This window comes from Segatella copri, from assembly GCF_026015465.1.
GTDB lineage: Bacteria > Bacteroidota > Bacteroidia > Bacteroidales > Bacteroidaceae > Prevotella > Prevotella copri_E.
Genome location: NZ_JAPDUQ010000002.1, coordinates 382672 through 613357, shown reverse-complemented (window position 1 = coordinate 613357; position 230686 = coordinate 382672). Strand labels below are relative to the sequence as shown.

Genomic DNA, 230686 nt, shown 5'->3' with positions numbered 1-230686 from the left:
GATTCCGAAATTTTCCAACGCCTTGCGTGGCAGTCGTGAACTGGCAATATTCCTGGAATTCTGCCGGGTCAAGGTCATTCGCATCATCAGCATCCACGACCGGATTGACTCCAGCAACATCCTGTTTCCGGAAACCAAGCCATCTGACGTATTGGTAATGATGGGTTCCCTGCCCGACGAAGTCCTTGCTCTCAGGAAATCTGCAGAGCATGTAATCAAGCTGCAGGAGAAGATGATCGTGTCCCTCCCTCCTGTTTCTGCCAGCAAGATGCAGAAGCTCGACAGAGAGAAGACTGTAGTGAACCTCTATGTGGCTGGACATCCGATAGATGAAATCTGGAGAGCCAGCGGATTCAGAAGCAGAAGTTCCGTATTCCGCATTCTCAACAAGAACGGAATCAAGCTGAATAGAGGCAACCACTCCGGACCAATCAAGAAAAGAGACACAAAGTAAACGAGACATTGAAGATTGAAGATTAGAGCATGAAGAAGATATTATTCCTACACGGATTCTTCGCCACGGGCAGTTGTCCGATGGCGAGAGCCTTGAAAGAGGCGTTTGAGGGGACGGCGGTGGTGCTGACTCCCGACCTCCCTTTGTACCCCAAGGAGGCACTGAAGGAGATTCGCTCCATCATCGACCGGGAACAGCCCGACTTGCTTCTGGGCAACAGCTGTGGCTCTTTCCTCGCCCAGATGCTGGCTCCGGTGGTGGGCATTCCCGCCCTGCTCGGCAATCCGTATTTCATGATGACGGAGTTTCTGAAGGAGCGAATCGGCGAGCATGAATACAAGGCGCCGAGAAGGGACGGCAATCAGCGGCTGGTGATTGACGAGGCGCTGATTGAGGAGTTTGCGGAGTTGGAAGCCGTGCAGTTTGACCATTGCAACCCCTATTATAAGAATCGTGTGTGGGGACTTTTTGGTGAGCAGGACACCCTGGCTCACTTCTCCCCTCTCTTCCTGGAGCACTACAATCAAGCCTTCCATTTCCCAGGCGGTCATACGCCTACTGAGCAGCAGGTGAAGACCTGGTACGCTCCCCTCGCCCAGAAAATGCTGATGGAGTTTTCAGCAAAGGAAGAAAGATATTTCCAGCACTTTAAGGGCGGCAAATACAAATTCATCCATTCTGCCTTCGACTCCGAGACTCAGGAGCGCATGGTGGTTTATCAGGCTCTCTATGGAGACCAAGCCTATTGGGTAAGACCGGAAAAGATGTTCTTCGGGAAAGTTACGAGGGACGGCAGAACTTTTAATCGTTTCACGGAAATAGACATAAAATAAATGATAAAGATACGTTGCGTAGTAGAACACATTACCTACCAAAATCAGGAGAATGGATATTCCGTGATGAGGGTTAAAGTCAAGGATTATTCAGACCTTGTTACCTTGGTGGGCAACCTGCTGGATGTACCAGTGGGCGCTGTACTATTGTGTAATGGTGACTGGAAAGTCGATAAGCGATACGGACGTCAATTCGTATGCGAAACGTGGGAAGAAGTGATGCCTGCAACTGTATATGGTATAGAGAAATATTTGGGAAGCGGACTGGTGAAAGGCATTGGTCCGAAGTATGCTCATCTGATAGTTGAGAGGTTCGGTACTGATACCATCGAGGTAATTGAAGATGACATCGAACGACTATATGAAGTGGCTGGCATCGGTAAGAAGCGTGTAGAGAAAATCCGAGACAGTTGGGAGAAACAGAAGGACATCAAGAATGTAATGATTTTCCTGCAACAATACGGAGTAAGTACTGCTTATGCCGCCAAAATATATCGCCAGTACGGCAAGGAAAGCATCGACAACGTGAAAGAGAATCCTTATCGCCTTGCAGATGATATTTGGGGCATCGGATTCAAAACTGCTGATGGTATTGCCTCTAATATGGGCTACGAGAAAAACGATTTGAGACGTTGCAAAAGTGGTATAGGTTATACATTGAATGAACTTTCCAACGAAGGACATGTATATGCTATAGAAGAGCAGCTTATAGAAGCAGCCAAGAAACTGCTTGAAGCAGACGAAGAACCCATCAGACAAGCCATTTCAGAGATGATTGCTTCGGAAGATCTCATCCGTGAGAATGAAGCTATATATCTGCCTCCATTCTATCATTCAGAACGTGGAACGGCAAAGAAACTCTTGACCTTAATAAAAAGCCAAGAAGCAAATAACCTCGGATTAAAGGCTGATATTAAAGCCATTGAAAAGGTCTCTGGTATAGAATATGACGAGGTTCAGATTGCTGCCATCCAACAAGCGGTTCGCTCGAAAGTGATGGTACTGACTGGCGGTCCTGGTACAGGTAAGACCACAACTACGCAAGGTATTATTGCTGCGTATAAAACGGCAGGAATGAGGATTTTGCTTGCAGCACCTACTGGCCGTGCGTCCAAGCGAATGAGCGAAGCTACCAATATGGAAGCCAAGACCATTCATAGACTATTGGAGTTTAATCCACAAGATGGTTACAAACGAAATGAGGAGAACCCTCTGGAAGGTGATGCGCTGATTGTGGATGAGTGTTCCATGATTGACATCATATTGATGTATAATCTAATGAAGGCTATTCCCGAACACATGCGCTTAGTGCTTGTGGGTGATATTGACCAGTTGCCAAGTGTTGGAGCTGGCAATGTCTTGCGTGATATTATTGACTCCGAGAAGATTCCCGTAGTTCGACTAACCCGCATCTTCCGACAAGCTCAATCCAGTAGAATCGTCATGAGTGCCCATGCCATCAACCAAGGGCATTATCCCGATACGAGCAACGGCAAGCAGACCGACTTCTTCTTTATCAAAAATGAAGACCCGGAACAAGTGGCTGAAGAAATAGTAAAACTTGTGAAGTATCGCTTGCCAAAGGCTTACAATCAGCCTTTAAGCAACATCCAGGTACTTACGCCGATGCAAAGAAGTGTGGTAGGTGCAGCCAACCTGAACATGATGCTACAGCAAGCACTCAATACAACAACATTGGGCATAAGCCGTGGTGGTACAACCTATAAGATGGGCGACCGTGTGATGCAAATACGTAATAATTACGACAAGAATGTGTACAATGGTGACATCGGAACTGTAGAAAAAGTCAACATAGAAGACCGCACACTATGTGTCAACTTTGACAACAATCTGGTGGAATATGAAGCAACGGAGCTTGATGAGCTAACATTGGCCTATGCTTCTACCATTCATAAATCGCAAGGTTCGGAATATCCGATCGTGGTAATCCCAGTTTTGATGGCTCATTTTGTGATGCTTCAGCGCAACCTCATCTATACAGGCATTACGAGAGCTAAAAAAATCTGTGTGCTTATCGGGCAGCCCAAAGCGCTCGCTTATGCAATACGTAATCTGACGGTAATCAACAGAAACACCAAATTGAAAGAACGACTGCGTGGAGAGATAGAAGCGAACAATGATTCTGGTCTCCACATCAGCAGTAGATACATACTTCCTGAGGAACAGCCAATGATGGCTGCGGAACCAGAGCCAAATCAAGACATTAGAAGCAATATCAAATGATCATATATATAGCAAGAAAAATGTATTTTTTTCTGATATGGTAAAGGTGTTTAGTATAACAGATATAAAATAATAGGATAAAAATGAGAAAAGAATCAAGAGCAATGGATAGTCGGTGGGCATTGGAAGTAATGCACAAGGCTCCGTATATAACTGTCAGTTTTATTGACGAAGAAGGCAAGCCTTATGGTTTACCCCTGTCACTCGCATCAGATGATGATGTGAATTGGTATTTTCATGGTGCCTTGGAAGGCAAGAAGTTGGAGGCAATCAAGGTTCATCCCGAGGTTTGCCTTTCAGCCGTAACCCGTTGTGCGCCTACGGTTGGTCCGAAGGACGGCAGTTTCACCCTGCAGTTCAAATCAGCCATTGCATTCGGCAAGGCAGAAATCGTGACCGAGGATGCAGAGAAGATTCATGGTCTCCGATTGATCTGTGAGCGTTTCCTTCCTCAACACATGGATGCTTTCGACCAGAGCATCGCCCGTTCCCTATCACGCACGGCTGTAGTTCGCATCACGCTTACTGAGCCACCAACCGGCAAACGCAAGCAGTATGATAAGGAAGGCGTGGAAATGAAATATGGCAGAATGGAATAAACGAACATAAACATATTGATTATGAAGAAGATAAAGTTAAGCAATGGCGTGGAAATGCCACAACTGGGATATGGTGTTTATCAGGTGGAACCTGATGAGTGTGAGCGTTGTGTGCTGGATGCTCTCAGCGTGGGCTATCGGATGATAGATACTGCGCAGGCTTATCTCAACGAGGAAGCGGTGGGCAATGCATGGAAGAAGAGCGGCGTGAACCGTGATGAGATTTTCATCGTTTCCAAGGTCTGGCATTCCAACTATGGCGATGGACAGACCATGAAAAGCATCGACGAGAGTCTGCGCAAACTGCAGACCGACTACATCGACCTGATGCTCCTCCACCAGCCTTACTGCGACCGCTACGGTGCTTATCGCGATTTGGAAAAGGCTTACAAGGCAGGAAAGGTTCGTGCCATCGGAGTGAGCAACTTCTTCCCTGATCATCTCATAGACCTGGCTTCCAACATGGAGATTGCACCAATGGTGAACCAGATGGAGACGCATGTGTTCAACCAGCAGCACGAGACCCGCAGATTCATGGATGAGTTTGGCATCCGTCTCATGGCGTGGGCTCCGTTGGCAGAAGGTCAGAACGGACTGTTCACCAACCCTACCCTCACCCAGATTGGCGAGAAATACGGCAAGACTGCTGCACAAGTAGCCTTGCGCTGGCTGTTGCAGAGCGATGTAATCATCATCCCGAAGACCGTTCACAAGGAACGAATGCAGGAGAATCTGAACCTCTTCGATTTCGAACTCGATGCTGAGGACATGCAGAAGATTGCTGCGCTTGACACCGCCAACAGCCTCTTCCTCGACCATCATAGCGGAGAAACAACCAAGCAGTTTATGGAGTGGAGAGCTGTGGTGAAACCTACAGAATAAGTAACTATCGCTCAAACTATGGCTCAATGTAAAACAAAGAATTTATGACTTCACTTCAAGAAAGGCTGTTCGCCATGCAGGATAAGCAGTATGCTGCTTTCCAAGCCAAACTGACACCGGGAGTGCCTGTGGAGAGTTTCATAGGCATTCGTGTGCCTGTGCTCCGCAAGTTCGCAAAAGAATTTGCAAAGGAGGCAGAATGTGAGGATTTCCTTCATCAGCTGCCTCACGTATACTACGATGAGAACATGCTTCACGGTCTCCTCATTTCCGAGGTAAAGGACTACGAGGAATGTATTCGTCTGACAGACACCTTCCTGCCTTTCGTGGACAACTGGGCAGTTTGCGACATCATGTCTCCGAAGGTGTTTGCCAAACATAAGGAGGAGTTATTGGCGAAAATCAAGACTTGGAGTAAATCGTCACATGTTTATACTTGTCGCTTTGGAATAGAGACACTTATGTCTCATTACCTGGACAAAGACTTCAAGGCAGAGTATTTTGAAATTCCTGCATCAGTAAGGAGCGAAGAGTATTACGTAAAAATGATGATAGCCTGGTTCTTCTCCACGGCTCTTGCCAAGCAATGGGACGCAACGATTCCCTACATCGAGCAAAACCGCCTTGCTCCCTGGACGCACAACAAGACCATCCAGAAGGCCATCGAGAGCTACAGAATCACACCCGAGCAGAAGGAATATCTGCGGACATTGAAGATAAAATAAAAGGAAAAATTAGGAATAGGCAAATAACCATGCATTGTCCATTCTATTACCCCGTACAAAAGTACCACACTTAGCAATATTTGTGGTACTTTTGTACTAAAATAGCTATAAAACTGTTGAAATGTATTAAAAAAGAGAGGATATTAAAAGTTTTCCGTACAAAAGTACCACAATTAAAAATATTTGTGGTACTTTTGTACCAAAATTAGGAGAACAATTATGGAAACAAAGAATTCATTCATATCATCTGCAAGCGTCAAAGTACAAGGACGAACAGCTTACTACAAGATGCTGGAAGCCGCTCGCCAAGGTGAACTGATTCAGGTTTGCCGTGGCGTATATGCTAACATAGACCAATTGTCAGCATGTATGGTTGATATTGAGTCTATTGTCCCAAATGGTATTCTCTGCCTTTGGTCTGCCTGGAATATCCATCAACTTACGACATCCATGCCGCAGGCTTATCATGTCGCTATCAAAAGGGATAGAAAGGTCAAGATACCTTCATTCCCAAAGATAGAGCTCCATCACTATACTTCCAATATTCTTGAAATCGGCGTAATGGAGAAAGTCATAGATGGATTTAAGGTAAAGGTATATGATGTAGAACGATGCGTATGCGATGCAGTAAAGTTCCGCAACAAGGTGGGCATTGATGTCTGTTCTGAAATCATCGATAACTATCTTTCCAGACCAGAAAGAAATATCAGTAAACTAATGGATTATGCCAGGCAATTGCGTGTTGGCAATATCTTGGAAAATTATCTACAAGTGAAGCTATGAGTAAAGAACAAAATAAAAACTACGGGAAGTCAATACGTACAAAATTGCTGAACGTTGCAAGAAAGGAAAACGTCTTTAATCAGACTATCCTAACTCGGTATTTTCAAGAGAGGCTTCTCTACAGAATATCGCAGACTCATTATAGAGGAAACTTTTATCTAAAGGGAGGTGCACTCATGTATGCTTACGAAAAATTTGCGGCTCGTCCTACATTGGATATAGATTTCCTTGGCAATAATATCAGCAACGAAGGCTCTTCTATAATTGCAGCGTTCAGAGAAATTTGTTCTGTGCCATACGAGGAAGATGGCGTAATATTTGACACGGAGCACATTACAGCACAAAATATAACAGAGTTCAAAGACTATCATGGGATTAGGCTCAGCATTCCAGTCAAGATGGACACCATTGCCCAGGTTTTAACAATGGATATTGGTTTTGGTGATGTGGTAACACCTTCCCCAATAGATCTTGATTATCCTGTATTGCTTGAACATCTGCCGAGTGCCAATATTCTGGCCTACTCGCTTGAAACGGTCATTGCCGAAAAGATGCACGCAATTGTGGATCTTGCAGACCAAAGTAGTCGAATGAAGGATTATTATGATCTCTACAAAATCTTGCAGAATGAAAAGTATAATCCTATAATATTACAGGAAGCTATCAAACATACATTTGAAAATCGCCACACACCTTATAATGAGAACACGATGTTTTTCAGAAAAGAGTTTGGCAGCAATCAGCAAATGCAGGTCAGATGGACTGCTTTCATACGTAAAATAACGTCCACTGACATCTTGCCTTTTACTGAAGTGATAGCGTTTTTACAGCAAAGACTTCTTCCGTTTTGGGAGAACATGAAAGATGAATAGCAGAAAATACGATATATATCAGTTTCCAGAATGCAATAACGTAGTAGTTTCTGGAGATATTCACGGCGACTTTAATCTCCTCGTGAACAAAATTTGTGTGCAATATCAAATGCAAAACACGTTAGTTATTGTAGCAGGTGATTGTGGATTTGGTTTTGACAAGAGAGGCTACTATGATAATATGGTGAAAAGAAACGCCAAACGTATGAATGATGCCAATAATTGGATTGTATTCATTAGAGGCAATCATGACAACCCGGCGTATTTTGATGGGAAAAGCTTTAAGCACAAACGTTTCATTGCCATTCCAGACTATTCTGTAATCAACGCTTGCAACCATTCGATTCTCTGTGTAGGAGGAGCCATATCGATTGATCGTACGTATAGGCTTGAAGCATGGAGTAAGGAGCAACAAAAGCGGCTACGTTTTGGTAACACGGAAGTCGTTGACGATTTTTCTCCATCATACTATTGGCAGAGCGAATCGCCGACTTATAATAAAGAAGCACTAATGTCGATTTTGTCTGAGCAGAAAGTTGACATTGTAATAACACATACGTCTCCATCCTTCTGCGAATTATTAAGCAAGGAAGGGATAAGCAAATGGACTTGCAACGACAAAACTCTGATATCAGACATACAGCAGGAACGTGAAGTTATGAATAGTCTGTATGAAACTCTGAAAGAACATCAGCAGCATGTCACTCATTGGTGTTACGGACATTTTCATCAAAGCTGGCATTCTTCTATTGATGGTACATTGTTCAAGATGCTGGATATTATGGAGTTTTATGAGTTGAAATAATTATGACACAAGATACATCTATATATTACGTTTAGATAGGTGGTTCATGCGATTATGGCCATAAAGAGCGAGCTGGTGGTGCTGCCGTTGTGATTGAGCATAACGGCAACATCATCAGTCGTGATGTAATCAGCGACTTGCACACCACGGAGTTCCGCATGATGCTAACCCTCATGGTGAAAGTAATGCAGAAAATACCGGAAGGTTCCGACATTCTCTTTCTGACCAATGCCGCCTATATTCAGAACTTTGACAAGACTCCAACGGCTAAATCAGCCAATCCAGACTTGATCATTCAATGCATCGAGGAAAAGAAAAGGCACAACTCAGTCGGGGTCAAGATTGTGCAATATCACAAGAGTCCACTGCTGATAGAAACCCACGATAGGGCTACGGAAGCAATGGCCAAGACAAGGAAGGTGTTTCACCAGAAAAATAAATAAATGTTTAGGGGCTTTTTCCGGTCATTAAGGTCATTAAGGTCATTAAGGATTTCGGGTTATTCAAGATGTCTGACCCCAAATATGGTTAATGTAAAAAGTTACGGAGAATATGAATTATTTCCGTTACTTTTTACATTTTCATCTTATATGTTTTGAGAGCATTTCACTCCAAACCATACCGTATTAGAAGTCACATGTATCTGGGTCTGCACCTATTCTGTCTGCCTTCAGCGATGCTATTTCAAACATTTCCTGCTGAGAGAGTTCAAAGTCGAATACATCGATGTTTTCCTTGATTCGGCTTGGAGTAACCGACTTTGCCAGTGGCAGCACGCCTGTCTGCATCACCCAACGGATAACTACCTGAGCTACACTTTTGCCATGGCTGGCAGCAATCGACTTCAAGAGAGGATTATCCAAGACTTTACCTCTTCCCAATGGGCTCCATGCTTCCACGAGAATGTTGTTCTTCTGGCAGAACTCAACACATTCCTTCTGGGTGAATCCAGGATGATACTCTATCTGGTCAACCATTGGACAGATGTTTGCCTTCGCCATTACTGGCTCTGCATGATGCTGCATGAAGTTAGAAAGACCGATGCTGCGAATCAAGCCCTCTTCATGCAGACGCTCCATCGCTTTCCAAGTATCTACATTCTGATGATTTGCATCCTTGCCAAACTGCAACTCGTTGGCTGGCCAATGGATGAGGTAGAGGTCGAGATAATCGAGACCTAAATCGCTCAAAGTCTTGTCAAAAGCCTTCAAGGTCTTGTCGTAGCCACGCTCTGTGTTCCAAACCTTGCTGGTAACAAAGAGATTCTCACGCTTGATTCCACTTTCCTTGATTCCCTCGCCCACGCTCTTCTCATTTTTATAGATAGCAGCGGTGTCGATGTGGGTGTAGCCTGCAGCGATGGCAGCTTTCACAGCTTCAACGCAGGTTGCTCCATCAGGAGTAAGAAACGTTCCGAAACCCGGTGTAGGAATCTTCACTCCATTATTCAATAATATTTCCTTTTCCATAATTAAACTAATTTTTTAAATTTCAACTATTTTTTTTGACGGTGCAAAGTTACAGCTTTTTTCGCATAGCAGAGTTCTGTATATTTGCATTATCATAGAGTACCTTTTCAATTTTAGCCATCGCTTTGCAGTCCCGTAAATTTCCCTGCGATATTCTGCAGGAGTAAGATGGATGGTGCGCAACCATTCAAAGTAGTACCATTCAGTAAAACCCTCACAATAGATTTTGACGGTATATTCAAGCGGTCTCTGTTCCATGTTAACCTCCTTTCTTATTCGTCAATAAATATACTGCCCAACTGAGGCTTCGCTCCCAACTTTCCAGCTCTGTAAGCATTGAGGATGGACACTTCCTTATGGAGACCGAAATCCTTGACACGATAAATCTCTGTCGCTCCCGATTCGTTTTTGCTGGCAAAATACACCATATCCCTGCGGATAAAATCCTCGTCAAGAAGCATAAGACTATGAGTAGAGAATATCAATTGTGCCCGGTCTGAATTTACAAGGAATGTCTTGATAATATGGGTGAACAGGTCGTAATGCAGCGAGTTCTCCAACTCATCACACAGCAATGTCTGATTGTTTTTGATAAGTGTAAATAACAATGCCGACAAACCGTACATACGGTTGGTACCTTCCGATTCCACCATGTTAGAAAGACTTCCCGTATAGAAAGGAGTCTTGTGGGTGAAGAACAATTCTTCTGTAGATATGCTCTTGTCCTGAGGTTCCGAGATATGTAAGATTTTTGCTATCTTTCTGAACTTCTCCATTGCTTCCTCAGAAACCTCACCTTTTTCTTCCTTGATGTATATGTCGGAAATGTTGAAATCAGCCTTTTCAAGCATCTCGCAGATAAACTTCTTGCTGTCAGCATCCAATCTTACCACATCGTTAGCTAACTGTCCAAGATTATCATTCTTGCTGAGCAAAGGCATGAACTCGCTTTCAAAATAATTGAAGACTTTGTCAAGTTCAACATTCTTTTCAACGTTTGCATTCTTATAGGTCGTGAGTACCATAGCATTGGAAATACAATTTGACTCTATGAACAGTTTCTGTGTTGCAGACAACTTCAGCAATGGTCCGAAAGAAATCGAAGAATTGCTCTTGTCCTCATTCCAAGTACGCTCATAAAAGAGCGCACGGCGGTTATTGGGATAGAAGTACAGTTCTTCCTTATAAATCTTTTGGTTGTTCAAGACAACGGAATATTCATATCTGACATCACCAATATAGAAAATCAATTCAAATGATGAGTTTTGGTTTCGGCTATCCTCATCCATCATGAATGGTGTCAGTCCTGTGCCTGTACCAGGTTTCTTGGAACGACTTGCAACCAAATAAAAAATGAACCAAGCCAAAGCTTTGAGGATGTTGCTCTTGCCAGATGCGTTTGGTCCGTAAACAACACCCAATTTGGAAATGCGAACACCTTTTATTTTAACAACAGCGTAGTCTTCATACGTTTTGTCAGCAGAAGCCGTAAAATCCAGCGTCTGCTCTTCTCTTATAGAAAGGAAATTCTTTACTTTAAATTGTAATATCATATCTTTCGTGCTAAAATTCGTAATTCTTTTGCAAAAATACAAAGAAAAGATGAAATATACAGTTTTTCAGTATCAAATTTAAGAATATTTTTCAGAAAAGCCAATGTAACGTAGAAATGAATCTTTCAAGGCATCGCAGATAAGGGAAACTGATGGATGCATAAATGGTGGTATTCTACACTCTTCGGTCTGCCAGGCGGTTTCACCACGATGATTGGCAATACTATCGAGACCAATCCCTTTATCGGTCTCGTCTGAAATCGTTGCGTCCGTCACCATGCCACCATGCGCCCAGGAAGGCGAGGATGGCACGGAAAACGATGTAGATAACGATGATGTCAACAAATTCATTCATAAGCTTGATATTTTACGAGTTATTCAATATATATTCACCACGGGAATGCCCAAACTATTGGCTTTCTTGAAAGTGTAGTAGGTTCCACCCTTCTCTCTCCCATCATAGAAGGCAATGAGAAGGGACGCATTCTCAACCATGAACTCGTCTCTATCAAGAAAACATCGGGTGTAATAGTATTCAGAAAGGACGATCACCTCATCTGCTGAAGCCATCAATCCATCATAAACCACCCTATCGCTGGGCTTGAACCTGTCTGCCTGACCTCTGAAAGGAATGGCTGCGGTAAGCGTCATTCCTGGGCAGGAAGGTTTCAGCGACTGCACTATCTGGGCTGCCATCAAGTCAATACCGATGGCGAATCCCGAAATAAAATTACTGATGCCATGCTCGTAAGCTTCGAGGATGGCTTTGGTCAATCGCTCTCTTATGACCTCCTGCTGAGAGAAGTTGTAAAAGCGATGGCCTGTAAAGGCTGCCGAAACAGCCTTGTCAAACTTTGTCATATTCTTTCTTTTCATTGCTGTACATATTTATATGATGTCTTGCCGAGGAAAATGCCGTTTGTTACGTGCGCCCCTACTTGTTCTAATTGTGCGGTGTAGGCACTGAATGAAGTGCCGGTAGTGACCACATCGTCCCAAATGCAGACTATCTTGTTCTTGAAGAAGTTCGCATCCACCTCAATATTATTCTTTTCCTTCAAACGCTTTTCTCGCTCATCCTTCTTGACCTTAGTGCCATGAACTGCGGTACGTTCGCCAACAACCTTGACATAGGAAAAGCCGTTGATTGCTCCGGAAAACTTGCAGACAAGTTCAGAGAAGTTCTTGTTGCGTGCCTCGTTACGCTCCTGACTGCTTGCAGGAACGCAAGAGAAGACAACGCTGCGAACCTTACGACCAAACTTCTTGACAAGCATCTTTGCCACGCACTTCGCCACATCAGCATGGTTTCGACCATCCTTGAAATCATAGATAACCTGGCGGTCGAAGAAAGCATCCATACCGATATTCTTGATACGTACCGGATAATAGCGCAAAAAGCTGCTCAACTCCTTATCCTCCTGTCCCTTGAGGTAAACCTGTACCATGTTCATAGCTTTAATTGTTGTTACTTGGCAGGTAGTAGCCATCAGCCACTACCCACCGAGAAAATGTTTTCAATCGTAAAGTCTGTTGAGGAAAGACTGCAACTCTCTGTCGATGATTTCAGAAAGCTGACATGGTTGGAATGGCTTTCTCTGCTCCACTCTGACCTTGCCGAGTCCGAACTTGGTTGCGTCCAACTCCACACTTGCCATTTCATTGGCAGAAATGTAGCTGTACTCAGTCTCAGCCAGACCTACAACGATGCCAAAGAGCACAAAATCATCATTCTCTCGCTGTCCTTCAAGAATGTACCAGCGAGCGTTGCCGATGATAAACACTGCGATGCAAACTGCATCCTTCTTCTTGCTATCCTGGGAATAGAGCGGATAGTCCTGCATTGCCTTCTCCAATTCTGGAGTAATCAGGCGGTTGTTGAAATCTTTTGCCATAGTCTCTATTTTTTTCTCCCTTTCGTTAAGTCCTTTCGGACTTGGGATCGGGAAGCTTTTTCTGCTTTTCAAAGTGCGTACAAGGCAATAAGGCAAGTCTGATGGGAAGAATACTCTTTTGCATGTTACATGGAAAAGGAAGATTGTTACCGAATCACGACTTGCTATTTGCCAGATACGCGATAACTTTGCAGAAAAAGAATCCCGAAATCCCAAAGACGATACGGAATCAAAACCTTCTGGTTTCAGTAAGAAGAAAAAGTATAACAGGGAATGACTGCAGGGATAGAAAAGCCGGGTGGGAATAGTCCAAGCAAGTATCAACAGTTTTAAAAGCCAGCGTGTTGTTCCTTCGTAAGTCGATAAAATCGGCCTGCGAAAGAACAACACCCTGGCTAACTGTTCATGCTTACTGGACTATGGCGTGGGCGAAGATTATAAAGAAGGAAAGCCGAAAGATTTATAAGGAAAGACAGAATGCTTATAAAGAGGAAGACCAGTATATTATAAAAGGTGGAAGGGAGGGAAAATGAAGGTGGATGCTGTGAGCCAGTGCCCTTCTCGACGAATGGACATGCAGTAGTGGCAAACTGAATAAGTGGGAATCGTTTGCGTCCCACCTACTCAGTTTGTAAGCTACCGGATGTCGTTTCGTGGGCACCTTCCGACTGAGGGGCTTTGCACTTACGTCATGCTCTGCTGACATAAATGCAAGGTCTATCAGGTGGAACTCCAGTAGCATCCTTCATGGTGTGGGGCGAAGCATTATCATCTTGTTTATAAAAATGCAAATCTATAAAGGCCTGCTACTCATCATGGTATGAGGATTTAAGGTGTACTCATGTGTACACGTACACACCTATCCATGTATATATGTATTCACGTCCACATGAATACATTTTATAAGAGGAAGACAGAATGCTTATAAAGATGAAGACCAGGATAGTATAATAGGTGTAAGGGAGGGAAAATGAAGGAGGATGCTGTGAGCCAGTGCCCTTCTCGACGAATGGATATGCAGTAGCTTACAAACTGATTAAGTGGGAATCGCTTGCGTCCCACCTACTCAGTTTGTAAGCTACCGGATGTTGTTTCGTGGGCACCTTCCGACTGAGGAGCTTTGCACTTACGTCATGCTCTGCTGACATAAATGCAAAGTCTATTAGGTGGAACTCCAGTAGCATCCTTCATGGCGTGGGGCGAAGCATTATCAGGGAAAATCAGCCAATTATCACTATAAGAACAGCTCATTTTGGTTAAAATACGCATGTTTATACCATTTTTTTGCTGCTACGCAAAAAGATTTCGCACTATTTTTGTATCTTTGCACCCGAATTAGACAAATAAAAAGTAAAAATATATAAATCCTATACGGAAATGAATTTAAATATGCACATAACATCACAATCATTCGTTCAGAGCTATCGACGCTTTGAGCGGAATAGTTATGTACATACATCAAGTACATCAGATACAGCCGGTATAGGATTCCCACATCATTATTCGCATAGTTATTTCTATCGGGCATCGTAGCAGCGTGCCCCACAGAGAACAAAGATAATACGAAAGAGTTGGAGTTTCCTTGCCGGGAGAATCCAACTTTTTCTTTTTAGCCAAATGCTTGGCTTCAGCTCTGACATGGCGAGAAAAAGCTGGATGAAATCCAACCATTTTTTTACGCTTAAAATGAAAGAACTATGCCAGCAAATAAGAATGCCTTAATAAGGTACAAAACTATAGACAACTGTTTAAGAAACAGATACAGAAGATGGACTCTCGATGATCTCGTGGAGGCATGTAGCGACGCTCTCTACGACATGGAGGGAATCACCAAAGGAGTATGCGCCAGAACTGTTCAGATGGATATACAGATTATGAGATCTGACAAACTGGGCTACAATGCTCCCATCGAGGTTTATGATAGAATATACTACAGATACGCTGACCCTAACTATTCTATCACTGAAATGCCTTTATCCATAGAGGACTGCAAGCTGATAAAGAAGGCTATCATTCTTCTTGAAAACAAGAAGGATAAGAATAACGAAGACACCATCCAGGTGCTCAACAAGGTACAGGACAGACTCAAATCTATTCTGAACTTTGTGTAAGGATAAAGGAGGAGAAAATATGAGTGGACATCAACGAGACTTCGTCTTACAAGAAAGCTAAAAGGCTTCTTTTCAAGCAAAACTGCCTGAAGAGAAGCCTTTCTTATATAGAGCTTCAAGTAGGATTCGGACCTACGACCTGCTCATTACAAGGGAGCTGCACTACCACTGTGCTATTGAAGCATTTGGGAGTTTGATGGGGATCGAACCCATGACCACCAGAGCCACAACCTGGCACTCTACCAACTGAGCTACAAACTCCATATAAACTCCAGATGGATTCGAACCACCACCTCCAGAACCGAAATCTGGCATGCTACCAATTACACCATGGAGTTGTTTGTTAACTTGTCGCCCCGAAGGAATCGAACCTTCGCTAACAGGACCAAAACCCGTTGTGCTACCATTATACCATAGGGCAAGTTGAGTTCGGGAGGTAGGACTCGAACCTACGAAGTCATCAGACAGCGGATTTACAGTCCACCCTCGTTGCCACTGGAGCACTCCCGAATTTTTAAGTGGAGCCTCGTGGAGTCGAACCACGTTCTCGGGATTTTCAGTCCCGCGCATACACCAAGTCTGCCAAAGTTCCTTACTGATGTTGCCCCAGATGGAATCGAACCACCTCTTGCAGATCCAGAATCTGCTGCACTACCGTTATGCGATAGGGCAAGTTTGCGGAGGCTAAAGGATTCGAACCTTTGAGACGTTGCCGCCTGCCGGTTTTCAAGACCGGTGCAATAGACCAACTCTGCCAAACCTCCAATGTTGTGACTCGTGAGAGACTCGAACTCCCGACACCGACGTTCGTAGCGTCGTGCTCTGATCCAACTGAGCTAACGAGCCAATGTGCGGAAGCAGAAGGATTCGAACCTTCGGAACCTTTCGGTTCGGCACGTTAGCAGTGTGCTGGTTTAAGCCGCTCACCCATACTTCCTTGTTTTGACGATGCAAAGGTAGAAAGGGAGAGTGAAGTCTTTTTTCGTAGCAAGAAAAAAGTTTCAAAAAAGTTGTTTTTTGAATGATTTTTCCTAAAAAAGGCTTTAAAGAGTCTCTTTTTCGGCATTTTACGGCTTTTGAATGTGTATTCATGTACACACCTATACATATATACATGTATTCACGTCCACATGAATACAATGAAATAATATATGGAATGGGGGAAATCCATAACTAATTCCAATTGCGAATACACTGTGTGTGGAATGTGCGGAAGAAAAATAGACGAATATCTAAATAGATTAAAGTCGGTTTTATATATAAACAAAGCCGACTCTAACCTTTAATTTTTACCCTTCAACTTATCAAGTTCTTCTATCAACTCATAAATTGTAGTTGAAGGATCTTATATGGGGACAATCTTTTTGCCCTTTTACTGGCAATCGTAACATTGTCCATCAAACTTAATTTATCCTCAATGGATAACTTGCCTTTCTTGTATTGCTTAATATATCCAGACAACTTAGATACGCAATCGGCACTTCCGATTTCAGCACGTTGGTCTGTATAATGTAACAACAACCATAATTCAACACAAGGATTGGAGCAAAGCAGTATAGCCCCAGGTATCTTCTGTAATCTGCTAAGAGCAGAAGGCACATCCAAATCATACATCAAGAATGTCATATCATGCTTTGTCTCCACATAATTAGCCTTGCACCTACTTATCAGAGCAGGTGTAACATTAAGCAATGTACGCTTAGGTATGATATGAATAGGAAGACGATAATGCGCTCTCAGCATTTCAACATAAGCGACCTCTGTTTCACCCTCGCAAAAGACGAAATAGTTGGGCTTCATCGTCTTCCCTTTAGAAGTTCTTTGTACTCTTTCCATATTCCTAAAGTGTTAGAGTCGAAATATAAGGAATAGCATCAAAACGTCCCTGCAGATAAGCCTTCTCCATATCCAGCGTGTCCCGGAAATCCTTGAAATCAAACAGAGAATATAGATCACTGCTTCCATCCTCTCGCTTGTTCACGAAATACACCTGATCCCTTCGCTGGAAATCGGTGTTCAGCAAATGGGTGTTATGAGTGGTATAGATGAGCTGAGCATGGTCGCTATGATTGAACATACCTATCACAAATTCCACAAGCTGGGTATGGAGACTGTTATCTATCTCATCGACAAGGAGCATCTTTCCTTCATGGATAATACCAATCATCCTCACCATCATCCGGAACAAAGTCTTGGTTCCCTCCGACTCTTCCGTCTCGAAATCAAACGCAACGGAAGGGTTGGTACGATGAAACGTCGTGATGGCATTGTTCTGAATCTTAAAGTCAATGATGTCGCTATCTGCCGTTCTCAACACCTCCAGCATCTGCTCCTTTCGTTCCTTGAACAAATTATCCAGAGAATCAATGTTAGCCACCTGATAATCAAGCACAATGTCATTACAGAAGAACAGGAAAATCTTTTGGGCTATTTCCCTATCCATCTGGCTAGCACGAGAAATATAGAGTGTCTTCTTCGATGTATTGTCAGCTACATCGAAAGGACGCTTGATGACTGTTTTAAACTCATAGATGTCCTTTTTCTCAGTTCCTCTATTTTCATCACGGCTAAATACCAGCGACTTACGACCATTCGGATAATAGAACAAAGTCTCGGTGATGATTTCATCATGCATAAAGGAGAAGGAATACTCATACTCTACTCCATTCAGCAGGAAACGGATGTAGAAAGAGCTTGGCTTGTTGGCATAATCCTCAAACTTGAAAGGTGAGATGGCAAACCTGGTGTCAACATTATAATTATGTGATGAACGAACCATGTTCACACAAGCTCTGATGGCTTTAATCACATTGCTTTTACCCGAAGCGTTGGCTCCAAATAAGGCAACGCTCTTCAACATCTGTTCTCCATCCACGGAAAACAGATTACCTTCAAGCTCCCTTGCCTTCTTTGTCTGAATCTTGGCAGCCTGCAAGTCCAAAGTCACCTCGTCTCGAAACGAGAACATATTGCTTAAACGTATCTCTAAAACCATTTTAACCTCGATATTTGTAATTTGATTGCAAATATAAGAAATAAAACTTGTTTTTATATTCATCAGACGTTATTTTTATTATTATTTAGCACAACAAAGAGCAGGATGCTCCTTCAAGCACGCACAGACATCTAAAACTACCACCACCAAAGCACGAAGTTCTGATGGTGGAAATCTTATTTTTCTCAATCAATAAACCAATGAATAGTTCACATTGAAATAGGTGTCTGAAACCTTCATGGTTGTAATCACCACGGATTTGTCCTGGTTGGTGAAGCAGTACTGCAGGCTGGCTTCATCGGCTGAAACAAGCGTGTAGTGCTTCTTCAGATAGTCAATGACAAGCCCACGGTTCACACTTTGCTCCGTATCAATGACAGAATAGAGCGAACCGTCAAGACGGGAGAAGCTGTAAAGAACGCCTTCACTACCCTGCCCAGTCATAAAGGTCAACTGGATGTTGTCGCCGGAAGTCTCAGCCACCTGGCGGTAACGCTTCATGGATTGAGCCATATAGCTCTTGACCTCATCCACATTCGCACCCATGATGTGGAATGGCTCTGTCCAAACGTCCAGTTTTGTTTCCGGATTTCCGATGTCCTCCGTCGGGTCATCATTGCCGCAAGAGGTGAATACTACTGGTGAAGCCATCATCATCAGAAGGATGGCGATTGAAAGATACTTTTTCATTTTCATGACTTTTCGTTTTTGATGTTATTTAATTTCATTGTATTCATATCCACATGTGGACATGTATCAACGTCTATATGTATATATGTATCAACGTACATGTGTATCAATGTATTCATGTGTACATGGCTACACATCCACATTTTCTACATGACTTCCCGGATGGTTTTAGTCCTGATTTTCTTGACCTTACCATATTTCGACTCATAAGCTTCAACGCCTTGTTTCATGACGTATTCCATGAAGGAGCGGATGGTGAAGCCTTCCTTTCGGGCGATGCTCTGAACCTTGTCAACGAGTTCCTTTGAGCAGATAAAGGAGAAATGTCGCCAGGGGTCTTCAGTAGGCGAATCGCTCTCTGTCTGAGGGTTGGGAGATAGGGGCTGTTGCTCCTGAAGATTCCCAGGAGACCTGTCAAATCTGTCCTGCGGATGAATGGCAGCCTTTCCGAGAATGTTGCCAAGCAGGATGTCCATATTCTTCTTTGCCATAGTCTTTACTGATTACGTGAAATAATTTCTTCTGTCAATGCCTGATAGTCCTTCGCACCGTTCGACTGAGGGTCGTATTCAAAGATGCTCTGACCGCTGCCTGCCGATTCTGCCAGGGCGATGTTTTCACGGATGCGAGTCTTCATGGTGATAGTCTCATAACGGGACTTCACGGCTTGCTCAACCACCTTGTTCAACTTGCGATGGTTGAATCTGGCGATAAAGACTCCTCCCAGTCTGAGGTTCGGCTTCACTCGCTGCAATGTAGAGACAAAGGGATCGAGCATTCTCATACCTTTCAGAGGAAGAAGCTCTGGAGTCATCGGAACGATGATTTCATCAGCTGCAAGGAAAGCGTTTGTGGTAACGATTCCCAAAGATGGAGGACAGTCTATGAGAATGTAGTCATAGTTCTGCTTCACGGGTTCGAGCAGTCGGCTCAGCAGCTGTTCTCTTGCCAGGAGATTGGTCAAGGCAATCTCTGCGCTTGCCATTTCGAGGGAGGAAGGAACGAGGTCGAGGTTCTCCCTGACGTGCTTCACTGGCAGGGGTGCGCCATCAACCAGAGAGTCAAAGATACTTGCCTGCACCTCATCTTCATTTGGGATGAAATACAGGGTAAGATTTGCCTGACCGTCAAGGTCTATGAGCAGGACTTTCTTGCCCATACGTGCCATACAAGCCCCGATGGAGGCTGTAGAGGTGGTCTTCGAAACGCCACCTTTATGATTGGCGAATGTAATGATTTTCAATGACATAATATAAAATCTTTTGTATATATGTATTAACGTATTCATGTGTACATGGCTCCACGTGTACGTGGCTACATGTATTAACGTGTACAAAGGTACGGGTATCTGGCGAAAGTTCCTTCACGCTTCCCCTAACAACCCAAAGTGTCAGGGGAAACGTCAGGATTTGAGGTATCATTTATTCAAAAGTGAAGGTGCGGATGTAGAAATAGGTGTCATCGTCCTCATACTCATATTCATTGATGAAGTCCATCATCTGCTCATCGGTTCGCTCTCCCTGCTCAATGCCGGTCTTGGAAGTCCATTCCATGATGGCTTCTCCGATAGTGCCGTAAACATCATCACAACAATCCTCGAATGGTTCGCCGGATGCGCTGACACAACATTCTTCGGGAAAATAATCGCCTTCATCGTGGGTGTAATAGACCTCACATCCACACTCGCAGCATCTGTAGGAAATGCTCAGTTCATCATCCAGGAGTCGGTTTATCTCAAAGAAGAGGTCATTGCAAGCATCCCAGGCAGTTTCGGTCTCGAAGGAAAGCAGACTGGTGTCTTCATCCTCCTCATACTCTGCCCAGTAGATGTGACCACGCACACAGATGTGCTTCTTCTGATAGTCGATTCCATAGTGCTTTGCAAGGTCATCCAGCCAGATGTTCCTGCTGTTCACCTCCATGCGCTGAAGGGTGTTCCAAAGGTTGCTTACTGCCTTTTGGGTTCCTGTAACCTTATAGGTTGTTGTTGCCTGATTAGCCATTGTCTTGTATATTTATTTGATTACCATTCTGTATAATAACTCTGGTCGTTGGATTCACATTCCTCTGCCCATTCCTCATCCGTGAAGTCGCTATGCAGACAGTCCTTGCTGCAATAGTAGGCTACTCCCATGTCAGCGCAATAACCCTCACGCATCAGCTTGCCACATTCCGAGCATCGTCTGCAAGCCCTGTCGGTGTTCCACCAATAGTCCACGAAAGACTCTGCCACCACGTCCTCGCTTGTGTTTTCATCCCACTTATCAAGATAGAATGAAGCAAACTGGTTCAACTCCTTTTCATTGAAGAACTCCTTGTCTGTGCCGCTCACTGCCTGGGTAAGTCGGCTGAGAATTGATTTCATTGTTGTCATAATGCCATCTGATTTTATCTCCCTTTCGTAGATCAACTACTTCGGGGATGGTTAAAAATTATGTTGCATTCAGAAGGTGTTATGGCTATCCATACAAGATTTTGTCTGCAAAATACTACCCGAATGGTGTGGAGATTTTTCAGCAAAGCAGCGCCCTGACCTTGTAAAGATAAGACAGAACCATTACCTTCGCAACAGAATTCTTACCTATTCCCAGAAGTCGATGAATGAAATCCTCCTATAACTGGCTATCCTTTCAGCAAGGAAAAGTATAAGCATAAAATAGAAAAACCTGTTGTATATCTGTTGGTTATTGACGGTTTTGCATCGTTTTAATAGGGTATTAAAATGAAGCAGAATGATTAAAATGACAAGAAGTATAAGCACAAAAAAAGCGACCCGAAGGCCGCTCTTTTATCTGGAGAGAAGGATTTACTTATCCTTCTGGGGCTTGCCCTGCTGAGAATCAGGAGCATTCTCCTTCTCGACAGCTTCGTAGAACTTGGTGGCTACGAGAATCACTCGGTTGTGCTTGACTCCCTCGGCATCCTGCCATTCCTCTGGCTTGAAGTAGCCCTCTACAGTGAGGAGTGCTCCCTTGACCAGGCGGTCGAATGAAGAGGTATTCTCGTTCTTGCGCCAAGCCTCTACATTCATGAAGGCAGAAGTGCGAGAGTTTTCATCGCCATTCTTCTCATTGCGGCTGATGGCCAGTGAGAAGCGAGCTACGCTTGCTGTTGTAAACTGATGGATGCTTGCATCCTTACCTACGAAACCAGTTACTGCGAAAGAATTTTCCATCTTTTTCATAATTCAATATTTTTAGAAGTGAAACATTTATTTTTTACGATGCTATCAGAGTTGGCAAGGAAAACATAGGAAGCAAGGAATTATCGAATTATTTCACCCTTGGGCAGGAAAAGTTTTTTGGATGAGCAGCAGACGGAAAAGTTTTTGAAAAAATTCTGAGAATAAGGCACCTGGTACTTGCAGAAATGTGGCTTGCACTAACTTTGCAGCGGAAAAAGTAAGTGTGGATGCTTCGTCCAAAAATATGAATGAAAAGGATAAGTAGAAAATATCTGCAGTTGGTTGGGTAAAAGAAAGCTGCATCCTCCTCGATGTTGTTCAATCAAACTGGTTGCGCAATACGGCTTATAAGTTTCAAGAGACTAGCAGGAAAACTCAAACTTCATCATGAATATGGCTAAGCAAAGGAAAGAACGATCAGACCTCTGACTGCCAAGGGTAAGCATCTGCATGTAGAGGGAAGCTGAGCAGAGAAGCATGATGCCTGAGGCAAGCGGCAAACTAATGATTTTGTCACAAAAACGCCATTCTTTTGTGACATGAAGCTATTGTAAAACTAAAAGGGAAACGGAATTTCAGTAAGGAGAAGAAGGCAAAGCCCTGAACCAGCTAAAGAGCAGCTGCCAAGGCAAAGCTTACGGCGCATACAGCATACAAGTTTAAGGTTTAAGTTTACCCATGTATATATACATGTTCTTTCAAACTCAAATAGTAAACCTCTACCCTCTTACAACCACTCAAACCAGGAAGTTTACAAGTTTAAGAAAACCATATATGTATATATGCCGAAATAAACTTGTTTATAACATATAGTCAAGGATTTTGGGAGAATCTATTTTTCCTTGCTGAAATGCAAGAATTGTTATTCGAAATGGAGAGGAAAACTCATCCATATTAGGATAAAAATCGCAAAAACATGCCGATAAGTCGTGGAAATCTATCGTTTTTCAATAGATTTCCACGTCTTATCGATACATTTTGGAGGTTTTTGCAGGATAAATGTATTTTTATACAACCAGTAACTTCCATAAATAGTGACAGCTTTTGACAAACAAAAGGTCTTAAATCAGCTAATTTGTGTTAATTATACGGTGTTTTTGCAAGTATTCGACATTAAACTATACATTTTTCGAAGAAAAAGCTTATCTTTGCATCAGTATTAATAAGAAAATGACATTGTTATGATACTTAGAGCTACATTTGAAAATATATATTCCATCAAGGATGAGACTCAAATCAGCTTTGTGGCAGGTAAGAGTAACGCACATCCGTCTCATGTTTCCCGTGCAGAGAAGCGTGATGATATTTCTGTGCTGAAGGCTGGTATCGTGTATGGTGCTAATGCTTCAGGAAAGAGCAACGTCATCAAGGCCATTGCCCTGCTCCAGCAGATAGCCAATGGAAGCTTTCCGCAAAGCAAGGTTGAACCTTTCAAGCTTGCTGATACCGAAGAGAAAAACTCCAAGGTAGAAATCGAGTTCAAGACCAAGGGTAAGTGCTTTGCCTATGGCATGGAGTTCACCATCGGAGGCATCAAGGAGGAATGGCTGTTTGAAATCAACAGCCGTACCGACAAGGAAGTTTTCACCAGAAAGATTACAGCTGCCGGCAACGAGTTCACGTTTGGCAAGGTGGATGGAAACGAAGAAACATTCATGCTCCTGAAGTTCATCGCCCACAGTACTCCTTCTGATTCCAGCTTCCTGTCAGAGTATGTGCGCAGAAACGGCAAGGGACTTGAAACCATACGCATGGCCAAGAACTGGTTTGCTGACGGCTTGAAGATCATCTTCCCAAGCACACGACTTCAGGGAATTTCTTTCCTTACTGAAAACAATGAAGAACTGCAGGAAACGACACGCTCACTTCTTGCCTATTTCAACACGGGCATTTCAGACGTGCGCCTGTATAAAATCAAGAAGGAAGATGTGAACTTGTCTTCCGATTTGCTTGACAACATACTCAGTAAGGCCAAGAACGGCAAGGCGTACAGCATGGCTGCCACAGTTGGAGGCGAAATGCTTCTATTCGAGGTAAATGCCAACGGAGGATATGAGATTTACAAGCAGAAGGCTGTCCACCGGAATCTTACTTCCGGCACAGAGGTTGTATTTGATCTGAGCGAAGAATCTGATGGCAGCATCCGGTTGCTTGACTTCATCCCAATGCTCATCGATTTGAAGCAAAATGAAGTTGATTATCTCATCGACGAGATTGACCGCAGTATGCACCCGATGCTCTCGCAGAAAATTTTAGAGTGCTATTTTTCAGGACTGGAGTCTGGAAGAGACACTCAGCTCATCTTCTCCACTCATGAATGCAACCTGCTCAACCTCGACCTTATCAGAGCTGACGAAGTATGGTTTGTCGAGAAGGGAAAGGATGGAGCATCACATCTTACATCCTTGGCTGAATTCAAACCTCGTGAAGATGTTCGCAAGGGTTATCTATTAGGACGCTATGGAGCCATTCCGTTCTTTGCGCCTATAAGTCAATTAAAATGGTAACAGCTATGAGACAAAGAAAAGACTTTCAACGAATAGAAGGAGTTAAATCTTCTCGACTCATCGTCATAGCTGCCGAAGGAAGAGCAACCGAAAACATTTACTTCGAGGCTATGCGCCAGGAACTATGTGCAACTAATGTACAGCTGGTTGTTCTAAACCGAGAAGATGACAATTCTAATCCTGCCAATGTCCATCGCCAGATTAAGGATTTCATGGATGAATACAACATTTTGGACGATGACCAACTGTGGATTGTTATCGATCGTGACGACTGGAAGGAAAAGATGCTTGCCGACATTGCACAGCTATGTCAGCAAAACAGCAATCTCAGATTCTGCATGAGCAATCCATGTTTCGAACTTTGGCTGATATTGCACCTTGAAGACATCGAAGATTATTCGGAAGAGGATAAGAAGAACCTCTTTGAAAATCCTCGCTTGTCAACTCATGGTACATGGACGAAATATCATCTTCGCAAACTGATGGGACATTATCAGGAATCAGACTATGATCCATCCACCTTGCTTCCACATGTCGAAGAGGCTATATGTAGAGCTGAAAAGCTGGATATAAACCCAAAAGACAGATGGCCGCAGACTACTGGAACCAGAGTTTATTTACTTGCAAAAAGCATCATGGACAGATAATGACCGTACAGATAAGTCGTGAGATACATTCCAAGACGATGCAATAATCCAGCGTCCCTTACGTTATTACAGAAGAAGAGGACTACCGCATCCGCAACCGAAGGGAGACCTTCATCAGGGAAACAGGCACCGAGAAAACGGTACTCATCACGATGATCACCTCCTTTGGACTTGCGCCGGGCGGCTATTCTGATGACATCCAATGCCAGCTGACGATGGCAGATTTATTCAGATAAAAGCCGACCTCTCAAAAATGATAAAAAAACACGTTTTAGCACGAAAATGCAGATTTTGAGTGTTTACAAAGGTTAAATATGTTAAATCTTCAACCCCTAAAAATGGGGGTTTGTAAAGATAAGTGACATACAAAATGAATGAAATCAAGTGAAACCAAGTGAAAATACGAAAATCGTAAGTAGCTGATAATCAACATTCTTTTCATTCAGAAGGAAAGCGGCTCACAAATAGCGCGTTAACTTTTAACCGACTGAGAATCAATGACATTCATTATTTGCGTGGGAAAGTGAAAGGCGTAGAAAAGGGCTCAAAAAGATACTTGAAAAAAGTAGGAATGTAGGACTAAAAAGTACTGAATATCAGATAATTAAGTAGATAAAAATCCTTACATTTTAGCCCGGCTTTCATATGGCTCAAACCTATGTTAAATAACTGACATTCAGTTGGTTACGTTTGGTGCATCGGGAAATAAGTATAAATAGGGAACGCAGTGCGTTCCCTATCTGTTAGCCCCACTCCTTCTTCACATTAAAGCAGGGGCAGGCTTTGTTGGCAAATTCATTATGACCATGAATCGTGGCTAATGGATATTCCTCCTTCAGCTGCTCAATGAGGGCATGAATTAAAGTGCAAAATCGGCTATTCATGGGCTAAAAAACGGGTTTATGTAATCAGAAAATTCTAATTTTTCCGTTTTTCATCGCTGAAAACAGGTATTGGAAGAATGCATAAAAAGCGAATGCTATGATTTAAAAAGTAAATATATATTCCATTCATAACCAAACATACAGACTTCACTTCACACACGAAATATACATACTAAATAACTATATAACAATAGGTTATCTCTTTTCATCTTAGTATTGTTATTATGCAGTTTCTAGCTTTCCGGACTATTGCTACGTCAATATTTTGTTAATTGCTAGCAAAGATAATAAAAAGTTGGCAAACCAAAGAATTTTATCACGTTATTTAACGGAAAAATACAAAATATGGGGGTTAGGAAGATGTTTTACCCCTCTCCTAAGGGTAAAAAATGCCCCTCCTCGGACTCTAAATCATGCTCTAAAGGTAGGTAATTTTGACAAAAATAGAAGAAATGACAGGTAGAAAACAGGCAAAAGAAGAACAATAAGGCACGAATATGAACCTGATGAATGTAGATTATTTTATACGTACACAATTATAGCAAGACTACATACAAATCATATATAATATTAATAACCAACACTTTAGCGCATCTAACAATTCATTATCTCCCATCACTATGAGGATTATATTCCGGTCATTTTCGGTCATGGTCATTTCCGGTCATTTTCGTTTCGGGGGAGAAAAGGTCATCTATAGTATAATATAAATATATATTTATATTTACTATAGCTCAAAATGACCCAACTCATTTTGAAAATGACCGAAAATGACCATGACCGGAAATGACCGCTTTTCCCATTCTTAGTTCTCCATTGTACGTTTTTCTGCGTGTTTTCTGTTATTTGCAATAAAGTTCAGACAGAAAATCAATAGAACTTATTGTATTACAGCTACTTACAGCATTTCTTGCATAAAAAGTCAGGGTGAAAGCTTGCATTCTGCCCAAAAATGTTGTATCTTTGCACCGGCAATCGAAAGAACAGCCTTTTGTGCCTTGCTCGGGTCTTCTCTTAAGACCTACACGGGTTATAAAAGATGGCAGGCGCCGGTCATCAATGAAGACCCCGAAAACGGCAGGAACGGGGCGTTCTGGGGAGTTGCAAAACAAAGGACTCTAAACATACTACAAACGACTATGATTAATTACAGCATCGTAATGCGTAGCGTGAACGCAAATCTTCTGGAAATCAACCAGGCGAAGTCACGCATCAACCAGGCAAAGAAGGAGGGTAAGACCCCTGACCCAAAGGACCTGGAACTCGTGAAGACCGAGAAGCAGAATGCTTTCGCCATCTCACAGTACACCGACATCATGACCATCGAGAAGTTTGCCAAGCACATCACCTCTCATGGTAGTGTTTATTCGAGAGCCGACATCAGCGCCATCCTCTACATCGCCGTAGACTGCATGCGTGAGATGTTGCTCGAGGGCAAGAAAATCCGTCTGGGCGACCTCGGTGATTTCTCTCTCCTTCTCACCTCAAAGGGTGCCGAGGATGCTGACAAGTTCACCTCGCAGAACATCACCGGTGTGAAGGTTCAGTGGGAGCCTGGTCAGGAGTTCAAGAACCTTCGCGATGACGCCGAGTTCAACCTCGTAGCCAGCCGCAGCGCTCAGGCAGCCGTTATCAAGGCGATTAAGGAGGGTAAGACCAACGTTGACCTCAACGCCCCAACCACTCCGGATAATACGCCAGGCGGTTCTACCCCAGGTGGTTCAAACACCGGTCAGACCGGCAGCGATGGCCAAGGCTCTGAATCAGGCGGCGGTACTACCGGCAAGGACGATACTGGCGACGGCCTCGAATAGCCCAAGGATAGACTGGCTAGGGTGCTAGCCCCTAGCCCAACCTATCCGCCCCCCAAAAAAGTAAACATAAAACACTAAACATTAAACACTAAGAAAGATGAAAGCGAACACTTGGAAAACAATTCTTCAGATAGCCATCAGCATACTGACCGCTATCGCTACTACGCTCGGAGTAACGAGCTGCATGGGATAAAAACCAAAACGACCGCTCACCTCAATATGAGGAGAGTGGTCATTTTCGTTCTACCGAGAATTCCGGTCATGAAGGGTCAAAGTCATTAAGGGTCATTATCATTTTCAATCCCCCCAAAAGGGTCCGGTCATTAAGGTCACGGTCATTAAGGTCATTAAGGATTTCGGTTTTTCAAAAATCCCTCAATATCCCTCTATCTTATAAAATAAGGTTAAATCAAGTTCGCCCTGCCAACAAAATCCATCCATAAAATCACTTTTCTGAATATTTTTTGTATTTTTGCAGATATATTGCCTAATAAGGGAGTTGAACATAGCTTATCCTCCTAGATTACAGGCGCATAATGAATAATCAAAAATTAAGTAAATATGGACATGGCAAAATATATAGGTGAGACTACTGAATACGATAAGAAGCAGGAAGTGGAACGCCGTAAAGTGAAAAGTTGGCTGAAGAGCGTCAGCGCCTTTGCCAATGGCAGTGGCGGTTGCCTATTGTTTGGTATTGCCGATGACGATACTATCATAGGGTTGACCGATGCCAAGACTGATGCCGAATTTATCAGCCAGAAAATTAAGGAGCGCATTGATCCTATGCCGCAAATCGACTTGAAGATAGAGCGTGTAGAAGACAAGGAATTGCTCATTCTTCATGTGCATGGAGGCGAAGATACACCTTATTATTATATAGGCGACAGCGTTCTTGAAACCTTTGTGCGCATTGGCAACGAATCGGTTGTGGCTGATAGTACCGAACATAAGCGTCTAGTATTAAGAGGTCGCAACTCTTCATTCGATGCACGCCCAAGCGATGAAATGTTTGAAGATTATGCATTTTCAAAGCTTCGCAGCCGCTACTATGCCTGGAATGGTCTGAGCTTCGACAATAAGCTCTACCGCTCGTTTGGCCTGGTTGACAACAAGGGAATACTTACCTATGCCGGTCTGTTGATGGCAGACGAATGTCCATTGCGCCAAAGCCGTGTGTTCTGCACAAGATGGAACGGCAAGACAAAAGCAGGAGGAAGCATCGATGCTCTCGACAGCGCAGAGATTACAGGCGGACTTGTAACTCTTCTTGAAGACACCATGTCCTTCATCCGTCGCAACAATCGTACCCTTTGGTATAAAGAACCGATGCAGCGCATCGAGATCCCTCAATATATGGAACGTTGTGTGATGGAAGTTGTAGTGAATGCATTGGCTCATCGCGACTATCTTATCCAGGGTAGCGAGGTTCATGTAGATATGTACGATGACCGTATGGTGATATATTCTCCAGGTTCCATGCCAGAAGGAAGACTTATTCAAACAATGAACTTAGAAGACATTCCTTCTGTCAGACGCAATCCAGTTATCGCAGATATCTTTGCTCAGTTGGGTTATATGGAGCGTAAAGGTTCGGGCATGGGCAAAATCATCAAACCGATTAAGGCTCTTCCTTACTTTGAAGAAAAGATGCTCCCAACCTTCTTCTCCGACCGTGCTCAGTTTACTGTCACATTCCCGAATATGATCTTAGCCTGGCAGGAATCTCATCCTGATATTGAGGTAAACTTTGTGGAAAATGAAGGTGATACTCAAGATGTCCCTCAAGATGTCCCTCAAGATGTCCCTCAAGATGTCCCTCAAGATGTCCCTCAAGATGTCCCTCAAGATGTCCCTCAAGATGTCCCTCAAGATGTCCCTCAAGGTGATGATATAGATAAATGGATCGAGTATCAAGTAGCTGTTTATCCTAAAATAACAACAGAAGAATTGGCTTTACAAATAGGCGTAACATCTAAAACTATTAAGCGTCGTATCGCAAAAATGCCTCATATTGTATATGTAGGTAGCGGCTATAGCGGTCATTGGGAAGTAAGGAAAAAGGAATGAAACAAAAACTAATCCTGCATCCATCCAATTTGCTACATAAAGATACAGACAATAATTTATAAGAATGAAGAAAATACTTTTCCTACACGGATTCTTCGCCACGGGCAGCTGTCCGATGGCGAGGGCCTTGAAAGAGGCGTTTGAGGGGATGGCGGTGGTGCTGACTCCCGACCTGCCATTGCACCCCAAGGAGGCACTGAAGGAGATTCGCTCCATCATCGACCGGGAGCAGCCCGACTTGCTTCTGGGCAACAGCTGCGGCTCTTTCCTCGCCCAGATGCTGGCTCCAGTGGTGGGCATTCCTGCCCTGCTCGGCAATCCGTATTTCATGATGACGGAGTTTCTGAAGGAGCGAATCGGCGAGCATGAATACAAAGCACCGAGAAGGGACGGCAATCAGCGGCTGGTGATTGACGAGGCGCTGATTGAGGAGTTTGCAGAGCTGGAAGCCGTGCAGTTTGACCATTGCAACCCCTATTATAAGGATCGTGTGTGGGGACTTTTTGGTGAGCAGGACACCCTGGCTCACTTCTCCCCTCTCTTCCTGAAGCACTACAACCAAGCCTTCCATTTCCCAGGCGGTCATACGCCTACAGAGCAGGAGGTGAAGACCTGGTACGCTCCCCTTGCCCAGAAAATGCTGATGGAGTTTTCTGCAAAGGAAGAAAGATATTTCCAGCACTTTAAGGGTGGCAAATACAAATTCATCCATTCTGCCTTCGACTCCGAGACTCAGGAGCGCATGGTGGTTTATCAGGCCCTCTATGGAGACCAAGCCTATTGGGTAAGACCGGAAGATATGTTCTTCGGGAAAGTAACAAGGGACGGCAGAACTTTCAATCGTTTCACAGAGATAGACAAATAATTATGGAGACATTCAATAATGTAATAAACAGTGGCCAGCTTGTTCTGGTCGATTTCTTTGCTACCTGGTGCCAACCTTGCAAGGCGATGCACCCCATTCTGGAGCAGGTGAAGAGTGTATTGGGCGACCGCATCCGAATCATCAAGGTGGATGTGGACAAGTACGGCGTAACAGCAAGCCAATACCGCATCCAATCCGTGCCTACGCTGATGCTCTTCCGAAACGGAGAAGTATTGTGGCGCACAAGCGGTGTGGTAGATAAAGCCGAACTGCTGGCTACGCTTGATCCTTTCTTGACATAAAAGATAAAAAGAATAATCTTATGCGCATAATAGGAAACTTATAATAACAATATAAAGTACGAAGCATATGAAAAGTTTTGCACCAAAGCCGTGGTTTGCACCACAGCCTGTGCTGATTATCGGCACGTATAATAAGGAAGGAGTTGCCAACGCAATGAACGCTGCCTGGGCTGGACAGTGGGACATGAAGGAGATTATGATCTCGATGGGAAATCACGTCACCAAAAACAACCTGAAGCTTGGCGGCGAGTTTACCGTTGCCTTCGCTACCAAGAAAACCATGGTGGCTTCTGATTTCGTGGGCATTGTTTCTGCCAAGAACGACCCGAAGAAGATGGAGAAGACGGGATGGAACATCGAGAAGGCGACTATGGTCAACGCTCCTGTGTTCACCGATTTCCCAATGACCCTGGAGTGCCGCATCAAGGAGAAGTATGACGAAAGCGAAACCGGCTATTATCTCGTTGCCGAAATCGTCAATATTCTTGTAGATGAGAAGTATCTGGCAGAAGACGGAAATCCAGACATGGAAAAGATGGAGCTGATTGTCTTCGACCCTATTCATCACGGCTATATCCAACTGGGCGAGAAAGTCGGAAACGCTTTCTCCGACGGCAAGGCTTTGAAATAATTGAACATGAATTTTCCAGAAATATATTCAGCAACAGGCATATAAACGGTATGTAAAAATACTGCTATTCTGATGTGGGCAATGAGAATGCTATGGAATAGGAGCACTATTCAGACTCGGAGTATGTAGCCTAATTTCTGCATCAATATTTAGCGGTCTAACTAAGCAACTTGTTAAAATAGCCAAAAATAGAACAGAAAAGCAAGCAAAAGTTCGTTTTCTATTCCAGATTTTACTATTTTTGCACCATGATAATGGATTTAGAACATATAGGTAACATACCAGTCAGTACTTCAGCTATAGCTTCATTGTTTACTAACATTGAAGCAGGGAATCAGAAAGTACGCAGTCTTGAGGCGGCTCATAAAATTATCCGACTCAAGAAGGGGCTTTATGTGGTAGCCCCAAATGTGTCTCGTGTTGCTCTATCCACAGAACTGATAGCCAATCATCTTTATGCTCCTTCGTATGTGTCTATGCAGACAGCCTTACGTTATTATGGATTAATACCAGAAGCTGTTTATACTACTCAGTCTATGACACTAAAGCACTCACGTAGTTTTGATACTCCTGTCGGGCGTTTTGAGTATAAGAACATGTCAAGAGAAGCCTTTTCAATAGGGATTACAAGCATCAATATGCAGAGTTACGCCTTTCTGATGGCAACACCAGAAAAAGCTCTCTGTGACTTAATCGCAAATTCTCCGAAGGTTAATTTACGTTACCTGAAGGATGTAGAGAACTATTTGGAGGAGGACATCCGAATGGAAACAGATGATTTCAGGAATATGGACATAAGTATATTTGAGCGATATGCTCAGGTTGGGAAAAAGTCTAAATCCATAGAAACTCTAATTAAATATTTAAGGAAATGAATACAAACGAGATATTCAATCAAATGCTTTCGAGCTATGACATAACGACCGAACTGCAAAAGCGCAATGCTATCTTTGAGGTCAACCAGCAGATTATTCTTTCTGGTCTTTACAATGGTGGCTTTTTCAACGAGGCAGCTTTCTATGGTGGAACATGTCTGCGTATATTCCATGGATTGCAACGTTTCTCTGAGGATATGGATTTTTCCCTGCTTGCTCCGAATGAAAACTTTGATTTTACATATTATTTTCAGCCCATCATTGACCAATTCGCTATGGTGGGTAGAGAGGTTGAGATCAGAAAGAAGGACAAAAAGAACTTTGGCAAAGTAGAGTCTGCCTTTCTGAAAGACAACACAGATGTATATGATATTACATTCCAAACTGAGAAATCTGTTAAGATCAAGATTGAAGTTGATACTCAACCTCCTTTGAAATTCCAAACAGAACAGAAGTTGCTTCTGCTCCCCCAATCTTTCATGACACGATGTTTCACTTTGCCAGCCCTCTTTGCAGGAAAGATGCATGCACTGGTGTATCGTGCCTGGAAGAACAGAGTCAAGGGACGTGATTGGTATGACTTCGAATGGTATGTTCGCCACAATGTTCCTCTTGACTTTACTCACTTGTGCGAAAGAGCCTTACAGTTCAATCACGAAGAGCTTGACAAGGAGACGTTCCTTCAAAAACTGAATGAAAGACTTGCCACGGCAGACATGAATCAAATAAAGGCAGACGTGTTGCCTTTTGTCAGGAATCCCAAAGAGTTGGATATTTGGTCGAATGACTATTTTATGGAACTTGCAAAAATGATCAGATTTGAATGAAAGAAACATTTAGAAAACATCTGGACAGATCATTTCACCGGAAATTCAGCATCAGGAAAGGTCATGGTGAAATGCGGTTTCTCTGACACCGAAATGCTGAACAGATGCAGCCAGCTTGTGGGTGGCAACAAGAATATGGTTAAAGTGTTTAAGTACAAAGAATAAAAATAAATGAACATGAATTTTCCAGAAATATATTCAGCAACAGGCATGATGGAGCTGATTCAGGAGATCGGCTTCCTCCCCCTCCTCGATAGCGGCATTGAAGGATTCTCTGCCGAAGACATCGTGGCAGAAGACTGCGGTTACGTAAGACTTCCTGAAGACGGTTGGGACTGGCCGCTATGGAAATGGAAGGGCGAGATTGTGCAGGAAATGCCGTGTATGTACGGAAAGTTCTTTAACAAGAAAGCGGGATTCATCAGCCAGGAATGGTGGTCGGACTTCTGCAACTACAGAAGAAGCAAATACCCCCGTCCGGATGAAGAATCGATAGAAGGAGCCATTCTCAGTACACTTCAAACTACCGGCAGTCTCATCACGAGAGAGCTTCGGGCTGCCTGCGGTTTTACTGGAAAGGGAATGAGAAGCAAGTTTGACGGTTATCTCACCCGACTGGAAATGGCGACTTACATCGTGACCGAGGATTTCATCTACCCTCGTGACAAGCATAACCATGAATATGGCTGGGGATGGTCGCTGCTCAATACTCCCGAAGATCTCTATGGCAAAGAGGCTTGCCAATGCAACCGAACTCCCGAAGAGTCTTATCAGAGGATTTTCGAGCATCTGAAAGAAAATCTGCCTGATGCTTCGGATAAACAGATTATTAAATTAATTGGATAAAAATGAGAAAAGAATCAAGAGCAATGGATAGTGAGTGGGCATTGGAAGTAATGCACAAGGCTCCGTATATAACTGTCAGTTTTATTGACGAAGAAGGCAAGCCTTATGGTTTACCCCTGTCACTCGCATCAGATGATGATGTGAATTGGTATTTTCATGGTGCCTTGGAAGGCAAAAAACTGGAGGTAATCAAGACTCATCCCGAGGTTTGCCTTTCAGCCGTAACCCGTTGTGCGCCTACGGTTGGTCCGAAAGACGGCAGTTTCACCCTGCAATTCAAATCAGCCATTGCATTCGGTAAGGCAGAAATCGTGACCGAGGATGCAGAGAAGATTCATGGTCTCCGACTAATCAGTGAACGTTTCCTTCCTCAACACATGGATGCTTTCGACCAGAGCATCGCCCGTTCCCTATCACGCACGGCTGTTGTTCGCATCACGCTTACTGAGCCTCCAACCGGAAAGCGCAAGCAGTATGATAAGGAGGGTGTGGAAATGAAATATGGAAGAATGGAATAAATCTCCGATAATGGTAAAATCTTCCGGAAACCAGGTATAAGCTCTTTTGGAGAATGTGCGTATCTTTGCATAAGATAAACTGCACTCGGCAATTTGAAAGCAAGCTTTCATTGCGCTCATTTGCATTATCTTTGCACCCAAGAAATTTAGAAATTTAAAAGCATAGGATTATGAAGGAATTATTCTTTAATACAATACAGGAGTTCAATGACTTCATAGGGGTGAAAACACTTCATCCTCTGGTGAGCATTGCGCGTGTAGAGAACACCTCTCCTATTCAAGAGGCTGTGCATCACTACGGACTTTATGCCCTCTTTCTGAAGGAAAACAAGGGATGTAAATTGTCATACGGCAGAACAGAATATGACTTTGACGAAATGACCGTAACCTCGTTTGCTCCGGGACAATCAATAAAAGTAGAACCCATTCCAGGAGTTCCGATTGCCAAATATACGGTATTGATTTTCCATCCCGAGCTACTCAACCGCACCCAGCTTGGCAAGAACATCTCCCGATACGAGTTCTTCGACTATACAAGCAACGAAGCTCTACATCTATCCGCTGCCGAGGTAAACATCTTTCGTGATGTACTCTCAATGATTAAGCAGGAACTTCAGCATCCTATAGATAGACATTCGCGTGAACTCATCGTTTCAAACATCGAGTTGCTGCTGAACTACTGCCTGCGCTTCTACGACCGACAGTTTATCACACGCGAGGAGATAAATCATTCGGTGGTAAAAAAGTTCATCTCTCTGCTCGATGAATACATTGCCCGGAAAGCGGAGCATGAAGGGTTGCCTACCGTAGCCTACTTTGCCGACAAATGCTGCTATTCGCCTAAATATTTCGGCGAATTAGTCAAGACAGAGACTGGCAGAACCGCAAAGAGTCTGATCAACGACCGACTACTTTCAGCAGCCCGCCAACTACTTGTAGATGAAACCTTAACCATTACGCAAGTCAGCCAGCGCCTCGGCTTTGAATATTCTCAGCACTTCGTCCGCTTTTTCAAGGCACAGACGGGAAAGACTCCAAGCGAGTACCGCAAGACTGCTTAAATATAATGAAGCATATATAGAATAACTGTTATTTTTTACATCGAAGATGTTTTCTGGAGAAGAATTTGAAAATATGGAGAAGAATTTTAAAAAAAATGATACAATGAAGAAAATAGTACAGAAAGCAGGGCGCACCCAACTGGGTGAGTTTGCCCCGGAGTTCGCCCACCTCAACGACGACATCCTTTTCGGAGAAGTATGGAGCCGCAATGACCTGCTTTCATTGCGCGACCGCAGTTTGGTAACAATCACTTCGCTCATCAGCCAAGGAATCACCGACAACTCACTGAAATATCACTTGCAGTCGGCAAAAAATAACGGAATTACCCGCACGGAAGCGGCAGAGATTATTACTCACATCGCCTTCTACGCCGGCTGGCCAAAGGCCTGGGCTGCCTTCAATCTGGCAAAGGAGGTATGGGACGAAGATGTGAAAGGAGAAGACGCCAAGGCTGCTTTCCAGCGCGAGATGATATTCCCTGTTGGCGAACCCAACACAGCTTATGCCAAATACTTCAAAGGCAACAGTTATCTGGCACAAATATCTGATAGTCAGATACCTTTCTTCAACGTTACCTTTGAGCCTGGCTGCCGTAACAACTGGCACATGCACCACGCTACAAAGGGTGGCGGGCAAATGCTGGTAGGCGTAGCCGGACGTGGCTGGTATCAGGAGGAAGGAAAGCCTGCGCAGGAAATCCTCCCCGGCACAGTCATCCACATTCCTGCCAACGTGAAGCATTGGCACGGTGCAGCAAAAGACAGCTGGTTTGCCCACCTCGCCTTTGAAATACCTGGCGAGAACACATCCAACGAGTGGCAGGAGGCTGTGAGCGATGAGGAATATAACAAGATAAAATAACAATAAGATTTATGACTTCACTTCAAGAAAGACTGTTCGCCATGCAGGATAAGCAGTATGCTGCTTTCCAGACCAAACTGACACCGGGAGTGCCTGTGGAAAGTTTCATAGGCATACGTGTGCCTGTGCTTCGCAAGTTCGCTAAAGAATTTACAAAGGAGTCAGAATGCAAGGAATTTCTTCATCAGCTTCCTCACGAATACTACGATGAGAACATGCTTCACGGTCTCCTCATTTCAGAGGTGAAGGACTACGAGGAATGCATTCGTCTTACAGACAGTTTCCTGCCTTTCGTGGACAACTGGGCAGTGTGCGACATCATGTCTCCGAAGGTGTTTGCCAAACACAAGAAGGAACTGTTGGCGAAGATTACGGCTTGGAGTAAATCATCACACGTTTATACCTGTCGCTTTGGAATAGAGACACTTATGTCTCATTACCTGGATAAAGACTTCAAGGCAGAATATCTTGAAATTCCTGCATCAGTAAGGAGCGAAGAGTATTACGTAAAGATGATGGTAGCCTGGTTCTTCGCTACCGCCCTTGCCAAGCAATGGGACCAGGCGATTCCCTACATCGAGCAAAATCGCCTTGCTCCCTGGACGCACAACAAGACCATCCAGAAGGCCATCGAGAGCTACAGAATCACGCCCGAGCAGAAGAAATATCTACGGACATTGAAGATAAAATAATTATGACACAAAATACATCTACATATTACGTTTGGATAGGTGGCTCATGTGATTATGGCCATAAAGAGCGAGCTGGTGGTGCTGCCGTAGTAATTGAGCATAACAGCAACATCATCAGCCGTGATGTAATCAGCGACCTACACACCACTGAGTTCCGCATGATGCTTACCCTCATGGTGAAGGTAATGCAGGAAATACCGGAAGGTTCCGACATTCTCTTCCTGACCAATGCCGCCTATATTCAGAACTTTGACAAGACTCCAACGGCTAAATCAGCCAATCCAGACTTGATCATTCAATGCATCGAGGAAAAGAAAAGACACAACTCAGTAGGAGTCAAGATTGTGCAATATCACAAAAGCCCATTGCTGATAGAAACCCATGACATGGCTACGGCAGCAATGGCTAAGACAAGAAAAGAGTTTCATCAGAAAAACAAATAAATGTTTAGGGGCGTTTTCCGGTCATTAAGGTCACGGTCATTAAGGTCATTAAGGATTTTAACTTCTCTATTCTGATAACACATTAGCGCTTTTTGATAACACATTTGTAATACACATGGATGATTTCTCAATACGTCAAATTCATAACATATTGATTAACAGCTATTTACAAAAAGAGTACATAAAAGAGGAATAAGTGATAAAATATATTTAAAAACAAAAAGAACAACAGAGATAAGTACCTATGAATAAGCAACTTACTACTATTGTTCTCTCACGCTATTTTGTACAAATAAGTTTCATTTTGCTTATTATAGTGATTCCGTTGGGATTCGAACCCAAGACCCACAGCTTAGAAGGCTGTTGCTCTAATCCAACTGAGCTACGGAACCAACACTTTTCAAAACGCAAACCAGCTAACCAATAACACAATCAGCCACTTTTCTTATTTGCGGCTGCAAAGGTACATATATTTTTTGAATACACCAAACTTTTTCTCACTTTTTTCTTTTTTTATGCTTAAATATCGCAAAAAATAACTACCTTTGCATCCGTTAGGAGCAAGAAACAGCATTCTGCCCCCGAAAGAGAAGAGATTTTTATAACGCATATTCAAACATAAAACATACGCAAATGAAAAAGTTAATCTTTTCAGTAGCCCTGCTCTCAGCAGCACTCTCTGCCAGCGCAGAAGAACATCCGCTCTGGATGCGCTACCCAGCCATCTCGCCCGATGGCACTACCATCGCCTTCGCTTATAAAGGCGACCTCTACAGTGTTTCTGTCAACGGCGGTGAAGCACGACAGCTCACAACCCATGCAGCCTTCGATTCGCATCCTGTATGGAGCCCTGACAGCAAGAAAATTGCCTTCCAGTCTAACCGCGAAGGAAGTCTCGACATCTTTGTAATCGATGCAAAAGGCGGTGCTCCTACCCGACTCACCACCAACAGCGGCAACGAAACACCTATCGCCTTTGCAGACAACGACCATGTGCTCTACTCTGCCAGTCTGCAGCCTACAGCCCAGAGCATCATCTTCGGCGACAACACATTCCCACAAGTATATAAGGTAAGCACCAAGGGCGGAAGACCGGAACTCTTCTCTACCCTCACCATGGAGGATATCAGCATCGCCAAGAACGGCGACATTCTCTACCACGACAAAAAGGGATACGAAGACCCATGGCGCAAACATCAGAAATCACCTATCGCTCGCGACATCTGGCTGAAAAGTAACGGAAAGTTTGCCAAGCAGACTACCTTTGCCGGCGAAGACCGCTCGCCAGTATGGACATCAGACGAGAAATCATTCTTCTATCTGAGCGAGCAGGACGGCACATTCAATATCTACCGCCGCAGCCTCAACAGTTCAAGCGACAAGCAGATTACCCACCACAAAGGCAATCCGGTAAGATTCCTCACTGCATCCAGCGCCGACCTGCTCTGCTACGGATATGATGGCGAAATCTACACCGTGAAAGAAGGTGGAGAGCCTCAGAAGGTGAACATCTCCATTACAACAGATAATGACGCTCCAAGCCTCGTACGTCAGATTAAAAGCTGGGGAGCTACAGAGATTTCCGTTTCGCCAGACGCCAAGGAAGTGGCTTTCGTGATGCATGGCGACGTATACGTAACTTCTGTAGAATACACCACTACCAAGCGCATTACCGACACACCGCAGCAGGAGCGCAACCTGAGTTTCTCGCCAGACGGCAGAGCACTGGTCTATGCAGCCGAGCGCAATGGCGTATGGCAGATTTACCAGTCTAAGATCAAGAACGAGAAAGAGAAGAACTTCACCTACGCTACCGACATCGAGGAAGAGCAGCTGGTGAAAACAGGCATTACATCGCAGTATCCTCAATACTCTCCTGACGGCAAGGAAGTGGCTTTCTTCGAAGACCGCGCTGCACTCCGCATCGTCAATCTGAAATCGAAGGAAATCCGTACCGTGCTCGATGGCAAATACGTCTACTCTTACAGCGATGGAGACATCGATTTCGAATGGTCACCAGACAGCAAATGGCTCCTTTCAACCTATATCGGCAACGGCGGCTGGAACAACCAGGATATTGCGCTGGTAAAGGCTGACGGCAAGGAGGTTCACAACCTGACCAATTCCGGTTACAGCGACAGCAACGGCAAATGGGTGCTCGACGGCAAGGCAATGCTCTTCCAGAGCGACAGAGCCGGCTACCGCAGTCATGGAAGCTGGGGAGCTGAAGACGATGCCTACATCATGTTCTTCGACCTGGACGCCTACAACCGCTTCAACATGAGCAAGGAAGAAATAGAACTGGCTGACGCCAACAAGGACGAAAAGGAGAAGAAGGAAGACGAGAAGAAGGAAGAGGCTAAAAAGAAGGCTGACGAAAAGCAGAAGAAGACCGGAAAGATAGAGGTGGAAAAAGTGAAGCCACTGGAGCTGGACATCGAAAACTGCCGCGACAGAATCGTACGCCTCACTGCAAACTCTTCGCACATGGGCGATGCTGTTCTCTCTAAAGACGGCGACAAGCTCTACTACCAGGCAGCCTTCGAGGATGATTACGACCTCTGGCAGCACGACCTGAAGGACGGCTCTACCAAGCTCGTGATGAAGGGCGTAGGCCAGGGCAACCTACAGACCGACAAGGATGTGAAGAACCTCTTCATCTGCAACGGAAGCAGCATCAAGAAGGTGGATCTGAGCGGATTCAGCACCAAGAACATCAGCTTTGAGGCTAACTTCAACTATAAGCCAGCCGAGGAGCGCCAGTATCTCTTCGACCACGTATGGCGACAGGTGAAAGACAAGTTCTACGACCCTAAGATTCATGGTGTTGACTGGGAAGGTTACCGCAAGACCTATGAGAAGTTCCTGCCTTACATCAACAACAATTTCGACTTCCAGGAGATGTTGAGCGAAATGCTTGGCGAGCTGAACGCTTCGCATACAGGAGCCCGCTACTACGCTTCGAACAGCGCGCTTACCACCGCCAATCTGGGTGTCTTCTTCGACCCTCAGTATCAGGGCGACGGCCTGAAGATTCAGGAGATTATCAAGCGTGGTCCTTTCGATGTGAAGAATACGGGCGTTACAGCCGGCAGCATCATCGAGAGCATCGACGGCGAGGAGATTAAAGCCGGAATGGACTACTTCCCATTGCTCGACGGAAAGGTTGGCAAGAATGTACGCCTCGGCATCAGAAACGCCAAGGGCAAGAAGAAGGAGGTTACGGTGAAGGCTATCTCTCAGGGCAAACTCAACAACCTGCTCTACAAGCGATGGGTAGACCGCAACCGCGCTTTCGTTGACAGCATTTCGGGCGGACGCATCGCTTATGTTCACGTTAAGGCGATGGATTCGGAGAGTTTCCGCACCGTTTACAGCGAACTGCTGAGCGACAAGAACCGAAACAGAGACGCTGTAATCGTAGACGAGCGCCATAATGGTGGCGGCTGGTTGCACGATGATCTCTGCACCCTGCTCAACGGCAAGCAGTATCAGGAGTTTGTGCCTCACGGTAAGGTAGTTGGCCGCGATCCGTTCAACAAATGGGTGAAGCCATCTTGCGTCATGATCTGCGAGAACGATTACAGCAACGGTCATGGTTTCCCATGGGTTTACAAGGAACTCGGAATCGGCAAGCTGATCGGTGCTCCTGTAGCAGGAACCATGACAGCCGTATGGTGGGAAACGCTGATGGACAACACGCTGGTATTCGGTATTCCTCAGGTAGGCTGCCGCGACATGCGTGGCGTGTTCGGCGAGAACACCCAGCTGAACCCAGACATCGAGGTTTACAACAGTCCGGAAGATTTCATCAATGGCCATGATACCCAGCTCGAAAGAGCCGTAAAGGAAATGATGAAGAAATAAACAGAACGCCCTGCAAGGGTCCAGAAGCCAAACCACTTCTGTCCCTTTGCAGGGCGAATTGTTTTTGTATCTGACAACATTATTTATTAAACCTTATTAACCCACATTATCAGTAAAAAACCTTCTGTCATGACATAAAACCCTCTAAATCTTTACTTTTTTTCTTGAAAAGGGCGAAAAAGCAAGTGAAAAAGCCATAAAATAAAAAAAAATGAGTATCTTTGCAGAAGATAAGCTGCACTCGGCAATTTGAAAGCAAGCTTTCATTGCGCTCGTTTGCATTATCTTTGCAGAAAATAAAAACAAGATTATGGGATTATTCGGATTATTCAGCAACAAAAAGAAAGAAACTCTCGATAAGGGACTTGAAAAAACCAAGGAGAGTGTGTTTGGCAAACTGGCGCGCGCCGTTGCCGGAAAGTCTACCGTCGATGATGATGTGCTCGACGATCTCGAAGAGGTACTCATCACTTCAGACGTAGGTGTAGAAACCACGGTCAAGATTATCCGCCGCATCGAAGAACGTGTGGCCCGCGATAAATATGTTTCAACCAGCGAGCTCAACCGCATTCTGCGCGAGGAAATCGCCATTCTCCTCTCCGAGAATCACAGCGATGACCTGGCAGACTGGGATCTCCCTGCCGACCATAAGCCTTACGTAATCCTCGTAGTAGGCGTAAACGGCGTGGGCAAGACAACCACCATCGGCAAGCTGGCTTACCAGTTTAAGAAGGCTGGCAAGAAGGTTGTTCTGGGAGCTGCCGACACCTTCCGTGCCGCTGCCGTAGAGCAGATTTGCATCTGGGGCGAGCGCGTGGGTGTGCCTGTAGTGAAACAGCAGATGGGAAGCGACCCGGCAAGCGTGGCGTTCGACACCCTGCAGAGCGCCAAGGCAAACGGCGCCGACGTGGTGCTCATCGATACGGCAGGCCGACTGCACAACAAGGTGAACCTGATGAATGAGCTCAAGAAAATAAAGGAAGTGATGAAGAAGGTAATGCCTGAAGCACCAGACGAGGTAATGCTCGTGCTCGACGGAAGTACCGGACAGAATGCATTCGAGCAGGCTAAGCAGTTCTCTGCCGTTACCAACATCTCCTCGCTCGCCATCACCAAGCTCGACGGAACCGCTAAGGGCGGCGTTGTAATCGGCATCAGCGACCAGCTCAAGGTGCCTGTAAAATACATCGGACTGGGCGAAGGTATGGAAGATCTGCAGCTCTTCAACAAGACAGAATTCGTAGACTCGCTCTTTAAAAATTAGAAAATGAAGAAAAATCAGATAGATATTATTACCCTGGGCTGCTCGAAGAATCTCGTAGACAGCGAGTTGCTGATGAAGCAGTTTGAGGCAAACGGCTACCATTGCGTTCACGATTCAAAGCGCCCTCAGGGCGAGATAGCCGTCATCAATACGTGCGGATTCATCGAGGATGCAAAGCAGGAAAGCATCGACACCATCCTGGAGTTTATCCAGGCTAAGGAAGAAGGCCGACTCAGAAAGCTCTACGTAATGGGCTGCCTCTCGCAGCGCTACCAGAAGGAACTGGAAGAAGAAATGCCTGAAGTGGATAAATTCTACGGCAAATTCAACTACAAGCAGCTTCTGCAGGAACTCGGCAAGGCGGAAGTTTCATCCTGCAACGGCCAGCGCCATCTCACTACTCCGCGCCATTATGCCTACATCAAGATAGCCGAGGGCTGCAACCGCCACTGTGCCTACTGCGCCATTCCTATCATCACCGGCAAGCACGTTTCCCGTCCGAAGGAAGAGATTCTGCAGGAGGTGCGCGAACTGATAGCTGAAGGCGTAAAGGAGTTTCAGATTATCGCTCAGGAACTCACCTACTATGGCGTAGATATTGACGGCAAGCATCATATTACCGAACTCATCAGCGAGATGGCTGATATTCCGGGCGTGAAATGGATTCGCCTGCATTACGCTTATCCAAACCAGTTCCCTATGGATCTTCTGGACGTGATGCGCGAGAAGCCAAACGTATGCAAATATCTCGACATTGCCCTCCAGCACATCAGCGACCACATGCTCACCAGCATGCATCGCCACGTAACGAAGCAGGAAACCATCAATCTGCTGAAGGCCATCCGCGAACGCGTGCCAGGCATTCACATCCGCACTACGCTGATGGTTGGTTTCCCAGGCGAGACAGATGAGGATTTCCACGAGCTCCTCGACTTCGTACGCGAACAGAGATTTGAGCGCATGGGCGCCTTTGCCTACTCTGAGGAAGAAGGAACCTACAGCGCCACCCACTACGAAGACAATGTGCCTGCCGAAGTAAAACAGCGCCGACTGGACGAACTGATGATTCTGCAGCAAGACATCAGCTCTGAGGTTGAGGCTGATAAAGTGGGCAAAACCATGACCGTTATCATCGACCGCAAGGAAGGCGATTACTACATCGGACGAACAGAGTTCTGCTCTCCGGAAGTAGACCCTGAGGTTCTGATCCGTGCCGATGAGAAGCGTCTGCGCGTGGGTTGTTTCTATCAGGTAGAAATTACTGCAAGCGAGGAATTTGACCTCTATGGCAAGGTGGTGAAATAATCATTCTCTCCCCCATAGCCTGGAGTTTAAGAAAATTTGACTACATATTAAATAAATATGAACAATAAGGAATACATCGCTGAACTGGCTCAGCAAACCGGCTATTCGCAGGAAGACACCCAGAAGTTGGTGCGCAAGGCGATAGACGCTATGATTGCCGAGTTTGAGGATGGAGAAGCTGTCTCTATCCCCAATTTTGGCACCTTCGAAGTGAAGAAGCGCATGGAGCGAGTGGTGGTTAATCCTACTACCAAAAAGCGCCAGCTGGTGCCGCCTAAGTTGGTGTTGGGTTTCCGACCGGTTGCTTCGGTCAAGGAAAAACTAAAGAATGGAGGGGATGAGCAATGAGCAAATTCAGTTTAAATACACTCGGAAAACTACTTGCTGACAAAAGCGGGCTGAGCCAGGTGGAAGCAGAACTATTCATCCGGAAGATGTTTGATGTGTGCAACCAGGGACTCGATGCCGACAAGCAGGTGAAGATAAAATGGCTGGGCACTTTTAAGGTACAGGCCACGAAAGACCGTGAAAGCATCAATGTGAACACGGGCGAGCGCTTCACCATTGAAGGCAGAGACAAACTCACCTTCACGCCTGACAACATCCTGAAAGAAATCGTAAACAAGCCATTCGCCCAATTTGAAACGGTGGTGGTAAATGACGGCGTAGATTTCGATGAAATAGATGAGAAGTTTGGAGAAGAACAGACAGAAGATGCTCCTGCACAAGTAATCGATTTTCTGGACGAAGAAAAAACTGCAACTCCAAATCCGGAGGTTGTCGTAATCGAATCAGAAAAGGAAAAGGAAAAAGAAGCCGAAGACGAACTGGCAAAGCAAATTGCTATTGAACAAGCTAAACTGGAAAAATTAAAACAAGCCCAACTGGAGCAGGAAAGAATACAGAAAGAAAAGCTTGAAAAAGAAAAGCAAGAGCAGGAAAGACTGGAACAGGAAAGACTGGAGCAGGAAAGACTTGAGCAGGAAAGGCTGGAGCAGGAAAGACTGGAGCAAGAAAGGCTGGAACAGGAAAGGCTGGAGCAGGAAAGGCTGGAGCAGGAAAGACTGGAGCAGGAAAGACTGGAGCAAGAGAAGCTTGAATTAGCCCAGCAACAGCAAGCCCTGAAAGCAGTTGTTGAACCTGCAGTACCTGCATCAGATGAATCTGAAGAAGAAGAGGAGGAAGAAGAATCTTCCAATTCTCATCATATTGTTATTCCTCGCTATCTGGTCGTTGCAGTCTGTCTCATCGTAGTAGCTTTGATTGGCGGAATGGGATGGTTTGCCTTCAACTATGGTCAGATGACTGCCCAGCGCGATCATCTAGCCATGCAGCTAAACCAGTATCACCAGGCTCCAGCCAAGAAAGTCCCAGCCAAACCAGCTGCCGCCCCACTCTCTCAGGAACAGAAACTCCGCCAGAAAGCGATGGAAGACAGCATCCGTATGGCAAAAACTGCAGAAGCAGTAAAACTGGCTGAAAATTCGGATGAGGAAAGTGCTAGCGCTGAAAAAGCCAAGCAGACTGAAGCAAAAGCTAAGGCTGAAGCGAAAGAAAAGGCTAAAGATAAAGCCGAAGAAAAGGCTACTTCGAAAATAGCATCATCCCAGTATGATAAGGATGCTCGCGTACGCACGGGAGCTTACCGAATCGTAGGAGTTGCCCAAACCGTTACGGTTGGCGCCGGTCAGACCCTCGAACAGATCAGCACCCGCCATTTAGGTTCGGGTATGGAATGCTACGTAGAAGCCCTGAATGGTACAAGCACCGTAAAAGCCGGACAGAAAATCAAGATTCCGAAACTGGAATTGAAAAAGAAAAAGAAATAAAATACTGAACAAACAAAAAATCGCCCTGTTTTACTCTAATTGAGCAAGCTTTGAGCGTATTTTTTAACGTTAATTATATTTAACGACCCTTGGGTCTTGCCTGATGAAGTTTGCGTCATAGTATTCACCTTTTTCCACGAGGGTGAATATGATCCTTAGCAACTTGTTTGCTATGGCATTTAGCACATAATGACGCGGCTTTTTATCTATTAAAGTACGCCTCTCGTAATACAGTTTAATCTCCTTGTTGTGCAATCTGGCGCTTTCTGCGCAGATGTACAACAAGGTCTTTGACCGTCTATTACCAATCTTGGATATATGTGCTCCCTTGTCCATTTTCCCCGATGATTTTTCGTATGGCGCAGTTCCTGCATAAGCAGCATATTGGCGCGCTGTAGTTATTTTTGTGAAATTCTCTGTTTTTACCAATAGTTCTACTGCGGTAATCAGCCCAACTCCATCGACACTTTTAACAAGCTCATAGTTGTGGCGAATGCTCTCATGTCCATTTATGACTTTCAACATTTCTTTTTCCGTCTCTGCAATTTCCGTGTCCAACATCTCTTTGATGCGGTCCATGCTTCGCTTGACGGCAAGACTTCTGATAGGACGACAATCCTCGCTCTTGTCGGCTGTTATTAGCTGCTTACGCTGTTCTACGAGCATTTCTCGGTGGCGTGCCAATTGACGAAGCTCATATAGAGCCTCTTCTGGAAACGTCTTGTATTTCAGCTTATCAGGATATCTCTCTCCAAAATCTCTGAGCAGTGCACAATCCAGGACATCCGTCTTGGCACGGTCAGGTGTAGCTCTGTATCTATGGATGACATATCCACCCACAAAGGCAATCTTCACATTGCTATCCATGCAGCACTTCAAGAGAGTATCACCATAAACTCCGGTATGCTCAGCAACCAATACAGCATCGCTTGGAAGGGTTTCTAAAAACCTTCCGATACTCTTAAAATTGTTCTTTACAACCTTATGTGAAGGTTGGTTTGATACTTTTTTTGATGTCAAGTCGAAAAAACTTACGTCAAATTTCTCTTTTGCCAAATCTATTCCGTATATTTGCATTTTGAATGAAGTTTTTAATAAGAAGGGTGCTCCGTTCTGAGCGGCTACAACTATACTACGAGTCCTGTCTTGTTCTACACAAGCAGGCTAATTTACTCTCAAGCTTCTGCTCAGAAAATATCCAGTTCCCCAAACAGGGCTAAGCCTTTACTATGCTAGAAAGGGCACAGGGTTAACGCTGGATATGGAGTATTCTTCTTTTTTTATTGTACTTATCTAATTTTCTGCAAAGTTAACAAAAGTTTGCAGATATAAAGATTTTCACCTCTTTATTTTTCCAAGTGCAAATATAATAGTAAGAGCAAATGTAATTTTGCACTTACAGGGCGACATTGTTTTATGTAACATTACTTGCCCAACACTTCATCAAGCAAAGTGTAGAAAGCAGGATCCTCGCCAACAATAGTCTTGATAATCTTACCGTTAGCATCAATCACAATCTTTGTAGGGAAACCCTGAACAGCGTAATCGCTGAGAACCTTGCTGTCCTTAGAATTGTAAACATGAATCCATGGCAGCTGGTGCTTCTCAACAGCAGCCTTCCACTTAGCCTCTGTATCATTACAATCTACACCAAGAATTTCAAACTTACCCTTGTACTTTTCGTAATACTCCTTCATCTTAGGCATTCCCTTGATGCACCATCCGCACCATGAACCCCAGAAGTCAAGAACTACAATCTTACCGCGAAGGCTGGAAAGCTTGAAATCATTTCCCTTAATATCCTTCAGCGTGAAGTCAGGAGCCTCAACACCGGCAGCCTGCACCTTCTTAGCCTTCTCTTCAGCCTCAGCACGCTTCTTAGCCATATCAATCATTGGCTGGTAGAAAGCCTTCATTCTGCCGTTCTTCACATTCTCAGAGAGCAAGCCCAGCAGTTTCTCCATCTTGCTGACATCATCAAACTGCTCTATAATAGTAGCACAAGCCTCATAATCAGGATGCTGTTTTACGAAATCGAAAATCTTATCGTCCTTTGCCTTTTGCAGGGCAGGAGCCTTCTGCTCATACTCTGCCATGATGGTCTGCTGGGTCTCACCATTCTTGATTCTCTGGTTCAGGGAAGCTTCGTAATCTCTCAACTCCTTATTAGCATTCTCCAGCAGAACATCTACTTCATGATACTGCTGATAGAACTTAGAACCCGAAATATCGAAGCGGGTCTTTGCATCACCCTTAACTTCAGCCTTCTCGCCAGGAACACAAGGCAGGTTGAACATAAACTGACCTGCACCACGATAAGCTTCAGGTGAGAGGAAAACGTATCCGGCTGCCTTATCAAGGTTTGCAGAATAGGTAAACTTGCCATTCTTCACCAAAACCGTATCCATCTTAACATTTCTGCCCTTGTAAACAAGTACAGAATCGGAATTGAAATTCTTCAAATCCACATTCAACTGGAAGTTGCTCTTCTGAGCCATTGCAACGGTTGATGCAAGCATCAGAGCCGCAGATAAAATCGCTGTTTTCATTTTTCTTTTATTATATTTATTCTGATTACACCTTATTATATATAGGGAACGAAGAACGCCTGGTTCGTCGTCATCCTTATTTTTCATACTCGGTAGTATCCTCAATACCCGCCTCGGCCAAAGCTTCCTTGCGCTCAACGCAGGTTCCGCATTTGCCACAATGCTTCTCACCGCCCTTATAGCAGCTCCAGGTTTCAGCATAGTCAATGCCCAACTTCTTACCTATCTCAGCAATCTGCCCTTTGGTAATATTCGTATAAGGAGCCACCACGCGCACATCAACGAACGTTCCAGCTTCAGCAGCCTCATCTATCGCCTTGATAAACTCCGGACGGCAGTCTGGGTAAATCGTATGATCGCCACCATGGTTAGCGATGAAAACTTTCTTCAGATTATTACTCTCAGCAATGCCGATGGCAATGCTCAGCATGATTCCATTACGGAAAGGAACCACCGTACTCTTCATATTATCATCAGCATAATGACCCTCAGGAATTGCATCGGCACCTTCAAGAAGAGAACTCTTGAAATACTGATGCATGAAACCCAAATCTATCGTAATATGCTTGATTCCCAAACGCTCACAATGCATCTTGGCGAAAGGAATTTCACGCTCGTTATGATTACTTCCATAGTTAAAACTAATGCCGAGTGCAATCTCGTCTTTCTTATCGTAGAGCAGCGTGATGCTATCCATGCCGCCGCTCACAATGATTACTGAATCCTTCATTTTACTTTGAATTTTGAACTTTGAACTGTATGATTACTTTTTACTTCACCCAAACAGGCAGCGGAATGCTTCTTCCACCTTCCTTACGGGATGAATTTCTATCTTATATTTCTTATGGTCGAAACCATGATTGTTGTATTTCGGGATGATAATGTGCTGGAATCCCAATTTTTCAGCCTCAGCAATACGCTGCTCGATGCGGCTCACCGGACGGACTTCACCGCTCAGACCTACCTCGCCTGCCATACACCAACCTTGCTCTATAGGCGCGTCAACATTACTGCTCAATACGGCTGCCAACACACTCAAGTCCATGGCAGGATCGGTGACTCTCAATCCACCGGCAATATTCAGGAACACATCCTTCTGCATCAGTTTGAACCCCACACGTTTCTCCAGAACCGCCAGGAGCATGTTCAAACGGCGCTGGTCAAAACCCGTTGCCGAACGTTGCGGAGTTCCATAGGCAGCTGTTGAAACCAAAGCCTGCGTCTCTACCAGGAACGGGCGGACACCCTCGATGGCTGCGCTGATGGCAACACCCGAAAGCCCGTCATGATCTTCAGTAAGCAGCAACTCTGAAGGATTGCTCACCTGTCGGAGTCCGCCTTGCATCATCTCGTAGATTCCCAACTCAGAAGTACTTCCGAATCGGTTTTTGATGCTTCTCAAGATGCGGTACATGTAATGCTGGTCGCCCTCAAACTGAATTACCGTATCTACGATGTGCTCCAAAATCTTTGGTCCGGCAAGCGTTCCCTCCTTATTAATATGACCTATCAGAATGACCGGAATGCCACTCGTCTTGGCAAAACGGAGCAGGGAGGCTGCACACTCGCGAACTTGGGAAACAGAACCTGGCGAACTGTCTACTTCTTCCGTAGCAATTGTTTGGATAGAATCTATAACTATCAGCTGAGGAGCGACTTTCTGAATATGGCTAAAGATTTTCTCCAATTGTGTTTCGCAGAAAACCGTAATATGATCAAAAGCTCCTTCTGGTGAAAGAGAAGCCGTTTTCAGTGTGTCAGCAGAAGAGCCATCTCTGAGCATTGCCTGTCCTTTAGCCAACCGGTCGGCACGGAGCTTGATCTGATGGGCACTCTCCTCTCCGCTCACATACAGGATGCGGCGGTCAGTCATGTTCAGAATAGTCTGCAAGGTGAGCGTACTCTTACCGATTCCCGGTTCACCGCCCAGGAGCGTGATGCTGCCGGGAACCATTCCGCCACCCAGCACACGATTCAGTTCCTCGTCCCTCATATCGATGCGCGGTTCATCAATCGCAGAAATATCGCGAAGCTTCATCGGCGCAGCATCATGCTCGCCGTGCTGCCCGCCAAACATCGTGGCAGCCCCACCATGACGCATGGTCATTCCGGCATTCTTCGCAGCCTGCGATCCGGAATCGGCAGCAATGCGAATCTCCTTAAATGTATTCCATTGTCCGCAGCTAGGACATTTGCCCATCCATTTGGCACTTTCCTGTCCGCAATTGCTGCACACAAAAGCAATCTTATCTTTCGCCATTTTATCTCATTTATATGTAATAACGTTTAAAACTGCGCACAAAGGTACTATTTATTATCGAAAAATCCAAAAAAAAAGTAATTTGTTAAGAATATATTTCATTTCTCTCCATTTTGTTTAACAAATCTAGCAAAAGAAAGTACAAAACATGAATTTTGCAAACCCGATATAGCAAACAGACGATTTCATCTACTAAAAATCATAAAAACCGCTACTATATTTTGCTGATTCAAATATAATTTGTATCTTTGCCTTCGGTTTTTGAAACCAGCAGAAAGGTTTAGAACAATAAATTAGTACATAAACTAAATAAAATTTAGGTAAAATGAAAATTGAAGATTTTAACTTTGCCGGTCACAAGGCAATCGTGCGCGTTGACTTCAACGTGCCATTGGATGAAAATGGTAATGTAACAGACGACACTCGTATCCGCGGTGCCCTTCCTACATTGAAGAAGGTACTTGCAGACGGCGGTGCGCTCATCATGATGAGCCACATGGGTAAGCCAAAGGGCAAGGTTAAACCAGAGCTTTCTCTCTCTCAGATTGTTAAGAACGTATCAGACGCTCTCGGTGTAGACGTTAAGTTCGCTAAGGACTGCGGTAACGCAGATGCTGAGGCTGCTGCCTTGAAGCCAGGTGAGGCTCTCTTGCTCGAGAACCTCCGCTTCTACCCAGAAGAGGAAGGCAAGCCAGTTGGCGTTGAGAAGGGTACTCCAGAATTCGATGCTGCTAAGGCTGAGATGAAGGAGCGTCAGAAGAAGTTCGCTGCCAAGTTGGCTTCTTACGCTGATGTATATGTAATGGACGCATTCGGTACAGCTCATCGCAAGCACGCTTCTACAGCTGTCATCGCTGATTCTTTCGACAAAGATCACAAGATGCTCGGCTTCCTGATGGAGAAAGAGGTAAAGGCTGTTGACGCAGTTCTCGGCAACATCAAGCGCCCATTCACAGCTATCATGGGTGGTTCTAAGGTTTCTACTAAGATCGGTATCATCGAGAACCTGTTGACTAAGGTTGACAACCTGATTCTCTGCGGTGGTATGACTTATACATTCTCTAAGGCTCTCGGTGGAAAGATCGGTATGTCTATCTGCGAGGATGACAAGCTCGACGTTGCTCTCGACGTAATCAAGAAGGCTAAGGAGAACGGTGTAAACCTCGTACTCGGCACAGACTCTATCTGCGGTGATGACTTCAAGAACGATTGCAATACTCAGGTTTGCCCATCTAACGACATCCCTGACGGATGGGAGGGTATGGACGCAGGTCCTGAGACTCGCAAGGCTTTCGCAGCTGCCATCAAGGGTGCTAAGACTATCCTCTGGAATGGTCCTGCAGGTGTATTCGAGTTCGACAACTTCGCTGGTGGTTCTAAGGCTATTGCTGACGCAATCGCTGAGGCTACTAAGGAAGGTGCATTCTCACTCATCGGTGGTGGTGACTCTGTAGCTTGTATCAACAAGTTCGGTTTGGCTGATCAGGTATCTTACATCTCTACAGGTGGTGGTGCTCTCCTCGAGGCTATCGAGGGTAAGGTATTGCCAGGTGTAGCAGCTATCGAGAAGTAATCTTATGTTTAAAAGAAAGCCATTTGAAAAAAGGGCTTGATTTTTTACAAGAAAAAATAGGTTGGAGGGCTTCCTATGTGATGTCCTCCAATTTTCAGTTTTAATTGAATCCCTAATAATCTACAGATTCTCTCTATAAACAGAACTGTATCTTTCATTTTAAACAAGCAACAGGAAACATAAATTCTAAAATAATTTGGTAAACTACAGGAATATAATTTCCTGATTTTAAAACGAATACATGGATTGGATTGTTAATCTCTTTACCAATACCGAGTCGGTGGCTCACATCGCCCTACTCTACGCTATCGTGATAGCTATTGGTGTTTACCTCGGAAAGATAAAGATTGGCGGCATTTCGTTAGGCGTCACCTTCGTACTCTTCGCAGGTATTTTGGCTGGCCACGTTGGCTTCACCGGTCCAAAGGAAATTCTCACATTCGTGCAAGACTTCGGATTGATCCTCTTCGTCTTCATGATTGGTCTCCAGGTAGGACCTGGCTTCTTCGAGAGTTTCAAGAAAGGTGGTGTTACGCTCAATATGCTTTCAGCTAGCGCTATTCTGCTCAACATCCTCGTGATGTTTGGTTGCTATTATCTCTTCTTTGACACGAGCAACCCTAACAACCTGCCTATGATGATAGGTACACTCTATGGTGCGGTTACCAATACTCCGGGTCTTGGTGCTGCCAACGAGGCTTTGCTCAGCGTCTTCCCTAATGGTGCTCCAAGTATTGCCAACGGTTATGCTTGTGCTTATCCTCTTGGTGTAGTGGGCATTATTGGTGCTACTATCCTTATCAAGTACATCTGTAAGATTAATACTGCTGATGAGGAAGAACAGCTTAACGAAGAAGATGCTGCCAACCCACACGCTAAGGCCCATAACATGCACTTGCGCGTGGAAAATGCTTATATTACAGGTAGAACGCTGAGAGAAGTATCTGAGTTCTTGAACCGTGACATTGTATGTTCACGACTGCTCCACAATGGCGAGGTGAGCATTCCTAACAGCAAGACTAAGTTTGAGGTTGGAGACGAATTGCTCGTTGTATGTGCAGAGGCTGATGCTGAAGCCATCAAGGCTTTTATCGGACCAGAGATTGAAGCAGAATGGGACCGCGAGAAGGATGAAGTACAGCACTTTGTTTCTCGCCGTATCATTGTTACCCGTCCGGAAATGAATGGTAAGACCTTGGGTAAGATGCACTTCTCCAGCGTATACGGCGTTAACGTAACCCGTATTTCCCGTCAGGGAATGGACATCTTTGCAGGCAGAAACCACCACTTCCACGTAGGTGATAAGATTCTGGTTGTAGGTCCTGAAGAGAATGTGAACCGTGTGGCTGAAATCATGGGTAACTCTGTAAAGCGCCTCGATGCACCTAACATTGCTACTATCTTCGTAGGCATTATGGTAGGTATTATCTTCGGTTCTCTCCCATTTGCCATTCCAGGAATGCCGGTGCCTTTGAAGTTGGGTATTGCCGGAGGTCCGCTTATCATCGCCATCCTCATCGGCCGTTTCGGCTATCGCATGAAGCTGGTAACTTATACGACGACTTCGGCTAATATGATGCTGCGAGAAATAGGACTTGTACTCTTCCTGGCGAGTGTGGGAATCAAGGCTGGTGCCGGATTCTGGGACACAGTAGTACAGGGTGACGGTTTGAAATATGTAGGATGTGGTTTCCTCATCACCGTTATTCCTATCCTCATCATCGGTACAATTGCCCGCCTGAAGTTTAAATTCAACTACTTCACCATCATGGGTATGCTCGCCGGTACTTACACAGACCCTCCTGCATTGGCTTATGCAAATGCTTCTTGCTCTAAAGAGGCTCCAGCTGTAGGATACTCTACGGTTTATCCATTAAGCATGTTCCTCCGTATCTTTACAGCCCAGATAGTGGTGCTGTTCTTCTGCGGAGCGTAAGACTTACAAAAGTTAAGAAAACAACTGAAAATAGTTATAAATTATAAAAAAGGTGCACAAAGACAAAAATTTGTGCACCTTTTTTGTTGTCTTTTCAGAAATTCTTCGTACCTTTGAGCACAAGAAACAAACCTAATGAATCTTCTAGGAACAGCTATCGTTCCTATATGATGCAGATTTTTTCGAAATATGAAACAATAACCCTATAAACGTTAGTAAGCGTATGAAGAAATTGGGATTTCTGATAACCATGCTAGTCATCACGTCCTTGCCCGCTTGGAGTCAAGGTGCCAAAAGTATCCGTATTACGGAGGTGATGACCGACAACCGTACCAATCTTGTAGATGAGTACGGGCAGCACAAACCATGGGTGGAATTGAGCAATTCCTCCTTTACCACGTATAATGTACGCGGTATGTTCCTAACCACCGACCGAAGGGTTCTCGACAAGAAAATGTCGCCTGAAGCTCGCCGACAGCTGATGTGTCCATTGCCTAACAATGAACCACGAACCACACTGGGAGGCAAGAAGAGCATCGTTATCTTCGACAGCAGTTCCTGGTACCAGGATGGCAGGAACGGACAACATTGGAAGGCAAAGAATTCTTCCAACTCGGGACCTTTTCATCTCAATCTTATTCTACAGGAAAAGATGCCCAACTGGATAGCACTCTATGACGGAAATGCCGTTGACCTGATAGACTCCGTAAGCGTGCCAGTGTTGGCTGCTGATGAGAGTTTTGAACTGAGTAAGGACTTCAAGACATGGGAGAAAGCCATTGCCGGATCAGTAACTCCAGGCTATCTGCCTCAAAACACAGGTTTGAGTAAAGCCCAGCAATTGAAGAAAAGCGACCCATACGGAATAGGAATCGCCGTACTTTCAATGGGAATCGTATTTGCCTGCCTTGCTCTCCTCTTCATCGTGTTCTGGGTTTTCGGAGCCTACATGAAACATAAACAGCGCATCGCCCGTGCTACTGAGAAGCACGCCACCTTATTATATAAGACAGGAAAGAAGACCATCAAGGTTACTCAAGACCTCAGTCATAAGACCAACGTGATTCTGAAAGATGGTTTAGAAACCAAGGGTATTGATAAGGAGATTTACATAGCAGTCATCTCCCTTGCACTACAGGAATATCTGGAAGATGTTCATGATGTAGAATCCGGCATTATCACCATCAAGCCAAAACAGACCAGGTGGAATGCTCCGAAATTCAACAACAACAATAACAACGTTAAAATATAGGAACTATGGCAAAGTACGAATATAAGGTTAAAGGCGTAGATTACGTCGTTGAAATACAGGATATTGAAGGCAATATCGCCAATGTAACCGTGAATGGAATTCCATTCGAAGTGGAAATGAAACAGCCGGTTAAGAGCAGTAAGCAGAAAGTGAAGTTAACTGATGGACAAAACAACATTTCTGCCAGCTCAGTTGCAAGCGCAGGTTCTGCTGCAGGTTCAAGTTCTGCAGCAAGTTCTGATTCTGCTTCATCAAGCAAACAGGCAACTCCTGCTGCAGGCAAACCAGTTGTTGCCCCTCTGCCTGGTACTATCAACGAAATCAAGGTGAAAGTCGGTGACAAGGTGAACACAGGCGATACTGTTGTCGTTCTCGAAGCCATGAAGATGCAGAACAACATCGATGCAGAAACTTCAGGAACCATTACCAGCATCAACGTGAACAAGGGAGACGCAGTAATGGAAGGAGACACGCTTGTTACAATCGCGTAATAAGCTGTTTAGACAAAAGCTAATGATTACTCTTCCAATCAAAAGACTAATCATAAAGTTCAATGTTCAACTTTCAAAGTTCAAAGTAAATTATGGATTTCATCATACAAAACTTCAATGAGTTTCTTACCTTTACAGGATTTGCCAACGCCTCGGCAGGAAACCTCATCATGATTCTGGTGGGAGCACTCTTTATCTGGCTCGCCATCAAGAAAGATTTTGAGCCGCTGCTCCTGGTTCCTATCGGATTGGGAATCATTCTTGGCAACATTCCATTCCGTGCCGATGCAGGACTCGAAATAGGTTTATACGAAGACAACTCCGTTCTGAACATCTTCTACCAGGGAGTGAAACAGGGTTGGTACCCGCCACTCGTATTCCTGGGCATTGGAGCCATGACCGACTTCTCTGCGCTCATTTCCAATCCGAAACTCATCCTGATTGGAGCCGCTGCCCAATTTGGAATCTTCGGCGCCTACATGATTGCCTTGGCTCTTGGGTTTGAACCTAACCAGGCAGCAGGCATTGCCATTATCGGAGGTGCAGACGGACCAACCGCCATCTTCCTGAGCAGCAAACTGAGTCCGAACCTCATGGGAGCCATTGCGGTTTGTGCCTACTCTTACATGGCACTGGTGCCTGTAATCCAGCCACCTTTGATGCGACTGCTTACAACCAAGAAAGAGCGCGTCATCAAGATGAAACCGGCACGTCAGGTTTCACAGACCGAAAAGATTCTCTTCCCTATCATCGGTCTGCTTCTCACCACCTTCATCGTTCCATCTGGTTTGCCATTATTAGGAATGCTGTTCTTCGGAAATCTTCTGAAAGAGAGTGGAAAGACAACCCGACTCGCCAAGACAGCAAGCAGCAGCTTGAATGATATTGTCGTTATCCTCCTCGGCCTGACCGTAGGCTGTTCTACCCAGGCTTCAGAGTTTCTGACATTAAATACCATCAAAATCTTTGCTCTCGGTGCTCTTGCTTTCATCATCGCATCGGCAAGCGGAATCTTATTCGTCAAGCTGATGAATCTCTTCTTGCCAAAAGGCAAGAAACTGAACCCACTTATCGGAAACGCCGGAGTGAGTGCCGTACCAATGAGTGCACGCATCTCAAACAACCTAGGTCTGGAATACGACCGCCACAACTTCCTTCTCATGCACGCCATGGGACCAAACGTTGCGGGAGTCATCGGTTCTGCCGTTGCAGCCGGAGCTTTGCTGGGATTCTTCAATTAAAAGTTGAGCCACCAAGCTATCCCTCCAGGATAAGCACATAAAAAATAGAATCGCCCTGAAAGGACAAAAGCATCTTACATCCAATGCTTTCCCTTTCTATTATATTTGCACTTGGAAAAATAAAGAGGTAAAAATCTTTATATCTGCAAACTTTTGTTAACTTTGCAGAAAATTAGATAAGTACAATAAAAAAAGAAGAATACTCCATATCCAGCGTTAACCCTGTGCCCTTTCTAGCATAGTAAAGGCTTAGCCCTGTTTGGGGAACTGGATATTTTCTGAACAGAAGCTTGAGAGTAAATTAGCCTGCTTGTGTAGAACAAGACAGGACTCGTAGTATAGTTGTAGCCGCTCAGAACGGAGCACCCTTCTTATTAAAAACTTTATTCAATATGCAAATATACGGAATAGATTTGGCAAAAGAGAAATTTGACGTAAGTTTTTTCGACTTGACATCAAAAAAAGTATCAAACCAACCTTCACATAAGGTTGTAAAGAACAATTTTAAGAGTATCGGAAGGTTTTTAGAAACCCTTCCAAGCGATGCTGTATTGGTTGCTGAGCATACCGGAGTTTATGGTGATACTCTCTTGAAGTGCTGCATGGATAGCAATGTGAAGATTGCCTTTGTGGGTGGATATGTCATCCATAGATACAGAGCTACACCTGACCGTGCCAAGACGGATGTCCTGGATTGTGCACTGCTCAGAGATTTTGGAGAGAGATATCCTGATAAGCTGAAATACAAGACGTTTCCAGAAGAGGCTCTATATGAGCTTCGTCAATTGGCACGCCACCGAGAAATGCTCGTAGAACAGCGTAAGCAGCTAATAACAGCCGACAAGAGCGAGGATTGTCGTCCTATCAGAAGTCTTGCCGTCAAGCGAAGCATGGACCGCATCAAAGAGATGTTGGACACGGAAATTGCAGAGACGGAAAAAGAAATGTTGAAAGTCATAAATGGACATGAGAGCATTCGCCACAACTATGAGCTTGTTAAAAGTGTCGATGGAGTTGGGCTGATTACCGCAGTAGAACTATTGGTAAAAACAGAGAATTTCACAAAAATAACTACAGCGCGCCAATATGCTGCTTATGCAGGAACTGCGCCATACGAAAAATCATCGGGGAAAATGGACAAGGGAGCACATATATCCAAGATTGGTAATAGACGGTCAAAGACCTTGTTGTACATCTGCGCAGAAAGCGCCAGATTGCACAACAAGGAGATTAAACTGTACTACGAGAGACGTACTTTAATAGATAAAAAGCCGCGTCATTATGTGCTAAATGCCATAGCAAACAAGTTGCTAAGGATCATATTCACCCTCGTGGAAAAAGGTGAATACTATGACGCAAACTTCATTAGGCAAGACCCAAGGGTCGTTAAATATAATTAACGTTAAAAAATACGCTCAAAGCTTGCTCAATTAGAGTAAAACAGGGCGACTTTTTTATTTCTTTTTTAGCTCTTAACCCGCATTCTCATTTTTCCTTCAAAGGAAATGATAACCTCAACCTGATAACTCAAACTGCTGTCAGGCATTGCCAGAACAGCAAGATAATGAATGCCAGATTTATCTATCTTATTGAATACGATGTCGCTCAATATAGACAGGTCCAAGAAAGAAGCAGGAACCTGCTTATCGAAATCCTTCTTATGAAAATCACGAGAGAACAGACAGTTGGCACCATGATAAACATGCAAGTTCACAATATTATCATAATAAACATTGTCTACCTCAACACCATCATCATTATAAGAACTCTTGTAGACCTTATAACTTGTTGGGTTAACCTGTACGTAGAGATGATATTTCTCATCGCCCCTTACAACCACCGTATCACGTTTAATCAGCGTATTCTGATTCAGCGCCACGGAAGCATGGTTGTGGATGAACTGCTGCAAATAAGACTTATCTTCCGTCTTCACCAGCTTAACCACATCCCCATTCTGCACTTTAAACTGGAAAATATGCTCAGCCTGTTTTACAATCGGATATTTTGCAATATTAGCACCCTTCATTACAAGCGTATCACCAGCAATGTAGAAGTAGACAGGCTGACTGGTTGAATCAGGATAATAAATCGTATCGCCTTTTGCACGGAACGCCACATCATCCTCATCGTCATCATTCAACCAAATGCCTTGCAACATCTTCTTAGCCGCAGTATCTTCCTTCACTTCCTGTTGCTTTTCGGCCTTCTGCCCACAAGCAACAAGAGTCAAGATACAACTGAGCAGCCATAAATTAACTATCTTTTTCATGATGAGTTCTTTAAATAAATTAATCGGTAAAAGCTGATGCCAATTCTACTCGAAATAATCAGCCTCTTCGAAAGACTTTGCCTTGGTTCTGTCTTTTTCTGACGTAAGCACCTCAACTCCTTCAATAGGCCATTTTATTCCGATAGTAGGATCATCCCAATGAATACTGGCTTCGTAATCAGGAGCATAAACATTATCTACTTTATAAGTAAAGATGGCTTCGTCACTCAGTACCAGGAAACCATGGGCAAAACCGCGAGGAATGAAAAACTGACGTTTGTTCTCTCCACTCAGTTCAACCATTACATATTTACCGAAAGTCTTACTGCCCTTTCTCAAGTCAACAGCTACATCCAGCACGTGGCCTTTGATGACACGCACCAACTTAGCCTGCGAGAATTCACCTTTCTGATAATGCAAACCTCTGAGCACACCACGAGCCGACATCGATTCATTGTCTTGCACAAACTCCACATGCCCTCCAACGTGAGCATCAAAGTCAGCCTGCTTCCATGCTTCAAAGAAATAGCCGCGAGCATCTTCAAATACCCGAGGTTCTATCAGCCAGACTCCTTCAATTTCTGTCTCTGTATATTTCATTGATTTATACCTTATTTATTTTAGGCACAAAGGTAATACTTTTTCCCGAAACGACAAAACAAATTAGACTTTTTATGATTTCATCGAAAAATTTCTCTATTTTCTGTTGGTCATTTCCGAAAAAATCACTACCTTTGCAAACGTGAATAGACTAGAAAGACATATAGAGATCCTACTTTTGAGCAACGATTGCGTGATTGTCCCAGGATTTGGTGGCTTCATGGCTCATCATGTAGATGCGCGTTACGATGGCAGAGACAGCATGTTTTTGCCACCGCTGAGAACTATTGGCTTTAACCCACAGCTCCAGATGAACGATTCTCTCCTTGCACTTTCGTATGTTGAAGCATACGACATCAGCTATCCGGAAGCTTTGAACCGCATTGCTGATGAGGTGACAGAGATGCGTCAGACTCTGGAGAATTCAGGAAAATTTGAACTGAATGATATTGGCACCATCATATTGAACGAAGACGGAAATTATAGCTTCGAACCATGCGAGGCGGGCATTCTTACCCCTGAGTTGTACGGTTTGGGCGGCTTAAACATGCTCCCACTCGCACAGATTTCTGCAGAAGAGGTTCAGAATACTGAAGATTCTGCTGCTTCAATCATTGAAATGCCAGCAAAGACAGTAGAAAACAATCGTACAGAAAGCGAAGTCAAGAATCAGGATAGTAACCAGAAGATGGAGAGCGGACTCTCTGTCAACAATTCTGTGTTCGTTAACGAAGAAGAAGAATCAAATGCCGAATTCATCAGCATCAAGAAGAGCTGGTTGCGCAATATTGCAGCAGCCTGCATCGCTCTCATTGCATTCTTCACCTACTCTTCTCCATTGGGAACACCAACCGTTCAGAAGAGCCAAATCGACACAGGTATGTTGAACCGCATCATGCCGAAGGAGATTAATAAGGTTGCGCAACCTCAAGAACTGGTTCTTAGTACAGAATCGCAGGCAGAAGAGAGCATTCCTGCCAAGTCTGTCAACATGGCTCAGGACAACGAATTGCAAACAGCTTCTTCTTACTACAGCATCGTTTTGGCAAGTCGTGTTACCAAGCGCAATGCTGCCTGCTATGCTGAGCTCCTCCAGAACAAAGGATTCAAGGAAGCTAGGGTGTTGATTACGGATAATAATGTGAAAGTTATATACGGAACATACTCAACCGAGGGCGAAGCTTATACTGCTCTCAACCGTTTACACAACTATGATGCTTTTACTGACGGCTGGATTACGAAAGTGAAAGAATAGTTGATAGTTAAGAGTTTATTGTTTATAGCTAGAACAAAGAGCAAGGAGTATCGGAAACTTCTACAACACATTATTATAATAAAGATAGAAAAGTAAGAAAAAGAATATGAAAAGAGTACGTTGTCCTAAATGCGATAATTTTATCACCTTCGATGAGACCAAGTATCAGGCAGGTCAGAGTCTCGTTTTCGTTTGTCCTAATTGCAATAAGCAGTTTGGCATCCGAATGGGAGTTTCCAAGCTCCGCGAAACTCGCAAGGAGGAAAAACTTGACGAGAATGCCAACGAGAAGGGATACGGCTCTATCGTTGTCATAGAGAACGTATTCGCTTACAAACAGGTCATCCCGCTGCAGTTAGGCGACAACATCATCGGCCGCTACATGAAGAACAGCGGAATCAACTGCCCTATCGAAACCGTAGACCCAAGCGTTGACATGAACCATTGCGTAATCAACGTTAGCCGCGACAAGAAAGGCAAATTGAAATACGTACTCCGTGATGGACCAAGTTATACTGGAACTTTCGTTGACAATGAGATTCTGGGCGACAGAGAACGCCGCGTTATCGAAGACGGAACCCTGTTCACCATTGGAGCAACTTCTATCATTCTCCGCACAGCAGACAGTGAAGAAGAAAACTAAGAAGTTTCGATTATCAAAATAAACACTTCAAAAGGAGCAATTGGATGTTGGTTTACATCCAATTACTCCTTTTTCACTTAACGAAAACGTAAAATCCCGCCATATTTCTAACTTTCTGAAAGAAATCTACTATATTTCGTAATCTTTTTGCTTTTATTTTCTTTAAATTAAAAGAAAATGTGTACCTTTGCATCGAAAAATAAGAAATAGAAATGAATTACGTTAGGTTATGGATGTAGCAATCGTAAAATATAATGCCGGAAATATCTATTCCGTAGTCAACGCCATGAAGCGTTTAGGCATCGAACCTGTACTTACAGATGATGCAGAAATGCTCCAGAAGGCTGACCGCGTTCTCTTCCCAGGACAAGGCCAGGCAAGAGAAGCAATGGAATATCTGAAGGCTCATCAGCTTGATCAAGTAATCAAGAACTTGAAGCAACCCGTCCTGGGCATTTGCGTAGGACAGCAACTCTTGTGCCGCCATTCGGAAGAAGGTGACGTAGATTGCATCGGAATCTTTGATGTAGATGTAAAGCGATTCCAGCCTCAGAAACACGAAGACAAGGTGCCTGCTATGGGCTGGAATGAAATCTATGATTTGAAGACTGACCTTTATAAGGGGTTCGGAAACAGAATAGATTCTGACTCAGACAAGTCTACCGCTGAAACGCTGCTTCATCCCTACTCCTATTTCGTACATAGTTATTATGTGCCACTCTGCGAGGAGACCATTGCCAAGGCAGAATACATTCTTCCTTATAGTGCATCGCTCCACAAAGATAATTTCTATACCTGCCAGTTCCATCCGGAAAAGAGCGGAAAAGTGGGAGAACAGATTTTAAAGAACTTTTTAGAGATAAAATAAAAGAGGAAATACTAATATGATAGAATTAATTCCAGCTATCGACTTGATAAATGGCCAATGTGTTCGTCTTACAAAAGGCGATTACGACCAGAAGAAGGTTTACAATGACAATCCTGCCGATGTTGCAAAACAGTTTGAGCAGATGGGCTTCAAGCGCCTTCATGTAGTAGACCTCGATGGAGCCAAGTCAAAGCACATCGTAAATGATGCGGTGTTGAAGGCCATTACCACAGAAACCTCTCTCGTGGTTGATTTCGGTGGCGGAATCAAGACCGAAGAAGATATTGAGAAAGCTTTTGCTGCGGGAGCAAGCATGGTTACAGTGGGCAGCATTGCCGTCACCAATCCTGAACTCTTCATGCAATGGCTGGACAAGTATGGAGCCGACCGCCTGATTCTGGGAGCCGACGTAAGAAACGGTAAGATTTCTATCAACGGATGGAAAGAAGATTCTTCTGAAGATCTCCTTCCTTTCCTGAAAAAGTACATCGATAAAGGAGTACGCTATGTTCTCTGCACAGAAATCAGCAAAGACGGAACGCTGCAGGGACCTGCCATAGAACTCTACAAAGAAGTAATGGCTGCCTATCCTCAACTGCATCTTATCGCCTCAGGCGGAGTAAGTTGCAACGAAGACATCGAAGCATTGGAAACTGCAGGAATTCCTGCCGTAGTATTTGGAAAAGCTTTCTACGAAGGGAAAATCGATGTTAAGAAACTAGTTAATAGTTAAATAGTTGACAGTCAAAAAGTTTATAGTTAGGAGTTAAGTAATCATAAAGTTCAAAGTTCAATGGTCAAAGTTCAAAGTAACAAAGGATTAGCTAAACGAATCGTTCCTTGTCTTGATGTAAAGAACGGCGAGACGGTAAAGGGAACCAATTTCGTAAACCTTCGCAGCGCTGGTGACCCGGTAGAACTGGGAAAAGCTTATAGCGATGCTGGAGCCGATGAGCTCGTATTCCTCGATATTACAGCGAGTTTCGAAGAGCGCAAAACCTTTACGGATATGGTAACCCGTGTGGCTGCCGAAATCAATATCCCATTTACTGTGGGAGGTGGAATCAATGAACTTAAAGATGTTGACCGCCTGCTCAACGCAGGAGCTGACAAGGTTAGCATCAACAGTGCTGCCATCCGACATCCGGAGCTCATCGATGAAATTGCCAACCATTATGGCTCACAGGTTTGCGTATGCGCCATTGATGCACGTCTCGATTCTGACGGCTGGCACTGTTATGTAAAAGGCGGAAGAGAACGGGTGGAACTAGGACTGTTTGACTGGGCTAAGGAAGTAGCCGACCGGGGTGCCGGTGAAATTCTCTTTACCAGTATGGATCATGACGGTGTAAAACAGGGATTCGCAAACGAGGCCCTCGCCCGTCTTGCCGAAGAAGTAAGCATTCCTATCATTGCCTCAGGTGGTGCCGGAAAAATGGAGCATTTCCGCGATGCTTTCACCCAAGGCAAGGCAGATGCTGCCCTGGCAGCCAGCGTGTTCCACTTTGGCGAGATTGCCATTCCTGACCTCAAGAAATACCTGAGAGAAGAAGGAATCAACGTGAGAATATAGAACACGTAAGGATACTGAGACACGTGAATATAATAATGTAAGAAAATAAAAATAAGATAAAATGGAAATAGATTTCGAAAAATTAGGCGGACTGGTTCCTGCCATCATCCAAGACGCAGTTACAAAGAATGTCTTGATGCTTGGATTCATGAATCAGGAAGCATACGATAAGACAATAGCAACCAAAAAGGTAACATTCTGGAGCCGTTCACGCAACTGCCTCTGGACAAAAGGTGAAACATCAGGCAACTTCCTGAATCTCGTTAGCATTCAGAACGACTGCGATAACGACACCTTGCTGGTTAAGGTTCACCCAGACGGTCCAACCTGCCACAAAGGTACAGACACCTGCTGGGCAGAAGAGAATACACTCAACCCAATCCTCTTCCTCTCAGAGCTTCAGAACTTCATCAACAAGCGCCACGAAGAAATGCCAGAGGGAAGTTACACTACCAGCCTCTTCAAGAAAGGCGTTAATAAAATGGCACAAAAGGTTGGAGAAGAAGCTGTTGAAACCATTATCGAAGCCACAAACGGCAACAACGAGAAACTCATTTACGAGAGTTCAGACCTTCTCTATCACCTCATCGTTCTGCTCACAAGCAAGGGCTTGAGAATAGAAGATGTTGTGAAAGAACTTCAGATGCGTCACGATCCGGAATGGGATAAGAAACGCCGCGTTGCCAAGAGCAAGGGCGAAATGAAATAACAAACCAACATTAAGGAGAAAAAATAGAAGATGTTAATAGATTATCAGAACGTCAGCATATATCAGGCCGACAAGTGCGTGCTCCAAAACATCAATTTTCATATTGACGAAGGAGAATTCGCCTACCTTATTGGAAAAGTCGGCTCTGGTAAAAGTTCGCTATTAAAGACACTTTATTGCGAACTAGACCTTGTAGAAGGCGAAACCGAGAAGGCTGAAATTCTCGGCAGAGACCTCAAAACTATCAGGCGAAAGGAGATTCCGGCTCTGCGTAAGGAATTGGGAATCATCTTTCAGGATTTCCAGCTGCTACACGACCGCACCGTTCGCAAGAACTTTGAATTCGTACTCAAGGCAACAGGCTGGAAAAACAAAAAAGACAGAGAAAAGCGTATCGAAGAGGTGCTCAACGAAGTAGGCATGATTGATAAAATCGACAAAATGCCTCATGAGCTCTCAGGTGGTGAGCAGCAGCGTGTAGCCATCGCCCGCGCCATTCTCAATAATCCAAAAATCATCATCGCCGATGAGCCTACAGGCAATCTCGACCCAGAGACAGCCAGCAACATCGTGAGTCTGCTGAAAGACATCACCAAACAAGGCACAGCTGTTGTGATGACAACCCATAACATCCCGATGCTCGACAAATTCCCAGGCATCGTTTACCGCTGTAAGGAAGGTGTGCTCTACGACGTAACCAACGAGTACAACCACATTGACCTCACAGAAGATGGAGAAGATAATTAAGTGAAATAATTAAATAAAATTACGACTATGAAGGTAATGAAATTCGGAGGTACTTCTGTAGGCTCACCAGAGCGCATGAAGGGAGTAGCCTCTTTGGTTACAGAATCAGGTGAACCAACTTTCATCGTATTGTCTGCGATGAGCGGTACAACAAACTCTCTCGTTGAGATCTCTGACTATCTTTACAAGAAGAATCCAGAGGGCGCCAACGAGGTAATCAACAACTTGGAGAAAAAATACATGCAGCATGTAGAAGAACTCTACTCTACCAAGGAAATGAAAAATACGACTCGTGAGTTCTTGCAGGGCGAATTCAACTATCTCCGCTCATTCACCAAAGACCTCTTCACTTCTTTCGAGGAGAAGAGCATCGTGGCTCAGGGCGAGATGATGAGCACCAACATGGTTGTTAACTACTTGAAGGAACAGGGTGTAAAGGCAGTATTGCTCAGCGCATTAGACTTTATGCGCACTGACAAGAACGCAGAACCAGATCCTCAGTACATCAAGGAGAAGTTGGCTGCTATCATGGAGCAGAACCAGGGCTATCAGATTTACATCACTCAGGGATTCATCTGCCGCAACGCATACGGCGAGGTTGACAATCTGCAGCGTGGCGGTAGCGACTACACCGCATCTCTTATAGGTGCAGCTCTCCCAGCTGAAGAAATTCAGATCTGGACCGATATCGACGGAATGCACAACAACGACCCTCGTGTCGTAGAGCACACTGAAGCTGTCCGCCAGTTGAACTTCGAGGAGGCTGCTGAGTTGGCTTACTTCGGTGCCAAGATCCTCCACCCTACCTGTGTCCAGCCAGCTAAGTATGCAGGCATCCCTGTACGCTTGAAGAACACCATGGATCCTAAGGCCGACGGTACAATCATCGACAATGTCATCGTACGCGGCAAGATCAAGGCTGTTGCTGCCAAGGACAACATCACAGCCATCAAGATCAAGAGTAGCCGCATGTTGCTCGCTACAGGTTTCCTACGCAAGGTATTCGAAATCTTCGAGAGCTATCAGACTCCAATTGATATGATTGCCACTTCTGAGGTGGGTGTCAGCATGAGTATTGATAATGATTCTCATCTTAACGACATCGTAAACGAACTGAAGAAATATGGTACAGTAACTGTTGATTCTGATATGTGCATCATCTGCGTTGTAGGTGATTTGGACTGGAGCAACGTTGGCTTCGAGACCATCGCTACCGATGCGATGAAGAACATTCCTGTACGCATGATTTCTTATGGTGGTTCTAACTACAACATCTCATTCCTCATCAGAGAGAAAGATAAGAAGCAGGCATTACAGAACTTGAGCAACGTATTATTCGAGAAGAAGTAATGCAAATGAAAACGAAGAGTGAAAAGTGAAGAATTCGTATGTAATGCTTCCTATCCACTCTTCGTTGGATATTCTGATTTACTATAAATTGGATATTCTGATTTAACTATAATAAGGTATTAATTTAAGATTAAGTGAAATGAAAGGTACATTTCCGATAGATAAGTTTCAGGAGATACAGACTCCGTTCTACTATTACGACACCAATGTGTTGCGCCAGACATTGAAAACCATCAATGAAGAGGCTGGCAAGCACGAGGGATTTGAAGTGCACTATGCCGTAAAGGCAAATGCCAACCCTAAGGTGCTCAATATCATCTGTCAGGCTGGTTTAGGAGCCGACTGTGTGAGCGGAGGAGAAATTCAGGCAGCCATCAAAGCCGGTTTCCCTGCCAGCAAGATTGTTTACGCTGGTGTAGGTAAAAGCGATTGGGAAATCAACCTCGGATTGGAGAAAGGCATCTTCTGCTTCAATGTAGAAAGCATTCCGGAGTTGGAAATCATCAACGAGCTGGCTGAAAAACAGAATAAGATTGCGCAGGTTTGTTTCCGCATCAATCCGGATGTCGGTGCCCATACGCACGCTAACATCACAACAGGTCTGGCAGAAAACAAGTTCGGAATTGCCATGCGCGACATGGAAGCCGTAATCGAAGAGGCTGCCAAGATGAAGAACATCCAGTTCCTCGGACTGCACTTCCACATCGGAAGCCAGATTCTCGATATGGGTGATTTCGAGGCACTCTGCAACCGTATCAACGAACTTCAGAACCAGCTCGAAGCTCATCACATCGTTGTGAAGAACATCAATGTGGGCGGCGGATTGGGCATTGACTATAATCATCCAAACCGACAGCCAATCCCTAATTTCAAGGATTATTTCGATACATACGCAAAGAAACTGAAGTTGCGCAATGGTCAGAAGCTTCACTTCGAGTTGGGCCGCGCTGTAGTGGGTCAGATGGGTTCTCTCATCACCAAGACACTCTACATCAAGCAGGGCACAGCCAAGCAGTTTGCCATTGTGGATGCAGGAATGACCGACCTTATCCGTCCAGCTCTCTATCAGGCTTACCATAAGATTGAGAACATCTCAAGCGATGAACCTGTAGAAACTTACGACGTAGTAGGTCCTATCTGCGAATCAAGCGATGTCTTCGGCAAGGCTGTCGACATCAACAAAGCCCATCGCGGCGACCTCATCGCCCTCCGCTCAGCCGGAGCCTATGGTGAGATTATGGCGAGCCAGTACAACTGTCGCCAGTTGCCAAAGGGGTATATTACAGAAGACTTTTAATATAGTTGAAAGTTAAAAGTTAAGAGTTTATAGGATTCTCCTTTCTCTAGCTTTCTATATTACGAGAAAAAGAATATGATGATCATTAGTACAACTACTATAATAGCAGGCGCAGTGGTGGTTTTATTGGCGGTTCTCGGATCGCTGATAAATCCATTTCTGCGCTCGTTGCGCTTTCAAAAAACAGAAACGGCAGAGAATCAACCTCCTGTCAGTATACTCATTACCGCACACGATAATCTTGCTGAATTGGAGAGGAATCTCCCTATGTTCCTGAGTCAGCAGTACACTGCTGACTATCAGGTAATCGTAGTCTGCCAGAGTACAGATGGCGAGACACAGGATTTTCTGAAGCGAACAGCAGCCGAGAACCCTCATCTGTATTATACTTACATTCCTGAGAGTTCACGCTACATGAGCCGCAAGAAATTGCAGATTACACTGGGTGTGAAGGCAGCCAAACATGAATGGATTATTTTGACAGAACCTAATTGCCGCCCAAGCAACGACAAGTGGCTGCAAACCATGGTCCGTCAATGTCAGGACCCAAACCATCTGGTATTGGGATATGTAGCCCTTGATGAGGAAACCAAGAGCGTTCGCCGTTTCGACAGCATCCGCAAGGCTTACTATGTTTTGCGCCGTGCCCAGCAGACCTATGGTTATCGCAGCCACATGCCAAACGTAGCGTTCCGCAAGAGCGACTTCATGAAGGAACAGGGCTATCAGGGCAACCTGGAATATGTTCGCGGCGAATACGATTTTCTCGTCAACAAGTATGCCCATTGTGGCGAAACTGCTACAGAATTGGATTGCGATGCATGGCTCATCCGCGAAGCACCATCGAACAAGAGCTGGTACAATGCCCACCTCTATCTGCAGGCTTCACGCAAGAGTTTGGAAAGAGCCGCTTCCATGCGTACCCTCATGTTCTTTGACCATCTCATGCCACATCTCAGCCTGATAGCAACGCTGGCCGTAGCAGCCTACTCTATCCTCATGAAGAATTGGATTCTTACAGGATGCGCAGGTTTCAGTTTCCTCCTGCTGTTCATCGTGAGAATGCTGATAGCCAACAAGGCCATCAAACACTTTGATGACGGAATAGCGATGTTCAAACTGCCATTCTTCGAATATGGAATTATCTGGAGAAATCTGGCTACCAAATTGCGCTATTGGCGGGCTGACAAAAACGATTTCACTTCTCATAAACTCTAAACAGGGTAAAAAGGAAGTAACAGTCTATCAAATAATAACAGTTAAAAATAACCGACAGAACGATGAAAGTATATTTGTTCATTTCCAACCATAAGAAGTTGCTGAAGATGTATCTTCCATACATCGAAGCCTTGAATAAGCAGCTCGACATCACCAACAGTCTGGTTGATGCCGACATTGTGTTGATTATAGGAGCATGGACATGGCAGGGAGCCCAGATAGCCAAGAAAGCAAAGCAGATGGACATTCCCTACATCGTTTGTCCACTAGGTGATATTTCTGAGAGAAATTGCAAGAACCCTTACTTGAAGCGTTCACTGCAACAGTCTATGTATCAGAAAGCCATGTACGCCAAAGCCAACCTCATAGTAGCTACTACCCCTATGGAGAAAAACTATCTGGAAAAGAAAGGTTGGAACAAGCGCATCGCCCTGATTCGCTATTCAGGCTACAGTCATCTTACCAACACTGAAGCCATGATGCAAAACTGGCAGGAGACGGATGAGGAGACGCTGGCAGTCTTCGAGCAGCAAAAGGCAGAAGCCATCGCTGCCCAGACCAAGCAGGCTATCATCGCACAGATTATGCAGATAAAAAGCCGCATGCCGCATCAGAATATTCCGCAAAAATATCTTGACGATTTACACACTCTGCTCTATGCTGATGATTATGATGAGGATGCTATCAAGCAAGAACTGGCAGAGAAGAAACTCTCTTCCTATGCCGCCTCCGTTTTCCAGACCATGACAGATAAAACAGGACTCACAGAAGGCTTCATGCCGATTCCTGCCAAAAAGGGCAGAAAGAGTAAAGAGATTCTGAAATTTGTAAAATAAAAGAAATCTGAAGTTTGTGAAATAAGAAGAAATGAACTTAGATAGAATAGAACAGCAGGCTGGTCATCTGCCAGCTTACCAGATAGCCGACTCTGTCAATGAAGCATTGATGGAGTCGGCTAACCTTGTTATTACAGCTCCTCCTGGAGCCGGTAAATCTACCCTTCTCCCGCTCACCATTCTGCGGGGCATGAGTGATCAGGCATTGGAAGGCTTCATCCATGATCATCTTAAAAGTCAGGGTAAGATTCTGATGCTCGAACCGCGCCGCCTGGCTGCTCGCCAGATTGCCGAACGGATGGCACAGATTCTGGGAGAACCCGTGGGCAAAACCATCGGCTATCGGGTAAGATTCGAAAGCAAGGTTTCGGATGATACACGCATCGAAGTCCTTACCGAGGGCATTCTCACCCGAAGGCTGGTCAATGATGCTACACTCGAAGGCGTTTCGTGCCTCATCTTTGATGAGTTTCATGAGCGCAGCATCAATTCCGATCTGGCGTTAGCGCTGGCCCGGCAAACACAGGAAATCATCCGCCCTGACCTGAAGCTCATTATCATGTCAGCAACAATCGATGCTTCTATCATCTGTCAGGCACTTCAGGCTCCGCTTATCGAGAGTAAAGGCAGAATGTTTCCGATAGAAACCATTTATGCAGACCACGACATCGACAGATATCAGGTAGCGCAGGAAATGGCAGCCACTATCTGTCAGGCTTTCAGAAACCAGGAAGGCGACATTCTTGCCTTTCTGCCGGGACAGGGAGAAATCATGAAATGCGAAGAACTGCTTCGCTCTGCCTTATCTTCAACGGAAATCTATCCACTCTACGGCAACCTTTCGCCTGAAAAGCAGCGACTCGCAATCGCTCCTTCCAAACCGGGTGAACGGAAAATCGTACTGGCCACTCCTATCGCCGAAACTTCTCTCACCATCGAAGGAGTAAGAATCGTTGTGGATTCCGGACTCTGCCGAAAACTGGTTTATGATGCCCGTACAGGCTTGAGCCATCTCGAAACCGTTCGTATCAGTCAGGACATGGCTACGCAACGAAGGGGGCGTGCGGGCAGAATCACATCAGGCGTATGTTACCGGCTTTGGACACAGACCTCGGAACATCTGATGCCAGAACAACGGCTGCCCGAAATACTGGATGCAGATCTCTCTTCGCTGGTTCTCGACATTGCAGCTTTCGGCGAAAACAAACCGGAACTGCTGCCTTGGCTCACCCTTCCTCCCAAGGGCAACCTCGTATTGGCGCAGCAACTTCTCAAGTCGCTCAGCGCCCTCACTCCTGATCATGATGCTCACGCTCTCAGTGGCAGCATCACCGCAGAAGGCAGCAGAATGGCACAACTTCCTTGTCATCCGCGCATTGCCAAGATGATGATCAGCAGCGGTTCTCCTTCAATCCAAGCCCTTGCCTGCGACATTGCTGCTCTGCTGGAAGAGAAAGACCCGATGGGCGAAAATGAAGATTCAGACATGACGCTCCGCCTTTCTATCCTACGTTCCGCACGCTGCAAGAAGAATCTGGGACGTTGGAACCGTATCGCTCAGATTGCCCAGGAATACAGGAAGATGCTGCGTATCAGGGAAGACAACGAGCCAATTGATGCTGAGGAAGTGGGCCATCTCATCGCCCTAGCCTATCCTGAGCGCATCGCCCATGCCACCGACCATGCGGGCAACTTCAAGATGTCGAATGGCAACACGATTTTCATCGACCCGTGCGACAGCATGGCAGCAAACGAATGGCTTGCCATCGCATCACTCAACCTCGCTTCAACCTCATCATCCAATTCTGGGCAGGGACGGAAAGGAAGGGTATTTCTCTCAGCCCCCGTCAACTGGAAGAACTTGCCGGCACAAACCTGTGAAAATATTTCCTGGAACAGTAAAACGCTGGAGGTAAAGATGCAGCAGGAAACACGGATAGGAACGCTCGTCATAGACAGCAAGCCGATACAGAATGCCAACCGAGAGACTGTTTCTAATATTATCTGCGAAGCTGCCAGAAAAGACGGACTCAGCATGTTCGATTGGAACGAATCGGTTCATCGTCTGCAACAGCGCGTGGCGCAAGTAGCTGAGTGGCATCCGGAACTGGAGATTCCCGACCTGTCAACAGAGCATCTCCTGACAACAGCCAAAGCGTGGCTCCCTTTCTATCTCGAAGAAGGTGGTAAGATGAAGACTTCTGTTACTGAGCTGAAGAAACTCAACCTGTGCGAAATCCTTTGGAACATCCTTCCTTATGAGCTTCAGCAGGAGATAGACCGCCTTGCTCCCACTCACATCCGTGTGCCATCGGGCAGCAATATCCGCATCGATTACCGCCAGGGAACCGAAGCTCCGGTTCTGAGTGTGCGGCTTCAGGAGTGTTTCGGAATGACATCAACTCCCACTGTCGATGCTGGCAAACAGCCTCTTCTGCTTGAGTTGTTATCTCCCGGCTTCAAGCCCGTCCAGCTTACTCAGGATCTCGCAAGTTTTTGGCAAGGCACTTATTTCGAAGTCCGCAAAGAACTGAAGCGCCGTTACCCTAAGCATTTCTGGCCGGAGAATCCGTTAGAGAGCCAGGCCGTGAGAGGTGTCAAACGATGGTGATCCAGATGCTCTCGCCTCGGTCTCTCGCCGCCGTGATGGCATTGACGAGGCGATGCAGCCAGATGCGGGAGTTTACCACCATGCCTCGGAGTTTGTTTTCGCCCGGCAGGATGCAGCCCTGCGTATCATCGGGGTAGTTGCCGGCATGGATGCGGATGCCCTCAAAGCCAGGAACGCCCTGCAGCAGGGGCAGCCACTGCTTGAATCTCGGCGACTTGGTGATGAGCACGGGATAAGTGCCCTCAGGTATGGCAGTCTTGCCCTTCATCTTCTGCGCCTTCTTCTCCGACACTCGCCCCAGACGCACATTCTCCTCTTGGGGCAACAGGGTGATGCCCAGCAGGTTGCGCCACGTTGGCTCCAGGGTATCGCAGAAGTAGTGCTCCCCGTCCAGTTTGCCCACATCTACCACATGGCAGAAGCTGCGCTTCTGGTCCTTATTGAGCGTATAGTTCACCTTGCGCTCCACCTCCTCGTCCTTCAGGATATACATACGCCCTATGGTGTAAGTATTCTGCTTAGCTATTCTTTTGAGTACGATTTCCATAATTGTTTCTATTTAGATTCTTTTTTGAGAAAACATAGCTTGCGATAAAAACTGTAATTACCGTAATTGTAATTGCAATGGCTGTTATCAGCTTTGTCATTACCAGCATTAACGCCTTGTTCGCCTGCCTCCACTTTCACGATATACTTTCTGAACACCCAGGTGGCTATCATCCGTCGGGTGCCCTTGGTATCCAGCCCCAAGTCGCTTCTCAACTGCTCAGCCTGCTGATAAGAGAACTCATTTGGCAGAAGTTGCAGCATATTGGAAGGCCCTCTTTTGCTCGACTTCACTCCCTCCTGCTCCGCCTTCACGATAGCATCTCGGAAGAATCTCATCTTGCAGTACAGGTCATACTGCTCGCTCCAGCGCACAAACTCCTCTATCTCGGATTCCCATTGGCAACCATTCGCCACATAGAGCACGCAAGCCTTCAGATAGGCAATGACATTGGCTCTGAACGAGAGGTTCTCGTAAACCCTGTCTTGGCTCATACGGGCAAAGTCGGCATTCTCCTCTTTCAGCTTCTGTGCCAAGGCGAAAGCCTCAGGGCAATTGATAGTACCAGAAGCCATGTTAAGATGCTCGATATAGGGTTTTAAGTTCTCTCTGAATGTGTCATCGTATGTGCCATAGACAGGCATCTCGGCTCCTATCTCACGCTCTGGGATAGTACAGAAGTTGATTCTAGAGATAGGACCATCGGTCAATACCTTGGAGAAATATCGGATACCCTTGTTGATGGTGGTCGAGGCATTCCAGTTAAATCGGATGGTTACTCGCTCCGTAACACTCTGCGTGCCCACTCGGGTTTGTCCATATTGATTACCAGGGTCGAAGGCGAGGCACATGATACGAAACTGCTGGTTGCCAATGCCCCTTAGGTTATCAAACTGGTCTATCTCGTTGAGAGCAGTATAGAGGAAATGCTCCTGCGCCTCGGCGGTACGCATCACGAAGGCAGGGTTGGTCATGTCGGCGTCTATCTCCTGGATCACGAGGTTTTCAGGTCGCTTACGCTTATCCTTGTTAGCACCTTTTCTTGTCACCTCATCCTTCCACTCCTTCTCTCGTTTCAGGTTATCTTTGTCTCGTTTTCTGATGTCTTCCATAATCAGGTTGATAGGCATCTGCACGCAGTTCTTTCCTGCGCCCGTACCAGCTAAGAGACAACACATTAGCGTAGCCTCATGCTCCACATTGTCGATGTAATTAAAATAGGTGCGGCAGAGGTGGGTGGCTAGCGGAGGAAAGATGGCATGGGCTACGGCAGGCTTATAGACATCCGGTGTCTGAGACACGAGGAGCTCCACGAGCTTAGGCAGCTTCTTCGGCATCTCGGGCGGAGCGGGGTAATCATCTTCACAGTTAGGAGTTTGGAGTGAGGAATTAGGAGTTAAGAGAGTCGCTTGCTTCTCTGCTTGCGCATTGATGCGGATCACATCTCTAGAGAATGGCTTCGAACTGTCTCCATATTTCTCATAGAAGTCATGGATCAGCTGCTGGCAGTCACGCTCTTGGGCGAAGCTAGGCATCTTCACTGCCACCACTCTTCTCAGTTCTTCCTCACTCATCACCCTGCTCGCTCCTGCGCTCATGATGGCAAGAAGTGAGGAGTGGCGAGAGCCCTCGGTATCGATATTCACATTCTTCAGTCCTGCCGACTCCGTGAAGAGGTCAAAAGCGATTAAGCTCTTCTCGCTGGCGGTACCAGAGGTTGGTAATCCGTCAGGAATCTGATAGCTTCCAGCAGAGCCGAGATTACCAGCATCAGCACCATGGCTATTACCAGGTTGGGCAGGCTGAATAGCAGAGCCATGAGAAACAGCAGGATTGCCGTTAGAGCCCGAAAGTCTATTATTTTGAACATTGTCATTACTATTGCTATTAACTGTAAACTGTAAACTATTAACTTTTGCATCTCCTCTTCCGTCAATGGTGAGACCACGCTTCAGATAAGCCTCTCTGCGAGCCTTCAGCTCATCGGCAGGAAGCACGGCATACCAGTCCTTGGAGCGATAGATCTCCGAGTTCTGATCCGTGATAAAGAGGATTCTCTCTGGGGTGAAGCAACTCTCATCGCAGGGCACGCCAAGTGCCTTACAATACGCTCTCTGCGTCTCCTCGATAGTCATACCTATCGGCATTCGGATGTCGATGTGGAGCTTCTTACGAGCCGAGTATTCCAGATGCAGTAGCATTCCCTTCCAGATGGAGTCGCTGCAATTCAGCTGCCTTGCCATTTCGATGGCGATACCCACCAGCTCCTTATCGTCGATGTCGATGGTGGTCTGGAAGAGGAAACTCGTAGGGTCAGCATCCTTCTGCGAGCGATGATTCTTGAGGAATCGGCTGTAGTGGCCGCAGCGGAAGGGCATCAGCCCCTTCAGCTTATCATTACCCCCACGTATCTGCTCCACCATATCGTGGAGCCAAGGCTGAGCTATCAGCTTGTCATATTCAGCCAGGGGCAGGCAGCTGGCGCTGCCCTTATTGCCCCCACGCTGAGGATTCATTGCTATAAAGTGGTTCATGCTTAATTATACATTATTAATTATACATTATCTATTACTCCTTATAGTCCTCCCACTCCACATTTTCCTTGAAGGGCTTGATAGCCTTCACCATCTCCTGGTGCTCACCCTTGAGGCAGCGCAGAATCTCCGCCTTGCTCATGTCCTTGGAGAAGGCATAGTTCACCTGCACGGTTCGCTTGCTAGTGCGCACCACCCCGTGCTTGGTCTTGAGAATCTCCGTGAAGGGCTTCTCTCGCTTGCCCTGCACATAAGGCTTGAAGTCCACCCAGTCGCCTCGCCCATTCTCGCCACCCGAGAATATCATCCTGCCCCTGATCACCTGCGGCTTGTCACTGATTACCTCCGTCTCGTTCCATGGCGCCTTGCGCACTGATACGTTACCATTCTCCTCGGTGATCACAGCACCGTCTACCTTTACTGCATTGAGCAGCTTTTTGCTAGTTGCTTTCTTCATAACTTTGTAAAAATAATAATAAGTTATTAATGTCTCTTTAACTTAAAATAAAAATCGGGAACACCTGATGGTTCACCATCATCACGTCGTCATAGAAGTGGAGGTCAAACTTCTTGTCCGTTCTCTCCATGACGGGCGGCACATCCAGCTCATACTTCTTGCGCTTCACCTCGTCCTGGAAGTCAGCCACCAGCTTCTTCCCTACCCACTCCATGGCTTTCTTGCCCTTCCTGCCCACGTCGCAAGTCAAGTCCAGAAACATTCTCACGTCGCACATCGGAGCCGACACCATGCCGCCCTCCTGTAGCTTCAGGTCAAACCAGTGGAGCGTGCCCTGGGATGCCATCACTCTCGCCACCACTCGTTCGGGCTTCAGCCCAAACATGTCCACCACGTCGTTCACCAGGAAGAGCACCACTCCCTTCTCATTCACTGCGCCTCTCATATCCCCGAATATCGGGTGCTGCGCCATCAGTCTTGTAAACATATTATATGTATTAAAAGATTGAGAACCCGCAATACGCAAAGTCCCCGCAACCAGACGCACTGTGCATCTGATTACGGGGGCAAAGGTACTAAGAAGTAAAATGTTATCTTTATAACAGTTATATAATATTATACGATTATATCAGCTATAAGTATCTGAACATCAAGAGATATATTCCAATAAAATTCTTCGAATATTTTTTGCCTCATTACACCAGGCATTATAATTACTAAACTGTGATATGTTATTGCTCACCGATGCTTTAGCCACACCTTCGATATGCGAAGCATTCAAGAATAGGGCATGAAAAGGTTTCCACATGATAGTATTGTTAGCAGGGTGCTTCACTCCCAGAATATCGGATACGATATACACCATATATCCATACTCAGCCTGCGTACGATCCCATACATACCAAGAGCCCTCAGTATGAATATACTTATGTTCTGTCAGTGTTTTCCATATCAGGGCAGCCTTCTCAGTCTTGAGTCTGGGGTCCACCTTGATTTCCTGGTCTACTTTAAGATTTTGGTTACTAGCAGCTGTATTCTGCAAAAAATCACTCACCTGCGCATTGCTACCAATGACAACAGAGCAATTCAGTATGGTTACTCCACCAGTCAGAATTGCCTGGGCAAAAATTTCTTCTAACGACATTTTCCTTTTCTTGTTAGAATGTTAATGATAAGAACAAGTCACGTTTTACCTATCGTTGGGGAAAGGACTTCTAGCAAACGGTGTCCGCACACAACCTTGTTGCATACGGTAGTCTTTAAGGCAAATGATCTTCGCCCAATCGGAGTTGAACTTTCATTTTTACGAGATAATTTATTAATTAATAGCATATTAGGTTGCGCTACCCTGGCAAACTCTCATTCTTCACCACTTGGCGCAAGTCTTTTTTCTTATATAAATCCTCCACGAAGCTAGCCATCATGCCATATATCTTCTCATAACGCTCTTTCAGTTTGTTGATTTCATTCATCTCATCCTTCTTTTTTTGCTCCTTGTCTCTTCCCCATCTTATCTTGCGTTCTCTGGCAGCCTCTTCTTTCATCAGGTAATAGCCTATGACATAACAAAACTTTCGGATGCTCTCAAAGGTAATAGATGTCTTCTTCTTTCTCAGCGCAGCGATAGTTTTAGGGTCTACACCAAACTCCATATGAATCTCCTTGGGGGTCATCATATCCTCATTCATCATCAGATCGAGCAGTGTTCCCACCTCCTCAATCATATTTTCTCTCATGATTCTATCAGCATAAGAGTTGATGTAACTTCTACCTTTAGTCATTGCTTATTCCAATTTTTGCCTCAAAATTAGCTTCCTTATTTGGAATAAACAAGTGATATAGGATTCCTTAAATCCCAAAAAGAGTGCTATTTTTTTACTATCTCACAGAAAATTAAGCAAAAGACTTAATAAAGTGTGCATTCATAGTAAAAGGAACTGGCAGCCCGGAAGCTACCAGTTCCTTCTACTTTTTGGAAAATTTACGGTAGATGTGCTCAGCACATTGTCGTTAAAAGTCTATACCACATTCTGCTTGAAGAGAAGGTGAATCACCTCTCTCTTCTGCCTTAAGCACGAATGGTTCCTTATTCTTGCTAACCCATATTCTTACATAGCTATCACTTCTGCTACTAAAGGAAAGGTTGCAATTTATTTTAAGATACAGTCTACTATTCTTTTTGATAGGACCATAAGTTGCCTCCCACTTAGTATCCTTTGTCTTTAAAGTAACTGGACCTTTATCACCTTGGCAGGAAATGGTTGTAGACCATACTGCTTGAGTATTCCATGGATGAATATCCATTTCATACTTCACATAATAGCGATCCTCTTCCTACGGTATCTCAGGAATGTCGTTACCATAACTATCTTTCGAACAAGTCATTAGGCACATTGTGCATAAAAGCATCAGAGCACATAAAGTGCTACTTACCATTCTGTTTTTCTTCATAATCATATAGTTATTTACTATCGCAAGGAAAATTCACAAGCGTGATTTAACCTAATTTTGGAATAACCCAGACTAGCTTAGAGGGCTTTATATGCCCTCAAAACAGTGATAAACAGCAGAAAATCAAGGTTTTCGGACGGTCTTGGGGCTGATTTTCTTTAAGCTCATATCATTAAGATATTAAGTAGTCAGCATCAATAGCAATGCTGACCACAAAGGTACGAAATGTTTTTGAAACCACCAAAGTTTTTGGAAATAAAATAATGAAAAGCATAATTCAGACGTTTATTCTCACTTAAGGTCTAATTTTAAAATATGCGCGAATAACATAATATAGTTTAAGGCATTTGGAAAAACGAACTTTTCTCTATAACTTCGCGGCTATATTTATTGAAATTTAAAATGGTTAGTAACATGACAGAAGTATCAAACAACCTTCTATGGTTCTTACAAATGCTAAGACATGCAGAGGCAACACTCGCCCATGCTCTTGCTCAATCAGAAAGATTTAATAAACACGACAGAGAAGTCATTGACAAAATTAAAACGGAAGTTGTAATGGCAGACCTAACCTTGTTACAATTGCTAGCTCCCAAGGAAAAATACAATCCACCAACATAGTATGTGATTAGGAGTCACTGTACCAATAAAAGGTACGAAATGTTTTTGAAACAACCAAGGATTTTTGAAGATTATTTGTATTACGGTAATTACAATTTCAGTTATTACAGTTTTTCCCTGAGGGGGTATAAGGGTTTGAAGGTAGTAACAATCTGTTACTACAAATATTTATGAGGGTGTGTCATAAGTCTATGGCGCACCCTCTTTTATGTTATTTATTGCATAATCCTAGAAGTATCGTAGCCTATTCCAAAAAGGGAATCATATTATATCGTCTGCAAATTTTACTTTTTCCGATCTTCTCTATTATAAACAGGCAAGAAGTTCACAAAAGGGCATAGTTATCCCTGACGATAAAACAACCAAAATTGAGTTTTATCGTTTTATACCCAAATATTTCTTCAAATTGAATCCCATTCCGAACAATCCTAGATCCATATAAACCTTGTCCATTCCAAAATGCCTGAATCGCTTATAATGCATATCCGCCTTCATCTGCCCAAATACAGCTTCCGGCTCTATCGGTCGCTGGCTTCTGTGTTTCAAGCCCTCTTCAGACGTTAGTAGCAGGAAGGCTTCCTTTTTATATGCATTCAGTTTATGGTTGACATATATGGTTCTGTTGCCTTTGGATTTCTTGCAGAGACTTCCAAGCGGACATCCATCACATCGTTGTGCTCTATATAATGTAATGACAGACACATAGCCGGAGTCACTTTTCGTTTGCCGTTGTCCACAAGGTTCCATGTGTTGTCCCATGGGGCAGACATAATAGTCATCATCCCTGTTGTAGTAGAAGTTCGCTTGGTTGAAGGCATCCTCCTTGAAAGGCTTATGCTGTTCCTTGTGAAACCAGTTGTACTTTACATAACCCATCATTTCTTCCATCTCTAGGTACTCGTAGTTCTCCTCCGAGCCATACCCTGAGTCTGCGGTGACGCTCTTGGATTGCTTTCCATATCTTTTCTTGTACTTATCCAAAAAAGGCTTGAAGGTCAGGGTGTCTGTTGGATTGGGATAAAGGGCGAAATTCGTCCAATATTGATTCTCTGTCGCAATTTGAAGGTTATAGGCAGGCTTTGTCTGCCCATTGTTCATGGCATCTTCCTTGAGGCGCATGAAGGTCGCATCGGGATCAGTCTTGGAGTAACTGTTTCTCTCGCCCAGTATATCCAGTGATTTTTCATACTCGCACAGTTTGTCCGAGGCTTTGAACAAGTGATCTATCTGAGTATTTAGCTTTTGCTTCTCTCTTCCTGTAAGCTTTGCCTTAGGAAGGTTCTTAGCTTGCCTCTCACACAAACGTGCACTTCTCTCTACATCCTTGGCGGAAGTGGCTGGCTCGCTGTCTTCTTCCTTAATGTCACTCCCGCCATTCAGGCGAATTTGTTCTTTTATCTGAGCCAATGCAGCAGAGGTCTTTTCCAAGAGCTTAGCCCTGTTCTTTTCCACAGTCTTCTTCCATACAAACGTGTACTTGTTTGCTTTCGACTCTATCTTAGTGCCATCAACATATTGTTCCTCCAGACTAATCACGCCCTTTTCAACCAATATGGAGACGACTGCATCAAAATAAAAGTCGATGCATTTAATCATATGATTGGATCTAAAGCGGTTGATTGTTGCGAAAGATAATTGCTTACCTCCACAAATCCACATATAGCGAACATCGTATTTAAGTGCGTCCGCTATGCCACGACAGGAATAAACGCCATTGATATAGGCAAAAACAACTAAACTTAGAAGCATCTTCGGACTGTAAGGAGGAGCACCAATCCCATCATAGGTATCCATGAGAGGGTTGATGTCCATACTGCGAACAATACGATCCACCATACGAACTTTGCTGTCTTTTGGCACATAATCATCGAAAGAGTTAGGAAAAAAGCTCAATTCGTGCCGAGTTTCAGATTTTATTTGTATCTTTGCCATACTTAAAGAAGTTTTCTGCAAAGATACAAATCTTTTGCGGAAAGGCAAAGCCCGAGCTTGTGAAAGTTTGGGCTTTGTTGTAAATAAAAACAATTTTTTCAGTTCTGTATCTGGAAAAAGAAGAAAAACGAAAAGGGTGCACCATAGACTTATGACACACCCTCATACTTTTCTATACTTACATTTTAAAAGCGTGATATTGGGTCAAAATAAAACTGTAATAACTGAAATTGTAATTTGTAATCGATTTTTTAGCGGTATCGAAATGCATACTTTCATTGCCCCTAAAACTATGACTATCTCATCACAAAGCTATGAGTTATGACCCGCAAAACGATGAGTTTTTTTCTTTAACACAATATGGCAGAAATGTTAATGGAATTTCACATAACTCTGCAAGGTGATTTTTGGTGGTTTAGGAAAAATGTGTTAGTCCGAATACCAAACTGCTATCTCCATAAAGGTTCGTTTTCCTATCCTTGTGGAAAGCCCATGGCATGTAAATCAATATTGGGATAATCTGCAAGCAACCTGTTCATCTACGTTTATCGGTTGTTTGTCGTAATCCATATACCCTTTATAAAAAGCGAAGTCCCACCGTGGTACGCATCGTTGAGAGGCGTGGTGGGATTTGTTGCTGCAAAAATACTCTTTTTTATTGGAAACTCCAAATATTTTCCTCAAAATCTACTTATCAAATATGTATTTTAACGTAAAAAGTTCTAATTTCCATGTCTTTTCCCCTCAAAATCTATGGCAGAAATGTTAATGGAATTTCACATAACTCTGCAAGGTGATTTTTGGTGGTGTAGGAAAAATGTGTTAGTCCGAATACCAAACTACTATCTCCACAATGGCTCATCTTGCCAATGTTTAGGAAATCCCATGGCATTCGTGTCAACTTCTGGATATTGTGACAATAAGTCCTTGAACTTAGCACATAATTCATTTCGTGGATCAATGGCATTGAGCCAATATAACAAGCAACAAAGAACGGAATATAGTCGATTAGCGACTTCGGGCTTATTCATTATCCATGCTTGTTTTAATTTCATTGGAAGTTGGGGCATAACAGGCATCACACGATTCCATACACGCCCATGATGGGCACAACAGTTGCGAAGCGCATTGATGGATTTCATCCAGCTTTCAAGTATTTCTTGCTGAGGAACGTTATAGGAACGAGCTATTTTCTTTTTGGCAGCACCATTGGCGAAATTGAAATACAATTTTGTCAAGCAGCCAAACGATGTCAAATCTATTAGTTTCCAAGCTGGTGGAAAATCTTCATTGCCATACTTTACATAATGCTCTTTGATAAAATCATCCTTGGAACGCTGCAGTTCTCTATCCAAAGAGGAAAGATTCTCTGCAAACTTATGCTTGTCAACAGCCAAATCGGGATTGATAAACCAAAAAGCTCCATAATTCAAAGAAAACTGGTTGATAACCTTTGCCCGCAAAGAAATCTCAATCTTTTGTATAGCGGAAAATAGCAGGGTTCTAAGTTTGACATCAAACTCATAAAGTCTCACAGCTTTCTCAAATGTTGCATTTTCCTTATAGCTATGCCTGTCTGAAGCTTTGAAAGGACGCAAATATGCTGCAAATCTAAAGTAGCTGACATTCTCAAGAAAAGCATTTGCCTTTCTCTCATCCATAATCACCAATCCCTCATTTTGAAGATTGGCTAAAAGGGTTGCTGTACCAAGTGGTGGATTAATATATTCCATACGCATATAAACAAAAAGTTCCGCCCTGGTACGCTGTTCTATGGGAAGCGTGGCGGATTCTAGTGCTGCAAAGATACTGTTTTTATTTGATTTCTCCAAATATTTTCTTCAAAATCTGCTTGTCAAATATGTATTTTAACGTAAAAAGTTCTAATTTCCATGTTTTTCCCCTCACAATCTATGGCAGAAATGTTAATGGAATTTCACATAACTCTGCAAGGTGATTTTTGGTGGTGTAGGAAAAATGTAGTACCTTTGCACCTGTAATCAAGAACATTATTAATCACTAAAAAAACTAGAAAATTATGAAGAAAGAAAATTGGAAACAGATTTTTCAGATTGTACTCACAATCTTGACGGCGCTCGGCACTACCCTCGGAGTAACATCATGCATGGGGGTATGATAGTTGATAGTTAATAGTTAATAGCGGCTTCGCCGCATAGCAAGACTGCTATAAACTTTAAACTATAAACTATTTTTCAATCACTTTAAAACAAAAAGAACTATGGCAACAAAAGGAACATTGAAGTATCGTAAAGTAACTCGCACTCCTCAGAGCGGACCTAACAAGAACAAGCAGATGTATTACGCAACTGCTGTAACTGACCGTGAGATGAACTTCGAGGAGTTTGTAACTCACATCTCGGAGCACAACTCTCCTTACAGCCGAGGCACCGTACACGGCGTATTGATGGATACGCTCGACTGCCTGCAGGAGCTCATCCTCGATGGCAAGAGCGTACGTCTCTCCGACCTGGGTCTCTTCTCCATCGGTATGACATCACGTGCCGAAGATACCAAGGACAAGGTATCGGCAGCGAGCGTGGAGGGCGTACACCTCATCGTGCGTAACACCAAGACTTGGAGCAACGCTGAGCTGCGCAAGAAATGCCGCATAGAGGAGTATGACACCTACGGCAACACTACCGACGAGGGCTCTGTGCCGGGCGACGGCAAGGACAACGACGGAGGCGGCTCTACCCCTAGCGGCGGCTCAACCCCTAGCGGCGGCGACAGCGGCACTACCACTCCTGGCGGCGGCGATGGACTGGAGTAAGCTACGGCTAATAGAGTAGATGTGGGGAGTTACCCCCCAGCACCGACACACGAAAAAAAGGTCGCTCCCCTAATTGGGTAGCGACCTTTATCTTTATATTTGAATTTTGATGTAATCTAAATTCAACGATGCTCATCTGCAAGGAAATTAATCCTTGAAGAAATCCTTAACAGCCTCGTTTGGTACCATCTTCTCATCGAAAACGTATGCACCAGTCTTAGGGCTCTTAACCATCTTGATAACCTTTGTATATGCGCGACCATCCATGTTACCTTCGTGGAGGGTAGCGACCGCTTTCTTTGCCATAGTCTATTTAAATTGATAAAATTATTAAACTTGTAAGCTAAGCTTACTTAATCTCCTTGTGAAGAGTCATCTTCTTAAGGATTGGGTTGTACTTCATCAACTCAAGACGCTCAGGAGTGTTCTTACGATTCTTTGTAGTCACGTAACGGCTTGTACCTGGCATACCACTGTTCTTGTGTTCAGTGCACTCGAGGATAACCTGTACTCTATTACCTTTTGCTTTCTTTGCCATGATATTTATTCTCCTATAACTTTAATGTCCTTCCAATCTACGTAGCCCTTCTTTACTGCCTGATTCAAAGCAGCATCGAGACCTACCTTATTAATAAGACGAAGACCAGCAGCACTGATCTTGAGGCTGATCCAGCAACCCTCTTCTACATAGTAGAATTTCTTGCTGAAGAGGTTAACATCAAAGCTTCTCTTTGTACGGTGCTTTGAGTGAGACACATTGCAACCTAACTGTGCCTTCTTACCTGTAATTTGACAAATCTTAGACATTTCTATCTTTAATTTTGTAATTCGTTAATTGATACCTATTCCAAACAGAGTGCAAAATTACAAAATAATTTGGTAATAACAAAATAATCCCTAAAAGAACGCTGTCTTTTAAGGATTATTAATATTTGATAGCCTTAAATTAGCAATTTAAGCCTCTTTTTTAAGTTCTTCAGCATGTTCTTTCAAGAATTCGAGCATGCCTTTAAGCGCTGTATTTGTGGCAATTGCAAGGTTGATGTCGCGTCCGAAATCTTCGGTGAGTTTTACCACGCGAACATCGTTCTTATCGCCATAACCTACATAGATTGTGCCCACAGGAATGGCTGGAGTTCCACCCGTTGGACCAGCCACACCCGTTGCAGAAATGGCGAAGTCTACATTCAGGGTCTTGATTGTGCCGAGCACCATCTCCCTAGCCACTTCTTCGCAAACGGCAGTCTGCTCCTCCAGAACCTCATGGCTCACGCCCAAAAGATTCTCCTTTACCTCGTTGGTGTAGCTTACTACACCACCCTTGAAGTAATTGCTGGCACCTGGCAAAGAAATCAGCGCCTCGGCGATACGACCGCCTGTGCAGCTCTCTGCTGTGCCTACTGTCTTGTCACTGTTGTAGAGCATCTCCTGGATGCCCTTGCTCAATATCTTTGTTTCAAATTCCATCTTTTTTAGTTTATAATTTACAGTTTATAGTTTATAGCATGAACCACCTTGAAACAAGATTGCCCAATTAACTATAAACTATAAACTCTTAATTACTTAAATGTTACTTTACTATAGGCTGGCAAGTCGATGGTTGCAAACTCACCATCACGATACTTGAAGGTTCCCACGCAGCCTATCATCGCCGCATTATCGGTAGTATAGCTGAACTTTGGGATGTAGATAGTCCAGCCGAAGCGCTTGGCATGATCGTGGAAAGCGTTGCGCAAACCATTATTGGCACTCACACCTCCAGCTACAGCCACATGCTTGATGCCGGTCTGCTTGACAGCCATGCGGAGTTTCTTCATCAGAATATCAACGATGGTAAACTCAATGCTGGCAGCCAGATCGTACTTGTTCTTCTCAACAAAATCAGGATCAGCAGCCACCCATTTGCGCAAGCTGTAGAGGAAACTTGTCTTGAAGCCTGAGAAACTGTAGTTCAATCCCGGAATATGAGGCTCAGAGAAACTGAATGCCTTCGGATTGCCCTGACGTGCATACTTATCTACAACAGGACCACCAGGATAGCCCCACTCCAGTACCTTGGCACACTTGTCAATAGCCTCGCCAGCCGCATCATCGATGGTCTGTCCCAGCACTTCCATATCGTTGTAGGCATTCACCTTTACGATCTGCGAATTTCCACCGCTCACGAGAAGACAGACGAATGGGAATGGAGGTGCGCTCTGGTCATCATCGCTCTCCTTGATGAAATGAGCCATCACATGCCCCTGCAGATGGTTTACATCAATCATCGGAATATTGAGCGAACGGGCGAATCCCTTGGCAAAGCTCACACCCACGAGAAGCGAGCCCATCAGCCCCGGACCACGGGTGAAGGCTACGGCAGAAAGATCTTCCTTCTTGATGCCTGCACGCGCGATGGCCTGGTCAACGACTGGAACCACATTCTGCTGGTGGGCACGGGAAGCCAACTCCGGAACAACACCGCCATAAGCCTTGTGAACCTCCTGAGAGGCGGTTACATTGCTCAGCAGCACACCATTCTTGAGCACTGCGGCAGAGGTATCATCGCAGCTGCTCTCTATACCTAATATATATATATCCTTCATTATATCAAAGTTTATCAAGCAAAAAAAATGCCCTATTAACTATAAACTATCAACTATTAACTAACACTAGTGTGTCAAAACCTCCACACCTGTCTCTGTCATCACAAGCGTGTGCTCCCACTGCGCAGATGGCTTCTCATCACCGGTGATTACTTCCCAACCGTACGGATCGTCCGCATCGAGGAATACCTGCCAGGTGCCCATGTTGATCATTGGCTCGATGGTGAACACCATGCCCGGAACGAGCAGCATGCCCGTGCCTTTATGACCATAGTGAAGAACCTCAGGCTCTTCATGGAACTGACAACCTACGCCATGGCCGCAAAGATCGCGAACCACACCATAACCATACTTCTTGCAATGCTTCTCGATAGCATGACCGATATCACCTACGAACGAGTATGGCTTGGCAACCTCCATACCGATTTCCAGGCATTCCTTGGCTACGCGAACCAGCTGCTCCTTCTCAGGAGTAGTCTTGCCGCCAACGATGAACATACGGCTGGCGTCAGCGTAATAGCCATCTACGATGGTTGTCATGTCCACATTGATGATATCGCCCTCTTCGAGCACATCCTCTTCCTTAGGAATACCATGGCAAACCACTTCGTTGATAGAGGTACAAACGCTCTTAGGATAGCCTTCGTAATTGAGACACGCAGGAATGGCATTATGATCCTTACAATACTGCATGCAGAGATCATCAATCTCCTGGGTGTTGATTCCCGGACGGATCATCTCGGCTACCGCATCAAGACAACCGGTGTTTACGACACCACTCTTGCGGATGCCTTCTATCTGTTCTGGAGTTTTAATCAAGTCACGGGTAGGAACAAGTTTACCCTTGTTTTCCCAAAACATTACCTGCTTGTCGAGCTCTGTAAGAGGCTGACCTGGCAAGCAATGCCATCTTTTCTTCTTAACCATTGTATTATGTATTTAATATTTGCGACTGCAAAAGTACATTTTTTATTGCAGAGCACAAAATAAAATGGCAATTATTTGCATTTTAGTGCAAATAATCACCACAAATAATTACTTCAAATGCTCGTAAATCTTATCGCACCAGTCTTCGCCATTCTGTGGACAATAAGTAAACAGTCCCAGTTCAGAGGCTGCACAGCAGTTACGGGGACCATCATCAATAAACAGGCACTCCTCTGGCATGATCTGCTCCTGAGAAAGGACATAACGGAAGAAATTCTCATCCGGCTTCATATACTTTGCCTCATAAGAACGGTACATCGCATCGAAATAATCGCCGATAGGATGACCGTCGGCAGAGAATGCCTCGCTGTCTACCCAGGCTGAAACATAAGGGTTGGTATTACTGAGCAAGATTACACGGTAGCCCAGCTTCTTAAGATTGCGGAGAGTAACCAGATTGCGTTCTGGAATTTCCTTCATGTAGCCCAGCCAGCAATGCTGCAGTTCCTCGAAGGTTACCTCGCGGCCAATCTTCTTGCACACTTCCCGACGGTATTCCTCCTCGGAAATCTTGCCCTCTTCCAGCTGGCCGTTCAAGCCCACCTGCTTATAAGGGTCCATCTTCTCCGCAAACTCCTTCATACCCAACTCAATGAAGCGTTTGCCTGCCTCATTCTCGTCGAGGGTGATGATAACACCACCCATATCAAAAATCACAGTTTTAATCATATAATTATCCTAAAAACGTTGTATTCTTTATCTTGTCAGAACAGCTCCAGTTTGTTCTTTCTTGCCTCTGAGAGCGAGGCTATCTTAGCCTGCTCTTCGTGATAGTCCTGGCGAAGTTTCTCGTAGCGCTCCTTCAGTTCCGCCTCAAACTTAGGACCTTCTACCTCGTTGAGGAATCGGGCACAGATTCCGGCATTGAGCGATGCGTCCTTCACCCAGATGACCGGTCCGTCATATTCAGGCGCAATTTTCAGAGCCACATGCAGTTCGCTCGTCGTTGCCCCACCTACCATGATAGGAATGCGCAAACCAGCCTTCTGCATTTCTCGGGCCACATGAACCATTTCTTCAAGCGAAGGGGTGATAAGTCCGCTCAAACCGATTGCATCTACCTTTTCATCGATAGCTTTCTGTACAATCTGTTCGGCTGGAACCATCACACCTAAGTCGATGATTTCGTAATTGTTACATGACATAACCACGCAGACGATGTTCTTTCCGATATCATGAACATCGCCCTTCACAGTTGCCATCAGAATCTTGCCGGCAGTTGTTGCTCCACCCTGTTTTTCTGCCTCGATATGAGGCTGAAGGATAGAAACTGCCGATTTCATCGTGCGAGCCGTCTTGACAACCTGCGGCAGGAACATTTCGCCTTTTCCGAAAAGTTCGCCTACCAGGTTCATGCCGTGCATCAGAGGTCCCTCAATTACGTTTACTGCATGAGGATATTTGGCAAGTGCTTCGTCAATATCCTGCTGCAGGAAATCGGTGATTCCCTTTCTCAGCGCATACTTCAGACGTTCTTCTACACTCTCCTTTCGCCATTCAGGAGCAGCCGGTTTCTTGGGAGCAACACCGCCTGCCTTAGCTGCAGCCTTGGCAGCATCAGCCTGGGCTTTTATCTCTGCCGCAAGCTCGATAAGTTCATCAGCTGCACCTTTCCTCCTATTCAGCACCACATCCTCGATGAGCTGAAGCTGTTCTTCAGGAATTTTATTATAATCCATTCTGGCTTTGGCATTTACAATACCAAAGTCCATACCTACCTGCTGGGCATGATGCAGGAAAACACAATGGATAGCCTCACGGATGTAAGTATTGCCACGGAATGAGAACGAGAGGTTACTGACACCTCCGCTGACATGTGCACCAGGCAGGTTCTGATGAATCCACTCCGTTGCACGGATGAACTCAACAGCATAATTATCATGCTCCTCCATACCGGTAGCTATGGCAAGTACGTTCGGGTCGAAGATGATATCGAGCGGATTCATGCCCAACTTGTCTACCAGAAGATGATAAGCACGTTCTGCTATCTCGATGCGGCGCTCGAAAGTGGTAGCCTGTCCTACTTCATCAAAACACATCACAACGACTGCTGCACCATAGCGCAACACATCGCGGGCATGAGAAAGGAATACTTCCTCGCCCTCCTTCAAACTGATGGAATTGACAATACACTTGCCCTGGCAGCACTTCAAGCCAGCCACGATGACGTCCCATTTGGAAGAGTCGATCATCACCGGAACCTTCGCAATGTCTGGTTCGGCTGCAATCATATTCAGGAAATTAACCATCTCGGCTTTCGCATCGAGCAAACCATCGTCCATATTCACGTCAACGACAGCCGCTCCATCAGCCACTTGCTTTCTGGCAATACCGATGGCTTCTTCATAATTCTTTTCGTTAATCAAACGCAGGAACTTCCTGCTACCAGCTACGTTACAGCGTTCGCCCACGTTGACGAACCGGCTGGCGTCAACCGGCAAATGTACGGAATCATCGACCTGCAGAAGGTCCAATCCCGAGAGCCACATATACTTAGGTTTCTCCACCACCTGGTGCGGCTTCTTACCCTCAGCTATACGGGCGTAATGTGCGATGAATTCAGGACTTGTACCGCAGCATCCGCCTATGATGTTCACGATACCTTCATCGATGAATTCGGCTATTTGCGGAGCCATCGATTCGGCTGTCTCGTCATATTCGCCCATTTCGTTAGGCAAACCGGCATTAGGATGCGCACTAATATAATAAGGTGCAACCTGAGCCATGTGCTCGATGAAAGGTTTCATCTGAGGAGCACCAAAGGCGCAGTTCATGCCGACAGAGAAGATAGGATAAGGAGAAAGCGAAGCTAGGAAAGCATCTACAGTCTGACCGCTGAGCGTTCTGCCCGCCAGATCACTTACCGTAAGACTGATCATGACAGGCAACTCTACTCCATGTTTCTTCATCATGGTGAGCGCTGCATCTATCATCGCCTTGCAATTGAGTGTATCAAAGATGGTTTCGATGAGAATCACGTCAGCACCGCCTTCGATAAGTCCGTCCACCTGTTCGCAAACATCGGTGAAAAGCTCATCGTAGGTAATCTCGCGGGCGGCAGGATTGCTGACGTCCGGACTCATGGAGCAAGTCTTGTTGGTTGGTCCCACATCTCCTGCAACGAAGCGTGGTTTATCAGGCGTAGAAAACTTATCGCATTCGATACGTGCCAGTCGGGCACCCTCGAATGCCATTTCGCGGGCGCAGTTCTCCAGGTGATAATCAGCCTGCGAAATGCGCTGGCACGAAAAAGTATTCGCGGTAATAATATCGGCGCCAGCCTCCAGGTAGCGTCGGTAAATATCAGATATCACATCAGGACGAGTAATGTTGAGCATGTCGTTGTTGCCTTTCATCATACCCGGCAAATCGCGGAACCGCTCTCCTCTGAAGTCTTCTTCTGTAAGATTATACTTCTGAATCTCAGTACCCATGGCACCATCGAGAATCAGAATTTTCTCCTTTACAATCTCTCTTAAATTCTTCATTGTCTAAAAGTGCTTGATTGCTCTATCCATCTCTCTTCTGTCTTCCTTTTCTTTCAGAGTCTGGCGCTTGTCATACTCCTTCTTTCCCTTACAGAGGGCAATATCCACCTTGGCTCTACCGTGATTATCGATAAATATGAGGGTTGGAACAATGGTGAAACCAGGCTGCTTGCTGTCCTCTTCAAGACGGCGCAATTCGCGCTTGGTGAGAAGAAGCTTGCGGTCGCGGCGAGCCTCATGATTGCTGAAAGAGCCATAGAAATAAGGAGAGATGTTCATTCCCTTGACCCAAAGTTCGCCCTGATAGAAATCGCAATAACAATCTACCAGCGAAGCCTTTCCGCCACGGATTGACTTAATCTCTGTTCCCGTAAGCACAATGCCTGCGGTATAAGTATCAACGAAGAAGTACTCGAACGAAGCCTTCTTGTTGCGTATCTGTATCGGACTCTTCTTACGGAGTTCCTGTTCTTGCTTGTTCATATATATATAATAATGTATTATAAGTTTATAGTTTGACAATTTCGCAGAAATTGTCGATATGATCATCGATGTAGAAGGCAACCTTGCTGGTCCACTCTTCTTCGTTCTCAACGAACTCATCGTCAAAATCATCAAACTCCGGAAATTTTTCGTAGAGCGCCATAAACTCCTCATCGGTCAGATCGCGCTCAATCTCCTCATGGTTTGTTTTATACAGGAAATGACTCTTCTTGATGAGTTTGGCGAGTTCTGTCAATCCCCAGTTTTTAAACGCCTTGTCGGTAGGGTTCTTCCAGAGGAAAGCACCGTAACCGTTATGTATGAGCTGAACCATTCCGCCATCCATCATCTCCTCATGCAGGATATCCCAAGCCAGAAGAGTAATCTGGTCGCTGTTGAGCTGCGCCATGGTTTCGGCAGTCAGTTCACCACCAATCGCTTCGCGGATAGCGTCCACGAAAGCCTTTACAAATTCATCCATGCCCGCCTCGGCAGCATGCTGAAGCTTGGCATCGTTTATCTTTACTTCGATCATAATCTACAAAATTGCAATTTTCAGTTTGCAAAGATACATGAAATTGTGCATAAACCCAAGAAAAAATCTAAATATTAGGTTAAAGAGTTAAAAAGAATACCCAATTTTAGGTATTTTCCGGATTTTTTTTGTACTTTTGTGCTCGGAATTGAGGTGATGGCACCGATGTTTCAGCAAAACAATATGAATTAAGTACAGAACTTTATACTTATAATATTCATTAATATAAAATTTAGCGAATATGATCTATTCTAAAGAAGTAGACAACATGTGCGTTGTCGCTAAGGGTCCTAACCACGGACCAGCTCCAATTCCTGAAGAGGGAAAATGGATTCAGGCAAAAGAGATCAAAGACATCTCTGGTTATACTCACGGTGTGGGTTGGTGTGCTCCTCAGCAGGGTGCTTGCAAGCTCTCTTTGAACATCAAGGAAGGCGTTATTCAGGAGGCTCTTGTTGAGACTATCGGTTGTACTGGTATGACTCACTCAGCTGCTATGGCTTCTGAGATTCTCCCAGGCAAGACTATTCTTGAGGCTTTGAACACTGACCTCGTATGCGATGCTATCAATACAGCTATGCGCGAGCTCTTCCTCCAGATTGTTTACGGTCGTAGCCAGAGCGCTTTCTCTGAGGGCGGTCTCGTTATCGGTGCAGGTCTTGAGGACTTGGGTAAGGGTCTTCGTTCACAGACTGGTACTCTCTATGGTACTGTAGCTAAGGGTACACGTTACCTCGAGTTGACAGAGGGTTACATCACAAAGCAGTTCCTCGATAAGGACAGCCAGGTTTGTGGTTATGAGTATGTTCACCTCGGCAAGATGATGGAAGCTATCAAGAACGGTATGGACGCTAACGAGGCTGTCAAGAAGTTCACAGGTAGCTACGGTCGTACAACTGCTGAGCAGGGTGTTGTTAAAGCTATTGATCCACGTAAAGAATAATAAGGAGATACAGATATGATTAGAAAAGTAAGTTACGAAAGTCAGGAACGTCGCGAGAAGCAGGTTCTTGCTGCTCTTAATGCTAACGGTATCAAGAGCTTGGAAGAGGCTAATCAAATCTGCGAGGACGCAGGTGTTGACCCTTATCAGATGTGTGAAGATACTCAGCGTATCTGCTTCGAGAACGCTAAGTGGGCGTATGTAGCTGGTGCTGCTATCGCTATCAAGAAAGGTGTTAAGACTGCTGCTGATGCAGCTGAGGCTATCGGTATCGGTTTGCAGGCTTTCTGCATCCCAGGTTCTGTAGCTGACGACCGTAAGGTTGGTCTTGGTCACGGTAACTTGGCTGCTCGTTTGCTCCGTGAGGAGACTCAGTGCTTCGCTTTCTTGGCTGGTCACGAGTCTTTCGCTGCTGCTGAGGGTGCTATCAAGATTGCTGAGATGGCAAACAAGGTTCGCAAGAACCCATTGCGCGTTATCTTGAACGGTCTTGGTAAGGATGCTGCTCAGATCATCAGCCGCATCAACGGTTTCACATACGTACAGACAAAGTTCGACTACTATACAGGTGAGTTGAAGGTTGTTAACCGCATCGCTTACAGCGACGGTCCACGTGCTAAGGTTAACTGCTATGGCGCTGACGACGTTCGCGAGGGTGTTGCTATCAACTGGAGCGAGGATGTAGACGTATCAATCACTGGTAACTCTACAAACCCTACACGTTTCCAGCACCCAGTAGCTGGTACATACAAGAAGGAGCGTATTGCTGCTGGTAAGCCATACTTCTCAGTAGCTTCTGGTGGTGGTACAGGTCGTACTTTGCACCCAGATAACATGGCTGCTGGTCCTGCTTCTTACGGTATGACTGATACTATGGGTCGTATGCACTCAGACGCTCAGTTCGCAGGTTCTTCTTCAGTTCCTGCTCACGTAGAGATGATGGGCTTCCTCGGTATGGGTAACAACCCTATGGTAGGTGCTACTGTTGCTATCGCCGTAGCTATCGACCTCGCTATCAACAAGAAGTAATTTCTTTGAGATACAAAACATATAAAAGCCTTGAGAATCAACTGATTCTCAAGGCTTTTTCTTTATTTATCCTACTGGAATAATCTTATATCTTACTGGAATAAAAAATTATCTCTCGGAGATATTTTTTTATCTTTCGGAGATATTCTTCTATCTTTCGGAGAAAATAATTTATCCTACAGTATTTCTATTCTTATCTAACCAGTTTTCGAATTTTCCTAAAACTAAACGATGTGCTCATAAGTGCAATGATTACGCCAATCAGCCAGTAAAGCCAATCACGATAACTGATCATGAAAACCAGGAACAACATTAAGAGCAGAATCAGAAGTTGAAAGATACAGAATCCGAAACCAAGAGCGGATAAACGGTAACCATAAACGGCTCTGCTGAAAATCAAGACGGCAATGGTCTCTATGGCATAAGCCACAGCAATGCCTCCCCCTACTCCTCTCAATCCATCTAACTGATAACCAGCTATTTCACAGACTATTAGTAAGATAACACAAAAACTTTCCTGAATGAGAAAAAGTCTGGAATCTCCCCTTGACAGCGGGAGATATTCTATTGGAAGATAAACCGCCTTGAACAACATGGCAACAGCAGCAAGCTGAGTCATCTGGAGCATCCCCATAAACTGGGCATTGTATAAAATCGGAATAATGAGAGGCAGACCTAAAATGATAGCAGCTACTATAGGCCCTAACAACAGGACATTCATCTCAAGCTGGCGGTTCACACAGAGATTGCGTTCTTTTACTGACTCCTCGTTTTTTCTGGAACCCGAAATGCTAGAGAGACGGGGATAAAAATCCTGATCCATGACCGAAAATACCATTCCCGCATAAACAAAGACAATCGTTATGCCGGCATTGAAAAGTCCGACAACTTCCAGATCGCCTTGTTGGTTCAAAAAGGCACGAATCAGAAATTCGCATCCGCTATTCATCAAACCCGAAAGCACAAATGCCCCGCCAAGTCGCAAAAGTGGAAAACCTGCAACTAGCGTCATTTTTCGCATATTTACGCCCCATCGTACAACTCGTCGGGAATATCGAAAATTCAGGGCCCATTGCATAAATGCCAAAATGAACAGAACGGGCAGAATACCTCTCTCACCAAATATCCAATAAACCGGAACCGAAACCAAAAGCAGAAGAATAGCCAGAAGACTTGCCTGCATCGCCAACGCACGCAACTGACCGGTAGCTTTCAGAATGGCAGTTTCACCTCCAGCCAGAATCGTGAAGAAAATGGTTGGTGCCAGGAGAATGAAATGTAGCGTATGATTGCCCCAGGAAAAAGTAAACCCATTGAGTAACGGACCCAGAAGAACACAGACAATGGCTCCGAAAAATGCAGCAAGCAGACTATAGGTGCGGACAAGAAGAACCGCCCCGGCGATATCAGCCTTTTCGGACTGCGATTCATCTGCAGCATGTTCCTTTTCAGAAATAAATGTAACACCACTTGTGGGAATGCCGAAATTACATGCAGAACTGAGAACAGAAATCGTTGAGCTGAAAAGAGACAGCAGTCCCATTCCAGAAGGTCCGAGGAAGAGCGCCGTAAATTTATTGCGCAAAACTCCTACAAGAATTCCCAATCCTTGCACACTGCCAAACAATCCTGTATATTTCAGAATATGCGAATAACTATTTTCCTTTTTATCGCCCATAATCAAAAGAAACAAAAAAAGGTTGGATTTCCCGAAAGAGAAATTCAACCTTTATACTTTAAAATCTCAAAAGAAGATTCTGTTGAAGATTAAGCCTCAGCTGGAGCCTCCTCTGCAGGAGCTTCCTCAGCAGCCTTAGCCTCTGCCTCAGCAGCAGCTGCAGCAGCCTTCTTATCAGCTACCTTCTTAGCGATTGCTTCGTTCATCTTCTTCTCAGCCTCGAGCTCCTTAGCAGCAGCTTCCTTCTTAGCCTTAGCATCGCCCTCGCGAACAGCAGAAGTCTTAGCGTCCTTGCCATTCTTCCAAGCGTCGAAACGCTTCTGAGCCTCAGCATCGTCGAATGCGCCCTTCTTAACGCCACCCTTGAGGTGCTTCATCAGGTAAACGCCCTCGCCCTTGAGGATGTTGCGAACTGTGTCTGTTGGCTGTGCACCAGTCTCTACCCAGTAGAGTGCGCGCTCGAAATTCAAATCTACAGTAGCTGGATTGGTGTTAGGGTTGAAAGTACCAATCTTCTCAGTAAATTTACCATCACGTGGTGCTCTAACGTCAGCGATTACGATGCTGTAGAAAGCATAGTTTTTACGACCGCCGCGCTGCAATCTGATTTTTGTTGCCATTTTTAAATCTTAATTTTAATTTAATTTATAATGAGGTTTGAATTTTATGCTGCCATCTCGTGACAGCGGGTGCAAAATTACTACTTTTATTTGAATTGAGCAAACTTTTATCGATATTCAAATGCTTTTTTAGCATTTTTTATCTGATTCGGTCTGCTGCTCTCAAGAGTTTGATGTCATCGTTCACACCTTTCATTGCCATCCATTCGAATATGATTGCTACCAAAGGAAGGCAAGCGGCAAACTGAAACTTCATCGTTCCTTCTGCTTCAGGAACAGGAATCAAGCCCATGAACATCACGATATAATCTACATACCATAAACCTGCAAAAAGCATGGCAAGTGAACAGAGTGATTTCTGAAGTTTCAGATTCTTGTACAAAAAGATGTTTACCAATGCTATAATAGCTGAAACGGCGAGCAGAAGGAACAGAGGAACGCAAGTAGTTGAAATCTGCATTCCTGCCTCCCCTACCACTCCGAGGTTATAAACCATAGTGTCTCCTCCCATCGTCTTAGCTGCGATGCTGGCGACAGGAAGGAAAAGACAGATAGCAATGGCGATGACAGCAAAGAGCAGAAATAATGTCTGTTTACGCTGTATCATATAGCTCTGGAATATTAAATTTCGCTATCGTGAACCATTGGTGCAGATGTCTTGGTTGGATCGCGCCAATAAATATTGTTCTCAATAAACTCTTCTGTAGCGAGCAAAGTTGGCTTTGGCAACTTCTCGTAGTAGCGAGAGATTTCAATCTGTTCGCGGTTCTCAAAAACTTCCTCCAAAGAATCGTTATAAGAAGCAAACTCCTGAAGTTTCTTGCTCAACTCCTGCTTGATTTCGATAGAAATCTGATTAGCGCGCTTTGCAATGATAGCTACGCTCTCGTAGATATTATGGGTATCATCGCAGAGATCCATAATGTTGCGAGTTACTGTGTTTACTGGTGCCTTTGATTTTTTGAAATCCATAATTATAGTACTATTATTATTATATTGTTTTTATCTTATTATATATATACTTTTTAATTGGTATTATTGCCAAGCTGGTCGAGAGCTGTCTCCGGATGCTCTTTCACATACTGCTTGCACTTCTCGATATACTTCTCGGCAAGTGCGCGATCCTTTGAATCAGGATATTCGTTGATAAAGCCATAACACTCGTCCTCAGCATCCTGGTAGCGCTCCAGCTGCTTTTTCTCGACACTCATCTTTGCCAGTTCATATTTGCCTTTCATGATGAGCGATGCAAACTCCTCGCGCCGGTTACTGTAAGGATAATCCTTAAGCGCATTCTGTGCAGTTACGATACAAGCCTCATAATTGTTGCCTCCGCTGGTACAGTTGCCGAAATAGGTGCCCATATCAAAATAGAGCTTGGCACTCTTATACTCCTTCTCAACCAAGAGGTCCTGAAGAGCAAAAAGGCGGTTTGTAGCCTGCTGCTTGAGTCGGGCATCTGGATAAAGATCCAGGAACTCCTGGAAGGCTGCGATGGCTGTAATCGTAGTACTCTGGTCTAGACGAGGCTCCGGAGCATTCTGATACAGACTCTCTCCTACAAAGTACTTTGCATTTTCTGCAAACTTACCTTTAGGATAAGAAGAGTAATACTTCTTGAAATACTCTGCTGCAGTCTCATAATCCTTCATACCATACTCGGCCATAGCCAGCATGTACAAACATTCCTCACCCTCGGTAGAACCTTTCTTCATCGTTACCAGTTCCTGCAGAAGAGGAATGGCACGGGAATACTTGCCCTGGGCATAGCTCTGCTTGGCGTACTCATACTTATAAGCATAATCGCCTGATTTCAATACCTGGTTATATTCGTGGGCACAGCTCGACAAGAGCAATGCAACACACGAAGCGATAAGAGTCAATTTTTTCATAATTCTCATTTTGAACTGCAAAGTTACTCATAATTTACTTATTATCAAAAGAAAAGATACATTTTTTCGTAAAAAATTAATCTTTATAACGATTAATGGCGTTTTTTTTGTAATTTTGCACCTTGAAACAGAACTTTTGAGAAGAAATCAGGAAGAAAATGGATTTTAAGATTACATCAAAATATAAGCCGACTGGCGACCAGCCGCAAGCCATCAAGCAACTCACAGAGGGGGTGCTTGAAGGAGACCCAGCACAGGTGTTGTTGGGTGTAACCGGCTCGGGTAAAACCTTTACGGTGGCAAACGTGATTGCCAACGTGGGGAAGCCTACGCTCATCTTGAGCCACAACAAGACTCTTGCCGCCCAACTGTATCAGGAGATGAAGGGTTTCTTCCCTGAGAACGCTGTAGAATATTATGTTTCATACTACGACTATTATCAGCCGGAAGCTTATCTGCCAACGACTGATACATATATAGAAAAAGACCTCGCCATCAATAATGAAATAGACAAGTTGCGACTCGGTGCTGTTTCTGCCCTTCTCTCGGGCAGAAAGGATGTCATCGTTGTCTCATCCGTATCATGCATCTATGGTATGGGCGGACCTGTGGCGATGCAGGAGAACATCATCAAGATTCATCGCGGGCAGCGACTCGACAGAAATGAATTTCTGAGGAAACTCGTTGATGCACTTTACGTTAGAAATGACATAGAACTGCAACGTGGCAACTTTAGAGTGAAAGGCGAAACGGTTGACATATTTATGGCTTACAGCGATCATGTTTTGCGCGTAACATGGTGGGACGATGAGATTGACAGTATCGAAGAAGTAGATTCGCTCACTTATCACCGCCTTGCCTCATTCGAAGATTACGAGATTTATCCAGCCAACCTTTTCGTAACAACAAAAGAACAGCAGGAAAGTGCCATTCGCAGAATTCAGGACGACCTGGTTAAACAGGTAGATTTCTTCAAGAGCATTGGCGATGGAATCAAGGCACAGCGCATCAAGGAACGTGTAGAATATGATATGGAAATGATCAAGGAATTGGGCCACTGTTCGGGCATCGAGAACTATTCCCGCTATTTTGATGGCAGGCATGAAGGCGAGCGTCCGTATTGCCTGCTCGATTTCTTCCCTAAAGATTTCCTGCTTGTGGTTGATGAGAGCCATGTGAGCATCCCGCAGATTGGTGCCATGTATGGAGGCGACCGGGCACGAAAGAAAAACCTGGTAGAATATGGTTTCCGCTTGCCTGCTGCCTTCGACAACCGTCCGCTGAAGTTCGAGGAATTTCATGATCTCATTCCGCAGGCCATCTATGTAAGCGCAACTCCAGCAGACTATGAATTGAGAGAAGCCGAAGGCGTGGTTGTAGAACAGCTGATTCGTCCTACAGGACTCCTGGACCCGGAAATCGAAGTCCGTCCAAGTGAGAATCAGATAGATGATCTTCTGGACGAAATATTGACAAGAACACACCACAACGAGCGAGTTCTGATTACGACTCTTACAAAGCGCATGGCAGAAGAACTCACCGAGTTCCTGCTCAACCACAACGTAAAGGCTGCCTATATCCACAGTGATGTGGCAACCTTAGACCGAGTAAAGATTATGAACGATCTCCGTGCAGGAGTATACGATGTACTGGTGGGTGTCAACCTGTTACGAGAAGGACTCGACTTGCCGGAAGTTTCGCTCGTTGCTATTCTCGATGCAGACAAGGAAGGCTTCCTGCGCAGTCACCGTTCTCTGACCCAGACGGCAGGCCGTGCAGCCCGAAATGTGAACGGCAAGGTAATCATGTATGCAGACAACATCACAGACAGCATGCAGAAAACGATAGATGAAACAGCCCGCCGCCGAAGCATCCAGCTAAAATACAATGCCGACCATGGCATTACTCCAAAACAGATTGTGAAAGCAATAACCTCAGCTCTGCCTACTAGCAAGGAAGAAGGAGCAAAGATTGTTCCGATGGGAGCAGAGGGTTCCAAGCCTCGCGTTTACGTGGAACCGGAAAGTGCAGCCTTCGTTGCCGACCCTATTGTTCGCAGTATGAGCAAGGAAGAATTGGAGAAGAGCATTGCCAATACTACGGCATTGATGAAGCAAGCTGCCAAAGACCTCGACTTCATGCAAGCTGCCCAATATCGCGATGAAATCATCCGATTGCAGAAGGAATTGGAAGAAAAGGGATAAACTCAAAAGAAATAACCATCAAAAAGAGGGTGTATCATAAATTAATGATTCACCCTCTTTTTGTTTACCCAGCAGTTATTCATTTGTCTGTCAGTTATCTGCTATTCAAACGACAGCATTTTCAGACGGGAACGTAACTGCTCAGCCTCGCTCTTTCTGATAGAAAGTTTGATGCTGCAAGTATTATCGAAAGTCTGATCCAGGATACGCGGATTCATATCTTTGACTATCCTCATCACATCATTCATCATCGGATAAGTAAAATCATAGGTTACTATTTCCTCTATCTGTTGCGTAACCTCCTCACAATGAGCCAAAGCATCAATGGCAGCTTCACGATAAGCAACAATGAGTCCGCTGGTTCCCAATTTCACTCCTCCGAAATATCGGATGACGACAATTAAGATATCCGTCAATTCTGATTTCGTGATTTGGCCGAGGATTGGTTTTCCTGCCGTAGAAGAAGGTTCACCATCATCATTGGCACGGAACTCTGTCCGTTCAGGACCTAGCATATATGCATAACAACAATGTCGGGCATCGTAATATTTCTTACGGTACCCGGCAACAATTACCTTCACCTCGTCAACAGTTGTAACATGGTGAGCAAAGGCGAGAAACTTACTCCTTTTCTCGGTGTAATATCCCTCGCCTATCGTATCTGATATAGTCTTAAATTCGTCTATCATTAATCCAACTTGTGAATAATCAAACCGCTACGCAACTTAGGTTCAAACCAAGTTGCCTTAGGTGGCATAATCTTACCACTGTCAGCGATGTCCATAATCTGCAGCATAGTAACCGGATGCAAAGCAAGTGCCATCTTCATCTCGCCGCTATCCACACGACGTTTCAACTCACCGAGACCGCGAAGACCGCCCACAAAATCGATGCGCTTATCAGAACGCAAATCCTTGATACCCAGAATTTCATCAAGAATCAGGCGAGATGAAATATCCACATCAAGCACGCCGATTGGATCAGCATCATCATAGGTTCCCGGCTTGGCAAACAAACCGTACCATTTACCATCCAGATAGAGGAGGAAAGAATGGAGAGCTGCTGGTTTCAGAATATCCAAGCCAAACTGGCTGATAGCATCATCAATAGCCATCTTTTCATAGCAAGGAATGCCCTCTTCATCACCAGATACATTCACATTGATTGCATCAATAACTATCACCTCGAAATTCTTTGTCAAAGCATCGAGGAACTGATCAGAAGTCAGACCGTTCAAATCCTTCACAACTCGGTTATAATCGAGAATGGTAAGCTGACTTGCCTGGAAACAAACTGCCATAAAGTAGTTATATTCCTCCTTACCTGTATGATTAGGATTCTGCTTAGCTTTTTCAGCACCTACCAGAGCTGCTGCTGCAGAACGGTGATGACCGTCAGCAATATAAAGGCTAGGCATCTTGGCAAATTCCGCTGTAATTGTGGCAATATCCTGATCATCGCTTACAACCCAGAACTGATGACGGAAGCCATCAATTGGAGCAATGAAATCATACTCCGGCGTTGTTGCTGCATAACGCATCAGAAGTTCGTTAAGCACCTCATTATCAGGATAAGCGAAGAATACTGGTTCGATATTGGCATTGCATACACGCACATGCTTCATACGGTCTTCTTCCTTATCGCGGCGTGTTAGTTCATGTTTCTTGATGACACCCGTCATATAGTCGTTTACATACGCACCTACCACAAGACCATACTGAGTCTTGCCATTCATAGTCTGTGCATAGATATAATACTGTTCCTTATCATCCTGTTTTAACCAGCCATTCTCCTGGAACTTTCTGAAGTTCTCTGCAGCGCTTTCATAAACGCGAGGATCGTATTCAGAAGTACCTGGTTCGAAATTGATTTCAGGTTTAATAATATGATAAAGGCTCTTCTCGTTATCGCCTGCCTCGGCACGTGCTTCCTCAGAATTGAGAACATCGTAAGGACGAGACTCAACTTGCTCAACTAAATCTTTTGGGGGACGAATACCCTTAAATGGTTTAACTATAGCCATAATGTTTATTGATTTTAATGAATAAAAGCCCACAAAGGGCAAGTCTATCATGAAGTCTGTAAAGATAAAAAGCCCATAAAGGGCACTAGCTAAAGCACCCTCTATGAGCTTTTTTATATCCTAATTTTTATTTATTTACTTGATATTTTGTGCAGCCATCAGCAAAGAACGCATTGATCTGCTTAGCTGCTGCAATACCGGCATTGATATTTGCTTCAGCAGTCTGTGCACCCATCTTCTTAGGAGTTGAGAAGTAGCGACCCTCGAACTTGGCAAAGTCTGCATCAGCATCAGGCTTGATATCAGTGATGAACTTCAAGTCCTCTCGCTCAGCAAGAAGTTTCAGGAGCTCAGGCTCATTGATAACCTCCTTACGCGCTGTATTGATGAGGATGCCACCCTTAGGCAACTGGTTTACAGTCTTGTAATCGATGCTCTTGATAGTCTCTGGAGTAGCAGGGATATGAAGAGAAACGATGTCACAAGTCTGGAACAACTCATCCTGTGACTTTACAGCATGCACACCGGCAGCCTCGATAACATCAGCTGGGCAGAATGCATCGTAAGCAGCTACTTCCATGCCAAATCCCTTGGCGATGCGAGCCACATTTCGACCAACATTACCGAAAGCAAGAATACCCAGTTTCTTACCCTTCAACTCGCTGCCAGCCTTGCCGTTGTAGAAATTACGTACAGTAAAGACCAACAAGCCGAATACCAACTCAGCTACTGCGTTAGAGTTCTGACCAGGAGTATTCTCAGCCACTACATTATGAGCAGTAGCAGCAGCAAGGTCGATGTTATCATAACCTGCACCAGCACGAACGATAATCTTCAGGTTCTTTGCTGCATCGAGCACCTCGGCATCAGCCTTGTCAGAGCGGATAATCATCGCGTCCACATCCTTCACTGCATCGAGAAGCTGAGCCTTCTCTGTATATTTTTCGAGTAGCACCAATTCATTGCCTGCTCCCTCTATTTCTTTCTTAATGCCTTCCACAGCAGCCGCTGCGAATGGCTTTTCTGTTGCAACTAATACTTTCATATTTGAATCCTTTAAGAAACAATTATCGCCAAGGATAATTTTCAATTATTAATTATCAATTAGTACTTAGCTTCAAATTCCTGCATTGCCTTGACGAGTGCCTGAACACCCTCCCTAGTCATTGCATTGTAGCAACTGGCACGGAAACCACCAACAGAACGGTGACCCTTGATTCCAACCATACCACGCTCTGTTGCGAAGTCTAAGAATGGCTTTTCAAGTTCCTTGTATTCATCGTTCATTACGAAGCAGATGTTCATCAAAGAACGGGATGCTTCTTCAACAGTACCCTTGAAGAGTTTGTTGCGGTCGATTTCAGCATAAAGAACTTCTGCACGTTCGTGAGCACGCTTGTCAGCAGCCGCAACACCACCATTAGCCTTCAACCAGCGGAGATTCTCCATCAAGGTATAGATAGGAACAACAGGAGGAGTATTGAACATACTGCCCTTCTCTACGTGAGTACGATAATCGAGCATAGTAGGAAGCTCGCGAGGAGCCTTGCCGAGCATATCATCCTTTACGATGATAACAGTAACACCTGCCATAGAAAGATTCTTCTGAGCACCTGCATAGATGGCTGTATACTTAGAAACATCTACTGGACGGCTCATGATATCTGAAGACATATCAGAAATCAATGGTACGTTTACATCTGGATCAACACGGAGTTCAGTACCATATATAGTATTGTTGCTTGTTAAATGCAAGTAATCACAATCGGCTGGTACAGTGTTAGGAACCTGTGGATAGAAAGTAAAATTGGCTTCGGACGATGATGCGATCTCCACGACCTCACCAAAATGCTTCGCCTCTTTCATTGCCTTCTTAGCCCAAGTGCCAGAATTAATGTAGGCAGCCTTCTTGATGAGGAAGTTTGCTGGAATCTGCATAAACTGCAATGACGCACCACCACCAAGGAAGATTACGGAATAACCCTCAGGAATGTCAAGAAGCTCCTTGAATAAGGAGACTGCCTCATCAACTACTGGCTGGAAATCCTTAGCACGGTGGCTGATTTCCATCAATGAAAGACCTGAACCATTAAAATCCAAAATCTGCTTTGCTGTGTTCTCAATCACTTCGCGTGGAAGCATTGATGGACCTGCGTTAAAATTGTACTTCTTCATCTTTGTATAATTATTTAAGTTTTATACGATATAATCCTGTTAGCAGGAAAAATTAGTGCACAATACACCCATATAGGATACATAGTAAACCTTTGGATTGTATTTACGACTGCGAAATTACACTTTTTATTTGAAACTACCAAATTTTTCTGCACATTTTTAGCGTTTTGCGCAGATTTCTTTCATTATGTTAGTCATTTTAGTATAATAACTGCATATTTATGTCTATTTTTACAATTATTATACATTAGCAAGCAACAAAGAAAAGATAGCAGCAGTTTGTCAACTACCTTACCTCTTCCACTATCGTTTTGACACCTTTTATCTTTTCACCCTTAACATTATTCAGTAAGCTACGTAACTTCGTTCGGGAAATGGCAGCATAAGCATAACGGTCATTGACATCAATCTTGCCGATTTCCGTCGACTGCAGCCCACCCTTCTTGCAAAGGAAGCCTAAGATGTCACCCTTGCTAATCTTATCCTTCTTTCCTTTACCTATATATATAGTAACCATCTTAGATTTAGCTGGCGCAGGAAGCTGATCAGCAGCAGGCATCTCGTAATCCTCAATTTCAGCATCCACATATTCCGGAATATGCTCTTCAGGACCTAGCAGGAAGAAAGCCTTGCCCTGGGCTTCCCATCTTGCCGTACGTCCTACACGATGGATATAACCATCTTCGCTCTCCGGCATGTGATAATGGATAATATTATCTATATCAGGAATATCAAGTCCGCGCGAAGCCAGATCCGTACTCACCAGGATATTGGCACTACCGTTGCTGAAACGATAGAGAGAAGCCTCGCGTTCCTTCTGTTCCAATCCACCATGGAAGAAAGAGGTAGAAAATCCCTGCTCTACCAGATATTTGTTGGTACGCTCTACACTGTCGCGATAATTGAGGAATACAATGGTACTCTGATTGCCTAAACTGCGTAGCAAAAGTGACAGACTCTCCAGTTTATCCTTTACCGGACTATCCACCTTATATATATGTACACGGTCAGGAACCTGATCTTCATCCACACGGTAATCTATCTTTTCTACCCTACCCATGTGTACGAAATGAGGAATCTCCTCCGCCTCGGTAGCAGAAAGCAGGAAATGTCGACGCAAGCCAGGCAATGACTTAATCAGTCGGCTCATTTCGTCCTGGAAACCCATCTCCAGGCACTTGTCAAACTCATCAATCACCAGGTATTTTATATGATATGGAGAAAGATTTCCCTTATCCAGATGATCATTGAGACGACCCGGAGTTCCAAATACAATCTGAGGACGAACCTGTTTCATCACACGATGCTCATCCATCGTAGCACGACCGCCATAGCAAGCCATCGCACGCAAACCGCTGCCCATATTCTTCAATACGTTAGCCGACTGCAAAGCGAGTTCTCTACCAGGAGTTACCACCACCACCTGTGCCTCGTCATCAGTTGTATCTATAAGTTGGGTAAGAGGCAGAAGATAAGCCAGTGTTTTTCCGCTACCTGTTGGCGAAAGTACTACCACATCCTTGTTCCCGTGCAAGATTGCCTGCATAGAATCCTGCTGCATATCATTGAGCTCAATGCCCAGTTTATCTAAAATTCTGTCTATCATAAATTTCTAATAATCAATTTCTAAAGAGAAGTTTTCTTTTATTAAAAAGAAGTTTTCTTTTCAAGAGAAGTTTTCATAAATTCCTCATCATGAGGCATTATTTCTTTTTCTGATTGAGCAGTTTGTCAATCTCATCAAACTCCTTACCCATGTTCAGGTTCAGATAGATGGTATATAGCGGCAAAGCCCACTGGTCCTGCATATCGGGTGCCATCGTTCTGTACTTCTGCAGATAAGGCATCGCACTGTTGTAAAGTCCGTCTATCTCCTGATGAGTTTTGCGGGATTGCTGCAAATTCTTATCCTTTTCAACCGCCTGATTGAAATAAGCCAAACCTATATTATAATAAGCACCAGCTAAAGAATCGTTCACAGCAAGTGCCTTTTTGCACACTTCGATACATTGCTTGAAATCACCCATATTCAAGAGAATGGTTCCCTTGGTAAAGAGATAGATATCATTGTCGGGAGCTATCGCCAGCGCCTTATCTGCTACGGCGAGTGCAGAATCGAGTTGGTTTTCCTGCGAATAATACTCTACCAGACGCGGGAAGAAGAACGGGAATTTCGGATCCCGCTCAAAACCTTCCTTCAAGGTCGAGAGATAGCGCGCAGTATCCTTCTCCAGTTTGTAAGTCTCTGCCAGATACTGTAACATATAGTTATAATGAGCCGTATCTTTCAGCGCCTCATAAGAATGATGAAGCGTAGCTTTGGTATCTTTCATCTTATATCCGGCATATACAGCCCAATAAGCTGCCGAAGAAAGATATTTGTCTTTCTGGGCATGCTTATAAGATTGGAACATCGGGGCTGTACTGCACTCTATGTACTGGTCAAAGAACTGATAAGCCTCCTTGTATTTCTGCTTCCTGATAAACCAGGTTCCTCCGTTATAGAGGTTCGGACGTATCCTGTTCAAATATTCAGAATGAGACTTGCGGAAATCAAACTCACATTTTCCTTTCTTGTTAGGAATCATCTCAACGGAATCAAGTCCTTGGGCTATAACGAAGAGCTGTCGGGTTGCATTGAAGAGTTGGGCTGTATCATACGCCTGTTTGAGGTAGAGTTTCTCATTACCCTGTTCATACTGCTTCTTCACAGCATCGAAGAGAATATTCCAAATTTTCTTGTTATTCCGGTTGGCAGAATCCGTCAGGAGTTTGCGCATACTGGATTCGGCCTTCGCCAAATCCTTGCCAGCCTTTACCAGATCTTTGGCTGCAGAAATCTCCTTCTTCTGTGCCTGCAACCCTAATGGCGCCAACAGAAGAAAAGCTATCTGTAAAACCCATAAGTTTCTGAATATCTGTATTTTCATATTAATCTCCTAAATTAAAACTTTTATTTGTTTCCATACTCATAATAATACCAGTAGGTATTTCCATAAGTATCCCGAAGAGCATTCTGCTTTTCTGTCTCATTAGCATATTTGTGATCCATCTGCTGGAAATCCTCAAAGTCTGTATCCATCACATTATCGTGATAAACGATACTTGGATTACTGCGGCGATGCGTATAAAGAACCAACGCTTCCTTATAATGAACAGGCAGTTTGCCCGAAGTTACTTTGTAATGTTTCTGCACCTCTGCTACGAACTTGTCGAGTTGCTTGTCTAGCAAGAGTGCACAAAGCTGATAGTCAACAGGCAGACGATACTTGAGATGATGTTTAACCATCCATGCCGAAGGTTTCTGCATCCATTTTGGCGCCTTCCACATCATAGCCTTCACGGTTACGCTATCCGGCATCATCGCCTTACTTCCACCTACCAGCGGATAAGTAAAGAGACGGCTGCCCAGCTCGCCTGTTTCGTTGAGACAGGCTATACGGAGCATCGTCAGCGAAGAATCTGTTTTCAGAGATTTTTCACCTACTTCCAAAGCTTTTTCATACTGTTTTTCTTTCATCAGATGTTCCATGCGCATACGTTCATGAAACAGCCGATCATTGCTAGCAACAAAGTTGACAAGCAATATCATCACCAGCATCTGGAGCAGATTCACCCACATATAGCGGGAGAACCAGCCGTTGCTGTGAGGATCTGTTTCTATCGGCTCCAATTGGCGGGCTATCCATATCAATCCACCCCAGAGAATCAGGCAGAGTGGCAGGATAATCCACCACGCCCCCAATGAATGATGAAGGTCGATATCAACGGGAATATCGGTAATCATCGTCAGGACGAGGAACGAAGGGAAATAAGTAAGCCCGTGGAAACGGCGTTTCACACGGGTTACCGCGTACACTCCCACTTGCAGCAGATAGAGTACGAGTGTAATAAGCAGTGGAGCTAGCGTGTAACTATAGTTGGTCAAACCGCCTGAGAAAACATGCTGAGCCACAGCCAATACGTCTGCCTGGTAAAATGCCAGGTAGACGTAGGTAAATGTGATAAAGATGATAGCACAGGCGATTTGCATCTTCGCCGTACTACTCCTTTTATTTTTCATAAATCAATCTGTTAATTTTTCTTCAGCACCAAAGCTGTACGAGCTGGCAGATAAAGCTTCAGCCACTCCTTACGGTCTTTCACATAAAGTGGATCGTAGCTGGTCAAATGAGTCATCGTGTCATCATTCAAGCCATTGCCGCCGAAATCCTTGCAGTCTGAATCAAGCACTACGCTGTAGGAACCGGTTGGAACCAGGAAGCCATAGTCGGTGAAAGAGCGGGTTGGCGAGAAGTTAAACACGAAGAGCAGATCGCCACGCATAAAGGCGAGAACCTGATCGCCATCATTATGCCAGATTTCTACAACTGGTGTCTTGTTAAAATTCTTTTCGCTTGTAATCGTCTTGAGCATTTCTCGGTCGAAATCTCCAAGATAGTGGTAGCAGAGTTCATGATTATCTACCAGATTCCACTGTCTGCGGGCGTATTTATGGCTCCAGCCATTACCCTCGCGAGGGAAATCAATCCACTCTGGGTGACCGAACTCATTACCCATGAAGTTGAGATAACCGCCATTGATTGTAGAGGCGGTAACCAGACGGATCATCTTATGCAGAGCAATACCACGATGAGCCATTTCGTTTTCATCACCCTTCTTGAAATGCCAGTACATATCTGCATCAATCAGACGGAAGATGATAGTTTTATCGCCCACCAATGCCTGGTCATGACTCTCACAGTAAGAGATGGTCTTCTCATCCGAACGGCGGTTCTTTACCTCCCAGAAGATGCTGGATGGTTTCCAGTCCTCATCCTTCAGTTCCTTGATGGTCTTAATCCAATAATCTGGAATATTCATCGCCATGCGATAGTCAAAACCATAACCGCCATCCTCAAACTTGGCTGCCAATCCCGGCATTCCGCTCACCTCTTCGGCAATAGTAATGGCATGCTTGTTAACCTCATGAATCAGACAGTTGGCAAGGGTAAGATAGCAGATGGCATTGTCGTCCTCGTGACCATTGAAATAATCTCCGTAGTTGCAGAATGCCTCACCCAGACCATGACTGTAATAGAGCATGGATGTTACACCATCAAAACGGAATCCGTCGAAATGGAACTCATTGAGCCAATACTTGCAGTTGCTCAAAAGGAAGTGGATGACTTCATCCTTTCCATAGTCGAAGCAGAGGCTGTCCCAAGCCGGATGCTCATGACGATCGCCAGGATAGAAATACTGGTTAGGATCGCCAGCGAGATTACCCAGTCCTTCCACCTCATTCTTTACGGCATGAGAGTGAACGATATCCATGATGACGGCAATACCATTCTGGTGAGCTGTATCAATGAGATCCTTCAACTCTTCAGGAGTTCCGAAGCGGCTACTTGCAGCAAAGAAGCTGCTTACATGATAGCCGAAGGAGCCATAATACGGATGCTCCTGGATAGCCATAATCTGAATACAATTGTAACCATCCTTGATGATACGTGGCAACACATTCTCCTTAAACTCAGTGTAGGTACCAACCTTCTCTGCATCCTGCGCCATACCGATATGGCATTCATAGATAAACAGCGGCGCCACATTTGGTCTGAAGGTTTTCTTCTTCCATTTATATGGTTCCGGATTCCATACCTGAGCAGAGAAAATCTTGGTCTGGTCGTCCTGCACCACACGCTGTGCCCATGCAGGAATGCGCTCACCTTCTCCACCTTCCCAGTGAACTTTCATCTTGAAGAGATCGCCATGTTTCATCGCTTTCTCCGGAAGTTTGAGTTCCCAGTTGCCGGTATTCTTTATTCTTTTGGCACGATACTTTTCAGTTTCCTGCCAGTAGTTGAAGTCACCTATCAGATAGATGTCTTTAGCATTAGGTGCCCACTCCCGGAACACCCATCCACGGGCAGTCTTATGCAGTCCGAAATACTCGTATCCATTGGCAAAATCGCTCAATGTCTGTTTGCCGTTATTAGTCAGCTGACCGAGTTTCCAGAGTGCATGGTCGTGTCGGCCCTTGATGGCATCCTCATAGTCTGCCAGATATGGGTCGTTCTTCACGAGTCCGATATGCTTTACCACAGCCTTCGCTGCCTTTTTTGCAACTGGTTTCTTTGCAGTTGCTTTTTTAGTTGCAGCCTTCTGGGCTGTAGTTTTCTTTTCTGTTGCCATATATCATGATTTTAGATGGTTACTCTATTATTCTTCTTTAATTTTATCTTGAAGATTTCTTCTTTAATTCTTAATCTTGAAGATAGCCTTGTGGATATCACCACTACCGATGCATGGCTGATGACCATCTTGTGGCCAGAAGATAGCAAACTGACCTGGCTTGCAGGTAACGAGCGTCTGCGCTTTCACACCAGGATACTTGGTTACATCCTTAGCCTCGTTATATTCCACTTCAGGAAGATCAGCAAGAGGAGTATAGCCATAAGTCTCCTCGTTGTCAAGAGGGATCTGAATATCAATCATCTTGCGATGTGTTTCAAAAACAGCATCTTCCTCGCTTTTTCCGTGAGCTGTCGTTATGTTAACAAAGAGGTTACCCTCCTTGATAAAATGCTTACCGTCCTCCAATTTAGAGAGGTCATTTTCCTTGATAAACTTCACTACATCAGCGAAGAGCGGATTGAGAGAAACGTATTTCTCCAGATTGTCTAAAGTATCTACTACCATAATTCTAGTTTAAGCTTTGAGATTTGAACATTTACTTTTAACTTTGAGATTTGAAAACAGAACATTCAATATTCAACATTATAATATATTCTTTTTTCTCATTATTTAAAATATAAAGGTTCTCTATCTCGTTATTTTATAATTTCTTTGTATTTTTCTAATTTTCTGAAGAGATTAGTCTTCAAATCGTTTGCCGTTTTCGTAGGCTCCCTTGGCTGTAACCTGTCCGTTGCGGTCTTTTTCTACAAATCTTCCGTCACGCACATCGTTATGGTAGGTTCCTTCGAAACGCTTACCGTTTTTATCTTCTTCTATGCAAGGTCCCTGGCGCTTACCTTTGTGATAGGCACCCTTGAATCTTCTGCCATCAGCATAAAGAATCACGACATTACCATCTACCAGACCGTTCTTGAACTCACCTTCAAACACGTCGCCGTTCTTCTTGGTCAGTTTGCCCCTGCCGTTCTGCAGATCATCCATCCAGTCACCTACATAGATATCGCCATTCTTCCAGATGAAGGTACCCTGACCGGTACGCAGGCCCTCCTTAAACTGTCCGTTATACTTGGCGCCCCTTGCAGAGCGGAAGATGCCTATACCCGTGCGTTCTCCCTGCACATAATCGCCTTCATAAATGTCGCCATTATGAAATTTATAGATACCCTTTCCGTCCTGGATATCATCCTTCCAGTCGCCGATATACACATCGCCATCAGCATATTTGAAAGTACCTTTTCCTGAGCGCTGGTTGTCTAGCCACTGACCGTCATAAGTAGTTCCGTCTCCCCAGTTGAAGAAGCCGTTTCCATTCTTCATATCGTTCATCCACTGGCCTTTATACTGTGCGCCATTGGCATAAGTATAAACGCCGCGTCCCTGACGCTTGTCCTTATACCAGTCGCCGTCATATTTATCACCATTATAATAGAACATGACGCCATGACCATGCTGGTAATCGCGGAACCAGAGGCCTACATATTTGTTGTTGTTCTGGAAATAGTAGGTGCCTTTACCATGCTGCTGGTCCTGCATCCACTGTCCCTCATACTTTTCGCCATCACTGAAGGTATAAACGCCATAACCTTCGCGCTTACCTTTCATATAAGAGCCTTCGTAGGTATCCCCATTCTTATAGATGGTAGTACCTTTTCCCTGCGGCTTTCCGCTCACCATTTCGCCTTTAAACTGACCTCCGTCACGGGTGATGCAAGAGCCTAGCGAAATCTTCTGGGCTGAGGCATCAACCGATGCCATAGCCAAAGTCAAGGCAAGGAAAAAGCACTTGCTCCGACAGGACAATTTGGTATGTTGTTTCTTATTGTATTTCATATTCTACAGTTATAGTCTGACTTATCAATCTCCAAAATTACGGTTTTTTCCTCAAATAGCCAAATAGATTAAACAAATTTAAGGTAAAATCATGAAAATAGATTTTTATCTGAAAAAATCTGCAGCTTGAAACAATAAACAAACACATTTTTCGTTTTTACGAAAATCGAGAATAAAATCACTAAAACAGTAAAATTATGATTTTAAATTGCGCCATCATAGATGAAGATCCGGAAGCTTTGCAACTCCTGGAACAGTATATAGAAAAAACTCCGACCCTGCATTTGATCGGAGCCTACAAAAGTGCGATAGATGCTGTAGACGGCATCCATCACAACCATCTCGACATACTTTTTCTCGCCATCCACATGCAGCAAATCAGCGGTCTGGAATTGGCAAAGGTTGTACCCAAGAACGTGAAGATTGTCTTCACCACCGCATTCAAGGAGTATGCCATCGAAGCCTACAAAGTGAATGCATTCGACTATCTGCTCAAGCCCATCACCTACGATGACTTTATGGGATCATGCCAGAAAGTCTTCGAAAGCTACATGCAGGACGATAACTACAACCCTATCAAGCGCGACGGTTTTCTGGTGGTAAAACGAGATTACAAATGCGTAAGAATCCCGATAGATGATATTCTGTTTGTTGACTGCGACAAAGACTACATCCGTTTCCATCTTGAGGGCAGGCCTAACATCAGAACCCTGGGCAACCTCAAACAGTTGGAAGAAAGGCTGCCAAGAGAAAAATTCAAGCGTGTACACCGTTCGTTCCTTGCCAACATGACAAAGTTTGATACGGTAGACCAGCAGCACATCACCTATGGCGACCGGAGCATTCCTATCTCAGAAACCTATTTTGAGTTTATCAAGAAATACCTGGAAGACCATTCTCTATGATGGTCTTCCAGATAGTTTTATCCTACCTTAACCTTATAATATCTGCAAGGGTGATGATACCAGGATAGAAGCTCCATGTGCCAACAGGAAATCGTGATCTCTGAATCCCCAAAGAACAGAGATACAAGGCATTCCGCTGTTCTTTGCCGTCATCACATCCACGTCGCTGTCGCCGATATATACCGCCCTTTCTCTATCCGCATGCAGCTGTCGCAAGGCTTCGTTTACGGTATCTGGAGCCGGTTTTTTCTTGATATTTTCCCGTTCTCCTATCGCTACATCGACCAGGTCGCCGAAGAAATGGCGGCAGATTTCCTGTGTAGCAGCATAAAACTTATTGCTTACCACCGCAATGTTCTTTCCCCTGTTTTTCAGTTCCTCCAGCATCTCCATTACGTCAGGATAAGGCTTCGTGTTATCCATATTGTGTACCATATAATGCTTGCGGAAATCCTGCAGGGTTTTCTCAAACTTCTCGTTCTCCAATCCTCCCGGCACGGCACGTTCCATCAGTTTCTTCACCCCGTTTCCTACAAACATGCGTACCTCCTCCAGCGTACGTTCAGGCATCCCGTTCAGTTTCAGCGCATAATTGCAGCTTGCAGCCAGGTCATGGAGAGAAGAAATCAGGGTGCCGTCAAGATCAAAGATATAGGTATCGAAATTGAACTGGGCATGAGGCGGAACCCTCTTGATACGGAAGTCGCCGCCATGGAGCACATAAACATCCTGATGATATACGCGGAGTTCACCTTGAGGAACTCCCTGTCCACCAGCCTGTTCATCACCCGAAACACCAAAGGTTCTGTTATCTCCGAATTCCCATCTCTTCAGTTTCTGGGTCTGTGCATCAATCACCACATATTTATATTCTATCGGCGCATCAATGGCCTGCACATTGACAGAGATTTCCCAGTCCTTTTCATGATTGTTCTGCATCTGCAGGAAGTGGGCAGGATTCCATTTGCCCAGCGTAGGATGATTACCCAACAGAGCCACAGCCTCACCCTCATAGAGTTTCGGGGCATGAATTTTGAAGATGATGGTACGGTCGAAAAGAGGCAGACGGGTCGGATTGACATCAGTAAACTTTACCTGCTGCTGCAATACGAAGGCATCTTTTTCCACATAAGGGTTATCCTCCTCCAGCCAATAGTCCTGGAAATAGAAATTCTTGCTCTCATCAAAAACATATTGGCGGGCAGAAGCGAACGATTCTCTGCGCAGCACCTTTCCCTCAGCATCTTTCACGCAGTAGCAGTAAGCCACAGCCACGAAAGGATGATGGCGGTTCTGCCTTGACGCCATTTCCACCTCCCAGCGATAACCGTCCCGGGTGGTCATCGGCAAGTCCATCGTATCTTGATAGCCGTCAGCGGCGGCAAAAGTTAATTCTACATGCAGGGCATGGCCCCACTTGGCAGCATACGCTATCGAAAACTTCATTTTCATAATCCTTTTATAATAATGTGCCCGAAAGCACCCATACACATGTTGATTCTTAAAGTCAAGTGCAAAGGTAACAAAAAAGCAGACACAACGGATAAAGAAAGATGACAATTAACCTATTTTAAATTCCTATACTTTGCTATTTCCCATTTTTACTGTACTTTTGCACCCGAAAAATAACAAACAAGAAGAATATGAAAAAGAAAAAATCATTTTCTAAGCTCTATCTGTATGGTGCTATAGGCTGCATCGCAGTCATCGCCATCGTGGGTTACATCTATTGTTTCTCTTCCTTCTCGAAGAGCAGCAACACCGAGTATGTTTACATCGACAGCGATGATAACATCGACTCTGTATACAACAAGCTCCGCCCATTTGCCAAGAGCATTCCGTTCCAGGCATTCAAGACCCTGACCCTCCATTCCGGCTATGCCGATCATATCCGCACAGGTAGATACGCCATTGCTCCAGGCGACGGTGCCCTCAAGACATGGCGCCACATGAAGAACGGTTTGCAGGAACCGGTTAGCCTTACCATCCCTTCGGTACGCACGCTCGACAAACTCTCTGATGAGATTGGCAAGAAGATGATGTTTGGCAGCAACGACCTCTACCATGCCCTGCGCGACGAGAGCGTCTGTCAGAAATACGGTTACGATACTGCCACCATCGCCTGCATGTTCGTACCTAACACCTACGATCTTTACTGGAACATCTCGGTAGATAAATTTCTGGAGCGCATGAAGAAAGAAAGCGACAAGTTCTGGAACTTTGAGCGTACCGAAAAGGCAAAGGCTATGAAGCTGACACCGGTTGAAATCATCACCCTTGCCAGCATCGTGGACGAAGAAACAGCCAACAACGGCGAGAAACCGATGATAGCCGGCATGTATTATAACCGTCTGATGCTTCGCAATGCCGAATATCCAGAGGGAATGCCATTGCAGGCCGATCCTACCATTAAATATGCGTGGCAGCGATTCGACCTCAAGCGCATCTACAACAACCTCCTGTCTATCAAGAGTCCGTATAATACCTACAAGAAACCAGGTTTGCCACCGGGTCCCATCCGTATTCCGAGCGTAGCAGGTATCGATGCCGTCCTCAACCATGTGCATCACGATTACCTCTACATGTGTGCCAAAGAGGATTTCAGCGGCACTCATAATTTTGCCCGCACTTACGATGAGCACCTGCAGAATGCAGCCAAATATTCTAAGGCACTCAACGAAAGAGGTATCAAGTAAGATAAGGAAACAAGAAAGGTAAAAATGAGTCAGAAAACTTGCAAAGCGTTAGTGATTTTACAAGTTTTCTGACTTTTTATTTGGTAGTCTAACAAAATAGTTGTAAATTTGCAGCCGAAAACTTACCAATTTAAAATAAGGAATAAATACATGAACAGAACGATTATTACAGTAGTGGGCAAGGATACCGTTGGTATCATCGCCAAGGTATGTACCTATTTGGCAGAGAACAGTATCAACATCTTGGATATCTCTCAGACCATCGTACAGGAGTATTTCAACATGATGATGATCGTAGACATGGGCAAGATGCAGAAAACTTTCGAGGAAGTAGCCGATGAACTCACCAATGTTGGTAAGGCTATGGGCGTGCAGATCAAATGCCAGCGCGAGGAAATTTTCAATATGATGCACAGAATTTAAAAAGCAAACAATATGATCAATATATCTGAGGTTATCGAAACCAATAAGATGATAGAGCAGGAGAATTTCGATGTGCGTACCATCACCATGGGTATCAACCTGTTGGATTGCGCATCTACCAATCTCGATGAGCTCTGTCAGAACATCCATAATAAGATTACACGTCTAGCAAAGAACCTGGTGAAGACCGGCGAAGAAATCTCCAAGGAGTTTGGTGTGCCTATAGTCAACAAGCGTATCTCCATCACTCCTATCTCGCTGGTAGGCGGTTCTGCCTGCAAGACTACCGACGATTATGTAAAGATTGCCAAGACCCTCGACCAGTGTGCCAAGGAGCTTGGTGTCAACTTCCTGGGCGGCTATTCTGCCATCGTAAGCAAGGGTATGAGCAAGAGCGATGAGCTCCTTATCCGTTCTATCCCTCAGGCGATGGCACAGACCGATTTTGTCTGCAGTTCTGTCAATGTGGGTTCTACCAAGACCGGTATCAACATGGATGCCGTTCGACTGATGGGCGAAATCGTAAAGGATACAGCCGAGGCAACCAAGGACAGAGGTTCTCTGGGTTGCGCCAAGCTCGTTGTTCTCTGCAATGCGCCAGACGACAATCCGTTCATGGCTGGTGCCTTCCACGGTGTTTCTGAGGCCGATGCGGTAGTGAGCGTTGGTGTCAGCGGTCCGGGCGTTGTAAAATATGCATTGGAGAAGGTGAAGGGCGAAAGCTTCGAGGTTCTTTGCGAAACCATCAAGCGCACAGCCTTCAAGATTACCCGTGTAGGTCAGTTGGTAGCTAAGGAGGCTTCACGCCGTCTGAACGTTCCTTTTGGCATCATCGACCTTTCATTGGCTCCTACCCCAGCTATCGGTGATAGTGTAGCCGATATTCTCGAGCTCATCGGTCTTGAGCATGCCGGTGCTCCTGGTACCACAGCAGCTCTTGCGCTCCTGAACGATCAGGTTAAGAAGGGCGGTATCATGGCTTCTTCTTATGTAGGTGGTTTGAGCGGTGCCTTCATCCCTGTCAGCGAAGACCAGGGCATGATTAACGCTGTAGAGGCAGGTGCGCTGACCATTGAGAAACTGGAAGCGATGACCTGTGTCTGCTCAGTAGGTTTGGATATGATTGCCATCCCTGGCGATACTCCAGCCACCACCATTTCTGGTGTCATTGCCGACGAGGCTGCCATCGGTATGGTTAACCAGAAGACTACCGCCGTACGTATTATCCCTGTTGTGGGCATGAAGGTAGGCGACAATGTAGATTTCGGCGGCTTGCTCGGTCATGCTCCAATCATGCCTATAAACCCATTCAGTTGCGAGGCATTCGTGAACCGTGCCGGTCGTATTCCGGCTCCAATCCACAGCTTCAAGAATTAAACTGTTTTGATTCAAAAATCGAGTAGGAGGAAAACGAAATAGTTTTTCTCCTACTTTCGTTTTCCGTCCTCTCACACCACCGTACATGCGGTTCCGCATACGGCGGTTTCTATTTTGGGTAACATTCGAGGTATGAACCCGTCAATGTAACATAGCTTGCCATGCTCAACTTTTCACTGGTTATCGCACGACATAGTATGTAACTACCAGCTATGCGCCAATAACCCAAACGACTATTGCCCCACATGTAAGCTTGGTATTTATCTATACCACACTTTATCAAGTTGGCAATTCTCGTTTTCACCCTCTTCCACGACTTCCATATACACATACGTAGCCGTCCCCTTAGCCACTCATCAATTTCAATGAGGAAACGTTTCATGTTGGCAAGGTGACAGTAACCTACCCACCCCTTATGTACTTTCAAGTTTTTGCTTCCTCTTGGCATATCCCCAACCATTGCTTCGGGAAGTCAACTCCTTGAGTTTGGCTTTCATCTTGGATTTGGCTTTTGGGTGTACCGTGAGTTGGCATTTGCCTTTCATTACATAAAAGAAGTAACCAAGGTATTTCACACCTTGCACATAGGACACAACTGTCTTGTCCCTGTTCACCTTCAGATGAAGTTTTCATTAGTTTTAGAATTCAAAAACAATAGTATCCAGGATATAAAGATACTCAGAAACATCAACTACAGATATTTAAATCCAATCTTTAAATAAGACGGAAGCTCCCCCAACAGTCAAAAGAATCGGGGGAAAAATAAAGGGTGAGACTTCTCCCACCCTTTATCTGATATTATAAAAAAAGTTTGTCTAAAGTAAATTACAAACGTTTAAAGTTTTTTCACCTCTTCTTTCCATGCAGAATAAGCCTCGAGATAAGCAGAACGGTTAGCCTCATCAGGATCTATGACTGCAAGTTTCTTCAATGAAGCAAAAGCCTCATTATGATCCTTATAGATACCGGCACCAATACCAGCACCCTTAGCAGCACCTGCACTACCATCTGTCTCATAAAGTTCGATAGTAGCACCACTCACACCCGCCAACGTATCACGGAACAACGGACTGAGGAACATATTAGCCTTACCTGCATGAATATTCTTGATATCCATACCCATCTGCTGCATGATTTCCATTCCATAGCAGAAACTGAAGACGATACCCTCTTGTGCTGCACGAACAATATGAGCACGATTATGCTTATTAAAGCTGATGCCACGAATAGAACAACCAACTTCCTTATTCTCTAATACACGCTCAGCTCCATTACCAAATGGGATAATCTTAACACCATCACTACCTATTGGCACAGAAGCTGCAAGATCATTCATATCCGCATAGCTTACATTTGGAGTGATATTTCGATGAACCCACGCATTCAAGATACCAGTTCCATTGATACACAACAATACACCAAGACGGTCAAGGTCTGTAGTATAATTAGCATGAGCAAAAGTATTGACACGGCTCTTTGGATCATAGTTAACATCACCCAATACACCATATACAACTCCTGATGTACCTGCAGTACTTGCAATTTCACCCGGATTGAACACATTCAGACTCACAGCATTATTTGGCTGGTCACCCGCACGATAAGATATTGGTGTACCTTCTTTCAGACCAAGTTCTTCAGCTGCCGCTTTACTTACTACACTCTGTACAGAGAATGTAGGAACAATATCAGCCAGAATGCTTTCATCGAAGCCAAAGTAATCAAGCAGGAATTTAGCAGGCTTTTTCTGGTTGAAGTCCCACATCATACCTTCAGAAAGACCACTGATAGTAGTCTTAACTTCACCTGAAAGTTTCATTGCCAGATAATCACCAGGAAGCATAATCTTATCTATCTTATCAAACAGTTCCGGTTCATTATCCTTTACCCAAGCAAGTTTAGATGCAGTAAAGTTTCCAGGAGAATTGAGCAGATTACGCAAGCAGAAGTCCTCACCTAAATCATGAAAAGCCTTCTCGCCATAAGGTACGGCACGAGAGTCGCACCAAATGATACTAGGACGCAAAACTTGCTGATTCTTATCAACACAAACCAAGCCATGCATCTGGTACGAGATACCAATAGCAAGGATATCTTCACCCTTGGCACCAGATTCTGCCATGATTTTCCTGAGCGCCAGCTTAGCATTATCCCACCACATCTGAGGATCCTGCTCTGCCCAACCGGTCTTTACAGCCATAATGGGTGCTTCATGATCCGGATAGAATGCAGAAGCTACGATTTCTCCATTGTCAACATCAGTAAGCGAAGCCTTTACAGAACTTGAGCCTACGTCAAAACCTAATAAATATCTACTAGCCATAGTTTATTCGTTTATATGTTTATTGTTTAACTTTTATCAGTTTTTATAAAGTCTACATATATTATACGAACATACTACAACATTCCCCTCATAAAAAAAATAATTTAGAACATATTCTCATCAAAAAGACTTTGAGGAGCACTATCATCAGCCTTACTCTCTTCTTCATTACTATTTTCTAATACAGAAGAAGAAAAATTGAGCATCAGTTGCTGTACTGCCTTTGAATCAAAATTAACATGATATACACCATACCCCTTACCTTTTTCTATAAGCGATTGTGGGTCTTTAGCGCATCTGGTGAGATATTGCGTAACATAGCTATGAACATCCTTGTAATTCAGAGGTGTAAAAATCGAATTACAGGAATTATATACATGACGAGCTATTTTTTCTACTTTCAACCCTTTTGCACCCGCAGCCAAAAGAACATTGAATATCTCCTGATCAAGTTTCATATAATAATCATAACATTCGTCCTCTTTCAAGAGAGAAGACACAAAAAGAAAAAACCGCGGTTACTCACTTACAAGCAACCGCGGCTCTTTGATAAATAAACCTTATTTAAGCGAGAGCAACCTTGTTGTCCTCATCTTTAATCTTACCCTCTTTGAAGAGCCAACCGATACCAAGGATTACATCCTCTGTACTGATCTTAGCAGCCTTAGCAATTTCTGCTACTGTGAGAGCCTTTTCTGAAGCTGCCAATGCCTGATATACATCACCAGCTCTAAAACCTGCGTTCTCTGCGTTCAAGTAAAGAACGTCCTTCTTTGCTGCAGGAGCCTTCTTTGCTACTGGAGCCTTCTTTGCTGCTGGCTTCTTTGCAGCAGTCTTAGTTGTCGCTTTCTTTTCTACCATGTTTTAAGAATTTTATGATTCTATTGAGCCTCATTTCGTCAGCTCAACCTTAATATCTGCTGCAAATTTATAACTTTTATTTCGAAATAGTGTTAGAAAAATAGAAAAAACTACTACTTATAAACAAAAGTGCTGCATTTCTTGATTTACGTCAAGAAGCGCAGCACTTTATTTACTAAAAATCAATTACTTATTATAAATCATTGAATTTTTCTCAAGGCATTTTACGCATACTCTTTTATGGAGTGAATACCTTCGTTTCTCTATTTTTATTCAGCCTTCAAATCAAGTTTGATCTCCAATTCATCCAACTGCTTAGGGTCAAGTTCAGAAGGAGCATCGAGCATAACATCTCGACCAGAGTTGTTCTTTGGGAAGGCAATACAATCGCGAATACTGTCGAGACCAGCCATAATGCTGACGAAACGGTCCAAACCGAAAGCAAGACCTGCGTGAGGTGGTGCACCATACTTGAAAGCATTCATCAAGAAACCGAACTGGGCCTCAGCACGCTCTGGAGTAAAGCCGAGAACCTCGAACATCTTCTCCTGCAACTGAGTATCATGGATACGGAGAGAACCTCCACCTACTTCGATACCATTGCAAACAAAGTCGTATGCCTTGGCACGAACCAGCTCAGGATGCTCATCGAGCAATGGGATATCATCAGGATTTGGCATAGTGAATGGATGGTGCGTAGCCATCAGGCGCTGCTCCTCATCGCTCCACTCAAAGAGAGGGAAGTCAATAATCCAAAGACACTTGAATACGTTCTTATCACGAAGACCAAGACGATCACCCATTTCCAAACGCAAAGAGCAAAGCTGAATACGTGTCTTGTTAGCATTATCACCGCTCAAAATCAAAACAAGGTCACCATCCTTGGCTCCCATTACGGTCTTGATTTCAGCAAGTTCCTCTGGAGAATAGAACTTATCTATGCTACTCTTTACAGTACCATCAGCATTATACTTGATATATACCAATCCTTTGGCACCGACCTGAGGACGCTTAACAAAATCGGTCAATTCGTTCAACTGCTTACGGCTATAATCAGCACAACCTGGAACACAGATACCGCCAATATACTTAGCCTCATCGAATACAGAGAAATTACCCTTACCTGTGAAAGCATCTTTCAACTCAACAAATTCCATACCGAAGCGCAAGTCTGGCTTATCGCTACCGAAACGGCGCATAGCATCGTGCCAGGTCATCTGCTCCAACTTAGGAAGTTCTACACCACGAATCTCCTTAAACAAATGGCGAGCCATTTCCTCGAAAAGGTTAATGACATCATCCTGATCAACAAAACTCATTTCACAGTCAATCTGTGTAAACTCTGGCTGACGGTCAGCACGAAGATCCTCATCACGGAAGCACTTGGCAATCTGGAAATAGCGGTCGAAGCCAGCAACCATCAAGAGCTGCTTTAAAGTCTGAGGACTCTGTGGAAGAGCGTAGAACTGACCTGGATTCATACGGGAAGGAACAACAAAGTCGCGGGCTCCCTCTGGGGTACTACCAATAAGAATAGGAGTTTCAACCTCCATGAAGTTCTGTGCATCTAGGAAGTTACGAATCAAGATGCACATACGATGACGCAACTCCATATTTTTGCGCACTGCAGGACGACGCAAATCAAGATAACGATACTTCATACGGATATCATCACCACCATCAGTATTATCTTCGATAGTGAAAGGAGGGGTCTGACTCTGAGAGAGGACATTGAGTTCCTTCACCAGGATTTCGATGTCACCAGTATCCATTTTAGGATTCTTACTCTGTCGTTCACTTACTACACCCTTTATTTGAATGCAGAATTCACGACCTAGCTTGTTAGCTGCATCACACAAGTCTTTGTTATCAGCCTCATTGAAAACCAACTGTGTGATACCATAACGGTCGCGCAGATCGACGAATGTCATACCACCCATCTTTCTTGAGCGCTGTACCCAACCGGCAAGTGTCACTTTCTTGCCGGCATCAGAGAGACGTAACTCTCCACACGTATTACTTCTGTACATACCTTATTATATTATATTATTATTTTCCAAAGTGCAAAAGTACAACAAATAAAGGAAAGGACAAAATAAAATCGCGAAAATATTATTAAAAATATCTTCGCGACCCTATTAATGTGACCAAAAGTCACATAAATACATATTAAATAGTTTTATCTCTACTTTTTTAGAGATTTATTTCTTCATCCGTCTGAATGCCTGCCGATGGAACCGTTCCTCTGCCTTGATGACACTGAACACCTTATTAGGTGGCAAGATGGTCATAAATCTAGAATGATACTCTTGCTGCAACTGTTTCAGCTGAATATCCAACTCATCCTGTCTTCTGATAGCATCGGCACATGCCTCATTATCATTCGGATTCACATGACGGAATCGGCGCATTTCATCGAATATCATACGCATTTTCTTACCCATCTGTCTATATACCGGGAAGAATTTAGCAGCTTCTCTCGGCGTAAGACAGGCATTAGTCGTAATAAACTGTTCTAGTTCTGCCTGAAACCTTTTAGGATCAAATCCATCATGATGTTTTCTACCCTGAGGCTGTGAAGCAAGTGAAACCAGGCTAATCATCAGCATAGCTAAAAGCGCAAGAAACCTATGTTGCATTATCTTTCTCATACCTTATCTTTTTTTAATCTTTATCTGTAGACAAAAAGAAATACCAACCATTAATTTTCTGCAATCAGCGATGCATAGATAGTTTCATTATCCATCATCGTATAATCGGCGATCTCATTAAAAGTAGCATCTTCATTATTATTCACAGCAGCTTTCTGAACCATATGGTCCACATGTGCCATAGCAGGCTTACTGCTTCCCGTATATTTCAGCGCCAGTACCGAACCACCTCCCATCACAGCCAAAACAGCAACAGCCGCCGCAATCTTTCGAATCGGCATACGCTGCCATAAGCTAGGCTGCATGTGAATGATGCGGGGATCCTGCTCCGGCAAATTTACCATCACCCTATCCGTCAGCTGGTCGAAATAACCAGCCGGCACTTGGAAATGGTTTTTCTTACCAAAACGGCTATTCAATATATTGTCTTCTTTTAACATATTCCTCATACCTTTCTTTTATACTTTATTAAATAGACGAAAACTAACCGAAAAGGTTTAATCCTTACGATTGAAAAAATCGGTTATTTTTTTCACTGCAAGATGATAGGAAGCTTTCAGAGCGCCTTCGCTTGTTGACAAAACCTTGCTCATCTCTGAATATTTCATATTATCATAATATTTTAGAGTGAAAACTGTGCGCTGTACATCGGGCAGTTGGGCTACAGCCTCTTGCAATTCTGCCTGAATCTGGTCTCCGTCAAAATAATCGTCTGCCAGAAGACGTGAAGCCAAACCCGGCTCGTCTTCGGTACTGACATTTACCATCTGCTTCTTGCGTCTCAAGAAATCAAGCGCTTCGTTAATTGCTATACGGTAAAGCCATGTTGAGAGCGAAGACTTTCCCTGAAACGAATCCAGATTGGTCCAAGCCTTGACAAAGGCATTCTGCAACACATCATCAGCATCATCATGATCTATAACGATATGGCGAACTTTCCAATACAACGGCTCGCTATACTGACTTACCAGTACAGCAAAGCCTTCGCGTTGGGTCTTAGGATCCTTGAGCATCGCCAAAAGTTCTTTATCCTTCATCATTGCTTTTATAAATGTGTTGTTTATAGATATTTCCTCAACATATCGAATATTACCGCATCAAATCCATACACATCAGAATATTCAGCTATTCTGCCTCCCGCAAACGGATAGAGCGTATAATAGGTTATGAAGAGAGGTACTTGTGGATTCACTTTTACGTTGCTCACAACAAGTTTTTTATTGGCAAGCGAATCTGCAGTCATCGAATAGTATATTTTTTCCTTCAGTTTCTTATTTTTATCAGCCAATAGGAAGACTGCGAAATCGTAAGGTTTTTCTATTCTGACGCATCCGTGTGAAACGCCTCTATCTTCTCGTCCGAACACTCCCTTGCTGTTAGTATCGTGCAGGAAGACAGAGAAATTATTATCAAAACGGAAGATGATTCTTCCCAGAGCATTCCCCTTTCCGCCCCGCTGGGCGATGCCATAAGCACCAGAAATAAGCATAGATCGAGTTACTCTGTCTAAGTCAACCTCCTTACCAGTTGCCACTTCCCTCACATAGTAGTTGCGCGAATGAAAGTAAGCATGATTCCCCACCCGGTGTATCATATCATGGAGAACGATACTACGAGGAACAAACCATTGAGGATTCAACTCCATACGTTTGATATGACTGTTCAATATCGGGGTTTTGGTTTTACTGGCTCCACATCCTATGCGCATCGAGAGCGTATCCTGATGATCAATAGCCATCAGATGGAACGATGGTATATTGACAACCACATATTTTTCGTGTTGCCAGGGATTATTATACTGTCTCCAGCGGCAACGTTCCATGTTGCAGAGAATTTTGATTCTCATCGCCTTGCCCAGTCCTCCAGCCTTCAATTTCTCCAGCAGTTGATAATAGAAAGGATTCTTAGGCTGTACTTCTTTCAGGAAGGAAGCCACCGAGTCACATCTAACCATTTGCATAGCCTTCTGATAGAACGCATCATCTGCATGAGCCATTTTTACATCAAACAGACCTCTGAACCTAACGGGTCTCTTGATACTATCATAAGGATTGGGAGCAAGAGTATCTAATCGGTTGAAGACAAAACTGGGATTCATAAATCCAAAATTCTGCCCCATCGTATATCTGAAGTAAACTTTGGTCAAGCGATACTCCAGTCGGGCTATCACTTGATTTATCTGATTATCAGCTGAATCTAGATTTAAATCTCGTAACCTGTCAATATCTCGGGCAATAGCATCCACATAGAACCGACGTTTATCAAATCCCATATCCGCTACAGTACGCAGGCAAGTCACCAGGGAGTCAGCCTGACTATTTACCCCATGACGTGTAATCCAAAGCAGATTACCTTCATTCTGATAATAGCGACGGGTATGCAAATCAGCAGCATGTCGGTCTTTATCATTTCGCATGATGCTGTCTATCAGATTCCTTACCGCCCTCGAATTGATAGCATAGGCAGAAGAACGTAAGTCCTGATAATCATCTAACGATAATTGGAAATTGCTGTTTGGCACCCTGTCGTGGCAAGAACAGAACATCAAACAGCAAGAAATGATAAGTAACGAAAAATGAAAGACTTTCACTTTCTGATTAAAGTTAAACGGCATTCTAAGGCCTCTATGGTACTATTAATGCTTTACGCAAATTTTGCGCGTAAAGGTATTTCCCACCTTTACAACATAGATACCATCAGCCAATGGCAAGTTTACGCGCTTGTCATTACCTTCTATGCGGAAGGTCTTGATAGTAACACCTGCCACATTATATATTCTCACCACTTGCCCGCTAGCGCCGGTGATATGCATCACGCCCCCAGCATAGTTCAAGTTGATATCTGCCACATCAAGGTCTGCCCATTCTATGTTTCCCTCGTTGGCCATAGCATCCGAAGGAACAGAAAGCGCTAACATTGCAATTGTTAATATTGAAAGTAAAGTCCGTTTCATATATTTTCAAGTTTCGTTAAACCAATAGTTCTTTCTGCAAAGATATATAAAAAAAAGGAAACTTACCGTCTTCCCGACGATAAGTTTCCCAAAAATTAGCTTTTTTAACCTTTCAGAGGAAAAAAGAAGCCAATTCACATTATTTTCTAAAACAACCAACACTTTACATGATGCCATCAGCGCGAAGTTTCTGCTGCCATTTCCAAGCAGAAGCCAACACATCCTCAAGCTTAGCCTCAGCCTTCCAGCCGAGTACCTTGTTAGCCTTGGTGCAATCACCCCAAATTTTCTCAATATCGCCCTCTCTTCGTGGACCATACTTCCAATTCAGTTTCACACCTGTAGCTTTTTCAAAAGTCTCAACAATTTCGAGAGTTGAGTTTCCATTACCTGTACCGATATTGAAATATTCAATAGGCTCAGTCTCCTTATCAAGAACACGTGCCATAGCAGCTACATGCGCCTTAGCCAAATCTACAACATAAATATAGTCGCGTATACAGGTTCCATCAGGAGTATCATAATCATTACCAAAGATAGTGAGTTCCTTGCGGATACCCATAGCTGTCTGAGTAACGTATGGAATCAGATTGTTTGGCACACCATTTGGCAACTCACCAATCTCAGCAGAAGGATGTGCACCTATAGGATTGAAATATCTCAATACAATGCTCTTGATGGCTGCACCACTATGGATATAATCAGCTATGACCTGCTCATTAATCTCCTTAGTATTGCCATAAGGTGAAGTAGCCTTCTGATGAGGAGCCTCTTCTGTTACAGGCAAATTCTCAGGCTTTGGCTGACCATAAACGGTACAAGAAGAAGAGAAGATAATACCCTTTACCTGATACTTTGGCATAAGTTCCAGGAGATTGATGAGCGATATGATATTGTTACGATAATACAACAATGGTTTCTGTACGCTCTCGCCTACTGCCTTACTCGCAGCAAAGTGAATGATACCCTCAATATCAGGATATTTCTGGAATACAGCCTCGGTAGCAGCCTTGTCGCGCAAATCAACCTGTTCAAAAGCAGGGCGGATACCAGTAATCTTTTCGATACCATCGAGTACTTCAATCTTTGAGTTTGAGAGATCATCTACGATAACAACATTGTAGCCTGCCTGCTGCAACTCTACTGTAGTATGGCTACCTATGAAGCCTGTACCACCTGTAACAAGAATAGTTTGTTTCATAATCAAATCTAGTTAGTTTGAAGAATTATTATATTTCTTCTGCAAAAGTACTGCAAAAATCTGAAAAAACAGAAAGATTTTTCAAAAATATACTTTTTTCCTTTGTTTTATCTATTATTTATACTATCTTTGCAAAAGATAAATCGTAAAAAGGCTCTAAGAAAATGGAAAAAAACATGAAACATTATAATATAGAACAAGACATGAGATATTTGCAGTTGCTCTCTCAGTCGTTCCCTACTATAGCAGAGGCGAGCACCGAGATTATCAACCTGCAAGCCATCCTCAACCTGCCAAAGGGTACCGAGCATTTCCTTGCCGACATCCATGGTGAGTATGAGGCCTTCCTGCATGTACTGAAAAATGCATCAGGAAATATCAAGCGTAAGGTGAACGAACTATTTGGCAATACCCTTCGCGAACAGGAGAAGCGAGAACTCTGCTCTCTTATTTACTATCCTGAGCAGAAACTGGAACTCGTCAAGCAGAACGAACCCGACATCAACGACTGGTATCACATCACCCTGCACCAGTTGGTGGCTGTATGCCGTGATGTTTCCAGCAAATATACCCGAAGCAAGGTGCGCAAATCGCTGCCATGCGATTTCTCGTATATTATCCAGGAGCTTTTGCACGAGCACACCGAAGATCATGACAAGACAGCCTATGTCAATGTTATTGTTGATACGATTATCAGCACAGGCAGAGCCGATGATTTCATCATCGCTATAGCCAACGTAATCCAGCGCCTGGCTATCGACCAGCTTCATATTCTGGGCGATATCTACGATAGAGGTCCAGGAGCCCACATCATCATGGACAAGATGCGCCACTACCACAGTTGGGACATCCAGTGGGGTAATCACGATGTACTATGGATGGGAGCAGCTGCCGGCAATGATGCCTGCATCTGCAATGTGATCCGCCTCTCCCTGCGATACGCCAACCTCTCGACATTGGAAGAAGGCTATGGCATCAACCTCGTACCACTCGCTACTTTTGCGATGGAAACCTACAAGGATGATGATTGCAAAGAATTTCTGCCTAAGCTCAGCGGAGGTGCAGCAGCAATGGATGAAAAGACTCAGCGGCTCACCTCTCAGATGCACAAGGCTATAGCTGTCATCCAGTTTAAATTAGAGAGCCAGCTTTTCAAGAAGCATCCGGAATGGAAGATGAAAGACCGTTGTCTTTTTGACCATATCGATTACAGTAAAGGCAAGGTAGAGATTGACGGAAAAGAGTATGACATGACCTCATGCCACTTCCCTACCATCGATCCGGACAATCCAGACAAACTATCTGAAGAAGAGGAAATTCTGATTCAGAAACTGCATCATTCGTTTATGGTCTGCGAGAAGCTGCACAAGCATATCAAGGTTATGCTGCAGCATGGTTGCATGTACGCTATCTTCAACAACAACCTGCTCTTCCATGCTTCCTGTCCGCTCAACGAAGATGGTTCATTAAAAGAGGTAGAAATATATCCTGGCAAAAAATTCAGCGGCAGAGCCTTGATGCATCATACAGGCATGCAGATACGTACGGCTTTCCAATCAGATTCTGATCCGAATGAAAAGGAATATGCCATCGATTATTTCATCTACCTATGGTGCGGTCCAGACAGTCCGCTCTTCGACAAGAGTAAGATGGCAACCTTCGAGCGCTATTTCATTACTGACAAGGAGACGCATAAAGAAGAAAAGGGATACTACTTCCTGTTGCGCGATAACGAACAGGTTATCGACCATATTATGGATGAGTTTGGGGTAACCGGTCCTAACCGCCATATCATCAATGGGCACGTGCCCGTTCGCACAACCAAGGGCGAGAACCCTATCAAGGCAAACGGCAAGCTGATGGTTATCGATGGAGGCTTCTCTAAAGCCTACCACAACGAGACTGGCATTGCCGGCTACACCTTAGTATACCACTCCCGCGGATTTCAGCTGGTCCAGCACGAGCCATTTACGAGTATGGAAGATGCCATCAAGCAAGGTACCGACATCAAGAGTATCACACAGATTGTAGAAATGTCGAACCGCCGAATGCTGGTAGCCGACACAGATATAGGTTGCGAACTCCGTAAGCAGATAGAAGATCTGAAGGAGCTTCTCTATGCTTACCGACATGGTTTCATCAAGGAATCAGAAAGGAAGAAGTAAGAAACCGAGCATACAAAAAAGCCCCCGGTGCTACATGCATCGAAGGCTTTTTTTCAGAATTTTCTGAACCGCAATCTCAGGGTTTTACTCTTCAGTTGCATCTTACCTCCGGTCATTACCTCCTTGGCAAAATGCTCATTCAGATGATTGATGCCACAGCTACGCAAAGAATCATTCATTTCTGTCAAAAGTACATCGCCTCCATAATCTTCATGCCATTTATTACGATAAACAGATGTAATCAGCAAACTGTCGGAGGTTTGCTCAAAACGCAGATAAAATCCTCTACCATCACTAAAATAATCATAATCAGCAACCTGAATCAGCTTATACTGGCAGCCCCAGAACACGCGCTTATCTGCAAAGTTACAAGTACCCCCTGTAGCTAAAGTATCTACCTGCTCCAGATGCCAGAAACCATCCAAATCACCATTCTGGCTTGTTTCTACCTCACATGAGCTTAGAGTGAGCATTATAACAGCAAGGGAAAGCACCCCTATTATCTTTTTCATATTTTCTATCTTATCGATTATTATTTTCTTTTCGTCAGCAAACCTCTTTTGCTGATGGTTATCTGCATACCGGCATTATGCCCCAGCATCTTTTCGCTACCGAAATCCATCGCATAGCCTGCCTTCAACTGCCACTGATGCGGGAAATCATAATGGGCCTCTACCAGAAAACTTACATTATGATGCTTTTTTGTAAACGGGTTGCTATATGTACCCCAACCTTTCTGATAGGTGCCTAATATACGATAGCCCAACCGCTGTGTAGGCTGACCATCAAACCCCAGATGATAAGCTATGAAACGGTTGTTTCTGATATCAATATATCCGTCGTTATTATAAATAGGCGAACGGTAGAGTGGATTTCCTATCACCTGGCCCCAATGCTGCCATCCAGGATAGATGCTGTGGTTATAATAATCATCAGTACCCGCTATATGGTCTGCGATACCCGATGTACGGTCATGATTGTACGGACCACTCTGATATTTGGTATAGAGATACTCCAGCACCACATTTTTCAGCCAGCGCGAATACTTCAGATTCAGTTCGAAGCCCAGCATGATGTCCTTCAGCGAATACATGAAGAAACGCCGTTTTACTTTCTTATTCCAGTCTGCGCCCTCACCATATCCATTATAGTCGAGGAGAAACATCTGGCTGTGATCTTCGAAATAATGATCGGCATAGATGGCAGCTTTCCAACTGTCAGTGTCATAATTGATACGCATCAACCAACTGCCCAACTGGTTGCCGGCAACATTGGCATAAGCCCCTTCTCCTGCATCAGAGCCCGTTGCCGACAGCGCATGCCAGAAGCCTTTCAGATTTTTCTCGGTAGGAATCTGTACCATACTGTCACCTATTAGACGATATGCATTGCCACCAAACTGAGCAACCATTTCCAAGCCCATTTCTATGCTGAGCGGACAGAAAGCATTCTCGTTTCCGATACGCAAGAAACCAGCCTTGCTGTGATAGAGCATGTGGTCACAATATTTAGTCTGCCGTTTCGTAAAATCATGCTGCCAGCCATCATCCGTAGTCATACCATAAGCCAGATGACCTTTCAGTTGCAGCCAGCCTCTACCAAACGGAAGCGTCCAATATTCAGGAAGCGCCAGACGAACCTGAGGTATCGGACGGGCATTGATACCCAGACACTGGCTACCACTCGAGAGCGACTGGTTTTTTAGCTCCATCGGATATTCCTTGGCACCTGCAGTCAGCACACCATAAAGCCAGCGGACCTCCACATAAGCCTGCTGCACCACTATATTGCTGGTATAGTTTACCGGTACTGCCACATCTACTCCATATCCTACAGCCCAGCGGCGAGCCGAATCTGCAGAAAGCGGACGAACCAGACTACCTCTGAGATAGCCGTTATTCTTTTCTAAAGAACTTAATCCATATTTGTTTGCGTTAAGCCACAATGGGGTTTTACCTTTCGAAAACGACCCTTGCATCTCAACACCATATTGTATATTTTCCCGAAGATCTATCTTCTCCGTGCCATCCCCCTCCTGCCACATATACTGGGCCATAGATGGGGCTGCCAGACAGCAAAGGGCAAAACATACACCTACCTTTATCTTATTCATAATTAAATCTATACTTTCAAGATAAAAACGTAATTATCTCTATTATATTGTATATATTCAGAAAAATAAAAAAAAGAGCAACACTTGCCTCTCATTTTTTGAGAACAAGCATTGCTCTTTTGATTGAATTATCGTTTTATCCGAAGTTATCGTACATGATGCTCTCAGGATCTACTCCGAGAGAATCCAGATAATCTGTAACGGTCTTGATCAGCATTGGAGGTCCGCAGAGATAGTACTCGCAATCCTCTGGTGCCTCGTGATCCTTCAAGTAGGTATCACGGATGCAGTTAACAGCAAATCCCTCGTAGTACTTCACGCCCTGAGCATCTGCCACTGGGTCCTTGCGGTCCAATGAAAGATGGAAGTGGAAGTTAGGGAATTCCTTCTCAAGCTCCCAGAAGTCCTCAAGGAAGAACGCCTCACCCAATGCACGCGCTCCGTAGAAGAAGTGAAGCTCACGGTCGGTAGTGTGCAGGGTCTTGGTCATGTGCATAATCTGCGCACGCAATGGAGCCATACCGGCACCACCACCAATCCAGATCATCTCCTTGCCTGAGGTGAAGTTAGGATGGAAGTCGCCGTAAGGACCACTCATCATTACCTTGTCGCCTGGCTTCAGAGAGAAGATGTAAGAAGAAGCGATACCTGTTGGTACGTTCTGGAATCCTACCTGTGGACGTGGCAAGAATGGAGTTGTGGCGATACGTACGGTCAGGGTGATGATGTCACCCTCGTCAGGATAGTTCGCCATAGAGTAAGCACGAACGGTAGGCTCTGGGTTGTGAGCCTTCAGAGAAAGAATGTTGAACTTCTTCCATGTACCGATGTACTCCTCGCCAATGAGATCCTTGTCGAAGTCCTTGTCGTAATCGATGCAGTCGTATGCAGGAATCTTGATCTGAGCGTAAGAACCCGGAACGAAGTCCATATGCTCGCCTGGAGGCAGAGCCACCTTGAACTCCTTGATGAAGCTGGAAACGTTCTTGTTGGAGATAACCTCGCACTCCCACTCTTTCACGCCCATCACGCTCTCAGGCACCTTGATCTTCAGGTCGCCCTTCACCTTGCACTGGCATCCCAGGCGCCAGTGGTCCTTAATCTGCTTGCGGGTGAAGTGAGGCTTCTCTGAATCGAGAATCTCGCCGCCGCCCTCTAGCACCTGAACCTTACACTGGCCACAGCTTGCCTTACCACCGCAGGCAGAAGGCAGGAAGATGCCGTTCTCATTCAGCGTAGTCATCAAACTGCTGCCCTGAGGCACGTTGATGGTCTTGTCGCCATTGATTTCGATATTTACATTTCCGCTAGGGCTCAGATACTTCTTAGCCACGAGCAGGATGATAACCAGCAGGAGAATCACCACGAGGAAAACTCCGATACTAGCCAATATAAATGATGTATTACCCATATCTATAGTCCTCCTATTTTAGATTTTCAAGCCTGAGAAGCAAAGCATAGCCATTGCCATGAGGCCTACTGTGATAAATGTGATGCCGAGTCCCTGCAATGGCTTTGGCACGTCGCAATACTGCATCTTCTCGCGGATGGCTCCCATCAGGACGATGGCGAGTGTCCAACCCAGACCGGAACCTACGGCATATACGATGCTATCCCATACTGAGGTGATAGCCTGAGAACTGGTAGGCTCCATCAGGATGCGCTGCTGCATGAAGAGAGATGCACCCATGATGGCACAGTTTACGGCAATCAATGGCAGGAAGATACCCAGCGCTGCATAGAGCGATGGTGAGAACTTCTCTACAATCATCTCTACCAGCTGCACGATACCGGCGATGACGGCGATGAAGAGGATGAAGCTCAGGTAAGTGAGGTCAACACCCAGAATGCCATCGGCGCTGAGCACCTTGGTCTGCAACAGGTAATCTACAGGCACGGTGATGAGCAACACGAAGGTTACTGCCAAGCCCAAGCCCAAAGAGGTCTTCACGTTCTTGGATACTGCCAAGTATGAACACATACCCAGGAAGTAGGCGAAGATCATGTTATCGACGAAAATCGAACGGAAAAACAAACTTATTGCATGCTCCATCTTACTGCTCCTCCTTATAAATATAGGCACGATGTACCCAGATTACACATCCAACGAGAATCAATGCCATGGCTGGCATGGTCATCATACCGTTGTTAACATATCCGAAGTTGTAAGCTCCCTCCGGTATCAGCTGGAAACCGAGCAATGAGCCGCGGCCCAGAAACTCACGAACAGCACCCACAATCACGAGGATGAGGGCGTAACCCAAACCATTACCAACACCATCGAGGAATGAAGGCCAAGGCTTGTTCATCATGGCGAACGCCTCCAAGCGACCCATCAGAATACAGTTAGTGATGATCAGACCCACATACACGGAGAGCTGCACGCTCACGTCGTAGGCGAAAGCCTTCAGCACCTGGCTCACGATGGTAACCAGGGCAGCAACTACCACCAGCTGGACGATGATACGGATGCGCTGAGGGATGGTGTTGCGGATGATGGAAATAATCACGTTAGAGAATGCCGTGATGATAGTAACGGCAAGTCCCATCACAATGGCTGGCTTCAGCTGGGAAGTAACAGCCAGGGCACTACAGATACCAAGCACCTGAACGAGGATAGGGTTGTCGCCGTTCAGTGGCTTGATGAATGCCTCCTTATTTTGTTTACTAAATAATGCCATAATTTCGCTTAATTATTTAATGAATTTAGCAAGACCTTCCTTGAGCATGGCATCCACACCATCGGATGTCAATGTAGCACCGGTAACGGCATCTACATTGTTAGGGTCGCCGGCAGGAGCGTCTTTCTCAACGCCCAGAGCGATGCCCTCTACTCCATCCTTGTGAATCTTCTTGCCCTGGAACTTCTGCTGCCACTTCAGGTTGTCCTTGATTTCAGCACCAAGTCCGGCAGTCTCGCCTTCGTGGTTGAAATATACGCCATAGATGGTGTTGTTGTCGGCATCCACGGCGATGAAGCCTGAAATGCCGCCCCAGAGACCCATACCCTTTACAGAGTAAACGGTCTTCTTCTGACCATCAATCTCGCACTCGTAATACTTCATGCCGTCCTTCTCCTTCTCGTCCTTCACCACCTCTTTATATTTGGCAGCCGCAGTAGCGTTGTCAAGGTCGCGCAGGTTCAGCGAGTTGAGAATCTGCTTCTGAGTATCAAGAGCCACGTTGGCATCCTGTGTTGCCTTCAGCGAAGAAGACACGAACGCGAGCAGGAATGCCACGATTACCACGATGATAACCGAATAGATAATAGTATAGCTATTTGAATTTGTCTTCATATCTACATTCCTCCTACATTATTTAATAGCACGTTTAGCACGGCGTGAGATGTTGCCCTGAACTACACAGTAGTCGATGAGTGGAGCAAACATGTTGCCGAAGAAGATAGCGAGCATCATACCCTCTGGATAACCTGGGTTCATCACACGTACGATAACGGCGATGGCCCCGATGAAGAATCCGTAGAAGTACTTACCCTTCTCAGTACGGGCTGAGGTTACAGGGTCGGTAGCCATGAATACGGCACCGAAGCAGAAACCACCGAGAATGATGTGCTCATACCAGGCGATAGGTGTCATGCCGAGAGCCTGGAAGATAAGCGCCATCACGATGCCGCCTGCGAATACGCTGCCCATGGTCTTCCATGATGCGATGCCTGTCCAGAGAAGGATGATGGCACCGATGGCAATGGCGATGACTGAAGTCTCACCGATACAGCCAGGAATGAAACCGATGATAGAATCGCAGAGACTAGCTGAAGGCATGCTGCCCTGAGCCAGCTGTCCAAGAGGAGTAGCAGCAGTGAAGCCATCAGGCAGGGTGTTACCCAGACCGAAGATAGCATCCTTAGCCACCCAGACCTTATCACCACTCATAGCCAATGGATATGAGAAGAAGAGGAACATACGGGCACCCACAGCCACATTGAAGATGTTCATACCGGTACCACCGAAGATCTCCTTGCAGAAAATAACTGCGAAGGCGCACGCCAGGGCGAGCATCCACAGCGGTGTAGAGATAGGGATGATCAATGGGATGATGATACCGCTAACGAGGTAACCCTCCTGGATTTCCTCGTGCTTCCACTGAGCCCAGGCAAACTCGATGCCGAGACCCACGATGTAGCTAACCAGCAACTTAGGGAGGACAGCCAGGAATCCGAAGCCGAAGACCTCGATGAAGCTGGCAGTATCCAGTGTACCTGCAGCTTTGAAATTCTGGTATCCCACATTATACATACCGAAGAGCAAAGCAGGAATCAGGGCGATTACCACAAAGCTCATGATGCGCTTCGAGTCGATGGAATCGTGGATGCTGGCTCCGCTCTTCGCTGTCGTATTAGGCACGTACAGGAAGCTCTCAAAACCGTCAAACACGCTCTCGAAGGCATGCAGCTTACCTCCCTTCTGGAAGTTAGGCTTTATCTTATTGAGATAATTTCTTAATGCACTCATTATTTTAATAATTAACAGTACTAAAAACTAAGCGTTCTCCTTGCGCAGGGTATCCAAGCCCTCGCGTACAATCTTCTGCAATTCGAGCTTAGATGAATCCACGAACTCAGCCACAGCAAAATCTTCAGGACTTACCTCGTAGATACCGAGCTGCTCCTGCTTGTCGATATCGCCGGTGATGATTGCCTTGATGAGATACTCACCATAGATGTCCATCGGGAGCACCTTGTCATACTCGCCGCTCATGATCATGTGGCGCTCGCCACCCTTCACGCGGGCATCGAGATTATACTCCTTCTTCTTGCCGAAGAGCCAGGAGAGATATGAACGCGATGTAGAGAACTGATCGGTACGTGGAAGAATCCAACCCAGCATCTCGTCGTTGTCATCACCCTCTGGGATGGCTGTAATCTCTGATGTATGACCACCTACAAAATCGGCTGTGGTCGTCTTTACACCGGTAAGAGGATTACCATTGATAAGTCTCACATGGTCAGCAGCTTTCAGCTGATTGGCTACAAAACTGCTTAAAGGTGTACCTACCAATACTTCAGCATAGCCAGGAGTCTTGATTTCACTACCAGCCACAGCTACAGTCTTGTGCAAATCAACCTTACCTGTCAGGAAGAGTCTTCCGAAGAAGATAACCGATGCTGGATCTACTGTCCAAACCACCTCGCCCTTGTTTACCGGGTCGATGTTGTTCACCTGTACGCCTACATTACCTGCCGGGCAAGGACCGTCGAATACATTGAGTTCTACGTTCTTAGCCTCGCCGAGCGCATTGCTGTGCTGGTCAACGCCAACACCGAGATAAGTTTTCGCAATCTTGCTCAAGGCTGTCAAACCCGTCTGGAAAGCCTCTTCGTTGCCTTTGAGTTCTACCTCAAAGTCGGCTGCGAGCGGCATGTCGCGGAGGGCAGAAACGAAAATTGCCTTAGGCTTGGTGTCGGGAGTTGTGGACACAGCATAAGGCAACTGGTTGATGTATCCGAAGAGACCAGCCTCAAGCAGCGCCTGCTTGACAGCCTCACCGTCTAACGCATCAACGTTTTTCTTACCAAAATCCGTAGAGGTCTGTACTGCGTCGGCCTTCACCTTCACGCAGAGCACCTTTCGGCGCTCACCTCTCTCAATGGCGGTTACTTCTCCGCTCACTGGCGAGGCAAACTTCACCTCCGGGCAAGCCTTGTTCACAAACAAGGCATCTCCGGCATTGACATGCTCGCCCTCGCGTACCACTACCTTAGGAGTCACACCCACGAAAGCCGCAGGAACCAGCGCATACTCGCCAGCCTGAGCCACCTGGAGCGTTACATCCTTGGAAGCCTTACCCGTAAGGTTAATGTCCAAGCCTTTACGTAACTTAATTACATTTGCCATAACTACATTAAAAAATATTATATATAAACTTACTAATCACTTCAAGATATATGCCTCAGCGCCCTCATCAAGACGCTATCCTAGCTATCTGCCATAAAACATATATTTTATCTACTTCTATGCTGAAACTTCTAAACGTGCTGCAAAAATAGTGAAAAAAAGTGATATAAAAAAGAAAAATTGTGTGAATTATTCGATTTTATGCCGATTTTTCAGTAATTTTGTCGCAAAATTCAAATTAGTAACATTTTTGTAAACTAGAGAAAGCAACTCTGAAACATTTAAAACATATCATCAATAGCATTATATGGACGCTGGCTGCTGTCTATTTCTTGCTTGTCGTACTGTTGCACGTGCCACCAGTACAGGCCTTCATCGGCTCTGAAGTAGCCGGTGCGCTGGCTCAGAAATTCGGCACTCAGGTAAGTATCGGAAAGGTGAATCTGGGCTTCTTCAACCGCATTATCATAGATGACGTGATGATGCTCGACCAGAAGGGCGACAGCATGATCTGTGCTTCGCGCGTATCGGCAAAGCTCGATTTCCTGCCTTTGAAGGATGGCAAGATTTCGGTTTCATCTGCCCAGCTCTTCGGGCTCAATGCCAACATCTACAAGCAGGATGCCAAGAGCCCGATGAACATCCAGTTCGTGCTCGATTCGCTGGCTTCGAAAGATACCACCCGCCATACTCCGCTCGACCTGCACATCGGAAGCCTGATTATCCGCCATGGTGCCGTTGCCTACAACCAGCGCGATATTGCGCCTGAGCCGGGCGTCTTTTCGCCGCAGCATCTAGGCATCACCGACCTCTCTGCCCACATTATTCTGGGCCATCTCACAGACAATGATATCCATTTGGCTATCAAGAAGATAGCGCTGAAAGATAAATCAGGACTTCAACTCAGAAATCTGAGATTCAAACTCGATGCCGACCAGCAGCAAGCCCTGCTCAGAGACTTCAGCATCGAGCTCCCTCATTCGCAATTGCAGTTTGATGACCTGCGCGCTACCTACCGCATCGAGAACAAGCATATCGTAAAGCCTACACTCCAGTTTCAGGGCGGCATCAAGCCATCCGTCATCACGCTTGCCGATATTGCTTGCTTCGTGCCTGAACTCCGCAAGTTCAAGGATGCCCTGCAGCTTCATCTCCAGTTTTCGGGCACCAGTACATCTGCCCGCATCCATAACCTCGAATTCAAGACTCAGAGCGGCAGTCTGATGCTCAGGGCTAACGGCCGTGTGAGCGATTGGGACCGCCTTCTGCGCTGGAAGGCAAATATCTCAGCCCTCAAGATAACAGGCGATGGCATCGGAGAGGTTTCCAGAAATCTGGGCAAACGCATCAGCATTCCGAAAGAAGTGCTGCGCCTGGGCGACATATATTATATAGGTGAAGTATATGGTGCTGGCAAGAAGGCAGGCACCCGCGGCCAGCTGAAGACCGGCGTGGGCGAAGTAGCCATCAAGGCCGAAAAAGCTGGATCCGAGCTCAAGGCTAGCATCAACACCCAGGGCATCAACCTGGGCCGAATCCTCGACAACGGGCAGTTCGGCATCCTGGCAGCATCGCTTTCGGCTCACGGCAACAAGCAACATTTCTATGCCAAGGGCAGCATTCCGCGCTTCGATTTCAACAAGTACAGCTACCGCAACATTCAGATAGACGGCAGCTATAACCGGGGATTGCTCGAGGGACTCGCATCCATCGCCGACCCTAACGCCAACATCCAGGTAGAAGGCTCCTACTCCATCCCGCACAAGCAGTATGCAGCTACTGCCCATGTACAGCATCTGCTGCCAACCATCCTGGGACTGAAGGTAGCCGACAAGACCTACAGTCTCGATGACATCACCGTAAGCGCCAAGAACCAGGGCAAGGACAGCTATTTCGATCTCGAAGCCCCGTTCGCCAGCATCCATGTTAACGGAGAGTACGATTACGCTACCCTCACCAAGAGCTTCACCAACCTGGTAGCCAGCAAACTGCCTACCCTTCCGGGCATCGGCAAAGTAGACAGGAGCGCGAAGAACCATTTCACCTTCCAGGCAGAAATCACCTCTGCCGAGATACTGCAGCGCATGCTGGGCATTCCGCTGAAGATAGAGCAGCCCGTCTTTGCCGATGGATTCATGAACGATGCCGAGAAAACTGTCAACATCTATGCCAGCGTGCCTGACTTCAGCTATGACGCAAAAGACTATCATGGAGCCAAAGTGCGACTGCATACCATCAACGATTCGATCAAGGTAGATGCGCAGATCAGGCAGGGCAAATGGGGAGATAACGGACCGGGCATCCACGTAAAGGCAGCCGCTGCCGACAACCAGCTCTTCGCCAAGCTCTTCTACAACAACCATTCGGCCAAGCTCCCTATCCAGGGCATCATCGATACGAGGGCGCAGTTCTTCAAGAACGAAGATCATGTTTCTACCGCCCACGTAACCATACACCCGTCTGAAATCAGAATCGACGGCACACCGTGGAAGGTTCATCCTGCCGACATCATCTACAGCAAGAAGCGCCTGCTGGTAGACCATTTCGCCGTGAGCCACGACCAGCAGCACGTCATCGTTTCCGGTCTTGCCACACCCGAGAAGACCGATTCTATCGTAGCCGACCTGAAGGATGTGGATGTGGCATACGTGCTGAACCTCATCAATTTCCATTCGGTAGATTTCACCGGCAAGGCTTCGGGCAAGGCTATCATCAAGAGCCTCTTCAACGACCCTGATGCCTACGCCCAGCTAGACGTGAAGGAGTTTACCTTCGAAAACGGACCGCTCGGTGTGCTCCATGCTGGTGTCAACTTCAATAAGGAGCTTGAACAGATTGATATTCATGCAGTTGCCGATGATGGTCCGGAGCATCAGACGCTCATCAATGGATACGTCTCGCCTAAGCGCAACTATATCGACCTGGGTATCGATGCCCAGGGCACCAGCATGAAATTCCTCGAGAATTTCTGCGGCAGTTTCATGAACCAGGTAGAAGCCTGGGGCGATGGTCATCTCAATGTGGTGGGCGATTTGAAAAGCGTCAATCTCGTAGGCGATATTACCGCTCATGGCAAGGTGCACCTCAAGCAGCTCAACACCGATTATACCTTCGATGCGCTCCGTGCCCACGCTATCCCAGATGATATCCTCATAGAGAATGATACCATCTTCGACCGCAACCGCAACATAGCCATCCTGAGCGGAGGCATCCACCACAAGCACCTCACAAGGCTGAGCTACGACCTCGATATCAAGGCGCACAACTTCCTGGGCTTCGATACCCGCGAGTTTGGCGACAACACCTTCTATGGCACCATCTATGCCACGGGCGAGGTAGGCATCCACGGCAAGAGCGGCGAAACCGTCATCGATATCAACGCCGAGCCCGAACCGGGCAGCATCTTTGTATATAATGTGGCAAGTCCGGACGCCATCAGCGACAAGAGCTTTATCCACTGGCACGAGATTGTGCCGGATATCATGGACAGCCTGAACGGGGCTCCAACCACGAAACAGAGAGAGGATGACATCGATTTCGAATCGGATATGCGCATCAACTTCCTCGTAAACACCAACCAGAACCTCACGCTCAAGCTGATTATGGACGAGCAGTCGGGCGATTACATCACCCTGAACGGAGATGGCGTAATTCGCGCCAACTACTTCAACAAGGGCTCGTTCGACATGTTTGGCAACTATGTGGTAGACCACGGCACCTACAAGCTCACCATCCAGAATCTCATCAAGAAGGAGTTTGAGTTTATGCCGGGCGGCACCATCGCCTTCGGTGGCAACCCATACAACGCCCCACTCAATCTGCGGGCTAAATATACCGTAAACGGAGTGCCGCTGAGCGACCTGCGCATAGGCCGTTCCTTCTCGGGCAACAACATCCGCGTAGACTGCCTGATGGACATCACCGGCACGCCTCAATCGCCTAAGGTAGATTTCTCGATGGACCTGCCTACGGTTAACAGCGATGCGAAGCAGATGATTTACTCTATCATCAATTCGCAGGAAGAGATGAACCAGCAGGTGCTCTATCTCTTGGGCATCGGCAGGTTCTACGCCCAGACCAACAACAACCAGGTGAGCGAGGATAGCGAACAGCAGAGTCAGACTTCGCTGGCGATGCAGAGCCTGCTGAGCGGCACCATCTCGCAGCAGCTGAGCACCATACTTTCCAACGTGGTGAAGAGCAACAACTGGAATTTCGGTGCCAACATATCCACGGGTGATGAAGGTTTCAACAATGCCGAGTATGAGGGCATTCTGAGTGGCAAGCTGCTCAACAACCGGTTACTCTTCAATGGCCAGTTCGGTTATCGCGACAATCCGAATGCCACGCAAAGTTTCATCGGTGATTTTGACCTCCGCTACCTCATCTTCCCTAACGGCAACCTCGCCATACGCATGTACAATCAGACCAACGACCGCTATTTTACGCGCAACAGTCTGAACACGCAGGGTCTCGGTCTCATCATGAAGAAAGACTTCAACGGCCTCCGCGATTTCTTCGGCATCAAAAAGAAGAAGAAGAAAAAGAAATAAAAAGCCAAAAAGAGGGTGTGTCATAACCAGATGACTCACCCTCTTTTTATTTTCAGAACTTTCGCATGTGGGGAAGTTAAAGGAAGTTAGGGATAAGTTAAGGGACAAATGTCCTAAGTTTAAGCTAGAAGACTATTGTCTCTTAACTCCTTAAAATTCTTTAACTTCTGAACTTGCGAAACCAGAATCTAATATGCAAAACTTCAAGTTTTCTGCGTTAATATTTGTTTAAAAATCAGTCCTTTTTCGGTATCGTTAACTTCTTTTATCTGATAATTGTTTAACACAACATAAGACGGGATTCCCTACCCCCACTCGCTTTTTCAAAGATTTCAGCGGTAAGAAAAGAGGAAAAAGTGGACCCCTAAAAAAGGTACCCATTTAGGAACCAAAAATAAACGCTTAAAATATGTAAAAACGGGCAGAATTCTTAAAATATGTTTATATAATGCGAAAAACACCCTTCACCACCCTTCACCCGTAACTATTTGACACACAAAACCTTAAATAAAAAGGTGAAGGGTGAAGGTTTGAAAACTCTTTTTATATATACGCGCGGCAAGGGAAAAAATCCGTTTTTTCATTTTTCTGATTATCTGGTTTTTCCAAAAATCCTAAAAAAAAGAATATAATATAAGATTTAAAATATACCCTTCACCCTTCACCTCATCACTTTTCCGATGTTTCGCTTCTTCACAACTTCTTCTTCAAAATACCCCAACAAAAATGGGCGCAAAAATGCTGCGTTAAAAAGTTTAACCTAGGTTATTCTTTGTAAAAAGTGAGTCCTATAGGACTCGCCGCCTAAGTAAAACATTTTGTATACCTTCGCAACATGAAAAAACGATAAAACCAGATACTGGTATTACTGCGATGAAGTGGACAAGAGAACGGCAGAGGACATCAAGCACCGGCTGCCCTGCATCACACACCCAGCGTGCAGCTCAAGGGAAACTCCAAGAAGCTGACTGACTTCAGGAAGGAAACCTATTGGCTGATGCCGATACGCCGCCCGAGGATCTCCCATTTTAGGAAATTCTGCTTCGGAGATATTTTTTTATCTTTCGGAGATATTTCCGTATCTTTCGGAGGGATTTTCTTATGAATCGGAGAGATTTTATTCTACCAGGCAGAAGAAAGAAGCAACTGACAAATACAGACAAAAACGAACAAATTATGATAGAAAATAGAAGTTACGGGAAGGCGGAGCTCGCCATGCTCTACTTTCCCACCGCTACCCTCAGGGTAGCGCTCAACCGACTGGTGAGATGGATCAACCGGTGCCCCGAGCTCAAGCAGAGCCTCTGTTCGGGTTACGCCGGCAAGTTTTCCCACTTCTACACCCGGCAACAAGTAGCAGAAATCATCAAATTTCTGGATGAACCATAAAAAATCACCCTGGAAGGGAATGCATACAACACACTATGCATATCCCTTCCAGGTTAATTATAGGAATTCCTTGATTTAAAGTGCTACACGATTTCTTGTAAACTTATCAAAATATAATCGAACTATAAAATAATCTCGAAATAACTGCTAAAAAGCTTGGTAGTTATTTCGATTTTTTGTATCTTTGCAATCTAAATTAAATAGAAATATAAACATGGCAAAAATCGGATATGCAAGGGTCTCCACAAGAGACCAGAATTTAGACTTACAACTGGTAGCATTAGAAAAAGCCGGCTGCGAGAAGGTGTATTCCGAACACAAAAGTGGTCTAAAAGCCCGTTTAGAGCTTGCCGAAGCGATTAAATACCTCCGGAAAGGAGATACATTGGTCGTATATAAATTTGACCGTTTAGGACGTTCCTTAAGAGATTTACTAAACATCATTTCAGAGTTGCACGAAAAAGGAGTATCGATACAATCTCTTAAAGACAATATCGATACGTCATCCACATCTGGCAAATTAATGATGCATATCTTCGCAAGTCTTGCAGAATTTGAACGTGACCTTATCGTTGAGCGCACCCAAGCCGGACGCAAAGCAGCCATGGCAAAGGGCAAGAAAATGGGAAGGTCGAGGCTAAAGCGACACACTAAAGCAAAGGCTGCAGCATCCCTTTACAAAAACGGAATGACCATAGATGAAATACAAAAACAACTAGGTATTAAATCGAAATCTTCGGTCTATAGATTTCTTCGCATCGAGGGAATTGAACCAACCAGAAAACCATTTGTCAGAAAAAAAATAATTTAGAACAGCTACTAAACGAGGCTTACAGGTGGCTATGGTTAGATATTAACAAATAAAACACATAGATTATGAAACAGAATCAAAACAACATAGATTGCGCTCCTACTAAGCAAGAGGAAGGAGTAGCAAAGTGCTTAATACAGATGTGCAAGGACTCCAATGCAGCTATTACTTCCTTTAGTATGGATTGCGAAGATGGCTACAAAGTGACGATTTCTGCTCGCAAGAAGGGAAAGAGGATATATAACGAGTTCTCTCTAGAAGAGTTCGAGGCAATCAAGGCTATGGCAGAAGAGAAACTTGCCCAAGCTGAGGACAAACAGAAGCTCCAGGACATCATCGATGTTTGCGAAAGCAATATTGCGGATGCAAAAGAAAATGAGCAGGAGCAAGAGAACCTTGATGATGAAGAAGAGCAGAATTAATTTGGTAATGCAATGCAACATTTTAACGGCAACAGACATCCTTATCTGTGAATATTCGATTCATAAGTAATATATAACAAAATCAAAATGAAGAAATAATGGATGCTTATTTAACTTATGCTGTAGGGGCAAAAGGTCATTTGGTACATGTGGACGATGTGCCAAATGGTGAAGCATGTGGTTGTACCTGCCCAGAATGCAGATCAAAGCTAATTGCCAAGAATAAAGGTCAACATAACCAACATCATTTTGCTCATGTAGGGGGAAGTGATTGCGTTGGTGCTGTTGAGTCTGCTCTACACTTAATGGCTAAAGAAATCCTTTCTGAAGGTAAGAAGATCATGTTACCTCGATATCCTTTACAGGTAGGTGGCGTCCGTCTTTTCCAAAGTGTTGATGTAGAGAGCTACTACAAAGAGCTCTCCCTTAGACCAGATTGTGTCGGAGACACTGCCGGGCAAAAGTTATGGGTAGAATTTAAACGCTCGCATGAAGTTGACACGGACAAAGCAGCCAAAATCAAATCAGCAAAAATAGAATGCGTAGAGATAGATATCAATAAATGCCCTCTGGATCCTTTAAAAATGAAAGAGTTCCTGGAAGAAAGTTCCGAAAACCGCCAATGGATATATTTTAAGGGACAAGAAAGCTTGAAAAGCGAGCATACGTCTTACAGCCATATCTCCAAAGATTATTCGTTTTCTACTGGATATTTGAACACTCCAGAAAGAGCTTCAAACGTATTTCTAGGTACACCCGAAGATTCAAAATATCACATCGTAACAGATGAGAATAATAGTAAGGTTATAAACTTAAGAACTCTCTCGTTTAAAGATTTCATTCCATCTATAAAATATAGATGTATAGCTTGTAAGCAAGAAGTAATTGTAAAAGAAGACAGCGTAGGACATTTTTACTTTGTTCATAAAGGAGGCAAGAATAAATGTAGCTATAGTATCTACCTAAAAGAGGCAGCCAAAGCTCTTATAAAAGAAAAATTTGTTAGAGAAAAGAAGTTTTATATAACTCCTTTTGATAAGTTTTTCGACTTAAAAAGTCTTGGCTATACAGAGTGTATTGACGGGTCTAGTATAAAAGACTTTGAATATGATTTAGTCATAACGAGAAAGGGTAAAATTTCCGATGATTCTATTTATATACTACTGGATGAAAAAGGAAACAATAATTGTTCTATGCCAGGCAATCATTATAGAACTATAATAGTTCCTATTAACGAAGAAAGCATAATGTTGAGAAACCTTCGCTATAATGGGCAGTTAAATGCACCTGGCATAAAATATTTCAATTTCAATCCAAAGGTAGAAAAGAAAGAAGGAAAACCTACATTTACTTTGTATGCAGATGGGCATTATGATTTTAGCTATAATACGAAGAATGACAAGCCGCAACCTTCTGCTGTTTATAAAATGGAATTTGTATCAGAATTCGATAATGATAGAGATGCTAAAGAATTTGCCGTTCTTAAATGTTTGGAAGAAAACAGAATAGTATGTCCTTGCATTGTTTGCAACAACTTAACTAGAAATATTGAGGAAGATGATGAGTGCTTTATAGGTAAAATAGGAGATGTATCGTGTAAAAAATTTAAATTATACAAATTCATCAGAACACGCATATCCAGTAAATACAAGGATGCAAAAGTTAAAGTAACATCGCTTACCCCAGCAAAAGACGAAGGCACTTTGAAATTCATATAACGCACCCTAATAACATGCAATGTTTTTGCACGTTATTTAGGTGCGACAAAATTAAGAAAAGTTCGAACCATGCCTTTATTATCGCTCTTATCTAAATCTTCTTCATAAGCAGATTGCAAAGAAAGCTAAAAAGAAGCAGGAATGCCCCAAAAACGTTCTAAAGAAGAAGCAATCTCAGGACTTAAACATAACGTTCCATTCAAAAGTTTATCTAATTCAAACTCTTCAAACCCTATTTTATGAGCAAAAAACCTTTTGGGTTACTCCCAAAAGAACTTGCCTGTCGGTGATTTGTTCCTCCGTAGTCGGACAATTAAGATGGAAAGAACATATAAAAAAGCATAAAAAGTTTCTGAATTTTCTCATAAACAAATTAGATTTCATATCTTTGCGCAAAATTAGAAACAATGACAGAACTACTGAGTATATTATACAAGCTGCGGATATTCACTTCGGATGAACTTTCTGAGGCTCTGAAAGACAAGGTGAAATCGGTGGAAGCGTTGCTTGCTCGGTACAAGCAACAAGGGTGGATTGTGGCTATACGGCGCAATACCTATTGCATGAAGGATATAGCATCTGGCTTACCTGTTTGCGACAAGTATGAGATAGGAAGCCACTTGTCACCTACAGCTTGCATCAGTTATCACACAGCATTGGAATTTCATGGATTGGCTCATCAACCCTTCAATGAGGTTTTTGTGAAAAGCATGACTCGCTTCAATTCCTTTTCTTTCGACGATGTGGATTATACCTATTGCCGACAAACAAAGGAAATCGTTGGTATGATGACACCCAAGGGAAACCCTTATGTGCGAGTAACGGATGTGGAGAGTACGTTGTTGGATTGCTTTGACCGTATCGACCGAGCTGGGGGTATTGAGGAATTGCTGCATTGCATGGAGGGTATCGTCTTGCTCAATGAGGAAAGGTTCATCGATTATCTCGCAAGGTACGACAAGGCATTCCTGTACCAGAAGACAGGCTATCTGTTGGAGCGAATCAAGGAACAAGCCAACATCTCAGAATCCCTCTTGGAGCTGTGCCGAGCCAAGGGAACCAAAAGCGTCAAGTGGTTGACTAACAACGAAGAGTCGGATACATTTGTAAATAAATGGCGCATGTATGTGCCGCAAGAACTAACATCAAAGGAAGAATATGAACTCATATAACAAACAAGCTCTTGACATCATCGCCAAGGAGCAAGGCTTTATTCGCGACAACCTCGAAAAGGTGATGCGATTGGTGGAGATACTCAACTATTTCCATGACAGTCCTTTGCTGTCTAAATCTGCTGTTCGAAGATAAAGAGATGGTCAATAGAATCAAATTTCATCCTATGGCTTTGTGGAAGACAAGGAGTCGTTGAATGTTTTTTCTGTAAATTTTGAAAAAAGTTGTTGTTTTGCTTAGTTTTTTGCTTGGCTCAACTGTATATACAGTATATGGACTATAAAACAGGGAATAGGCTATGAGTAAATATCTGATAAGTTTGATTTTGCTTTCGGTGATAAATATGGGCGTTTCTGCCCAACGTATCACTCGACAATATAATAATGTGTCATTTTCTGCGGCATTAAAGGATTTGAATGCCAAACAGGATAAGTATGTCATCAACTTTGTGTATGACGAGTTGGAGGATTTCAAGGTGACAAAGAACATCAAAAATGAAAGTGTTCCAGATGCCATCATGAACTTGATTGGTTTTTACCCTATCAAGATGAAACAAGTGGATAATATTATCATTGTAGAATGTATTCAAAAGACTTCTAACAGAATGATGGGACGCATTGTAGACACTCACCATCAACCAGTCGATTTCGCCAATGTCGCTTTGCTCAATGTTAGTGATTCCAGTTTAATCACGGGTGGTGTAACAAATGAGAATGGTCAGTTCGTAATTCCTTGCGAGGTGAAAAAGGCAATTGTGAAAGTGAGTTGTGTGGGCTACAAAACTTATTGTAATGCATATCGTACCGGTGAGGTTGGTGCCATAACTTTGGAGGATGCAACAATTAATCTGCAAAAAATTGAGATTAAAGGGCATCGCAAATACATATCAAGAGAAAACGGTAAACTTACGCTTGACGTTCAAAATTCCAATTTGAAAAATATTGGCAAGGCAACAGATGTTATCAAATATATTCCTGGGATGCTCTATGCAAATGGAAAGTATGAGGTGTTTGGTAAGGGTGAGCCTGTCATCTATATAGATGGAAGAAAGCAGACTAATACTTCAGGGTTGTCACTCCTTTCTTCTACCAACGTGAAGTCTGTACAGCTCATAACAAACCCTGGGGCAGAATACGATGCAGAAACAAGGAGTGTCATAAACATCACTACCGTACACCATTCCTTGGATGGACTTTCTGGTATTGTGGGTGCGGAAATCTCCAAACATAAGAATTTGTCTAACAACGAGGAGGTCTACCTCAACATCCACAAGGGAGCTTTGGATATGTTCCTCGCATATCAATATGACAATACGAGAAGTGACATCAGATATGATGTTAACCAGTTCAATTACGAGCAAGATACATTTCATGAGATTTCTGCTTCTGAATATTCCGACCGCTCTCGCTCTCATGACTATAATGTTGGTATGAATTATGCCATAAACAAGAATCACACTATCGGCGGAAGATATTTGGGAAGCATCTCCAACTACAAGATGCTCGACTCTCCTTTCGACTATATGCAGACGTACAAGAATGATGAACTGCTGACAGCTACAGATAACAAGACTGAAGAATCTGAAAAGGAAAGGTTTCACAATGTCAATCTGTATTATATCGGCAAACTAACAGACAACCTACAGCTCAACTTGGATGCCGACTATGTTTATGCTCAACTGAAACATAAGCAACAAGTGAGCGAGACAAGTAGAATAGATGCTGTCTCAGAAATCACGCATATGCAAAACGACCAGCGAAATCGTGCGACTGCACTCAAAGGGGTGTTTGCTTGGAACATGAATAAGAATAATAGGCTTGATTTCGGAACGGATTTCAGTAAAATCAGTTCATGGGGTATGTCTGTAAACGAAGAAGGGAAGATAGCCGATGACCAATTCAAGAATAAGGAAACCAAGTATGCAGGATTTGCCACTTTTCGTTTGTCTGCCTCCAAATGGAAAGGAAGCATCGGGCTTCGCTATGAGTACATTCATGCCATCAACACAGACCAAGGAGAAGTAAAGAACAAGACCAATTATTCGGACTTACTTCCATCCCTTTCTCTTTCCACTATGTTTGGGAGAGTGGGGATGAATCTTGATTTCAGTAGCAGGGTCAACCGTCCTTCGTTTCGTCAGTTGAACAACAGTGTGAGCTACAACAATCAATACCATTATGAGCAAGGCAACATTTATCTGAAACCGCAATACGTGTATGATACAGAACTTAGTGTGAATTATAGCATATTCGACTTCAAGTTGGATTATCAGTATATCAAGGATTACATCCATCCGACTGTCGTTGCTGTATCCGGCAAACCTGGAACGGTAACTTGGATGTCAACCAACGCCAAGGATTTCCAGCAACTAGGAGCGCAATGTGTTGTTTCACCTGTTTTTGGTTGTTGGCGACCTACTTTGACGGTGGGGGTCTATAAACCTTATTTCACGCTATCATATAATGGAGAGCAATTAGATTACAATCATCCATACGGTCTCTTCGCTTTCCAAAATGTAGTGGCACTAAGGAACGATTGGCTTTTTCGATGTGATTTCTTTTGGAACATTAAGGGACATCATGGCATCTACGAGCAAAACGGTTATTCGTCATTAAATATGATGGTACAGAAACAGTTACTTAAAAAGAAATTGACGATAACATTGAAAGCAGAGGACTTGTTTAATAGCTCGAAGTTGAACGATGTAAAGAGGGTTAATTTTGTGGTGCAGAACAGAAAGGTGAATAACTTCAATCGCTGCATCATAGCTTCCATTAGTTACAATTTCAATAGTTTCAAAGATAAATACAACGGAAGCGGTTCTGCTGAGGATGAGATTAATCGTTTTTAGAAAAGTATTGGTTTTCAAATCAACCTCTAAAATGCAATACCCAAATTCTGTGTGATGAATATCTCAGGATTTATTAACCGAGATGTTCATCCACAGAATTTTCACTTATCATTATCAATCGTTAAAAAACATACATTTTATTGTGTATCCAATAAATTGTTATATTTTTGCAAACGAAAAGAGTTGTTTGACAAGCAAACATATGCACATTGCAGAAATTAGAACCGTTGCTAAATTATTACCTCTATTGAGGTAAAACACTCATAAATCGCTCATTTTAAGCTATTCTGAATATTTGGGCAGAATTTTCAGATAAAATATATGCAGGGAAAGAGGGTGTGTCATAAGTCTGTGACGCACCCCTTTTTATTTTTTGCCTTTTCACAGATACGAAATCTTTAAAAAACATTTTTATTTACAACAAAGCCCAAACTTTCACAAGCTCGGGCTTTGCCTTTCCGCAAAAGATTTGTATCTTTGCAGAAAACTTCTTTAAGTATGGCAAAGATACAAATAAAATCTGAAACTCGGCACGAATTGAGCTTTTTTCCTAACTCTTTCGATGATTATGTGCCAAAAGACAGCAAAGTTCGTATGGTGGATCGTATTGTTCGCAGTATGGACATCAACCCTCTCATGGATACCTATGATGGGATTGGTGCTCCTCCTTACAGTCCGAAGATGCTTCTAAGTTTAGTTGTTTTTGCCTATATCAATGGCGTTTATTCCTGTCGTGGCATAGCGGACGCACTTAAATACGATGTTCGCTATATGTGGATTTGTGGAGGTAAGTGACGATAGCGCTGTATCGGTACCAAGCGTAGCGGTGTAATCGGTACCATGCTATCACTGCAATCGGTACCGCTTGTATCGCTGCAAGCGGTACCAAGATTTCAGTTCTGCTTTTCAATTTGCAAAGGTAATTTATTTTTTCAATTTCTGGCGCATAGAATCGCCTTTTAACTCTATTTTACTTGCATTTGCCACCAAACGGTCCATAATGGCATCTGCCAAGGTAGGATCACCTATGTAATCATACCATTTGGCAATGGGAAGCTGTGAGGCGATAATGACGGACTTTCTTTCGTATCTCTCTTCTAGGATTTGAAGCATTGCGAGTCTGGTCTTGTCATCCATTGGCTGCAACCCGAAGTCATCCCATATGAGCAAGTCATACTTTTCCAGATTGGTTATCATCCTCAGGTACGATCCATCCAGCTTGCTGAGTGCAACTTTCTCCACAAAGCTGTTCATATTGAGATAGAGAGTTCTGTAGCCTAGCATGCAAGCCTGTCTTCCAAGGGCACAGGCAAGGAAGGATTTTCCGCAGCCGCACTTTCCTTGTATGAGCAAGTTCTCATGTCTGCGTATGAAGGCACAGTCGGCAATGGCGGCAAGGTCATCCTTGGTGAAGTTGCGGTCTGTTCCACAGATGACATCCTCTAAGAGTGCCGTATATCTAAGCTTGCTGATTTTTAGATACATGGCGGTCTTTCGATCTCGTCTGTCCTGCACCTCTGCATCCACCATCTTGGAGATGGCGACTTCCAGGGATGGGCGGTTCTGTACAGGAAGGCTGGTCATGGCCTCGAAGGAGGATGACATACCTCTGAGTTTCAACTCGTTGAGTTGTATGATGGTTTCTTGTAAGTTCATGTTACTATATATGTTTAAATGTTCATAAATGCCTCCGCGCCTCTCACATAGTCGTTCTGTGGCACATTTGAGACTGTTTCTTCCCCGTCAACTTGGTCAAGGTTCTTCTCCAATACGTTGCGGATGGTCGTGTAGGTGATGGATGAACAACCTGCCAGACGCTTGCAGGCCTTCTCCAGGCGCTCCTTGCCATACTTGCGCTTGAGAGACAGGACTCCTTGGCAGGACTTGTACGACTGCTCGACATGCTTCGTGCGATTGAGGATGGATTGGACTGCGGAAGTGGTGTTGCTGCCAACCAATGCTGCCTCCTCCAGAAAATAGGCGGCGTTATATCCCTGTCCGTGCTTGTAGGCAAGATGTTTGTCTGGCATATGCTCGTCAAGCGTGCTGTATCCAGATCCTTGGCGACGCTGATGGATGGCTATGCGAGAACTCCCGGAGTAAACCTCCACGGTATCTAAGTCCCACAGTACGCTCACCTTTTGCCCGACATACTGGTATGGCACGCTATAGTTGTGCTTGTCAACCATGACGTGATAGGTACCGGACAGTTTCACCTCCTTGCGATATCTGAAGCGGTATGGAGTCATGGGCAGTTTGCCCAACGTAGGTTGCTCTTCCGCCTCGAAGATGTCACGTCTGCTTCTCCCTGTCGTTCTGGACGGCTTTTCATTGAAGCCGTCCATCAACTCATAGATACGGGCATTCATACTCGGTAGATTGTAAAACACCTCGTCATGTAGCAGAGCGTAGACGGCATTGTAGGTCTTTTGGACGAGTCCCTCGACTGGACCTTTGTCCCTGGGAGTGCGAACCCTGCAGGTTTGGAGGGTTGTATCGTAGTAGGCGGCCCATTCCACGGCTGCATCATTGAACGCTGGCTCGTAGCGGTCGTATTTCTTCACCCACTGCTTCATGTTGTCACTCTTGGCTATGCGAGTTGTTCCGCCGAAGTAAGAGAAGGCATCGGATATACCGCCGAAGAAGTTCTCCATGGAAGCGTTGTACATAGCCTTGGCAAATCCCAAGCCGCTGTATGGCAGGATACAGACCAAGACGACAACCTTGGTTAGCTCACCTGTCTTCGGGTCGGTAAGCCACAGGGTATCGCCGGCGAAGTCAATCTGCATCTCTTCCCCAGGAATATAGGTGTTATGGAAGCTGAGGTTGTGTGAGTACTGATACTTACGGATTGACTTCTTGAACTGGGTGTATCCATATCCGTCGGGATGCTCCTTCTTGTATGACTCGTGCAGGGCTTGAATGGTGAGGTAGCGGTTATGCGACAAGTCTGACACATATTCAGGCAACAGCCCGTCCAGCACCTGACGTTGGGAAGATGGGGCTGCTGTGGGTTTGGACAACTGGAGGAAAGATTCTATTTCCCCGTCACTCATGCGGCCTATCACGCCATAGGACAAACCTTGGGAATCCGCCAAGGTCTTGTAACGGTTCAGTACGCCACGTCCCATGTGTAGTTGCTCGCAAATGGTGCGTTGCGGTATTTTTGCCGCTAGCATTTGAAATGAACGTTTTAATTTGCTCATGTTTACATTACTTTGTGCCATATCTATACAGATTTAAAAATTCTTCTGCAAAGATAGGCGGTTATTATTATACATGAGCAGAACTTTACATCTTTTTGGTACCGATTGGGGCGCTATGATGGTACCGATTCAAGTGATACGATGGTACCGAATGCAGTGCTATGATGGTACCGATTCATGCGCTATAGTGGTACCGATTCGCCGATACTGTCAGGTAAGCAATTATCTTTCGCAACAATCAACCGCTTTAGATCCAATCATATGATTAAATGCATCGACTTTTATTTTGATGCAGTCGTCTCCATATTGGTTGAAAAGGGCGTGATTAGTCTGGAGGAACAATATGTTGATGGCACTAAGATAGAGTCGAAAGCAAACAAGTACACGTTTGTATGGAAGAAGACTGTGGAAAAGAACAGGGCTAAGCTCTTGGAAAAGACCTCTGCTGCATTGGCTCAGATAAAAGAACAAATTCGCCTGAATGGCGGGAGTGACATTAAGGAAGAAGACTGCGAGCCAGCCACTTCCGCCAAGGATGTAGAGAGAAGTGCACGTTTGTGTGAGAGGCAAGCTAAGAACCTTCCTAAGGCAAAGCTTACAGGAAGAGAGAAGCAAAAGCTAAATACTCAGATAGATCACTTGTTCAAAGCCTCGGACAAACTGTGCGAGTATGAAAAATCACTGGATATACTGGGCGAGAGAAACAGTTACTCCAAGACTGATCCCGATGCGACCTTCATGCGCCTCAAGGAAGATGCCATGAACAATGGGCAGACAAAGCCTGCCTATAACCTTCAAATTGCGACAGAGAATCAATATTGGACGAATTTCGCCCTTTATCCCAATCCAACAGACACCCTGACCTTCAAGCCTTTTTTGGATAAGTACAAGAAAAGATATGGAAAGCAATCCAAGAGCGTCACCGCAGACTCAGGGTATGGCTCGGAGGAGAACTACGAGTACCTAGAGATGGAAGAAATGATGGGTTATGTAAAGTACAACTGGTTTCACAAGGAACAGCATAAGCCTTTCAAGGAGGATGCCTTCAACCAAGCGAACTTCTACTACAACAGGGATGATGACTATTATGTCTGCCCCATGGGACAACACATGGAACCTTGTGGACAACGGCAAACGAAAAGTGACTCCGGCTATGTGTCTGTCATTACATTATATAGAGCACAACGATGTGATGGATGTCCGCTTGGAAGTCTCTGCAAGAAATCCAAAGGCAACAGAACCATATATGTCAACCATAAACTGAATGCATATAAAAAGGAAGCCTTCCTGCTACTAACGTCTGAAGAGGGCTTGAAACACAGAAGCCAGCGACCGATAGAGCCGGAAGCTGTATTTGGGCAGATGAAGGCAGATATGCATTATAAGCGATTCAGGCATTTTGGAATGGACAAGGTTTACATGGATCTAGGATTGTTCGGAATGGGATTCAATTTGAAGAAATATTTGGGTATAAAACGATAAAACTCAATTTTGGTTGTTTTATCGTCAGGGATAACTATGCCCTTTTGTGAGCTTTGGGGCTGTTTTGTTATCGATAAAACAAGAAAAGTAAAGTTTCTATACAATATAATAAGATTCCCTTTGTGAAGAAAGACTACGATTCAACTAGAATATATAGAAACACACACAAAAAAAGGGTGCGTCACAGACTTATGACACACCCTCTTTCTGTTTTTAATGCTTCTGCCCTTTACCTTTCCCTTCGGCCGGTGACCGTTGGTTCAGGGCGTGTGGAGCAAAACTTGCGAAACTTGAGTAATTTACCATTTAATATTTTTCGAAAATGTCTTTAATAAGGATACCTTTCAAGGCATCATTCACATCAAAAAACTTTTGCATCATGTTCATCCAACAATCAACATAATACTTAGGTGAGCACTCTAACGACCACATTTCCCCGATGTCATCCATCAAAGCTTCATCAGGATGCTTTAGCAATGCTGCCCTCAAAGGTACGAAATGTTTTTGAAACAACCAAGGATTTTTGAAGATTATTTGTATTACGGTAATTACAATTTCAGTTATTACAGTTTTTTCCTGAGGGGGTATAAGGGTTTGAAGGTAGTAACAATCTGTTACTACAAATATTTATATATAAATATATAATTATATATTTATATATACTTTTCTATACTTACATTTTAAAAGCGTGATATTGGGTCAAAATAAAACTGTAATAACTGAAATTGTAATTTGTAATCGATTTTTTAGCGGTATCGAGATGCATACATTCATTGCCCCTAAAACTATGACTATCTCATCACAAAGCTATGAGTTATGACCCGCAAAACGATGAGTTATTTTCTTTAACACAATATGGCAGAAATGTTAATGGAATTTTACATAACTCTGCAAGGTGATTTTTGGTGGTGTAGGAAAAATGTAGTACCTTTGCACCTGTAATCAAGAACATTATTAATCACTAAAAAAACTAGAAAATTATGAAGAAAGAAACTTGGAAACAGATTTTTCAGATTGTACTCACAATCTTGACGGCGCTCGGCACTACCCTCGGAGTAACATCATGCATGGGGGCGTAACAGTTCATTATTAGTTACTCCCCCGCCCTTCTTCTTCCAGAAACGCTTACTGAAACTAAATTTCAACCACTAAAAAAAGCATGTGACTATCATTATCCACTTAGTAATAATTCAAGTTTCGCAAGTTCAGAAGTTAAATGAGTTAAAGAATTATAAACATTTATTCATATCAGCCGACATCAGATTTTATTCACTAACTTTGCATCAGATATATACATTAGAATTCTTTACAAACAATAAAATGGAGAATAAAATAACGACAATGGAGCGGGGAATGCAGCGACGCACCGAACTGCTCCTGGGAAAGGATAATCTTGAGAAAATTCAGAAGGCAAGAGTGCTCATCTTCGGTATCGGAGGAGTAGGATCATGGTGCGCTGAAGGACTCTTGAGAAGCGGCGTGAGAAACATCACTATCGTAGACAGCGACAGGGTATGCGTAACCAACTGCAACCGCCAACTGATGGCTACAAGCCGAACCTTAGGCGAAGTGAAGGTAGAGGCGCTGCGCAACCGACTGCTCGAAATCAACCCCGATGCCAACATCACAGCCTATCAGAAAATATATCAGGCAGAAACTGCCGATGAATTCCACATGGAGCAATACGACTTCATCATCGATGCCATCGACTCGCTCAAGGATAAGGCTGACCTCATTCTGCGTGCCACTGCCCTGCCTAAGGAAATCACCTTTATATCTTCTATGGGAGCTGCCCTGCGCACCGACCCATTCAAGGTAAGAAAATCTGAATTCTGGAAGGTGGATGGAGACCCGCTGGCAAGAGCACTGCGAAAGAAATTCAAGAAGAACAAAACCTTCCCACGACGAAAATTCCAGTGCGTATACAGTGAAGAAAAACCGATGCAGAACCAAGGGGTGAACAAAGCCTGCGGCACGGGCGGATGCCTATGCCCGAAAGCCAAACTCATTAGCGGAGAGAGGGGTACCGATACTGCCGTATATGATGCTCCGGGCGACCAGCAACTGGTAGAACACGAATGGTGCTCTACTAAGGCACAGATCAACGGTTCGCTCTGCCACATCACCGCAACCTTCGGAATGGCTATCGCAGGAATGGTCATCAACCACATCATTGAATAACTGTTTTCTTTACAACAGTCACTTAAAAAGAAACTTACAAAACATACGCAAAAGGCGAGGCGCTTTCACAAGCTCCCCGCCTTTATTTATTATTCAAGTTTCGCTAGGTTCAGAAGTTTCTCGGGAGTAGTCTTATCGGCATTCGCCTCTATTCGTCTCTTCATATCTTCAAAGAATAAAAGTTAAATCCGATAAATCTTGTTAAACAAATTCTATCTTACCTCTTATGTTTATACCTTTGCACGCAAATTTATAATCACAAAGGACATTTTCATGTCCCAAAAAGGATAATATTTAATTTAAATAAGAGAAGAAAAATGAAAGAAAAAGCAGAAAGTTCAGTAGCCTGCAATCATCACAAAGTAGGCTTTCTGGGATTGCTCGTTACATTAGGCATTGTATTCGGAGACATCGGAACATCACCTCTCTATGTGATGAAGGCTATCCTGCATACGGGCGAAAGCATCAGCGAGAGCACCATCCTGGGTGCACTGTCATGCATCATCTGGACACTCACCCTCCAAACCACCATCAAATATGTATGCGTGGCGCTACGTGCCGACAACAATGGCGAGGGAGGCATCCTCGCCCTCTATGCCTTGCTGCGCCGACTCAAGAGCAAGTGGATTTACCTACTGGCCATCATTGGCGCAAGCACCCTGCTGGCAGACGGAATCATCACCCCTGCCATCACCGTGACCACAGCCATCGAAGGACTCGAAAGCATCAGTCCCAACCTGCCAGTCATCCCCATCACCCTGGGCATCATCACCATCATCTTCTTCGTGCAGCGGTTTGGCACAGAGAGTATTGGCAAATCATTTGGCGTATTTATGCTGCTATGGTTCCTGCTGCTGGGCGTGGTGGGAGCTTTCAGCATCACGTCTTACCCATTGATACTGAAGGCTTTCAACCCCTATTATGCTGCCATGCTGCTGGCGAAATCGCCTGAATGGTTTCTGATTCTGGGTGCCGTCTTTCTCTGTACTACCGGTGCCGAGGCTCTCTATTCTGACCTGGGACATTGCGGCAGAAAGAACATCGCCATCAGCTGGGGCTTCGTAAAGACCATGCTCATTCTCAACTATCTGGGACAGGGAGCATGGGTGCTGAATCATGCAGATACGGCGCTGGCTGTGAATCCGTTCTTTGCCATCATGCCGCAGAGCATGCTGTTCTTCGCTATCATCATGGCCACGGGGGCGGCAATCGTTGCGAGCCAGGCACTCATCAGCGGAACCTTCTCCATATTGAGCGAAGCCATGAACCTGCACTTCTGGCCGCGCATGCGAATCAAGCATCCTACCCATGTTAAGGGGCAGCTCTATATCCCGATGATCAACCTCGCCATGTATATCGGCGTGGTTCTCATCATCCTGCTCTTCCGCGACTCCTCGCACATGGAGGCAGCCTACGGACTCGCCATCACCATCACCATGCTGATGACTACCCTGCTGCTCGGTTTCTACCTGCACAGCAAGGGAGTGGCACGGATTTTCACGATGCTGTTTATGGGCGCATACTGCATCATCGAAGCCATCTTCCTGACTGCCAATCTGTCAAAGTTTCTTGCAGGTGGATGGTGTACGATGCTCATTGGTGGAATCCTGTTCCTGATGATGTACGTATGGGTGAAAGCCATGAAGATACGCCGCCATTATATCAGCACCAAACCGCTGGATGATTATTATCAGATTATCTCCGACATCAAGGCCGACGAGAGCATCCCTAAGTACGCTTCCAACCTGGTTTATGTGAACCACGCCAACAAGGAAGGTGCCGTAGATGACAAGTTGCTCTACTCCATCATCAACAAGCAGCCGAAACGTGCTGACCATTACTGGCTTATCAACATGGAGTTTGTTGACACTCCTGACACGCTGGAGTACAACTGCGAGACCCTGATTCCCGACACCCTCTACAGCGTAACCATGCACATTGGTTTCCGCATAGAGCCTAGGGTGAGTCTCTATCTGCGACAAGTAGTGGAAGATCTGGTAGCAGACGGAAAGGTAGATTTGCAAAGCACCTATCCTTCGCTGCGCAAATACGGAATTCCGGGCGATTTCCGATTCATCATCATTCACCGCGTATATTACCCGGAGAGTTCAGATAATCGCCAACAGAACCTGCTGATGAGTATCTACGCTCTTATCAGCAAGATAGGTATTGACGAGCCTAAGGCATTGGGCCTCGACACTTCCATGGTAGTGGTAGAAAGAGTGCCGCTCATCATCAACCATCCGGCCATGAAGGCCAAGGTCATTAAGGTCATTAAGGATTCTGAAATATCACAAAGCAGACAATAAGCAAAAAGGCGAGGCGCTTTCACAAGCTCCCCGCCTTTAACCTATTAGCTAGAAGATTATAGCTAACAACTAACACAAAACCTTATAACTATTTTTCAAATCTTAATCGTTATTTGAACCTATGAACGAACATTTTTTTTTATTAGAGGATAGTCTTAACAGCCTCCAGCATGCCCTTCTCCTGAATAAGGTCAAGATCTTTCTTAACCAACTCGGTAAGGCCAGGAACTGTCTTGTTCAAATCCTCGTGCCAGATATAGTCGAAGCCCAATACGCCCTCAGCTACCTTCTGGGTATCGCCGGTAGCCCAAAGCTCGGTAAGCTTGTCCATAATCTTCTGGTCATCGTTTGGCTGGATAGGAGCACCATCCTCGCGAACACCACCCTTATAGTAAGTGATGATAGCAGCGAGACCGAATACCAAACCCTGTGGCAACTCGCCCTTACGCTCAAGATAAATCTTGACACCAGGCAGGTCGCGAGTCTCAAACTTAGGGAATGAGTTGAGCATGATGCTGGTTACCTGATGATCTACGAATGGATTCTCGAAACGCTCCAATACGTCAGAAGCGAACTTCTGCAGCTCATCCATAGGGAGGTTCAGAGTCTGCATCAACTCCTCAAACTGTACCTTGTGGATGTACTTGCCCAATACCGGGTGCTCGCAGGCATCGCGAACAATGTTTACACCGCTGAGGTATGTAACAGGGCTCAATACGGTGTGAGGACCATTCAGCAGGGTAACCTTACGCTCGTGGTATGGCTTCTCATTATCTGTGATAAGCACGTGGAGACCTGCCTTATGAGCTGGGAACTCCTCCTGCATCTGCTCTACTGTCATATTTTCTGCCTTCTCGATAACCCAGAGGTGGAAGCTTTCTGCCTTAACTACGAGGTTGTCCTTGTAGCAAATCTTCTGCTGAATCTCCTTGATGGTATCGCGTGGGAAACCAGGAACGATGCGGTCTACCAATGTAGCGCAAACGTAGCAGTGGTTGGTGAACCACTCCTTGAAGCCCTCGTAATCAGCACCCATATCGCCCTTCCAGAGCTCGATATACTGATAGATGCACTCCTTGAGATGGTGACCGTTGAGGAAGATCAGCTCACATGGCATCAGGATCATACCCTTGGTTGGGTCGCCCTCGAAGAACTTGTAGCGGTGGAACAAGAGCTGAACCAACTTGCCTGGATAAGAAGCTGCAGGAGCATCTGTAAACTTGCAAGAGTCATCGAATGCGATACCAGCCTCTGTAGTGTTAGAGATGATGAAACGCATCTCTGGCTGCTCAGCCAAAGCCATGAAAGCCTGGTTCTGAGAATATGGATTCAGTGCACGGCTGATAACGTCGATACGCTCCAATGTGTTGATAGCCTGGCCGTTCTCCTTACCCTGAAGGTTTACGTGATAGAGGCAGTCCTGACCGTTCAGCCAGTCAACCATACCACCAGCCAATGGCTGAACTACAACGACAGAACCGTTGAAGTCGGTCTTCTTGTTCATATTCCATACAATCCAATCTACGAATGCACGGAGGAAGTTACCTTCACCAAACTGAATGATTTTCTCTGGAGCGACGCTCTTAGGAGCAGTGCGCTTGTTTAATGCTTTTAGCTCTTTCATGATTTGTTTATTTTGTCTTTATTATTTTACTTTCCGTTTTAAATTCCAATCTATTCATCAGATTGTTTTTTTCTGAGTGCAAAGGTAGTAAATATTTCGTTTGATTGTTCCAAAAACAGCGAAAAACTTCACGCAAACCTTTACGCTCCACTCCGGTTCTATACCTTAATTATATATAGAACTGCGCAGGCACAAAATAAAGAAGTAGGGATTTTCCCCCACCCCTTTAGGGGAAATCCCGACCGTGGAAGCAAAAAACATCGTATCTTTGCACCAGAAAAAAAGAAACATGAAGTATAACAATTTAAAGATATACGATTATGAAACGAATGATAATAGCTCTGGTAGCCATGTTCATGATGACATTCACTGCCGCTTCTGCAATGAGTTATGAGCAGGCAAGACAGCAGGCTCTCTTCCTGACAGACAAGATGGCTTACGAGCTCAATCTTACGGAAGACCAGTATGAGGCAGCTTACGAGGTGAACCTTGACTACCTGATGAGTGTAGATACATACGATGACCTGTATGGTGCTTACTGGCGCCAGCGCAATATAGATTTGAGCTATATCCTGCTCGACTGGCAGTACAGAACATATCTCAATGCCACCTATTTCTACCGTCCGCTCTACTGGCATGCGGGCTACTGGCACTTCGGCATCTACGCCCGCTATCCGCGCCGCGACTTTTTCTACTTCGGTCGCCCTCACTTCTACGTATCTTACCGTGGAGGTCATAGCTGGCGAGTAAACGGAAACAGAAGCTGGTATCACGGAAAAAGATTTGGCGGCCCTCACCCAGGAGGACATCCTAGAGTAGGTATGAGAGACGGATTCAACCGTGGTGATTACGGCAGAGGAAGATCTTTCGGAAATCTGAACCGCGAGAACAGACCTCAGATGAACCCAAATCGTGGTTTCGGTAATGCAAGCCGCCCTAACAACAACGCTGGCTTCGGAAACAGCAGCCGCCCTCAGAACGGAGGCTTCGGAAATAACAACGGAGGCTTCGGAAACAGCAGCAACCGGGGCTTCGGCAATAGCAACAGTCGCCCTAACCGCGGTTTCGGCAGCAGCAACAGCAGCACTAGCAACAACCGTGGTTTCGGAAACAACAGCCGTGGTTTCGGAAACAGCAGCTTCGGAAGCGGAAGAAGTAATATCTTCGGGGGCAACCGCAGCAGCATGAGCCGTTCATTCAGCAGCGGGTCTGGCAACCGTGGCGGCGGATTCACCCCTCGCTCTTCTACACCAAGCAAGAGCAATGGCGGTGGAAGTTTCGGACACAGAAGATAAGAAAAGAGAAAGAGTTATAATTTCAAGTTTATAAAGACAGAGAGTTAAGAAAAATCAAGACCTCAAGTAAGAGAGTAAGAAAAATCAAGTACAAAAAATGGGAATTTGCATCGGTTCATACCATTCGCAAATTCCCATTATTATTTTATCAACTTTCAGTAAAAGTTTTACTCCAATCCGAAGAGCGATTTCAAACCGCCATCTACGCCCGAGAATCCCATGAAGGCGAGGCTGAGGAGCGCTGCAGTTACCATGACGATAGCTACGCCCTGCATGCCCTTAGGAATACGAACCAAAGCCTGCTGCTCGCGAATGCCGGCAAAGACAATGAGAGCCAGGGCAAAGCCGAGAGCGGTAGAGAAGGCGTAAACCACGCTCTCAAGCAGATTGTAATCCTTCTGGATAACCAGGATGGCTACACCCAGCACGGCACAGTTGGTAGTAATCAGAGGCAGGAAGATACCGAGCGCCTGATAAAGTGCAGGAGAAACCTTCTTCAGGATAATCTCTACCATCTGAACCAAGGCTGCAATCACGAGGATGAATGCCAGGGTCTGGAGATATTGCAATCCGAACGGATCGAGTACATACTTCTGAACACACCAGGTAATGATGGTTGCCAGGGTCAAGACAAAAGCAATGGCACCACCCATACCGATGGCTGTATCAACTTTCTTCGATACGCCCAGGAATGGACAGATACCGAGAAACTGCGACAAGACGATGTTGTTGACGAATATCGCAGAGATAAATATCAATAAATATTCCATAATTTCTATTTTATTTCATTGATTTGAAGCGATGCCTACGCTTACTTCTTTACCTTATTAAATATAGCAATGATGTAACCCAAGGTGAGGAAAGCTCCAGGAGGCAGGATGAACATCAGAATGTTGGTAGTCTCCGGCAACAGAGTGATACCGAATACACTACCTGCACCGAGAATCTCGCGGGCACTACCCAGGATGGTCAAACCGAGGGTGAAACCCAAACCGCAACCAATGCCATCGAAGAGGCTGGCAATAGGCGAATTCTTGGCAGCAAAGCTCTCTGCCCTACCCAGGATGATACAGTTTACTACAATCAGCGGAATATAAATACCCAGCGCCTGATTGATGCTGTCAGGAGCATAAGCGCTCATCACCATCTGAAGGATAGTAACGAAGGCTGCAATCACTACGATAAACACAGGGATGCGAACCATATCGGGTGTAATCTTCTTGATACAGGAGATAACAAAGTTGGTACAGATCAGCACCGCCATGGTAGCCAATCCCATAGAGAGACCGTTGATGGCGCTGGTTGTTGTAGCCAAAGTAGGACACATACCGAGAAGCAACACGAAGGTTGGATTCTCCTTGATGAGTCCGTTCATCAAAATCTTAACATTACTCATATCGGTTTATCCTTTCTTTTCGTTATGTTCAACTTTAGATACACCACTCTCTGCATCTGCTTTCTGAGATGCACCGCTCTCGCCGTCAACATCCTTCTTGGCATAAACGGCATAAGCCTGGTTGATAGCCTTGAGGAAGGCGCGGCTGGTAATGGTAGAAGCGGTGATGGCGTCTACTGCATTGCCACTCTTATCGTCCTTAGATACGTGGAGGTCGCCATCCTTTGGAGTCTTACCGATGATGCTACCCTTTCCGTCCTTCTGAAACCAGGTAGCAGCCTTGGCGCCCAGACCCGGAGTCTCTGAAGCCTGAAGCACGGTATAACCCATAATCTTGCCCTCAGTATCGAAACCTACGAGCACCTTCAGATCGCCACCGAAACCACCGGTTGTACTCTCTACGGCAGCACCCAGCTGCTTGCCGCTCTTGTCTGAGCACTTATGTATGGTGAAAGAGAATTCCTTACCGCCAAACTCCTGCTTCACCTCTTCAGGCTCAGCCACCTGGAGTTCTTCAGTACCCATCACGCTCTTGATACCGGCAGCCAGACTCTGTGCAGCCTTCTCGGTGATAGGACCAGATGTAAGATGATTGATATATGCAAGAACAGCACCTACGATGAGCGCTACGCCTACGAGCACCAAAACCATGTTCTTTAATGATGATTCTAATTTCTGCATGTCTCTGTCCTCCTTATTTCTTAGCAGGCTTCTCACCGAAGCGCTTTGGTTTAACGTATGTGTTAATAAGAGGTGTGAACGCATTCATGATAAGAATGGCGAACGACATACCTTCTGGATAGCTACCCCAGTTACGGATGATGACGGTCAGCAGACCGATGCATACACCGTAGATAAGCATGCCCTTGCGGGTCATCGGAGAGGTTACATAATCAGTAGCCATGAAGATGGCACCGAGCATCAGACCACCACTGAAGATGACAGCCAGAGGATTGGCATAAACAGGATTAGCCAAATGCATCAAACCGCTGAATACAAATACGGTAGCGATGATGCTGACTGGAATATGCCAGGTAATGACCTTCTTCCAGAGCATGTAAGCCAAACCGAGCAAGAGGGCGAATGCACAAACCTCACCGGTAGTACCGGCACCGAAAGTATCGCCTGTAGCACCGAAGAGCAGGCTCATCGCATCAGGCAACTGGTTGAGAACAGAAGCATCGCCCGTCTTGATGGCTGTCTTCATGATAGCCAGCGGAGTAGCACCCGTTGCAGCATCTGTATAGCTGAGCATCTGTCCGGCAACAGGCCATGAAGTCATCTGGGCAGGGAAACTGACGAGCAGGAAGCAACGGCCTACCAAAGCGGGATTGAAAGGATTGTTACCCAAACCGCCGAAGCTCATCTTACCTACCCCGATGGCAAATAGGGCACCGATGATGATGATCCAGAGAGGAAGGTTACTTGGCAAGTTCATGCCGAGCAAGAGACCGGTAATGATGGCAGAACCATCGAGCAAGCTGGTCTCCTCCTTCAGGAGATATTTTGTAATTGCCCACTCAAAGAAGACGCAGGCTGCCACAGAGGTGAGCAGAACAACTGCTGAACCCAAGCCGAAGAAATAGAAAGATGCGAGGATGGCAGGCACGAGAGCGATAATCACTCCGTACATGTTCTTCTCTACGCTCTCATTTCCATGAGCGTGTGGCGATAATGAAACGATTAATTTTCCCATTTTATCTTTTAAATTCTTTCTTAAATGAAATTCATTCTTGACGTGAACGCTTACTTCTTGGCGTTGCGAGCTCGGATGATGCCCATTACCGCACCCTTACCATTGATAATATTATCGAGGATAGGACGATGTGAAGGACAGGTGAACTGGCATGAACCGCAGGCAATGCAGGATGTTACCTCTTCTGCCTCAAGGCGCTCATAATCCTTCACTACGCTCAAGGTAGCGAGCAAGTATGGCTCCAGACCCATTGGGCAGGCATCCACACACTTGGCACAACGGATACATGGCTGAGCCTTCTTGCGATGAGCATCAGCATCGGTCAATACGGTGATGGAGTTGGTACCCTTGGTTACAGGCACATCGAGACTGATTACAGCCTTACCCATCATCGGACCACCAGCCAATACCTTGTTGTCACCCTCAGGCAAACCTCCGCAATTCTCAATCATCTGAGAGAATGGAGTACCCATACGTACGAGGAAGTTGCCCGGGTTCTTCACCTGCTTGCCGGTAACGGTAGTATAGCGCTCGAAGAGAGGTTTATTCTTCATAACTGCCTGATAAACAGCGAAAGCAGTACCTACATTCTGAACAATTGCTCCAACGTTGACAGGGATAGCTGGAGGAGCAGGAACCTGACGGCGGATAACGGCATCCACCAACTGCTTCTCACCACCCTGAGGGTACTTTTTAGCCAGAGGTACAATCTCGATACGGGAGTCATTGGCTGTCTTTTCCTCGAAGAGTTTGATGGCAGCAGGCTTGTTGTCCTCGATACCGATGTAGCCCTTCTCTACCTTAGCCGCCTTCATCAGGAGGTTCAAACCAACGAGAATCTCATCGGCATGCTCCATCATCAGGCGATAGTCGGCTGTGATATAAGGCTCACACTCTACACCGTTGATGATGACGCACTCAGCCTTGGCTCCTGGAGGAGGACAAAGCTTGATGAAGGTAGGAAAACCGGCACCACCCATACCAGTGACACCTGCTACCTTGATGCGGTTTACGATTTCCTCTGGAGTAAGCTCAGTATGAGCCTCAAGCGTCTCGAGTTTATCAGAGCGGTCGATACTCTCCTCCCACTCATCGCCTTCTACATTAATAATAATACAAGGCTTGCGATAACCGGTAGCATCAATAGATGTATCTACCTTGAACACAGTTCCTGATACGGAACTGTAAATAGGAGCACTCACAAAGCCACCAGCCTCAGCAATGAGTGTACCCACCTTCACCTTGTCGCCCTTGGCTACTACAGGCTTGGCAGGAGCACCGATGTGCTGACCAAGTGGGAAAATAGCCTGCTTAGGGAGAGGAGCTACCTGAGTAGCCATCTCGGCAGTAATCTTATTCTCTTCTGGGTGAACTCCACCAATTCTAAAAGTTCTCAAATTCATGATTATTCCTCCTTTTTCTTAACTGGGAAATTTACTTTTACGAGAGCACCTGTTGGGCATTCATCAACACACTTGGTACACATGCGGCACTTATTGAAGTCAACATAAGCCACATTGTTTTCGATGGTGATAGCATCAAACTTGCAGACCTTCTGACATTTACCGCATCCGATGCAAGCAACGCTACAAGCCTTCTTGGCAACAGCGCCCTTGTCGTGGTTTACGCACTGAACGTAAACTCTACGGCCCTTAGGACCCTTCTTGCGGAGCTCGATGATATGACGTGGACAAGCGTTGGCGCAAGCACCACAACCCGTACACTTCTCTTCATCAACCTCAGGAATGCCAGTTTCAGGATTGATAGAGATTGCGCCAAACTGACAGGCAGCCACGCAATCGCCACAACCCAGACAGCCGAACCCGCAGCCTGTTTCGCCAGCGCCACATGAATTCATAGCTGCACAAGTGTGCAAACCATCATACTCGGCAATGCGAGGACGATTCTCGCAAGTACCATTACAACGTACCACAGCCACCTTTGGCTCGGTATTGGCTACTGCCATACCTAAAAGGTCGGCTACCTTGCCCATCACGTCGGCACCACCTACCGGACACATCAGTCCATCGATAGAACCGGCATCAGCACCCTTCACCAGAGCTGCGGCCATACCAGAACATCCGGCAAAACCGCAACCACCACAGTTGGCACCTGGCAGAACCTCTCCTACCTGGCCCAAGCGAGGGTCTTCTTCGACGGCAAACTTCTTAGATACTCCGAAGAGAACCAGCGCTGCAATCAGCGCGATTGCTCCGAGAACCAAGACAGCAATCAAAATAAAATTCATAATTTTTTGTGTTTTGTTTTGTTATTTTCTTTGTTTTAAAATAAAGGCTCATCGCAGAAACCACAGGAGCACATCACGCACCCTACATTTCTATAGAGAAGCTCAGTTTGTTTTTAAGTTTGTTTCTGAATAAGTAGAGCACCACATAGTATGGAATGAGAATGCCCAATGCCGAGAGCGCTGCGGCTCCCTCTGAGTGAGTAGCTTTCAGTACACCCACCAAAGCGATCACCATCAGTATCAGCGGCAAGAGATAGCCATAGAAACTGGCTCTGAAGCCTACAGCCGAATCAGCAGTCACCACCACGCTATCGCCTTTGTGGTAGAGAGACGCCTCTGAGGTAGAAACCTCAATCATCTTCTCTTTCGATTCGGATGCAGTACAATGAGCAGCCACCTTGCAAGCGCTGCAGGCTGACGACTGTACGATGCGAATGCACACACAACCTTCTACTACGCTCTCTACGATGCCAGAATGTTTTATTTTGTTATTCATTTGTAATGTTGAGATTGCATTTTTGCAATTCAAGTGCAAAGATACTACATTATTTAGAAATGGCAAACAAAATCGAAAAGAAAATATAAAAAAAGAAGCGTAAACGTTATCTATACCCTGGAATCAGGCAGTTTGAGAACAAATTAAAAGCAAAAATGCTTTTTTTTAGCAACTTCTTTTGGTGATATCAATTTTTTATGTATCTTTGCATTGATTATTAAAGAATTGATATGGAAACATTAGAGCAAACAATCATGCAAGTAGAGCGCTTTATCAGAAAAGTGGCTCAAAAGTTCCCTGCGCCAGAATCTGACGACGAGACTTCTCAAATGACCGACATCCACGTAAGGGTTTCGCAAGACAGTGGCGAACTCCTGGCCTTTGACGACGATGACAACGAGATTACCCGCTGCGTTGTTGAGCAATGGATAGAAAACAAGGATGAAGACTTCTACGACGAGGTAGCAAAGCTGCTTCGCGATGTATTGCGCAAACAGGCTGATATCATAGATCATCTCGGCATTCTCAAGCCATACAGCTTTGTGCTCGAAGATGAGGATAAAGAGCATATTGGCGAGCTCTATCTTGCTGACGATGATACGATCATTGTAGGTGGTGACTTGATGGAGAATCTGGACAACGATCTGGATAACTTCCTGAACGACCTGCTGAAAGAATAAAAAATACAGGATGAAAGGACTACCCGCTCCCCCATCCCAACAAAATAAAAAACCGTTGCACTCTCTCCTATCGAGTACAACGGTTTTTCTGTTTTTAACGGTTTTTCCGTTTATATCATCTAACCAATCTAAAAAGAAATTTTCTTTTTCTTACCTTTACTTTCGTTTCCTACACGGTCGAGAGCAGTTACTACATACACATATTTCTTGCCACTCACATAAGGGATGCGATAGAAATTATCATAAGTTACTGCCTGGAGTGCAGAAACATCATTGAGATTTACCTTAGCTCCTTTCTCAAAACGGTAGATAGCAAAACGGTTCACCTGATCGCCCCACTTTTTCTTGCTAGCCTTAGGAGCCTTCCATACCAGCAGCGGACCTTTCTCGGTCCACATCAGCTTGACACCCTTTACCCCCTTTGGCGCCTTATTATCAAGGAAAGGCATAGAGGGTGGCAATGCTGGATACTTCCAATAATTGTTGCGGAGTGTATGTCCGATATTACCTACATTATCGGCAGCAGTCTGCGCATACCAGAGCACAGTGCCCTTCACATTATTCATCTGCTGATGCAAACGGTGCTTGGCAGGCAACTGATGACTGCGCGGATTGACTGGATCAGCAAACTTGGCTGTACGCTCTATATCTTCACCTATATATAATGGGCGGTTGCCAGCATGCTTATTCCACCAGGTTATGAGCGTCTTGTAATCGGCAGCACGATTGCCTATCTCCCAATAAATCTGAGGCACACAATAGTCTATCCAACCATTATTCACCCAAAGCAATACATCTGCATAAAGATCATCATAATTCTGGAGGCCGAAAGTTTCTGAACCATTAGGATCGGTACGCTTGTTGCGGTAGATTCCGAATGGAGAAACACCAAACTTGACCCAAGGCTTAACGGCATGAATGGATTCGCTGAGCTGCTTTACAAACCGGCTCACGTTATCACGGCGCCAATCACCTATGTTTCGCATGCCGCGCGACTGCTGGCGGAAGAGCTGCTGATCAGGAATCTGTCGTCCGGCCTCTGGATATGGATAGAAATAATCATCAATATGGAATCCATCAACATCATATCGGCTTACAATGTCCACAGCCACCTCGCAAACATAGTCGGCTGCAGCCTGCAACCCAGGGTTCAACAGCGTCAGCTTGCCATACTGAAAACAGAGATCAGGACGCCTCTTCACGATATTCTTCGGTGAAACCTGCTCATAGGAAGTTACGCTATGCTTGGCACGATAAGGATTAATCCAGGCATGAAGCTCCATGCCACGATTATGACACTGCTCTATCATCCACTGCAACGGATCCCAATAAGGAGAAGGAGCCTTTCCCTGCACCCCCGTAAGAAACTTGCTCCAAGGCTCTAAATCACTCTTATACAGAGCATCACACTCGGCTCGAACCTGAAAGATTATCGCATTCACGCCATCCTTCTGCAGTTCATCAAGCTGTCTAGTAAGCATCGCCTGGATCTGCTGCGTACTCTTGTCCAGATACTGTCCGTTAACGCACTGTATCCAGGCTCCACGAAACTCTCGTTTGTTCTGAGCCTTCATTGTTGCCGACGACATCAGTATCATTGCAACAACGAGCATCAAAATCGCTTTCAGTCTTTTCATCTGTTATCTGTTATTTATCAATTTCATTTTTTCCTTTTCATTCTACAGTTTGTTCTTCATCCCTCAGCTTCGGGAGTGAAATATGGTATCTTACAGCCAGCAATCGGATGGCGCAGACCACACTGAAAGCTACAATCACCGTAATATAGAGGCTCACACCCAGATAGCTCAATCCCCAATAAGCCAAACCACCGGCGACACAAGCCATCGCATAAATCTCCTTTCGGAAGATGACCGGCTCTTCATTAAGAAGCACATCGCGGATAACACCGCCTGCAGCACCCGTGATACAGCCCATGATGATGGCTACCCAAAAAGAGAAACCACATTCGAGCGACTTCTGGATGCCCGCAATATTGAAAAGCGCCAAGCCCAAGGTATCAAACAGAAACCAGGTATTGTCAAGACGCTTAAGATAGCGGTGGCAAGCAATCACTACCAACTGCGCAAACAGCGTACAAATCAGGTAGATAGGACTCAACATCCAAAACGGACGCACACCAAGCATCACATCTCGTATGGTTCCACCACCTATGGCTACAGCCACACCACAAACAAAACCGCCCAGCCAATCATAGTGCTTACTTGCTGCCAGGCGAATGCCCGAAAGGGCAAAAGCAAATGTTCCGATGAATTCTATCACACTATGAAGCGTGAGCACGAATTCAGGATCGCCATGTATCATCATTTTCTCGTATCAGTTAGTTGTTCTAAATATCAATTTCTAATTATCTATATATCTATTCTAAATCACTAATTCTTGAATCTTTCTCCCCAACAGGTAACCATCCAGTTGTAGAGGCGCTCCTCGGAAGGCGAATGCTGCGCATGCCAGAAGCGGGCATCCTTCAGTTCGTCTGGCAGATACTGCTGCTCAGTGAAATGTCCAGGATAATCGTGAGGATACTTATATCCGTCATGATAGCCCAAATCTTTCATCAGTTTGGTAGGAGCATTGCGGATGTGCAGCGGAACTGGCAGATTACCCGTTTGCCGTACAGTAGCCAGCGCATCATTAATGCCCAGATAAGCACTGTTGCTCTTCGGACTCGTGGCAAGATACACCACAGCCTCAGCAAGGGCGATACGCGCTTCGGGCCACCCTATCTTCATCACCGTATCGAAGGCAGCATTGGCAAGCAGGAGTGCATTCGGATTGGCAAGTCCCACATCCTCAGAGGCACTAATCACAACCCTACGGGCTATAAACTGCGGGTCTTCTCCTCCTTCTATCATCCTCGCCATCCAATAGAGCGCAGCATCGGGATCGCTTCCGCGAATACTCTTGATAAAGGCTGAGATAATATCATAATGCATATCACCCTGTTTATCGTAAGCCAGCGGATTCTGTTGCAACTGCTCTTCTACCATCTTGTCGGTAATCACAATCTCTGAAGATCCGGCAGATTCTACCACCAATTCCAGAATATTGAGCAGTTTGCGGGCATCTCCACCACTATATCGCAGCAGCGCGCCCGTCTCTTCCAACTTAATATTCTTTTCTCTGAGTTCTACATCCTGCGTAATGGCACGATGCAGAAGCCCTTCAAGATCAGCCTTTTCAAGCGGTTTGAGAACATAGAGCTGACATCTGGACAACAGCGGCCGAATCACCTCGAATGAAGGATTCTCGGTGGTAGCACCTATCAGCGTAACAATACCCTTCTCTACCGCACTCAAAAGCGAATCCTGCTGACTCTTGGAGAAACGGTGAATTTCATCAATAAACAATATAGGAGAAGCCGAATTAAAGAATCTACCACTCTTTGCTCTTTCTATCACCTCGCGGACATCCTTTACGCCACTGGTCACCGCAGAGAGGGTGAAGAACGGCACCTTGATGGTCTGTGCCACGATTTGAGCAAGGGTAGTCTTGCCCACTCCAGGGGGTCCCCAGAGGATAAAAGAGGATATGCGCCCTGCATCAATCATCTTGCGCAGCACGGCCCCCTCACCTACCAAATGCTGCTGTCCTACATAGTCAGCAAGCGTGTGAGGTCTCATTCTTTCAGCTAATGGTTCACTCATAGTACGTGCAAAGGTAATGAAAAAAATCGAATTCCAAATAAAAAAGTGACCAAAAACACAAAAAAACAGCAAGAAAATTTGGATATATAAAAAGAAGTACTTACTTTTGCACACACAAACACAATTGAAGATGAATAAAGATAAAATATTAACACTGAAGAATGTTACTAAAAGTAGCATTTGGGAATTGCAGGAGAACGATGTGTTCCGTCTTTGGGAAGCAGCAGAAAAGGATGCTGACCTCAAGGATTACCAGAACAAGTATATTGCAGTGATCCGAAGCGCATTCGAAATGGAACCAGTGACGGTAGACCGTCCTGAAGTGATTGACAAACTGATGGCACGCGGCTTTAAGATTGGCACTTTCCGTATCAACGACAAGAAAGAAAAGTATGCCATCAAAAAGCGCCCTATCATGCGTGTTACTGATCTTACTTACGAAAATGTAAGTCACATCACCGCCAATAAGCTCATCGAACTCTTGGAGCGCAACTTTGGTGGTGGCTGGGAGAGTCTGCCTCAGAGCATCCAGGACATCATCGAAAGTAATTTCGACATCAGCACAACTACTCTTCCTGCTGACCGCCTGAAAAAGCCAGGAGGTCTGTACGAGAAAAAGCTCGCTGATGACTACGAAGTGCTCGTGGTACCAAAAGGTTCTTGGGTAGAAGCTATCTTTGCCAAGGAGAAGCCAAAGGTAGAAAAGGTTCGCATGAGATTCGAAGATGAGAATGATTTGAAACGCAACGACGACCTGCTCGACCCAGACGAGGATGAAGACGAGGATGCACCAGAAATCGAGGATCACTACAACGATCCAGATGAGGATGACGATGCATTCGATGACGACAAGCTTACTGAGGAAAGCTACCGTACTACCTTCGAAGACCCGGAGAACCTCGGTCTTGATGATGCAGAAGACGTAGCCGACGATGATTATTAATTCAGTTTATACATTATTATAATATAAAGAGAAATGAACGCATTAATTGGATTTGTTGCATTGATCGCTGTGGGCCTCGTAGGTTGGGCGATTGCAGAATTTAAGTACAAGGCTTTCACTTTCACCCGTTCAGAAAAGGATATCGAGGAAGAGAAAGAGCTTGAAGAGCAGAAACGCGCAGAGGGTTTCAAGGAGATGAACATCCGCGACATCATGCGCAAAAACTCAACCAATGGTTATAACGCAGTAGGTTAGTATTATGTTAATTTACCTATGCTTATGATACAGTATATCATCATAGCAATCATATTGGCGGCATGCGTCACGTATGCCGCCATTTGTATCTACAGCTCCATCAAACAAGCACGAGAGTGTAAAAACTATCAATGTTCAGGTTGCCCGTTCGTTGAGAAATGCCAAAAGAATAAAAAGAAAGAGGCTACTCAGCGGAAAGAACAAGAGTAGCTCTCATAAAAAGAGCTGCTAAAACTACTTTTACTGTCATGCAGCGAGGAAACCAGACAAAAAATAAAGCATTTCAGAACCCGTTCATTATGAGCAAGATACAAAGAAAGTGATTGTTTTAATTAAAAAAGTTGCATAAAAATTTGGTAGAACCAATAAAAAGTAGTACCTTTGCACTCGCAAATTAGAAATGATTATTCTACACAAGGTGTCTTAACCGAGCGGTTAGGTAACGGTCTGCAAAACCGTGTAGAGCGGTTCGACTCCGCTAGACACCTCATAAAAAAGGAAGTTCTTCAATAAGGACTTCCTTTTTTCATATCTACTCTCCCCCATTTTCATTCCTCATTTCTAGATATTCATCAAAACCCCCATTTTTAGGTATTGCACAATTATAAAAATCTTCGTACCTTTGCAACCGTAAATGATAAACATCAGAACTGAGGTTATCCTACGAGTAGGAATTGCCCCTTGCCCCAAGCAATTCTGGTGAACGTTTGAAACTTTTAGATAATTGAGACAAAGATAGAAATTAAAATCTTGTTCGCTAATAGAAATAATTCATAATGTTTTTGTATAATATGAAAAGGGGTGCTTGTGAAAGTACCCCTTTTATGTATATCTACAAAGTTATTGAGAAAAGCCTGTTATTATTTGATTTTAGCACCAAATGACTTTACAAACTTAATCTTCTTGCCTTTTGCGATGATTGGCTTCTTCCATTCACCACCCAAAATACGGATAACAGCCTTCTTGCCTACAGGAACCGCATCTACAGCCTTCTGCAAATCCATGAAATTGCCTCGACCTTCTGCAGAGACTACATAATCATAATGGCAGACATGAGACTTCAGCGCTCGCACCTGCTCAGCTACAGCATCAGCAAGCGCACCGGCAACCACACGTGCACCATATACATTATAATGGGTATTATCTTTCTTACCCTTAGGAACCTGCGGATTCTCGCCAGGCATAAACCACATATGTAATTTGCGGCTGCCTTCAATACCCATGCCCGTTTCTATATCGTGGGTAATCTTGGTAGCATCAACAAATGGAACATTCAGCTGCTTTGCTACACTGCGGGGAGCTATCACATAAGCTCCGTGGGTGTCGATAAGCGTATCACTATTAATCTGTTCCTTTCCATCATATACTTTATTGCGAAGCTTCTCGTCATCATCATTCTTCAATTCTGCAGAATAATAGCAGCGACGAACCACCGCATTGAACAGTACAGGATTGCCACCCTTGGCACGAGTCTCATTTACAAACCTGGCAAGGTTTGCATCAAAAGTAGATCCCGGATCAGTATGACGGTCAGGCATTGGCTTCTCATCGTTATGCCCAAACTGAATAAACACATAATCACCTGGCTTTATTCTATCTAAAACCTTTTTCCATCTTCCTTCATTGATAAAGCTCAAAGAAGAACGACCATTAACAGCATGATTGTCAACAATCACCTTGTCATCAAAAAAGCCCTGTAATACCATACCCCATCCTCGCTCAGGACTATTTCTAAAACCGTCTTTCTCGGCAGCAGTAGAATCACCTATTACAAAAATCGTTGTTGTCTTCGTACTGGATGTCATCAGCAATGCCAGCATGAATACACATAAAATAGCTTTAATTTTTTTCATTTGTCCGTAGTTTTTAGAATTTACTATAATTATAGATTTGCATACGTGATAACATATAAAAAGCTCTCGCCCTGCCGTACTGCATATTCACATATACGAGCACGAGAGGACGAGAAAGAGAGTATTAATATTTATTTACTTTGGCTATCAATTCCTCGGCAGTAACCAAGGTCTGTTCGCCAGTTTCCATATTCTTAAGCGTAACCTTGCCCTGAGCCATCTCATTCTCACCTGCAAGCACCACAAACGGAATATTCTTGGCATTGGCATAGCTCATCTGCTTCTTCATCTTCGCCTTATCAGGGAAGATTTCGGTACGGATACCGGCTGCACGAGCTGCACTTACTATAGGCAGGCAGTAAGCTGTCTCCTTTTCACCGAAGTTGATAAACAGTACCTGAGTAGCATTTACAGCCTCCTTCGGATAAAGGTCGAGCGCACCTAACACATCATAAATACGGTCAGCGCCAAAACTGATACCAACACCGCTCAAACCTGGCAAACCGAAAATGCCGGTGAGGTTGTCGTAACGACCACCACCTGTAATACTTCCCATTGGAGTATCAAGCGCCTTCACCTCGAAGATAGCACCTGTGTAATAGTTCAAGCCACGAGCCAGAGTAAGATCCAGTTCTATCTCGTTGTTCAAGCCAAGAGTCTTCAAGGTATCGAGGATAAACTTGGTTTCTTCTACACCCTTTAAACCAACTTCTGAACTTTCGAGAACCTTCGCAATCACTTCAAGTTTCTCATCATTAGTTCCTGACAATGAGATGATTGGCTGCAACTTTTCAATGGCATCTTCTGAAATGCCGTCATTGCGCAACTCTTCGTTTACATTGTCAAGTCCGATTTTATCAAGCTTATCGATGGCTACTGTGATATCTACAATCTTCTCAGCCTCGCCGATAACCTCTGCAATACCGGTAAGAATCTTGCGGTTATTAATCTTGATGCATACACGAACACCAAACTTGGTGAACACGGTATCAACAATCTGCATCAACTCGACCTCATTCAGGAGAGAATCAGAGCCAACCACATCGGCATCACACTGATAGAACTCACGGTAACGTCCTTTCTGAGGGCGGTCTGCACGCCATACTGGCTGAATCTGATAACGTTTGAAAGGCATCTGCAACTCCTCGCGGTGCTGCACTACGTAACGTGCGAAAGGAACTGTCAGGTCATAACGAAGACCCTTCTCACAAAGTTTCGCTGCTAATTTGAGTGATCCGAGAGAATGAATATCCTCATCGCTCACCTTATTCATATAGTCGCCTGAATTCAATATCTTAAAAAGCAGTTTATCACCCTCTTCACCATACTTGCCCATCAAGGTCTGAAGGGTTTCCATGGCTGGGGTCTCAATCTGCTGGAATCCATAAAGAGCATACACTTCCTTGATGGTGTTGAAGATGTAGTTGCGTTTCGCCATCTCAACAGGACCAAAATCTCTCGTGCCCTTTGGTATACTTGGTTTCTGAGCCATTTATTAATGTTTAATATGAATGTTAAATGTTTAATGTTTAGCGTAATGCAAACCCCTCAAAGTAAACATTAAACACTAAACATTAAACACTATATAATTTATTTGCGTACAATAGTCTGAGCACGGTCTGGACCGATAGAAATGATACCGATCTTAGTCTCAAGGAACTCTTCTACGAAAGCAATATAATCCTTGAACTCCTGTGGGAACTGATCTTCAGATGTGAACTTAGTCATATCTGTCTTCCAGCCCTTGAACTCCTTATAAACAGGTTCTACATCATCGATTTCGTATGGGAAATCTGTTGTAACAGAACCATCCTTCAACTTATATGCCACGCATGCCTTGATGGTATCGAAGCCATCGAGCACGTCGCTCTTCATCATGATAAGCTCAGTAACACCATTCACCATAACAGAATACTTGAGTTGTACAAGATCACACCAGCCACAACGACGCTCACGACCGGTAACAGCACCATACTCATGACCGAGGTCACGGATCTTGGCACCAGTTTCATCGAAAAGCTCTGTAGGGAATGGACCTGCACCAACACGTGTACAGTAAGCCTTCATGATACCATAAACATTGCCGATGCGGTTAGGGCCGATACCCAGACCTATGCAGGCACCTGCACAGATAGTATTAGAAGAAGTAACGAACGGATAAGAACCGAAATCAACATCGAGCATAGTACCCTGAGCACCCTCGCAGAGGATATCCCTGCCAGAACGGAGCACCTTATTGATTTCTACCTCGCTATCGATAAGTTTGAACTGCTTCAAGTATTCGATGCCCTCCATCCAGGTCTTCTCAACCTCTGTAATATCGAAGTCGGTATAACCGAGACTTGCGATGGTTTTGAGATGAGCAGCCTTGTGAGCAGCATACTTCTCCTCGAAATTGTCAAGGATATCGCCTACGCGAAGACCGGTACGGCTAACCTTGTCAGTATAAGTAGGACCGATACCCTTACCAGTAGTACCTACCTTGTTCTTTCCCTTAGAAGCCTCGATAGCAGCATCGAGTACACGGTGAGTAGGCATGATGAGATGTGCCTTCTTAGAGATGTAAAGACGGTTCTTCAAATCATGACCGCTCTTCTCAAGATCCTTAGCCTCACCCATAAAGAGGTCTGGAGCCAAAACCACACCATTGCCGATGATGTTCACCTTACCACCCTGGAAAATACCAGAAGGGATAGAGCGAAGCACATACTTCTCGCCCTCAAACTCCAATGTATGTCCAGCATTAGGACCACCCTGGAAACGAGCAATGACATCATACTTAGGGGTCAACACGTCAACCACCTTACCTTTACCTTCATCGCCCCACTGCAAACCCAGCAGGACATCTACTTTACCTGTGTTCATTTTTTATCTTTTTATCTTGATACTTATTCTTTTTTGCGTTTGCGAGTCATCTTGCTTTGACAGCCGCTGCATACGCCATAGATGTAAAGAGCATAAGCATCTTTACGAAAGCGCTGCATCCTGATATCCTTCACAGCAGCCGTAACCTGCGGTGCTACAATTTCTGTTACCTTGCCACAAATCGTGCAAACCTGATGCACATGATTGTCCTCGCTATAACTGGCCTCATACTTGGTGCCGTCTGCCAGACTGTGCTTTACCACAAGCCTCAGTTCCAGGAACAGATGCAATGTGTTATAAAGCGTAGCCCTGCTAACGCGAAAATTCTTTTTCAGTAGCTCTCTGCCCAAATCTTCTATCGAGAAATGCTCTCCCATAGAATAAATGGTGTCGAGGATAGTGGAACGCTCCGGAGTGCGCCGGTGATGATTGCTCTCCATATAATTGTCCAAAACCTCATGAGCTTTTGCTAAAATTTCTTCACTCATAATCCTTGTTAGTTACATAAAACGCACAAAGATACTCATTATCTACGACATAGAACAATATTTAATTTTAAAAAATCTAAATTTGCCTCAATTCCTCATAGATACGCTGAACCGGAAGCCCCATCACATTAAAATAACTCCCCTTCAACCCCGTACAACCTATGTAGCCAATCCATTCCTGAATACCATAGGCGCCAGCTTTGTCAAACGGCTGATAATGATTTATATAATAACTGATTTCATCATCAGAAAGCGGTTTGAACGTCACTTCTGTTGTTACTGAAAAGGAACGCTGCTTATGCTGGGTAGTAAGACAAACACCTGTAACTACATGATGCGTCTTTCCGCTCAACATCTTCAGCATTCGTCTGGCATCTTCAGCATCACGAGGCTTCCCGAGGATGACTCCCTTTCCTTCCTGGTCATTCTGTTCGCCAGCTGTTGGCGCAATCACAACCGTATCTGCAGTAAGAATCAAAGTTTCTGACTCGTCCAACTCTTCAACACTATTATTTCCGTTCAAAAGCGGACGGTAAGCCTCAGCCTTTTTCTTGCAGATGAATTCTGCCACCTGATAAGCATCGAGGTCAGCAGGATAACTTTCATCAATACCACTAATCACCTTCACCTCAAAAGGAATATCCAAACCTGCCAGAAGTTCCTTGCGGCGAGGCGAATTACTCGCCAAAATAATCTTATAATTCATCTATTTTAAACCTTATTACTTTGAACTTTATGATTAAAATTCAGTTGCAAACTTTCTACTATAAACTATCAACTTTCAACTTTCAACTAAATTCTACCAGCCAAACGCCTTAGCATCTGAAAGCCATAAACCCTTGGTTCTCAGCACCTGTTCTACGACATCACGTCCCACACCATCACCTCCGTTACAAGCCGAGATATAAGTAGAAATTTCTTTAATATCGGAGCATGCATCTGCTGGGCAACATGGACATCCGCAACGACGCATAATCTCATAATCAGGAATATCATCACCTACATATATTATTTCCTCATCTGTAATTGAATATTTCTGCTTGAACTCCTCATAAGTCTTTATCTTTACAGAACACCCCATGAAGATATCCTCTACACCAAGATTTTCATAGCGTACCTGTATGGCATGAGAATTACCGCCTGTCAGAATTACGATACGAACACCTTTCTTCTGAGCCAGCTGAATGGCATAGCCATCTTTGATATTAACAGTACGCAAAGGTTCGCCGGCACTGGAAAGCGTGATGGTCTGTCTTGACAGCACTCCATCAACATCAAAGATGATTGCTTTTATCTTATTTAAATCGTAATTTATCATATTTATTTCTGTTTTTAGAACTTAAATTCCTAACTGCAAACTTAAACCGATAACAGTTTTATCTCTTGAACTTGAATATGCTTTTGCTCATCATTTCATAAATCTGCTGTAGTTCTGGCTGTTTTTCAAGAAGTTGCATTTGTTTCTCCATTACGTTCCGATCATCACGAATAGCCGGTCCTGTCTGCACTTCAGCTGCCGAATGCGAAGAAGCCTTGTCCATAGTTTCCATAACCAGAGGACGGAGAACACTGCCAGGAATGTGATGATTTTCGAGAATCTGCTGACCTACAGCTACGCAATGATTCGCAAAATTACAAGCAAAAACAGCTGACAGGTGCAGATACTTACGATTATCAGAATCCAATTCATAGACACTACGAGAAATCTGTTCTGCCAACCTCTTCAGGAAAGAAGTTTCGAAAGCACCACATCCCTCAATGAAAATAGGAATATTTTCGAATGCAACCTTTTTATCTTTCGTAAATGTCTGCATCGGATAAAATACGCCATAATGACGGGCATAATCTTTGAAAACATCCATCGGCATGGAACCAGCTGTATGAACAAACATCTTATCTTCTCTTCCTTTGCACAGTTCAGGAATAAGTATTTCAAGCGCATCATCCTTCACTGAAACGATGTACAAATCTGCATCACAGACCACCTTACTCATCTCATTGACAGGCTCACAATTCACCTTCTCAGCCAATAGAGAGGCCGACTCCCTAGTTCTACTGAAAACTTGCACAATCTGATGTTCTGATTGTGATATTTCGAGCGCAAGATTGGTAGCAAGATTACCTGCCCCAATAAACACTATTTTCATACGTAATTTTGTTTAAAGTTCTACTTTTTATGCAAAAATACTAAAAAATAACGATAGAGAAGCCCTTTTTCTTGCTTTTTTATGATAAATTTATTATTTTTGCCTTCGTGAGAAAATATGAAGTAGAAATATATGGTAAACTGGAAGAAATGCCGCATTTATTGGAAGGCGACTTTTTTCATAGCTTGGAGCTTTTTCAGATTCTTGAAAAAACACCCGGCATAACCCCTTTTATGGCTGTCGCCACACAGGAGAACAAGGTGGTAGGACAAATGCTCGTCATCCTCTATCACCGCAAATCTTTATTCCCACCTTATTTATATACGCACGCACACGCGTACGGAGAGGGACTTTATGCACCCGATGCTGAACAGAATGCTATTTTCCCATTGTTACTCCGCAGCATAACTATTCACTTACACAAACGACTCTGCTTTTACATCGAGTTCTCCCGAATGAGCAAAAAGATGCTGGGTTACCGGGAATTCAGAAAATTGGGCTATGTACCTATTGCCTGGCAAGAGATACATAACTCCCTACACAGCAAACTTCCCCAAGAGCGACTCTCAGACAAACAAATTGCTATGATTGAAAAAATGAAGAAAAAGGGAATAAGTTATAGAGAGGCAACTTCACCCGAAGACATCCATCGTTATCACCAGTTGCTCAAAAATTATTATCGGCTGAAACTTCGCCGTTTTGTTCCTGACGAAACATTCTTTCAGAAACTGAGTACAAGTAGTAATGCCAGAAACGTCATCATCACCTATAAGGACAAAGTGATTGGCGGCTATACCTGCATCTACAACCAAGGCAATGCCTTTCTTTGGTTTTCTGCATTCAAGAGAAAGACTTACATCCATCTGCATCCGGACACAATGACCATCTGGCAAGCACTCTCTGATGCACAGGAGCAGGATGCCCAACACCTCCACTTTATGGACGCAGGACTTCCGCTTAAGAGTAATCTCTACCGTGAATTCATTCTCGGTTTCGGAGGCAAACCTGTTACCAAGTTTCGCTGGTTCCGCTTCTATCCAAAAGTTATAAACCTGCTCCTCCACTGGCTATACAAGGATTAAGGAAAAGAGGTTCCATGAGTCTATATAAAGCATCTCCGAAACCTCTTTCTCTTTTTTAAGCGTAATTACACATACGCTCAAAAAGTACATTTTGCATATTAAAGCCAACGCCTCTACTCTTTCAAAGCACGGTCAAGCTGCTCTAAGCCGCGCTCTGTACAGAATCCACGAATCAGGCACAAAATATAATTGTCGTATATCTCCTGCATCGAATGAACACGATAGAGCTGATGATGCATGATTTCCTCCATCATTACATGTCCTATGTCCATAACAACATTGAAGTCTACATCCTTACGGAAAAGTCCCTCCTTTACACCAGCCTCAAAGAAACGTACACTCTCCTCCCGTTCATGAGCATGATTTTCCTGGAAGAATTTCACTACACGAGGCATCTTATGAACCTCCTCATAAAAAAGAACGCCCACCATCCCATTGCGCTCCATCTGCAATTTATAGACATAGCTGATAATATCTATCACATTCTTCGCTTGGGTCTTGGCGAAGTCCTCTAACTTCGAACGATTTTCTTCTAGCTGACGCATCATACCAGCAAGCAACAATTCTTCTTTGTCACCAAAAATCTCGTACACAGTTCTCTTAGATACATGAAGTCCCTGTGAGATTTCATCCATCTTAACAGCTTTTACACCACGCTTATAGAATTCAGGCATCGCATAAGAGATAATTCTGTCTTTCAGTTCTTGTCTATATTGATTGATTTCTGTCATTTTACTTGTTTGAAGACTATTTTTGTGCAAAGATACAAAAAAAATCAAAAAACCATTCTTTTTTACTAAGTTTTTTTGTACCTTTGCACAAACTTTTAAATTTCGTGCAAAAAATCCACGAATATGAAAGAAAAATAAACTCTAAACCAATATATTGTTATGGTAAAAATTACAAAAGAGGCGGCTTTAAGTTATCACGAGACTGGTCGTCCTGGCAAGATTGAGGTTAAGCCAACAAAACCTTATCACACACAAACGGATCTGAGCCTTGCTTATTCTCCTGGCGTGGCATTCCCATGTCTTGAGATCCAGCAGAACCCAGACGATGCATACAAGTATACTGACAAGGGTAACCTGGTTGCTGTTATCAGTAATGGTACAGCAGTGCTCGGACTCGGCGATATCGGTGCCATGAGCGGAAAGCCAGTGATGGAAGGTAAGGGATTACTTTTCAAGATTTACGGCGGTGTGGATGTCTTCGATATTGAAATCGATGAAAAAGACCCAGAAAAGTTCTGTGAAACCGTAGAGAAAATCGCTCCTACATTTGGTGGAATCAACTTGGAGGACATCAAGGCACCTCAATGTTTCTACATCGAGGAGCGCCTGAAAAGAACTCTCGATATCCCTGTAATGCACGATGACCAGCATGGTACTGCTATCATCTCTGCAGCAGGTTTGAAGAACGCTCTTGAGGTAGCTGGCAAGAACATTGCCGATGTGAAGATTGTCGTAAATGGTGCTGGTGCAGCTGCTATCAGCTGTACAAAACTCTACGTAGCACTTGGTGCACAGGTAAAGAACATCGTTATGCTCGACTCTAAGGGTGTCATTACCAGCGACCGCGAAAATCTGACAGAGCAGAAAAAGCTCTTTGCAACAGACCGCCGCGATGTCCATACACTCGAAGAGGCTGTGAAAGGCGCCGATGTATTCGTAGGCCTCAGCAAGGGTAACGTGCTCTCCAAGGATATGATTCGCTCTATGGCAGACAACCCTATCGTTTTCGCTCTTGCCAATCCAGTACCTGAGATCAGCTACGAGGACGCTATGGACAGCCGCCCTGACGTATTGATGTCAACTGGCCGTTCAGATTATCCTAACCAGATTAACAATGTAATCGGTTTCCCATACATCTTCCGTGGTGCACTCGATGTTCACGCCCGTGCTATCAACGAAGAAATGAAGATGGCTGCTGTTCATGCAATTGCCGATTTGGCTAAGCAGCCGGTTCCTGATGTAGTAAACGATGTTTACCACGTTAACGACCTTACATTCGGTCCTAAATACTTCATTCCGAAACCTGTAGATCCACGTTTGATTACAGAAGTTTCTGCTGCCGTAGCTAAGGCTGCAATGGAAAGTGGTGTGGCTCGCACCCCTATCACAGACTGGGAGAAGTACAAGCAGGATTTGCGCCAGCTGCTTGGTCAGGAGACCAAACTGACTCGCAAGCTCCACGATACAGCGCGCCTTCACCCACAGCGTGTAGTATTCGCTGAAGGTGGCAACCCAACTATGCTGAAGGCTGCAGTCCAGGCTAAGCAAGAGGGTATCTGCCAGCCAATCCTGTTGGGTAACCCTGACCGTCTGAACCGTGTAGCTAGCCGTTTGAAGCTTGACCTTTCAGATATTGAGATTGTAGATATGCGTGCCGATAACGAACAGGGCCGCCGTGCTAAGTTTGCCAAGCATCTGGCAGAGAAGCGTTCTCGCGAGGGCTACAGCTTCGAGGAAGCTTATGATAAAATGTACGAGCGCAACTACTTCGGTATGTCAATGGTAGAACAGGGTGATGCTGACGCATTCATCACTGGTCTTTACACAAAGTACAGCAATACTATTAAGGTAGCAAAAGATGTAATTGGAATCCGTGAGCCATATAAGACTTTCGGTACCATGCATATCCTTAACACCCAGAAGGGTATTTATTATATCGCAGATACGCTCATCAACCGCCACCCAGACGAAGATGTGCTGATTGATGTTGCCAAGCTGTCTGCAGGTACAGTGAGGTTCTTCAACGAAGAGCCGGTTATGGCCATGTTAAGCTACTCTAACTTCGGTACAGACAATATTGGCTCACCTGTTAAGGTAAAGAAAGCCGTTGCTGAGATGCAGAAGGAGTTCCCTGAACTCGCTATCGATGGTGAGATGCAGGTAAACTATGCACTCAACAAGGATCTGCGCGATGAGAAGTATCCATTCTCCCGCCTCAAGGGCAAAGACGTCAACACTTTGGTGTTCCCTAACTTGAGTAGCGCCAATGGTGCATACAAACTTCTCCAGGGGTTGAATCCTGAAGCAGAGATTATCGGCCCTATCCAGATGGGATTGAATAAGCCTATCCACTTCACTGACTCAGAAAGTAGTGTACAGGATATCGTAAACATCACAGCAGTAGCTGTCATTGATGCTTACGTAGAGAAAATCAAGAAGCAGAAGTAATCACTTCTTTTTCCTGATTCGAACAAACAGAATAAGATAATAGTATTTTCCATAAACAGGTTGGCACTTCTGCGCCAACCTGTTTTTATTTTCTCTACTTCACTACTCGTCTCGGAAGTTCGTCTCTTTATACTTTTGAAGATATCTAAAAAAAACAGAATTGCAATCGATTACGCAGCCTTTCTTGCTAAAATAAGTTAATTTATACTCTTGTGCACCCACACAATTGAATCACAACAAAAATAATCAAATAAATATTTGGTGATTTGAAAAAAAATCGTGTATCTTTGCAGCCAGTTATCCTGAAAACAATCTTTTTACCTTAATGGAAACTAATACCTATTGAAGATTTGGAGCGGTAGCCTGTGAAGGTCATCGCTTTTTTCTTTTTATACACCTCCTCCATCAAATAGCATATAGCATATATTGTTCCCAAGAAGAAAGTATATAATTAAAAGGTAATATCACTTGAGTCGGAAGACTTGCTGACTGCAGTCAGCAGACCTGTCGACTATAGTGAGCAGACCTGCTGACTAGGCTCAGCAGAGCTGCTGACACTAGTCATAACTTTAACGAAGGTATCTTCTTGAACCAGAGAAGTCGTATCCTTAAACCTAAGAAGACATCTCCTTGAACCAGAGAAGACATCTCCTTGAACCAGAGGAGACATATCATTGAGCCAGAGGAGACATATCATTGAACCAGAGGAGACATATCATTGAACCAGAGGAAGTATATTATTGAACCCAATAAAGAACATTATACTATTCACGAGTCCCTTATCTGGTAGCAAATAATCGGTATTCTTATAAAAAACAGGCTTTTCTGTTAAATCTTTCTAAAAAGCAATCTTTATTTCCCCAACATTTTGTTCATATCAAAGATAATTTGTAATTTTGCACCCCGAATGCTCATGGATTGGGCAAATGTTACAGAAAAGTTTAGTTCGAAGGGGCTCAAAGAAGATCCGGCACAATGCAGGACGCCTCCCGAAGAAACCCGTTTATATAATTAATTTAATGTACGCAATTGTAGAAATTAACGGTCAGCAGTTCAAGGCTGAGGAGGGCAAGAAGCTCTTCGTACATCACATCAAGGATGTTGAGGCAGGTCAGACTGTTGAGTTCGACAAGGTTTTGCTCGTTGACAAAGACGGCTCAATCACTGTCGGTGCACCAGCTGTAGAGGGTGCAAAAGTAGTAGTAGAAGTAGTGAACCCACTCGTAAAGGGTGACAAGGTAATCGTCTTCAAGATGAAGCGCCGCAAGGACTATCGCAAGAAGAATGGTCATCGTGCTCAGTTCACTGAAGTATCAATCAAATCTGTAATCGCTTAAAATTAGGAGGAATTAGAAAATGGCACATAAGAAAGGTGTTGGTAGTTCTAAGAACGGCCGTGAATCAGCTTCACAAAGATTAGGCGTTAAGATCTGGGGTGGTCAGAGCATCATCGCAGGTAACATCATCGTTCGCCAGCGTGGTAACAAGCACTTCCCAGGTGAGAATGTAGCTCAGGGTAAGGATGATACATTGTATGCTTTGGCAGATGGTATCGTTTACTTCCACAAGGGCCGCAAGGACAAGAGTACAGTTTCTGTTCTCTCTCCAGAGGTTTACGCTGAGAAGACCAAAAAAGCTGACGCTTAATTTTTAAAGTTTTAGAAAAAACTATTCCAAACAAACAACATAGAAGCCTGCTCATACCTAGAGCAGGCTTTCTTCTTTTTAGGCACGGATTACCCCCCTTCTAAGCTCCTCAACCCTGTAAAACCACAAAAAAACTTTAATTCTACCCTTCCCTGTAAAAAAGTCAGCAATTTTTTACGCTATCACAAATATTTTTTGTACTTTTGCCTACAAATAGTAAATTATTTAATTAAAAGACATTTTATGCTTACACTTAAACTTATCAGTGAGGAAACTGAACGTGTAGTTAAGGGTCTCGAAAAGAAGCATTTTCCAAATGCTCGTGAGGCCGTAGAGAAAGTTTTGGAGTACGACAAGATTCGTCGTGAAGCTCAGCAGAAGTTGGATAACAACAAGCAGCAGGCTAACCAGTTTGCTAAGCAGATTGGTGCCCTTATGAAGGAAGGTAAGAAAGAGGAAGCTGAGAGCGCTAAGGCTCAGGTAGCTATGCTCAAGGCAGACGCTAAGGCTCTTGAAGAGATCATGGAGAAAGCACAGAACGATATGACCAACCAGTTGCTCGAAATTCCTAACATCCCTTGCGAGCAGGTTCCTGAAGGTAAGGACGCAGCCGACAACGTTGTTGTGAAAGAAGGCGGCGAAAAGCCAAACCTCGGCGAGGATGCTCTCTGCCATTGGGATCTCTTGAAGAAATACAATCTTGTAGACTTCGACCTCGGCGTTAAGATTACTGGCGCAGGTTTCCCTGTATATATCGGCAAGATGGCTCGTTTCCAGCGTGCGCTTGAGGCATTCTTCCTCGATGAGGCTCGCAAGAGCGGATATCTGGAGATTCAGCCTCCTTACGTAGTAAACGAGGATTCTGGTCGTGGTACCGGTCAGTTGCCAGACAAGGAAGGTCAGATGTATCATGCTAATCTGGATAATCTCTTCCTCATCCCTACTGCTGAGGTTCCTGTAACCAACATTTTCCGCGATGTTATTCTCGATGAGAAAGATCTCCCTATCAAACGTTGTGCTTACTCAGCTTGTTTCCGTCGTGAAGCAGGTAGCTATGGTAAGGACGTTCGCGGTTTGAACCGCCTGCACCAGTTCGACAAGGTAGAGATTGTTCGCATCGATAAGCCAGGTCACTCTTACGAGAGTTTGAATGAGATGCTCGACCATGTTGAAGGTCTTTTGAAGAAGTTGGAATTGCCATACCATATCCTCCGTCTCTGCGGTGGTGATATGAGCTTCACCTCTTCTATCTGCTACGACTTCGAGACATGGAGTGCTGCACAGGGTCGCTGGCTGGAAGTTTCATCAGTATCTAACTTCGAGAGCTATCAGGCTAACCGTCTCCACTGCCGCTATCGCCATACAGATGACAAGAAGATTGAGCTTTGCCACACATTGAATGGTTCAGCTCTTGCTTTGCCACGTATCGTAGCAACCATCTTGGAGAACAATCAGACCCCAGAAGGAATCCGCGTACCTAAGGTATTGGTTCCATACTGCGGTTTCGAGATGCTTGATGACAAAAATTTCGATTAATTTGAAGTATCGGTAAGACTTTCTGTTTTTCTCGATTATACAAAACATTCGAAAAACAAAAATAACATATATTGTACGAGGATAACTTCGACTGCCACAAAGGTAGCCGATGTTATCCTTTTGCATTTTATGTACCATGAAGCAAACTCTAAACAGCTAACCAGAAATATAAATATATCAGCATTAAGAAATTTAATAGCCCATGAACAAGATTATCAAGAAAGTACAATACTCAGAGAAAGTATTCCGCTTCGATGTAGAAGCACCACTTATTGCCAAGAGCCGAAAGGCAGGTAACTTTGTTATCATCCGTGTAGACAACAACAGCGAGCGCATGCCGCTGACCATCGCTGATGCTGACATTGAGAAAGGAACCATCACACTGGTTGTGCAGAAGGTAGGCCTTTCATCTACCAAACTCTGTGCATTGAATGAAGGCGATGAGATTCACGATGTGGTGGGACCACTTGGAAATCCTACACATATCGAGAACTTCGGAACAGTCATTTGTGCCGGAGGTGGTGTAGGCGTAGCTCCTATGCTCCCTATCATCAAGGCACTGAAAGCCGCAGGAAACAGAGTCCTTTCCGTAATTGCGGGTAGGAACAAAGACCTCGTGATTATGGAAGATGAAGTGCGTGCATCTAGCGATGAACTCATCATCATGACCGATGACGGAAGTTACGGCGAGAAGGGTGTTGTAACCGTAGGAATCGAGAAGTTTATCAATCAGGAGCATATCGATAAGGTTTTCGCCATCGGTCCTCCTATCATGATGAAGTTCTGCTGTCTCCTGACCCAGAAATACAATCTTTCCACAGACGTTTCGCTCAATACCATCATGGTGGATGGAACCGGTATGTGCGGTGCCTGCCGCCTGACCATCGGTGGCAAGACCAAGTTTGTCTGCATCGACGGTCCTGAGTTTGACGGCGCTCTGGTAGATTGGGACGAGATGTTCAAGCGCATGGGCACTTTCAAGGATGTTGAACGCGAAGAGATGGAACACTTCGAAGAGCACCTTGCAACTGTAGACGCAGAAAAGAAGAAAGAAACTACGGATGTAATCATGGACGTAGAACCTACAGATGCGAGCATCGAAGAGTTGACCGACCGTAACGCTGAGTGGCGCAAGGAGTTACGTGCTTCGATGAAAGCAAAAGAACGTACAGCTATAGAGCGCGTAAAGATGCCAGAACTTGACCCTCTTTATCGTGCCACAACCCGTACGGAAGAGGTAAATATCGGTTTAACCAAGGAAATGGCTTTGACCGAAGCCAAGCGCTGTCTCGACTGTCCTAAGCCTACCTGTATGGAAGGTTGTCCGGTAAGCATCAACATTCCTTCCTTCATCAAGAACATTGAGCGGGGCCAGTTCCTTGCCGCAGCCAAGGTTTTAAAGAACACCTCTGCCCTACCTGCCGTTTGCGGACGAGTTTGTCCACAGGAAAAGCAATGTGAAAGCAAGTGTGTACATCTCAAGATGAACGAGCCTGCTGTAGCTATCGGATACCTGGAGCGTTTTGCTGCCGATTACGAACGCCAGAGTAGAAACATCTCTGTACCAAAGTGCGATGAACCTAATGGCATCAAGATAGCCGTAGTTGGTTCAGGACCTTCCGGATTGAGTTTTGCAGGCGATATGGCAAAGAAGGGATTCGACGTTACCGTCTTTGAAGCATTACATGAGATTGGCGGTGTATTGAAATATGGTATTCCTGAATTCCGTTTGCCTAATGCTATCGTAGATGTAGAGATTGAGAATCTTCAGAAGATGGGCGTAAAGTTCATTACAGACTGCATCGTTGGCAAGACCATTTCCGTAAAAGATCTGGAAGAACAAGGATTCAAGGGAATCTTCGTTGGCTCAGGTGCGGGTCTGCCCAACTTCATGAATATTCCTGGAGAGAATGCCTTGAACATCATGTCTTCTAACGAATATCTTACCCGTGTAAACCTGATGGATGCAGCCAATCCTCATAGCGACACCCCTATCAACTTGGGTAAGAAGGTGGTTGTTGTAGGCGGCGGAAATACAGCTATGGACAGTTGCCGTACTGCAAAACGACTCGGAGCAGACGTAACCTTGGTATATCGCCGTTCGGAGGCTGAAATGCCTGCCCGACTCGAAGAGGTGAAGCATGCCAAGGAAGAAGGAATCAACTTCTTTACATTGCACAATCCTAAAGAATATGAGGCAGACGAGAAGGGCGCAGTAAAGGCTGTAGTTCTCGATGTGATGAAGCTTGGCGAACCTGATGCCAGCGGTCGTCGTCGTCCAGAAGCTACAGGAGAGACCATCACGCTGGAGTGCGACCAGGTAATTGTTGCCGTAGGAGTAAGTCCTAATCCACTCGTTCCACAGAGTATCGAAGGCTTGGAACTCGGCCGAAAGAACACCATTGCCGTAAACGACCAGATGCAGAGTTCCATCGAAGAAATCTACGCTGGCGGCGATATCGTACGAGGAGGGGCCACAGTAATCCTTGCCATGGGAGACGGCAGAAAGGCCGCTCTCAATATGAGCGAAAAATTATTGAATAAGAAATAAGAAAACGGGAAACAATAAAGGGCAGCCATGCATCACGCAGACTGCCCTTTCCTTTTCTCGTATGTAATGTTATAAAATGAAATGTAGTTCGTACATATATTTATTAATAATTGGACTCAAACACTATTTCAGATTAATACGGAGTCCGAACTGGAGATTAAAATTCCACTTCTTATCTTTAAACGTATTTTCTATTTCGCTGCCATTATCAAAATAATATTTTGCACCTGGCTCAATATAGAAGCCCACTTGTGGTGTAACATCATACTGTGCACCAAGCGAAGCCTTACCCGAGAACTGAACGCCATCACGTTTCACGTCCTCTTTATGACCAGAAACCTTTGTATCATTCTTTACGTTGAAATCGGCTTCTCCACCCGCCATTACGTACGCATGAAAGCCTCCCGTGCTCCAAACCTCATAGTTTAAACCAAGTGGAACACCCAAATAATGCAAAACCTGATGTGTATCAAATTCTGAAACACCATAAGATTTGAAATCAGAAGCAACACGCGTATATACGACACCGGTACTCAAAGACAAACGAGGCGCAAGTCCGATACCAACCTGAGCACCTATAGCCAAAGGAGCATGATGTTTCGCTTCAACATATTTCGGTATTGCATATCTTAAAGGAGAAGCAGCAGCCATGAAAACGCCATGATCAGCAAAGCCACCACCAGCAAGAGGATCTGAAGACGCATACATGCCGTTTGACATTCCATCACTGCCAGAGCCCAGACTTACATTCTCTGCATACAGGTTCATGGTCCAGTTCTGTTCATACTTGTCCTTATAACTGCGTTCAAAATGACCATCCTGCGCCCTGCCTGCATAAAGCTTCTGCCCACCATCTGCTTCCAACGGCTTGGTTGCATGATTAGAAGAAACGGCCATCTGTCTTTCAGAATCCTCATTTTGCTTTTGCAAAACAGATAATTCCCGACCATTTACCTCTGCATTAACAGACTGTTCTGGCATTTCTACCTCTGCTGCAAACATTACTTCATTATCAGCAGCAACAGTCCTCTCCTGGAAAGAGACAGAAGATTTACTATGGTTCAATTGACGCCCCGATGAATGGCGATTCACCTGATGTGCAGATGCATTGTTTTCAGCAAGCAAGATAGCATTTTCACTTCCTGCCGATTGTGCTTCTGCACGAACAGCAGAAGAAGTCCTGCTTGAACCTGATGCTGTAGAGAAAGAACTCTGAACAGCTAAGTTAGCCTGTCCCGGTTCATCATCATGCAGATAAACATAACTGCCTCCTACTCCCAATAAAGCAATCGCTGCAGCTACTGACCATCTTTTCAAGACAACATAACGAGTCTGTGGTCTCTTCTTTACATCAGTTTCCTCATCACCAACCTTTTTAGACTGAGCAAGCGATTGTTCTATCTCAGCCCACAAGTCGTGGCTGACAGGCTCTTGGTAGTCAGCCAACTGATCTCGAAGTTTATTTGTCCAATCGTTACTCATTACTTTTCTCATTTATATGATTCAACTCTTTATTATCACTACAATCTGCCTGGCTCAGATAATCTTTCACCTTTTTGCCCAACAGCTTTTTCGCCCGCAAATATTGTGAAGCAGAACTGCTTTCTTTGATGCCTAACAGCTGTGCAATTTCTTTATGGCTTTTCTGTTCAAAAACAAACATGTTAAGAACCAGTCTGTACCCATCAGGCAATTCTCCTATCATTCTTGTCAGTTCTGCAGGCGGAACTCTTTCTACTTCAGGCTCTTCATCCTCAATATCATCGGGAACTTCGTCCACGATAGTGAAGCGCTTTTGCTGCCTTACAAAGTTGACAGCTTCATTTGTCACTATCCGCAAGAGCCAAGCCTGAAGAGCGCCCTCACCCCGATATTCAAACTTTGAAATGCCGGAAAAGACTTTTATAAAACTATCTTGCACTACATCTTCAGCATCATCGCGCATAGGGATATACCTCAGCGCTACGGCCATGGCATACCCCACATAGCGTTCGTACAATCTGTGCATGGCTGCCCGACTGCCGCTATTGATGTCGTCTAAGAGTTCCTTTTCCGATTCCAAATTCAAATCCTTTTTAAAGATTAAACGATATAAAGAGAAAACCTTGCATCAAAAATGAACTTTTTTTGGCGCAAGGCACTTTTTTTTATATTTTTAACTCATTGGCGGAATTAAAATTCGCCTAAAAATTAGTATCTTTTATGGAGAAAAAGTTGTGCATCTCGCTGATTTTTAGTAACTTTGTGGTGTCAAAACATAAAGTTATAATCTTTCACGCTATGCACAACTTGTATGCAAATTTCGTAAAAATTCTTGAGATATGCAAGAATTTCTCCATAAATTTAGTTAATGAGCTAGGAAATATTCCTCGCCCAGGAGTCGTCCCACGTTTTTCAGACCTCGAAGTTGTTGCTTTGAGCTTAACTGCTGAGCATCTAAGTATCGACAGTGAAAACAACTTGTTCGACAGACTGAAGGAGTATAAGACTGAAATGCCAAACCTGATTTCTCGACGTCAATTTAATGACCGCCGAAAATTCACAGCGGAATTATGCGAGACGATTCGTAAGCGCATTGCATCAAAGATGGATGGCGCAGAAGAATATTTCTGCATTGATTCCAAACCGATAGAGGTATGCCGTTTGTCCAGAGGATTGCGTTGCAAGATGAAAGGAACAGACGTGACAAACTCTCCAGCATTTGGCTATTGTGCCACTCAGAAGATATACTATTATGGATTTAAACTCCACGCAGTCTGTGGGTTAAGTGGAGTTATCCACTCGTATGATTTGAGTCCAGCTAATGTTCATGACATTCATTTTCTTAAAGATGTTAAGTTTCAATTTCATGACTGTTGCATCCTAGGTGATCGTGCTTACCTCAGTGCAGAACTACAGCAAGACCTGTTTTCTTCTGTAGGCATTAAGTTGGAAGTTCCATATCGTCTGAATATGAAGAATTGGAGACCAACATTCAAGCCTTATGCAAAGGCGAGAAAGAGAATCGAGACCAATTTCTCTCAACTTTGTGATCACTTCATGCTCTTCAGAAATTACGCAAAGCAAACACCAGGACTGTTTACCCGAATCATCGGGAAAATTAGCGCATTCACAGTCTTGCAATATATAAATTATGTAAACAATAGACCGATTGGCAGGGTTAAATATGCGCTAAACTAATTCCGCCAACAGGTTATTTTTATATAGATCGAAGGCTATTCTGCACCTTGTTTCTCGGTACATTCAAGCCCTGTTTCTATATTATTCTATAGAGAACACTTTACCTTCCTGAGTAAGATAACTTTCCGTAAACACCTCTTTAGCTTCATTCAACAATACCTCTTCATTATTATATCTTGCACTATAATGTCCCAAAAGAAGTTTGCCTACACCCGCATTTCTGGCTATAGTTGCAGCCTGTCGAGCCGTACTGTGATAATAGAGTTTAGCCCTGTCCTCATTCTCCGAAGTATAGGTGCTCTCATGATAAAGCACCGTAACCCCCTTTACCTTTTCTGCCAACCCCGGAACAAACCGGGTATCACTGCAATAAGCATAACTGCGGGGAGTAGCGGCAGGCATTACCAATCTGGCATTAGGTATTACATCCCCCTCCTTCGTTGTCCAGTCAGCTCCATTCTTGATGTTGTTAATCTGGCTTACAGGAATCTCGTAATAATCTATCATATCACGACGGATATGAGGCAATGTCGGTTTCTCTCTGAAGATGTACCCACAACAAGGCACACGATGCTGCAGAGGAACGGTTTCTACGGTTACAGAATGATCTTCATATACTACTTGCGACTTCTCGGTATCTACAGGAACAAATTCAATTTCATATTCCATTCCCTGCATGAAGAAATCAATCTGACGCTTAAATAAATCTCTGTAACTTTCTGGCGCATACACCTTTAACTTAGCCGTTCTGCCCAGCATACCTAAGGTAGAAAGAAGTCCCAGCAAGCCAAAGCAATGATCACCATGAAGATGCGAAATAAAGATAGCATTTATCTTAGCAAAGTGAACATGAGTGCGACGGAACTGCATCTGGGCACCCTCGCCACAATCCATCATAAAGCATTTGCCACGCATCTCAATAATCTGGGCCGAGGCACTATGCTGAAGGGTGGGCAAAGCACTGCCACACCCCAATATATGTACTTTAAATGGTTCCAAAACTAAATCATAATTTACAGGTTCAACATGATGACCTTACTCTTGGCGCTTGAAAACAAAGATACCCTGAGTATTCTCCAACATAAGACTGTCAGAACCCAATTTGTCAATGGCAAAAGTATCCTTATTCAGCAAAAGTTTACCATTGAGTATCTTCCAGCTAGTCCAAGGATTAGTTTCAGCCTTCACATTGTTCTTCACCTCTCCACCTTCCAAGATATCAAAATTCTTATCCAGAGAAGTCCATTTACCCAAGAGGGATGTCAGGTTGATAATCTTCTGGGCCATCATCTCTCCATCCTCTGCCTTATAACCGATAAGAGCAATACGGTCGCCAGCCAGCAATCCTCCCTGAACAACATCAGGATTCTCATCGTCAATAAACACCGAAAGGGTGTCACCATCATCAGAAATCAGCTCCAGGCTATGCATAGAGGTTCCCTCACCGCATACACCATAGATGGTAGAATCGTTCATCGCATCCTCTACCTCTACAGAATCGGTTGCACTGATAACAGGAACATTATTTTTGTTCTTACAACTGTTGGCAGAGAAAATCGCCACCAAGGCTATTGTTACATAAACTAATTTCTTCATAACTCTTTAGTTTTTATTATTATATTGATGAGTCGATAAGATTATCTGATTCACCGTTATTTATCATTCTTTTTCTCCTGAAGTTTTGCTTCATCCCATAGTTTATCCATTTCTTCTAAGCTCATATCTTTCAAGTTTTTACCTTGCTTTAAGCTATGATCTTCTACGTAGTTTAAACGGCGAATAAACTTTTGGTTGGTTTTCTCCAGCGCATTATCCGGATTGAGTTTATAGAGACGTGCTGCATTGATTACTGAGAAGATGAAATCGCCCAATTCCTGGGTAGAATTCTCTTTGTCGCCTTTAGCCAGTTCCACCTTGAGTTCTTCCAGTTCCTCCTGCACTTTGTCCCACACATCTTCTTTTTCTTTCCAGTCGAAGCCTACATTTCTAGCCTTGTCCTGAATGCGATAAGCCTTGATAAGAGACGGAAGAGAATTAGGGACACCGCTCAACACTCGCTCATTTCCATCCTTCTCCTGCTGCTTGATCTGTTCCCAGGTTTTCTCAACAGAAGTAGCAGTTTTCGGCTTGCTGGCGCCAAGAGCCAAGGTTTCTTCCGAACTGGCAGTTCCTGCTTCTCCATTCCCTGCATCTGACTCCTTGTAGACAACCTGTCCTTCATCGTTGATATACATATCAGGATTCGAAACCGTCCAATTTCCCTCTTCCTTCCAGTTAATGAAAGGATGGCGGAACATCAATTTATCTGCCTCCTGATTGCAAACATCGCAAATATCGAACTCGCCGTCTTCTCTGCCGATGATGCTATAGAACATCACGTGCTCCAACACATCACCCAACTCCTTCTTGATATCTTTGTAATCGCGCTTCATCAAGGCGTCACAAAGCTCGAAAGTCTCCTCGATCGTATTCGGACGAAGACTCTCGAATGTCTGCTTTTTATCCCATGGACACTGCAGGCGCAAACGGTCCTGCACATCCAGCAAGCGGCTGAACGCCGCCAGTTTTTCTTCTTTCGTATGTCCTTTTCCTGTATTACTAACCATCGTTTTGTGCAAAAATTAATAATTTTGATGCAAAGATAGTATTTTTCGCCCAAAAATTCGTATCTTTGCACCGTTTTTTAAGGAAAAAGAAAGAAAAAGAATAAAAATTAGACATAAACAATGGAATTAGCAAGTAAATACGATCCACAAGCAGTGGAAAGTAAATGGTATCAGTACTGGCTCGACAACAAACTTTTCAGCTCTAAGCCAGATGGTCGTGAACCTTATACAGTGGTTATCCCTCCACCAAACGTAACGGGTGTGCTCCACATGGGACACATGCTCAACAATACTATCCAGGATATTCTCGTTCGCCGTGCTCGCATGGAGGGCAAGAACGCATGTTGGGTACCAGGTACCGACCATGCCAGTATCGCTACCGAGGCAAAGGTTGTAAACCGCCTCGCTCAGCAGGGCATCAAGAAGACCGACCTTACCCGCGAGGAGTTCCTCAAGCACGCTTGGGACTGGACTCACGAGCATGGTGGCATCATCCTCAAACAGCTCCGCAAACTCGGTGCTAGCAGCGATTGGGACCGCACAGCATTCACCATGGACGAGACCCGCTCTCGTGCCGTCATCCACGTATTCTGCGACCTTTACCAGAAGGGACTCATCTATCGTGGCGTGCGCATGGTTAACTGGGACCCTAAGGCTCAGACTGCACTCTCTGACGAGGAGGTTATCTACAAGGACGAGCACTCTAAGCTCTACCACTTGAAGTATTATGTAGTAGAACAGGACTGCCAGCAGGTGGATGAGGAGAACGTGATGCACAAGGATGAGAAGGGATACTATGCAGTAGTAGCAACCACCCGTCCTGAGACCATCATGGGCGACTCTGCCATGTGTATCAACCCAGAGGATAAGAAGAATACCTGGCTGAAGGGTAAGCACGTTATCGTGCCTCTCGTAAACCGCGAGATTCCTGTCATCGAGGATACATACGTAGATATCGAGTTCGGTACTGGTTGCTTGAAGGTAACTCCAGCTCACGATATCAACGACCACGCCCTCGGTTTGAAGCACGGTTTGGAAACCATCGATATCTTCAACGACAATGGTACCATCAGCGAGGCAGCAGGTCTCTATGTAGGTATGGACCGCATGGACGTGCGCAAGCAGATTTCCATCGACCTTCAGAACGCCGGTCTGATGGAGAAGATTGAGGACTATAATAATAAAGTGGGCTTCTCTGAGCGTACCAATGTGCCTATCGAGCCAAAGCTCTCTACACAGTGGTTCCTCAAAATGCAGCACTTTGCCGACATCGCCCTTCCTCCAGTAATGGACGATGATATCGAGTTCTATCCTAAGAAGTATAAGAACACCTATCGCCACTGGTTGGAGAACATCAAGGACTGGTGCATCAGCCGTCAGCTCTGGTGGGGTCACCGCATTCCAGCCTACTACTTCGACAATGCCGGCAAGAAGGATTTCGTGGTAGCTGAGACAGCAGAGGAGGCTCTGAAACTCGCTCAGGAGAAGAATGCCAACATCAAGGCTGAGGATCTTGAGCAGGAGAGCGACTGCCTCGACACCTGGTTCTCTTCATGGTTGTGGCCTATCTCTCTGTTTGATGGTATCGAGCATCCTGACAATGAGGAGATCAACTACTACTACCCTACTTCCGACCTCGTAACTGGTCCGGATATCATCTTCTTCTGGGTAGCACGTATGATCATGGCTGGCTACGAGTATCGTGGCAAGATGCCATTCAAGCACGTATATTTCACAGGTATCGTTCGCGATAAGCTCGGCCGCAAGATGAGCAAGAGTCTCGGCAACTCACCAGACCCACTGGTTCTGATTGACAAGTTTGGTGCCGATGGTGTTCGTATGGGTATGATGCTCAGTGCACCAGCAGGCAACGACATTCTCTTCGACGAGAGCCTCTGCGAGCAGGGACGTAACTTCAACAATAAGATCTGGAATGCCTTCCGCCTCGTGAAGGGTTGGGAAACTGCAGATATCGAGCAGCCTAAGAGTGCAGAAATCGCCGTGAAGTGGTTTGATGCCAAGCTCAAGGAGGTGAACGAGGAGATGCAGAAGCAGTTTAAGGACTACCGTATCTCTGAGGCATTGATGACTGTATATAAGCTGTTCTGGGATGAGTTCTCATCCTGGTACCTGGAGATGGTGAAGCCAGTTTACGGCCAGCCTATCGACCAGAAGAGCTACGACGCTACCCTCCGCTTCTTCGATGCCCTCCTGAAGATGTTGCATCCATTCATGCCATTCATCACCGAGGAATTGTGGCAGCACATCTACGACCGCAAGGATGGCGAGAGCATCATGCGCGAGAAGCTGGATATTCCAGCACCTACAACCGAGGAGCAGAAGTTGGCAGCCAACATTGAGGCTGTGAAGCAGATTATCGCCGGTGTTCGTACCGTTCGCAACCAGAAGAACATTGCCCAGAAGGAACAGTTGTCTCTCCAGGTAGTAGGCAAGAACGATTTCGAGGCTTACAACGACGTAACGCTGAAGATGGCGAACCTTGATAAGATTGAGGTCATCGCAGAGAAGAGTGCCGATGCATCAAGCTTCATGGTAGGTACCGACGAGTTTGCCGTACCATTGGGCGACCTGATTGACGTAGCTGCCGAGATTGAGAAGGCAGAGGCTCAGCTCAAGCACTTGGAAGGCTTCCTGATGGGCGTACGCAAGAAGCTCAGCAACGAGAACTTCGTAGCTCACGCACCTGAGAAGGTAGTAGTCCTGGAGCGCAAGAAGGAAAGCGACTCTGTTGAGAAGATTGCTGCCCTCAAGGCAACCATCGAGGAACTCAAGAAGAAATAATAGTTTAATATTTATCATGTTAAGTGCGGAATGTTAAGTGTAAGAACTTAGCATTTCACACTTAACATTTCATATTTTCAAGAGAAACATGATCAAGAAGCTTTTCACCTTATTTATATGTACGCTATCTCTAGCAGCAACTTTCACCAGTTGTGGCGATGAAGCCATTGATGTAGAAAGCGTCAATAAGCAGACTATCTTCGTCTTCTATCCTTGGACGGGTGGAACCAACACTTCCGGTCTCACAAGTTTTTTGGAAAACAACGTTGACAGTATCTGCGAAGGTATTGTTGCCAAGAAAGGCTTGAATAATTCGCGTGTAATAGTCTTCATGAGCCAGAATTACAGGAAGAGCTATCTTATAGATCTTCAATATGACGGCAATACGAAAACCGTAATTCGCGACACTTTGAAAACATACGATGAAGCTACATATACTACAGCAGAAGGATTTGCAGAGATTCTGAATGAGGTGAAACGCCGTGCTGAAGCCCTGAATTATTCGCTCATCATCGGAGCTCATGGCTGCGGATGGACCTACAAAAGCGATTGGGTAAACTATCCTTATATGGCAAGACCTAATGCCGGTTTTGCTCAGAAAGGAAGCACCAGCTACCCTACCGCTACCGGCAATTTCAGCGGAATACAGTATGGTCCCGATCCCAACAAATCTATCACCCGTTTCTTCGGAAGCGTAAGTTTAGAAGAAAACGCTCTCGACGTTCCTACCCTTGCCGAAGGAGTCAAACTCAGCGGCACCAAGATGCAATACATTCTCTTCGATGCATGCTATATGGGCAATGTAGAGACTGCATACGAACTGAAAGACATCACTAATTTCATGATCAGTTCAAGTAGCGAAGTAATGGGAGCCGGCGTTCCATACAAAACCATATGGAGTTACCTCAACAGTTCTGCACCCAACTACTCAGGATTTGTCAACGGAGTTGTCAATTTCTACAAGAATAGTAGCGATCCATTCTGCAACATGGCGGCCATCGACTGCAGACAGATGGACAATCTAGCCCAAGTGATGAAGGAAATCAACAGCAAATATACCCTCTCATCATCCGTTCCGCTCGATTCCATACAGCCTTTGGATGGTTTCTCTCCCAACCTCTTCTACGATATGAGTGTATACATAGACAGTCTTGTTCCGAGCGGCTATCTGAAAGACAAATATACTTCACAGATGAAACTCACTATCAAAGCTGCTGCTCATACCGAACAGGCTTATACAGGGTTAATGAGTTATAGAGGTACAACCTTTAAAGTGAAAAATTATTGCGGTCTTTCTATCTCCGACCCTAGCCAGCACAGCGTAGCTATCAAGGGCAGAGAGAAAACAGCATGGTGGAAAGCTACACACTGATAAGCAATTGAGAGTGTAAGAAACTCCTTATTGGCTTTTAAGAAAAATATTATATAAAAGAATACATGATGGAATATTTTATCATTGAGAATAACGGACAGCAAGCGGGTCCATTCAGCCTGGAGCAACTCGTCCAGAAGGCTATCACACCCGAGACCCTTGTTTGGGCACAAGGCATGAAAGACTGGACTCCAGCTTGGAAAATAGCAGAACTGAAGACTGTTCTTGAAACTGTAGAAGCTATCAAGGCTAATGCAAACAAAGAAAATGCAGAAGGAACATCAGCAGATGCAGCCGGCAACAACGGGACAGAAGCAGCAAACTTTCAGGCTGCAAACCAGCAGGGTTTCCAGCAGGCACAGCAGGAAGCTTACCAGCAAGGCTTTCAGCACGGCGCAGCAATGAACCAGGGCTACAGACAGGAACCGGAAAAGAAAAAATCGAGCAAGACCCTCTGGAAAATCATCTTAGGGCTTATCGTACTTCTCTTCCTGGTTTTCGCCATAACCAATCCAGGACTTGATGCCCATAAAGAAAAGGTAAAGACTGAGGCAGCCAAGGCTATCGACAAGGCTACAGAAACCAGTGATAACAACTTCTTCACCCAAAGCATCCGTTCCATTGCCAAAATGATGGCAGGAAGCGCTATTGATGAAATGATGAACCAGCTCTTCGAATACCACAACTATATCGTATGCTCTAAGGGAACCGTTGAGTTTAATGGCAAGCAGCACACCGTAAGCTTCGGAATCCTTGGCAGCGTTTACACGATGAATGCTGATGATATGGTGAAGGCGCTGGAAGGTGCCGACAATCTGCAGATAGAAGAAACCACCAGCTCATCAACCGATGAATCCCCTTCGGTAAGCGATAATAGCAGCGATGGTTCAGAAGAAGACGGACTGGGCGCTTCCGTTCAGAAGAAACTGGAAGACAAGGCAAACCAGGCCATGGATCAGGCTGCCGACAAGGTGAGCAAGAAACTGGAAGAGAAAATCAACCAGAAACTCGATGAAGCAACCGATTCTTCAACCGTAGAAAAGATTCTCGACAAGATTCTGGAACTGATCTAGCATCAGAAATCCGAAGAAACATAAGAAATATGACACATTTCTCAATATGACAGCATGGCGGCTTGACGTATATCAAGCCGCCATTGCTGTTTAGTTGACGTGTATCAAAAAAAGCCCCTTTTTCATCATTTTGTCATGTCTTTGTGACAGATATTCAAGAAAAAGGCATTACCTTTGCACCAGAAAACAGTGAGATTGTAATAAGGATAATGTAAAACAGGAGACCTCACATGGAGGCTCCACAAAGAAAGAAAGGAAATAAATTATGATGACGACAGTAATGATTCTTACAGTTGTGGCAGCTATGATTGTCAAGGCTGTAAATGTAAACAACAACATGGAGATGGGCAAGTAAAATTGACCACCGTTCATGAATAAAAGGAAAAAGGAAATGGCAGAAAAGCCAAGTATTAATTTTTTAAAAAAGGATAACGATTATGAAAACAATGTATGCAAACATCAAGAAGGCCTTGAAGGCTATTCTTGCAAATTACATGACCGCAATGGAAATGTATGGTGAGGCTTTGAACAGAAGCCGTGGTTGTGCTTGCGCATAAGGGTTCCAATCCCTTCATGCTGCGGCATAAACTAGATTGAAAGCAAAATGTAATTACGTTTAAATAAAGAAAAAGCGTGTAAGTTACCATACTTACACGCTTTTTTTGTATCTTTGCAACCGGTTAGTAAAAATTTTAAAAAGAAGAAACGATGAACTCACAAGATATGATCAGCAGGCTGGAATCGAAAGGCATTCGGCCAACCGCCAACCGCATACTCGTAATGAAGACCCTGATGGGCGAACAGAACCCGCAGAGTCTGAGTAATCTGGAACGAAAGATGGTTTCGATGGACAAGTCGAGCATCTTCCGTACCCTTACCCTCTTTCTGGAACATGATGTGGTACATGCCTTCGAAGATGGGCGAGGCGTACTCTGCTACGAACTCTGCGAAGAAAAAGGGGCTTGCGATCATCACGACGGGCATATTCATTTCTACTGCGAATCTTGCCAGCGTTCCTTCTGTATGGAGGATATCCATATTCCAAGTTTCGAGCTGCCCGAAGGCTTTTATCCCCACTCTATTTCCTTTGTCATCAAAGGCGAATGCCCGGATTGCAGAAAGAAACACCAGTAAAGCGAAAGGTACATTCTGCGTTAATTTAGCATAAATATTTTTGAAATTCTATTGTTTTTCCGATATTATCATTACTTTTGCAAGCGATTATCACGGGGTGCTGAAAGATTCGGCTGAGATGATACCCATTGAACCTGATGCAGGTAATGCTGTCGCAGGGATATTTGATAACGCTTTATTCTTTCTCTTAAGGCTTTCATCTGGAAGTTCACCGTGTTTGATTACATATTATCTTATCATCGCTTTCGGGCGATAGAAAAAGCGTAAACAAACGGATTATTCATCATATAAAACGAACAGAATATGAAAGTAACTATCAACAACAAAGAGACCGAGACACAGGCTAAAACCATCAGGGAGTTAGCTCAGGAACTCGATTTGCCAGCTACAGGAGTTGCAGTAGCTATCAGTAACGAAATGGTGTCTCGTGATGAATGGGAAAACACAATCATCGCAGAAGGAGCAGACATCGTTATCGTAAAAGCGTTCTGCGGAGGATAACGGTCCCAGAATACAGCGGAAAAGAATCACCCAAAAGTACTTTTCCTACAGAAATGAAAACAAAAATAACAACTCTATAATAAAACAATGGAAAAATTAGTAATCGCAGGCAGAGAGTTTAACTCCCGCCTCTTCTTGGGTACAGGAAAGTTTAACAACAATGCCCTCATGGCTGAAGCCATCAAAGCATCAGAAACAGAAATGGTTACTGTTGCTATGAAACGTATCGAACTCGAAGACAAGCAGGACGACTTGCTCTCTCATATTGTGCAGAACCCAAATATCCAGCTCCTTCCTAACACCAGTGGCGTGCGCAACGCCGAGGAGGCTGTATTCGCAGCACAGATGGCTCGAGAGGCTTTCGGAACCAACTGGCTCAAGCTCGAAATCCACCCAGACCCTCGCTATCTTCTTCCAGACTCTATCGAGACGCTGAAGGCTACCGAGAAACTGGTAAAGCTCGGTTTCGTGGTATTGCCATATTGCCAGGCAGACCCTACCCTCTGCAAGCACCTTGAAGAGGCTGGTGCTGCTACCGTGATGCCACTTGCTGCACCTATCGGTACCAACAAGGGTTTGAGAATGAAGGACTTCCTGCAGATCATCATCGAGCAGGCTACTGTTCCTGTAGTAGTAGATGCAGGTATCGGTGCACCTAGCCACGCTGCCGAAGCTATGGAGATGGGTGCCAGCGCTTGCCTGGTCAACACAGCTATCGCCGTTGCAGGAGACCCTGTAGAGATGGCCAAGGCATTCAAGGAGGCAGTCATCTGCGGTCGCCGTGCTTACGAGGCAGGTCTCGGAGCCATCAGCGATTGTGCTGAGGCAAGTTCTCCTCTCACCGCATTCCTCAACGACTAATATAAAATAAATATATATGATCATAAAAGGCATGAAGGATGAAGGCAAAGAAGCAGAATGTTCTTTTTACCTTTTTACCCTTTTACCTTTTTACCTTTAAAAAATTATGCCAAACGATAAGAAAGCTTACGCCCAGAGAGAAAAGGCGTATATGCAGGGAAAACTCTTCCCACAGATCAAGGTTGGAATGACCAAGGTTAACCTCACTCCTACTGTTGTGAAGGATGAGCGCGGCATTCCTCATACAGAGCCAAACGCTCCGGTTTACATCTACGATACCAGCGGTCCTTACAGCGACCCTAACTATCAGGTAGATTTGAAGAAGGGCTTGCCAAGAATGCGCGAACAGTGGATTCTCGACCGCAACGATACCGAGCAGCTCAAGGAAGTTACCAGCGAGTATGGCAAGCAGCGCCTTGCTGACCATAGCCTCGACCACCTCCGCTTCGAGCACATCCAGTTGCCTCGCCGTGCACAGGCTGGCAAGCACATCACCCAGATGGCTTATGCCAAGGCTGGCATCATCACTCCAGAGATGGAGTACGTAGCTATCCGCGAGAACATGAACTGCCAGGAGTTGGGCATCGATACCCATATCACCCCTGAATATGTGCGTGATGAGATTGCACGCGGACGTGCCGTTCTTCCTGCCAACATCAACCACCCAGAGAGCGAACCGATGATCATCGGCCGCAACTTCCTCGTGAAGATCAATACCAACATCGGTAACTCTGCCACTACCTCCAGCATCGAGGAAGAGGTAGATAAGGCAGTATGGTCTTGCAAGTGGGGAGGCGATACATTGATGGACCTCTCTACCGGCGACAACATCCACGAAACCCGTGAATGGATTGTGCGCAACTGTCCTGTACCAGTAGGAACCGTGCCTATCTACCAGGCTTTGGAGAAGGTAAACGGCAAGGTAGAAGATCTGAACTGGGAGGTATTCCGTGATACCCTCATCGAGCAGTGCGAGCAGGGTGTTGACTACTTCACCATCCATGCCGGTATCCGTCGCCACAACGTGAATCTCGCTGATAGCCGTCTCTGCGGTATTGTGAGCCGTGGCGGTAGTATCATGAGCAAGTGGTGTCTCTATTACGACCAGGAGAGCTTCCTCTACGAGCACTTCGACGATATCTGCGACATCGTGGCACAGTATGACGTTGCCCTTTCTTTGGGTGATGGTCTGCGCCCAGGCTGTATTGCCGATGCCAACGATGCAGCCCAGTTTGCCGAGTTGGATACCATGGGCGAGCTTGTTACCCGTGCCTGGGACAAGAACGTGCAGGCATTCATCGAGGGTCCTGGTCACGTGCCATTGCAGAAGATCAAGGAGAACATGGAGCGTCAGCTCGACCACTGTCACGAGGCACCATTCTACACCCTCGGCCCATTGGTTACCGATATCGCCCCAGGTTACGACCACATCACATCAGCCATCGGTGGCGCCCAGATTGCATGGCTCGGCACTGCCATGCTCTGCTATGTAACACCAAAGGAGCACCTCGCCTTACCTAACAAGGAGGATGTGCGCACAGGTGTGGTAACCTATAAGATTGCCGCTCATGCAGCCGATTTGGCAAAGGGTCATCCAGGTGCAACCATCCGCGACAATGCCCTCTCCAAGGCACGCTTCGAGTTCCGCTGGAGAGACCAGTTCCACCTCTCTCTCGACCCAGAGCTTGCCTTGAAGTATTTCGAGGAGGCAGGTCATACAGACGGTGAGTACTGCACCATGTGTGGTCCAAACTTCTGCGCAGCCAAGTTGACACACGATTTGAGAAAGTTTAAAAAGTAAGAAAATGTTTTCAGACGAATTAAAGAATATCAGTTGGGAGGAGACCACGGAGCGCATTGCTCGAATGACCGATAACGATGTGCGTCGTGCCCTTGCCAAGGACCATTGCGATGTGAACGACTTCATGGCGCTGATTTCACCTGCAGCCGAGCCATACCTGGAGGTAATGGCGCGTCTTTCCCGCAAATATACCGAGGAGCGCTTCGGCAAGACCATGTCGATGTTCATTCCTCTCTACATCACCAATTCATGCTCTAACTCCTGCGTGTATTGCGGTTTCCATCGTGAGAATCCGATGGCACGTACCATCCTCACCCCAGAGCAGATTGAGAACGAGTATAAAGCCATCAAGCAGCTGGCTCCATTCGAGAACATCCTTCTCGTTACGGGCGAGAACCCAGCCAAGGCTGGCACCCCTTATCTTGCCAAGGCAATCGATATCGCCAAGAAGTATTTCTCTAACGTGAAGATTGAGGTGATGCCACTCTCTACTGAGGATTACAAGACCCTCGCCGACCACGGCATGAACGGCGTCATCTGTTTCCAGGAAACCTACAACCACGAGCACTACAAGCTCTACCACCCACGTGGCATGAAGAGCAAGTTTGAGTGGCGCTGCGATGGTTTCGACCGCATGGGTATGGCAGGCGTCCATTCCATCGGTATGGGTGTGCTCATCGGCTTGGAGAAGGAATGGCGCACGGATGTTGTGATGATGGCTCATCACCTGCGCTACCTGCAGAAGCATTACTGGAAGACCAAGTACAGCGTGAACTTCCCTCGTATGCGCCCTGCACAGAACGAAGGTTTCCAGCCAAACTGCTTCATGACCGATAAGCAGTTGGCACAGGCAACTTTCGCCATGCGTATCTTCGACCACGATGTAGATATCTCCTACTCTACCCGTGAGCCAGCCTACATCCGTGACAACATGGCAACACTGGGTGTCACCACCATGTCGGCAGAATCAAAGGTAAATCCTGGCGGTTATCATACCTATCCTCAGGCACTGGAGCAGTTCACCGTAAGTGATGAGCGTACAGCCAAGGTAATCAATGCGAGATTGAAGGAATTGGGCAGAGAGCCAGTCTGGAAGGATTGGGATGCCTCATTCGATTTCTTCGGAAATATCGCAAACGGATAAAGAAGATGTAATTAAACAGAATAAAAAAAAGAGTGTATCATAAATTCATGACACACTCTTTTTTGTTAATATTCTCAGACTGACGCCCCTATATCGCCCCCAGCCCATCAGCAACTTATCAGCCAATTCCCCCAAAATCATCAGTAAACAGCAACCTATAAACTATTAACTATAAACTATTAATTGTAAATTACTAAAGTTTCGCAAGTGAATAAATATCAACTTGCTTGTTTATAAATATACATATTACGTAGCGTATGGGCAACAGGATTACTTTCGATGAAATCTGCCAGCAACTCTGTAGCATCTATAGATAAGGTAACAGAAAGGTCGTGATATTCCCCCAAATGCTACCTTGTGTCAAGTCTGTTCTATTCATCGGTTGCAAAGATACGATAAAAAACAGAGTTACTCCATGCGGGGCATAAAAAAAACTCCGGAGAACCAAGATTGATTCTTCGGAGTTTTTTGTACACCCTTAGGGATTCGAACCCTAGACCCACTGATTAAGAGTCAGTTGCTCTACCAACTGAGCTAAGGGTGCCTCTGCTAAAAGCTTTGTTTTCAAAAGCGAGTGCAAAGGTAATACATTTTTCTGAAACCACCAAACTTTTATGGCTATTTTTTGATAAAAACTTTCATTTTATCCATCATGGTTGGTTGATGAAAGCATTATTCCTTCAGCCAACCACCTATCAGACTGATGATTTCCTGTCTTGTAGGCTCTGGGAACGACAAGATGCGAGTTTTGTGCGAACCGCCATGACACATATAAACATGCAGGTTCTTCTTGTTCTTGGTGAAAGGCAAGCCATAAATGCCCGAAGCTCCCCAAGGATCGATATCGCCATAGATATAAACCATCTTCGGATCATTCTTGGTCAGGAACTCTACCGTATGATTATAGAGTGCTGGCGAGAACTTCACGTTTTCTGCCCCCTTTGGCACCATCAGTTTCTTCAGATAGCCCTTAGCTGTCTTGATACTGAGGTATTTCTTGAATGGTTTGGTATAATAGCCGTAATAACCCAACTCCCGGGCTGCCTGCACATCAAACGAGGCTGTGGCATTATAGTTGGTGAAATAGTCAGGTTCACACATGTTGATCCAGTAATCAAACACCGTCTTGTCATCTGCCTCTCTTGCAGGAATCTTGTTGATGTCTTCTCCCCACTGCCAGAAAGCAAAGGCGTATTCGAATACAGAGTAATCAAAAATCTCTGCCAGCGGAGCATTGAATACATATTTCTTATCGTTGCAATATTTCTCGAACATTGGCAGCAACGCAGCCTTTCGCTTGAAGAGGAGCAACTGGAAATCGAGCACCTTTTGTCGGTTTTCCTTGGTTGATACCTGATATTGCAGGAACTTCTCATGTCGTCCATCCTCCACACCCTTGTTGAGCGGAGCTACGTATGGCACAGAAATATCTACATCATCAGGGAAGTAAGAACGGTAGAACATCGTAGTCTGTCCGCCCTTGCTGATGCCGGTAGCAATCCATTTTCCCTTGTACATCGCATGCAGGGTCTGGTTTACATGATGCAGATCATAGAGCGAATTCTCTACTGTAAGATAATCCCAGTTACAAGGCTCAGGCATCGACTTATCGAAATAACGGTACTCTACGGTAATGATATTCGTATCGAAGAGTTTGGAAAGTTCTTCAATATATCCTTCACGCAGCGCATAGTTGGCATTATATCCTTCTGTCACGAGCACGGTAGGACGGTCGAATCCTCTATGGCAGAGCACCACCCTCTGTTCGAAATAGCCCTTGGATGCATCCTTGGCATCGAGCTGCTGCTTGATAAAGAACACATACTTTTCCGGGAAATGCGTACTTTTCAGCGTTTCCACGTTACTTACTCCAGGCAAAGCAGCCAGTTGCTTACCAGCCACGCCCAGTTCTGCCGCCAGCATCTGCAATGGCAGGATGAAGAGCAGCAGCATCAATTTCAAAAATCTCAGTTTCATCTTATTCTCTCTTTTTATTTATCATATTCTAAAATTCAAGATTGCGAAATACATTCTATATGTTTTCTAAACAGCTGCAAAGGTAATGATTTATTCTTGTTCGGCAAAGAGAAACAACACCTTATTTATTATATGGGCAGCAATTAAGGAAATCAGAATACAAATCCTGCATTGATATAGAATCCTACATTCTTACCCAAGCTAGAATAATTAGCCTGAATGCTTACCGGACCCAACACGAAATCATAGGATGCTCTCAAGGCTCCTCCCCACAAATCATCACCGATGAGAATATGGGAAAACTTGCGGGCTTCCTTGCCATACTCTCCCAGAGCGGTAAGATAGAACTTTCCTTTCACCCGATAGCGGAAACCGAGCTGACCTGTCACCACATTGCGCTCCAGCAGATGAACATGCTGCGCACTCTCCCATGCCACTTGCCAAGGCAGATAGTAACCGTCAGCTACTCCACCTGCATAATTCTGATAAATGGCAGGTACGGAACTGCCAAACAAGAAGCGGCTCTTGAGCTTAGGAAGCAGATAGAATCTGGAATTGAGACGTACGGCACATTCTCCTTGAAAAACAGCTTCACCGAAAGGATTACCATCAGCATAATGTATTCCGTCATCCGTATGCAGAATGCCCTGAACCTGAATGCGGCTGCCACGGGTCGGGAAATAACGGCGGTCGTAAGTATCCATCACAACAGACGCAAAGTAGTTCAGGAAATGGTCTGACGAACGTGTCTGGATGCTTCCGTCCCGTTCGAACATATCAGAATGATAATGGTAATAATCAAACTGCACCCCCGATTTCAATCTGAAATTACCGATATCGCGGGTATAGAATCCAGCGAAAGAATGCGAAAGAAACTCCAGGGCATCCAACTTATGCTTGTCAGCATAAAGGTCGAAATCATAATGAGCCATACGATAGGAAATGCCAATTTTCGCTCCGAAAAGGTTGCCATAGGCATATTTCATTTCCAGATAGGGATTACGTGAAATGCGTCCTGTAAAGGCATAATGATGACGGGTAGAAAACTGCTGGTTGTTGGATATCTGAGCAATGACGCTCGCCAAATCCTGCGTATCAAAACGTGCACCTACACTGATTCTTCTCGATTCGTTGGGTTCCAGCATGAATACCAGGTCATAAGGTTCCTCGTTAGACTGTCTGTATTCTACACGCGAAAAGATATTCAGTCCCCTGAGCATAGCAAGTGTGCCATCTATCTCCTCAGGACTGACTTCCGAATTCTCCCGTAGAGCAATTTTCTTTCTAATCCACTTTTCTTCCTCTCCGCTGATGCCTTCTATCCGGATGCTTCCTATATGATAGGCTTCCGTCTGAGAAGGTTTCTGCAGTTTGAGGCGTTTATCCTGTAATGTATCATCAGAGGCAACAGAATCACAAGCATCAGCATAAATATACTTTCTCAGAGCCATCAGTTCATCCCATTTCTGGCGGGCAGCCTGTTCTCCCCGCTGTATCATGGTATCAATGGCTTCAGATTGGAAACTGGCTACCGAATAACCTTTCAGAGAAGGATTGATATAAAGATCGGCTTCAGCCATATTCTTCCTGTATTTGTTCTGCCCCATCATACTTATGAGCTGTTCAACAACAGAAGAAGCCGATTTCAGCTCTTCCTTCTTCTTCCAACCGGTACTCAAATCTACACAGATAATCACATCCGCTCCCATTTCCTTTGCCACATCAACCGGCAGATTGTTCAAGGCGCCTCCATCCACCAGCATCTTCCCTTTCCATTCTACCGGAGCAAACACGCCCGGTATCGACATGCTGGCACGCATCGCCAATGGCAACGAGCCCGATGAAAACACGACCTCCTTGCCTTCTACCAGATCTACCGCCACGCAACGGTAAGGAATAGGTAGGTTGGAGAAATCATCCACCTGATGATACCCCACGGTAAGTTTAGAGAAAAGGTTAAAGATATTCTGCCCCTTCACATAACCGGTTGGTAACGAGACCTTCCTCTCTTTGGAAAGAGGAATATGAACGATATATTTCTCCCTTTCTTCTTTAGAAAGAAAAGTCTCCGATTCACGTTTCACCTGGTCGCTCAAAAGGAAAAGCCAGTTCTGGTTACGGTAGAGGCTATCGATATCCGCAGCATCGTAGCCGATGGCATAGAGTCCGCCCACGATGGCACCGATACTGGTTCCGGCAATATAATCTACAGGAATATCAGCCTCTTCCAGCACCTTGAGCACACCTACTTCAGCCGCGCCCTTGGCACCACCTCCACCCAACACGAGCCCCACCTTCTTGCGTGGCTGCTGGGCTTGCAGAGGAGTATATGCAAAGAAGCAGCAGAATAAAACCCAAAAACATAATATCTTATCTCGATGTACCATCATATTGCTCCTTTTTAAAATGAATAACTGGCACGGCAAATACTCTTCACTCTTCACCAACCCCTCTGAAATACCGATAAACAGGGCGGTTGGCGGAGGTGAAGAGTTCTCAGAAGCTCTTCACCCACTCTTCACCACTCTTCACCTAAATACTTTTTCAAGAATCCGACAGAAAAGAGAAGAATGATATTTCTTTTCCTCCATATTTCTTTCGTGTTTATAATTCTAATGATATTCCTTTCTTTCTATCTTTCTGGCTCGCAGGTTCAGCTTACGAGGATCTTGGCGCAAATCCCAGAGATCCACCAGCCAGAGGATATCTTTCTCTTCATTATAGAAATAGATAATCTTGAAGTTCTTCATGATGATGGCACCACGATACCTTCTCCATTTCTGCAGTTCAGGTACAAACGGATAACTCTCAGGCATCAACCTCAGTTGATGTTTAATACCAATCAAGCTATCAATCCACTTTTTGGCTGTTTTTCTGCCGAATTCCAACAAAGCGTAATCTACACATTTGTCAAATTCGCTATCAAACAAATCATCTGCCTTTATCTCCATTGCGCAATCTTCTGTTCTAATCTTGCAATTAAATCATCCACTGGATGACCATAGTTCGGGTCATCCAAGTGCTTGTCTATTTCTGCGCAATGCTCCATCACCTGCTCCAGCGAGCGCCCCATAGAATAGGAATCGGTGTCGTAAGCCTCATCCCATGATACTGATGATGCTGCTGATGCAGTCGAACGATAAGCAGGCGATGGCTCACAAACCTTATCCCCTGCTACCTTAGATTCATCGATATGATATTTCTTTTCCTCCATATTTCTTTCGCTATTAAAGTTCCACGTTACTTATTGGTGCAAAAATACGAAGAAAGATTGGAACTCGCAAGAAAATCTGAAAGAAAATGGCTGAGGACACTGAAATTTAAAGGATTATGCGGATTAAGTTGGATAAAAAACGACCCGGTATATTTTTTTCTTCTTAAAATCTTTGGAGTATCAATAATTATCTGTATCTTTGCAGCGTTAGTTCCAGCCGAGCCTCTTGACAAAGCTTAAATAGGCTGGGCTTTTTTCATTTATAAAAATATGGCTATGAGTAAGGTAAACTTCTATGATATATATATTCATTTCAATGATGATATAATGCTGGAGCCATCCTTTTCCGTCAACTATAAGGATGAGAGCGCATCATATAATTTCAAGAAATTAAAGTTTGATTATGCATTTATTCCCAAGGATCAACAACGTCTGGTGAATTATTGGGCACACCTTCATCAGCGTGAGCTGATGGACCACTATCACTATATCAAAAAAGTGAAACCCCTTGCCAACATTGAGAATTTAAGCAAGATAAGGGAAATCCACATAAAGCCATTAGATACAAAAGACAAACTGGGAATCATATTTGTATGGTATCAGGAGGATTACAAGCTGATTATCTGGTTTAGCAATATGGAACGTAAACTTATAGACATCAAGAAACTCATGCTTTCTGATGAAGAAAAGTTCAAGCGTTTTTATGACATAGATTACTACGAAAGCTACAAAGTAAATCCATATAGCATAACATGGGATACAGAAATCAAACTGACTGCAAAAGAACTCTATAACATCGCTGAGCCACTTCCGAACAACGTAGATTTCAAGGAATTGGACAAAGGAATCCTAGATGAGATTGCCGAAGAACAAGAAAGATTAAAACGGGAGAACCATTCTTTCACCTCAGACGTAGGATCCTGCTTTTGGGGCTGTCTCGCCTTTCCTATCACACTTCCTGCACGCATTCTCTGGTTTATTTTGAGAAAAGCTAGAATTCGCCAGATTGCAATACTTATTCCTAGAGGGTGTGTCATAAGTCTGTGACGCACCCCTTTTTATTTTTTGCCTTTTCACAGATACGAAATCTTTAAAAAACATTTTTATTTACAACAAAGCCCAAACTTTCACAAGCTCGGGCTTTGCCTTTCCGCAAAAGATTTGTATCTTTGCAGAAAACTTCTTTAAGTATGGCAAAGATACAAATAAAATCTGAAACTCGGCACGAATTGAGCTTTTTTCCTAACTCTTTCGATGATTATGTGCCAAAAGACAGCAAAGTTCGTATGGTGGATCGTATTGTTCGCAGTATGGACATCAACCCTCTCATGGATACCTATGATGGGATTGGTGCTCCTCCTTACAGTCCGAAGATGCTTCTAAGTTTAGTTGTTTTTGCCTATATCAATGGCGTTTATTCCTGTCGTGGCATAGCGGACGCACTTAAATACGATGTTCGCTATATGTGGATTTGTGGAGGTAAGCAATTATCTTTCGCAACAATCAACCGCTTTAGATCCAATCATATGATTAAATGCATCGACTTTTATTTTGATGCAGTCGTCTCCATATTGGTTGAAAAGGGCGTGATTAGTCTGGAGGAACAATATGTTGATGGCACTAAGATAGAGTCGAAAGCAAACAAGTACACGTTTGTATGGAAGAAGACTGTGGAAAAGAACAGGGCTAAGCTCTTGGAAAAGACCTCTGCTGCATTGGCTCAGATAAAAGAACAAATTCGCCTGAATGGCGGGAGTGACATTAAGGAAGAAGACAGCGAGCCAGCCACTTCCGCCAAGGATGTAGAGAGAAGTGCACGTTTGTGTGAGAGGCAAGCTAAGAACCTTCCTAAGGCAAAGCTTACAGGAAGAGAGAAGCAAAAGCTAAATACTCAGATAGATCACTTGTTCAAAGCCTCGGACAAACTGTGCGAGTATGAAAAATCACTGGATATACTGGGCGAGAGAAACAGTTACTCCAAGACTGATCCCGATGCGACCTTCATGCGCCTCAAGGAAGATGCCATGAACAATGGGCAGACAAAGCCTGCCTATAACCTTCAAATTGCGACAGAGAATCAATATTGGACGAATTTCGCCCTTTATCCCAATCCAACAGACACCCTGACCTTCAAGCCTTTTTTGGATAAGTACAAGAAAAGATATGGAAAGCAATCCAAGAGCGTCACCGCAGACTCAGGGTATGGCTCGGAGGAGAACTACGAGTACCTAGAGATGGAAGAAATGATGGGTTATGTAAAGTACAACTGGTTTCACAAGGAACAGCATAAGCCTTTCAAGGAGGATGCCTTCAACCAAGCGAACTTCTACTACAACAGGGATGATGACTATTATGTCTGCCCCATGGGACAACACATGGAACCTTGTGGACAACGGCAAACGAAAAGTGACTCCGGCTATGTGTCTGTCATTACATTATATAGAGCACAACGATGTGATGGATGTCCGCTTGGAAGTCTCTGCAAGAAATCCAAAGGCAACAGAACCATATATGTCAACCATAAACTGAATGCATATAAAAAGGAAGCCTTCCTGCTACTAACGTCTGAAGAGGGCTTGAAACACAGAAGCCAGCGACCGATAGAGCCGGAAGCTGTATTTGGGCAGATGAAGGCAGATATGCATTATAAGCGATTCAGGCATTTTGGAATGGACAAGGTTTACATGGATCTAGGATTGTTCGGAATGGGATTCAATTTGAAGAAATATTTGGGTATAAAACGATAAAACTCAATTTTGGTTGTTTTATCGTCAGGGATAACTATGCCCTTTTGTGAGCTTTGGGGCTGTTTTGTTATCGATAAAACAAGAAAAGTAAAGTTTCTATACAATATAATAAGATTCCCTTTGTGAAGAAAGACTACGATTCAACTAGAATATATAGAAACACACACAAAAAAAGGGTGCGTCACAGACTTATGACACACCCTCCAGTTTTTTATATTTCCGGAAATCATAAAATCTAATGATACTTCTTTCTTATTATCCTGCTGGCTCGCAGGTTCAGCTTACTAGGGTCTTGGCGCATATACCAGAGATCCACAATTCGTACAAGATTTGAATCTTCATCATAGAAATAGATAATCTTGAAGTTCTTCATGATGATGGCGCCACGATACTTTTGCCATTTCTGCAATTCAGGAACAAAAGGATAGCCGGTCGGCATAATTTCCAAACGATGCCTAATCTTCTCATACTCAGCATTCCAATTCTTCACCGTTTTCCTTCCAAATTCAGAAAGTGCATATGCCACACACTTTTGAAATTCTGCAAGAAAAAGCCTTTCAACTTTTATTTCTACTATTTCCATCCCGGTATTGCCTTTCGCATCTGCTCTTCAAATTCATCTATGGAAATCCAATAGTCAGGATCATCCAAGTATTTCTCAACCTCTGCGCAATGCTCCATCACCTGCTCCAGCGAGCGCCCCATAGGATAGGAATCGGTGTCGTAAGCCTCATCCCAAGATACCGATGATGCTGATGCTGCCGAACGATAAGCAGGCGATGGCTCACAAACCTTATCCCCTGCTACCTTAGATTCATCGATATGATATTTCTTTTCCTCCATATTTCTTTCGCTTTTAAAGTTCCACGTTACTTATTGGTGCAAAAATACGAAGAAAGATTGGAAACCGCAAGAAAAACTTATAGAAAATGGCAGAGAACGCTGAAATTTAAAGGATTATGTGGATAAAATCCCCACGTAAAGAACAAGAAAGCCAGCCTTCTCATGCGAAAAGACTGGCTTTCTTTATCATTATTGCTGAGGGTGTGTCATAAGTCTGTGACGCACCCTTTTTTTGTGTGTGTTTCTATATATTCTAGTTGAATCGTAGTCTTTCTTCACAAAGGGAATCTTATTATATTGTATAGAAACTTTACTTTTCTTGTTTTATCGATAACAAAACAGCCCCAAAGCTCACAAAAGGGCATAGTTATCCCTGACGATAAAACAACCAAAATTGAGTTTTATCGTTTTATACCCAAATATTTCTTCAAATTGAATCCCATTCCGAACAATCCTAGATCCATGTAAACCTTGTCCATTCCAAAATGCCTGAATCGCTTATAATGCATATCTGCCTTCATCTGCCCAAATACAGCTTCCGGCTCTATCGGTCGCTGGCTTCTGTGTTTCAAGCCCTCTTCAGACGTTAGTAGCAGGAAGGCTTCCTTTTTATATGCATTCAGTTTATGGTTGACATATATGGTTCTGTTGCCTTTGGATTTCTTGCAGAGACTTCCAAGCGGACATCCATCACATCGTTGTGCTCTATATAATGTAATGACAGACACATAGCCGGAGTCACTTTTCGTTTGCCGTTGTCCACAAGGTTCCATGTGTTGTCCCATGGGGCAGACATAATAGTCATCATCCCTGTTGTAGTAGAAGTTCGCTTGGTTGAAGGCATCCTCCTTGAAAGGCTTATGCTGTTCCTTGTGAAACCAGTTGTACTTTACATAACCCATCATTTCTTCCATCTCTAGGTACTCGTAGTTCTCCTCCGAGCCATACCCTGAGTCTGCGGTGACGCTCTTGGATTGCTTTCCATATCTTTTCTTGTACTTATCCAAAAAAGGCTTGAAGGTCAGGGTGTCTGTTGGATTGGGATAAAGGGCGAAATTCGTCCAATATTGATTCTCTGTCGCAATTTGAAGGTTATAGGCAGGCTTTGTCTGCCCATTGTTCATGGCATCTTCCTTGAGGCGCATGAAGGTCGCATCGGGATCAGTCTTGGAGTAACTGTTTCTCTCGCCCAGTATATCCAGTGATTTTTCATACTCGCACAGTTTGTCCGAGGCTTTGAACAAGTGATCTATCTGAGTATTTAGCTTTTGCTTCTCTCTTCCTGTAAGCTTTGCCTTAGGAAGGTTCTTAGCTTGCCTCTCACACAAACGTGCACTTCTCTCTACATCCTTGGCGGAAGTGGCTGGCTCGCTGTCTTCTTCCTTAATGTCACTCCCGCCATTCAGGCGAATTTGTTCTTTTATCTGAGCCAATGCAGCAGAGGTCTTTTCCAAGAGCTTAGCCCTGTTCTTTTCCACAGTCTTCTTCCATACAAACGTGTACTTGTTTGCTTTCGACTCTATCTTAGTGCCATCAACATATTGTTCCTCCAGACTAATCACGCCCTTTTCAACCAATATGGAGACGACTGCATCAAAATAAAAGTCGATGCATTTAATCATATGATTGGATCTAAAGCGGTTGATTGTTGCGAAAGATAATTGCTTACCTCCACAAATCCACATATAGCGAACATCGTATTTAAGTGCGTCCGCTATGCCACGACAGGAATAAACGCCATTGATATAGGCAAAAACAACTAAACTTAGAAGCATCTTCGGACTGTAAGGAGGAGCACCAATCCCATCATAGGTATCCATGAGAGGGTTGATGTCCATACTGCGAATAATATGATCCACCATACGAACTTTGCTGTCTTTTGGCACATAATCATCGAAAGAGTTAGGAAAAAAGCTCAATTCGTGCCGAGTTTCAGATTTTATTTGTATCTTTGCCATACTTAAAGAAGTTTTCTGCAAAGATACAAATCTTTTGCGGAAAGGCAAAGCCCGAGCTTGTGAAAGTTTGGGCTTTGTTGTAAATAAAAATGTTTTTTAAAGATTTCGTATCTGTGAAAAGGCAAAAAATAAAAAGGGGTGCGTCACAGACTTATGACACACCCTCCCTTACATTTCAAACAGATTACCTGTTGCCACAGAATACGAAACCTTACACATGTTGCAAATATCAGTAATCGTAGCGCCACTTCCACTCAACGAGTAGAACACGCTCTCGCCTATCAAAACATACTCCCAGGTGCGATTCATTCTATCCTCAGGCTCCAAAGCGTTGATTTTCTTTATCCACTCAATGGTAGCTGTCTGTTTCTGACGCACATTCACGTCATCTACCTTGTCGTCGCCCTTGGTTTCAATCAGATAAACCTTATCAGCCGTGGCCACAATGAAATCAGGATGATACGTTGCCATCAAGCCATCCTTCCTCACGTAGAAGATAATGGCAAACGAATGGCCACTCTCATTAATTTTCAGGAATCTTTCCACCTCGGCATCCCTATCCAGAAACTCGATGAATGCCTTTTCCAATCCTCCTCCGTGAGAAGGATACCCCAGTCGAGGATAGATGCATTTCTGCACATCTAACGAGTAAGACTCTCTCATCTTGATAGCTTTGAGCGAAGAGAAATCCGTATAGCTCACCTCTGCATCTACCATAGTCAGGCGGTTCTGCATTTTATAGATTGCCACCGCAAACTGCTCCACGATGTGCTTCGTCACGATGCCATCCTTCGCCAGCAATATCTTCCAGTCGCTTCCTTGGAACGGGTCGAAAGGCATAGCGAAAAGTTTCTCCCTAATGTACCAGTCCATCACCTGCACCGTTTGGGCACCATTGATTTGAATGGTAGGAAAACCCTGACGGCGACAGTTCTCAAAGCGCAGGGTTACTACCCTTAGCAACTTCTGCAGATACTCATTATATCCATTGGCATTGAAGAGATTAGCCGTTACCTTATACTTGCCAAAGGTTGTCTTGGTCAAAGATTCCTGCGATACGAAGGTCTCCCCCTCCTTTGCCAGGAACTTACGGAGCAAAGACAGCGGATACATCGTGAATGGCTGTAAATCATCTAAATCTATTTCTGCATCTTCCAACTCTTCTAAGGAATCATGCAGAATAACCGGCCATTGGAAATCATACTTTTCGTAATCCTCACGAAGTCCCACGGTCAGGATATCGCCAGTGGCTCCTCCTGTACCCACGTCGCCTTCATCCACTGCAACCAAGCCTTGATCCTGCAAGTCATCATAGAACTTGATGAAAGCCGGATGCTCAACGATGGACAAGGTATCGATATAAGTGCGAGGAGGTTGATGATTCTTCAATACCCTGAGGCGGTCTTCACGCTTGATGTCGATGTAGTCAGGCTCTCGCCACATCAGTCGCAAACCTCTACCAACCAACTGCTCCAGCAGGATTGGTGCCTGCGAAGAACGGAGCGGAACGAGCACACAGATGTTGTTGACGTCAAAGCCCTCACGGAGCATCAGCACCGAGATGACCACCTTCGGACTCTTATACCTATCTATATCGAAGAGCTTCTTCTTGATTTCCTGCCATTCTTCATCCTTCACCTCGCCCTGCTTGTTGCTGTCGATGGTAACGATGTCTTCATCTTCCAGACCTTCCGACTTCAGAAACTCTTCTACAAAAGGAGATACCGTGGTGTCCTGGCAGACGATGAGCATCTTCGGGTTCTTAGACGCATCATTCTTCAGAAATTCTTCTTCCAGTTTGTTCAGCTTGGTCAATCCTGCACGGAGCATCATGCGCTGACCTTCGCTCAGTCCAACTACCTTTCCCTGCTCATCACGCTCGGCGTTGTAATCCAGGTTCTCCAGGTCGGTAAGTTCCTGCCGACGGTCGAGCAGCAACAGTTTCACCAGTCCCTGCTTCATCGCCATAGGCAAGTCAAAGTCAACAATGATATGCGGGAAAAAGAGTTTCACCTGCTTCTCTCCGGCACCCTTTGTATCAAAAGGAGTAGCAGAGAAGTCCACCTGTATGAATCTTGTACCCTTGGTGGCACTGATGGCATTCAGGCCTCTTTGCCATTCCACCTCCTCGGTTTCGCCATTACGCTTGATTTCGTGAATATGATGAGCCTCATCATTGATTACCATCAAATCCTTTAAACCAGCCAGATATTCCAGTTCGGTGCCACCCAGAGCACGGCGGTCGAGCATGCCGAGGTCGTTGCCAGCCGATTTGCCCGGACGGATAGGCAGCAGGTCGCTGATGATTTCTGCGGGTGTCACCGTGCTGGAATCGTCCACCTCCTCATCCTGCTCCTTCTCTTCCATCTGATTTTCAAACAGATGCCAGTTGGTCAGGGCAATCAGTCCCTCGCCGGTGGTCTTCCTGCCGATGCCATCCTCCTTGGTCACTACATTGTTCTGTATAAACGAAAACACCTCGTCACGATAACGCTCGGGGATGAACACCTCCTGGTTCATGTAGTAGTCGTTGGTCTGAGGGTCACGATATTCCTCATCTCGCTTCTTTCTGCCGCAGAAGGCATCCAGCAGACGGTCGTAAACAATCAGACCCGGAGCCACTATCAGGAACTTCTGCGTAAATCGTCCGCTCTCTACATCCTCGTGCCGGGCATTCAGCATCTGCCAGATTATCAGGGCATGCATCACCCACGTCTTTCCCGTGCCCGTAGCCATCTTCACTGCATACTTAGGCATCTGATATTTAGGTTTGGCAAGCTGAGCCAGGTCGGCCCTATCCATCAGTTCCGGAATGATGCCCTGATAGGCATCCATCACGCAGTTTTCTCCCATCACTTCGTGCAGATAGATGATGTTGAGGATAGCCTGTCGCTGACCCTCATGGAAATTTCTCACACGCTCGTTGCAGAAACCCTCTCCAAACCAATAGTTTAAGAGCGAGGCGGTGGTTGGGGTCACCTTCTCCAGCATCTCCCCACTCTTCCAGGCGGCATTGACCACATCGGTGAGTCGATGCGCCAATTCCAAAGATATATTACTTGAATTGATAGCCATAGTCGTAATCTCCTATTCGTTCTTAAAACTAACACTTCACATCCAGGATAACCTGACTCTCGAATCCGAACACATCTACCGCCTTGACGCAGACTTTTCGCTCGTCCTTATGCGGCATGGCAATTCGGGTGGAATATACGCAGTGCAGCGGGTCGCTGTCGTTATCCACGTTCTCACGATAATCCTGCCAGGTGCTGCGGAAGGTATCGCCGTCATAATCAGGGTCGATGCTCCAATATTCTATCAGCGAGAGAGGGTCCTGCTCCATCACCTTCTGCAAATTTTCCTTGTCCTTATCGTCCAACGGGATATTATCTGGCGAGAGCAGCACATAGTTGCTGAGACTGATATCGAGTTCATCCTCGCCATTGCCGTTCACGGTTACTTCAACTGGGTTCACCACCAGATATTGCAAAGAAGAGAAGCGGACGGTTTTGTCGGCGATGAGCTTCTTGAAACCCTTCTTAGATAGCTTGTCGAGCAGATCGGGCGGAATCACCAGCACCTCTACATTGCTGTTCTTATATTTCTCGATGGCTTGCGAGATGTCGAAGGCGAAGTTCCAGCCAAGCACGATGACTTTATCCCAGTCGCCGCCGAGCAGAGAAGCCTTGGCTTCCACGGCACGGCGAACGGTAGCAGCAGTGGTCAGGCGGTTAGGGCTATCCACCATCACCAGGTTTCGGGTGCCCTTTACGTAACCGAAGTTTCTGTCGCTCACCTGCTCTGGAGAGAATGGTAAGGCACCGAAGAGGCCTAAGACTACCTGAGAGAGATCGCCCACTCGGCGGAGTTTCTTGTTGTTATGGAAAGCCTCTTTCTGATAGTCGCCGATGCTCTGATAGAGGAACGGATTTACTTCCTGGTCGATGAAACGCTTGCGCATGACGAGGGATGCCGGCTTGCCGATGTCGCAGGTTATCCAGCGGCGGCCCAGCTTTTCGGCAACCGCTGCTGTGGTGCCGCTGCCACCGAAGAAATCGCAGACAAGGTCGCCTTCGTTGGAAGATGCCTTGATGATACGTTCGAGGAGGGATGCTGGCTTTTGAGTAGAATAACCTGTTTTTTCATTTAATAATCTAAAGACAGCAGGACAATCATCCCAAACATCATCAACAAGAGCGCCCTCAAAACGATAAATTACATCTTCATCTTTAGGCTCTCGTTTATTTTGAGAGATAAATCTTTTTACATACATATCAAATTTTACCTTATCTGTACGTGGAAAATTCTTATATGTAATAGTCTCCCCATCCTCACTATATTTTATCCATCGACTATACAAAGAATTATCTTCGATGCCTTTTCTCTGATTGTTAAAAACATAATTATTTGTTTTAGAATAACAATAGATACAATCATGCTTACGAGGAAAATAATGAGGAACAGCTTTGATACCTCCAGGATAATACCAAATTATTTGATCTCTAAAATTATCCTTGCCGAATATATCATCAAGCATTATCTTTACATAAGAATCAATATGCCAATCTATGTGAACATAGACAGTACCTGTGTCAGACAATAATTCTTTCATCAGAATAAGTCTTTTATATATCATCTTTAGATAAGAGATTGTCCCTTCTTCCCAGGTATCAGCATAGGCAAACTGTTCAACTACAGTTGGCTTTTGTTGAATATCAACACCGGGTAAAACAACCTTCGTTCTATAATCCGCCTTAGAATCAAACGGCGGGTCGATGTAGATCAAATCCACTTTGCCTCTTAATGAAGGCAAGCCCGTCTGAGGGTCTCCGGCAAGCAGCGCCTGCATGGTCAGGAGATTATCACCATACACTAGACGGTTCATCCAACTCCCCCCATCCAGGGCGGCATTGAATGCATTAGGGATATTGGGAACTTGTCCACGGAAGAATCCGGAGACATCCTTGCGAGGCAACACCAGCTCATTGGTTTGCAACCCAATGCGTGTGCCACTGCTCAATCGCTCAATGATGCGCTGAGCCTCTTGCCTACCTTCGCTTGCAATGCGAGGTAGTTCTTCAATCAATGATTTTGCCATAGCATTAAAGCTTAAATATAGTTTTAATGCGTAGCATGCTATTCTTTAAAACGAAGATTCCACCAAATACCCAAACGCAAAAACGTGGACAGTTCAACTCATCCACGTTCAGAGGTACTTGGCGGAAACCTATGTATACAGACAAGTCGAACGCCCACGTATATCGCAGGCGCTCGCACATTTATTCATGTATACATTCTTTCCACCGCCAAGTTTCCTGAACGTTTATCGAATAAACAGCAAACGCTATTATTTTAACCCACAAAAACAGACGTCATCACCCTAGGGCGAATCAATCCGAATGCAAAGATACTGCAAAAATCAGAGATAACAAAAAGATTCGCCACCTTTTTTATATTATCCCCCATTTTTCTTGCAAAATCAAAATATTCATCGTATCTTTGCAAATAGAATTTGTAGTAAGGCGAATAGCTCGCAAAAAGCTATCCTGAAAACATAGGAGATTAGATTATGACAGAAATGAACGATAGAAAATTGCCTGTAGGCATCCAGTCTTTTGCAGAAATAAGAAGAGAAGGATATCTGTATGTTGACAAGACTGATATAATCTGGAGACTTGCCAACAGGGGAAAAAAGTATAATTACCTGAGCCGCCCACGCCGCTTCGGCAAGTCCATTCTCGTGGATACACTCCAGGCTTACTTCGAGGGGAAAAAGGAACTCTTCGAAGGATTGAAGGTGATGAAACTGGAGAAAGAATGGACCTGCTATCCCGTCATTCGACTCGACATGAGTTGCGGAGGTGCTGCACCAGAAGAACTCAACTCCTATCTCGACGATGCCTTCTATAAATACGAACAGAAGTATGAAGTAGCCGTACGCCCGGAGGCTTCCCTTGCCGTCCGCTTCCAGAACATCATCGAAACGATGTTTCAAAAGACCGGAAAACAGGCGGTTATCCTCATCGATGAGTATGATTCTCCATTGCAGCATTCCTGGAAGACTCCAGAGCATGATGCCTGTACAGCCATCTATAAATCCGTGTTTGCTGTTCTGAAAAAAGAGGACGAGCACGAGCGGTTCATCTTCATCACAGGCATCACCAAGTTCACTCAAATTTCTCTCTTCTCCGTGCTCAACAACCTGAGCAACATCAGTTTTGATGCACCCTACGCCACTATCTGCGGTATTTCAAAGCAGGAAGCTGCCGAAAACTTCATACCTGAGATTGAGGCAATGGGAGAAGAAAATGGATGGACTCCAGAGGAGACTCTGAAGCAGCTCACGGCGTTTTACGACGGATATCATTTCTGCCGCAAAAATATGGTGGATATTTTCAATCCGTTCAGCCTCATCAATGCCCTGGATGATAGGGAATTGAGAAATTACTGGGCTTCATCAGGGGCCACTTCCCTATTGCCAAAGTTCGTGGATGACATGGAGATGAAGATGGAATATTTTGACCATTGCTTCATCGAGCGCGATACCCTGGAAACATCGGATGTAGTGAATGGCGGAGCCGAGCTCTTCCTCTATCAGTCGGGTTATCTCACCATCAAGGGTTACGACGATGGCGTTTACATCCTAGGCTTCCCTAACTTTGAAGTTCGCAAGGCATTATACCGGGTAGCGGTTCCTGCCTTGACCATGAAGTCGAATTCGGAAGTGGTTTCTGCGCAGAGCTTCCTCAGAAAAATGATGCAGGACGGCAATACCGCTGAAGCCAAGAAGGCATTAAAGGCTCTTATCGCCGATGTTCCATACAGCAACAAGAAGATGGCAAGTATGGATATGGAGGAACGTTACCGACTGATAATGAGTACGATATTCAGAGCCTTGGGCTTTAGGGTGGAAGTAGAAAGGATGCTGGCCACTGGCAGGATTGATATGATTGTAGAGGTTCCATCCTTCATCTACGTCCTGGAGCTGAAGCTATCGAACAATGGCGGCATTTCTGCTGCCGAGAGCCAGATAAAGGAAAAGAGCTACACAGAACCATTCAAGGCAGACAAACGCAAAGTTATCGCCCTGGCAGTGGAACTCGATGAAAAGGGCAAGGGATTGATAGATTGGAAAGAAGTGGATGAGTCTTTGTAATCAAGATAAAGCTCTTCACCCTACCCCAGATAAACAGGGAGGTTGACGGAGGTGAAGAGTGGTGAAGAGCGGGTGAAGAGTTGCTGATGACTCTTCACCTCCCGAAATGCCGATAAACACAGGGGATTTGGGAAGAAAGGTGAAGAGTGAAGAGATTTTTGCAGAATGCTAAACATAAATCATATTGATAGGATTGGGAAATCTGGTTTCCCCGTCTGAGATGACTGTCTTATAGGAACAGCCTACTGTTCTCTATTCCGCCAGTAGGCTGTTCGCCCCAAACAGCCTACTGGCCATACGCAAACAGCACACTTATCTTTCGGAGATAAATATCAGAACATCGGAGATTTATCTGCCAAAAACAGCCATATCAAAACAAAAACGAAATGAAACTTCCCTGAAATTTGGAGAGTTTAAAAAAATATATTACCTTTGCACCCGCAAAAAAGATAAGATTATGAACGGATTGTATACTATATTATTATTGGTGCTGAGCAACATTTTCATGACGCTGGCTTGGTACGGACACCTCAAGTTGCAACAAACGGGCGTGAGCAGCAACTGGCCCCTTATCGGTGTCATCGCCTTCAGTTGGGCCATCGCCTTCTTCGAATATTGCTGTCAGGTACCAGCCAACCGCATCGGTTTCGTAGATAATGGCGGACCGTTTAATCTGGTCCAGCTCAAGGTGATACAGGAATGCGTATCACTCATCGTCTTCGCCATCATCGCCAATATCCTCTTCCAGGGACAGGGATTGCACTGGAATCATTTCGCAGCCTTCTGCTGCCTGATTGCAGCCGTTTATTTCGTATTCATGAAATAGCCGGATAAGGAGTTAACTCAATATAACTCCTTATCCGGCTACCTTTTTAGTTTTACACCTGCCCTACACCAGGTTATAGATTTCGCTCGGTGTCTTGCGCTTCAATATTTCCAGCAGGAAGTCCTTGCCGGCTATGATGCCTTTGCTGCGCAGGATCTGCTCCACGGTTTTGCGTGCCAGCTCAGGATGGTTGTTCTCCTCGCTGAGATGACAGAGCCAGACGTGATGAAGCTCCGGTGTAGCATAATTGGCAAGCGCCTCGCCACAATCGTCGTTGCTCAGATGACCGTTATCTCCCAGAATGCGATCCTTCAGATACTGGGGATAATGCCCCTGCTGGAGCATCTCTACACTATGGTTCGCCTCGAGCACAAGATAGTTGGCACGGCCGATAAAGTCGTGCATCTCTTCGGTAATATGACCCACATCGGTGATGAGGCAGAAGTTCACACCTCCGCACTCCACGAAATAGCCAACATTGTCGGTACTGTCGTGGGGTACGCCGAACGGAGTAATCTTAAACTCGCCCAGTGTGAAAGTTACGTTCTTCTCTATCACACGAGCATGGTTAGGCTCTATCTTCTTTCGAACACAATAGTTGCGCTCGATGCCTTGATGTACTTTACGGGTCGTATATACCGGTAGATGATAGTCAGTACTCAGACTCCCCACCGACTTTACATGGTCGGCGTGGTCATGCGTGATGAGGACGTGATGCACATCCTCGAAGCGAAGTCCATAGTTATGGAAATGCTTCTTCAATATTCTTATTCCTACTCCTACGTCTATCAGTATCGAATCCGTATCAGTGTAAAGATAATAGCAATTGCCACTACTTCCACTGCCAAAGGATATAAATTTCAGCATTTTAATTGTTATTTTCCATGCAAAGTTAGCAAAAAAGATTCTTATTACAAAGTTTTTTACTATCTTTGTGCCGAAATATCGCAAAAAAATAGAATTTTTAAGATTTGAGAATCATGATAAAGAAGTCGATGATAGGTTTATGCATAGCTGTGGCATGCATGACCGCAAGTATATTCAGTCTTTCGGGCTGTGAACCTCACGAAGGCAGCGAGGATCAGCTGAAGGCTGATGTTGATTCGTTTGCCAACTATTATTTCAACTGGCATTTCCCGAAAGCCGTGAAGTATTGCACCCAGGAATCGGAGCGCTGGCTGCGCTATGCTGCAAGTAATGTGAACGCGACCGACGTGGAACAGCTGCGCCAGAAACCGGAGGATGCCAGCATAGAGATTACGGATATTGATTTCGGTGATGATGAAAAAACTGCCACCATAACCCTTACGGTTCATAATTTTCTGCAGATGGACAGTATCGGACAGGATCCACAGCTCATAGAACAGGCCGATTTCCAACTGCCGATGTGTATGGAAAAGGGACTCTGGAAGATTAAGTTGGATAAATTGCCTTGAAAAAGGAAGGAGTTTCTGAGGGGCATCATAATCAAAAAAAGATGCCCTACAGAAACTCCTGGCTATAAACTGTTAACTATAAACTATCAACTGTTAACTATTAACTATAAACTGTTAACTATTAACTATAAACTATTCGCTGCATTTAGAACGGCAGACCAACTGCGAAATGGAAGGCAAAATCGCGGTCTAGTTTCGGGTGGATAATCGCCCAATGCTCTTCCTTCGTTCCGTAGGCTGGATTAATCGCCTTCATACCCATATCCAAACGGAGGATGAAGTAATCGAAATTCAACCTGAGACCTAAGCCATAGGCTACAGCTATCTGTTTGTAGAATTCATCTATCTTGAACTGGCCACCAGGCTGATCCTGATAATTGCGAAGTGTCCAGATATTACCGGCATCGATAAACGCTGCACCCTCAAACTTCCAGAAGAGCGAAGTGCGGTATTCTGCATTCAAGTCGAGCTTCACATCACCCGTCTGGTTGATGAAATCTATTCTGCCGTCAGTTCCCTTAAACTTGCCCGGACCTAATTCTCTTACGCCCCAACCTCTTACCGAGTTGGCACCACCCGAGAAATAACGCTTTTCGAAAGGCAACACCGTACTGTTGCCGTAAGGATAAGCCACACCGATACCCGCATGCAGCGCCAGAGCATTACGCTTATCAAACTGCATCAGATGGGTATAATCTACATCAAACTTGACATACTGGGCATAAGCTATATTAAATAATGTACGCTGCCCCTGGCTGTTCACCTTGAAACCGAATGCCTTGGAAACACCGTTCAGCAGATTGCCCGAACTCTCTACATTCACTCGCACAGCATCTACCCCATCGCTATAACTCAAACCGAAACCCATCTTCATGATAAACAGGTCTTCGTAATTGTAGCGGAGGATGGCATTTCTGTTTTCTGCATTATCGAGATAGTCTCTCTTGAATGTCTCGGATATCCATGGCATATACACATAGTTGAGATCGAGCAGGTCGAAACGCCAGGCCAGATGATGGCGTGGCTCTGTCCAGCGATAACGCCAGGCAGTAGAGAATACGCGGCGATGAAACTCCGGACGGTTCTGAAGATTCCAACTTGCCGACAACTCGCTGTTTGCCGTCTGTCTTCTTCTGAAATTTCTTGAAAGGAAAGGCGCCACGAAACGAGGGAAAACCAGTTTGCCTTCAACCGAATATTCAGTATAGTTCTGATCCTGATACCCCTCCAGACCGGTAATAGCCTCGTAGGCTCCACGAAGTTCTATGCTCAGCTGCTCACTACCTCTGAAGAGATTTCGGTTGGTATAAGTGAGCGAAGCAGCA

General features: G+C 44.7%; 206 protein-coding genes, 13 tRNA genes, 3 pseudogenes and 1 riboswitch (2 of these 223 running past the window's edge). Of the genes and pseudogenes, 99 read left to right on the top strand and 123 right to left on the bottom strand.

Annotation, left to right across the window (positions count from 1 at the left end; all coding sequences use genetic code 11):
* The 10 genes from ONT08_RS09600 to ONT08_RS09555 form a co-directional block, all read left to right on the top strand.
* On the top strand, positions 1-454 hold the 3' portion of the coding sequence (locus tag ONT08_RS09600; protein WP_117695437.1) for a recombinase family protein. Its footprint begins 176 nt before the window's first position; only the last 454 of its 630 coding nucleotides appear in the window; its start codon lies off the left edge, out of view; the stop codon is at positions 452-454.
* A 29-nt stretch (positions 455-483) separates the two neighbouring features.
* A complete protein-coding gene (locus ONT08_RS09595) occupies positions 484-1287 on the top strand; it encodes a YqiA/YcfP family alpha/beta fold hydrolase (protein ID WP_264959791.1) in 804 nt (267 codons plus the stop codon).
* Positions 1288-3531, top strand: a complete 2244-nt coding sequence (gene recD2 / locus ONT08_RS09590; protein ID WP_264959790.1) for an SF1B family DNA helicase RecD2 — start codon at positions 1288-1290, stop codon at positions 3529-3531.
* Positions 3532-3614: 83 nt separating this feature from the next.
* A complete protein-coding gene (locus ONT08_RS09585; protein ID WP_264959789.1) occupies positions 3615-4130 on the top strand; it encodes a pyridoxamine 5'-phosphate oxidase family protein in 516 nt (171 codons plus the stop codon).
* A 21-nt stretch (positions 4131-4151) separates the two neighbouring features.
* Entirely contained in the window at positions 4152-5012 is an 861-nt protein-coding gene (locus ONT08_RS09580; protein WP_264959788.1) for an aldo/keto reductase, read from the top strand.
* Positions 5013-5056: 44 nt separating this feature from the next.
* Positions 5057-5737 (top strand): DNA alkylation repair protein, encoded by a 681-nt coding sequence (locus ONT08_RS09575; RefSeq protein WP_264959787.1) that lies wholly within the window; start codon positions 5057-5059, stop codon positions 5735-5737.
* A gap of 219 nt (positions 5738-5956) precedes the next feature.
* Positions 5957-6520, top strand: a complete 564-nt coding sequence (locus tag ONT08_RS09570; protein ID WP_264959786.1) for a type IV toxin-antitoxin system AbiEi family antitoxin domain-containing protein — start codon at positions 5957-5959, stop codon at positions 6518-6520.
* Complete coding sequence (locus ONT08_RS09565) at positions 6517-7392, top strand: nucleotidyl transferase AbiEii/AbiGii toxin family protein (RefSeq protein WP_264959785.1); 876 nt, start codon at positions 6517-6519, stop codon at positions 7390-7392. The genes ONT08_RS09570 and ONT08_RS09565 overlap by 4 nt, the downstream gene beginning before the upstream one ends.
* The gene (locus ONT08_RS09560; RefSeq protein ID WP_264959784.1) at positions 7385-8197 is read left to right on the top strand and encodes a metallophosphoesterase; all 813 of its coding nucleotides are present in this window, start codon (positions 7385-7387) and stop codon (positions 8195-8197) included. The genes ONT08_RS09565 and ONT08_RS09560 overlap by 8 nt, the downstream gene beginning before the upstream one ends.
* An 89-nt stretch (positions 8198-8286) precedes the next feature.
* The gene (locus ONT08_RS09555) at positions 8287-8640 is read left to right on the top strand and encodes a ribonuclease H (protein WP_264959783.1); all 354 of its coding nucleotides are present in this window, start codon (positions 8287-8289) and stop codon (positions 8638-8640) included.
* Between the two features lie 183 nt (positions 8641-8823).
* Here the strand turns inward: ONT08_RS09555 and ONT08_RS09550 are convergent, their stop codons facing one another.
* From ONT08_RS09550 to ONT08_RS09530, 5 genes are all read right to left on the bottom strand, one after another.
* Positions 8824-9666, bottom strand: coding sequence for an aldo/keto reductase (locus tag ONT08_RS09550; protein WP_301331963.1), 843 nt, complete (start codon positions 9664-9666; stop codon positions 8824-8826).
* 272 nt (positions 9667-9938) lie between these two features.
* On the bottom strand, positions 9939-11219 hold the full coding sequence (locus ONT08_RS09545; RefSeq protein WP_264959782.1) for an AAA family ATPase: 1281 nt from the start codon (positions 11217-11219) through the stop codon (positions 9939-9941).
* Between the two features lie 378 nt (positions 11220-11597).
* On the bottom strand, positions 11598-12080 hold the full coding sequence (locus ONT08_RS09540; RefSeq protein ID WP_256624925.1) for an SLOG family protein: 483 nt from the start codon (positions 12078-12080) through the stop codon (positions 11598-11600).
* Positions 12081-12091: 11 nt separating this feature from the next.
* Positions 12092-12673, bottom strand: coding sequence for a ribonucleotide-diphosphate reductase subunit alpha (locus ONT08_RS09535; protein ID WP_264959781.1), 582 nt, complete (start codon positions 12671-12673; stop codon positions 12092-12094).
* Positions 12674-12736: 63 nt separating this feature from the next.
* Entirely contained in the window at positions 12737-13114 is a 378-nt protein-coding gene (locus ONT08_RS09530) for a DUF2958 domain-containing protein (RefSeq protein ID WP_264959780.1), read from the bottom strand.
* Positions 13115-14811: 1697 nt separating this feature from the next.
* On the opposite strand from ONT08_RS09530, the pseudogene ONT08_RS09525 reads away from it, so the two are divergent.
* A pseudogene (locus tag ONT08_RS09525) lies at positions 14812-15091 on the top strand (hypothetical protein); the annotation flags it as partial.
* 245 nt (positions 15092-15336) lie between these two features.
* Here the strand turns inward: ONT08_RS09525 and ONT08_RS09520 are convergent.
* The 18 genes from ONT08_RS09520 to ONT08_RS09435 all read right to left on the bottom strand — a co-directional run bounded on the left by ONT08_RS09520 (position 15337) and on the right by ONT08_RS09435 (position 22094).
* Positions 15337-15408 (bottom strand) — tRNA-Thr (locus ONT08_RS09520).
* A 5-nt stretch (positions 15409-15413) separates the two neighbouring features.
* Positions 15414-15486 (bottom strand) — tRNA-His (locus tag ONT08_RS09515).
* A gap of 5 nt (positions 15487-15491) precedes the next feature.
* Positions 15492-15563: transfer RNA gene (locus tag ONT08_RS09510), tRNA-Arg, on the bottom strand.
* Positions 15564-15576: 13 nt separating this feature from the next.
* Positions 15577-15646, bottom strand: a tRNA-Gln gene (locus tag ONT08_RS09505).
* Positions 15647-15653: 7 nt separating this feature from the next.
* Positions 15654-15735: transfer RNA gene (locus tag ONT08_RS09500), tRNA-Tyr, on the bottom strand.
* Positions 15736-15744: 9 nt separating this feature from the next.
* Positions 15745-15817, bottom strand: a tRNA-Phe gene (locus ONT08_RS09495).
* A 9-nt stretch (positions 15818-15826) separates the two neighbouring features.
* Positions 15827-15897 (bottom strand) — tRNA-Gln (locus ONT08_RS09490).
* Positions 15898-15903: 6 nt separating this feature from the next.
* Positions 15904-15989 (bottom strand) — tRNA-Ser (locus ONT08_RS09485).
* Positions 15990-15996: 7 nt separating this feature from the next.
* Positions 15997-16071, bottom strand: a tRNA-Arg gene (locus ONT08_RS09480).
* A gap of 6 nt (positions 16072-16077) precedes the next feature.
* Positions 16078-16162 (bottom strand) — tRNA-Ser (locus tag ONT08_RS09475).
* A gap of 380 nt (positions 16163-16542) precedes the next feature.
* The gene (locus ONT08_RS09470; RefSeq protein ID WP_264959779.1) at positions 16543-17061 is read right to left on the bottom strand and encodes an RloB family protein; all 519 of its coding nucleotides are present in this window, start codon (positions 17059-17061) and stop codon (positions 16543-16545) included.
* Between the two features lie 4 nt (positions 17062-17065).
* A complete protein-coding gene (locus ONT08_RS09465) occupies positions 17066-18193 on the bottom strand; it encodes an AAA family ATPase (RefSeq protein ID WP_264959778.1) in 1128 nt (375 codons plus the stop codon).
* A 216-nt stretch (positions 18194-18409) separates the two neighbouring features.
* Positions 18410-18910 (bottom strand): hypothetical protein, encoded by a 501-nt coding sequence (locus tag ONT08_RS09460; RefSeq protein ID WP_264959777.1) that lies wholly within the window; start codon positions 18908-18910, stop codon positions 18410-18412.
* A gap of 146 nt (positions 18911-19056) precedes the next feature.
* On the bottom strand, positions 19057-19401 hold the full coding sequence (locus ONT08_RS09455; RefSeq protein WP_264959776.1) for a hypothetical protein: 345 nt from the start codon (positions 19399-19401) through the stop codon (positions 19057-19059).
* Positions 19402-19406: 5 nt separating this feature from the next.
* Positions 19407-20159 carry a ParA family protein gene (locus ONT08_RS09450; RefSeq protein ID WP_264959775.1) on the bottom strand — a complete coding sequence of 251 codons (753 nt, stop codon included), beginning with the start codon at positions 20157-20159 and terminating at the stop codon, positions 19407-19409.
* Positions 20160-20331: 172 nt separating this feature from the next.
* Positions 20332-20913 carry a hypothetical protein gene (locus tag ONT08_RS09445; protein WP_264959774.1) on the bottom strand — a complete coding sequence of 194 codons (582 nt, stop codon included), beginning with the start codon at positions 20911-20913 and terminating at the stop codon, positions 20332-20334.
* Positions 20914-20933: 20 nt separating this feature from the next.
* A complete protein-coding gene (locus ONT08_RS09440) occupies positions 20934-21284 on the bottom strand; it encodes a hypothetical protein (RefSeq protein WP_264959773.1) in 351 nt (116 codons plus the stop codon).
* 432 nt (positions 21285-21716) lie between these two features.
* Positions 21717-22094 (bottom strand): single-stranded DNA-binding protein, encoded by a 378-nt coding sequence (locus ONT08_RS09435; RefSeq protein WP_264959772.1) that lies wholly within the window; start codon positions 22092-22094, stop codon positions 21717-21719.
* Positions 22095-23275: 1181 nt separating this feature from the next.
* Here ONT08_RS09435 and ONT08_RS09430 point away from each other — a divergent pair.
* Together ONT08_RS09430 and ONT08_RS09425 are read left to right on the top strand one after the other, a co-directional pair.
* A complete protein-coding gene (locus ONT08_RS09430; protein ID WP_264959771.1) occupies positions 23276-24601 on the top strand; it encodes an AAA family ATPase in 1326 nt (441 codons plus the stop codon).
* 5 nt (positions 24602-24606) lie between these two features.
* Positions 24607-25248 (top strand): RloB family protein, encoded by a 642-nt coding sequence (locus tag ONT08_RS09425; protein ID WP_264959770.1) that lies wholly within the window; start codon positions 24607-24609, stop codon positions 25246-25248.
* 743 nt (positions 25249-25991) lie between these two features.
* Here the strand turns inward: ONT08_RS09425 and ONT08_RS09420 are convergent.
* Positions 25992-26132 (bottom strand): N-acetylmuramoyl-L-alanine amidase, encoded by a 141-nt coding sequence (locus ONT08_RS09420; protein ID WP_006846531.1) that lies wholly within the window; start codon positions 26130-26132, stop codon positions 25992-25994.
* 1139 nt (positions 26133-27271) lie between these two features.
* On the opposite strand from ONT08_RS09420, the gene ONT08_RS09415 reads away from it, so the two are divergent.
* From ONT08_RS09415 to ONT08_RS09350, 14 genes are all read left to right on the top strand, one after another.
* Positions 27272-27946: a DNA-binding protein gene (locus ONT08_RS09415; protein ID WP_153138684.1), complete on the top strand. Its 675-nt coding sequence runs from the start codon at positions 27272-27274 to the stop codon at positions 27944-27946.
* Between the two features lie 97 nt (positions 27947-28043).
* Entirely contained in the window at positions 28044-28139 is a 96-nt protein-coding gene (locus tag ONT08_RS09410) for a smalltalk protein (RefSeq protein ID WP_153072405.1), read from the top strand.
* Between the two features lie 374 nt (positions 28140-28513).
* Positions 28514-30016, top strand: a complete 1503-nt coding sequence (locus tag ONT08_RS09405; RefSeq protein WP_264959769.1) for an ATP-binding protein — start codon at positions 28514-28516, stop codon at positions 30014-30016.
* 64 nt (positions 30017-30080) lie between these two features.
* Positions 30081-30881: a YqiA/YcfP family alpha/beta fold hydrolase gene (locus ONT08_RS09400; RefSeq protein WP_264959768.1), complete on the top strand. Its 801-nt coding sequence runs from the start codon at positions 30081-30083 to the stop codon at positions 30879-30881.
* A 2-nt stretch (positions 30882-30883) separates the two neighbouring features.
* Positions 30884-31183, top strand: a complete 300-nt coding sequence (gene trxA, locus ONT08_RS09395; protein WP_117588276.1) for a thioredoxin — start codon at positions 30884-30886, stop codon at positions 31181-31183.
* Positions 31184-31250: 67 nt separating this feature from the next.
* The gene (locus ONT08_RS09390) at positions 31251-31814 is read left to right on the top strand and encodes a flavin reductase family protein (protein WP_264959767.1); all 564 of its coding nucleotides are present in this window, start codon (positions 31251-31253) and stop codon (positions 31812-31814) included.
* Between the two features lie 248 nt (positions 31815-32062).
* Positions 32063-32689 (top strand): type IV toxin-antitoxin system AbiEi family antitoxin domain-containing protein, encoded by a 627-nt coding sequence (locus ONT08_RS09385; protein ID WP_118086278.1) that lies wholly within the window; start codon positions 32063-32065, stop codon positions 32687-32689.
* A complete protein-coding gene (locus ONT08_RS09380; protein WP_264959766.1) occupies positions 32686-33516 on the top strand; it encodes a nucleotidyl transferase AbiEii/AbiGii toxin family protein in 831 nt (276 codons plus the stop codon). The genes ONT08_RS09385 and ONT08_RS09380 overlap by 4 nt, the downstream gene beginning before the upstream one ends.
* A gap of 177 nt (positions 33517-33693) precedes the next feature.
* Positions 33694-34362 (top strand): AlkZ-related protein, encoded by a 669-nt coding sequence (locus ONT08_RS09375; protein WP_264959943.1) that lies wholly within the window; start codon positions 33694-33696, stop codon positions 34360-34362.
* A 2-nt stretch (positions 34363-34364) separates the two neighbouring features.
* Entirely contained in the window at positions 34365-34880 is a 516-nt protein-coding gene (locus ONT08_RS09370) for a pyridoxamine 5'-phosphate oxidase family protein (protein ID WP_264959765.1), read from the top strand.
* A gap of 170 nt (positions 34881-35050) precedes the next feature.
* On the top strand, positions 35051-35941 hold the full coding sequence (locus ONT08_RS09365; protein WP_264959764.1) for a helix-turn-helix domain-containing protein: 891 nt from the start codon (positions 35051-35053) through the stop codon (positions 35939-35941).
* Positions 35942-36044: 103 nt separating this feature from the next.
* Entirely contained in the window at positions 36045-36803 is a 759-nt protein-coding gene (locus ONT08_RS09360) for a carboxymuconolactone decarboxylase family protein (protein ID WP_264959763.1), read from the top strand.
* Positions 36804-36814: 11 nt separating this feature from the next.
* Positions 36815-37495: a DNA alkylation repair protein gene (locus ONT08_RS09355; protein ID WP_264959762.1), complete on the top strand. Its 681-nt coding sequence runs from the start codon at positions 36815-36817 to the stop codon at positions 37493-37495.
* A 2-nt stretch (positions 37496-37497) separates the two neighbouring features.
* Positions 37498-37938 carry a ribonuclease H gene (locus tag ONT08_RS09350; protein WP_117586990.1) on the top strand — a complete coding sequence of 147 codons (441 nt, stop codon included), beginning with the start codon at positions 37498-37500 and terminating at the stop codon, positions 37936-37938.
* A gap of 317 nt (positions 37939-38255) precedes the next feature.
* Here the strand turns inward: ONT08_RS09350 and ONT08_RS09345 are convergent.
* Positions 38256-38330, bottom strand: a tRNA-Arg gene (locus ONT08_RS09345).
* Positions 38331-38571: 241 nt separating this feature from the next.
* On the opposite strand from ONT08_RS09345, the gene ONT08_RS09340 reads away from it, so the two are divergent.
* The 5 genes from ONT08_RS09340 (at position 38572) to ONT08_RS09320 (ending at position 46203) form a co-directional block, all read left to right on the top strand.
* On the top strand, positions 38572-41805 hold the full coding sequence (locus ONT08_RS09340) for a S41 family peptidase (RefSeq protein WP_264959761.1): 3234 nt from the start codon (positions 38572-38574) through the stop codon (positions 41803-41805).
* A 310-nt stretch (positions 41806-42115) separates the two neighbouring features.
* Positions 42116-43069: a signal recognition particle-docking protein FtsY gene (gene ftsY, locus ONT08_RS09335; RefSeq protein ID WP_117728375.1), complete on the top strand. Its 954-nt coding sequence runs from the start codon at positions 42116-42118 to the stop codon at positions 43067-43069.
* 3 nt (positions 43070-43072) lie between these two features.
* The gene (gene rimO, locus ONT08_RS09330) at positions 43073-44374 is read left to right on the top strand and encodes a 30S ribosomal protein S12 methylthiotransferase RimO (RefSeq protein ID WP_264959760.1); all 1302 of its coding nucleotides are present in this window, start codon (positions 43073-43075) and stop codon (positions 44372-44374) included.
* 57 nt (positions 44375-44431) lie between these two features.
* Positions 44432-44722, top strand: a complete 291-nt coding sequence (locus ONT08_RS09325; protein ID WP_006846479.1) for an HU family DNA-binding protein — start codon at positions 44432-44434, stop codon at positions 44720-44722.
* A complete protein-coding gene (locus tag ONT08_RS09320; RefSeq protein WP_264959759.1) occupies positions 44719-46203 on the top strand; it encodes an HU family DNA-binding protein in 1485 nt (494 codons plus the stop codon). The genes ONT08_RS09325 and ONT08_RS09320 overlap by 4 nt, the downstream gene beginning before the upstream one ends.
* A 69-nt stretch (positions 46204-46272) precedes the next feature.
* Here the strand turns inward: ONT08_RS09320 and ONT08_RS09315 are convergent, their stop codons facing one another.
* The 4 genes from ONT08_RS09315 to radA all read right to left on the bottom strand — a co-directional run bounded on the left by ONT08_RS09315 (position 46273) and on the right by radA (position 51012).
* Positions 46273-47280: an IS110 family transposase gene (locus ONT08_RS09315; protein WP_119235899.1), complete on the bottom strand. Its 1008-nt coding sequence runs from the start codon at positions 47278-47280 to the stop codon at positions 46273-46275.
* A gap of 347 nt (positions 47281-47627) precedes the next feature.
* Positions 47628-48752 carry a TlpA disulfide reductase family protein gene (locus tag ONT08_RS09310; protein ID WP_264959758.1) on the bottom strand — a complete coding sequence of 375 codons (1125 nt, stop codon included), beginning with the start codon at positions 48750-48752 and terminating at the stop codon, positions 47628-47630.
* Positions 48753-48828: 76 nt separating this feature from the next.
* Positions 48829-49482, bottom strand: a complete 654-nt coding sequence (gene queC / locus ONT08_RS09305; protein ID WP_117586352.1) for a 7-cyano-7-deazaguanine synthase QueC — start codon at positions 49480-49482, stop codon at positions 48829-48831.
* A gap of 45 nt (positions 49483-49527) precedes the next feature.
* A complete protein-coding gene (gene radA / locus ONT08_RS09300) occupies positions 49528-51012 on the bottom strand; it encodes a DNA repair protein RadA (RefSeq protein ID WP_119236209.1) in 1485 nt (494 codons plus the stop codon).
* A gap of 325 nt (positions 51013-51337) precedes the next feature.
* On the opposite strand from radA, the gene ONT08_RS09295 reads away from it, so the two are divergent.
* The 6 genes from ONT08_RS09295 to ONT08_RS09270 all read left to right on the top strand — a co-directional run bounded on the left by ONT08_RS09295 (position 51338) and on the right by ONT08_RS09270 (position 58905).
* Positions 51338-52585, top strand: coding sequence for a phosphoglycerate kinase (locus ONT08_RS09295; protein ID WP_118080755.1), 1248 nt, complete (start codon positions 51338-51340; stop codon positions 52583-52585).
* A gap of 241 nt (positions 52586-52826) precedes the next feature.
* Positions 52827-54521: a putative transporter gene (locus ONT08_RS09290; protein ID WP_119236210.1), complete on the top strand. Its 1695-nt coding sequence runs from the start codon at positions 52827-52829 to the stop codon at positions 54519-54521.
* Positions 54522-54744: 223 nt separating this feature from the next.
* Positions 54745-55773, top strand: coding sequence for an OadG family protein (locus ONT08_RS09285; RefSeq protein ID WP_118201029.1), 1029 nt, complete (start codon positions 54745-54747; stop codon positions 55771-55773).
* A gap of 5 nt (positions 55774-55778) precedes the next feature.
* Complete coding sequence (locus ONT08_RS09280; RefSeq protein ID WP_022121789.1) at positions 55779-56264, top strand: acetyl-CoA carboxylase biotin carboxyl carrier protein subunit; 486 nt, start codon at positions 55779-55781, stop codon at positions 56262-56264.
* Between the two features lie 92 nt (positions 56265-56356).
* Positions 56357-57505: a sodium ion-translocating decarboxylase subunit beta gene (locus ONT08_RS09275; RefSeq protein ID WP_022121790.1), complete on the top strand. Its 1149-nt coding sequence runs from the start codon at positions 56357-56359 to the stop codon at positions 57503-57505.
* Positions 57506-57897: 392 nt separating this feature from the next.
* Complete coding sequence (locus tag ONT08_RS09270) at positions 57898-58905, top strand: IS110 family transposase (protein WP_119235899.1); 1008 nt, start codon at positions 57898-57900, stop codon at positions 58903-58905.
* 65 nt (positions 58906-58970) lie between these two features.
* Here ONT08_RS09270 and ONT08_RS09265 read toward each other — a convergent pair whose 3' ends face one another.
* Complete coding sequence (locus ONT08_RS09265) at positions 58971-59774, bottom strand: DUF4738 domain-containing protein (protein ID WP_118201031.1); 804 nt, start codon at positions 59772-59774, stop codon at positions 58971-58973.
* 45 nt (positions 59775-59819) lie between these two features.
* The gene (rfbC, locus tag ONT08_RS09260) at positions 59820-60374 is read right to left on the bottom strand and encodes a dTDP-4-dehydrorhamnose 3,5-epimerase (protein ID WP_118201032.1); all 555 of its coding nucleotides are present in this window, start codon (positions 60372-60374) and stop codon (positions 59820-59822) included.
* Between the two features lie 178 nt (positions 60375-60552).
* On the opposite strand from rfbC, the gene ONT08_RS09255 reads away from it, so the two are divergent.
* From ONT08_RS09255 to hrpB, 12 genes are all read left to right on the top strand, one after another.
* On the top strand, positions 60553-61629 hold the full coding sequence (locus ONT08_RS09255) for an SPOR domain-containing protein (protein ID WP_437183601.1): 1077 nt from the start codon (positions 60553-60555) through the stop codon (positions 61627-61629).
* A gap of 106 nt (positions 61630-61735) precedes the next feature.
* Positions 61736-62272, top strand: coding sequence for an FHA domain-containing protein (locus tag ONT08_RS09250; RefSeq protein WP_006846465.1), 537 nt, complete (start codon positions 61736-61738; stop codon positions 62270-62272).
* 229 nt (positions 62273-62501) lie between these two features.
* Entirely contained in the window at positions 62502-63140 is a 639-nt protein-coding gene (gene hisH / locus ONT08_RS09245; RefSeq protein WP_118201034.1) for an imidazole glycerol phosphate synthase subunit HisH, read from the top strand.
* Positions 63141-63156: 16 nt separating this feature from the next.
* The gene (gene hisA, locus ONT08_RS09240) at positions 63157-63873 is read left to right on the top strand and encodes a 1-(5-phosphoribosyl)-5-[(5-phosphoribosylamino)methylideneamino]imidazole-4-carboxamide isomerase (protein ID WP_118201035.1); all 717 of its coding nucleotides are present in this window, start codon (positions 63157-63159) and stop codon (positions 63871-63873) included.
* A 60-nt stretch (positions 63874-63933) separates the two neighbouring features.
* Positions 63934-64713, top strand: a complete 780-nt coding sequence (gene hisF / locus ONT08_RS09235) for an imidazole glycerol phosphate synthase subunit HisF (RefSeq protein ID WP_118140298.1) — start codon at positions 63934-63936, stop codon at positions 64711-64713.
* A gap of 61 nt (positions 64714-64774) precedes the next feature.
* Positions 64775-65422 carry a bifunctional phosphoribosyl-AMP cyclohydrolase/phosphoribosyl-ATP diphosphatase HisIE gene (gene hisIE, locus ONT08_RS09230; protein WP_118080771.1) on the top strand — a complete coding sequence of 216 codons (648 nt, stop codon included), beginning with the start codon at positions 64775-64777 and terminating at the stop codon, positions 65420-65422.
* 30 nt (positions 65423-65452) lie between these two features.
* The gene (locus tag ONT08_RS09225; RefSeq protein ID WP_022121797.1) at positions 65453-66169 is read left to right on the top strand and encodes a cell division ATP-binding protein FtsE; all 717 of its coding nucleotides are present in this window, start codon (positions 65453-65455) and stop codon (positions 66167-66169) included.
* A 27-nt stretch (positions 66170-66196) separates the two neighbouring features.
* Positions 66197-67519 (top strand): aspartate kinase, encoded by a 1323-nt coding sequence (locus ONT08_RS09220; protein ID WP_264959756.1) that lies wholly within the window; start codon positions 66197-66199, stop codon positions 67517-67519.
* A gap of 139 nt (positions 67520-67658) precedes the next feature.
* Positions 67659-68816, top strand: a complete 1158-nt coding sequence (gene lysA / locus ONT08_RS09215) for a diaminopimelate decarboxylase (protein ID WP_119237574.1) — start codon at positions 67659-67661, stop codon at positions 68814-68816.
* A 75-nt stretch (positions 68817-68891) separates the two neighbouring features.
* Positions 68892-70034, top strand: a complete 1143-nt coding sequence (locus ONT08_RS09210) for a glycosyltransferase (RefSeq protein WP_264959755.1) — start codon at positions 68892-68894, stop codon at positions 70032-70034.
* Positions 70035-70096: 62 nt separating this feature from the next.
* A complete protein-coding gene (locus tag ONT08_RS09205; RefSeq protein ID WP_254973845.1) occupies positions 70097-70870 on the top strand; it encodes a hypothetical protein in 774 nt (257 codons plus the stop codon).
* A 31-nt stretch (positions 70871-70901) separates the two neighbouring features.
* Positions 70902-73481 (top strand): ATP-dependent helicase HrpB, encoded by a 2580-nt coding sequence (gene hrpB, locus ONT08_RS09200; RefSeq protein WP_264959754.1) that lies wholly within the window; start codon positions 70902-70904, stop codon positions 73479-73481.
* Here hrpB and ONT08_RS09195 read toward each other — a convergent pair.
* From ONT08_RS09195 to ONT08_RS09170, 6 genes are all read right to left on the bottom strand, one after another.
* Complete coding sequence (locus tag ONT08_RS09195; RefSeq protein WP_006846453.1) at positions 73468-74028, bottom strand: DUF5675 family protein; 561 nt, start codon at positions 74026-74028, stop codon at positions 73468-73470. The two genes, hrpB and ONT08_RS09195, sit on opposite strands and share 14 nt — an antisense overlap.
* Positions 74029-74036: 8 nt before the next feature.
* Positions 74037-76562 (bottom strand): hypothetical protein, encoded by a 2526-nt coding sequence (locus ONT08_RS09190; protein ID WP_264959753.1) that lies wholly within the window; start codon positions 76560-76562, stop codon positions 74037-74039.
* Positions 76563-76596: 34 nt separating this feature from the next.
* Positions 76597-77019, bottom strand: a complete 423-nt coding sequence (locus ONT08_RS09185; RefSeq protein WP_118066982.1) for a hypothetical protein — start codon at positions 77017-77019, stop codon at positions 76597-76599.
* Positions 77020-77056: 37 nt separating this feature from the next.
* Complete coding sequence (locus tag ONT08_RS09180; RefSeq protein WP_264959752.1) at positions 77057-77566, bottom strand: hypothetical protein; 510 nt, start codon at positions 77564-77566, stop codon at positions 77057-77059.
* Positions 77567-77668: 102 nt separating this feature from the next.
* Complete coding sequence (locus ONT08_RS09175; RefSeq protein ID WP_153080646.1) at positions 77669-78163, bottom strand: hypothetical protein; 495 nt, start codon at positions 78161-78163, stop codon at positions 77669-77671.
* Between the two features lie 199 nt (positions 78164-78362).
* Positions 78363-78800 (bottom strand): hypothetical protein, encoded by a 438-nt coding sequence (locus tag ONT08_RS09170; RefSeq protein ID WP_153080645.1) that lies wholly within the window; start codon positions 78798-78800, stop codon positions 78363-78365.
* A 1084-nt stretch (positions 78801-79884) separates the two neighbouring features.
* On the opposite strand from ONT08_RS09170, the gene ONT08_RS09165 reads away from it, so the two are divergent.
* Positions 79885-80091: a hypothetical protein gene (locus ONT08_RS09165; protein WP_154481360.1), complete on the top strand. Its 207-nt coding sequence runs from the start codon at positions 79885-79887 to the stop codon at positions 80089-80091.
* Between the two features lie 375 nt (positions 80092-80466).
* Here ONT08_RS09165 and ONT08_RS09160 read toward each other — a convergent pair whose 3' ends face one another.
* Together ONT08_RS09160 and ONT08_RS09155 are read right to left on the bottom strand one after the other, a co-directional pair.
* Positions 80467-82023, bottom strand: a complete 1557-nt coding sequence (locus ONT08_RS09160) for an IS1182 family transposase (protein ID WP_118200255.1) — start codon at positions 82021-82023, stop codon at positions 80467-80469.
* An 842-nt stretch (positions 82024-82865) separates the two neighbouring features.
* The gene (locus tag ONT08_RS09155) at positions 82866-83855 is read right to left on the bottom strand and encodes an Abi family protein (RefSeq protein WP_264959751.1); all 990 of its coding nucleotides are present in this window, start codon (positions 83853-83855) and stop codon (positions 82866-82868) included.
* 206 nt (positions 83856-84061) lie between these two features.
* Here ONT08_RS09155 and ONT08_RS09150 point away from each other — a divergent pair, with 206 nt between their 5' ends.
* Entirely contained in the window at positions 84062-84160 is a 99-nt protein-coding gene (locus tag ONT08_RS09150) for a smalltalk protein (RefSeq protein WP_153093992.1), read from the top strand.
* A gap of 102 nt (positions 84161-84262) precedes the next feature.
* Positions 84263-84814: an HU family DNA-binding protein gene (locus ONT08_RS09145; protein ID WP_264959750.1), complete on the top strand. Its 552-nt coding sequence runs from the start codon at positions 84263-84265 to the stop codon at positions 84812-84814.
* 147 nt (positions 84815-84961) lie between these two features.
* Here the strand turns inward: ONT08_RS09145 and ONT08_RS09140 are convergent, their stop codons facing one another.
* The 10 genes from ONT08_RS09140 to ONT08_RS09095 all read right to left on the bottom strand — a co-directional run bounded on the left by ONT08_RS09140 (position 84962) and on the right by ONT08_RS09095 (position 92892).
* Positions 84962-85120 (bottom strand): DUF4295 domain-containing protein, encoded by a 159-nt coding sequence (locus ONT08_RS09140; RefSeq protein ID WP_006849046.1) that lies wholly within the window; start codon positions 85118-85120, stop codon positions 84962-84964.
* Positions 85121-85163: 43 nt separating this feature from the next.
* Entirely contained in the window at positions 85164-85352 is a 189-nt protein-coding gene (gene rpmG / locus ONT08_RS09135) for a 50S ribosomal protein L33 (protein ID WP_006849045.1), read from the bottom strand.
* Between the two features lie 5 nt (positions 85353-85357).
* Positions 85358-85621 carry a 50S ribosomal protein L28 gene (gene rpmB / locus ONT08_RS09130; protein ID WP_006849044.1) on the bottom strand — a complete coding sequence of 88 codons (264 nt, stop codon included), beginning with the start codon at positions 85619-85621 and terminating at the stop codon, positions 85358-85360.
* Between the two features lie 147 nt (positions 85622-85768).
* Entirely contained in the window at positions 85769-86281 is a 513-nt protein-coding gene (locus ONT08_RS09125) for a CinA family protein (protein WP_022121811.1), read from the bottom strand.
* A 92-nt stretch (positions 86282-86373) separates the two neighbouring features.
* Positions 86374-87399, bottom strand: a complete 1026-nt coding sequence (gene tsaD / locus ONT08_RS09120) for a tRNA (adenosine(37)-N6)-threonylcarbamoyltransferase complex transferase subunit TsaD (protein WP_118200450.1) — start codon at positions 87397-87399, stop codon at positions 86374-86376.
* A gap of 66 nt (positions 87400-87465) precedes the next feature.
* Complete coding sequence (map, locus tag ONT08_RS09115; protein WP_264959749.1) at positions 87466-88326, bottom strand: type I methionyl aminopeptidase; 861 nt, start codon at positions 88324-88326, stop codon at positions 87466-87468.
* 108 nt (positions 88327-88434) lie between these two features.
* Complete coding sequence (locus ONT08_RS09110) at positions 88435-89055, bottom strand: HAD family hydrolase (protein WP_264959748.1); 621 nt, start codon at positions 89053-89055, stop codon at positions 88435-88437.
* A gap of 35 nt (positions 89056-89090) precedes the next feature.
* Positions 89091-91874 (bottom strand): methionine synthase, encoded by a 2784-nt coding sequence (gene metH, locus ONT08_RS09105; RefSeq protein WP_264959747.1) that lies wholly within the window; start codon positions 91872-91874, stop codon positions 89091-89093.
* 3 nt (positions 91875-91877) lie between these two features.
* The gene (gene smpB, locus ONT08_RS09100; RefSeq protein WP_006849038.1) at positions 91878-92357 is read right to left on the bottom strand and encodes an SsrA-binding protein SmpB; all 480 of its coding nucleotides are present in this window, start codon (positions 92355-92357) and stop codon (positions 91878-91880) included.
* Between the two features lie 25 nt (positions 92358-92382).
* A complete protein-coding gene (locus tag ONT08_RS09095) occupies positions 92383-92892 on the bottom strand; it encodes a DMP19 family protein (RefSeq protein WP_022121815.1) in 510 nt (169 codons plus the stop codon).
* Between the two features lie 241 nt (positions 92893-93133).
* Between ONT08_RS09095 and ONT08_RS09090 the strand changes: the two genes are divergently transcribed.
* Together ONT08_RS09090 and ONT08_RS09085 are read left to right on the top strand one after the other, a co-directional pair.
* Positions 93134-93835: an iron-sulfur cluster assembly scaffold protein gene (locus ONT08_RS09090; RefSeq protein ID WP_006849036.1), complete on the top strand. Its 702-nt coding sequence runs from the start codon at positions 93134-93136 to the stop codon at positions 93833-93835.
* Between the two features lie 15 nt (positions 93836-93850).
* Entirely contained in the window at positions 93851-94864 is a 1014-nt protein-coding gene (locus ONT08_RS09085; protein ID WP_022121816.1) for a GGGtGRT protein, read from the top strand.
* A gap of 193 nt (positions 94865-95057) precedes the next feature.
* Here the strand turns inward: ONT08_RS09085 and ONT08_RS09080 are convergent, their stop codons facing one another.
* The 5 genes from ONT08_RS09080 to ONT08_RS09060 all read right to left on the bottom strand — a co-directional run bounded on the left by ONT08_RS09080 (position 95058) and on the right by ONT08_RS09060 (position 99054).
* Positions 95058-96542 carry a hypothetical protein gene (locus ONT08_RS09080; RefSeq protein WP_264959746.1) on the bottom strand — a complete coding sequence of 495 codons (1485 nt, stop codon included), beginning with the start codon at positions 96540-96542 and terminating at the stop codon, positions 95058-95060.
* A gap of 89 nt (positions 96543-96631) precedes the next feature.
* Positions 96632-97162, bottom strand: coding sequence for a 30S ribosomal protein S16 (locus tag ONT08_RS09075; RefSeq protein WP_153073547.1), 531 nt, complete (start codon positions 97160-97162; stop codon positions 96632-96634).
* 139 nt (positions 97163-97301) lie between these two features.
* Entirely contained in the window at positions 97302-97769 is a 468-nt protein-coding gene (locus tag ONT08_RS09070; protein ID WP_117727967.1) for a DUF4293 domain-containing protein, read from the bottom strand.
* Between the two features lie 14 nt (positions 97770-97783).
* Positions 97784-98134 (bottom strand): DNA-directed RNA polymerase subunit omega, encoded by a 351-nt coding sequence (locus ONT08_RS09065; protein WP_117586749.1) that lies wholly within the window; start codon positions 98132-98134, stop codon positions 97784-97786.
* A 53-nt stretch (positions 98135-98187) separates the two neighbouring features.
* A complete protein-coding gene (locus tag ONT08_RS09060) occupies positions 98188-99054 on the bottom strand; it encodes an outer membrane protein assembly factor BamD (RefSeq protein ID WP_118200445.1) in 867 nt (288 codons plus the stop codon).
* A gap of 158 nt (positions 99055-99212) precedes the next feature.
* Between ONT08_RS09060 and uvrB the strand changes: the two genes are divergently transcribed.
* Positions 99213-101258, top strand: a complete 2046-nt coding sequence (uvrB, locus tag ONT08_RS09055; RefSeq protein ID WP_264959745.1) for an excinuclease ABC subunit UvrB — start codon at positions 99213-99215, stop codon at positions 101256-101258.
* Positions 101259-101359: 101 nt separating this feature from the next.
* Here uvrB and ONT08_RS09050 read toward each other — a convergent pair whose 3' ends face one another.
* The 10 genes from ONT08_RS09050 to ONT08_RS09005 form a co-directional block, all read right to left on the bottom strand.
* Complete coding sequence (locus ONT08_RS09050; RefSeq protein WP_119235962.1) at positions 101360-101947, bottom strand: IMPACT family protein; 588 nt, start codon at positions 101945-101947, stop codon at positions 101360-101362.
* On the bottom strand, positions 101947-103281 hold the full coding sequence (locus tag ONT08_RS09045; RefSeq protein ID WP_264959744.1) for a DUF1015 domain-containing protein: 1335 nt from the start codon (positions 103279-103281) through the stop codon (positions 101947-101949). The genes ONT08_RS09050 and ONT08_RS09045 overlap by 1 nt, the downstream gene beginning before the upstream one ends.
* 127 nt (positions 103282-103408) lie before the next feature.
* On the bottom strand, positions 103409-104326 hold the full coding sequence (locus ONT08_RS09040; RefSeq protein WP_118139440.1) for an NAD(P)-dependent oxidoreductase: 918 nt from the start codon (positions 104324-104326) through the stop codon (positions 103409-103411).
* A gap of 59 nt (positions 104327-104385) precedes the next feature.
* A complete protein-coding gene (gene serC / locus ONT08_RS09035; RefSeq protein ID WP_118200441.1) occupies positions 104386-105456 on the bottom strand; it encodes a 3-phosphoserine/phosphohydroxythreonine transaminase in 1071 nt (356 codons plus the stop codon).
* Between the two features lie 286 nt (positions 105457-105742).
* Entirely contained in the window at positions 105743-107062 is a 1320-nt protein-coding gene (locus ONT08_RS09030; protein WP_264959743.1) for a DEAD/DEAH box helicase, read from the bottom strand.
* Positions 107063-107159: 97 nt separating this feature from the next.
* On the bottom strand, positions 107160-108386 hold the full coding sequence (locus ONT08_RS09025) for a tetratricopeptide repeat protein (protein WP_119235960.1): 1227 nt from the start codon (positions 108384-108386) through the stop codon (positions 107160-107162).
* 23 nt (positions 108387-108409) lie between these two features.
* On the bottom strand, positions 108410-109519 hold the full coding sequence (locus ONT08_RS09020) for a DUF6057 family protein (RefSeq protein ID WP_118200438.1): 1110 nt from the start codon (positions 109517-109519) through the stop codon (positions 108410-108412).
* An 11-nt stretch (positions 109520-109530) separates the two neighbouring features.
* Positions 109531-111630 carry an alpha amylase C-terminal domain-containing protein gene (locus tag ONT08_RS09015; RefSeq protein WP_254973864.1) on the bottom strand — a complete coding sequence of 700 codons (2100 nt, stop codon included), beginning with the start codon at positions 111628-111630 and terminating at the stop codon, positions 109531-109533.
* 63 nt (positions 111631-111693) lie between these two features.
* Positions 111694-112137: a YhcH/YjgK/YiaL family protein gene (locus ONT08_RS09010; protein ID WP_118200437.1), complete on the bottom strand. Its 444-nt coding sequence runs from the start codon at positions 112135-112137 to the stop codon at positions 111694-111696.
* A 174-nt stretch (positions 112138-112311) separates the two neighbouring features.
* Complete coding sequence (locus tag ONT08_RS09005; RefSeq protein ID WP_264959942.1) at positions 112312-113391, bottom strand: phosphatidylinositol-4-phosphate 5-kinase; 1080 nt, start codon at positions 113389-113391, stop codon at positions 112312-112314.
* A gap of 272 nt (positions 113392-113663) precedes the next feature.
* Between ONT08_RS09005 and ONT08_RS09000 the strand changes: the two genes are divergently transcribed.
* Positions 113664-114371 (top strand): LytR/AlgR family response regulator transcription factor, encoded by a 708-nt coding sequence (locus ONT08_RS09000; protein ID WP_117586740.1) that lies wholly within the window; start codon positions 113664-113666, stop codon positions 114369-114371.
* A 33-nt stretch (positions 114372-114404) separates the two neighbouring features.
* Here ONT08_RS09000 and ONT08_RS08995 read toward each other — a convergent pair whose 3' ends face one another.
* Both ONT08_RS08995 and ONT08_RS08990 read right to left on the bottom strand, forming a co-directional pair.
* Positions 114405-115067, bottom strand: a complete 663-nt coding sequence (locus ONT08_RS08995) for an HAD family hydrolase (RefSeq protein WP_233399869.1) — start codon at positions 115065-115067, stop codon at positions 114405-114407.
* A 102-nt stretch (positions 115068-115169) separates the two neighbouring features.
* Positions 115170-115679, bottom strand: a pseudogene (locus ONT08_RS08990) (carbohydrate-binding module family 20 domain-containing protein); the annotation flags it as partial.
* Between the two features lie 335 nt (positions 115680-116014).
* Here ONT08_RS08990 and mltG point away from each other — a divergent pair.
* The 3 genes from mltG (at position 116015) to ONT08_RS08975 (ending at position 118867) form a co-directional block, all read left to right on the top strand.
* Positions 116015-117067 (top strand): endolytic transglycosylase MltG, encoded by a 1053-nt coding sequence (gene mltG / locus ONT08_RS08985; protein WP_264959742.1) that lies wholly within the window; start codon positions 116015-116017, stop codon positions 117065-117067.
* A gap of 150 nt (positions 117068-117217) precedes the next feature.
* On the top strand, positions 117218-117490 hold the full coding sequence (locus ONT08_RS08980) for an ACT domain-containing protein (protein WP_006849014.1): 273 nt from the start codon (positions 117218-117220) through the stop codon (positions 117488-117490).
* Positions 117491-117502: 12 nt separating this feature from the next.
* Positions 117503-118867: a PFL family protein gene (locus ONT08_RS08975; RefSeq protein WP_117586738.1), complete on the top strand. Its 1365-nt coding sequence runs from the start codon at positions 117503-117505 to the stop codon at positions 118865-118867.
* 109 nt (positions 118868-118976) lie between these two features.
* Here the strand turns inward: ONT08_RS08975 and ONT08_RS16500 are convergent.
* From ONT08_RS16500 to galE, 11 genes and pseudogenes are all read right to left on the bottom strand, one after another.
* Positions 118977-119493 (bottom strand): annotated as a pseudogene (locus tag ONT08_RS16500) (group II intron maturase-specific domain-containing protein); the annotation flags it as partial.
* Between the two features lie 209 nt (positions 119494-119702).
* Positions 119703-121190, bottom strand: a complete 1488-nt coding sequence (locus tag ONT08_RS08965) for a xylulokinase (RefSeq protein ID WP_117586737.1) — start codon at positions 121188-121190, stop codon at positions 119703-119705.
* Positions 121191-121294: 104 nt separating this feature from the next.
* Entirely contained in the window at positions 121295-121648 is a 354-nt protein-coding gene (locus ONT08_RS08960) for a hypothetical protein (protein WP_117586753.1), read from the bottom strand.
* 106 nt (positions 121649-121754) lie between these two features.
* Entirely contained in the window at positions 121755-122051 is a 297-nt protein-coding gene (locus ONT08_RS08955; protein WP_022121836.1) for a winged helix-turn-helix domain-containing protein, read from the bottom strand.
* Between the two features lie 269 nt (positions 122052-122320).
* Positions 122321-124081, bottom strand: a complete 1761-nt coding sequence (gene aspS, locus ONT08_RS08950) for an aspartate--tRNA ligase (RefSeq protein WP_118200434.1) — start codon at positions 124079-124081, stop codon at positions 122321-122323.
* Between the two features lie 171 nt (positions 124082-124252).
* Positions 124253-124702 (bottom strand): hypothetical protein, encoded by a 450-nt coding sequence (locus tag ONT08_RS08945; protein ID WP_118200433.1) that lies wholly within the window; start codon positions 124700-124702, stop codon positions 124253-124255.
* Positions 124703-124752: 50 nt separating this feature from the next.
* The gene (locus ONT08_RS08940) at positions 124753-125142 is read right to left on the bottom strand and encodes a hypothetical protein (RefSeq protein ID WP_118200432.1); all 390 of its coding nucleotides are present in this window, start codon (positions 125140-125142) and stop codon (positions 124753-124755) included.
* A 57-nt stretch (positions 125143-125199) separates the two neighbouring features.
* On the bottom strand, positions 125200-125742 hold the full coding sequence (locus tag ONT08_RS08935) for an RNA polymerase sigma factor (RefSeq protein ID WP_182429210.1): 543 nt from the start codon (positions 125740-125742) through the stop codon (positions 125200-125202).
* A 20-nt stretch (positions 125743-125762) separates the two neighbouring features.
* Positions 125763-127118 carry a L,D-transpeptidase family protein gene (locus ONT08_RS08930; RefSeq protein ID WP_264959741.1) on the bottom strand — a complete coding sequence of 452 codons (1356 nt, stop codon included), beginning with the start codon at positions 127116-127118 and terminating at the stop codon, positions 125763-125765.
* Positions 127119-127337: 219 nt separating this feature from the next.
* The gene (locus ONT08_RS08925; protein ID WP_182429209.1) at positions 127338-127619 is read right to left on the bottom strand and encodes a T9SS type A sorting domain-containing protein; all 282 of its coding nucleotides are present in this window, start codon (positions 127617-127619) and stop codon (positions 127338-127340) included.
* A 199-nt stretch (positions 127620-127818) separates the two neighbouring features.
* A complete protein-coding gene (gene galE / locus ONT08_RS08920; protein WP_118200430.1) occupies positions 127819-128856 on the bottom strand; it encodes a UDP-glucose 4-epimerase GalE in 1038 nt (345 codons plus the stop codon).
* Positions 128857-129032: 176 nt separating this feature from the next.
* Between galE and ONT08_RS08915 the strand changes: the two genes are divergently transcribed.
* Positions 129033-131021 (top strand): fructose-1,6-bisphosphatase, encoded by a 1989-nt coding sequence (locus ONT08_RS08915; protein ID WP_119235965.1) that lies wholly within the window; start codon positions 129033-129035, stop codon positions 131019-131021.
* A gap of 53 nt (positions 131022-131074) precedes the next feature.
* Here ONT08_RS08915 and ONT08_RS08910 read toward each other — a convergent pair whose 3' ends face one another.
* The 8 genes from ONT08_RS08910 to ONT08_RS08875 form a co-directional block, all read right to left on the bottom strand.
* Positions 131075-131533, bottom strand: coding sequence for a lipocalin-like domain-containing protein (locus ONT08_RS08910; RefSeq protein WP_117586731.1), 459 nt, complete (start codon positions 131531-131533; stop codon positions 131075-131077).
* Between the two features lie 20 nt (positions 131534-131553).
* Positions 131554-133134, bottom strand: coding sequence for a capsule assembly Wzi family protein (locus ONT08_RS08905; RefSeq protein WP_119235956.1), 1581 nt, complete (start codon positions 133132-133134; stop codon positions 131554-131556).
* 136 nt (positions 133135-133270) lie between these two features.
* Positions 133271-134545 carry an NADH:ubiquinone reductase (Na(+)-transporting) subunit F gene (gene nqrF, locus ONT08_RS08900; protein ID WP_119235955.1) on the bottom strand — a complete coding sequence of 425 codons (1275 nt, stop codon included), beginning with the start codon at positions 134543-134545 and terminating at the stop codon, positions 133271-133273.
* Between the two features lie 18 nt (positions 134546-134563).
* A complete protein-coding gene (gene nqrE, locus ONT08_RS08895; protein ID WP_119235954.1) occupies positions 134564-135187 on the bottom strand; it encodes an NADH:ubiquinone reductase (Na(+)-transporting) subunit E in 624 nt (207 codons plus the stop codon).
* Position 135188: 1 nt separating this feature from the next.
* Positions 135189-135815 (bottom strand): NADH:ubiquinone reductase (Na(+)-transporting) subunit D, encoded by a 627-nt coding sequence (locus ONT08_RS08890; RefSeq protein ID WP_264959740.1) that lies wholly within the window; start codon positions 135813-135815, stop codon positions 135189-135191.
* 12 nt (positions 135816-135827) lie between these two features.
* A complete protein-coding gene (locus ONT08_RS08885) occupies positions 135828-136430 on the bottom strand; it encodes an FMN-binding protein (protein ID WP_089542478.1) in 603 nt (200 codons plus the stop codon).
* Between the two features lie 18 nt (positions 136431-136448).
* Entirely contained in the window at positions 136449-137606 is a 1158-nt protein-coding gene (locus ONT08_RS08880) for an NADH:ubiquinone reductase (Na(+)-transporting) subunit B (protein ID WP_153073531.1), read from the bottom strand.
* 27 nt (positions 137607-137633) lie between these two features.
* The gene (locus tag ONT08_RS08875) at positions 137634-138989 is read right to left on the bottom strand and encodes a Na(+)-translocating NADH-quinone reductase subunit A (protein ID WP_118253370.1); all 1356 of its coding nucleotides are present in this window, start codon (positions 138987-138989) and stop codon (positions 137634-137636) included.
* 353 nt (positions 138990-139342) lie between these two features.
* On the opposite strand from ONT08_RS08875, the gene ONT08_RS08870 reads away from it, so the two are divergent.
* From ONT08_RS08870 to ONT08_RS08830, 9 genes are all read left to right on the top strand, one after another.
* Positions 139343-143542 carry a translocation/assembly module TamB domain-containing protein gene (locus ONT08_RS08870; RefSeq protein WP_264959739.1) on the top strand — a complete coding sequence of 1400 codons (4200 nt, stop codon included), beginning with the start codon at positions 139343-139345 and terminating at the stop codon, positions 143540-143542.
* A gap of 1101 nt (positions 143543-144643) precedes the next feature.
* A complete protein-coding gene (locus tag ONT08_RS08865) occupies positions 144644-144931 on the top strand; it encodes a DUF4248 domain-containing protein (RefSeq protein WP_264959738.1) in 288 nt (95 codons plus the stop codon).
* A gap of 214 nt (positions 144932-145145) precedes the next feature.
* Positions 145146-145742: a recombinase family protein gene (locus ONT08_RS08860; protein WP_264959737.1), complete on the top strand. Its 597-nt coding sequence runs from the start codon at positions 145146-145148 to the stop codon at positions 145740-145742.
* Between the two features lie 65 nt (positions 145743-145807).
* Positions 145808-146164, top strand: coding sequence for a hypothetical protein (locus ONT08_RS08855; protein WP_218434302.1), 357 nt, complete (start codon positions 145808-145810; stop codon positions 146162-146164).
* A 98-nt stretch (positions 146165-146262) separates the two neighbouring features.
* Positions 146263-147882: a competence protein CoiA gene (locus ONT08_RS08850; RefSeq protein ID WP_264959736.1), complete on the top strand. Its 1620-nt coding sequence runs from the start codon at positions 146263-146265 to the stop codon at positions 147880-147882.
* Positions 147883-148289: 407 nt separating this feature from the next.
* On the top strand, positions 148290-149054 hold the full coding sequence (locus ONT08_RS08845; protein WP_264959735.1) for a type IV toxin-antitoxin system AbiEi family antitoxin domain-containing protein: 765 nt from the start codon (positions 148290-148292) through the stop codon (positions 149052-149054).
* On the top strand, positions 149041-149190 hold the full coding sequence (locus ONT08_RS08840) for a hypothetical protein (RefSeq protein ID WP_181992689.1): 150 nt from the start codon (positions 149041-149043) through the stop codon (positions 149188-149190). Before ONT08_RS08845 ends, ONT08_RS08840 begins: the two co-directional genes overlap by 14 nt.
* A gap of 163 nt (positions 149191-149353) precedes the next feature.
* On the top strand, positions 149354-151906 hold the full coding sequence (locus ONT08_RS08835; RefSeq protein ID WP_264959734.1) for a TonB-dependent receptor: 2553 nt from the start codon (positions 149354-149356) through the stop codon (positions 151904-151906).
* A gap of 498 nt (positions 151907-152404) precedes the next feature.
* The gene (locus ONT08_RS08830; protein ID WP_264959733.1) at positions 152405-152701 is read left to right on the top strand and encodes a transposase; all 297 of its coding nucleotides are present in this window, start codon (positions 152405-152407) and stop codon (positions 152699-152701) included.
* Positions 152702-152830: 129 nt separating this feature from the next.
* Here the strand turns inward: ONT08_RS08830 and istB are convergent, their stop codons facing one another.
* Together istB and istA are read right to left on the bottom strand one after the other, a co-directional pair.
* On the bottom strand, positions 152831-153562 hold the full coding sequence (gene istB, locus ONT08_RS08825) for an IS21-like element helper ATPase IstB (RefSeq protein ID WP_118201903.1): 732 nt from the start codon (positions 153560-153562) through the stop codon (positions 152831-152833).
* Between the two features lie 14 nt (positions 153563-153576).
* Positions 153577-155133 (bottom strand): IS21 family transposase, encoded by a 1557-nt coding sequence (istA, locus tag ONT08_RS08820; RefSeq protein ID WP_264959393.1) that lies wholly within the window; start codon positions 155131-155133, stop codon positions 153577-153579.
* A gap of 156 nt (positions 155134-155289) precedes the next feature.
* Between istA and ONT08_RS08815 the strand changes: the two genes are divergently transcribed.
* From ONT08_RS08815 to ONT08_RS08800, 4 genes are all read left to right on the top strand, one after another.
* Positions 155290-156594 (top strand): IS1182 family transposase, encoded by a 1305-nt coding sequence (locus tag ONT08_RS08815; RefSeq protein WP_264959732.1) that lies wholly within the window; start codon positions 155290-155292, stop codon positions 156592-156594.
* Positions 156595-157574: 980 nt separating this feature from the next.
* Positions 157575-157673: a smalltalk protein gene (locus ONT08_RS08810; protein ID WP_022121809.1), complete on the top strand. Its 99-nt coding sequence runs from the start codon at positions 157575-157577 to the stop codon at positions 157671-157673.
* 241 nt (positions 157674-157914) lie between these two features.
* Positions 157915-158775 (top strand): tRNA threonylcarbamoyladenosine dehydratase, encoded by an 861-nt coding sequence (locus tag ONT08_RS08805; RefSeq protein WP_117692382.1) that lies wholly within the window; start codon positions 157915-157917, stop codon positions 158773-158775.
* 317 nt (positions 158776-159092) lie between these two features.
* On the top strand, positions 159093-161084 hold the full coding sequence (locus tag ONT08_RS08800; protein WP_264959731.1) for a KUP/HAK/KT family potassium transporter: 1992 nt from the start codon (positions 159093-159095) through the stop codon (positions 161082-161084).
* A gap of 142 nt (positions 161085-161226) precedes the next feature.
* Here ONT08_RS08800 and ONT08_RS08795 read toward each other — a convergent pair whose 3' ends face one another.
* Positions 161227-162708: a tagaturonate reductase gene (locus ONT08_RS08795; RefSeq protein WP_022121862.1), complete on the bottom strand. Its 1482-nt coding sequence runs from the start codon at positions 162706-162708 to the stop codon at positions 161227-161229.
* Between the two features lie 320 nt (positions 162709-163028).
* Between ONT08_RS08795 and ONT08_RS08790 the strand changes: the two genes are divergently transcribed.
* A complete protein-coding gene (locus ONT08_RS08790; RefSeq protein ID WP_264959730.1) occupies positions 163029-164003 on the top strand; it encodes a hypothetical protein in 975 nt (324 codons plus the stop codon).
* A gap of 167 nt (positions 164004-164170) precedes the next feature.
* Here the strand turns inward: ONT08_RS08790 and rsxA are convergent, their stop codons facing one another.
* The 7 genes from rsxA to ONT08_RS08755 all read right to left on the bottom strand — a co-directional run bounded on the left by rsxA (position 164171) and on the right by ONT08_RS08755 (position 169839).
* Positions 164171-164773 (bottom strand): electron transport complex subunit RsxA, encoded by a 603-nt coding sequence (rsxA, locus tag ONT08_RS08785; RefSeq protein ID WP_006848658.1) that lies wholly within the window; start codon positions 164771-164773, stop codon positions 164171-164173.
* A gap of 41 nt (positions 164774-164814) precedes the next feature.
* Positions 164815-165399 (bottom strand): electron transport complex subunit RsxE, encoded by a 585-nt coding sequence (gene rsxE / locus ONT08_RS08780; protein ID WP_118201601.1) that lies wholly within the window; start codon positions 165397-165399, stop codon positions 164815-164817.
* Between the two features lie 6 nt (positions 165400-165405).
* On the bottom strand, positions 165406-166080 hold the full coding sequence (locus ONT08_RS08775) for an RnfABCDGE type electron transport complex subunit G (protein WP_264959729.1): 675 nt from the start codon (positions 166078-166080) through the stop codon (positions 165406-165408).
* Between the two features lie 13 nt (positions 166081-166093).
* Positions 166094-167095, bottom strand: coding sequence for an RnfABCDGE type electron transport complex subunit D (locus ONT08_RS08770; protein WP_264959728.1), 1002 nt, complete (start codon positions 167093-167095; stop codon positions 166094-166096).
* Between the two features lie 50 nt (positions 167096-167145).
* On the bottom strand, positions 167146-168498 hold the full coding sequence (rsxC, locus tag ONT08_RS08765) for an electron transport complex subunit RsxC (RefSeq protein WP_118139411.1): 1353 nt from the start codon (positions 168496-168498) through the stop codon (positions 167146-167148).
* Positions 168499-168500: 2 nt separating this feature from the next.
* Complete coding sequence (locus ONT08_RS08760) at positions 168501-169343, bottom strand: Fe-S cluster domain-containing protein (RefSeq protein WP_153092510.1); 843 nt, start codon at positions 169341-169343, stop codon at positions 168501-168503.
* 82 nt (positions 169344-169425) lie between these two features.
* Positions 169426-169839 carry a SoxR reducing system RseC family protein gene (locus tag ONT08_RS08755; protein WP_254973185.1) on the bottom strand — a complete coding sequence of 138 codons (414 nt, stop codon included), beginning with the start codon at positions 169837-169839 and terminating at the stop codon, positions 169426-169428.
* Between the two features lie 230 nt (positions 169840-170069).
* On the opposite strand from ONT08_RS08755, the gene ONT08_RS08750 reads away from it, so the two are divergent.
* Positions 170070-170519, top strand: a complete 450-nt coding sequence (locus ONT08_RS08750) for a hypothetical protein (protein WP_117585988.1) — start codon at positions 170070-170072, stop codon at positions 170517-170519.
* A gap of 128 nt (positions 170520-170647) precedes the next feature.
* Here the strand turns inward: ONT08_RS08750 and ONT08_RS08745 are convergent, their stop codons facing one another.
* The 3 genes from ONT08_RS08745 to ONT08_RS08735 all read right to left on the bottom strand — a co-directional run bounded on the left by ONT08_RS08745 (position 170648) and on the right by ONT08_RS08735 (position 174184).
* A complete protein-coding gene (locus tag ONT08_RS08745; RefSeq protein ID WP_264959727.1) occupies positions 170648-172156 on the bottom strand; it encodes a glycoside hydrolase family 10 protein in 1509 nt (502 codons plus the stop codon).
* A gap of 37 nt (positions 172157-172193) precedes the next feature.
* Positions 172194-172841: a trimeric intracellular cation channel family protein gene (locus ONT08_RS08740; RefSeq protein ID WP_117585997.1), complete on the bottom strand. Its 648-nt coding sequence runs from the start codon at positions 172839-172841 to the stop codon at positions 172194-172196.
* 68 nt (positions 172842-172909) lie between these two features.
* The gene (locus ONT08_RS08735) at positions 172910-174184 is read right to left on the bottom strand and encodes a replication-associated recombination protein A (RefSeq protein WP_264959726.1); all 1275 of its coding nucleotides are present in this window, start codon (positions 174182-174184) and stop codon (positions 172910-172912) included.
* A gap of 130 nt (positions 174185-174314) precedes the next feature.
* Here ONT08_RS08735 and ONT08_RS08730 point away from each other — a divergent pair, with 130 nt between their 5' ends.
* From ONT08_RS08730 to ONT08_RS08720, 3 genes are all read left to right on the top strand, one after another.
* A complete protein-coding gene (locus ONT08_RS08730) occupies positions 174315-175127 on the top strand; it encodes a hypothetical protein (protein ID WP_006848669.1) in 813 nt (270 codons plus the stop codon).
* 33 nt (positions 175128-175160) lie between these two features.
* Entirely contained in the window at positions 175161-175382 is a 222-nt protein-coding gene (locus ONT08_RS08725; protein ID WP_022121874.1) for a hypothetical protein, read from the top strand.
* Positions 175383-175799: 417 nt separating this feature from the next.
* Positions 175800-175870 (top strand) — tRNA-Cys (locus ONT08_RS08720).
* Between the two features lie 372 nt (positions 175871-176242).
* Here ONT08_RS08720 and ONT08_RS08715 read toward each other — a convergent pair.
* From ONT08_RS08715 to ONT08_RS08685, 7 genes are all read right to left on the bottom strand, one after another.
* Entirely contained in the window at positions 176243-177235 is a 993-nt protein-coding gene (locus ONT08_RS08715) for a rhamnogalacturonan acetylesterase (RefSeq protein ID WP_264959725.1), read from the bottom strand.
* Between the two features lie 124 nt (positions 177236-177359).
* Positions 177360-178727 carry a histidine--tRNA ligase gene (gene hisS / locus ONT08_RS08710; RefSeq protein WP_118200829.1) on the bottom strand — a complete coding sequence of 456 codons (1368 nt, stop codon included), beginning with the start codon at positions 178725-178727 and terminating at the stop codon, positions 177360-177362.
* 98 nt (positions 178728-178825) lie between these two features.
* The gene (locus ONT08_RS08705; RefSeq protein WP_264959724.1) at positions 178826-180100 is read right to left on the bottom strand and encodes an adenylosuccinate synthase; all 1275 of its coding nucleotides are present in this window, start codon (positions 180098-180100) and stop codon (positions 178826-178828) included.
* A 23-nt stretch (positions 180101-180123) separates the two neighbouring features.
* A complete protein-coding gene (locus ONT08_RS08700) occupies positions 180124-180588 on the bottom strand; it encodes a Fur family transcriptional regulator (RefSeq protein WP_022121879.1) in 465 nt (154 codons plus the stop codon).
* Positions 180589-180664: 76 nt separating this feature from the next.
* Positions 180665-181294 (bottom strand): Maf-like protein, encoded by a 630-nt coding sequence (locus tag ONT08_RS08695; protein WP_117585980.1) that lies wholly within the window; start codon positions 181292-181294, stop codon positions 180665-180667.
* Between the two features lie 93 nt (positions 181295-181387).
* Entirely contained in the window at positions 181388-181906 is a 519-nt protein-coding gene (locus ONT08_RS08690) for a KdsC family phosphatase (protein WP_117585979.1), read from the bottom strand.
* Positions 181907-181964: 58 nt separating this feature from the next.
* Entirely contained in the window at positions 181965-182735 is a 771-nt protein-coding gene (locus ONT08_RS08685) for a Rossmann-like and DUF2520 domain-containing protein (protein ID WP_118085704.1), read from the bottom strand.
* Between the two features lie 596 nt (positions 182736-183331).
* Between ONT08_RS08685 and ONT08_RS08680 the strand changes: the two genes are divergently transcribed.
* A complete protein-coding gene (locus tag ONT08_RS08680) occupies positions 183332-183817 on the top strand; it encodes a GNAT family N-acetyltransferase (protein WP_264959723.1) in 486 nt (161 codons plus the stop codon).
* 113 nt (positions 183818-183930) lie between these two features.
* Here the strand turns inward: ONT08_RS08680 and ONT08_RS08675 are convergent, their stop codons facing one another.
* Complete coding sequence (locus tag ONT08_RS08675; protein WP_117585977.1) at positions 183931-184548, bottom strand: TetR/AcrR family transcriptional regulator; 618 nt, start codon at positions 184546-184548, stop codon at positions 183931-183933.
* A gap of 159 nt (positions 184549-184707) precedes the next feature.
* Here ONT08_RS08675 and ONT08_RS08670 point away from each other — a divergent pair, with 159 nt between their 5' ends.
* The 5 genes from ONT08_RS08670 (at position 184708) to ONT08_RS08650 (ending at position 192730) form a co-directional block, all read left to right on the top strand.
* Positions 184708-186996, top strand: a complete 2289-nt coding sequence (locus ONT08_RS08670) for an NADP-dependent malic enzyme (RefSeq protein WP_117585976.1) — start codon at positions 184708-184710, stop codon at positions 186994-186996.
* Positions 186997-188015: 1019 nt separating this feature from the next.
* Positions 188016-188333, top strand: coding sequence for a 50S ribosomal protein L21 (gene rplU / locus ONT08_RS08665; protein ID WP_006848683.1), 318 nt, complete (start codon positions 188016-188018; stop codon positions 188331-188333).
* A gap of 19 nt (positions 188334-188352) precedes the next feature.
* Positions 188353-188643, top strand: coding sequence for a 50S ribosomal protein L27 (rpmA, locus tag ONT08_RS08660; protein ID WP_006848684.1), 291 nt, complete (start codon positions 188353-188355; stop codon positions 188641-188643).
* A gap of 243 nt (positions 188644-188886) precedes the next feature.
* Positions 188887-190179: a serine--tRNA ligase gene (gene serS, locus ONT08_RS08655; protein ID WP_006848685.1), complete on the top strand. Its 1293-nt coding sequence runs from the start codon at positions 188887-188889 to the stop codon at positions 190177-190179.
* Positions 190180-190381: 202 nt separating this feature from the next.
* On the top strand, positions 190382-192730 hold the full coding sequence (locus ONT08_RS08650) for a bifunctional dihydroorotate dehydrogenase B NAD binding subunit/NADPH-dependent glutamate synthase (protein ID WP_118085703.1): 2349 nt from the start codon (positions 190382-190384) through the stop codon (positions 192728-192730).
* Positions 192731-192853: 123 nt separating this feature from the next.
* Here the strand turns inward: ONT08_RS08650 and ONT08_RS08645 are convergent, their stop codons facing one another.
* Both ONT08_RS08645 and ONT08_RS08640 read right to left on the bottom strand, forming a co-directional pair.
* On the bottom strand, positions 192854-194212 hold the full coding sequence (locus ONT08_RS08645; RefSeq protein ID WP_264959722.1) for an outer membrane beta-barrel protein: 1359 nt from the start codon (positions 194210-194212) through the stop codon (positions 192854-192856).
* Complete coding sequence (locus ONT08_RS08640) at positions 194205-194792, bottom strand: RNA polymerase sigma factor (protein WP_117585996.1); 588 nt, start codon at positions 194790-194792, stop codon at positions 194205-194207. Before ONT08_RS08640 ends, ONT08_RS08645 begins: the two co-directional genes overlap by 8 nt.
* A gap of 140 nt (positions 194793-194932) precedes the next feature.
* Here ONT08_RS08640 and ONT08_RS08635 point away from each other — a divergent pair, with 140 nt between their 5' ends.
* Entirely contained in the window at positions 194933-195910 is a 978-nt protein-coding gene (locus tag ONT08_RS08635) for an IS982 family transposase (protein WP_118201933.1), read from the top strand.
* A gap of 81 nt (positions 195911-195991) precedes the next feature.
* Here the strand turns inward: ONT08_RS08635 and ONT08_RS08630 are convergent, their stop codons facing one another.
* From ONT08_RS08630 to mazG, 3 genes are read right to left on the bottom strand one after another with little or no spacing between them, the layout of a single operon-like run.
* Positions 195992-196909, bottom strand: coding sequence for a ribonuclease Z (locus tag ONT08_RS08630; protein ID WP_118200825.1), 918 nt, complete (start codon positions 196907-196909; stop codon positions 195992-195994).
* A gap of 36 nt (positions 196910-196945) precedes the next feature.
* On the bottom strand, positions 196946-197506 hold the full coding sequence (locus ONT08_RS08625) for a hypothetical protein (RefSeq protein ID WP_119235885.1): 561 nt from the start codon (positions 197504-197506) through the stop codon (positions 196946-196948).
* Positions 197507-197562: 56 nt separating this feature from the next.
* Positions 197563-198516 (bottom strand): nucleoside triphosphate pyrophosphohydrolase, encoded by a 954-nt coding sequence (gene mazG / locus ONT08_RS08620; protein ID WP_264959721.1) that lies wholly within the window; start codon positions 198514-198516, stop codon positions 197563-197565.
* 120 nt (positions 198517-198636) lie between these two features.
* Here mazG and ONT08_RS08615 point away from each other — a divergent pair, with 120 nt between their 5' ends.
* The 8 genes from ONT08_RS08615 (at position 198637) to thiH (ending at position 209204) form a co-directional block, all read left to right on the top strand.
* Positions 198637-201318 carry a valine--tRNA ligase gene (locus tag ONT08_RS08615; RefSeq protein WP_264959720.1) on the top strand — a complete coding sequence of 894 codons (2682 nt, stop codon included), beginning with the start codon at positions 198637-198639 and terminating at the stop codon, positions 201316-201318.
* Positions 201319-201406: 88 nt separating this feature from the next.
* Entirely contained in the window at positions 201407-202690 is a 1284-nt protein-coding gene (locus ONT08_RS08610) for a clostripain-related cysteine peptidase (protein WP_264959719.1), read from the top strand.
* Between the two features lie 65 nt (positions 202691-202755).
* Complete coding sequence (locus ONT08_RS08605; protein ID WP_118200823.1) at positions 202756-203763, top strand: GYF domain-containing protein; 1008 nt, start codon at positions 202756-202758, stop codon at positions 203761-203763.
* Between the two features lie 708 nt (positions 203764-204471).
* Entirely contained in the window at positions 204472-204897 is a 426-nt protein-coding gene (locus ONT08_RS08600) for a Fur family transcriptional regulator (protein ID WP_006848696.1), read from the top strand.
* An 83-nt stretch (positions 204898-204980) separates the two neighbouring features.
* A riboswitch (TPP riboswitch) is annotated at positions 204981-205075 on the top strand.
* Between the two features lie 125 nt (positions 205076-205200).
* Positions 205201-205398: a sulfur carrier protein ThiS gene (gene thiS / locus ONT08_RS08595; RefSeq protein ID WP_264959718.1), complete on the top strand. Its 198-nt coding sequence runs from the start codon at positions 205201-205203 to the stop codon at positions 205396-205398.
* Between the two features lie 87 nt (positions 205399-205485).
* Positions 205486-206259 carry a thiazole synthase gene (locus ONT08_RS08590; RefSeq protein WP_117585967.1) on the top strand — a complete coding sequence of 258 codons (774 nt, stop codon included), beginning with the start codon at positions 205486-205488 and terminating at the stop codon, positions 206257-206259.
* A gap of 106 nt (positions 206260-206365) precedes the next feature.
* A complete protein-coding gene (gene thiC, locus ONT08_RS08585; RefSeq protein ID WP_117585966.1) occupies positions 206366-208060 on the top strand; it encodes a phosphomethylpyrimidine synthase ThiC in 1695 nt (564 codons plus the stop codon).
* 4 nt (positions 208061-208064) lie between these two features.
* Entirely contained in the window at positions 208065-209204 is a 1140-nt protein-coding gene (thiH, locus tag ONT08_RS08580) for a 2-iminoacetate synthase ThiH (protein WP_006848700.1), read from the top strand.
* Positions 209205-209675: 471 nt separating this feature from the next.
* On the opposite strand, the gene ONT08_RS08575 is transcribed toward thiH, so the two are convergent.
* The 5 genes from ONT08_RS08575 to ONT08_RS08555 form a co-directional block, all read right to left on the bottom strand.
* Positions 209676-209748, bottom strand: a tRNA-Lys gene (locus tag ONT08_RS08575).
* Between the two features lie 128 nt (positions 209749-209876).
* The gene (locus ONT08_RS08570) at positions 209877-211181 is read right to left on the bottom strand and encodes a S28 family serine protease (RefSeq protein WP_264959717.1); all 1305 of its coding nucleotides are present in this window, start codon (positions 211179-211181) and stop codon (positions 209877-209879) included.
* Between the two features lie 152 nt (positions 211182-211333).
* The gene (locus ONT08_RS08565) at positions 211334-213571 is read right to left on the bottom strand and encodes a patatin-like phospholipase family protein (RefSeq protein ID WP_264959716.1); all 2238 of its coding nucleotides are present in this window, start codon (positions 213569-213571) and stop codon (positions 211334-211336) included.
* 222 nt (positions 213572-213793) lie between these two features.
* The gene (locus tag ONT08_RS08560; protein WP_118200810.1) at positions 213794-214132 is read right to left on the bottom strand and encodes a hypothetical protein; all 339 of its coding nucleotides are present in this window, start codon (positions 214130-214132) and stop codon (positions 213794-213796) included.
* Positions 214123-214395 carry a hypothetical protein gene (locus ONT08_RS08555; RefSeq protein WP_264959715.1) on the bottom strand — a complete coding sequence of 91 codons (273 nt, stop codon included), beginning with the start codon at positions 214393-214395 and terminating at the stop codon, positions 214123-214125. Before ONT08_RS08555 ends, ONT08_RS08560 begins: the two co-directional genes overlap by 10 nt.
* A gap of 270 nt (positions 214396-214665) precedes the next feature.
* Between ONT08_RS08555 and ONT08_RS08550 the strand changes: the two genes are divergently transcribed.
* Both ONT08_RS08550 and ONT08_RS08545 read left to right on the top strand, forming a co-directional pair.
* Entirely contained in the window at positions 214666-215442 is a 777-nt protein-coding gene (locus tag ONT08_RS08550) for a DUF2442 domain-containing protein (protein ID WP_264959714.1), read from the top strand.
* Positions 215443-215585: 143 nt separating this feature from the next.
* Positions 215586-217142 (top strand): IS1182 family transposase, encoded by a 1557-nt coding sequence (locus tag ONT08_RS08545; RefSeq protein WP_118200255.1) that lies wholly within the window; start codon positions 215586-215588, stop codon positions 217140-217142.
* Positions 217143-217377: 235 nt separating this feature from the next.
* Here the strand turns inward: ONT08_RS08545 and ONT08_RS08540 are convergent, their stop codons facing one another.
* The 5 genes from ONT08_RS08540 to ONT08_RS08520 form a co-directional block, all read right to left on the bottom strand.
* Positions 217378-217668, bottom strand: a complete 291-nt coding sequence (locus ONT08_RS08540; RefSeq protein WP_153137318.1) for a hypothetical protein — start codon at positions 217666-217668, stop codon at positions 217378-217380.
* 47 nt (positions 217669-217715) lie between these two features.
* A complete protein-coding gene (locus tag ONT08_RS08535; protein WP_254973215.1) occupies positions 217716-217985 on the bottom strand; it encodes a hypothetical protein in 270 nt (89 codons plus the stop codon).
* A 401-nt stretch (positions 217986-218386) separates the two neighbouring features.
* Positions 218387-219943, bottom strand: a complete 1557-nt coding sequence (locus ONT08_RS08530; RefSeq protein ID WP_264959388.1) for an IS1182 family transposase — start codon at positions 219941-219943, stop codon at positions 218387-218389.
* A 168-nt stretch (positions 219944-220111) separates the two neighbouring features.
* Positions 220112-223018, bottom strand: coding sequence for a DEAD/DEAH box helicase family protein (locus ONT08_RS08525; RefSeq protein WP_264959713.1), 2907 nt, complete (start codon positions 223016-223018; stop codon positions 220112-220114).
* Between the two features lie 28 nt (positions 223019-223046).
* Positions 223047-225041 (bottom strand): site-specific DNA-methyltransferase, encoded by a 1995-nt coding sequence (locus ONT08_RS08520; RefSeq protein ID WP_264959712.1) that lies wholly within the window; start codon positions 225039-225041, stop codon positions 223047-223049.
* Positions 225042-225521: 480 nt separating this feature from the next.
* On the opposite strand from ONT08_RS08520, the gene ONT08_RS08515 reads away from it, so the two are divergent.
* On the top strand, positions 225522-227099 hold the full coding sequence (locus ONT08_RS08515; protein ID WP_264959711.1) for an ATP-binding protein: 1578 nt from the start codon (positions 225522-225524) through the stop codon (positions 227097-227099).
* A gap of 457 nt (positions 227100-227556) precedes the next feature.
* On the top strand, positions 227557-227925 hold the full coding sequence (locus ONT08_RS08510; RefSeq protein ID WP_040553814.1) for a DMT family protein: 369 nt from the start codon (positions 227557-227559) through the stop codon (positions 227923-227925).
* Between the two features lie 63 nt (positions 227926-227988).
* On the opposite strand, the gene ONT08_RS08505 is transcribed toward ONT08_RS08510, so the two are convergent.
* Complete coding sequence (locus ONT08_RS08505) at positions 227989-228792, bottom strand: MBL fold metallo-hydrolase (protein WP_264959710.1); 804 nt, start codon at positions 228790-228792, stop codon at positions 227989-227991.
* A 104-nt stretch (positions 228793-228896) separates the two neighbouring features.
* Here ONT08_RS08505 and ONT08_RS08500 point away from each other — a divergent pair, with 104 nt between their 5' ends.
* Positions 228897-229361: a hypothetical protein gene (locus ONT08_RS08500; protein ID WP_264959709.1), complete on the top strand. Its 465-nt coding sequence runs from the start codon at positions 228897-228899 to the stop codon at positions 229359-229361.
* 145 nt (positions 229362-229506) lie between these two features.
* Here the strand turns inward: ONT08_RS08500 and ONT08_RS08495 are convergent, their stop codons facing one another.
* A protein-coding gene (locus ONT08_RS08495) for a BamA/TamA family outer membrane protein (protein ID WP_264959941.1) crosses the window boundary here: on the bottom strand, positions 229507-230686 show its 3' portion. The gene runs 935 nt beyond the window's last position; only the last 1180 of its 2115 coding nucleotides appear in the window; the start codon falls outside the window, past its right edge — the gene reads right to left on this strand; the stop codon is at positions 229507-229509.

Excerpts from the sequence above, each read along its gene's own strand:
- ONT08_RS09595 (WP_264959791.1), top strand. The coding sequence starts at position 484 with ATGAAGAAGATATTATTCCTACACGGATTCTTCGCCACGGGCAGTTGT.
- recD2 (WP_264959790.1), top strand. The coding sequence starts at position 1,288 with ATGATAAAGATACGTTGCGTAGTAGAACACATTACCTACCAAAATCAG.
- ONT08_RS09585 (WP_264959789.1), top strand. The coding sequence starts at position 3,615 with ATGAGAAAAGAATCAAGAGCAATGGATAGTCGGTGGGCATTGGAAGTA.
- ONT08_RS09580 (WP_264959788.1), top strand. The coding sequence starts at position 4,152 with ATGAAGAAGATAAAGTTAAGCAATGGCGTGGAAATGCCACAACTGGGA.
- ONT08_RS09575 (WP_264959787.1), top strand. The coding sequence starts at position 5,057 with ATGACTTCACTTCAAGAAAGGCTGTTCGCCATGCAGGATAAGCAGTAT.
- ONT08_RS09570 (WP_264959786.1), top strand. The coding sequence starts at position 5,957 with ATGGAAACAAAGAATTCATTCATATCATCTGCAAGCGTCAAAGTACAA.
- ONT08_RS09565 (WP_264959785.1), top strand. The coding sequence starts at position 6,517 with ATGAGTAAAGAACAAAATAAAAACTACGGGAAGTCAATACGTACAAAA.
- ONT08_RS09560 (WP_264959784.1), top strand. The coding sequence starts at position 7,385 with ATGAATAGCAGAAAATACGATATATATCAGTTTCCAGAATGCAATAAC.
- ONT08_RS09550 (WP_301331963.1), bottom strand. The coding sequence starts at position 9,666 with ATGGAAAAGGAAATATTATTGAATAATGGAGTGAAGATTCCTACACCG.
- ONT08_RS09545 (WP_264959782.1), bottom strand. The coding sequence starts at position 11,219 with ATGATATTACAATTTAAAGTAAAGAATTTCCTTTCTATAAGAGAAGAG.
- ONT08_RS09540 (WP_256624925.1), bottom strand. The coding sequence starts at position 12,080 with ATGACAAAGTTTGACAAGGCTGTTTCGGCAGCCTTTACAGGCCATCGC.
- ONT08_RS09535 (WP_264959781.1), bottom strand. The coding sequence starts at position 12,673 with ATGAACATGGTACAGGTTTACCTCAAGGGACAGGAGGATAAGGAGTTG.
- ONT08_RS09530 (WP_264959780.1), bottom strand. The coding sequence starts at position 13,114 with ATGGCAAAAGATTTCAACAACCGCCTGATTACTCCAGAATTGGAGAAG.
- ONT08_RS09470 (WP_264959779.1), bottom strand. The coding sequence starts at position 17,061 with ATGGAAAGAGTACAAAGAACTTCTAAAGGGAAGACGATGAAGCCCAAC.
- ONT08_RS09465 (WP_264959778.1), bottom strand. The coding sequence starts at position 18,193 with ATGTTCTCGTTTCGAGACGAGGTGACTTTGGACTTGCAGGCTGCCAAG.
- ONT08_RS09460 (WP_264959777.1), bottom strand. The coding sequence starts at position 18,910 with ATGAAAAAGTATCTTTCAATCGCCATCCTTCTGATGATGATGGCTTCA.
- ONT08_RS09455 (WP_264959776.1), bottom strand. The coding sequence starts at position 19,401 with ATGGCAAAGAAGAATATGGACATCCTGCTTGGCAACATTCTCGGAAAG.
- ONT08_RS09450 (WP_264959775.1), bottom strand. The coding sequence starts at position 20,159 with ATGTCATTGAAAATCATTACATTCGCCAATCATAAAGGTGGCGTTTCG.
- ONT08_RS09445 (WP_264959774.1), bottom strand. The coding sequence starts at position 20,913 with ATGGCTAATCAGGCAACAACAACCTATAAGGTTACAGGAACCCAAAAG.
- ONT08_RS09440 (WP_264959773.1), bottom strand. The coding sequence starts at position 21,284 with ATGACAACAATGAAATCAATTCTCAGCCGACTTACCCAGGCAGTGAGC.
- ONT08_RS09435 (WP_264959772.1), bottom strand. The coding sequence starts at position 22,094 with ATGAAAAAGATGGAAAATTCTTTCGCAGTAACTGGTTTCGTAGGTAAG.
- ONT08_RS09430 (WP_264959771.1), top strand. The coding sequence starts at position 23,276 with ATGATACTTAGAGCTACATTTGAAAATATATATTCCATCAAGGATGAG.
- ONT08_RS09425 (WP_264959770.1), top strand. The coding sequence starts at position 24,607 with ATGAGACAAAGAAAAGACTTTCAACGAATAGAAGGAGTTAAATCTTCT.
- ONT08_RS09420 (WP_006846531.1), bottom strand. The coding sequence starts at position 26,132 with ATGAATAGCCGATTTTGCACTTTAATTCATGCCCTCATTGAGCAGCTG.
- ONT08_RS09415 (WP_153138684.1), top strand. The coding sequence starts at position 27,272 with ATGATTAATTACAGCATCGTAATGCGTAGCGTGAACGCAAATCTTCTG.
- ONT08_RS09410 (WP_153072405.1), top strand. The coding sequence starts at position 28,044 with ATGAAAGCGAACACTTGGAAAACAATTCTTCAGATAGCCATCAGCATA.
- ONT08_RS09405 (WP_264959769.1), top strand. The coding sequence starts at position 28,514 with ATGGCAAAATATATAGGTGAGACTACTGAATACGATAAGAAGCAGGAA.
- ONT08_RS09400 (WP_264959768.1), top strand. The coding sequence starts at position 30,081 with ATGAAGAAAATACTTTTCCTACACGGATTCTTCGCCACGGGCAGCTGT.
- trxA (WP_117588276.1), top strand. The coding sequence starts at position 30,884 with ATGGAGACATTCAATAATGTAATAAACAGTGGCCAGCTTGTTCTGGTC.
- ONT08_RS09390 (WP_264959767.1), top strand. The coding sequence starts at position 31,251 with ATGAAAAGTTTTGCACCAAAGCCGTGGTTTGCACCACAGCCTGTGCTG.
- ONT08_RS09385 (WP_118086278.1), top strand. The coding sequence starts at position 32,063 with ATGATAATGGATTTAGAACATATAGGTAACATACCAGTCAGTACTTCA.
- ONT08_RS09380 (WP_264959766.1), top strand. The coding sequence starts at position 32,686 with ATGAATACAAACGAGATATTCAATCAAATGCTTTCGAGCTATGACATA.
- ONT08_RS09375 (WP_264959943.1), top strand. The coding sequence starts at position 33,694 with ATGAATTTTCCAGAAATATATTCAGCAACAGGCATGATGGAGCTGATT.
- ONT08_RS09370 (WP_264959765.1), top strand. The coding sequence starts at position 34,365 with ATGAGAAAAGAATCAAGAGCAATGGATAGTGAGTGGGCATTGGAAGTA.
- ONT08_RS09365 (WP_264959764.1), top strand. The coding sequence starts at position 35,051 with ATGAAGGAATTATTCTTTAATACAATACAGGAGTTCAATGACTTCATA.
- ONT08_RS09360 (WP_264959763.1), top strand. The coding sequence starts at position 36,045 with ATGAAGAAAATAGTACAGAAAGCAGGGCGCACCCAACTGGGTGAGTTT.
- ONT08_RS09355 (WP_264959762.1), top strand. The coding sequence starts at position 36,815 with ATGACTTCACTTCAAGAAAGACTGTTCGCCATGCAGGATAAGCAGTAT.
- ONT08_RS09350 (WP_117586990.1), top strand. The coding sequence starts at position 37,498 with ATGACACAAAATACATCTACATATTACGTTTGGATAGGTGGCTCATGT.
- ONT08_RS09340 (WP_264959761.1), top strand. The coding sequence starts at position 38,572 with ATGAAAAAGTTAATCTTTTCAGTAGCCCTGCTCTCAGCAGCACTCTCT.
- ftsY (WP_117728375.1), top strand. The coding sequence starts at position 42,116 with ATGGGATTATTCGGATTATTCAGCAACAAAAAGAAAGAAACTCTCGAT.
- rimO (WP_264959760.1), top strand. The coding sequence starts at position 43,073 with ATGAAGAAAAATCAGATAGATATTATTACCCTGGGCTGCTCGAAGAAT.
- ONT08_RS09325 (WP_006846479.1), top strand. The coding sequence starts at position 44,432 with ATGAACAATAAGGAATACATCGCTGAACTGGCTCAGCAAACCGGCTAT.
- ONT08_RS09320 (WP_264959759.1), top strand. The coding sequence starts at position 44,719 with ATGAGCAAATTCAGTTTAAATACACTCGGAAAACTACTTGCTGACAAA.
- ONT08_RS09315 (WP_119235899.1), bottom strand. The coding sequence starts at position 47,280 with ATGCAAATATACGGAATAGATTTGGCAAAAGAGAAATTTGACGTAAGT.
- ONT08_RS09310 (WP_264959758.1), bottom strand. The coding sequence starts at position 48,752 with ATGAAAACAGCGATTTTATCTGCGGCTCTGATGCTTGCATCAACCGTT.
- queC (WP_117586352.1), bottom strand. The coding sequence starts at position 49,482 with ATGAAGGATTCAGTAATCATTGTGAGCGGCGGCATGGATAGCATCACG.
- radA (WP_119236209.1), bottom strand. The coding sequence starts at position 51,012 with ATGGCGAAAGATAAGATTGCTTTTGTGTGCAGCAATTGCGGACAGGAA.
- ONT08_RS09295 (WP_118080755.1), top strand. The coding sequence starts at position 51,338 with ATGAAAATTGAAGATTTTAACTTTGCCGGTCACAAGGCAATCGTGCGC.
- ONT08_RS09290 (WP_119236210.1), top strand. The coding sequence starts at position 52,827 with ATGGATTGGATTGTTAATCTCTTTACCAATACCGAGTCGGTGGCTCAC.
- ONT08_RS09285 (WP_118201029.1), top strand. The coding sequence starts at position 54,745 with ATGAAGAAATTGGGATTTCTGATAACCATGCTAGTCATCACGTCCTTG.
- ONT08_RS09280 (WP_022121789.1), top strand. The coding sequence starts at position 55,779 with ATGGCAAAGTACGAATATAAGGTTAAAGGCGTAGATTACGTCGTTGAA.
- ONT08_RS09275 (WP_022121790.1), top strand. The coding sequence starts at position 56,357 with ATGGATTTCATCATACAAAACTTCAATGAGTTTCTTACCTTTACAGGA.
- ONT08_RS09270 (WP_119235899.1), top strand. The coding sequence starts at position 57,898 with ATGCAAATATACGGAATAGATTTGGCAAAAGAGAAATTTGACGTAAGT.
- ONT08_RS09265 (WP_118201031.1), bottom strand. The coding sequence starts at position 59,774 with ATGAAAAAGATAGTTAATTTATGGCTGCTCAGTTGTATCTTGACTCTT.
- rfbC (WP_118201032.1), bottom strand. The coding sequence starts at position 60,374 with ATGAAATATACAGAGACAGAAATTGAAGGAGTCTGGCTGATAGAACCT.
- ONT08_RS09250 (WP_006846465.1), top strand. The coding sequence starts at position 61,736 with ATGAAAAGAGTACGTTGTCCTAAATGCGATAATTTTATCACCTTCGAT.
- hisH (WP_118201034.1), top strand. The coding sequence starts at position 62,502 with ATGGATGTAGCAATCGTAAAATATAATGCCGGAAATATCTATTCCGTA.
- hisA (WP_118201035.1), top strand. The coding sequence starts at position 63,157 with ATGATAGAATTAATTCCAGCTATCGACTTGATAAATGGCCAATGTGTT.
- hisF (WP_118140298.1), top strand. The coding sequence starts at position 63,934 with ATGGTCAAAGTTCAAAGTAACAAAGGATTAGCTAAACGAATCGTTCCT.
- hisIE (WP_118080771.1), top strand. The coding sequence starts at position 64,775 with ATGGAAATAGATTTCGAAAAATTAGGCGGACTGGTTCCTGCCATCATC.
- ONT08_RS09225 (WP_022121797.1), top strand. The coding sequence starts at position 65,453 with ATGTTAATAGATTATCAGAACGTCAGCATATATCAGGCCGACAAGTGC.
- ONT08_RS09220 (WP_264959756.1), top strand. The coding sequence starts at position 66,197 with ATGAAGGTAATGAAATTCGGAGGTACTTCTGTAGGCTCACCAGAGCGC.
- lysA (WP_119237574.1), top strand. The coding sequence starts at position 67,659 with ATGAAAGGTACATTTCCGATAGATAAGTTTCAGGAGATACAGACTCCG.
- ONT08_RS09210 (WP_264959755.1), top strand. The coding sequence starts at position 68,892 with ATGATGATCATTAGTACAACTACTATAATAGCAGGCGCAGTGGTGGTT.
- ONT08_RS09205 (WP_254973845.1), top strand. The coding sequence starts at position 70,097 with ATGAAAGTATATTTGTTCATTTCCAACCATAAGAAGTTGCTGAAGATG.
- hrpB (WP_264959754.1), top strand. The coding sequence starts at position 70,902 with ATGAACTTAGATAGAATAGAACAGCAGGCTGGTCATCTGCCAGCTTAC.
- ONT08_RS09195 (WP_006846453.1), bottom strand. The coding sequence starts at position 74,028 with ATGGAAATCGTACTCAAAAGAATAGCTAAGCAGAATACTTACACCATA.
- ONT08_RS09190 (WP_264959753.1), bottom strand. The coding sequence starts at position 76,562 with ATGAACCACTTTATAGCAATGAATCCTCAGCGTGGGGGCAATAAGGGC.
- ONT08_RS09185 (WP_118066982.1), bottom strand. The coding sequence starts at position 77,019 with ATGAAGAAAGCAACTAGCAAAAAGCTGCTCAATGCAGTAAAGGTAGAC.
- ONT08_RS09175 (WP_153080646.1), bottom strand. The coding sequence starts at position 78,163 with ATGTCGTTAGAAGAAATTTTTGCCCAGGCAATTCTGACTGGTGGAGTA.
- ONT08_RS09170 (WP_153080645.1), bottom strand. The coding sequence starts at position 78,800 with ATGACTAAAGGTAGAAGTTACATCAACTCTTATGCTGATAGAATCATG.
- ONT08_RS09165 (WP_154481360.1), top strand. The coding sequence starts at position 79,885 with ATGACAGAAGTATCAAACAACCTTCTATGGTTCTTACAAATGCTAAGA.
- ONT08_RS09160 (WP_118200255.1), bottom strand. The coding sequence starts at position 82,023 with ATGGCAAAGATACAAATAAAATCTGAAACTCGGCACGAATTGAGCTTT.
- ONT08_RS09150 (WP_153093992.1), top strand. The coding sequence starts at position 84,062 with ATGAAGAAAGAAAATTGGAAACAGATTTTTCAGATTGTACTCACAATC.
- ONT08_RS09145 (WP_264959750.1), top strand. The coding sequence starts at position 84,263 with ATGGCAACAAAAGGAACATTGAAGTATCGTAAAGTAACTCGCACTCCT.
- ONT08_RS09140 (WP_006849046.1), bottom strand. The coding sequence starts at position 85,120 with ATGGCAAAGAAAGCGGTCGCTACCCTCCACGAAGGTAACATGGATGGT.
- rpmG (WP_006849045.1), bottom strand. The coding sequence starts at position 85,352 with ATGGCAAAGAAAGCAAAAGGTAATAGAGTACAGGTTATCCTCGAGTGC.
- rpmB (WP_006849044.1), bottom strand. The coding sequence starts at position 85,621 with ATGTCTAAGATTTGTCAAATTACAGGTAAGAAGGCACAGTTAGGTTGC.
- ONT08_RS09125 (WP_022121811.1), bottom strand. The coding sequence starts at position 86,281 with ATGGAATTTGAAACAAAGATATTGAGCAAGGGCATCCAGGAGATGCTC.
- tsaD (WP_118200450.1), bottom strand. The coding sequence starts at position 87,399 with ATGAAGGATATATATATATTAGGTATAGAGAGCAGCTGCGATGATACC.
- map (WP_264959749.1), bottom strand. The coding sequence starts at position 88,326 with ATGGTTAAGAAGAAAAGATGGCATTGCTTGCCAGGTCAGCCTCTTACA.
- ONT08_RS09110 (WP_264959748.1), bottom strand. The coding sequence starts at position 89,055 with ATGATTAAAACTGTGATTTTTGATATGGGTGGTGTTATCATCACCCTC.
- metH (WP_264959747.1), bottom strand. The coding sequence starts at position 91,874 with ATGAAGAATTTAAGAGAGATTGTAAAGGAGAAAATTCTGATTCTCGAT.
- smpB (WP_006849038.1), bottom strand. The coding sequence starts at position 92,357 with ATGAACAAGCAAGAACAGGAACTCCGTAAGAAGAGTCCGATACAGATA.
- ONT08_RS09095 (WP_022121815.1), bottom strand. The coding sequence starts at position 92,892 with ATGATCGAAGTAAAGATAAACGATGCCAAGCTTCAGCATGCTGCCGAG.
- ONT08_RS09090 (WP_006849036.1), top strand. The coding sequence starts at position 93,134 with ATGATCTATTCTAAAGAAGTAGACAACATGTGCGTTGTCGCTAAGGGT.
- ONT08_RS09085 (WP_022121816.1), top strand. The coding sequence starts at position 93,851 with ATGATTAGAAAAGTAAGTTACGAAAGTCAGGAACGTCGCGAGAAGCAG.
- ONT08_RS09080 (WP_264959746.1), bottom strand. The coding sequence starts at position 96,542 with ATGGGCGATAAAAAGGAAAATAGTTATTCGCATATTCTGAAATATACA.
- ONT08_RS09075 (WP_153073547.1), bottom strand. The coding sequence starts at position 97,162 with ATGGCAACAAAAATCAGATTGCAGCGCGGCGGTCGTAAAAACTATGCT.
- ONT08_RS09070 (WP_117727967.1), bottom strand. The coding sequence starts at position 97,769 with ATGATACAGCGTAAACAGACATTATTTCTGCTCTTTGCTGTCATCGCC.
- ONT08_RS09065 (WP_117586749.1), bottom strand. The coding sequence starts at position 98,134 with ATGGATTTCAAAAAATCAAAGGCACCAGTAAACACAGTAACTCGCAAC.
- ONT08_RS09060 (WP_118200445.1), bottom strand. The coding sequence starts at position 99,054 with ATGAAAAAATTGACTCTTATCGCTTCGTGTGTTGCATTGCTCTTGTCG.
- uvrB (WP_264959745.1), top strand. The coding sequence starts at position 99,213 with ATGGATTTTAAGATTACATCAAAATATAAGCCGACTGGCGACCAGCCG.
- ONT08_RS09050 (WP_119235962.1), bottom strand. The coding sequence starts at position 101,947 with ATGATAGACGAATTTAAGACTATATCAGATACGATAGGCGAGGGATAT.
- ONT08_RS09045 (WP_264959744.1), bottom strand. The coding sequence starts at position 103,281 with ATGGCTATAGTTAAACCATTTAAGGGTATTCGTCCCCCAAAAGATTTA.
- ONT08_RS09040 (WP_118139440.1), bottom strand. The coding sequence starts at position 104,326 with ATGAAAGTATTAGTTGCAACAGAAAAGCCATTCGCAGCGGCTGCTGTG.
- serC (WP_118200441.1), bottom strand. The coding sequence starts at position 105,456 with ATGAAGAAGTACAATTTTAACGCAGGTCCATCAATGCTTCCACGCGAA.
- ONT08_RS09030 (WP_264959743.1), bottom strand. The coding sequence starts at position 107,062 with ATGATAGACAGAATTTTAGATAAACTGGGCATTGAGCTCAATGATATG.
- ONT08_RS09025 (WP_119235960.1), bottom strand. The coding sequence starts at position 108,386 with ATGAAAATACAGATATTCAGAAACTTATGGGTTTTACAGATAGCTTTT.
- ONT08_RS09020 (WP_118200438.1), bottom strand. The coding sequence starts at position 109,519 with ATGAAAAATAAAAGGAGTAGTACGGCGAAGATGCAAATCGCCTGTGCT.
- ONT08_RS09015 (WP_254973864.1), bottom strand. The coding sequence starts at position 111,630 with ATGGCAACAGAAAAGAAAACTACAGCCCAGAAGGCTGCAACTAAAAAA.
- ONT08_RS09010 (WP_118200437.1), bottom strand. The coding sequence starts at position 112,137 with ATGGTAGTAGATACTTTAGACAATCTGGAGAAATACGTTTCTCTCAAT.
- ONT08_RS09005 (WP_264959942.1), bottom strand. The coding sequence starts at position 113,391 with ATGGCATCGGTTGATGCCTCAGCCCAGAAGATTTCGCTAGGCTCTTGC.
- ONT08_RS09000 (WP_117586740.1), top strand. The coding sequence starts at position 113,664 with ATGATTTTAAATTGCGCCATCATAGATGAAGATCCGGAAGCTTTGCAA.
- mltG (WP_264959742.1), top strand. The coding sequence starts at position 116,015 with ATGAAAAAGAAAAAATCATTTTCTAAGCTCTATCTGTATGGTGCTATA.
- ONT08_RS08980 (WP_006849014.1), top strand. The coding sequence starts at position 117,218 with ATGAACAGAACGATTATTACAGTAGTGGGCAAGGATACCGTTGGTATC.
- ONT08_RS08975 (WP_117586738.1), top strand. The coding sequence starts at position 117,503 with ATGATCAATATATCTGAGGTTATCGAAACCAATAAGATGATAGAGCAG.
- ONT08_RS08965 (WP_117586737.1), bottom strand. The coding sequence starts at position 121,190 with ATGGCTAGTAGATATTTATTAGGTTTTGACGTAGGCTCAAGTTCTGTA.
- ONT08_RS08960 (WP_117586753.1), bottom strand. The coding sequence starts at position 121,648 with ATGAAACTTGATCAGGAGATATTCAATGTTCTTTTGGCTGCGGGTGCA.
- ONT08_RS08955 (WP_022121836.1), bottom strand. The coding sequence starts at position 122,051 with ATGGTAGAAAAGAAAGCGACAACTAAGACTGCTGCAAAGAAGCCAGCA.
- aspS (WP_118200434.1), bottom strand. The coding sequence starts at position 124,081 with ATGTACAGAAGTAATACGTGTGGAGAGTTACGTCTCTCTGATGCCGGC.
- ONT08_RS08945 (WP_118200433.1), bottom strand. The coding sequence starts at position 124,702 with ATGAGAAAGATAATGCAACATAGGTTTCTTGCGCTTTTAGCTATGCTG.
- ONT08_RS08940 (WP_118200432.1), bottom strand. The coding sequence starts at position 125,142 with ATGTTAAAAGAAGACAATATATTGAATAGCCGTTTTGGTAAGAAAAAC.
- ONT08_RS08935 (WP_182429210.1), bottom strand. The coding sequence starts at position 125,742 with ATGATGAAGGATAAAGAACTTTTGGCGATGCTCAAGGATCCTAAGACC.
- ONT08_RS08930 (WP_264959741.1), bottom strand. The coding sequence starts at position 127,118 with ATGCGAAATGATAAAGACCGACATGCTGCTGATTTGCATACCCGTCGC.
- ONT08_RS08925 (WP_182429209.1), bottom strand. The coding sequence starts at position 127,619 with ATGTTAGCGCTTTCTGTTCCTTCGGATGCTATGGCCAACGAGGGAAAC.
- galE (WP_118200430.1), bottom strand. The coding sequence starts at position 128,856 with ATGAAACAAACTATTCTTGTTACAGGTGGTACAGGCTTCATAGGTAGC.
- ONT08_RS08915 (WP_119235965.1), top strand. The coding sequence starts at position 129,033 with ATGAAACATTATAATATAGAACAAGACATGAGATATTTGCAGTTGCTC.
- ONT08_RS08910 (WP_117586731.1), bottom strand. The coding sequence starts at position 131,533 with ATGAAAAAGATAATAGGGGTGCTTTCCCTTGCTGTTATAATGCTCACT.
- ONT08_RS08905 (WP_119235956.1), bottom strand. The coding sequence starts at position 133,134 with ATGAATAAGATAAAGGTAGGTGTATGTTTTGCCCTTTGCTGTCTGGCA.
- nqrF (WP_119235955.1), bottom strand. The coding sequence starts at position 134,545 with ATGGGTAATACATCATTTATATTGGCTAGTATCGGAGTTTTCCTCGTG.
- nqrE (WP_119235954.1), bottom strand. The coding sequence starts at position 135,187 with ATGGAGCATGCAATAAGTTTGTTTTTCCGTTCGATTTTCGTCGATAAC.
- ONT08_RS08890 (WP_264959740.1), bottom strand. The coding sequence starts at position 135,815 with ATGGCATTATTTAGTAAACAAAATAAGGAGGCATTCATCAAGCCACTG.
- ONT08_RS08885 (WP_089542478.1), bottom strand. The coding sequence starts at position 136,430 with ATGAAGACAAATTCAAATAGCTATACTATTATCTATTCGGTTATCATC.
- ONT08_RS08880 (WP_153073531.1), bottom strand. The coding sequence starts at position 137,606 with ATGAGTGCATTAAGAAATTATCTCAATAAGATAAAGCCTAACTTCCAG.
- ONT08_RS08875 (WP_118253370.1), bottom strand. The coding sequence starts at position 138,989 with ATGGCAAATGTAATTAAGTTACGTAAAGGCTTGGACATTAACCTTACG.
- ONT08_RS08865 (WP_264959738.1), top strand. The coding sequence starts at position 144,644 with ATGAATCGGAGAGATTTTATTCTACCAGGCAGAAGAAAGAAGCAACTG.
- ONT08_RS08860 (WP_264959737.1), top strand. The coding sequence starts at position 145,146 with ATGGCAAAAATCGGATATGCAAGGGTCTCCACAAGAGACCAGAATTTA.
- ONT08_RS08855 (WP_218434302.1), top strand. The coding sequence starts at position 145,808 with ATGAAACAGAATCAAAACAACATAGATTGCGCTCCTACTAAGCAAGAG.
- ONT08_RS08850 (WP_264959736.1), top strand. The coding sequence starts at position 146,263 with ATGGATGCTTATTTAACTTATGCTGTAGGGGCAAAAGGTCATTTGGTA.
- ONT08_RS08845 (WP_264959735.1), top strand. The coding sequence starts at position 148,290 with ATGACAGAACTACTGAGTATATTATACAAGCTGCGGATATTCACTTCG.
- ONT08_RS08840 (WP_181992689.1), top strand. The coding sequence starts at position 149,041 with ATGAACTCATATAACAAACAAGCTCTTGACATCATCGCCAAGGAGCAA.
- ONT08_RS08835 (WP_264959734.1), top strand. The coding sequence starts at position 149,354 with ATGAGTAAATATCTGATAAGTTTGATTTTGCTTTCGGTGATAAATATG.
- ONT08_RS08830 (WP_264959733.1), top strand. The coding sequence starts at position 152,405 with ATGGCAAAGATACAAATAAAATCTGAAACTCGGCACGAATTGAGCTTT.
- istB (WP_118201903.1), bottom strand. The coding sequence starts at position 153,562 with ATGAACTTACAAGAAACCATCATACAACTCAACGAGTTGAAACTCAGA.
- istA (WP_264959393.1), bottom strand. The coding sequence starts at position 155,133 with ATGGCACAAAGTAATGTAAACATGAGCAAATTAAAACGTTCATTTCAA.
- ONT08_RS08815 (WP_264959732.1), top strand. The coding sequence starts at position 155,290 with ATGCGCTATAGTGGTACCGATTCGCCGATACTGTCAGGTAAGCAATTA.
- ONT08_RS08810 (WP_022121809.1), top strand. The coding sequence starts at position 157,575 with ATGAAGAAAGAAACTTGGAAACAGATTTTTCAGATTGTACTCACAATC.
- ONT08_RS08805 (WP_117692382.1), top strand. The coding sequence starts at position 157,915 with ATGGAGAATAAAATAACGACAATGGAGCGGGGAATGCAGCGACGCACC.
- ONT08_RS08800 (WP_264959731.1), top strand. The coding sequence starts at position 159,093 with ATGAAAGAAAAAGCAGAAAGTTCAGTAGCCTGCAATCATCACAAAGTA.
- ONT08_RS08795 (WP_022121862.1), bottom strand. The coding sequence starts at position 162,708 with ATGAAAGAGCTAAAAGCATTAAACAAGCGCACTGCTCCTAAGAGCGTC.
- ONT08_RS08790 (WP_264959730.1), top strand. The coding sequence starts at position 163,029 with ATGAAACGAATGATAATAGCTCTGGTAGCCATGTTCATGATGACATTC.
- rsxA (WP_006848658.1), bottom strand. The coding sequence starts at position 164,773 with ATGGAATATTTATTGATATTTATCTCTGCGATATTCGTCAACAACATC.
- rsxE (WP_118201601.1), bottom strand. The coding sequence starts at position 165,399 with ATGAGTAATGTTAAGATTTTGATGAACGGACTCATCAAGGAGAATCCA.
- ONT08_RS08775 (WP_264959729.1), bottom strand. The coding sequence starts at position 166,080 with ATGCAGAAATTAGAATCATCATTAAAGAACATGGTTTTGGTGCTCGTA.
- ONT08_RS08770 (WP_264959728.1), bottom strand. The coding sequence starts at position 167,095 with ATGGGAAAATTAATCGTTTCATTATCGCCACACGCTCATGGAAATGAG.
- rsxC (WP_118139411.1), bottom strand. The coding sequence starts at position 168,498 with ATGAATTTGAGAACTTTTAGAATTGGTGGAGTTCACCCAGAAGAGAAT.
- ONT08_RS08760 (WP_153092510.1), bottom strand. The coding sequence starts at position 169,343 with ATGAATTTTATTTTGATTGCTGTCTTGGTTCTCGGAGCAATCGCGCTG.
- ONT08_RS08755 (WP_254973185.1), bottom strand. The coding sequence starts at position 169,839 with ATGAATAACAAAATAAAACATTCTGGCATCGTAGAGAGCGTAGTAGAA.
- ONT08_RS08750 (WP_117585988.1), top strand. The coding sequence starts at position 170,070 with ATGGAAACATTAGAGCAAACAATCATGCAAGTAGAGCGCTTTATCAGA.
- ONT08_RS08745 (WP_264959727.1), bottom strand. The coding sequence starts at position 172,156 with ATGAAAAGACTGAAAGCGATTTTGATGCTCGTTGTTGCAATGATACTG.
- ONT08_RS08740 (WP_117585997.1), bottom strand. The coding sequence starts at position 172,841 with ATGATACATGGCGATCCTGAATTCGTGCTCACGCTTCATAGTGTGATA.
- ONT08_RS08735 (WP_264959726.1), bottom strand. The coding sequence starts at position 174,184 with ATGAGTGAACCATTAGCTGAAAGAATGAGACCTCACACGCTTGCTGAC.
- ONT08_RS08730 (WP_006848669.1), top strand. The coding sequence starts at position 174,315 with ATGAATAAAGATAAAATATTAACACTGAAGAATGTTACTAAAAGTAGC.
- ONT08_RS08725 (WP_022121874.1), top strand. The coding sequence starts at position 175,161 with ATGAACGCATTAATTGGATTTGTTGCATTGATCGCTGTGGGCCTCGTA.
- ONT08_RS08715 (WP_264959725.1), bottom strand. The coding sequence starts at position 177,235 with ATGAAAAAAATTAAAGCTATTTTATGTGTATTCATGCTGGCATTGCTG.
- hisS (WP_118200829.1), bottom strand. The coding sequence starts at position 178,727 with ATGGCTCAGAAACCAAGTATACCAAAGGGCACGAGAGATTTTGGTCCT.
- ONT08_RS08705 (WP_264959724.1), bottom strand. The coding sequence starts at position 180,100 with ATGAACACAGGTAAAGTAGATGTCCTGCTGGGTTTGCAGTGGGGCGAT.
- ONT08_RS08700 (WP_022121879.1), bottom strand. The coding sequence starts at position 180,588 with ATGAGTGAAGAAATTTTAGCAAAAGCTCATGAGGTTTTGGACAATTAT.
- ONT08_RS08695 (WP_117585980.1), bottom strand. The coding sequence starts at position 181,294 with ATGAATTATAAGATTATTTTGGCGAGTAATTCGCCTCGCCGCAAGGAA.
- ONT08_RS08690 (WP_117585979.1), bottom strand. The coding sequence starts at position 181,906 with ATGATAAATTACGATTTAAATAAGATAAAAGCAATCATCTTTGATGTT.
- ONT08_RS08685 (WP_118085704.1), bottom strand. The coding sequence starts at position 182,735 with ATGAAAATAGTGTTTATTGGGGCAGGTAATCTTGCTACCAATCTTGCG.
- ONT08_RS08680 (WP_264959723.1), top strand. The coding sequence starts at position 183,332 with ATGAAGAAAAAGGGAATAAGTTATAGAGAGGCAACTTCACCCGAAGAC.
- ONT08_RS08675 (WP_117585977.1), bottom strand. The coding sequence starts at position 184,548 with ATGACAGAAATCAATCAATATAGACAAGAACTGAAAGACAGAATTATC.
- ONT08_RS08670 (WP_117585976.1), top strand. The coding sequence starts at position 184,708 with ATGGTAAAAATTACAAAAGAGGCGGCTTTAAGTTATCACGAGACTGGT.
- rplU (WP_006848683.1), top strand. The coding sequence starts at position 188,016 with ATGTACGCAATTGTAGAAATTAACGGTCAGCAGTTCAAGGCTGAGGAG.
- rpmA (WP_006848684.1), top strand. The coding sequence starts at position 188,353 with ATGGCACATAAGAAAGGTGTTGGTAGTTCTAAGAACGGCCGTGAATCA.
- serS (WP_006848685.1), top strand. The coding sequence starts at position 188,887 with ATGCTTACACTTAAACTTATCAGTGAGGAAACTGAACGTGTAGTTAAG.
- ONT08_RS08650 (WP_118085703.1), top strand. The coding sequence starts at position 190,382 with ATGAACAAGATTATCAAGAAAGTACAATACTCAGAGAAAGTATTCCGC.
- ONT08_RS08645 (WP_264959722.1), bottom strand. The coding sequence starts at position 194,212 with ATGAGTAACGATTGGACAAATAAACTTCGAGATCAGTTGGCTGACTAC.
- ONT08_RS08635 (WP_118201933.1), top strand. The coding sequence starts at position 194,933 with ATGGAGAAAAAGTTGTGCATCTCGCTGATTTTTAGTAACTTTGTGGTG.
- ONT08_RS08625 (WP_119235885.1), bottom strand. The coding sequence starts at position 197,506 with ATGAAGAAATTAGTTTATGTAACAATAGCCTTGGTGGCGATTTTCTCT.
- mazG (WP_264959721.1), bottom strand. The coding sequence starts at position 198,516 with ATGGTTAGTAATACAGGAAAAGGACATACGAAAGAAGAAAAACTGGCG.
- ONT08_RS08615 (WP_264959720.1), top strand. The coding sequence starts at position 198,637 with ATGGAATTAGCAAGTAAATACGATCCACAAGCAGTGGAAAGTAAATGG.
- ONT08_RS08610 (WP_264959719.1), top strand. The coding sequence starts at position 201,407 with ATGATCAAGAAGCTTTTCACCTTATTTATATGTACGCTATCTCTAGCA.
- ONT08_RS08605 (WP_118200823.1), top strand. The coding sequence starts at position 202,756 with ATGATGGAATATTTTATCATTGAGAATAACGGACAGCAAGCGGGTCCA.
- ONT08_RS08600 (WP_006848696.1), top strand. The coding sequence starts at position 204,472 with ATGAACTCACAAGATATGATCAGCAGGCTGGAATCGAAAGGCATTCGG.
- thiS (WP_264959718.1), top strand. The coding sequence starts at position 205,201 with ATGAAAGTAACTATCAACAACAAAGAGACCGAGACACAGGCTAAAACC.
- ONT08_RS08590 (WP_117585967.1), top strand. The coding sequence starts at position 205,486 with ATGGAAAAATTAGTAATCGCAGGCAGAGAGTTTAACTCCCGCCTCTTC.
- thiC (WP_117585966.1), top strand. The coding sequence starts at position 206,366 with ATGCCAAACGATAAGAAAGCTTACGCCCAGAGAGAAAAGGCGTATATG.
- thiH (WP_006848700.1), top strand. The coding sequence starts at position 208,065 with ATGTTTTCAGACGAATTAAAGAATATCAGTTGGGAGGAGACCACGGAG.
- ONT08_RS08570 (WP_264959717.1), bottom strand. The coding sequence starts at position 211,181 with ATGAAACTGAGATTTTTGAAATTGATGCTGCTGCTCTTCATCCTGCCA.
- ONT08_RS08565 (WP_264959716.1), bottom strand. The coding sequence starts at position 213,571 with ATGATGGTACATCGAGATAAGATATTATGTTTTTGGGTTTTATTCTGC.
- ONT08_RS08560 (WP_118200810.1), bottom strand. The coding sequence starts at position 214,132 with ATGGAGATAAAGGCAGATGATTTGTTTGATAGCGAATTTGACAAATGT.
- ONT08_RS08555 (WP_264959715.1), bottom strand. The coding sequence starts at position 214,395 with ATGGAGGAAAAGAAATATCATATCGATGAATCTAAGGTAGCAGGGGAT.
- ONT08_RS08550 (WP_264959714.1), top strand. The coding sequence starts at position 214,666 with ATGGCTATGAGTAAGGTAAACTTCTATGATATATATATTCATTTCAAT.
- ONT08_RS08545 (WP_118200255.1), top strand. The coding sequence starts at position 215,586 with ATGGCAAAGATACAAATAAAATCTGAAACTCGGCACGAATTGAGCTTT.
- ONT08_RS08535 (WP_254973215.1), bottom strand. The coding sequence starts at position 217,985 with ATGGAGGAAAAGAAATATCATATCGATGAATCTAAGGTAGCAGGGGAT.
- ONT08_RS08530 (WP_264959388.1), bottom strand. The coding sequence starts at position 219,943 with ATGGCAAAGATACAAATAAAATCTGAAACTCGGCACGAATTGAGCTTT.
- ONT08_RS08525 (WP_264959713.1), bottom strand. The coding sequence starts at position 223,018 with ATGGCTATCAATTCAAGTAATATATCTTTGGAATTGGCGCATCGACTC.
- ONT08_RS08520 (WP_264959712.1), bottom strand. The coding sequence starts at position 225,041 with ATGGCAAAATCATTGATTGAAGAACTACCTCGCATTGCAAGCGAAGGT.
- ONT08_RS08515 (WP_264959711.1), top strand. The coding sequence starts at position 225,522 with ATGAACGATAGAAAATTGCCTGTAGGCATCCAGTCTTTTGCAGAAATA.
- ONT08_RS08510 (WP_040553814.1), top strand. The coding sequence starts at position 227,557 with ATGAACGGATTGTATACTATATTATTATTGGTGCTGAGCAACATTTTC.
- ONT08_RS08505 (WP_264959710.1), bottom strand. The coding sequence starts at position 228,792 with ATGCTGAAATTTATATCCTTTGGCAGTGGAAGTAGTGGCAATTGCTAT.